The organism is Pantoea sp. X-Soil-ISGK-421, from assembly GCF_059730785.1.
Genome location: NZ_AP035979.1, coordinates 3,782,731 through 4,013,416, shown reverse-complemented (window position 1 = coordinate 4,013,416; position 230,686 = coordinate 3,782,731). Strand labels below are relative to the sequence as shown.

207 protein-coding genes, 4 tRNA genes, 3 rRNA genes, 3 pseudogenes and 2 riboswitches (2 of these 219 running past the window's edge) are annotated in these 230,686 nt (G+C 54.9%); of the genes and pseudogenes, 120 read left to right on the top strand and 97 right to left on the bottom strand.

Annotated elements, in window-relative coordinates:
• From AC6I8K_RS18625 to AC6I8K_RS18615, 3 genes are all read right to left on the bottom strand, one after another.
• Window positions 1-410: the start of an AsmA family protein gene (locus AC6I8K_RS18625; RefSeq protein ID WP_483816473.1), read on the bottom strand. Its footprint begins 1,267 nt before the window's first position; only the first 410 of its 1,677 coding nucleotides appear in the window; it begins with the start codon at window positions 408-410; its stop codon lies beyond the left edge, outside the window.
• Between the two features lie 122 nt (window positions 411-532).
• Complete coding sequence (locus tag AC6I8K_RS18620) at window positions 533-1,918, bottom strand: nucleobase:cation symporter-2 family protein (RefSeq protein WP_064741552.1); 1,386 nt, start codon at window positions 1,916-1,918, stop codon at window positions 533-535.
• A 92-nt stretch (window positions 1,919-2,010) separates the two neighbouring features.
• On the bottom strand, window positions 2,011-2,946 hold the full coding sequence (locus tag AC6I8K_RS18615) for a quinone oxidoreductase family protein (RefSeq protein WP_497827202.1): 936 nt from the start codon (window positions 2,944-2,946) through the stop codon (window positions 2,011-2,013).
• 70 nt (window positions 2,947-3,016) lie between these two features.
• Here AC6I8K_RS18615 and AC6I8K_RS18610 point away from each other — a divergent pair, with 70 nt between their 5' ends.
• Entirely contained in the window at window positions 3,017-3,502 is a 486-nt protein-coding gene (locus AC6I8K_RS18610) for a MarR family winged helix-turn-helix transcriptional regulator (RefSeq protein WP_497827201.1), read from the top strand.
• Here the strand turns inward: AC6I8K_RS18610 and recG are convergent.
• The 5 genes from recG to gmk are packed head-to-tail and all read right to left on the bottom strand — an operon-like array spanning window position 3,499 to window position 9,361.
• A complete protein-coding gene (recG, locus tag AC6I8K_RS18605) occupies window positions 3,499-5,577 on the bottom strand; it encodes an ATP-dependent DNA helicase RecG (protein ID WP_497827200.1) in 2,079 nt (692 codons plus the stop codon). The genes AC6I8K_RS18610 and recG overlap by 4 nt on opposite strands.
• Window positions 5,574-6,269 (bottom strand): tRNA (guanosine(18)-2'-O)-methyltransferase TrmH, encoded by a 696-nt coding sequence (gene trmH, locus AC6I8K_RS18600; protein ID WP_483816468.1) that lies wholly within the window; start codon window positions 6,267-6,269, stop codon window positions 5,574-5,576. Before trmH ends, recG begins: the two co-directional genes overlap by 4 nt.
• 3 nt (window positions 6,270-6,272) lie before the next feature.
• Entirely contained in the window at window positions 6,273-8,384 is a 2,112-nt protein-coding gene (gene spoT / locus AC6I8K_RS18595; RefSeq protein WP_497827199.1) for a bifunctional GTP diphosphokinase/guanosine-3',5'-bis pyrophosphate 3'-pyrophosphohydrolase, read from the bottom strand.
• Between the two features lie 20 nt (window positions 8,385-8,404).
• The gene (gene rpoZ, locus AC6I8K_RS18590) at window positions 8,405-8,680 is read right to left on the bottom strand and encodes a DNA-directed RNA polymerase subunit omega (protein WP_007885265.1); all 276 of its coding nucleotides are present in this window, start codon (window positions 8,678-8,680) and stop codon (window positions 8,405-8,407) included.
• A gap of 57 nt (window positions 8,681-8,737) precedes the next feature.
• A complete protein-coding gene (gene gmk / locus AC6I8K_RS18585) occupies window positions 8,738-9,361 on the bottom strand; it encodes a guanylate kinase (protein WP_064741546.1) in 624 nt (207 codons plus the stop codon).
• 240 nt (window positions 9,362-9,601) lie between these two features.
• Here gmk and ligB point away from each other — a divergent pair, with 240 nt between their 5' ends.
• Complete coding sequence (gene ligB / locus AC6I8K_RS18580; RefSeq protein WP_497827198.1) at window positions 9,602-11,344, top strand: NAD-dependent DNA ligase LigB; 1,743 nt, start codon at window positions 9,602-9,604, stop codon at window positions 11,342-11,344.
• Here ligB and AC6I8K_RS18575 read toward each other — a convergent pair.
• Complete coding sequence (locus AC6I8K_RS18575; RefSeq protein ID WP_497827197.1) at window positions 11,285-11,902, bottom strand: trimeric intracellular cation channel family protein; 618 nt, start codon at window positions 11,900-11,902, stop codon at window positions 11,285-11,287. The genes ligB and AC6I8K_RS18575 overlap by 60 nt on opposite strands.
• Before the next feature lie 291 nt (window positions 11,903-12,193).
• On the opposite strand from AC6I8K_RS18575, the gene AC6I8K_RS18570 reads away from it, so the two are divergent.
• Window positions 12,194-12,886 (top strand): response regulator transcription factor, encoded by a 693-nt coding sequence (locus tag AC6I8K_RS18570; protein ID WP_064741543.1) that lies wholly within the window; start codon window positions 12,194-12,196, stop codon window positions 12,884-12,886.
• An 81-nt stretch (window positions 12,887-12,967) separates the two neighbouring features.
• Here the strand turns inward: AC6I8K_RS18570 and AC6I8K_RS18565 are convergent, their stop codons facing one another.
• The 6 genes from AC6I8K_RS18565 to AC6I8K_RS18540 all read right to left on the bottom strand — a co-directional run bounded on the left by AC6I8K_RS18565 (window position 12,968) and on the right by AC6I8K_RS18540 (window position 18,346).
• Window positions 12,968-13,612 (bottom strand): oligosaccharide flippase family protein, encoded by a 645-nt coding sequence (locus AC6I8K_RS18565; protein ID WP_497827196.1) that lies wholly within the window; start codon window positions 13,610-13,612, stop codon window positions 12,968-12,970.
• 73 nt (window positions 13,613-13,685) lie between these two features.
• Complete coding sequence (locus AC6I8K_RS18560) at window positions 13,686-13,952, bottom strand: hypothetical protein (RefSeq protein WP_497827195.1); 267 nt, start codon at window positions 13,950-13,952, stop codon at window positions 13,686-13,688.
• Window positions 13,953-14,387: 435 nt separating this feature from the next.
• Window positions 14,388-14,783 carry a hypothetical protein gene (locus tag AC6I8K_RS18555; RefSeq protein WP_064741541.1) on the bottom strand — a complete coding sequence of 132 codons (396 nt, stop codon included), beginning with the start codon at window positions 14,781-14,783 and terminating at the stop codon, window positions 14,388-14,390.
• A gap of 111 nt (window positions 14,784-14,894) precedes the next feature.
• Window positions 14,895-16,037 carry an alanine racemase gene (locus AC6I8K_RS18550; protein ID WP_497827264.1) on the bottom strand — a complete coding sequence of 381 codons (1,143 nt, stop codon included), beginning with the start codon at window positions 16,035-16,037 and terminating at the stop codon, window positions 14,895-14,897.
• Between the two features lie 96 nt (window positions 16,038-16,133).
• Window positions 16,134-17,057 (bottom strand): kdo(2)-lipid IV(A) palmitoleoyltransferase, encoded by a 924-nt coding sequence (lpxP, locus tag AC6I8K_RS18545; protein ID WP_483816465.1) that lies wholly within the window; start codon window positions 17,055-17,057, stop codon window positions 16,134-16,136.
• Window positions 17,058-17,482: 425 nt separating this feature from the next.
• Window positions 17,483-18,346, bottom strand: coding sequence for a YicC/YloC family endoribonuclease (locus tag AC6I8K_RS18540; RefSeq protein ID WP_064741538.1), 864 nt, complete (start codon window positions 18,344-18,346; stop codon window positions 17,483-17,485).
• A 286-nt stretch (window positions 18,347-18,632) separates the two neighbouring features.
• Between AC6I8K_RS18540 and AC6I8K_RS18535 the strand changes: the two genes are divergently transcribed.
• From AC6I8K_RS18535 to pyrE, 3 genes are all read left to right on the top strand, one after another.
• Window positions 18,633-18,941 carry a DUF3574 domain-containing protein gene (locus AC6I8K_RS18535; protein WP_483816464.1) on the top strand — a complete coding sequence of 103 codons (309 nt, stop codon included), beginning with the start codon at window positions 18,633-18,635 and terminating at the stop codon, window positions 18,939-18,941.
• Between the two features lie 117 nt (window positions 18,942-19,058).
• Window positions 19,059-19,775: a ribonuclease PH gene (gene rph, locus AC6I8K_RS18530; RefSeq protein ID WP_064741536.1), complete on the top strand. Its 717-nt coding sequence runs from the start codon at window positions 19,059-19,061 to the stop codon at window positions 19,773-19,775.
• Between the two features lie 49 nt (window positions 19,776-19,824).
• Window positions 19,825-20,466 (top strand): orotate phosphoribosyltransferase, encoded by a 642-nt coding sequence (gene pyrE, locus AC6I8K_RS18525; protein ID WP_008109749.1) that lies wholly within the window; start codon window positions 19,825-19,827, stop codon window positions 20,464-20,466.
• Between the two features lie 87 nt (window positions 20,467-20,553).
• On the opposite strand, the gene slmA is transcribed toward pyrE, so the two are convergent.
• From slmA to coaBC, 3 genes are all read right to left on the bottom strand, one after another.
• Window positions 20,554-21,150: a nucleoid occlusion factor SlmA gene (gene slmA, locus AC6I8K_RS18520; protein WP_008109747.1), complete on the bottom strand. Its 597-nt coding sequence runs from the start codon at window positions 21,148-21,150 to the stop codon at window positions 20,554-20,556.
• 116 nt (window positions 21,151-21,266) lie between these two features.
• Window positions 21,267-21,725: a dUTP diphosphatase gene (dut, locus tag AC6I8K_RS18515; RefSeq protein ID WP_483816463.1), complete on the bottom strand. Its 459-nt coding sequence runs from the start codon at window positions 21,723-21,725 to the stop codon at window positions 21,267-21,269.
• The gene (gene coaBC, locus AC6I8K_RS18510) at window positions 21,703-22,923 is read right to left on the bottom strand and encodes a bifunctional phosphopantothenoylcysteine decarboxylase/phosphopantothenate--cysteine ligase CoaBC (RefSeq protein WP_497827194.1); all 1,221 of its coding nucleotides are present in this window, start codon (window positions 22,921-22,923) and stop codon (window positions 21,703-21,705) included. The genes dut and coaBC overlap by 23 nt, the downstream gene beginning before the upstream one ends.
• A gap of 185 nt (window positions 22,924-23,108) precedes the next feature.
• Here coaBC and radC point away from each other — a divergent pair, with 185 nt between their 5' ends.
• The 4 genes from radC (at window position 23,109) to mutM (ending at window position 25,303) form a co-directional block, all read left to right on the top strand.
• The gene (gene radC, locus AC6I8K_RS18505; protein WP_064741533.1) at window positions 23,109-23,765 is read left to right on the top strand and encodes a RadC family protein; all 657 of its coding nucleotides are present in this window, start codon (window positions 23,109-23,111) and stop codon (window positions 23,763-23,765) included.
• Window positions 23,766-24,008: 243 nt separating this feature from the next.
• Window positions 24,009-24,245 (top strand): 50S ribosomal protein L28, encoded by a 237-nt coding sequence (gene rpmB, locus AC6I8K_RS18500; RefSeq protein WP_007885297.1) that lies wholly within the window; start codon window positions 24,009-24,011, stop codon window positions 24,243-24,245.
• A gap of 11 nt (window positions 24,246-24,256) precedes the next feature.
• A complete protein-coding gene (gene rpmG, locus AC6I8K_RS18495; protein ID WP_001051798.1) occupies window positions 24,257-24,424 on the top strand; it encodes a 50S ribosomal protein L33 in 168 nt (55 codons plus the stop codon).
• A gap of 69 nt (window positions 24,425-24,493) precedes the next feature.
• Entirely contained in the window at window positions 24,494-25,303 is an 810-nt protein-coding gene (gene mutM, locus AC6I8K_RS18490; RefSeq protein ID WP_008109739.1) for a bifunctional DNA-formamidopyrimidine glycosylase/DNA-(apurinic or apyrimidinic site) lyase, read from the top strand.
• Window position 25,304: 1 nt separating this feature from the next.
• Here the strand turns inward: mutM and coaD are convergent, their stop codons facing one another.
• The 6 genes from coaD to AC6I8K_RS18460 form a co-directional block, all read right to left on the bottom strand.
• On the bottom strand, window positions 25,305-25,790 hold the full coding sequence (gene coaD, locus AC6I8K_RS18485; protein ID WP_497827193.1) for a pantetheine-phosphate adenylyltransferase: 486 nt from the start codon (window positions 25,788-25,790) through the stop codon (window positions 25,305-25,307).
• Window positions 25,787-26,563 carry a glycosyltransferase family 2 protein gene (locus tag AC6I8K_RS18480; protein WP_497827192.1) on the bottom strand — a complete coding sequence of 259 codons (777 nt, stop codon included), beginning with the start codon at window positions 26,561-26,563 and terminating at the stop codon, window positions 25,787-25,789. The genes coaD and AC6I8K_RS18480 overlap by 4 nt, the downstream gene beginning before the upstream one ends.
• Before the next feature lie 3 nt (window positions 26,564-26,566).
• Window positions 26,567-27,841: a lipid IV(A) 3-deoxy-D-manno-octulosonic acid transferase gene (gene waaA / locus AC6I8K_RS18475; protein WP_497827191.1), complete on the bottom strand. Its 1,275-nt coding sequence runs from the start codon at window positions 27,839-27,841 to the stop codon at window positions 26,567-26,569.
• Window positions 27,842-27,926: 85 nt separating this feature from the next.
• A complete protein-coding gene (locus AC6I8K_RS18470) occupies window positions 27,927-29,060 on the bottom strand; it encodes a glycosyltransferase family 4 protein (protein ID WP_483816461.1) in 1,134 nt (377 codons plus the stop codon).
• Entirely contained in the window at window positions 29,053-30,129 is a 1,077-nt protein-coding gene (gene rfaQ / locus AC6I8K_RS18465) for a putative lipopolysaccharide heptosyltransferase III (protein ID WP_483816460.1), read from the bottom strand. The genes AC6I8K_RS18470 and rfaQ overlap by 8 nt, the downstream gene beginning before the upstream one ends.
• Window positions 30,130-30,202: 73 nt before the next feature.
• On the bottom strand, window positions 30,203-31,192 hold the full coding sequence (locus AC6I8K_RS18460) for a glycosyltransferase (protein ID WP_483816459.1): 990 nt from the start codon (window positions 31,190-31,192) through the stop codon (window positions 30,203-30,205).
• A 165-nt stretch (window positions 31,193-31,357) separates the two neighbouring features.
• Here AC6I8K_RS18460 and AC6I8K_RS18455 point away from each other — a divergent pair, with 165 nt between their 5' ends.
• A complete protein-coding gene (locus AC6I8K_RS18455) occupies window positions 31,358-32,389 on the top strand; it encodes a glycosyltransferase family 9 protein (protein WP_483816458.1) in 1,032 nt (343 codons plus the stop codon).
• On the opposite strand, the gene AC6I8K_RS18450 is transcribed toward AC6I8K_RS18455, so the two are convergent.
• Window positions 32,370-33,335: a polysaccharide deacetylase family protein gene (locus tag AC6I8K_RS18450; protein ID WP_483816457.1), complete on the bottom strand. Its 966-nt coding sequence runs from the start codon at window positions 33,333-33,335 to the stop codon at window positions 32,370-32,372. The genes AC6I8K_RS18455 and AC6I8K_RS18450 overlap by 20 nt on opposite strands.
• A gap of 187 nt (window positions 33,336-33,522) precedes the next feature.
• On the opposite strand from AC6I8K_RS18450, the gene AC6I8K_RS18445 reads away from it, so the two are divergent.
• Entirely contained in the window at window positions 33,523-34,623 is a 1,101-nt protein-coding gene (locus tag AC6I8K_RS18445) for a glycosyltransferase (protein ID WP_497827190.1), read from the top strand.
• A gap of 35 nt (window positions 34,624-34,658) precedes the next feature.
• Here AC6I8K_RS18445 and tdh read toward each other — a convergent pair whose 3' ends face one another.
• Window positions 34,659-35,687 (bottom strand): L-threonine 3-dehydrogenase, encoded by a 1,029-nt coding sequence (gene tdh / locus AC6I8K_RS18440; RefSeq protein WP_064741521.1) that lies wholly within the window; start codon window positions 35,685-35,687, stop codon window positions 34,659-34,661.
• Window positions 35,684-36,892, bottom strand: a complete 1,209-nt coding sequence (locus AC6I8K_RS18435; protein ID WP_497827189.1) for a glycine C-acetyltransferase — start codon at window positions 36,890-36,892, stop codon at window positions 35,684-35,686. Before AC6I8K_RS18435 ends, tdh begins: the two co-directional genes overlap by 4 nt.
• A 231-nt stretch (window positions 36,893-37,123) precedes the next feature.
• Between AC6I8K_RS18435 and rfaD the strand changes: the two genes are divergently transcribed.
• From rfaD to AC6I8K_RS18415, 4 genes are read left to right on the top strand one after another with little or no spacing between them, the layout of a single operon-like run.
• Window positions 37,124-38,056, top strand: a complete 933-nt coding sequence (gene rfaD, locus AC6I8K_RS18430) for an ADP-glyceromanno-heptose 6-epimerase (protein WP_064741523.1) — start codon at window positions 37,124-37,126, stop codon at window positions 38,054-38,056.
• Window positions 38,057-38,073: 17 nt separating this feature from the next.
• Window positions 38,074-39,117: an ADP-heptose--LPS heptosyltransferase RfaF gene (gene rfaF, locus AC6I8K_RS18425; protein WP_064741524.1), complete on the top strand. Its 1,044-nt coding sequence runs from the start codon at window positions 38,074-38,076 to the stop codon at window positions 39,115-39,117.
• 2 nt (window positions 39,118-39,119) lie between these two features.
• Window positions 39,120-40,082 carry a lipopolysaccharide heptosyltransferase RfaC gene (gene rfaC / locus AC6I8K_RS18420; RefSeq protein ID WP_497827188.1) on the top strand — a complete coding sequence of 321 codons (963 nt, stop codon included), beginning with the start codon at window positions 39,120-39,122 and terminating at the stop codon, window positions 40,080-40,082.
• Window positions 40,083-40,982: a WaaZ-like lipopolysaccharide core biosynthesis protein gene (locus tag AC6I8K_RS18415; RefSeq protein ID WP_483816452.1), complete on the top strand. Its 900-nt coding sequence runs from the start codon at window positions 40,083-40,085 to the stop codon at window positions 40,980-40,982.
• Between the two features lie 114 nt (window positions 40,983-41,096).
• Here the strand turns inward: AC6I8K_RS18415 and AC6I8K_RS18410 are convergent, their stop codons facing one another.
• The 3 genes from AC6I8K_RS18410 to envC form a co-directional block, all read right to left on the bottom strand.
• Window positions 41,097-42,176 carry a glycosyltransferase family 9 protein gene (locus tag AC6I8K_RS18410; RefSeq protein WP_497827187.1) on the bottom strand — a complete coding sequence of 360 codons (1,080 nt, stop codon included), beginning with the start codon at window positions 42,174-42,176 and terminating at the stop codon, window positions 41,097-41,099.
• A 130-nt stretch (window positions 42,177-42,306) separates the two neighbouring features.
• Window positions 42,307-43,212, bottom strand: coding sequence for a divergent polysaccharide deacetylase family protein (locus tag AC6I8K_RS18405; protein ID WP_483816450.1), 906 nt, complete (start codon window positions 43,210-43,212; stop codon window positions 42,307-42,309).
• Window positions 43,213-43,215: 3 nt separating this feature from the next.
• The gene (gene envC, locus AC6I8K_RS18400; RefSeq protein ID WP_497827186.1) at window positions 43,216-44,517 is read right to left on the bottom strand and encodes a murein hydrolase activator EnvC; all 1,302 of its coding nucleotides are present in this window, start codon (window positions 44,515-44,517) and stop codon (window positions 43,216-43,218) included.
• Between the two features lie 249 nt (window positions 44,518-44,766).
• Between envC and AC6I8K_RS18395 the strand changes: the two genes are divergently transcribed.
• From AC6I8K_RS18395 to cysE, 5 genes are all read left to right on the top strand, one after another.
• Window positions 44,767-45,198, top strand: a complete 432-nt coding sequence (locus AC6I8K_RS18395; protein ID WP_007885326.1) for a rhodanese-like domain-containing protein — start codon at window positions 44,767-44,769, stop codon at window positions 45,196-45,198.
• Window positions 45,199-45,216: 18 nt separating this feature from the next.
• Window positions 45,217-45,471, top strand: a complete 255-nt coding sequence (grxC, locus tag AC6I8K_RS18390; RefSeq protein ID WP_483816449.1) for a glutaredoxin 3 — start codon at window positions 45,217-45,219, stop codon at window positions 45,469-45,471.
• A 40-nt stretch (window positions 45,472-45,511) separates the two neighbouring features.
• Complete coding sequence (gene secB, locus AC6I8K_RS18385; RefSeq protein WP_007885330.1) at window positions 45,512-45,976, top strand: protein-export chaperone SecB; 465 nt, start codon at window positions 45,512-45,514, stop codon at window positions 45,974-45,976.
• A complete protein-coding gene (gene gpsA, locus AC6I8K_RS18380; RefSeq protein WP_064741514.1) occupies window positions 45,976-46,995 on the top strand; it encodes an NAD(P)H-dependent glycerol-3-phosphate dehydrogenase in 1,020 nt (339 codons plus the stop codon). Before secB ends, gpsA begins: the two co-directional genes overlap by 1 nt.
• Window positions 46,996-47,064: 69 nt before the next feature.
• On the top strand, window positions 47,065-47,880 hold the full coding sequence (gene cysE, locus AC6I8K_RS18375) for a serine O-acetyltransferase (protein WP_497827185.1): 816 nt from the start codon (window positions 47,065-47,067) through the stop codon (window positions 47,878-47,880).
• Here the strand turns inward: cysE and trmL are convergent.
• From trmL to cpxR, 3 genes are read right to left on the bottom strand one after another with little or no spacing between them, the layout of a single operon-like run.
• The gene (gene trmL / locus AC6I8K_RS18370; RefSeq protein WP_497827184.1) at window positions 47,877-48,350 is read right to left on the bottom strand and encodes a tRNA (uridine(34)/cytosine(34)/5-carboxymethylaminomethyluridine(34)-2'-O)-methyltransferase TrmL; all 474 of its coding nucleotides are present in this window, start codon (window positions 48,348-48,350) and stop codon (window positions 47,877-47,879) included. The two genes, cysE and trmL, sit on opposite strands and share 4 nt — an antisense overlap.
• A 35-nt stretch (window positions 48,351-48,385) precedes the next feature.
• On the bottom strand, window positions 48,386-49,762 hold the full coding sequence (gene cpxA / locus AC6I8K_RS18365) for an envelope stress sensor histidine kinase CpxA (RefSeq protein WP_064741511.1): 1,377 nt from the start codon (window positions 49,760-49,762) through the stop codon (window positions 48,386-48,388).
• Window positions 49,759-50,457 (bottom strand): envelope stress response regulator transcription factor CpxR, encoded by a 699-nt coding sequence (gene cpxR / locus AC6I8K_RS18360; protein ID WP_064741510.1) that lies wholly within the window; start codon window positions 50,455-50,457, stop codon window positions 49,759-49,761. The genes cpxA and cpxR overlap by 4 nt, the downstream gene beginning before the upstream one ends.
• 150 nt (window positions 50,458-50,607) lie before the next feature.
• On the opposite strand from cpxR, the gene cpxP reads away from it, so the two are divergent.
• From cpxP to AC6I8K_RS18335, 5 genes are all read left to right on the top strand, one after another.
• The gene (gene cpxP, locus AC6I8K_RS18355; RefSeq protein WP_497827183.1) at window positions 50,608-51,120 is read left to right on the top strand and encodes a cell-envelope stress modulator CpxP; all 513 of its coding nucleotides are present in this window, start codon (window positions 50,608-50,610) and stop codon (window positions 51,118-51,120) included.
• 201 nt (window positions 51,121-51,321) lie between these two features.
• On the top strand, window positions 51,322-52,224 hold the full coding sequence (gene fieF, locus AC6I8K_RS18350) for a CDF family cation-efflux transporter FieF (RefSeq protein ID WP_497827182.1): 903 nt from the start codon (window positions 51,322-51,324) through the stop codon (window positions 52,222-52,224).
• A gap of 209 nt (window positions 52,225-52,433) precedes the next feature.
• On the top strand, window positions 52,434-53,396 hold the full coding sequence (gene pfkA, locus AC6I8K_RS18345) for a 6-phosphofructokinase (RefSeq protein ID WP_007885343.1): 963 nt from the start codon (window positions 52,434-52,436) through the stop codon (window positions 53,394-53,396).
• Between the two features lie 146 nt (window positions 53,397-53,542).
• A complete protein-coding gene (locus AC6I8K_RS18340; RefSeq protein ID WP_483816444.1) occupies window positions 53,543-54,532 on the top strand; it encodes a sulfate ABC transporter substrate-binding protein in 990 nt (329 codons plus the stop codon).
• Between the two features lie 132 nt (window positions 54,533-54,664).
• Window positions 54,665-55,423, top strand: a complete 759-nt coding sequence (locus tag AC6I8K_RS18335; protein WP_483816443.1) for a CDP-diacylglycerol diphosphatase — start codon at window positions 54,665-54,667, stop codon at window positions 55,421-55,423.
• Between the two features lie 84 nt (window positions 55,424-55,507).
• On the opposite strand, the gene tpiA is transcribed toward AC6I8K_RS18335, so the two are convergent.
• The 3 genes from tpiA to fpr all read right to left on the bottom strand — a co-directional run bounded on the left by tpiA (window position 55,508) and on the right by fpr (window position 57,839).
• Window positions 55,508-56,275, bottom strand: a complete 768-nt coding sequence (gene tpiA / locus AC6I8K_RS18330) for a triose-phosphate isomerase (RefSeq protein WP_008109693.1) — start codon at window positions 56,273-56,275, stop codon at window positions 55,508-55,510.
• 120 nt (window positions 56,276-56,395) lie between these two features.
• On the bottom strand, window positions 56,396-56,986 hold the full coding sequence (locus tag AC6I8K_RS18325) for a YiiQ family protein (RefSeq protein ID WP_064741494.1): 591 nt from the start codon (window positions 56,984-56,986) through the stop codon (window positions 56,396-56,398).
• Window positions 56,987-57,092: 106 nt separating this feature from the next.
• Entirely contained in the window at window positions 57,093-57,839 is a 747-nt protein-coding gene (fpr, locus tag AC6I8K_RS18320; protein ID WP_064741493.1) for a ferredoxin--NADP(+) reductase, read from the bottom strand.
• A gap of 283 nt (window positions 57,840-58,122) precedes the next feature.
• Between fpr and emrD the strand changes: the two genes are divergently transcribed.
• Entirely contained in the window at window positions 58,123-59,319 is a 1,197-nt protein-coding gene (gene emrD, locus AC6I8K_RS18315; RefSeq protein WP_497827181.1) for a multidrug efflux MFS transporter EmrD, read from the top strand.
• Here emrD and glpX read toward each other — a convergent pair.
• The 3 genes from glpX to AC6I8K_RS18300 all read right to left on the bottom strand — a co-directional run bounded on the left by glpX (window position 59,309) and on the right by AC6I8K_RS18300 (window position 62,802).
• Complete coding sequence (gene glpX / locus AC6I8K_RS18310) at window positions 59,309-60,319, bottom strand: class II fructose-bisphosphatase (protein WP_483816441.1); 1,011 nt, start codon at window positions 60,317-60,319, stop codon at window positions 59,309-59,311. The genes emrD and glpX overlap by 11 nt on opposite strands.
• A 95-nt stretch (window positions 60,320-60,414) precedes the next feature.
• The gene (gene glpK / locus AC6I8K_RS18305; protein ID WP_064741490.1) at window positions 60,415-61,923 is read right to left on the bottom strand and encodes a glycerol kinase GlpK; all 1,509 of its coding nucleotides are present in this window, start codon (window positions 61,921-61,923) and stop codon (window positions 60,415-60,417) included.
• A 30-nt stretch (window positions 61,924-61,953) separates the two neighbouring features.
• A complete protein-coding gene (locus AC6I8K_RS18300) occupies window positions 61,954-62,802 on the bottom strand; it encodes an MIP/aquaporin family protein (RefSeq protein WP_064741489.1) in 849 nt (282 codons plus the stop codon).
• Between the two features lie 420 nt (window positions 62,803-63,222).
• Between AC6I8K_RS18300 and zapB the strand changes: the two genes are divergently transcribed.
• Window positions 63,223-63,462, top strand: a complete 240-nt coding sequence (gene zapB / locus AC6I8K_RS18295; protein WP_007885384.1) for a cell division protein ZapB — start codon at window positions 63,223-63,225, stop codon at window positions 63,460-63,462.
• Between the two features lie 50 nt (window positions 63,463-63,512).
• Here zapB and rraA read toward each other — a convergent pair whose 3' ends face one another.
• The 6 genes from rraA to priA form a co-directional block, all read right to left on the bottom strand.
• Window positions 63,513-63,998 (bottom strand): ribonuclease E activity regulator RraA, encoded by a 486-nt coding sequence (rraA, locus tag AC6I8K_RS18290; RefSeq protein ID WP_061720294.1) that lies wholly within the window; start codon window positions 63,996-63,998, stop codon window positions 63,513-63,515.
• Window positions 63,999-64,152: 154 nt separating this feature from the next.
• Window positions 64,153-65,490, bottom strand: coding sequence for an ATP-dependent protease ATPase subunit HslU (gene hslU, locus AC6I8K_RS18285; RefSeq protein ID WP_064741488.1), 1,338 nt, complete (start codon window positions 65,488-65,490; stop codon window positions 64,153-64,155).
• Window positions 65,491-65,501: 11 nt separating this feature from the next.
• Complete coding sequence (hslV, locus tag AC6I8K_RS18280) at window positions 65,502-66,032, bottom strand: ATP-dependent protease subunit HslV (protein WP_007885391.1); 531 nt, start codon at window positions 66,030-66,032, stop codon at window positions 65,502-65,504.
• 105 nt (window positions 66,033-66,137) lie between these two features.
• Window positions 66,138-67,076 (bottom strand): cell division protein FtsN, encoded by a 939-nt coding sequence (ftsN, locus tag AC6I8K_RS18275; RefSeq protein WP_497827180.1) that lies wholly within the window; start codon window positions 67,074-67,076, stop codon window positions 66,138-66,140.
• 153 nt (window positions 67,077-67,229) lie between these two features.
• The gene (gene cytR, locus AC6I8K_RS18270; RefSeq protein WP_497827179.1) at window positions 67,230-68,267 is read right to left on the bottom strand and encodes a DNA-binding transcriptional regulator CytR; all 1,038 of its coding nucleotides are present in this window, start codon (window positions 68,265-68,267) and stop codon (window positions 67,230-67,232) included.
• A gap of 166 nt (window positions 68,268-68,433) precedes the next feature.
• Complete coding sequence (gene priA / locus AC6I8K_RS18265) at window positions 68,434-70,632, bottom strand: primosomal protein N' (RefSeq protein WP_483816439.1); 2,199 nt, start codon at window positions 70,630-70,632, stop codon at window positions 68,434-68,436.
• A 225-nt stretch (window positions 70,633-70,857) separates the two neighbouring features.
• Between priA and rpmE the strand changes: the two genes are divergently transcribed.
• Window positions 70,858-71,073, top strand: coding sequence for a 50S ribosomal protein L31 (rpmE, locus tag AC6I8K_RS18260; RefSeq protein ID WP_064741485.1), 216 nt, complete (start codon window positions 70,858-70,860; stop codon window positions 71,071-71,073).
• Between the two features lie 77 nt (window positions 71,074-71,150).
• Here rpmE and metJ read toward each other — a convergent pair whose 3' ends face one another.
• Window positions 71,151-71,468, bottom strand: coding sequence for a met regulon transcriptional regulator MetJ (gene metJ, locus AC6I8K_RS18255; RefSeq protein WP_007885403.1), 318 nt, complete (start codon window positions 71,466-71,468; stop codon window positions 71,151-71,153).
• A 275-nt stretch (window positions 71,469-71,743) separates the two neighbouring features.
• Here metJ and metB point away from each other — a divergent pair, with 275 nt between their 5' ends.
• The 3 genes from metB (at window position 71,744) to metF (ending at window position 76,452) form a co-directional block, all read left to right on the top strand.
• Window positions 71,744-72,904 carry a cystathionine gamma-synthase gene (gene metB, locus AC6I8K_RS18250; RefSeq protein ID WP_483816438.1) on the top strand — a complete coding sequence of 387 codons (1,161 nt, stop codon included), beginning with the start codon at window positions 71,744-71,746 and terminating at the stop codon, window positions 72,902-72,904.
• Between the two features lie 2 nt (window positions 72,905-72,906).
• Window positions 72,907-75,339 (top strand): bifunctional aspartate kinase/homoserine dehydrogenase II, encoded by a 2,433-nt coding sequence (locus tag AC6I8K_RS18245; RefSeq protein WP_064741483.1) that lies wholly within the window; start codon window positions 72,907-72,909, stop codon window positions 75,337-75,339.
• 216 nt (window positions 75,340-75,555) lie between these two features.
• Window positions 75,556-76,452: a methylenetetrahydrofolate reductase gene (gene metF / locus AC6I8K_RS18240; RefSeq protein WP_483816436.1), complete on the top strand. Its 897-nt coding sequence runs from the start codon at window positions 75,556-75,558 to the stop codon at window positions 76,450-76,452.
• A gap of 75 nt (window positions 76,453-76,527) precedes the next feature.
• On the opposite strand, the gene ppc is transcribed toward metF, so the two are convergent.
• Window positions 76,528-79,179, bottom strand: coding sequence for a phosphoenolpyruvate carboxylase (gene ppc, locus AC6I8K_RS18235; protein ID WP_483816435.1), 2,652 nt, complete (start codon window positions 79,177-79,179; stop codon window positions 76,528-76,530).
• A gap of 253 nt (window positions 79,180-79,432) precedes the next feature.
• Window positions 79,433-80,581, bottom strand: a complete 1,149-nt coding sequence (gene argE, locus AC6I8K_RS18230; RefSeq protein WP_007885409.1) for an acetylornithine deacetylase — start codon at window positions 80,579-80,581, stop codon at window positions 79,433-79,435.
• Between the two features lie 169 nt (window positions 80,582-80,750).
• Here argE and argC point away from each other — a divergent pair, with 169 nt between their 5' ends.
• The 4 genes from argC to argH all read left to right on the top strand — a co-directional run bounded on the left by argC (window position 80,751) and on the right by argH (window position 85,228).
• Window positions 80,751-81,755 (top strand): N-acetyl-gamma-glutamyl-phosphate reductase, encoded by a 1,005-nt coding sequence (gene argC / locus AC6I8K_RS18225; protein ID WP_064741479.1) that lies wholly within the window; start codon window positions 80,751-80,753, stop codon window positions 81,753-81,755.
• Window positions 81,756-81,770: 15 nt separating this feature from the next.
• Window positions 81,771-82,544: an acetylglutamate kinase gene (argB, locus tag AC6I8K_RS18220; protein WP_064741478.1), complete on the top strand. Its 774-nt coding sequence runs from the start codon at window positions 81,771-81,773 to the stop codon at window positions 82,542-82,544.
• 14 nt (window positions 82,545-82,558) lie between these two features.
• Window positions 82,559-83,776: an argininosuccinate synthase gene (locus tag AC6I8K_RS18215; RefSeq protein WP_497827178.1), complete on the top strand. Its 1,218-nt coding sequence runs from the start codon at window positions 82,559-82,561 to the stop codon at window positions 83,774-83,776.
• Window positions 83,777-83,851: 75 nt separating this feature from the next.
• Window positions 83,852-85,228 carry an argininosuccinate lyase gene (gene argH, locus AC6I8K_RS18210; RefSeq protein ID WP_497827177.1) on the top strand — a complete coding sequence of 459 codons (1,377 nt, stop codon included), beginning with the start codon at window positions 83,852-83,854 and terminating at the stop codon, window positions 85,226-85,228.
• Window positions 85,229-85,411: 183 nt separating this feature from the next.
• On the opposite strand, the gene AC6I8K_RS18205 is transcribed toward argH, so the two are convergent.
• On the bottom strand, window positions 85,412-86,146 hold the full coding sequence (locus AC6I8K_RS18205) for a glutathione peroxidase (protein ID WP_497827176.1): 735 nt from the start codon (window positions 86,144-86,146) through the stop codon (window positions 85,412-85,414).
• A 128-nt stretch (window positions 86,147-86,274) separates the two neighbouring features.
• Here AC6I8K_RS18205 and oxyR point away from each other — a divergent pair, with 128 nt between their 5' ends.
• A complete protein-coding gene (gene oxyR, locus AC6I8K_RS18200) occupies window positions 86,275-87,192 on the top strand; it encodes a DNA-binding transcriptional regulator OxyR (RefSeq protein ID WP_064741474.1) in 918 nt (305 codons plus the stop codon).
• On the opposite strand, the gene sthA is transcribed toward oxyR, so the two are convergent.
• Window positions 87,175-88,575, bottom strand: coding sequence for a Si-specific NAD(P)(+) transhydrogenase (gene sthA, locus AC6I8K_RS18195; RefSeq protein ID WP_497827175.1), 1,401 nt, complete (start codon window positions 88,573-88,575; stop codon window positions 87,175-87,177). The genes oxyR and sthA overlap by 18 nt on opposite strands.
• A gap of 194 nt (window positions 88,576-88,769) precedes the next feature.
• On the opposite strand from sthA, the gene fabR reads away from it, so the two are divergent.
• Both fabR and AC6I8K_RS18185 read left to right on the top strand, forming a co-directional pair.
• Window positions 88,770-89,414 (top strand): HTH-type transcriptional repressor FabR, encoded by a 645-nt coding sequence (fabR, locus tag AC6I8K_RS18190; protein ID WP_064741472.1) that lies wholly within the window; start codon window positions 88,770-88,772, stop codon window positions 89,412-89,414.
• Between the two features lie 18 nt (window positions 89,415-89,432).
• On the top strand, window positions 89,433-89,786 hold the full coding sequence (locus tag AC6I8K_RS18185) for a YijD family membrane protein (RefSeq protein WP_497827174.1): 354 nt from the start codon (window positions 89,433-89,435) through the stop codon (window positions 89,784-89,786).
• A gap of 123 nt (window positions 89,787-89,909) precedes the next feature.
• Here the strand turns inward: AC6I8K_RS18185 and trmA are convergent, their stop codons facing one another.
• A complete protein-coding gene (gene trmA, locus AC6I8K_RS18180; RefSeq protein WP_483816430.1) occupies window positions 89,910-91,013 on the bottom strand; it encodes a tRNA (uridine(54)-C5)-methyltransferase TrmA in 1,104 nt (367 codons plus the stop codon).
• A gap of 112 nt (window positions 91,014-91,125) precedes the next feature.
• Window positions 91,126-91,307: riboswitch (cobalamin riboswitch) on the top strand.
• A gap of 68 nt (window positions 91,308-91,375) precedes the next feature.
• Here trmA and btuB point away from each other — a divergent pair.
• The 9 genes from btuB (at window position 91,376) to AC6I8K_RS18135 (ending at window position 99,953) form a co-directional block, all read left to right on the top strand.
• Entirely contained in the window at window positions 91,376-93,262 is a 1,887-nt protein-coding gene (gene btuB, locus AC6I8K_RS18175) for a TonB-dependent vitamin B12 receptor BtuB (RefSeq protein ID WP_497827173.1), read from the top strand.
• On the top strand, window positions 93,207-94,058 hold the full coding sequence (murI, locus tag AC6I8K_RS18170) for a glutamate racemase (RefSeq protein ID WP_483816428.1): 852 nt from the start codon (window positions 93,207-93,209) through the stop codon (window positions 94,056-94,058). The genes btuB and murI overlap by 56 nt, the downstream gene beginning before the upstream one ends.
• Before the next feature lie 395 nt (window positions 94,059-94,453).
• Window positions 94,454-95,995: ribosomal RNA gene (locus AC6I8K_RS18165) — 16S ribosomal RNA — on the top strand.
• Between the two features lie 73 nt (window positions 95,996-96,068).
• Window positions 96,069-96,145: transfer RNA gene (locus AC6I8K_RS18160), tRNA-Ile, on the top strand.
• 142 nt (window positions 96,146-96,287) lie between these two features.
• Window positions 96,288-96,363: transfer RNA gene (locus tag AC6I8K_RS18155), tRNA-Ala, on the top strand.
• Between the two features lie 201 nt (window positions 96,364-96,564).
• Window positions 96,565-99,473, top strand: a 23S ribosomal RNA gene (locus AC6I8K_RS18150).
• 101 nt (window positions 99,474-99,574) lie between these two features.
• Window positions 99,575-99,690: ribosomal RNA gene (gene rrf, locus AC6I8K_RS18145) — 5S ribosomal RNA — on the top strand.
• Together the 16S, 23S and 5S rRNA genes with 4 tRNA genes alongside form the textbook arrangement of a ribosomal RNA operon.
• 102 nt (window positions 99,691-99,792) lie before the next feature.
• Window positions 99,793-99,869 (top strand) — tRNA-Asp (locus AC6I8K_RS18140).
• Window positions 99,870-99,877: 8 nt separating this feature from the next.
• Window positions 99,878-99,953, top strand: a tRNA-Trp gene (locus AC6I8K_RS18135).
• Between the two features lie 105 nt (window positions 99,954-100,058).
• On the opposite strand, the gene hdfR is transcribed toward AC6I8K_RS18135, so the two are convergent.
• Entirely contained in the window at window positions 100,059-100,880 is an 822-nt protein-coding gene (gene hdfR, locus AC6I8K_RS18130) for an HTH-type transcriptional regulator HdfR (protein ID WP_008106614.1), read from the bottom strand.
• 121 nt (window positions 100,881-101,001) lie between these two features.
• Here hdfR and AC6I8K_RS18125 point away from each other — a divergent pair, with 121 nt between their 5' ends.
• The gene (locus tag AC6I8K_RS18125) at window positions 101,002-101,340 is read left to right on the top strand and encodes a MaoP family protein (RefSeq protein ID WP_064741343.1); all 339 of its coding nucleotides are present in this window, start codon (window positions 101,002-101,004) and stop codon (window positions 101,338-101,340) included.
• Between the two features lie 30 nt (window positions 101,341-101,370).
• On the opposite strand, the gene AC6I8K_RS18120 is transcribed toward AC6I8K_RS18125, so the two are convergent.
• Window positions 101,371-102,891 carry a YifB family Mg chelatase-like AAA ATPase gene (locus AC6I8K_RS18120; protein WP_497827172.1) on the bottom strand — a complete coding sequence of 507 codons (1,521 nt, stop codon included), beginning with the start codon at window positions 102,889-102,891 and terminating at the stop codon, window positions 101,371-101,373.
• 328 nt (window positions 102,892-103,219) lie between these two features.
• On the opposite strand from AC6I8K_RS18120, the gene ilvL reads away from it, so the two are divergent.
• The 6 genes from ilvL (at window position 103,220) to ilvA (ending at window position 109,781) form a co-directional block, all read left to right on the top strand.
• A complete protein-coding gene (ilvL, locus tag AC6I8K_RS18115) occupies window positions 103,220-103,318 on the top strand; it encodes an ilv operon leader peptide (RefSeq protein WP_071531048.1) in 99 nt (32 codons plus the stop codon).
• Between the two features lie 149 nt (window positions 103,319-103,467).
• Entirely contained in the window at window positions 103,468-105,114 is a 1,647-nt protein-coding gene (gene ilvG / locus AC6I8K_RS18110) for an acetolactate synthase 2 catalytic subunit (protein WP_497827171.1), read from the top strand.
• Window positions 105,111-105,368: an acetolactate synthase 2 small subunit gene (gene ilvM / locus AC6I8K_RS18105; RefSeq protein ID WP_007888814.1), complete on the top strand. Its 258-nt coding sequence runs from the start codon at window positions 105,111-105,113 to the stop codon at window positions 105,366-105,368. The genes ilvG and ilvM overlap by 4 nt, the downstream gene beginning before the upstream one ends.
• Window positions 105,369-105,387: 19 nt before the next feature.
• Window positions 105,388-106,317, top strand: coding sequence for a branched-chain amino acid transaminase (locus AC6I8K_RS18100; RefSeq protein WP_064741340.1), 930 nt, complete (start codon window positions 105,388-105,390; stop codon window positions 106,315-106,317).
• 62 nt (window positions 106,318-106,379) lie between these two features.
• Window positions 106,380-108,230: a dihydroxy-acid dehydratase gene (ilvD, locus tag AC6I8K_RS18095; RefSeq protein WP_483816425.1), complete on the top strand. Its 1,851-nt coding sequence runs from the start codon at window positions 106,380-106,382 to the stop codon at window positions 108,228-108,230.
• 3 nt (window positions 108,231-108,233) lie between these two features.
• A complete protein-coding gene (gene ilvA / locus AC6I8K_RS18090; RefSeq protein WP_497827170.1) occupies window positions 108,234-109,781 on the top strand; it encodes a threonine ammonia-lyase, biosynthetic in 1,548 nt (515 codons plus the stop codon).
• Here the strand turns inward: ilvA and ilvY are convergent, their stop codons facing one another.
• Window positions 109,782-110,663 carry an HTH-type transcriptional activator IlvY gene (ilvY, locus tag AC6I8K_RS18085; protein ID WP_007888824.1) on the bottom strand — a complete coding sequence of 294 codons (882 nt, stop codon included), beginning with the start codon at window positions 110,661-110,663 and terminating at the stop codon, window positions 109,782-109,784.
• 161 nt (window positions 110,664-110,824) lie between these two features.
• Between ilvY and ilvC the strand changes: the two genes are divergently transcribed.
• Window positions 110,825-112,300: a ketol-acid reductoisomerase gene (gene ilvC, locus AC6I8K_RS18080; protein ID WP_483816423.1), complete on the top strand. Its 1,476-nt coding sequence runs from the start codon at window positions 110,825-110,827 to the stop codon at window positions 112,298-112,300.
• A gap of 233 nt (window positions 112,301-112,533) precedes the next feature.
• On the opposite strand, the gene AC6I8K_RS18075 is transcribed toward ilvC, so the two are convergent.
• The 3 genes from AC6I8K_RS18075 to AC6I8K_RS18065 all read right to left on the bottom strand — a co-directional run bounded on the left by AC6I8K_RS18075 (window position 112,534) and on the right by AC6I8K_RS18065 (window position 116,109).
• Window positions 112,534-113,868: an MFS transporter gene (locus tag AC6I8K_RS18075; RefSeq protein ID WP_064741335.1), complete on the bottom strand. Its 1,335-nt coding sequence runs from the start codon at window positions 113,866-113,868 to the stop codon at window positions 112,534-112,536.
• Between the two features lie 288 nt (window positions 113,869-114,156).
• Window positions 114,157-115,164 carry an inner membrane protein YhjD gene (gene yhjD, locus AC6I8K_RS18070; protein ID WP_064741334.1) on the bottom strand — a complete coding sequence of 336 codons (1,008 nt, stop codon included), beginning with the start codon at window positions 115,162-115,164 and terminating at the stop codon, window positions 114,157-114,159.
• A 45-nt stretch (window positions 115,165-115,209) separates the two neighbouring features.
• Window positions 115,210-116,109, bottom strand: coding sequence for a LysR family transcriptional regulator (locus AC6I8K_RS18065; RefSeq protein WP_064741349.1), 900 nt, complete (start codon window positions 116,107-116,109; stop codon window positions 115,210-115,212).
• 115 nt (window positions 116,110-116,224) lie between these two features.
• On the opposite strand from AC6I8K_RS18065, the gene AC6I8K_RS18060 reads away from it, so the two are divergent.
• Window positions 116,225-116,983, top strand: coding sequence for an SDR family NAD(P)-dependent oxidoreductase (locus AC6I8K_RS18060; RefSeq protein ID WP_497827169.1), 759 nt, complete (start codon window positions 116,225-116,227; stop codon window positions 116,981-116,983).
• Between the two features lie 71 nt (window positions 116,984-117,054).
• On the opposite strand, the gene AC6I8K_RS18055 is transcribed toward AC6I8K_RS18060, so the two are convergent.
• Window positions 117,055-117,903: a PhzF family phenazine biosynthesis protein gene (locus AC6I8K_RS18055; protein WP_497827168.1), complete on the bottom strand. Its 849-nt coding sequence runs from the start codon at window positions 117,901-117,903 to the stop codon at window positions 117,055-117,057.
• A gap of 113 nt (window positions 117,904-118,016) precedes the next feature.
• On the opposite strand from AC6I8K_RS18055, the gene AC6I8K_RS18050 reads away from it, so the two are divergent.
• A complete protein-coding gene (locus tag AC6I8K_RS18050; protein ID WP_497827167.1) occupies window positions 118,017-118,640 on the top strand; it encodes a glutathione S-transferase family protein in 624 nt (207 codons plus the stop codon).
• Here the strand turns inward: AC6I8K_RS18050 and AC6I8K_RS18045 are convergent.
• Window positions 118,607-120,097 carry an aminotransferase-like domain-containing protein gene (locus AC6I8K_RS18045; RefSeq protein WP_497827166.1) on the bottom strand — a complete coding sequence of 497 codons (1,491 nt, stop codon included), beginning with the start codon at window positions 120,095-120,097 and terminating at the stop codon, window positions 118,607-118,609. The two genes, AC6I8K_RS18050 and AC6I8K_RS18045, sit on opposite strands and share 34 nt — an antisense overlap.
• Window positions 120,098-120,233: 136 nt before the next feature.
• Here AC6I8K_RS18045 and AC6I8K_RS18040 point away from each other — a divergent pair, with 136 nt between their 5' ends.
• Window positions 120,234-120,821 (top strand): LysE family translocator, encoded by a 588-nt coding sequence (locus AC6I8K_RS18040; protein WP_483816419.1) that lies wholly within the window; start codon window positions 120,234-120,236, stop codon window positions 120,819-120,821.
• Between the two features lie 76 nt (window positions 120,822-120,897).
• Here AC6I8K_RS18040 and mqo read toward each other — a convergent pair whose 3' ends face one another.
• Together mqo and AC6I8K_RS18030 are read right to left on the bottom strand one after the other, a co-directional pair.
• Window positions 120,898-122,508 carry a malate dehydrogenase (quinone) gene (mqo, locus tag AC6I8K_RS18035; protein WP_064741327.1) on the bottom strand — a complete coding sequence of 537 codons (1,611 nt, stop codon included), beginning with the start codon at window positions 122,506-122,508 and terminating at the stop codon, window positions 120,898-120,900.
• Window positions 122,509-123,042: 534 nt separating this feature from the next.
• On the bottom strand, window positions 123,043-123,282 hold the full coding sequence (locus tag AC6I8K_RS18030) for a DUF1158 domain-containing protein (protein ID WP_007891898.1): 240 nt from the start codon (window positions 123,280-123,282) through the stop codon (window positions 123,043-123,045).
• A gap of 284 nt (window positions 123,283-123,566) precedes the next feature.
• Between AC6I8K_RS18030 and mntP the strand changes: the two genes are divergently transcribed.
• The 11 genes from mntP (at window position 123,567) to AC6I8K_RS17975 (ending at window position 134,975) form a co-directional block, all read left to right on the top strand.
• Window positions 123,567-124,139: a manganese efflux pump MntP gene (mntP, locus tag AC6I8K_RS18025; RefSeq protein WP_064741325.1), complete on the top strand. Its 573-nt coding sequence runs from the start codon at window positions 123,567-123,569 to the stop codon at window positions 124,137-124,139.
• 221 nt (window positions 124,140-124,360) lie between these two features.
• Window positions 124,361-124,438 (top strand): stress response protein AzuC, encoded by a 78-nt coding sequence (azuC, locus tag AC6I8K_RS18020; RefSeq protein WP_155726430.1) that lies wholly within the window; start codon window positions 124,361-124,363, stop codon window positions 124,436-124,438.
• A 250-nt stretch (window positions 124,439-124,688) separates the two neighbouring features.
• Window positions 124,689-125,696 (top strand): N-acetyltransferase DgcN, encoded by a 1,008-nt coding sequence (gene dgcN / locus AC6I8K_RS18015; protein WP_064741324.1) that lies wholly within the window; start codon window positions 124,689-124,691, stop codon window positions 125,694-125,696.
• Between the two features lies 1 nt (window position 125,697).
• Window positions 125,698-126,663 carry an N-acetyl-D-Glu racemase DgcA gene (dgcA, locus tag AC6I8K_RS18010; protein ID WP_497827165.1) on the top strand — a complete coding sequence of 322 codons (966 nt, stop codon included), beginning with the start codon at window positions 125,698-125,700 and terminating at the stop codon, window positions 126,661-126,663.
• An 18-nt stretch (window positions 126,664-126,681) separates the two neighbouring features.
• The gene (locus AC6I8K_RS18005) at window positions 126,682-128,544 is read left to right on the top strand and encodes an ABC transporter ATP-binding protein (protein WP_497827164.1); all 1,863 of its coding nucleotides are present in this window, start codon (window positions 126,682-126,684) and stop codon (window positions 128,542-128,544) included.
• 21 nt (window positions 128,545-128,565) lie between these two features.
• Window positions 128,566-130,107, top strand: a complete 1,542-nt coding sequence (locus AC6I8K_RS18000) for a glutathione ABC transporter substrate-binding protein (protein ID WP_483816416.1) — start codon at window positions 128,566-128,568, stop codon at window positions 130,105-130,107.
• A 76-nt stretch (window positions 130,108-130,183) separates the two neighbouring features.
• Entirely contained in the window at window positions 130,184-131,116 is a 933-nt protein-coding gene (locus tag AC6I8K_RS17995) for an ABC transporter permease (RefSeq protein WP_497827163.1), read from the top strand.
• Entirely contained in the window at window positions 131,113-131,997 is an 885-nt protein-coding gene (locus AC6I8K_RS17990; RefSeq protein ID WP_007891891.1) for an ABC transporter permease subunit, read from the top strand. The genes AC6I8K_RS17995 and AC6I8K_RS17990 overlap by 4 nt, the downstream gene beginning before the upstream one ends.
• Window positions 131,998-131,999: 2 nt before the next feature.
• On the top strand, window positions 132,000-133,046 hold the full coding sequence (locus AC6I8K_RS17985) for a P1 family peptidase (RefSeq protein WP_483816415.1): 1,047 nt from the start codon (window positions 132,000-132,002) through the stop codon (window positions 133,044-133,046).
• Between the two features lie 107 nt (window positions 133,047-133,153).
• Window positions 133,154-133,975, top strand: coding sequence for a M55 family metallopeptidase (locus AC6I8K_RS17980; protein WP_497827162.1), 822 nt, complete (start codon window positions 133,154-133,156; stop codon window positions 133,973-133,975).
• Between the two features lie 163 nt (window positions 133,976-134,138).
• Window positions 134,139-134,975, top strand: coding sequence for a fumarylacetoacetate hydrolase family protein (locus AC6I8K_RS17975; RefSeq protein WP_497827161.1), 837 nt, complete (start codon window positions 134,139-134,141; stop codon window positions 134,973-134,975).
• 111 nt (window positions 134,976-135,086) lie between these two features.
• Here AC6I8K_RS17975 and AC6I8K_RS17970 read toward each other — a convergent pair whose 3' ends face one another.
• The 6 genes from AC6I8K_RS17970 to AC6I8K_RS17945 all read right to left on the bottom strand — a co-directional run bounded on the left by AC6I8K_RS17970 (window position 135,087) and on the right by AC6I8K_RS17945 (window position 141,780).
• Window positions 135,087-136,613 (bottom strand): serine hydrolase domain-containing protein, encoded by a 1,527-nt coding sequence (locus AC6I8K_RS17970; protein WP_497827160.1) that lies wholly within the window; start codon window positions 136,611-136,613, stop codon window positions 135,087-135,089.
• On the bottom strand, window positions 136,610-137,350 hold the full coding sequence (locus AC6I8K_RS17965) for an ABC transporter ATP-binding protein (RefSeq protein WP_064741347.1): 741 nt from the start codon (window positions 137,348-137,350) through the stop codon (window positions 136,610-136,612). Before AC6I8K_RS17965 ends, AC6I8K_RS17970 begins: the two co-directional genes overlap by 4 nt.
• Before the next feature lie 100 nt (window positions 137,351-137,450).
• On the bottom strand, window positions 137,451-138,278 hold the full coding sequence (locus AC6I8K_RS17960) for an ABC transporter ATP-binding protein (protein ID WP_064741314.1): 828 nt from the start codon (window positions 138,276-138,278) through the stop codon (window positions 137,451-137,453).
• Window positions 138,279-139,178, bottom strand: coding sequence for an ABC transporter permease (locus AC6I8K_RS17955; protein ID WP_064741313.1), 900 nt, complete (start codon window positions 139,176-139,178; stop codon window positions 138,279-138,281).
• The gene (locus AC6I8K_RS17950) at window positions 139,175-140,185 is read right to left on the bottom strand and encodes an ABC transporter permease (protein ID WP_483816411.1); all 1,011 of its coding nucleotides are present in this window, start codon (window positions 140,183-140,185) and stop codon (window positions 139,175-139,177) included. Before AC6I8K_RS17950 ends, AC6I8K_RS17955 begins: the two co-directional genes overlap by 4 nt.
• Complete coding sequence (locus tag AC6I8K_RS17945; protein ID WP_483816410.1) at window positions 140,185-141,780, bottom strand: ABC transporter substrate-binding protein; 1,596 nt, start codon at window positions 141,778-141,780, stop codon at window positions 140,185-140,187. Before AC6I8K_RS17945 ends, AC6I8K_RS17950 begins: the two co-directional genes overlap by 1 nt.
• 187 nt (window positions 141,781-141,967) lie before the next feature.
• On the opposite strand from AC6I8K_RS17945, the gene AC6I8K_RS17940 reads away from it, so the two are divergent.
• Window positions 141,968-143,023, top strand: a complete 1,056-nt coding sequence (locus AC6I8K_RS17940) for a dipeptidase (protein ID WP_483816409.1) — start codon at window positions 141,968-141,970, stop codon at window positions 143,021-143,023.
• A gap of 2 nt (window positions 143,024-143,025) precedes the next feature.
• Window positions 143,026-143,940, top strand: a complete 915-nt coding sequence (locus tag AC6I8K_RS17935) for a LysR family transcriptional regulator (protein WP_483816408.1) — start codon at window positions 143,026-143,028, stop codon at window positions 143,938-143,940.
• 86 nt (window positions 143,941-144,026) lie between these two features.
• Here AC6I8K_RS17935 and AC6I8K_RS17930 read toward each other — a convergent pair whose 3' ends face one another.
• Together AC6I8K_RS17930 and AC6I8K_RS17925 are read right to left on the bottom strand one after the other, a co-directional pair.
• Complete coding sequence (locus tag AC6I8K_RS17930; RefSeq protein ID WP_064741308.1) at window positions 144,027-145,379, bottom strand: MFS transporter; 1,353 nt, start codon at window positions 145,377-145,379, stop codon at window positions 144,027-144,029.
• Window positions 145,380-145,553: 174 nt separating this feature from the next.
• Window positions 145,554-146,456 carry a GntR family transcriptional regulator gene (locus tag AC6I8K_RS17925; protein ID WP_497827159.1) on the bottom strand — a complete coding sequence of 301 codons (903 nt, stop codon included), beginning with the start codon at window positions 146,454-146,456 and terminating at the stop codon, window positions 145,554-145,556.
• A gap of 135 nt (window positions 146,457-146,591) precedes the next feature.
• On the opposite strand from AC6I8K_RS17925, the gene AC6I8K_RS17920 reads away from it, so the two are divergent.
• The 3 genes from AC6I8K_RS17920 to AC6I8K_RS17910 all read left to right on the top strand — a co-directional run bounded on the left by AC6I8K_RS17920 (window position 146,592) and on the right by AC6I8K_RS17910 (window position 149,214).
• Complete coding sequence (locus AC6I8K_RS17920; RefSeq protein ID WP_497827158.1) at window positions 146,592-147,620, top strand: zinc-binding alcohol dehydrogenase family protein; 1,029 nt, start codon at window positions 146,592-146,594, stop codon at window positions 147,618-147,620.
• A 146-nt stretch (window positions 147,621-147,766) separates the two neighbouring features.
• Window positions 147,767-147,842: riboswitch (Fluoride riboswitch) on the top strand.
• 90 nt (window positions 147,843-147,932) lie between these two features.
• Complete coding sequence (crcB, locus tag AC6I8K_RS17915) at window positions 147,933-148,310, top strand: fluoride efflux transporter CrcB (RefSeq protein ID WP_483816405.1); 378 nt, start codon at window positions 147,933-147,935, stop codon at window positions 148,308-148,310.
• A gap of 106 nt (window positions 148,311-148,416) precedes the next feature.
• Window positions 148,417-149,214: a sugar phosphate isomerase/epimerase family protein gene (locus tag AC6I8K_RS17910; RefSeq protein ID WP_497827157.1), complete on the top strand. Its 798-nt coding sequence runs from the start codon at window positions 148,417-148,419 to the stop codon at window positions 149,212-149,214.
• Here AC6I8K_RS17910 and AC6I8K_RS17905 read toward each other — a convergent pair.
• Together AC6I8K_RS17905 and AC6I8K_RS17900 are read right to left on the bottom strand one after the other, a co-directional pair.
• Entirely contained in the window at window positions 149,211-149,816 is a 606-nt protein-coding gene (locus tag AC6I8K_RS17905) for an alpha/beta hydrolase (protein WP_497827156.1), read from the bottom strand. The two genes, AC6I8K_RS17910 and AC6I8K_RS17905, sit on opposite strands and share 4 nt — an antisense overlap.
• A gap of 11 nt (window positions 149,817-149,827) precedes the next feature.
• Window positions 149,828-150,769, bottom strand: coding sequence for a glutathione S-transferase family protein (locus tag AC6I8K_RS17900; RefSeq protein WP_497827155.1), 942 nt, complete (start codon window positions 150,767-150,769; stop codon window positions 149,828-149,830).
• Between the two features lie 226 nt (window positions 150,770-150,995).
• Here AC6I8K_RS17900 and AC6I8K_RS17895 point away from each other — a divergent pair, with 226 nt between their 5' ends.
• Window positions 150,996-152,120: a GNAT family N-acetyltransferase gene (locus AC6I8K_RS17895; protein WP_497827154.1), complete on the top strand. Its 1,125-nt coding sequence runs from the start codon at window positions 150,996-150,998 to the stop codon at window positions 152,118-152,120.
• Here the strand turns inward: AC6I8K_RS17895 and AC6I8K_RS17890 are convergent.
• Window positions 152,117-153,949, bottom strand: a complete 1,833-nt coding sequence (locus AC6I8K_RS17890; RefSeq protein WP_497827153.1) for an ABC transporter ATP-binding protein — start codon at window positions 153,947-153,949, stop codon at window positions 152,117-152,119. The genes AC6I8K_RS17895 and AC6I8K_RS17890 overlap by 4 nt on opposite strands.
• A 64-nt stretch (window positions 153,950-154,013) precedes the next feature.
• Here AC6I8K_RS17890 and AC6I8K_RS17885 point away from each other — a divergent pair, with 64 nt between their 5' ends.
• A complete protein-coding gene (locus AC6I8K_RS17885; protein ID WP_064741299.1) occupies window positions 154,014-154,511 on the top strand; it encodes a GNAT family N-acetyltransferase in 498 nt (165 codons plus the stop codon).
• A 79-nt stretch (window positions 154,512-154,590) separates the two neighbouring features.
• Here AC6I8K_RS17885 and AC6I8K_RS17880 read toward each other — a convergent pair whose 3' ends face one another.
• Window positions 154,591-155,505 (bottom strand): sugar ABC transporter substrate-binding protein, encoded by a 915-nt coding sequence (locus AC6I8K_RS17880; protein WP_483816401.1) that lies wholly within the window; start codon window positions 155,503-155,505, stop codon window positions 154,591-154,593.
• Between the two features lie 422 nt (window positions 155,506-155,927).
• On the opposite strand from AC6I8K_RS17880, the gene AC6I8K_RS17875 reads away from it, so the two are divergent.
• From AC6I8K_RS17875 to AC6I8K_RS17840, 8 genes are all read left to right on the top strand, one after another.
• Window positions 155,928-157,310 carry an MFS transporter gene (locus AC6I8K_RS17875; protein WP_483816400.1) on the top strand — a complete coding sequence of 461 codons (1,383 nt, stop codon included), beginning with the start codon at window positions 155,928-155,930 and terminating at the stop codon, window positions 157,308-157,310.
• Window positions 157,311-157,449: 139 nt separating this feature from the next.
• Entirely contained in the window at window positions 157,450-158,613 is a 1,164-nt protein-coding gene (locus AC6I8K_RS17870; protein ID WP_064741296.1) for an HD-GYP domain-containing protein, read from the top strand.
• A gap of 108 nt (window positions 158,614-158,721) precedes the next feature.
• Complete coding sequence (gene kdpF / locus AC6I8K_RS17865) at window positions 158,722-158,811, top strand: K(+)-transporting ATPase subunit F (protein WP_100701897.1); 90 nt, start codon at window positions 158,722-158,724, stop codon at window positions 158,809-158,811.
• A complete protein-coding gene (gene kdpA, locus AC6I8K_RS17860; RefSeq protein ID WP_497827152.1) occupies window positions 158,811-160,490 on the top strand; it encodes a potassium-transporting ATPase subunit KdpA in 1,680 nt (559 codons plus the stop codon). Before kdpF ends, kdpA begins: the two co-directional genes overlap by 1 nt.
• Before the next feature lie 7 nt (window positions 160,491-160,497).
• Window positions 160,498-162,546 (top strand): potassium-transporting ATPase subunit KdpB, encoded by a 2,049-nt coding sequence (kdpB, locus tag AC6I8K_RS17855; protein WP_064741294.1) that lies wholly within the window; start codon window positions 160,498-160,500, stop codon window positions 162,544-162,546.
• An 11-nt stretch (window positions 162,547-162,557) separates the two neighbouring features.
• Window positions 162,558-163,130: a potassium-transporting ATPase subunit KdpC gene (kdpC, locus tag AC6I8K_RS17850; RefSeq protein WP_064741293.1), complete on the top strand. Its 573-nt coding sequence runs from the start codon at window positions 162,558-162,560 to the stop codon at window positions 163,128-163,130.
• 88 nt (window positions 163,131-163,218) lie between these two features.
• Window positions 163,219-165,891 carry a two-component system sensor histidine kinase KdpD gene (gene kdpD / locus AC6I8K_RS17845; RefSeq protein WP_483816396.1) on the top strand — a complete coding sequence of 891 codons (2,673 nt, stop codon included), beginning with the start codon at window positions 163,219-163,221 and terminating at the stop codon, window positions 165,889-165,891.
• A 54-nt stretch (window positions 165,892-165,945) separates the two neighbouring features.
• A complete protein-coding gene (locus tag AC6I8K_RS17840) occupies window positions 165,946-166,455 on the top strand; it encodes a TIGR00645 family protein (RefSeq protein ID WP_064741291.1) in 510 nt (169 codons plus the stop codon).
• A gap of 76 nt (window positions 166,456-166,531) precedes the next feature.
• Here the strand turns inward: AC6I8K_RS17840 and AC6I8K_RS17835 are convergent, their stop codons facing one another.
• Window positions 166,532-167,473, bottom strand: coding sequence for a LysR family transcriptional regulator (locus AC6I8K_RS17835; protein ID WP_497827151.1), 942 nt, complete (start codon window positions 167,471-167,473; stop codon window positions 166,532-166,534).
• Between the two features lie 92 nt (window positions 167,474-167,565).
• Here AC6I8K_RS17835 and AC6I8K_RS17830 point away from each other — a divergent pair, with 92 nt between their 5' ends.
• The 4 genes from AC6I8K_RS17830 (at window position 167,566) to AC6I8K_RS17815 (ending at window position 171,637) form a co-directional block, all read left to right on the top strand.
• Complete coding sequence (locus AC6I8K_RS17830; protein WP_497827150.1) at window positions 167,566-168,771, top strand: MFS transporter; 1,206 nt, start codon at window positions 167,566-167,568, stop codon at window positions 168,769-168,771.
• Between the two features lie 54 nt (window positions 168,772-168,825).
• Window positions 168,826-170,175, top strand: a complete 1,350-nt coding sequence (locus AC6I8K_RS17825; protein WP_064741288.1) for a cation:proton antiporter — start codon at window positions 168,826-168,828, stop codon at window positions 170,173-170,175.
• Between the two features lie 26 nt (window positions 170,176-170,201).
• On the top strand, window positions 170,202-170,549 hold the full coding sequence (locus AC6I8K_RS17820; RefSeq protein ID WP_497827149.1) for a hypothetical protein: 348 nt from the start codon (window positions 170,202-170,204) through the stop codon (window positions 170,547-170,549).
• 191 nt (window positions 170,550-170,740) lie between these two features.
• Window positions 170,741-171,637: an alpha/beta hydrolase gene (locus AC6I8K_RS17815; protein ID WP_497827148.1), complete on the top strand. Its 897-nt coding sequence runs from the start codon at window positions 170,741-170,743 to the stop codon at window positions 171,635-171,637.
• Window positions 171,638-171,749: 112 nt separating this feature from the next.
• Here AC6I8K_RS17815 and AC6I8K_RS17810 read toward each other — a convergent pair whose 3' ends face one another.
• Entirely contained in the window at window positions 171,750-172,667 is a 918-nt protein-coding gene (locus tag AC6I8K_RS17810; protein ID WP_064741285.1) for a bestrophin family protein, read from the bottom strand.
• Window positions 172,668-172,849: 182 nt separating this feature from the next.
• Between AC6I8K_RS17810 and AC6I8K_RS17805 the strand changes: the two are divergent.
• Window positions 172,850-172,924, top strand: a pseudogene (locus AC6I8K_RS17805) (hydrolase); the annotation flags it as partial.
• Window positions 172,925-172,963: 39 nt separating this feature from the next.
• On the opposite strand, the gene AC6I8K_RS17800 reads toward AC6I8K_RS17805, so the two are convergent.
• Window positions 172,964-173,866: a LysR family transcriptional regulator gene (locus AC6I8K_RS17800; protein ID WP_497827147.1), complete on the bottom strand. Its 903-nt coding sequence runs from the start codon at window positions 173,864-173,866 to the stop codon at window positions 172,964-172,966.
• Window positions 173,867-173,961: 95 nt separating this feature from the next.
• Here AC6I8K_RS17800 and AC6I8K_RS17795 point away from each other — a divergent pair, with 95 nt between their 5' ends.
• Window positions 173,962-174,783, top strand: coding sequence for an SDR family oxidoreductase (locus AC6I8K_RS17795; RefSeq protein WP_497827146.1), 822 nt, complete (start codon window positions 173,962-173,964; stop codon window positions 174,781-174,783).
• A 218-nt stretch (window positions 174,784-175,001) separates the two neighbouring features.
• Here the strand turns inward: AC6I8K_RS17795 and AC6I8K_RS17790 are convergent, their stop codons facing one another.
• Both AC6I8K_RS17790 and gorA read right to left on the bottom strand, forming a co-directional pair.
• Window positions 175,002-175,934, bottom strand: a complete 933-nt coding sequence (locus AC6I8K_RS17790) for a nucleoside recognition domain-containing protein (protein ID WP_483816390.1) — start codon at window positions 175,932-175,934, stop codon at window positions 175,002-175,004.
• 267 nt (window positions 175,935-176,201) lie between these two features.
• Entirely contained in the window at window positions 176,202-177,554 is a 1,353-nt protein-coding gene (gene gorA / locus AC6I8K_RS17785) for a glutathione-disulfide reductase (protein ID WP_064741281.1), read from the bottom strand.
• Between the two features lie 126 nt (window positions 177,555-177,680).
• Here gorA and rnz point away from each other — a divergent pair, with 126 nt between their 5' ends.
• Entirely contained in the window at window positions 177,681-178,592 is a 912-nt protein-coding gene (rnz, locus tag AC6I8K_RS17780; RefSeq protein ID WP_483816388.1) for a ribonuclease Z, read from the top strand.
• On the opposite strand, the gene AC6I8K_RS17775 is transcribed toward rnz, so the two are convergent.
• Together AC6I8K_RS17775 and AC6I8K_RS17770 are read right to left on the bottom strand one after the other, a co-directional pair.
• Window positions 178,589-179,401 (bottom strand): CPBP family intramembrane glutamic endopeptidase, encoded by an 813-nt coding sequence (locus AC6I8K_RS17775; RefSeq protein WP_497827145.1) that lies wholly within the window; start codon window positions 179,399-179,401, stop codon window positions 178,589-178,591. The two genes, rnz and AC6I8K_RS17775, sit on opposite strands and share 4 nt — an antisense overlap.
• Window positions 179,402-179,441: 40 nt before the next feature.
• Entirely contained in the window at window positions 179,442-180,284 is an 843-nt protein-coding gene (locus AC6I8K_RS17770) for a 23S rRNA (adenine(2030)-N(6))-methyltransferase RlmJ (RefSeq protein WP_064741278.1), read from the bottom strand.
• 330 nt (window positions 180,285-180,614) lie between these two features.
• Between AC6I8K_RS17770 and AC6I8K_RS17765 the strand changes: the two genes are divergently transcribed.
• The 4 genes from AC6I8K_RS17765 (at window position 180,615) to rsmJ (ending at window position 184,492) form a co-directional block, all read left to right on the top strand.
• Window positions 180,615-181,064, top strand: coding sequence for a YuaE family lipoprotein (locus AC6I8K_RS17765; RefSeq protein WP_483816387.1), 450 nt, complete (start codon window positions 180,615-180,617; stop codon window positions 181,062-181,064).
• Window positions 181,065-181,391: 327 nt separating this feature from the next.
• Window positions 181,392-181,520, top strand: coding sequence for a hypothetical protein (locus AC6I8K_RS17760; protein ID WP_497827144.1), 129 nt, complete (start codon window positions 181,392-181,394; stop codon window positions 181,518-181,520).
• A gap of 171 nt (window positions 181,521-181,691) precedes the next feature.
• A complete protein-coding gene (gene prlC, locus AC6I8K_RS17755; protein ID WP_064741275.1) occupies window positions 181,692-183,734 on the top strand; it encodes an oligopeptidase A in 2,043 nt (680 codons plus the stop codon).
• Between the two features lie 8 nt (window positions 183,735-183,742).
• Window positions 183,743-184,492 (top strand): 16S rRNA (guanine(1516)-N(2))-methyltransferase RsmJ, encoded by a 750-nt coding sequence (gene rsmJ, locus AC6I8K_RS17750; RefSeq protein WP_064741274.1) that lies wholly within the window; start codon window positions 183,743-183,745, stop codon window positions 184,490-184,492.
• 46 nt (window positions 184,493-184,538) lie between these two features.
• On the opposite strand, the gene uspA is transcribed toward rsmJ, so the two are convergent.
• Window positions 184,539-184,976 carry a universal stress protein UspA gene (uspA, locus tag AC6I8K_RS17745; RefSeq protein WP_097095741.1) on the bottom strand — a complete coding sequence of 146 codons (438 nt, stop codon included), beginning with the start codon at window positions 184,974-184,976 and terminating at the stop codon, window positions 184,539-184,541.
• A gap of 419 nt (window positions 184,977-185,395) precedes the next feature.
• On the opposite strand from uspA, the gene uspB reads away from it, so the two are divergent.
• A complete protein-coding gene (gene uspB / locus AC6I8K_RS17740; protein ID WP_008108136.1) occupies window positions 185,396-185,731 on the top strand; it encodes a universal stress protein UspB in 336 nt (111 codons plus the stop codon).
• A gap of 167 nt (window positions 185,732-185,898) precedes the next feature.
• On the opposite strand, the gene pitA is transcribed toward uspB, so the two are convergent.
• On the bottom strand, window positions 185,899-187,398 hold the full coding sequence (gene pitA, locus AC6I8K_RS17735; RefSeq protein ID WP_155726429.1) for an inorganic phosphate transporter PitA: 1,500 nt from the start codon (window positions 187,396-187,398) through the stop codon (window positions 185,899-185,901).
• A gap of 241 nt (window positions 187,399-187,639) precedes the next feature.
• Here pitA and AC6I8K_RS17730 point away from each other — a divergent pair, with 241 nt between their 5' ends.
• Both AC6I8K_RS17730 and AC6I8K_RS17725 read left to right on the top strand, forming a co-directional pair.
• Window positions 187,640-188,824 (top strand): BaiN/RdsA family NAD(P)/FAD-dependent oxidoreductase, encoded by a 1,185-nt coding sequence (locus AC6I8K_RS17730; protein ID WP_483817930.1) that lies wholly within the window; start codon window positions 187,640-187,642, stop codon window positions 188,822-188,824.
• A 73-nt stretch (window positions 188,825-188,897) separates the two neighbouring features.
• Window positions 188,898-189,245: a hypothetical protein gene (locus AC6I8K_RS17725; protein ID WP_483816385.1), complete on the top strand. Its 348-nt coding sequence runs from the start codon at window positions 188,898-188,900 to the stop codon at window positions 189,243-189,245.
• Here AC6I8K_RS17725 and AC6I8K_RS17720 read toward each other — a convergent pair.
• Window positions 189,246-189,424 (bottom strand): annotated as a pseudogene (locus AC6I8K_RS17720) (cysteine hydrolase); the annotation flags it as partial. It abuts the gene before it with no gap.
• Between the two features lie 241 nt (window positions 189,425-189,665).
• Between AC6I8K_RS17720 and AC6I8K_RS17715 the strand changes: the two are divergent.
• The 5 genes and pseudogenes from AC6I8K_RS17715 (at window position 189,666) to yfaU (ending at window position 194,580) form a co-directional block, all read left to right on the top strand.
• Window positions 189,666-190,256, top strand: a complete 591-nt coding sequence (locus tag AC6I8K_RS17715) for a hemolysin XhlA family protein (RefSeq protein WP_483816384.1) — start codon at window positions 189,666-189,668, stop codon at window positions 190,254-190,256.
• A 174-nt stretch (window positions 190,257-190,430) separates the two neighbouring features.
• A complete protein-coding gene (locus AC6I8K_RS17710; RefSeq protein WP_064741270.1) occupies window positions 190,431-191,213 on the top strand; it encodes an IclR family transcriptional regulator in 783 nt (260 codons plus the stop codon).
• Window positions 191,214-191,226: 13 nt separating this feature from the next.
• Complete coding sequence (gene rhmD, locus AC6I8K_RS17705; RefSeq protein ID WP_483816383.1) at window positions 191,227-192,429, top strand: L-rhamnonate dehydratase; 1,203 nt, start codon at window positions 191,227-191,229, stop codon at window positions 192,427-192,429.
• A 50-nt stretch (window positions 192,430-192,479) separates the two neighbouring features.
• A pseudogene (locus AC6I8K_RS17700) lies at window positions 192,480-193,766 on the top strand (MFS transporter).
• Window positions 193,767-193,779: 13 nt separating this feature from the next.
• Window positions 193,780-194,580, top strand: coding sequence for a 2-keto-3-deoxy-L-rhamnonate aldolase (gene yfaU / locus AC6I8K_RS17695; protein ID WP_483816381.1), 801 nt, complete (start codon window positions 193,780-193,782; stop codon window positions 194,578-194,580).
• 114 nt (window positions 194,581-194,694) lie between these two features.
• Here yfaU and AC6I8K_RS17690 read toward each other — a convergent pair whose 3' ends face one another.
• Window positions 194,695-195,186 carry a helix-turn-helix domain-containing protein gene (locus AC6I8K_RS17690; protein WP_483816380.1) on the bottom strand — a complete coding sequence of 164 codons (492 nt, stop codon included), beginning with the start codon at window positions 195,184-195,186 and terminating at the stop codon, window positions 194,695-194,697.
• Between the two features lie 316 nt (window positions 195,187-195,502).
• On the opposite strand from AC6I8K_RS17690, the gene AC6I8K_RS17685 reads away from it, so the two are divergent.
• Entirely contained in the window at window positions 195,503-196,525 is a 1,023-nt protein-coding gene (locus tag AC6I8K_RS17685; protein WP_497827143.1) for an alpha/beta fold hydrolase, read from the top strand.
• A gap of 31 nt (window positions 196,526-196,556) precedes the next feature.
• On the opposite strand, the gene AC6I8K_RS17680 is transcribed toward AC6I8K_RS17685, so the two are convergent.
• From AC6I8K_RS17680 to proP, 3 genes are all read right to left on the bottom strand, one after another.
• The gene (locus AC6I8K_RS17680; protein ID WP_497827142.1) at window positions 196,557-197,528 is read right to left on the bottom strand and encodes a GGDEF domain-containing protein; all 972 of its coding nucleotides are present in this window, start codon (window positions 197,526-197,528) and stop codon (window positions 196,557-196,559) included.
• Between the two features lie 109 nt (window positions 197,529-197,637).
• Window positions 197,638-198,615, bottom strand: coding sequence for a porphobilinogen synthase (gene hemB / locus AC6I8K_RS17675; RefSeq protein ID WP_064741263.1), 978 nt, complete (start codon window positions 198,613-198,615; stop codon window positions 197,638-197,640).
• 116 nt (window positions 198,616-198,731) lie between these two features.
• On the bottom strand, window positions 198,732-200,237 hold the full coding sequence (proP, locus tag AC6I8K_RS17670; protein WP_483816377.1) for a glycine betaine/L-proline transporter ProP: 1,506 nt from the start codon (window positions 200,235-200,237) through the stop codon (window positions 198,732-198,734).
• Window positions 200,238-200,598: 361 nt separating this feature from the next.
• On the opposite strand from proP, the gene AC6I8K_RS17665 reads away from it, so the two are divergent.
• The 3 genes from AC6I8K_RS17665 (at window position 200,599) to AC6I8K_RS17655 (ending at window position 202,453) form a co-directional block, all read left to right on the top strand.
• Complete coding sequence (locus AC6I8K_RS17665) at window positions 200,599-201,399, top strand: hypothetical protein (protein ID WP_497827141.1); 801 nt, start codon at window positions 200,599-200,601, stop codon at window positions 201,397-201,399.
• Window positions 201,392-201,862 (top strand): hypothetical protein, encoded by a 471-nt coding sequence (locus AC6I8K_RS17660; RefSeq protein ID WP_497827140.1) that lies wholly within the window; start codon window positions 201,392-201,394, stop codon window positions 201,860-201,862. Before AC6I8K_RS17665 ends, AC6I8K_RS17660 begins: the two co-directional genes overlap by 8 nt.
• Before the next feature lie 111 nt (window positions 201,863-201,973).
• Window positions 201,974-202,453 carry a hypothetical protein gene (locus tag AC6I8K_RS17655; RefSeq protein ID WP_483816374.1) on the top strand — a complete coding sequence of 160 codons (480 nt, stop codon included), beginning with the start codon at window positions 201,974-201,976 and terminating at the stop codon, window positions 202,451-202,453.
• Here the strand turns inward: AC6I8K_RS17655 and AC6I8K_RS17650 are convergent.
• Complete coding sequence (locus AC6I8K_RS17650; protein ID WP_497827139.1) at window positions 202,445-203,404, bottom strand: D-2-hydroxyacid dehydrogenase family protein; 960 nt, start codon at window positions 203,402-203,404, stop codon at window positions 202,445-202,447. The two genes, AC6I8K_RS17655 and AC6I8K_RS17650, sit on opposite strands and share 9 nt — an antisense overlap.
• Complete coding sequence (locus AC6I8K_RS17645) at window positions 203,379-204,983, bottom strand: EAL domain-containing protein (protein ID WP_483816372.1); 1,605 nt, start codon at window positions 204,981-204,983, stop codon at window positions 203,379-203,381. The genes AC6I8K_RS17650 and AC6I8K_RS17645 overlap by 26 nt, the downstream gene beginning before the upstream one ends.
• A gap of 238 nt (window positions 204,984-205,221) precedes the next feature.
• Here AC6I8K_RS17645 and AC6I8K_RS17640 point away from each other — a divergent pair, with 238 nt between their 5' ends.
• Together AC6I8K_RS17640 and AC6I8K_RS17635 are read left to right on the top strand one after the other, a co-directional pair.
• Window positions 205,222-205,986: a class II aldolase/adducin family protein gene (locus AC6I8K_RS17640; protein ID WP_483816371.1), complete on the top strand. Its 765-nt coding sequence runs from the start codon at window positions 205,222-205,224 to the stop codon at window positions 205,984-205,986.
• 11 nt (window positions 205,987-205,997) lie between these two features.
• On the top strand, window positions 205,998-206,951 hold the full coding sequence (locus AC6I8K_RS17635; protein WP_497827138.1) for an ABC transporter substrate-binding protein: 954 nt from the start codon (window positions 205,998-206,000) through the stop codon (window positions 206,949-206,951).
• Window positions 206,952-206,986: 35 nt separating this feature from the next.
• Here AC6I8K_RS17635 and AC6I8K_RS17630 read toward each other — a convergent pair whose 3' ends face one another.
• The 4 genes from AC6I8K_RS17630 to AC6I8K_RS17615 form a co-directional block, all read right to left on the bottom strand.
• On the bottom strand, window positions 206,987-208,033 hold the full coding sequence (locus tag AC6I8K_RS17630) for an AI-2E family transporter (protein ID WP_064741254.1): 1,047 nt from the start codon (window positions 208,031-208,033) through the stop codon (window positions 206,987-206,989).
• 188 nt (window positions 208,034-208,221) lie between these two features.
• Window positions 208,222-209,871 (bottom strand): ABC transporter permease, encoded by a 1,650-nt coding sequence (locus AC6I8K_RS17625; protein WP_497827137.1) that lies wholly within the window; start codon window positions 209,869-209,871, stop codon window positions 208,222-208,224.
• Between the two features lie 3 nt (window positions 209,872-209,874).
• Entirely contained in the window at window positions 209,875-210,846 is a 972-nt protein-coding gene (locus tag AC6I8K_RS17620; RefSeq protein ID WP_497827136.1) for an ABC transporter substrate-binding protein, read from the bottom strand.
• Window positions 210,824-211,537 carry an ABC transporter ATP-binding protein gene (locus AC6I8K_RS17615; RefSeq protein ID WP_483816367.1) on the bottom strand — a complete coding sequence of 238 codons (714 nt, stop codon included), beginning with the start codon at window positions 211,535-211,537 and terminating at the stop codon, window positions 210,824-210,826. Before AC6I8K_RS17615 ends, AC6I8K_RS17620 begins: the two co-directional genes overlap by 23 nt.
• 226 nt (window positions 211,538-211,763) lie before the next feature.
• On the opposite strand from AC6I8K_RS17615, the gene AC6I8K_RS17610 reads away from it, so the two are divergent.
• Complete coding sequence (locus AC6I8K_RS17610) at window positions 211,764-212,987, top strand: MFS transporter (protein WP_497827135.1); 1,224 nt, start codon at window positions 211,764-211,766, stop codon at window positions 212,985-212,987.
• Window positions 212,988-213,139: 152 nt separating this feature from the next.
• On the opposite strand, the gene AC6I8K_RS17605 is transcribed toward AC6I8K_RS17610, so the two are convergent.
• The gene (locus AC6I8K_RS17605) at window positions 213,140-213,955 is read right to left on the bottom strand and encodes a TIM barrel protein (protein WP_483816366.1); all 816 of its coding nucleotides are present in this window, start codon (window positions 213,953-213,955) and stop codon (window positions 213,140-213,142) included.
• Window positions 213,956-214,378: 423 nt separating this feature from the next.
• On the opposite strand from AC6I8K_RS17605, the gene AC6I8K_RS17600 reads away from it, so the two are divergent.
• Together AC6I8K_RS17600 and iolB are read left to right on the top strand one after the other, a co-directional pair.
• Window positions 214,379-215,884: a CoA-acylating methylmalonate-semialdehyde dehydrogenase gene (locus AC6I8K_RS17600; protein WP_483816365.1), complete on the top strand. Its 1,506-nt coding sequence runs from the start codon at window positions 214,379-214,381 to the stop codon at window positions 215,882-215,884.
• 24 nt (window positions 215,885-215,908) lie between these two features.
• Window positions 215,909-216,724: a 5-deoxy-glucuronate isomerase gene (gene iolB / locus AC6I8K_RS17595; RefSeq protein WP_497827134.1), complete on the top strand. Its 816-nt coding sequence runs from the start codon at window positions 215,909-215,911 to the stop codon at window positions 216,722-216,724.
• Window positions 216,725-217,148: 424 nt separating this feature from the next.
• Here the strand turns inward: iolB and AC6I8K_RS17590 are convergent, their stop codons facing one another.
• Window positions 217,149-217,994 (bottom strand): MurR/RpiR family transcriptional regulator, encoded by an 846-nt coding sequence (locus tag AC6I8K_RS17590; protein WP_064741245.1) that lies wholly within the window; start codon window positions 217,992-217,994, stop codon window positions 217,149-217,151.
• 455 nt (window positions 217,995-218,449) lie between these two features.
• Window positions 218,450-220,363: a bifunctional 5-dehydro-2-deoxygluconokinase/5-dehydro-2-deoxyphosphogluconate aldolase gene (locus AC6I8K_RS17585; protein ID WP_497827133.1), complete on the bottom strand. Its 1,914-nt coding sequence runs from the start codon at window positions 220,361-220,363 to the stop codon at window positions 218,450-218,452.
• Between the two features lie 549 nt (window positions 220,364-220,912).
• On the opposite strand from AC6I8K_RS17585, the gene iolD reads away from it, so the two are divergent.
• From iolD to iolE, 3 genes are all read left to right on the top strand, one after another.
• The gene (gene iolD / locus AC6I8K_RS17580) at window positions 220,913-222,847 is read left to right on the top strand and encodes a 3D-(3,5/4)-trihydroxycyclohexane-1,2-dione acylhydrolase (decyclizing) (protein WP_497827132.1); all 1,935 of its coding nucleotides are present in this window, start codon (window positions 220,913-220,915) and stop codon (window positions 222,845-222,847) included.
• Between the two features lie 192 nt (window positions 222,848-223,039).
• The gene (gene iolG / locus AC6I8K_RS17575) at window positions 223,040-224,053 is read left to right on the top strand and encodes a bifunctional inositol 2-dehydrogenase/D-chiro-inositol 1-dehydrogenase (RefSeq protein ID WP_064741242.1); all 1,014 of its coding nucleotides are present in this window, start codon (window positions 223,040-223,042) and stop codon (window positions 224,051-224,053) included.
• Window positions 224,054-224,107: 54 nt separating this feature from the next.
• Entirely contained in the window at window positions 224,108-225,004 is an 897-nt protein-coding gene (gene iolE, locus AC6I8K_RS17570; protein WP_497827131.1) for a myo-inosose-2 dehydratase, read from the top strand.
• A gap of 80 nt (window positions 225,005-225,084) precedes the next feature.
• On the opposite strand, the gene glpD is transcribed toward iolE, so the two are convergent.
• On the bottom strand, window positions 225,085-226,593 hold the full coding sequence (gene glpD, locus AC6I8K_RS17565) for a glycerol-3-phosphate dehydrogenase (RefSeq protein ID WP_064741240.1): 1,509 nt from the start codon (window positions 226,591-226,593) through the stop codon (window positions 225,085-225,087).
• Window positions 226,594-226,953: 360 nt separating this feature from the next.
• Here glpD and glpE point away from each other — a divergent pair, with 360 nt between their 5' ends.
• The 4 genes from glpE to malP all read left to right on the top strand — a co-directional run.
• Entirely contained in the window at window positions 226,954-227,280 is a 327-nt protein-coding gene (glpE, locus tag AC6I8K_RS17560) for a thiosulfate sulfurtransferase GlpE (protein ID WP_497827130.1), read from the top strand.
• Between the two features lie 32 nt (window positions 227,281-227,312).
• Window positions 227,313-228,137: a rhomboid family intramembrane serine protease GlpG gene (glpG, locus tag AC6I8K_RS17555; protein ID WP_064741345.1), complete on the top strand. Its 825-nt coding sequence runs from the start codon at window positions 227,313-227,315 to the stop codon at window positions 228,135-228,137.
• Between the two features lie 42 nt (window positions 228,138-228,179).
• Window positions 228,180-228,938 carry a DeoR/GlpR family transcriptional regulator gene (locus AC6I8K_RS17550; protein WP_064741238.1) on the top strand — a complete coding sequence of 253 codons (759 nt, stop codon included), beginning with the start codon at window positions 228,180-228,182 and terminating at the stop codon, window positions 228,936-228,938.
• Between the two features lie 173 nt (window positions 228,939-229,111).
• On the top strand, window positions 229,112-230,686 hold the 5' portion of the coding sequence (gene malP / locus AC6I8K_RS17545; protein WP_497827129.1) for a maltodextrin phosphorylase. The gene runs 831 nt beyond the window's last position; the window shows 1,575 of its 2,406 coding nt (coding positions 1-1,575); the start codon lies at window positions 229,112-229,114; the stop codon falls past the right edge of the window.

Below are 230,686 nucleotides of genomic sequence, written 5' to 3'. Positions count from 1 at the left end.
TGTGGATTCTCAATACGCACATTGTTCAGCTGCAGGCGATTGGCCTGGATGGGCAGCGTGGTATTGGGCGCTTGATTGGCAAGATTGATTTCGCCGTCGCGCACTTCGATGCTGTTGAAGTGCAGAGGATCGCTAAACTGAACCAGCGCGAGACCGAGATCAACGCGTTTCGCCACCAATACAGCGGGCTGACCATCATGGCCAAAGCTGAAGTCATCGAGAATGATGTGCGAAGGGGAGGAAAAGTCGTGCTCAATCTTGCTGAGAGAGAGATGCCAGGCAGTTTTATCGCTTACCCAGCGGCTAAACCAACCTGCGCCCCATTGTGTTTGCAGCAACACATACAGCACTACTAGCGCCAGCAGAATTAGCAGCAGTAAAGTAAGGAAAAACTTGCCTAAAAATTTCATCGCACTCATCCATCCCGATATTTATCCGGTGAGTGGTTGTTATGCCTGAATTACCGTTACAGCTCAACAGCCTGGATGTAAATGCGGATAAATATCAGGCAGGCCGAAGCCTGCCTGCGAGATTACTTTTCTTGCGGGAAGATCAGGTTTAGTACGATGGCGGTGATACCACCGGCCGCAATGCCAGATGAAAGCAGGGTTTTCAGCCAGTCCGGGGCAAATTGTAGAATCAGCGGCTGCTGAGAAACGCCCAAACCTACTGCCAGCGACAGCGCGATAATCATGATGGCACGACGATTCAGCGGTTCACGTGAAACGATACGCACGCCAGACGCGGCGATAGTACCGAACATCACAATGGTCGCGCCGCCCAATACCGGTTCTGGAATGTGCTGCACAAATCCGCTCACTGCCGGGAACAGGCCCAGCACGATCAGCATCAGCGCCACGACAAAACCCACATAGCGACTGGCGACGCCGGTAAGCTGAATCACGCCGTTATTTTGGCCAAAACAGGAGTTCGGAAAAGTGTTGAACAGCGCCGAAACAAAGGAGTTGAGGCCGTTGGCCAGCACGCCGCCTTTCAGACGCTTCATATACAGCGGGCCGCTGACCGGCTGCTCGGAAACATCAGAGGTCGCGGTGATGTCGCCAATGGTTTCCAGCGAGGTCACCATAAACACCAACATCAGCGGGATCAGCAGGTTCCAGTCAAAGCCCAGGCCGTAGTAGAGCGGCGATGGCACGGCAATCAGTGGCTGATCGGCTGGCGTACTGGTGGCAGGCAGCATATCCAGCGCCCAAGCCAACGCATAACCCACCGCCATCGCGATCACCAGTGAAGCAACGCGCAGATAGGCATTACGCTGACGATTAAGCAGGATAATCACCACCAATACCGAAGCCGCCAGCAACAAATTTTTCGGTGCACCAAACGAGTGATCGCTCATGGCGGCAAAGCCGCCGCCGATGGAGGTCAAACCGACTTGAATCAGCGACAGACCAATAATCATCACCACAATGCCGGAAACCAGCGGCGTAATGATGCGGCGTGCCAGGTGCAGCACGCGTGACAGCACCATTTCGGTACAAGACGCCACCATCAGCGTACCAAACAGTGCCGCCATCATGGTCGGCACATCAACGCCGCCATTCTTCAGCGCCATGCCGCCCATGATCAGCGGCGTCACGAAGTTAAAGCTGGTGCCCTGAATCGACAACAGGCCGGAACCCACCGGCCCCCAGGTTTTGATTTGCAGAATGGATGCCACGCCCGAGGCAAACAATGACATGCTGATGATGTGCTGCGTATCCTGCGCCGGTAAACCCAGCGCCTGGCAAATTAGCAATGCGGGCGTAATCACCGCGACAAACATCGCCAGCAAATGCTGACAGGCAGCAAACAAGGTTTGTGGCAGCGGTGGACGGTCTTCGAGGCGGTAAATCAGTTCACTTTTCGGGCTTGCAGCGCTGGCAGGCTGGCGAGTTTCAGCGGTGTTGACGGACATGGTGGACGTTCTCAATTACAACAAAGGGGCGATTTTAAACGGTTGCGTTGTGAAAGCAATCGTTTGCAATGCCCCTTTTTACTTCCGTTGATCTAAAGCGTAAACACCGTGCGGCAGCGGCTATCCTCTTCCTGCCACGCCTGCGCCACTTCACTTAATGGACGCATCTGGAAGGCGATGGAAAAATCGCTCTCGGCGGCCGCTGTCAACATTTCGCCAATGCAGGTAATCAGCTCCTTGTCCGAGACGCTTCCCAGGCCGCTGCCCATCAACGTCAATCCGGAGGAGCGCAGCAGCTTGCTGTGCAGCGTGATTTCCTGACCGCTCAGCGAACCGATTTGTACAAAGCGCACCGTCTTTTCACCGCCTGCCACTGCGGCCTGCATGATATCGAGCGCGCTCTGACCCCAGAGATAATCCAGCACCACATCAACGCCTTCTTTCATTAACGCCGGTAACGCGCCCGGTAATTCATCCAGCGTGAGCGTGATGTCCGCGCCCTGTGCGCGCAGTTGCTCCAGCGCGGCGCGGTTACGTCCGGTGGCGATGATTTTGCCTGCGCCCAAATGCTGCGCGATACGTACCGCCAAACCGCCCGACGTGCCGGTAGCGCCATTGATCAACACGGTTTCACCGTGACGCAGCTGGGCGCGTCGGGTTAATGCCGCCCAGGAGGACATGCCTGGATTCGCCAGCGCGGCAGCCAGCACCGGATCAAGTGTGGCCGGCAGCGGAACGATGCTATCGGCAGGCACTAAGGTTCTTTCTGCCATGCTGCCCCACGGCGCTGTAAAGGCGAGGAAGTAAACCGGATCGCCGTTGCTCAGCGTGCCAGTACCATCAATGCCGGTAATGAAGGGATAGTGCGCGGCCGCGCTGTAATGCGTGCCGGCGGCGCGTGCTTTTGCCAGTTGGCTGATGGCGGCGGCTTTCACCGTGACCACCACATGGTTTTCATCGGCCTGCGGTTCAGGGAAATCACCGTAAACGGGCTGTTCACCTGCCGCAGAAACTATCGCTGCTTTCATGCTTTCACCTTCTGTTAGACGTAAACTATGTGTAATATGCACACATTAGGCTTACCTCGGAATAACGTCAATGAAAAGTGTGCAAAATACACATAATAGTGCATCATTCGATGATCTGCACAACGCGCTGCTGATGATTGTGGGGACATTTAACCGTCCGCAACGTGATGAATTATTGATTAAAGAGTCGAATATTCAGCTTGATCGCGCGCTGTTTCCGCTGCTGATTCAGATCGGGCGCTTCGGCCCGATTGGCGTGGTGGAACTGGCAGAGCGTGCCGGACGCGATTACACCACGGTGAGTCGTCAGGTGGCTAAGCTGGAGGAGTTAGGGCTGGCGAAGCGCCAGAAAAATGGCAAAGATAAACGGGTGAATGAAGCGGTAATTACTGCGGCAGGTAAAGCGATGACCGACAAAATCGATGCGGCGCGCGCGCAGATTTATCAAAACCTGTTTGCCAGCTGGCCGGATGAAGAACGCGCTGAATTAGCGCGTCTGCTACAGAAGTTTGTCGGGGGTTTTATGGCTATTGATAAGGCCAATACGACGGATTAAGCGTTGCTGTAGCGCTCGGTTTCCGGCAGCCAGCGCTCAATAAGAGCCTGCGCTTGTTCCGGATAGTGCTGATGGATATGGCGCGCCACGCGCTGAACTTCGGGAATCATGCCTTGATCACGCAGCAAATCAGCCACTTTAAACTCTGCGTTGCCGGTTTGACGCGTGCCGAGCATTTCACCTGGGCCGCGAATCTCCAAATCGTGCTGGGCAATGACAAAGCCGTCATTGCTGTCGCGCAAGACTTGCAAACGTTTTTGCGCGGTTTTGCTGAGCGGCGCTTTGTATAGAAGCACGCAATGCGAGGCGACGGCCCCACGACCAACACGACCGCGCAGCTGATGTAGCTGCGCTAAACCAAGGCGTTCCGGATTTTCGATAATCATCAGGCTGGCATTTGGCACATCCACGCCCACTTCGATAACCGTGGTGGCGATAAGCAACTGGATTTCATTGGCTTTAAACGCTGCCATCACCGCCTGCTTTTCGGCAGGCTTCATGCGGCCGTGCACCAGGCCGACCTGCAAATCTGGCAGCGCCACTTTTAGCTCTTCCCAGGTTGCTTCCGCCGCCTGCGCCTCCAGCACTTCGGATTCTTCAATCAGCGTACACACCCAATAAGCCTGACGCCCTTCATGGCAGGCGCTTTGCACACGCGTAATGATCTCGCTGCGGCGGCTATCGGGAATCGCCACCGTGGTCACCGGCGTGCGTCCCGGCGGTAATTCGTCAATGGTTGAGGTATCCAGATCGGCGTAAGCGGTCATCGCCAACGTGCGCGGAATCGGCGTCGCGGTCATAATCAGCTGATGTGGATGGAAACCTTGCTCCTCGCCTTTTTCCCACAGTGCCAAGCGTTGATGCACGCCAAAGCGGTGCTGCTCATCAATGATCACCAGCGCCATACCGTTGAATTTCACCTGCTCCTGGAATAGCGCATGCGTGCCAACCACCATCGCGACCTGGCCACTGGCAATCGCTTCCTGCTGTGCTTCGCGCGCTTTGCCTTTTTGCTTGCCCGCTAGCCAGCCCACTTCAATTCCCAGTGGCGCAAACCACTGGCGGAAGTTGTTGGCATGCTGCTCGGCCAGCAATTCGGTCGGTGCCATCAGCGCCACCTGTTTGCCGTGCGCGATGACGTTCAAGGCGGCCAGCGCGGCCACCAGCGTTTTACCGGAGCCCACATCGCCCTGCACCAAACGCATCATCGGAAAATCGTTGGTCAGATCCTTTTCGATTTCTGCCACCACACGGTTTTGCGCACCGGTCGGTGAAAAGGGCAGCGCCGCCAGCAGTTGATCAACCAGTTCGTGGCGAGCGGTCATCGGCAGCGCATGATGGCGCTGCGCCCCGGCACGTACCGCCAGCATGCTGAGGTTATGTGCCAGCAGCTCTTCCAGAATTAAGCGTTTCTGTGCCGGATGGCGGCCGGTTTCCAGCTCACTCAGACGCAGATCCGGCGGCGGACGATGCAGCGTGCGCAGTGCATCTGGCAGGCTAATCATCCCGCCGCTCAGTTCGGACGGCAGCAGTTCGGCAATCGGGCAACTCTCTAACAGCGTCAACGCTTGATCGGTGAGGTTGCGCAATGTCGCCTGGCGAATGCCTTCGGTGGTGGGATAAACCGGCGTCAGGGTTTCCTGCAGCTCCACGCCGCCTTGCTCGCCCTGTACGCGATACTCGGGATGAATGATTTCAGCACCGCGCTGACCGCGTTTAATCTCGCCATAGGCGGTAACGCGACTGCCCGGCGACAGGCTGTTTTTCATCCCGGCATTGAAATTGAAGAAGCGCATGGTCAGCATGCCGCTGCCATCGCTGATGTGGCACACCAGCATGCGACGGCGACCAAAGGTGATTTCGCTGCTCAGCACTTCACCTTCCACCGTGGCATAAACGCCCGGCAGCAGGTCATTAATTTTATAAAGTTGGGTGCGATCTTCGTAGCGCAGTGGCAGATGCAGCAGTAAATCCTGAATGGTAAACAGGCCAAGTTTGGCCAGCTTGCCCGCCTGACTGGCGCCGACGCCGGTCAGGGTACTGAGCGGGATGGCATCCAGCAGACGGCCTTTCATTTTCTACCTGTCGATTGCATGGTGGCCCACCACTCGGTGTCGGCTTCCACCTCGCCCCGGGCATTAATGTGCGGATAAGGCAGGTTTTTCTGCTTAGCGACGCGCGCCAGCACCGGATAACCGCCTTCGAACAGCAAACGCTGTTGCTCATCTTCATCCAGCAAGCTGTAGGTGCGCTGATACATTCCGGCATTCTGCCGCTGGCGTTGTGCTTCGTACAGAATCAGCGCCGAAGCCACCGAGACATTGAGCGACTGCACCATGCCAACCATCGGCACAATGATGTCCTGATCGGCCAGCGCCAGTGCTTCAGCGGTAATACCGGTTTTTTCCTGACCCATCAAAATGCAGGTTGGTTTGGTGTAATCGATCTCGCGAAAATCAACCGCTTTGGCCGACAGATTAGTCGCCAGCACTTGCATGCCGCTCTCTTTCAGATGACGGACCGCTTCGGCGATATGACGATGCGTTTTGACCTTTACCCAACTGTTGCTGCCGGCAGAAGCGGAAACCATGGTACGCATCCGTACGCTTGGCCAAACAGCATGCACTTCATGGATGCCCACCGCATCGGCGGTACGGATCACCGCAGAAACGTTATGCGGTTTATGCACCTGTTCCATGCAGACGGTGAGATCGTGCTGGCGCAAGGCCAGCATCTCCTGAATTCGGGCAAAGCGTTGAGCGTTCATGGACTAATTACGGTTTCGGTGAACTTTGATCACGTCCGGCATTACGCGGATTTTGCGCATAATATTCGCCAGATGGACGCGATCGTTCGCGGTGAGGCGGATAAAGGCGCTATACACGCGACCATCACGCTCTTCAGTATTCAGGCTCTGAATATTGGAACCGGCGGTGTTGATTGCCGCAGTCAGGTTCGCCAGCGCGCCCTGATGATTGAACATGTCGACTTTAATCTCAGCGACAAATTCCTGATCAATCACTTTATCCCACTCTACCGGCATGAACTTTTCAGGTTCTTTTTGATAGCCGCGAATGTTACGGCAGGATTCGTGATGCACCACCAGACCTTTACCGGGACTGACGTGCGCCACAATCGGGTCGCCAGGGATTGGGCGGCAGCATTTGGCAAAGGTAATCAACACGCCATCTGCGCCTTTGATCGGCAGCTTTTTGTGTTTGCTGTTGCTCTGCGGCGCTTCATTGCCAGACTGCAGCAAGTTCTTCGCCACGACCACGCTCATGGCGTTACCCAAGCCAATTTCTGCCAGCAAATCATCGATGGCAGTCAGCTTCATGCGTTCAAGTTCGTGCTGAATATTCTCGAGCGGAATCTCTGCCAACTTTTTGCTGCCGCCGAGCGCGTGGCTCAACAGACGACGGCCAAGGTTGACGGAGTCTTCACGTTTAAGGTTTTTCAGCAACTGACGAATTTTGGCGCGTGCTTTAGAACTGACGACAAAATTGAGCCAGGCAGCATTCGGACGTGCGCCCGGTGCGGTAATAATTTCAATGGTTTGACCGCTGGTCAGCGACTGTGACAGCGGATAAGGCTGACGATCGACACGCGCGCCAACACAGGCATGACCAATATCGGTATGCACCGCATACGCGAAATCGACTGGCGTGGCGCCCGCCGGCAATTCGACAATGCGGCCTTCCGGCGTGAACACATAGATCTCATCCGGGAAGAGATCGGATTTCACGCTTTCAATAAATTCAAACGAGCTACCGGCGCTTTGCTGCAGCTCAAGTAAGCTTTGCAGCCAGCGTTGGGCACGAATTTGTGCGGTGGTACCGCTGATTTCACCGGTCTCTTTATAAGCCCAGTGTGCAGCCACACCCATTTCTGCCATCTGATCCATATCTTCGGTACGGATCTGCACTTCAACGGGCACGCCATGCGGGCCAATCATTGAGGTGTGCAGCGATTGATAGCCGTTGGCCTTGGGAATGGCGATGTAATCTTTCACGCGTCCGGGACGCGGTTTGTACAAGCTGTGCATCTGTCCGAGCACGCGATAACAGGTATCCAGATCTTTCACGATGACGCGGAAGGCGTAGATATCCATGATCGAGTGAAAACGCTGCTCTTTCAGGTGCATTTTGCGGTAGATCGAATAGAGATGTTTTTCGCGTCCACTTACACGGCAGGGAATTCCTGCTTCCTGTAAGCGACCATCGATTTCAGCGAGGATCTTCTGAATCATCTCTTTTCGGTTACCGCGTGCCGCTTTCACCACCTCTTTAATCACGCGGAAACGGTTGGGGTAGAGCGCTTCAAAGCCGAGCTCTTCCAGTTCTGTTTTCAGGTGATGAATACCAAGGCGGTGCGCCAGAGGACTGTAAATCTCCAGCGTTTCCAGCGCGATACGGCGTTTTTTATCCGGACGTAATGCGCCGAGCGTGCGCATGTTGTGCGTGCGGTCAGCCAGTTTGATCAAGATGACGCGGATATCCTGCACCATTGCCATGATCATTTTGCGGAAGTTTTCAGCCTGCGCTTCTTTCTTGTCGCGGAACTTCAGCTTATCGAGCTTGGATACACCTTCCACCAGTTCGGCAACGCTTTTACCAAACAGCTGTTCCATATCCTGGTAAGTGGCGGGCGTATCTTCGATCACGTCATGCAGCAGCGCCGCCATTAGCGTTTCATGGTCGAGTTTCATCTCGGCCAGAATGCAGGCGACAGCAACAGGATGGGTGATGTAAGGCTCGCCGCTGGAGCGTGTTTGACCCTCGTGGGCATCACGCGCGACTAGATAAGCTTGCTTGAGGCGCTTAATTTGCTCCTCAGGCAAGTATTTTTCAATCAGTTGATTGAGGCTTTCAAACAGATACAAGGGCGACCTGCGAAGTGCTGTTAACGACGACCTTCAGCGATAGCGGTAACGGCTTGTAACTCAGCGGCTTCCTGCTCATGCTGTTCCTGACGATCACGGACATCCAGAATCTGGGTCGTGATCAGACCTTCTTCGATTTCGCGCAGGGCGATAACGGTTGGCTTATCGTTCTCTTCTGGAACCAGCGCATCTTTACCGCCTACCTGCATCTGACGTGCACGACGTGCAGCGACCAACACCAGGTCAAAACGGTTACCAACTTTCTCTACTGCGTCCTGAACGGTTACGCGTGCCATAGGTGTGCTACTCCACAGATGATGAAGAAATGACTGGGCATAATACTGAAAGTGAATTCAGACTGCCAATAGTTTGCTGATTAAAGCATCATGTCGCGATTTTTGGCGACCCATACGCAGACGTTCTGCGCGGATAATGGTTTTCAGATCTGACAGCGCCAGATCGAAATCATCATTAACAATTAAATAGTCATACTCGGCGTAGTGGCTCATTTCCGCCACGGCCTGTTGCATACGACGGGCAATCACCTCTTCGCTGTCCTGACCGCGGCCACGCAGGCGACGATCCAACTCTTCGGTAGAAGGCGGCAATACAAAGATGCTGCGCGCGGCAGGCATTTTCTTGCGAATTTGCTGCGCACCTTGCCAGTCGATATCCAGGAATACGTCAACGCCGGTCGCCAGCACCTGCTCAATCGCAGCGCGTGACGTACCGTAATAATTGCCAAACACTTCCGCATGCTCGAGGAAGTCGTCTGCTGCAATCATGGTCTCGAATTCGGACTTAGAGACGAAAAAGTAGTGCTCACCATGAGCTTCACCGGGACGCACGCCACGGGTGGTATGAGAAATAGACACCTGCGTATCGTACAGCGGTTGTGTCTTTAACAGCGCCTGAATCAGGCTGGATTTACCCGCGCCGCTGGGGGCGGAAATTATATAAAGCGTGCCTTGAGCCATGGTTATCTTGAATTGAGTAAAGAGCGGAGTCGATTTCCTGCACAGTATACACGGCTTGGGGATGTCACGCAGCGTTTGCCGCTTGGCTGAGGCAATTCTTTTTTCTGTGAAGCCGCGCCAGAGGCTGATGTAGCAGACTGCAACAGCGATTTAATGTCTGGAATCTGCTTCCAGCGCGCGATTTTCATGGCTGGTAAATGCCTGTGCTGCGCTTTCCAATAGCGAAAAAGGAGAGCGAAGATGAAAGGATGCCTGAGTCTATTGTGTTGCTTATTCAGCATGGGTTGCTGGGCCGAAGCGCTGTGCCCGAACTGGTCGCCGGTGCGCGCGGGGCAGGAAATCGAACAGCTGCAAACCCAGCTACGGCAATGGGATGACGCGTATTACCGGCAAGGTACCAATCTTGTGACCGATGCCGATTACGACAGCCTGCAACAGCGATTACAGCAGTGGCAACGCTGTTTCACCCCATCGCAGATGACTTACGATGCGCGACTCACCACCGATGGCAGTACACATCATCCGGTGGCGCATACCGGCGTGCGCAAACTGCGCGATAAGCTGGCAGTGGCGTACTGGATGCAGGATAAATCTGCGCTGTGGTTACAGCCCAAAGTCGATGGCGTCGCTGTCACGTTGGTGTATCGGCAAGGTCGGTTGGTGTCATTAATCAGCCGGGGCGATGGTTTGCGTGGTGAGGAGTGGCTGGCCAAATCACCGCATATTCCTGCCATTCCACAAGTTATTGATACGCTGCGCGAAAACGTGGTGCTGCAAGGTGAGCTATTTCTACAAATGACCGATCATCAACAGGCGCGTGATGGGGGGAAAAATGCACGTGCCCAAGTTGCCGGAGCGATGATGCGGCACGACACCAGCCCGCTTCTTGAGCGACTTGGTATATTTATTTGGGCGTGGCCGGATGGTCCGGCGTCGATGTCCGATCGTCTGACACAACTAACACAATGGGGCTTTGGACTCGCACAGAGCTGGAGTCGTCAGGTGAGTAATGAAGAAGAGATTGCGATATGGCGCGATCGCTGGTTCCGTGAATCGCTGCCGTTTGTCACCGATGGCGTGGTGATCCATCAATCACCTGCCAGCGCAGGGCGCGACTGGCAGCCCGGTCAGGGCCATTGGTCAGCGGCATGGAAATATCAGCCGGCGGAAGTCAGTAGCGAAGTGCTCTCTGTCGATTTCAATGTAGGACGCACAGGCAAGATCGCCGTCGTACTGAATCTGATTCCGGTACAACTCGATGACAAAACGGTACGGCGGGTCAATATTGGCTCACTGCGACGCTGGCGCGAACTGGATGTGATCGCGGGTGATGAAGTGACGCTCACGCTAGCGGGATTAGGTATTCCCCGGCTGGAACGGGTGATTTGGCGCGTGGTGCAGCGCGATTATCCACCATCGCCTCAGGATGGTGAATTCCACGGCTTAACCTGTCTGCACTTTAGCGCCGATTGCCGGGCGCAGTTTTTGTCTCGCCTCAGCTGGTTAAGTCAGAAATCGGTGCTCGATATTGCGGGTGTACAGCGCAGTAGCTGGCAGCGCCTTCTGGATAGTAGCGTTATCAGCCATCTCTTTTCCTGGCTGACGCTGACGCCAGATCAGATTGCGCAGGCCAACGGCATTACGTCTGCACGAGCCCAACTCATCTGGCACCGCTTTAACCTGACGCGACAGCAGCCGCTGCGGCGCTGGGTGAGTGCGCTTGGCTTGCCGTTACCGCGCACGGCACTGCAGGCGCTCCCGGATACGCAGTGGTCGCAGCTGATGGCGCGAACGGCGGAAAGCTGGCAGCAGTTGCCTGGTATCGGTAACGTTTTGGCACAGCGGATTGTGATGATGCTGCAGGATGCGAGCCTGCAGCAATTGATTCATTTTCTGCAACAGCAGGATATTCCTGCTGCTGACTCAATGTTCAGGGTGGGGATAGTTGAAGATCGGCAAACCGAGGCGGAAACGCAGCGCTAGCAAGCGAGCGAAGAAGCCGAACAGTAGCGTGATGATCACCACCGCTTCATGCGCCAGCGGCGTTTTCAACAGCAGGATATACATCCAGCCCGAGGCGAAAGCGATACCGGCGTACAGCTCTTTCTGGAACACCAGCGGAATGCGGTTGCAGAACATGTCGCGTAACACCCCGCCAAAAACGCCGGTGATCACGGCGGCGATGGCGGCGATGATGGCGGCGTGCCCGCTGTCCAGCGCAACCTGAGCACCAATAATGGAGAAAACCACCAAACCCAACGCATCCAGCACCAGAAACACTTTGCGCAGATGCGTCATCAGCGGCGCAACAAAAGTAGTCACAACCGCGGCGGCGGCCACGATCATGATGTATTCAGGATGTTTGACCCAGCTAAGTGGGTAATGGCCCAGCAAGATGTCACGCACCGAACCGCCGCCAATGGCGGTCACTGAGGCGATGATAATCACGCCAAACAGGTCCATTTTACGACGTCCCGCCGCCAGCGCGCCGGTCATGGCTTCGGCAGTAATACCAATAATATAGAGAACGGTTAATAACATTGAGCACTCCAACAGATTGGCGGCAAGGCTAAGGATTTTTCAGAGTGTAGACCACTGAGATTTTCTAAATAAAACGTCATCGGATTAGCCGTTTTAATGGCGTGCATGCTAACAGGCTTAATCGGAGGGATAAATCAGCTTTTGACAAGGATTTCGCATAAGTATAAATGATGCGAAATAGCGTAAAACCTCTCTTCTTAAGTTCATTCCTATTTGTGTCGTAAGTGATTACTGCCTGCTCAACCGGGCTTATCACTCATTGGCTTTAGACGAAGCAACTATTGGACAGGCATGAAAATTCGTAACGAAGACATACTCTTTTTTTCCTCTGACAAACTGGCGGCGCTAGGGCTGGAAAGTATTTTGGCTACGCTACCTGCCGTGAGTCAGATACATGAGTTGTGGTCGCTCAGCACCGTGATAGCTCAGTGTGAAAAACTCAAACCACGGCTGCTGGTATGTATCTTTCATGAAAATATGCCGTTGGCGGGCACCTTAAAGGTGCTTTACGCTTTGCAACAACAATTCCCTACGATGCAGATCATGGTGCTAACACGACGTTTGTTGCCGTTAATGCATGCGCTCAGTCGCTACCTGCCTTCGCTCAGTATTCTGGACTTAAAATCCTCATGCCAGAGGATTACCAGTCGTTTACTCACCTGTATCAACACCCATGCGCAGATTCAGTTATTAGAAGGCGCTGATATTTTGCTTCCTGATCGTCAGTTACGGGTGTTACTGATGATGGCGTGGGGTTACAGCACGGAGCAAATAGGTGTTCGCTTGGGTATCAGTCATAAAACGGTGAATGCACACAAGCTCAATGCGCTGGCGCGGCTGCAGATCAAAAGCAAGAATGATATGGCCGATCTCTTTATGGTAATTGATGAGTTACGCATGCTGGTCAGCTGGCTGCGTTTGCAGCGTAACGGCAAGTTAAGTGAACTCAACGTTAACTCTCTGGAAGAGTTGCTGGAAGCCTAAAAAAGAAAAAAGCGTGCTGGCGACCAGCACGCGAACGCATCTTTTCAGATGCCCAGAGCCCACCATACAGACTTGTTTTTATTATCCGTTTCTTGCTCGCACGTTAGCGAAACTTTTCAGGCTAAAACGGTATTCTGGCTGAAACCAGGAACGACCGTAATAGCAGTAGATCAGCATTCTAATGGATACCATGGCAAGGTAACCCCAGATAGCGCATAGCACTGAAGGTGTCAGCCACACGGTAAAGAGTGTGATGCCTAATCCCACCAGCACAGAAGAAGCTTCTGCAAAAGCGATGCGCGAAAATTGGTTTTCCCGCTGTAATATGGCGCGATAATGTTGTCCCTGCGGAATGATGATGAATATAACTGAAATCATTTCCAGCATTACTGCCATTTCGGGTTGTTCCATTACTCGGCTTGAAATATCACTGCCAATAAATAATGCGGAAAAGATTGCCAGCCCAATTAATACATTTCCCCAATATAGAATTGATAGATCGCTATTATTAAGGTTTTTATTTCTGATAATCGCATTGCCAAATCCGCGATCGGCAAGTGTGTCAATGATCAATAACATCACAATAGCAATGGCGAGTAAATTAAGCTCATTAGCCTGAAGTATTTGCGCCAGAAGAGAAAGTTGTAAAACACCAATGCCGACGATTTTAATCGATGACAAAAATGACCATTTTGAATGGGTCAGATTTTTTTCTTTTATCGCCATACTCTGCTCGTTATGGTACATGTACCAGTGCATTTAAGGGTTTACTCTGGCCATAGCCAAAGCACAGTTCACATCAATGCAACGATTCCTGGCGCAGACCTGAAATACCTTTCAGGTGTTGCCACGTAAAGATGCTTTCAATTAGATGATGTCCTGAATTTAAAAAGATGCCCCTGGCGCGTAATGGTGTTGTTGTCTTAATGGTATCTCCTCCTGTGCGGAGGAAATCCGTAAGATCATTATAAAATCCCTTTGAGTTTATATATTCCCCGGCCAGCATCCGCCTGGCAATCTCAACAAATTCTTTTTCTGATAACAAAGGATAGGTTGAGCGATCCATGTTATTTCCCTGCTGTTGTTATTATGGTTACTGCTGTGTGTGAAAGAGTTATACCGTGTTTTAATTAAATTAACACCATCAGAAAACTCCTATAAATAGACCGCAGGAATAAATGGTTTCAGAATTTGCATCAGAATATATAAGACGAGGGATTCACTATTTATTAGTGCTTTTCTTCATTCCGGACGTCTTAATGAAGAAGTGAGTAATAAAAATAGAAAAAACTTCGATAAATCAGCGTGACTCAGCCTTTTTCTGCTCATCCTCACCAGGAACTTTCCTGTTGAGGATGCATAAGCTGGACTGGTGATTAACAGATAAATACATCATGATTTGAACAAAATAGTTAAACGCTACTGTGCAAAAAAGAAACCGAATTTTATGAATTGATTCCAGCACGAGGTATAGAGATGTTCATGGCATAATACATTGATTCTAATGAGTTAATAGATGAAGTAGCTGCTCCAGGTCGCGTTTTACCCATGCTACATCCTCTGCAAACTTCTCGTCGGACATGAAGGGCTGACGATAAACTACCATCACCACCTCCGCGCCCTGCTCGTTAGCAATCACCCGCATTGGCATATAAATCTCTTTACCGGTTCCGGTATCAATCCAGTGATCCATCACGCCAAACGGATTATGGGGCGTGAAGCGGATCTTCACTGTCCCCTCGGGACCTTTGGCTTTCCAGCCGTTACCTTCCTGCGTCAGCGTGCGGGTGCTGAGTCCGCTGGCCCATTTGGCAAAGCATTCTGGTTTCCAGATGGTTTCATACAAATCTAACCAGTTACGTGGAACCGTAAGTGTGACGGTCTGAGATGGCAGCATGGAACCTCCTGATGAGCAAACAAGAAGCCATTAAAGCACGGTGATACCGGGCTGCAAACGGCCCGGTCATGGAAGTGTGGGTCAACAACGATTTCCGTGAAACCGCTGTAATCAGATAAACTTGCCGCGCCCCTGAATATCCAGTTCTTCGCCAGAGCCGTCAGCCTGGCGCAGCACGAAGCGATCGGACTGCGCCACCACGGCGCAACTATGGTTAGGAAAGATACGCAGCAGTGCACCAACGGGTGGCGCTGAATCGCTGTATTGCAGGAAGCCATGCTCTTCCGACAGTTTTAACACTTCATAGTGATTGCCTTGTTCATCCACGGCAATGCCAAAACCACTGGCATTGGTACCATGCGGACCTTTGTCAGAGCTGAGCATTTTGGAACCGGCATCAATAATGGCGAAATGCGGATTGACGGCCACCACGCGTGTCACCACGCTCAGCGCCAGTGCATCCGGCGAGCAGAGACCCAGACGCCATGCGGTCAGATCCAGCAGCGCGTAATTGCCTGGCCGGATTTCATCGCAGCCATCTGCCACGGGGGCCGCCAACGCCGTTGGCGTTGAACCGACAGAAATCGGGCAGTGCGCAAAACCGGCGGCGATTAGGCACTGCTGCACATCACGCATCAGTGCGATTTCCTGTAACGCAACGTCTGCAATCGCAACAGCATTGCCCGCGCCATAAGCGTGACCGGCATGAGAAATCAGCCCGGCAAAAGTGAGGCCAGCAGCCTGGATTTGTTGCGCCAGCGAAATGGCAGCATCGCTATGCGGATCAATGCCGACACGATGTAATCCAACATCCACCTTGATGGCCAAGGCCAGCTGGCAATCGGGCTGGCGCTGATGCGCAGCGGCAATCGCCGCGACGCCAGTCGCGCTATCGGCAATGCAGGTAATACGCGCCTGATGCTGTGTGGCAATCGCCAGCAGTTCAGCCAGCGTGTCGGCATGCACAATCGGATAAGCCAGCAGCAAATCGCGTTCACCACCCTGAATAAAAGCGATGCCTTCGCTCGGCTTAGAAACGGTAATGCCACGCGCGCCGAGCGCGCGTTGCTGCTGAGCGATCCAGACACTTTTATGGGTTTTGATATGAGGACGCAATGCGACGCCAGCGGCATCGGCTTTTTGCTGCATCTGATGCAGGTTGCGCTGCAGGCGCGGCGCATCAATTTCAAGGTAAGGGGTAAGTCGGTCGGCAATCAGAAGCCGCAACCAGCCAGCCTCAATATTCTGTTCCATCATAATAGTCCGCAGGTGATTACACAGTGCGGACTATCATTCATCAATGCCCGACAGAATGCCAGCCGTTAGCCTAAGGCTTGTTGCTTCAATGGATTAGATATAGAGGGACGCTTCACCCGGCGGACGGGTTTTAAAGCGGCGATGCAGCCAAAGATATTGGTCAGGCGCGCGCAAAATCTCTTTCTCGATCACACGATTCATATAAGCAGCGGCAGCAGCCTCATCTTCATAGGGATAATTTTCCAGTTCTGGCTGAATGATCAGCTGATAACCGCTCTTATCCTGATTACGAATCAACACGATGGTCAGCATCGCGGGTTTTGCCAGTCGAGAGAGCACAAAAGTGCCATTGGTGGTCGCTGCTTGTTTAACGGCGAACAGCGGGGCAAACACGCTGCCTTTTGGACCGTAGTCCTGATCGGGTGCGAACCACACTGCCTCACCTTTTTTCAGCGCCTGCACCATGCCACGTAAATCACGACGGTCAATCATCGCTTTATTTGAACGCATGCGCCCTTTGGTCTGCGCCCATTCCATCGCCTGATTATTGTGTGGGCGATACATCGCCATCATCGGCTGACATAAACCCGTAATGCGGCCGCCAAGCTCCAACGACATAAAATGCACGCCGATAACCATTACACCGCGCTGGTGGCTTTGAGCATGCTGCAGGTTTTCGAGTCCGCTCACTTTGAAATAACGACGCACGCGTGCGTCAGACCAGAACCAGGCGATGCCGGTTTCTGCCAGCGCCATACCCAACGATTCGAAGTTGCCGGCGATCATCGCTTCTTTCTTCTCTTCATCAATATTGGGGAAGCACAGCTCAATGTTGCGGCGGGTAATGCGCTCGCGGCGCTTCAGGAAACGACGTGACAATTTACCCGCGCCAGCGCCAAGCCGGATCAGAATAGGATAGGGAAGTTGCACCAGTAGCCACAGAACACCTAGCCCAAACCAGGTAAACCAATAGCGAGGATGCAGAAGAGTTGAGCGGAACTGCCTGGATTTCGTCATAACGCCTTCATGTCGGGAAAAATGTATCGCACAAAGAAGAGAGTCCATGAGTTCCTGGCGGTACAACTGTTCTAATTACGACCAGTAGATTAACAAATAGTGCCGTCAAAGAAACGCGATCTCCACAATCTTTAAGATTAAGAGAACTCATTGATAAAGCGACTGTTAGTGTGTTAATGGCTATCTGGCAGGGAGTTCTCTTTACTATCAGTGAGTTAATAGCCGACCTTAATACGGTTTAACGGGGATATTGGCTCACTCAAAGTCAATTCTGAAAAGATTTTTTATGATTGCTGACACTTATTTAACGCTAACCGTGAAAAACAGAGTACTTGCTTGCGTAGCTTGTGCGTAAACGGCAACGATTTAGCCAGCCAATCCTACTTTAAGAAGCCCGCTGTAGTGCGGGCTTTTCGAAAAGCATATTACTCGATATTCTGAATCTGCTCACGCATCTGTTCAATTAACACTTTCAGTTCGATCGCTGATGCGGTGATCTCTGCGTTGATCGATTTTGAAGCCAGCGTGTTCGACTCGCGGTTGAACTCCTGCATCATAAAGTCGAGGCGGCGGCCAACGGCTTCTTTCTTTTTCAGGATGTTGTAGGTTTCTTTCACGTGCGCATCCAGACGATCCAGCTCTTCCGATACATCGGTGCGCTGCGCCATCATCACCAGTTCCTGCTCAAGGCGATTATTTTCCAGCTGTACTTCGGCTTCTTCCAGCTTGGTCACCAGACGCTCACGCTGCCACTTAATCACTTCTGGCATTTGCGCGCGTACTTTGCTGACCTCGTGCGATACGCCTTCCAGGCGCTGTTCAATCATCGCCTTCAGCGCAGTACCTTCACTTTCACGCGCTTCGATAAAGTCATCTAACGCGCCATCCAGCGCGACCAGCAGTTCGGCGTTGATGGCGTCTAAATCCTGCTCTTGTGCGGACATCACGCCCGGCCAGCGCAGAATATCCAGCGGGTTGATCGCGCCCTCATCGCTCTGCATCTTCACCCAATTGGCAGCCTGCACCAGCTGTTTAGCCAGCGATTCATTCAGCTGCAGTTCGCCTTGCGCGCTGGCATCAGCGTCGTAACGCAGATTGCACTCGATTTTACCGCGCGTCAGGCGATTACGGATGCGCTCGCGGATTACCGGCTCCAGACCACGAAATTGCTCCGGCAGACGGATGTAAGTTTCCAGATAACGCTGGTTAACAGAACGAAGTTCCCAGGCGGCGCTGCCCCAGTGGCCTTTGGCTTCGCGGCGGGCGTAAGCGGTCATACTGCGGATCATAATCGTCTTCTCATTTTCAGAAATGTTGGGTGAAGTATAGCGAGGCCGGCTCGACGCTAACAGGCATAAGCGTACATAAGCTTGAATAACAAAAAATTACCGCTTTTAGCAACAGGCACTTATGCTTATCGCTGGTTCGCTTATAAGGATGATTGTGATGTTGCGCTCTGCGACTCTGCTTGCTTTATTGACGTTACTGCTGGCTGGATGTCAGACACCTTCACCCTCGTTTGAACAGATTCCGCCGAATACTGCGCCTGTTGCAGTGTGTGGTGCGGGAGAGATCATGATGCAAACTACGCTGTGGTTTGGCATCAATAAACCCGATGGCAGCACCATTAGCGCTCTGGAATGGCAGCAGTTTATCGATAATGATGTCACGCCGCGCTTTAAAGAAGGATTATCAGTATCTGATGTGCAGCGGCCGGGCGAGCACGCTAAGCGAGCAACGGATCACAGTAAAACGCTGATGTTGATTCACAACCCGGATCGCATCAGTTCTGATAGCATCAACACATTGCGTGATATCTACAAAAAGCGCTTTGACCAGCAATCAGTGATGCGAGTTGATTCACTGGTATGCGTCGCATTTTAAAAAGTCACTCTCTTTTATTGCGCCCACTCATCCGGAATTGTGCCGATCGTGGGCGGGACAGCCGCGCACGAAGTCCGTATAATGCGCAGCCAAACCTAAGCAAGCCGGAGAGAAACCATGCGTCCAGCAGGCCGTAGTGCATCTGAAACACGTCCCGTCACTATTACGCGTCACTACACCAAACATGCAGAAGGCTCAGTGCTCGTTGAGTTCGGCGAAACCAAAGTGCTGTGCACCGCAACCGTCGAAGAGAGCGTGCCACGTTTCCTCAAAGGCAAAGGTCAAGGCTGGATTACCGCTGAATATGGCATGCTGCCACGTTCCACTCACAGCCGTATGCCGCGTGAAGCGGCCAAGGGTAAACAAGGCGGACGTACGCTGGAGATTCAGCGCCTGATCGCCCGCTCACTGCGCGCGGCAGTAGATTTGGAAGCACTGGGTGAATTTACCATCACGCTGGATTGCGACGTCATTCAGGCGGATGGCGGCACGCGCACCGCATCCATTACCGGTGCCTGCGTGGCGCTGGCCGATGCGTTGAATGCGCTGGTTGCCGCTGGCAAGCTGAAAGCCAGCCCGTTGAAAGGCATGGTGGCGGCGATTTCCGTCGGTATCGTGGGCGCTGAAGCGCTGTGCGATTTGGAATATGTCGAAGATGCCGCAGCCGAAACTGACATGAACGTTGTGATGACCGAAGACGGTCGCATGATTGAGGTGCAGGGCACCGCAGAAGGTGAGCCGTTCAGCCACGACGAGTTACTGCAGCTGCTGGCGCTGGCGCGAGGTGGCATTGAGCAGTTGATTCAGGCGCAGAAAGCAGCGCTAAATAATTGATGTAACAGGCGACCATAGAGTCGCCTTTTCTTTATTTGAGGAGTAAGAAATGAAAGCCTGGCAGCGTCAGTTTATTGAATTCGCCCTGAACAAAGGGGTGCTGAAGTTTGGTGAGTTCACCCTGAAGTCGGGTCGTAAAAGTCCCTATTTCTTTAACGCTGGACTGTTTAATACCGGTCGCGATTTAGCGCTGCTGGGCCGTTTCTATGCGCAGGCGCTGGTGGATGGCGGCGTCGATTTCGACCTTCTGTTCGGCCCGGCTTATAAAGGCATCCCGATTGCCACCACTACCGCGGTGGCGCTGGCCGATCATCATGAGCGCGACGTGCCTTATTGCTTTAACCGCAAAGAAGCCAAAGATCACGGCGAAGGCGGCTTACTGGTGGGCAGCCCACTGCAAGGCAAAGTGATGCTGGTGGATGACGTGATCACCGCTGGCACCGCGATTCGTGAATCAATGGATATTATCAGTGCGCACAACGCTACGTTAGCCGGTGTGTTGATTTCGCTGGATCGTCAGGAGCGTGGACGCAGCGATATTTCGGCGATTCAGGAAGTGGAACGCGACTATAAGTGCAAAGTCACTGCAATTATTACGCTCGCTGAGCTGATTGATTATCTGGAAGAAAAGCCGGAGATGGCGGATCATCTGGCGAAAGTGCGCGCCTATCGCAAAGAGTACGGGATTTAACGACCGGGCAATTGCGCGATGTGTAATGAGGTTGCCATGAATGGCAACCCTACGCTGTAGGGTCGGCATTCATGCTGACCTGCTATTTTAAACCAACTGCGCGGCCATCAGCGGCCAGCGGCTCTCGAAATCTGCGGTCGGACGGAAGCGGAACTCGGAGCGCACATAGCGCGACAACAATCCCTCACAAAATGCCAGTAACTGGCTCGCCAGCAGCGTTTCGTCGTTCTGGAAACCTTCGCCATCGCGCATTTTCTTTTCACGCATCACCTGGCGCAGCTGCACTTCAATGCGTTCAAACAATTGATTGATACGCCCTTGCAGGCGATCCTGTTCAAACATCAGTGCATGGCCGGTCAAAATCCGCGTCAGCCCCGGATTACGCTCACCAAATCCCAGAATCAGCTGCACGATTAAACGCAGTCGCGTCAGCGTCTCTTTTTCATCTTTCAGGATCAGATTGATGCGGGTAATCAGACTGTCTTCAATAAATTCGATCAGGCTGTCGAACATGCGCGTTTTGCTGGGAAAGTGGCGATACAGCGCCGCTTCCGAAACGCCTACATTGGCTGCCAGCTTCGCGGTGGTGATGCGCTGACTGCCATCGCCCGACTCCAGCATCTGCGCTAGCGCCTGCAAAATCTCTTCGCGACGGTTCCGTTTCGCGACTTTTTTTTCTGCCATGACCTTCAACACCCCTGAAATTCACCAAAAACAGGCAATACTGCCTCATCTGCCACAAGCAAAGCGGCCTGTGGCGACAAGAAATAAAAAGATGGCTAAGCAAAAAGTGTTGCGTGTTACTGACGGCCTGAGTGACCGAAGCCGCCTGCGCCGCGATCGCTGGTGTCAAAATCTTCCACCAGATTAAATTCGGCCTGAACGACCGGCACGAAGACCAGCTGTGCTAAGCGGTCGCCGGGCTGCAGCGTGAAGCTGTCCTGACCGCGGTTCCAGACCGAAACCATGAGCTGACCCTGATAATCGGAGTCGATCAAACCCACCAGGTTGCCGAGCACGATGCCATGCTTATGGCCGAGACCGGAGCGCGGCAATATCACGGCAGCCAGGCTTGGATCGGCAATGTGAATCGCCAGGCCTGTTGGTACCAGCGTGGTCATGCCCGGTGCGATTTCCAGCGCGCCATCAAGGCAGGCGCGTAAATCGAGACCTGCAGAACCAGAGGTTGCATAAGTTGGCAGCGGAAATTCATTGCCCACACGTGCATCAAGAATTTTAACGTCGATTTTTTTCATCATAACGGCTGACAATCTCGTCTATTAATTGTTGGCCAAGGAGCGTCTTATCACTGAGCGGTAAGACTTTTTCTCCTTCCTGCCAAAAAAGGTGAAGAGCATTGGTGTCGCTATTGAAGCCCTGACCCGCCTGCGCCACATCGTTAGCACAAATCAGATCCAGGTTTTTTCGCACCCGTTTTTGCCGCGCGTATTCTTCCACATTCTGGGTTTCGGCAGCAAACCCCACAACATAAGGGCGATGTGCCTGCAACGCCGCTACGCCTGCGACAATATCCGGGTTCTTCACCAACTGCAGCGTGACGCTATCGTCGCCACCCTGTTTTTTGATTTTCTCTGCGGCAATGGTAGCCGCCCGGTAGTCTGCCACGGCTGCGCTGGCAATGAAAATATGTTGTTGCTGGATTTGCGCCATCACCGCCGCTTCCATCTCCAGCGCGCTGTCGACGTCCACGCGTTGCACGCCAGCTGGCGTTGGCAGCGCCACCGGACCGGCAACCAGCGTCACCTTCGCACCGCGTTTTGCCGCGGCCGCGGCAATTGCAAAGCCCATCTTACCCGAGCTGTGATTGCTGATATAACGCACCGGGTCCAGCGCTTCGCGAGTGGGGCCGGCGGTGATCATAATGTTGAGATGTTGCAGATCGTTGACGGGAGCAGCCCATTCCAGCGCGTGCGCCACAATCGCCAGCGGATCGAGCATACGGCCAGGCCCAATATCGCCGCACGCCTGGCTGCCGCTGTCTGGCCCCCAAATCAGCACGCCGCGCTGATGCAGACGTTGCAGATTCTCTTGGGTTATCGATGCGCGATACATCTGCTGGTTCATGGCCGGGACGATGGCGACGGGCGCTGCGCTTGCCAGGCACGCGGTGGTGACTAAATCGTTCGCCATACCAGCCGTAACGCGAGCAATCAGGTCGGCAGTTGCAGGCGCCAGCACAATTAAGTCGGCCCATTTTGCCAGTTCAATATGGCCCATCGCCGCTTCTGCGGCCGGGTCGAGTAAATCATCAAATACCGGATAACCGGAAACCGCCTGTAGGCTCAGCGGCGTAATAAACGCTTTGGCCGCTTCGGTCATCATTACGCGTACATCAGCACCGCGATCGCGCAGCCGACGCACCAGCTCCGGCGCTTTATAAGCGGCAATGCCGCCGCTCACGCCCAGCAGAATTTTCTTTCCGGCTAATCCCATCATGTTCTTCGCCTCAATACAGATTGCCGCGTCAATGTCGGCAGATGCAGGCAACTTTATCACAAAACCCGCAGCGCGCCTTTTCCCTGCCTGCGGCCTTTGCGAGCCGGCTCTGAAATCAATAATCGCGTGCTGGCGTTGACGGTGGCTGACGCGCAGAATCGCCGCAACGCAGGGAGGATAAGGTCATGATGGAACTGGCACCACGGGAAAAACTGATGTTATTGGGCGCAGAAGTGCTGAGCGATGCCGAGCTGCTGGCCATTTTTTTGCGCACCGGCGTCACCGGCACCAGTGTGCTGCTTTTGGCGCAGCAGATGCTGAACGAGTTTGGCTCGTTGTACCGCATTATGAGCGCCAGTAAGGAGGAACTTTGTCAGATTAAAGGCGTGGGCAGCGCCAAGATGACGCAGCTGTATGCGATAGCGGAGTTGGGAAGACGCTTTTTTGCCAGCCAGCTGGCACGAGAAAATGTTATGGAGAATCCGCAGGTGACGCGCCATTACCTGCAGAGCGTGCTGGCGCATCAGGAGCGCGAAGTGTTTATGGCGCTGTTTTTGGATAATCAGCATCGTGTCCTGCAGGCGCAGAAGATGTTTTCGGGGTCGATTGCCAGCGTGGAGGTACATCCGCGCGAAATCGTGCGCGAAGCACTTAAGCTTAACGCGGCGGCAGTGATTCTGGCGCACAATCACCCTTCGGGAATTGCTGAACCCAGCCGCGCCGATCGTGATATTACGGGGAAAGTAGCGCAAGCGTGCGCCCTGCTCAATATACGTTTACTTGATCATTTGGTGATCGGTCACGGCGAGTTTACCTCTTTCGCTGAGCGCGGTTGGTTGTAATTCATCGATTCAAGTGAACAGAAATAGGGCATTTTTGCGCGATCCAGAGGGATCTTTATCTGTTCGGGACTTGAGCACTCGGGCTGAGCGGCGTATACTACGCCACCTTTGAGAATCTCGGGTTTGGCGTTTGGGCCAGCTTAGCGGGTTCACATGGAACTCGCCTGGGCGGGCTAAGGCCTGACGAGGCGGCCAAAACCTAGTTTTTAAAGCTCGAGCTGATTTGATTTTTGGAGAATAGAAATGTCACGAGTCTGCCAGGTAACTGGAAAGCGTCCGGTAACGGGTAACAACCGTTCCCACGCAATGAACGCGACGAAACGCCGTTTCCTGCCGAACCTGCACTCTCACCGTTTCTGGGTTGAGAGCGAAAAGCGCTTCGTTACTCTGCGTGTATCTGCTAAAGGTATGCGTGTTATTGATAAAAAGGGCATCGATACGGTTTTGACCGAAATCCGCGCCCGTGGTGAGAAGTACTAAGGAACTGAATCATGGCTAAAGGTATTCGTGAGAAGATCAAGCTGGTTTCCTCTGCTGGTACAGGTCACTTCTATACCACCACGAAGAACAAGCGTACTAAACCAGAGAAATTAGAACTGAAAAAGTTCGATCCGGTTGTACGTCAGCACGTGATCTACAAAGAAGCTAAAATTAAGTAATTTTAGTGTTCTGAGAAAAACCCGGCTTCGGCCGGGTTTTTTGTTTCTGCGATTCGTTGAGGAGATGAGATGCCTGAATTACCTGAGGTAGAAACCAGTCGTCGCGGTATCGAACCCCACATGGTCGGTGCCACCATTCTGCATGCGGTGGTACGCAATCCACGCTTACGCTGGCCGGTCTCGCATGAAATCCACGCACTGAGCGACCAACCGGTATTGAGCGTGCAGCGTCGCGCTAAATATCTGCTGCTCGAACTGCCGCACGGCTGGATCATCATTCATCTCGGCATGTCCGGCAGCTTACGCGTGTTACCTGGCGAACAACCCGCCGCCAAACATGACCACGTCGATTTGGTGATGAGCAACGGCAAAGTGCTGCGCTACACCGATCCACGTCGCTTTGGCGCATGGCTGTGGAGCAATGACCTCGCAGGCAGCAGCGTGCTGGCGCATCTCGGCCCGGAGCCGCTCAGCAGCGAATTTGATGGTGCCTACCTGTTTGAAAAGTCACGCGGTAAACGCACCGTGATCAAACAGTGGCTGATGGATAACAAAGTGGTGGTGGGCGTCGGGAATATTTATGCCAGCGAATCGCTGTTCACCGCCGGGATCTTGCCCGATCGTTCCGCGATGAGTTTGAGTCAGGAGGAAGCGGAACTGCTGGTTAACACTATCAAAGCCGTATTGCTACGCTCGATTGAGCAGGGCGGTACCACGCTGCGTGATTTCCTGCAAACCGACGGTAAACCAGGCTACTTTGCGCAAGAGCTTCAGGTTTATGGTCGCGCCGGTGAGCCGTGCCGTGCCTGTGGTACGCCGATTGTCAGCGGCAAGCATGGCCAGCGCAGCACCTTCTGGTGTCCACGCTGCCAGCATTGAGTTAAGGCTGAGCCAGTCGCGCCAGCAACGCCTTGTGCACCACGTCAGGCAGAAATGCCTGCACGTCACCGGCGTGGCGCGCGACTTCTTTGACCAGCGAAGAAGAGACGAAGGAGAAGCCTTCTGACGGCATCAGGAACACGCTCTCCAGCGTGGGCAACAGGTGACGATTCATCTGTGCCAGCTGCAGCTCATATTCGAAATCCGACACCGCACGCAATCCACGCACCAGCACGTTGGCGTTCTGCGCCAGGGCAAAATTCGCCATCAGATCGCTAAAACCTATCACTTCAACATTCGGAAGATGTGCCGTTACCTGGCGCGCCATATCCACGCGCTCATCCAGACTGAACAGCGGCTTTTTACTCGGGCTGGCGGCAATGGCCACGACGATGCGGTCAAACATCTTCGCTGCGCGCGTCACAATATCCAGATGACCCAAGGTAAAGGGATCAAAGGTGCCGGGATAAATCGCTTTCGTACTCATACGCGACCTTGTGTTGAGGTGTGATGCAGCGCCCAGAGCGCCGAGTATTTGTTGAAAGTGTACTGTGCATTAACCACCGCCAGAATCCAGCCCTGTTTGCCATCAAGAAAACCGGCGCGCAGCAGCAGCGTTTTGACGAATGCGCCAAGCGTGTGGCTAAAAATCGAGAACAAGCCACAGCGTTTGCCGCGCTGAAAGCGTTCCTGCGCCCAGGCTTCGGCATAGTTCATCTGCTTACGCTGAAATGCAATCAGGTCGCGACAGGTGAGATGTTGCAGATCGCCCGCCAGCTTCACTACTGGCGCACCTTGCGTCTCCAGTGATTCGTGTACCAGATTGTCGTTGTAATTGAGCTTGCGCGGATAAAGGCGCATCACGCGGTCGGGATACCAACCGCTGTGGCGCATAAAGCGGCCAAGAAACAGATTGCTGCGACCGAGGCTGTAAACGTGGTCCGAAGCGGGCTGCGCGAGAACCTGCTCAATAGCGCGCTGCAGTTCGGGGGTAACACGCTCGTCGGCATCGATCATCAAAATCATATCGCCGTGCGCATGCGCCTGCGCGCGCTGGCGCTGCTTACCAAAACCTTGCCAGTCTTCAGTCTGGAAAACCTGCGCGCCCTGTTCGCGAGCTACCTGCGCCGTGTTGTCGCTGCTGCCAGAATCGAGTACTACAATCTCATCCGCCCAACTGACCGAAGCCAACGCCTCAGGCAGCAGTTCAGCTTCGTTTTTGGCGATCATTACCACAGAGAGACGTTGGCGTTGCGACATGAATTAGTGAGCTCGCGGCGGTAAGTGAGGTTCGAGTAACTGTAGCAGACGCTGTAATGCGCCCTGATTTTGATGCAGCACTTCCACAGCATGCCGGCCGTAATAGCGGCGATAATCATCATCCTGCAGTAAGTTGGCGACCTCTTTCTGCAGCGATACCACGTCAGTAACGGTAATCAGCCCTTCGGCCTGTTGCAGCTTGGCGCAGATATCTTTGAAGTTCCAGATGTGCGGGCCCATCAGCACCGGAATGGCATGCGCTGCGGGTTCCAGCGGGTTGTGGCCGCCGCGCTCGACCAGGCTGCCGCCAACAAAGGCGAGATCGGCAATGCCGTACAGCATCATCAGCTCGCCCATAGTGTCGCCAATCACCACTTGCGTGGAGCTTGAAGGAATCTCGCCGCTGCTGCGCAGGATAAAACTGAAGCCACGTTTTTGCGTCAGATCGCAGGCATCTTTGAAACGTTCTGGATGGCGCGGCACCAAAATTAGCAGCAGATCAGGGAACTGTTGCAGCAGACGACGATGGGCATCGAGCATAATCGCTTCTTCACCTTCGTGGGTGCTGGTCGCGATCCACACCGGACGACGCGACGCCCACTGACGACGCAGCGTGACCGCTTTCGCCGCCAGCTCTGGCGTCACCGAAATATCAAACTTGAGGCTGCCAGTCACGGTGAGATGCGAACGCTTCAGGCCAAGGCTGAGGAAACGGTCGCCATCTTCGGCGTTTTGCGCGGCAATTAGCGTGATGCGCTGCAGCAAGTCGCGCATAAAGCCGCCGAGCTTTTTGTAGCCTTTGGCCGAACGCTCAGACAGGCGCGCGTTCGCAATCACCAATGGAATCTTGCGCTGATGCAGAATACGGATAATGTTCGGCCACAACTCGGTCTCCATGATAATCACCAGTCGCGGATCGACGGAATCGAGGAAACGGTTGATCGAGCCCGGCAGGTCGTAGGGCAGGTAAACATGATGCACGTCTTTGCCAAACGCCGACTGCGCACGTTCGGAGCCGGTTGGCGTCATGGTGGTGACAGTAATCGGTAGCGTCGGATAGCGATGACGCAGCGCGCGCACCAGCGGCACCGCCGCTAGCGTCTCACCGACGGATACGGAGTGCAGCACAATGCCATGCGGTAGCACTTTGCCCGCGCAGTAGCCATAGCGTTCTGCCCAGCGTTTACGATAGGCCGGTGCTTTTCGACCGCGCAGCCACAGGCGCAGCCAGATCAGTGGCTGAATCAGATAGAGCAAGGCTGTGTATAGAGTCGTCATAGTTACCGTTACGACAGAATCGCGTCAAAAAACAGATGAAAGGCGGCATGTTATCAGAAATTAACCGCCTGCTCATACCACTTCGTCAGCCGGTCTGCAGCACTTGTTGATACAGCGAAGTCAACGCTTGCGCCAGCCGCTGCGGACCAAAAGGTTCAATTCTGCGACGTGCGGCTTCGCCCATGGCAGGATTATGTGAAAGTGCCGGTGTTGCTAATACGGCTTCGTTTAACGCGTTGATATCTAATGCATCGCAGACAAAACCCTCCTGACCCGCAGTGATAAACTCCGCGCCGCCGCAGCCGGTGCTCGTGATCACTGCCAGACCGCAGGCCATCGCTTCCAGCACCACATTCGGGAAAGGGTCATAAAGCGTGGGCAGCAGCAGCGCATCGGCTGCATGGTAGAACGGCTGCACGTCCTGCTGCACGCCAACAAAGCGTAAGCGATCGAGGCAATTCAGCTGGTTCGCCAATTGCTGATAGCGTGAGAGCTGCTTGTCCTGGCCAACCACCACCAGGTAGCGATCGCTTTTCGCCACCGCTTCAATGGCGGCTTTCAATCCTTTGCGCTCAAAGCCCGAACCCACGTAAATCATTACTGTGGCATCTTGCGGCAGTTTAAGCTGCTGACGTGACGCATGACGCAGCGCTTCGCTGGCGGGCTGGAAACGTTGGCTATCAATCGCATTGTGAATCACATGGATCTTGCTGGCATCAAGTGTGAAATTACGCAAAATATCCTGTTTCACCATCTCTGAATTACAGATCACCGCTTTCAACGACGGCGCGTTGAACATTTCGGTTTCGGCTTGCAACACGTAACGGTGATAAGGACTGAGACGGGCGCTTAAACGTTGCCACGGAGAAACGATGCGCGCGCGCTGCTCTAGCCATACGCGATGCACGCCATCACCGGCACGAAAGATATCGCAGCCGGCGATGCGTTCGTGGCTTTGCACAATATCAAACTTCTCACGTTCCCAGCATTCGCGCGCGGCATGGGCAAAACCGCGCTCGCGCGAGATGCGACCGAATTTCGCCGGATTGCAAATGTGCAGATGCCAGGCGGGATTCGGTGTGCCCTGCCAGCTGCGGGTGATGATATTAAGATCGAGCTGCTCGCTATCTAACGCTTCAAGCGCACGCGAGATAAAACGTTCGGCGCCGCCGTCTGGGCGGTATTTCTGCCGGACGATTGCCAGGCGTAACTTACTCATGCAAAAAACTCCGGGCGGCAGCCACGACATCCTCAACGGGAATGGCAGAAAGATAGCGCTGTTGCGTGTTGGTATCGATGGCGTCTGGCGAAGGCAGCGGGCCATAATCACCGGCCCAGATCACGCGGTTGTGATCCCCCCACGGACGCCAGTGTTGCAGCTTGGTCGGCCCAAACAGCGCGAGACATGGCGTTTCCAGCGCGGCGGCCATATGCATTGGCGCTGAATCCACGCCGATAAACAGCTGCGCGGCATCGATCAGCGCCGCCAACTGTGGCAAGGATAATTCCCCAGCCAGCGACACCACATTGCTGCTGCGGCACAGCGATTGAATATTGGCGATCATCGCCAGCTCTTTCTGGTCCGGCGCTGCGGTGAGGATCACCGTACGACCCTCGGCGGCGAGCGTATCAATCAGCTGCGCGACTTTGTCGTCTTCCCAACATTTGAACGGCCAACGGGAAGTCGGCTGCAGAACAATAAAGGGTGAGCTCACCGCATGCTGTGCCAGCACATCCTGCACTTTCTGTTGATCGGCGGCGCTGAAATGCATTGAGGCTTTCGCACCCGCTGCGCTGATACCCAGCGGCTTCAGCGCAGCCATATTTTGTTCCACCGTGTGCAGCTGATTATGATCGTTGGTGCTAACCAGCTGATTATGCATCCAGCGCCAAAAGGCGTTATCGCGTTTGTGGAAAGCAAAACCAATGCGTACCGGCGCGCCCGAAAGGCCAGTGATGATGGCGCTGCGCCACTGATCGGCAAGATTAATCACAACGTCATAATGACAAGTGCGCACGGCAGAAATCAGGGCCATCTCATGGCGGAATTTCTGCCAGCCGCCCTCTTTTTTCCAGTTACGATCGATGATGTGTAACTGGCGGATAGCCGGATGTGCTTCCAGCATCGGACGGGTTTCTTTATACAGCAGGACGTCGATATTGGCCTGTGGATAGCGCTGGCGAAGAGCGTTAATTGCGGGCGTGGTCAGCAGCATATCGCCGTGATGGCGCAGCTTGATCAGTAGAATATTTTTCGGTGCAAATTGGTCTGGAATCGGGCTTGCCATACTCAAATGATCTCAGAATTCAGTCAGCTGATTGTAGGGCAAACCCCAAAGGCGTGAAAGCCAGACGCGGCGCTTATTTCTTGCGCCAGCGATAAATTCGGCTCAGCCACAGCAGCAGTTGATACCATTGCTGCACGCCGCGTGCGTTACGCAGCATGCGCTTGTGGGTTTGCGTCGCGAACAGGTCAGCAATCATCGCCTGACGCGCACTCTCTTCGGGCTCGCGCCGGATACAGTGACACACGCTAAGCGCCTCATGCGTAATCTGGTAGTGAAACGCCGGGTAGATTTTCACCTTGTGGCGATAACGTGCATTGATCTCTTCCAGTAATCGCACAATTTTCAGGTAATGGCGCTGATATTCCACGTTGCGCTGTCCGGTGCGCTTGCGGTTGCTGATTGAGGCATCATGCATGTAATAGCAATACAGCACTTTATCGGTGTAGCGCACGCGTTGGGCGTTGAGCATGAACTCGGTGGTCCAGGGAATGTCCTGATGATGCAGCCCGGGTTCAAAATTGAGGTTGAGTTGCTCAATCACTTCACGGCGGTAAATTCCCAGCCATACCACGTGCATATAGCGATGGGTTTTCAGGGCTTTGTTAAGCCACTCTGGACCACTCAGCACTCCGGTACTGGTTAATCGATCGAGCGGAATCAGCGGCTTCACTTGCTGGCTGGCCTTAAAAAACCACTCCGCATTGCACTGCGCGGCATCAAGATTGTCGCGTTCTGCCATCTCAACCAGCGTTTGATACATCGCCGGATCCATGGTGTCGTCGGCATCCGGAAACGAAACATACTTACCGCGCGCTACCGCTAAACCCGCATTGCGCGCGCGCGATACGCCGCCGTTGGCTTGATGAATCACGCGCACGTGAGGATGCTGCTGCGCATAAGCATCCGCGCGCTCACCTGAACCGTCAGTGGAACCATCGTCGACAATGATGATTTCGAGTGAGGTTAAGGTTTGGGCGAGTAGGGACTGTATGAATGACTCGAACATCGCGCCTGCATTAAATAATGGCGTAATGACAGAGAGTAAGGGCGTTGCAAGCGACATTTTTCCGCTACTAAGTTACAAATTTGTTACCCCAATTATTAGTAATGAATTAAGAACTTTTTGCACAATAATGGTCAAAAATGTTTTGCTCGCTAACATTTCAGCATTTTTATGAGTTTTTCAGCGTTGACTGACGTGAGAAAACTCCCTCAACTGGGCATCAGCATGAAAAATATTCTCGTCATCAGACGCGACAACATTGGCGATATGGTCTGCACCACGCCACTGCTGGAAGGATTAAAAAAAGCTTTTCCTGAGGCGACCCTGACCCTGTTGGTCAATAAAATTGCTGAGGATGTGGTGATTCATAACCCACATGTTGACCGCTTATATGTTTACAAGAAAGCCAAGCATCGCGGTAAAAATGAAACCACGCTTGGCGTGTACTGGCAGCGAGTGAAGGTCATGCTGGCGCTGCGTAAAACCCGCTTTGACGCCACCATTCTGGCGAATCCCGTACCGTGCAAATACAGCCTGCGACTGGCGAAAATGGCTGGAGCCGGTAACGTGATTGGCGCGGCTCAGGCTGACGCGCGGCTTGATCATCCGTTTCAAAAAAGTGATTTTCGCGGAAATCATCAGGTTGAGCATACTTATTCCTATCTTTATGCCCTCACCGATGTGCCGCCTGCAGTGCCTGCGGTCAATATCTATCTCTCAACCGCCGAACGTGAAGCGGCGGGTAAACGTGTAGGCGCGCTGTTCTCCACACCAGGCAAGATCTTCGGCGTGCATATCAGTAGTCGCAGCCCAAAACGCCGCTGGTCGGTGGAATTGTATGCGGCGTTTATTAATAAGCTGCTGGAAGATGAACAGGCGCGCGTGCTGGTGTTCTGGTCGCCGCAGGGTACGCTAGATCTCGATGATAAAGGCGATGCGGCACGTACGGATGAGCTGATGCAGTTGGTAAATTCACCGCGAGTGGCGCGCTATCCCACCGCATCCGTGCGCGAACTGGTGGCAGGTTTTGATCGCTGTGAGCAGATTTTGTGTAGCGATGGCGGGCAGATGCATCTTGCCGCCGGACTGCATAAAAAGCAGGTGGTTTTTTTCGGCGATACCAATGCCAGGCTGTGGCATCCGTGGTCAGGTGAATATCAAATTATGCAGACCGCTTCGGGAGAGTGTCAGGATGTCTCGCTAGAAACGGTCTGGGAAGCATGGCAGCAACTCAGCGCTAAGCGTGTTGAAGTTTAAAGCTGTCGTGATATTCCGACAGCGTCTTACCCTCGAAACGCGGGGCTAACCAGCTAAACAGCGCGTCCAGATCTTCGTACAATCGCTCGATATCTTGTGCATTTTTGAATGTCGGGCTGCCGTCAGGCATAAATTCTGAGCTGTGCAGCATAAACTCAGTGTAATCCTGGCCTTCGGCCAGCGACATTTCAACCACGCGCTTCATGTCTGCCAGATTTCCCCCTGATGGACGTAACCAATAAACGGCAGGGCTTTTCTGTTTGCCGCGTAAGCGGTACAGGCCCTGTTTCACCGTATTCATTAGCGGTGAATATTTGTATTGAATACTCATGGGGATTTCGAGCAGGGATGAGTGGCCACTGCGTGAAATATCCTCAGGATCGATAAAATAAGGCTTATGTGGAAAGTGAGTATAGTTAGTGCCGCCTTTTCCCTGCGGCGCACCACGCGTGAAGGCCCAGTTAACGCGCGGTGTTACTGAGCAATCAACCTTATAGCCCAGTTGAGTGAGGATCGCCGCGTAGCGCTCATCAAAAGCCCAGCGTCCGGCACGATGACTCAGCATTTTTACCTGGAATTTTTCTTCCAGTAAATCGGTCATATAGGCAACTTTATCGCGCAATACCGTATCAGGATATTCAATCAGGAAAGGTTGCCAGCGCCAGTCATCATCAGTGAGCGGTGCTTCCGGAGGACTGTTCCAGGCATGTAAATGCATGCCAATTTCACCCTGTTTGCGCGCAATAACATCTCTGCCAAATTCGATAAAAGCAGGATCCATTGCCATTTCATAGTTGGTCAGCCAGGTGGGTTTAAAACCATAGCGCTCACACAAAGCCTGAAAGCGTGGCAGATAGCCGGTATTTTCAGTGGTAATGGAGCGATGATTGCGCCAAAGGTTGTCGCCTTCGGTATCTATGGTAATAAGGAAAGCATGCCGGGTCATGTTTGCCGCCTGAGGCCAATAAAAACGCAATGTTACGCTGAGCTTTTCAGTGACGCAAAACTAATTGCTACGGATAAGAAAGACGTAAATAGCGCAGTGAGGAATCGGATTTGCCATCAGACTGCGTTAAGATTCACGCGACATTATTTCGTCAAACAGACTTTTAAAATCAGACAGGTGGGGAATTTTGTCAAAGCGCATACTCATGGTGATTGATGGTTTACCGGGCGGCGGAGCTGAAAAAGTCGTACTGACGTTGGTGACCGGTATGCTTGAGCTGGGACATCGGGTGTCGCTATTTTCGCTGCGTAAGGTGTGCGATTACCCTTTGCCTGACGGCGTTGATTATCAGGTCATTCAGGATACTAATCGCAAGCCCTGGCGCAAGCTGACCGAGTTAACACGTCGCGCCAGATTACTGGATGACGCGGTTCTCCGGGCAGAACAGAGCGCAGGAACATACGATTTGGTGGTTTCTCATTTACACAAAACCGATCGTATTGTGCGTCGCTGTCGAACGCTCTTGCCTCGTAAAACCTGGTTCTGTCTACACGGTGTATTTTCCGCATCCTATCTGGGCCATCGTCAGGGGCTATCGCGCTGGTTAAAAGTACGCAAAATTCACCGTGTTTATCAGGGACGTAATGTGATTGGCGTTTCGCCAGCGGTGGTGGAGGATCTCAAGTCTGCCTTTGCGATTACCCCGTCGCGCGAGGATGTGATTGGTAATCCCTTTGATATCGCAGATATTCAGCAACGTGCAGCCGAGCCGGCTGCAGTGCCGCCCCAGGGTTTTCTGGTGCATGTGGGACGATTTCACGAAACCAAGCGCCATGATCGTCTGTTGCAGGCCTATGCATTGAGCAAAATAGAGCTGCCGCTGGTGTTATTAGGCCAGGGATCACCAGAGCGTAAAGCAACATTACAGGCATTGGCCCAACAGTTAGGTATTGGCGATCGCGTCATCTTTCAGGGATTTACTCTCAATCCCTATGCGTGGATTAGTCGGGCTAAGATGCTGATAGTCAGCTCGGATAGCGAAGGTTTTGGTAATGTCTTGATTGAAGCGATGCTGTGCGGCACACCTGTTGTGAGTACACGCTGTCCGGGTGGACCTTCTTCTTTGCTGCAAGGCGATTTAGCGCGCGGCCTGGCGGATTTAACGCCTGAGTCGCTGGCAGAAAAAATGCTGGAGATTTATCAGTACCCGCCTCAGCTACATGCTGATGAGTTCGCTGCTTTTGATACCCACGTCATTTGTCGACGCTATCTGGCACTGGCCGAATAATAATTAAAGGGAGCAAAGCTCCCTTTAATGAATGTTTAATCCCAGCTCAACACCACTTTGCCTGATCGTCCGGATCGCATCTCATCAAAGCCCTGTTGGAACTCATCAATGTGATAGCGATGGGTGATGATAGGCGTGAGATCGAGGCCGGACTGAATGAGCGCCGCCATCTTATACCAGGTCTCGAACATCTCACGGCCATAAATGCCTTTGATGAACAAACCTTTGAAAATTACCTGATTCCAGTCGATGGACATCTCGCCCGGCGGAATGCCCAGCAGCGCAATGCGTCCGCCGTGATTCATCACTTCCAGCAGGGTGCGGAACGCCGGTGGCGCGCCGGACATCTCCAGCCCAACATCAAAACCTTCGGTCATACCGAGTTCGGCCATCACGTCGCGCAGATTTTCCTGCGCGACGTTAACCGCGCGCGTCACACCCATTTTTCGCGCCAAATCGAGGCGATATTCGTTGATGTCGGTGATCACCACGTGACGCGCGCCGACGTGCTTACACACTGCCGCCGCCATAATACCAATCGGTCCGGCACCGGAAATCAGCACATCTTCACCCACCAAATCGAACGACAGCGCGGTATGCACCGCATTACCAAAGGGATCGAAGATCGCCGCCAGTTCGTCAGAAATGTTGTCGGGAATTTTGAAGGCGTTAAACGCTGGGATCACCAGATATTCAGCAAAACAGCCCTGGCGATTGACGCCAACGCCAACCGTGTTGCGACACAGATGTGTGCGTCCGGCGCGGCAGTTGCGACAATGACCGCAGGTGATATGGCCTTCACCAGAGACACGATCGCCAACGGCAAAGCCTTTAACTTCCTCGCCCATTCCCACCACTTCACCGACATATTCGTGACCGGTAATCATCGGGACGGGAATGGTTTTACGCGACCAGTCATCCCAGTTGTAGATGTGCACATCGGTGCCGCAAATGGCGGTTTTGCGAATCTTAATCAGCAGGTCGTTATGGCCGGGTTCGGGAATCGGCGCATCCTTAACCATCCAAATGCCTTCTTCGGCTTTTAATTTGGCGAGTGCTTTCATTTCCCTGCTCCTGAAATAATGCCCAGCTGTTGACCAATGCGGGTGAAGGCAGCAACGGCGTGTTCCAGCTGCGCCTGCGTATGGCCGGCAGAAATCTGGGTACGGATGCGCGCCTGACCTTGCGGTACCACTGGATAGAAGAAGCCTGTCACGTAGATGCCTTCCTGCTGCAACAGGCTGGCAAACTGCTGCGCCACGTTGGCATCGCCCAACATCACCGGGATGATGGCGTGATCGGCACCGGCCAGCGTGAAGCCGGCAGCGGTCATTTTTTCGCGGAAGAAACGGGCGTTTTCCCATAGACGCTGGCGTAAACCGTCGCCCTCACTCAGCAGTTCCAGTACGCGCAGCGAGGCGGTAACAATCGCCGGTGCCAGCGAGTTGGAAAACAGATACGGCCGCGAACGCTGACGAAGCCACTCAACCACCTCTTTTTTCGCTGCCACGTAGCCGCCCGATGCGCCACCTAACGCTTTGCCCAGCGTACCGGTGAGAATATCGACGCGATCCATCACACCGCAATATTCGTGCGTGCCACGTCCGGCAGAACCGACAAAGCCCACCGCATGTGAATCATCCACCATCACCATCGCATCAAACTCATCTGCCAAATCGCAAATGCCCTGCAGATTGGCGATCACGCCATCCATGGAAAACACGCCGTCGGTGGCGATCAGAATGTGGCGCGCGCCTTTGTCGCGTGCTTCCTGTAAGCGCGCCCGTAGCTCATTCATGTTGTTGTTGGCATAACGATAGCGCTGCGCTTTACATAGACGGACGCCATCAATGATCGACGCGTGATTGAGGGCGTCCGAAATAATCGCGTCCTCCGCGCTGAGCAGCGTTTCAAACAGGCCACCATTGGCATCAAAGCAGGATGAAAACAGAATCGCATCTTCCATACCGAGGAACTCAGCGAGCTTGTGCTCTAGCTGCTGGTGGATGTCTTGCGTGCCGCAGATAAAGCGCACCGAGGCCATACCGAAACCGTGCGAATCCATGCCGTCTTTCGCCGCCTGGATTAATGCCGGATGATTGGCTAAACCCAAATAGTTATTGGCGCAAAAGTTGATGACCGGTGGACTGTTGGCGACATTGATTTCTGCCTGCTGCGCCGAAGTAATGGTGCGTTCTTGTTTGAACAATCCGTCCTGACGTGTTGTCTCAAGTTGTTGACGAATTTGCGAATAAAACTGACTGGACATGATTCTGCTCCTCAGATAGCAAAATTTTGGCACATATTACTGATCGAAAAGCGAATAGACGACATTTCAGCCATCAATATGTCGGTTTTGCAGCATAGTTCACGCTGCGGACAGGATTTGTGCAGCGCATGCGGCGTCATCTGGCTGCCTGCGTCTGGCTGAAATGTTATGATGGTAGGCATTCGTGGATGAAACCTCCTGTTTCACCCCAACTCTTTAAAGGCAAAGCATATGATTATCGTAACCGGTGGCGCTGGCATGATTGGCAGCAATATTGTTAAAGCGCTGAATGACCGCGGTTTGACCGACATTTTGGTGGTGGATAATCTGAAGGATGGCACCAAGTTCGTGAATCTGGCGGATCTTGATATCGCTGACTACATGGATAAAGAGGAATTCCTCAGCTACATCATGTCTGGCGAAGATCTTGGCCCAATCGAAGCCGTTTTCCATGAAGGTGCGTGTTCAGCGACCACCGAATGGGATGGCAAGTACATGATGGATAACAACTATCAGTACTCTAAAGATCTGCTGCACTTCTGTCTGGAGCGCGAAATCCCATTCCTTTACGCCTCGTCCGCTGCCACTTACGGCGGCCGCAATGAGAACTTCATCGAAGAGCGCCAGTACGAGCAGCCACTGAACGTTTACGGCTACTCAAAAATGCTCTTCGACCACTATGTGCGTCAGATTCTGCCAGAAGCCGAATCCCCGGTATGCGGCTTCCGTTACTTCAACGTATATGGCCCGCGTGAAGGCCATAAAGGCGGCATGGCAAGCGTAGCGTTCCACCTCAACACGCAGATCAGTAACGGTGAAAACCCAAAACTGTTCGAAGGCAGCGATGATTTCCGCCGCGACTTCATCCATGTGGATGACGTGGTAGCCGTAAATCTGTGGTGTTGGGAAAACGGTGTTTCTGGTATCTACAACTGCGGTACCGGTCGCGCGGAGTCTTTCCAGGAAGTGGCGGATGCGGTGCTGAACTTCCATCAGCAAGGTCAGATTGAATACATCCCGTTCCCGGAGAAGCTGAAAGGCCGTTATCAGGCATTTACCCAAGCCGATCTCACCAACCTGCGTGCAGCCGGTTACGACAAGCCGTTCAAAACCGTCGCGCAAGGCGTGGGCGAATACATGGCGTGGCTGAACCGTAACGCATAAGGAAACCGGCAGCAGCGATGAAAATTCTGGTTATTGGCCCATCATGGGTCGGCGATATGATGATGTCGCAAAGTCTCTATCGCACGCTCAAGGCTGAGCATCCTGAAGCGGTGATCGATGTGATGGCGCCAGCCTGGTGCCGTCCGTTACTGTCGCGTATGCCGGAAGTGAATCAGGCGTTGGCGATGCCACTTGGGCATGGCGCATTAGCGCTGGGTGAGCGTCGCCGTTTGGGGAAATCCCTGCGTGCCAGTGGCTATGACCGTGCCTATGTGCTGCCGAACTCCTTCAAATCCGCGCTGGTGCCCTTTTTCGCTGGGATCAAACGTCGCACTGGCTGGCGTGGCGAGATGCGCTATGGCGTACTGAATGACGTGCGCGTGCTGGATAAAGCAGCCTTTCCATTGATGGTTGAGCGCTATGTGGCGCTCGGCTACGACAAACCGGTGGCTTCAGCGCAGCAGTTGCCGCAGCCATTGTTGTGGCCCCAGCTGCGCGTTGATGACGATGAGAAACGCATGACGGCGGCACAGTTTGCGCTGTCAGCCGATCGTCCGGCGATTGGGTTTTGTCCAGGCGCAGAGTTCGGCCCGGCGAAGCGCTGGCCGCACTACCATTATGCTGCGCTGGCTGAACAGCTGATTGGTGAAGGTTATCAAGTGGTGCTGTTCGGTTCGGCGAAAGATCGCGAAACCGGTGACACCATTGTGCAGACGCTGTCAGAAGCAGCACGCGCGCACTGCAAAAATCTGGCGGGTGATACGCAACTGGAGCAAGCGGTCATTCTTCTGGCGCACTGCGCAGCCGTGGTGAGTAACGATTCCGGCCTGATGCACATCGCCGCAGCACTTAATCGCCCGCTGGTGGCCCTGTATGGTCCAAGCAGCCCGGACTTCACACCGCCGCTGTCCCAGCATGCGCGTATCATTCGTTTGATCACCGGCTATCACAAAGTGCGCAAAGGAGATGCCGAGCAAGGTTATCACCAGAGCCTGATTGATATTCAGCCGGCGCGTGTTCATCAGGAACTGAGCGCGTTGTTGCATCCGGTGCAGGAGTAGAAATGCACGTTTTGATTGTTAAAACCTCCTCGATGGGAGACGTGCTGCATACCTTACCGGCGCTCACGGATGCGATGCAGGCGATCCCTGGCATCAAATTTGATTGGGTGGTTGAGGAAAACTTCGCTCAAATTCCTGGTTGGCATCCGGCGGTGGATAAGGTGTTGCCGGTGGCGATTCGTCGTTGGCGCAAGCATTGGTTCGGTAGCCAGCAGCGTGAGGAGCGTGTGCTGTTCAAACGTGAGCTGCAATCACGCCAATATGATGTGGTGCTGGATGCGCAGGGCCTGATCAAAAGCGCCGCGCTGGTAACGCGCTTGGCAAAAGGCGTGAAGCACGGTCAGGACAGTCGCAGCGCGCGCGAACCTTTCGCCAGCTGGTGGTATGACAAACGTCATGAAATCAACAAGCAGCAGCATGCCGTTGAACGAACGCGTGAGCTATTTGCCAAAAGCCTCGGCTATGAAAAGCCCACCACGCAAGGCGACTACGCAATTGCCGGTCATTTCCGCTCTACGCTGCCCAACCACGCTCAGCCATATCTGGTGTTTTTGCACGCCACCACGCGTGATAACAAACACTGGCCGGAATCACACTGGCGCGAGCTGATTGAGTTAGTGCAGCCAACCGGCCTACGCGTAAAATTACCGTGGGGCGCGGAACATGAACACCAGCGGGCACTGCGTCTGGCCGAAGGTTTCAACCATGTTGAGGTGCTGCCAAAGTTAACGCTTGAGCAGGTGGCACAGCAGTTAGCAGGCGCGCGGGCGGTGGTGTCGGTGGATACCGGTTTGAGCCATCTGACGGCGGCGCTGGATCGCCCGAATATCACCTTATTTGGACCGACCGATCCGGGTCTGATTGGCGGTTATGGCAAGAATCAGCATGAATTAAAAGGAAGCGATGGTACCATGCAGGCAATTACAGCCGCGATGGTGATAGAAAAATTGAAGGAACTGCTCTGAATGGCTTCAATTTTCAAACAAATCTATCGTTACACTCATGCCAGAGCATTGAGACACAACGAAAACTTGTGGCCTCATATTAAAATCCGTAGAGCCAAAACTGATAATATTCAGCGGCTGAGCTACTGGGGAAAACAAGTCAAGATTGAGGATCTTAACGCATTGCGTGCCACGATATCTGGAGATGTGACTATCCTGGCCACGGGTCCTTCAGTTAAATCGTTAGACGTTGAGAAGCTTGCGAGCACCACATTTGTGGGCGTTAATGGCGCCTACTATTTGCGCGACAGAATTACGTTTTCTTATTATGTCATCGTCGATCGAGGATTTATCGATAAAAGATTCGATATTGTCATGGATATTATCAGTGACAATAACTTAGTTCTGTTTACAACCGTGCACTGCTTCAATGATATCTTGCACCGTGCTAATTTGCGGGATGTGAAGTGCCGCCTGGCAATCATTGAAGATCTGAGCTTTAAAGTATTCAGAGGTATCGTGCGCCCTGAAGAATATGCGCTCAACTATCAGGGGGAAATGGGCCTTTCTCTCTGTGAAGCGCCACTAACGTCAGGTTTTTCATGGGATATTTGTCAGGGCATTTTTGACGCCGGCACTGTTGCATACTGGGCGTTACAGATATCCGTTTGGCTGGGTGCCAGCCGTATTTTATTGGCTGGCGTTGATATGAACAACTTCTCAGCACCGCGATTTTATGAAAACGAAAATGATAAGCTTCCAAGTTTGCTTGAATCCAACTTTAGCACTGTCATTAGACCAGCCTTCATGCATGCAAGCCGTGAATTAGAACGAGCGGGTATTAAAACCTATAATCTTTCCTTAGAAAGTGCTCTTGATGAGAATATATTTGAGAAGGCAGCACCAGAAGCTATCCTTTAAAAATAATCCTGAGCCTAAAATATACTCCCGCGCTTTTAAATTATCTGCGTTAATAAACTCATCCAGGTTGAAAGAATACTATACCAGGCTTTAGCCTAAAACCTGGTATAAATGTTATCGATCCAGGCTTTTTAACACGGCATTATAGACCTGATCTACACTAATTTTCCGCATGGGAAATTGTGGGTCATCATTGTTCTCTGGCTCAATACGGATAATCTGGTGAATATCCAGATCCTGATAAGGTCCGGTATGGCGAGGATTGGCACTTACGTACAGACTTACCGTCGGTGTTTGCGCGGTAACAGCAATATGTAATGGACCCGTATCGCCTGTAATTAATACATCAATCCGATTAATAAGCTGAAGCAGTTCTGGCAAACGCGTTTTGCCAATATAGGACGTGACGCGAGAATGATACTCTTCCGGTAGTTGCGCGAAAAAATCGCTTTCGATCGAGCGGTCTTGCCCGGCACCAGTCAGAACTAACCTGGAATCTGGAACGTTGTCAAAAATACGCTCTGCCAATTGTGCAAAGTGTTCCACAGGCCAGCGACGGTTATTTCCTGAGGCGCCCATTTGAAAGCCGACAACAGCCGAGCTTTCTGATCGGGGAACATCATTAACTTTTATCGGAAATTCCATGCGGATATCAGTGATGTCACAGCCTAATGCGCTAATAAGATTCAGCTTGCGTTGAATGATATGTGATTCAGCTCGCGGTGAGTAGAGATCAAGCCAATGATTGAACACGGGGCTATCGCTACCAAAATTATCCCTAACCAGATATTTTGAACCGCCAAGCCGCGCGCTAAGAATATCGTAGCCTAAGCTGGAGTGCAGTAGCAGTGTAAGATCTGGTTTAAAGCGGCGTAGTTTTCTGATCAAATTAGGCGCGCGGACAATTTTATTATCCCAGATAGCGACTTCATCAAACCATTTGCTGTTTTCAACCAGATCGCGGTTTTTATCGCTGGAAACCAGCATGAGTTTAGCGGATGGATAACGGCGCTTAATCGCTTTAATTGCAGGTGTGTTAAACAGCAAGTCACCTAATGCCGTCGTCGAAAAAATAACGATACGCTCGAACTCATGCGTCGAGCTCAGCGGAGACTTATTCTTATCGATTTGGCTCAGTTTGGCATGCAAACTCAGCACGGTGTTAATTAGATTTATTTTCCAACGCTTTTTCATTAATACGGCTTACCCTAAAGAATCTGGCTATTCGACAGCCATAGCAGAAAATAATTTCGCGATTATAACGAAAAAAACGGCAGCCTCGTATTGAGGCTAACGCTAAAGGTCAGTTGGCATTTTAACTCGTCTACAACAATGACTCTAAACGCTTGAACAATGGGCTTTGTGCAATGCTGTCACTGACCAACTCAACAGCATAGCTCTGCGGCACTGCCGGTAACGGTTTACCTGGCTTACACATGCTCGGCGCGCGGAACCGCGGATTTGGCACCGGCTGGTTCCTGGATGGCGGCGGTGTGAGCCCCTGATGCAGCCGCTCATTCAGCAACTGGCTTGGGCGCACTAATGTGATATCTGCTGGCAATGTCGGCAACATCTGTTGCAGTACGCGCACCGTCGTAGGATGCGGATGACCAATGGCGATGGCATAACCATCGCGCTGTGCCAGTTTCACAGCACGGGTAAACTGCGTGCGGATGGAAGCTTCATCCTGGCTATCATCAAGAAACACACGACGTTTAAGCACTTTAACGTTGGTGCCTTGCGCTGCCGGAATCGACTGACTGTTACCAATCGTCATGCTATCGAGAAAGTAATAGTTGTAGTGATTAAGCACCTGCATCACTTTCTGCATGCCAGACAGACTGGACGTCATTTTGCTGCCCATATGATTATTCAGCCCGACCGCGTAGGGCACTTTGCCACTGGCTTCACGAATAATACGTTCGATTTCCGTGCTGCTCATCTCTGGCGTCAGCGTGTCTTTCTCCAGCGGCTGTTTACTGAGCGGCGCCATGGGCAGATGAATCAGCACCTCGCGACCGCCCTGATGGGCTTTGGTGGCCATCTCGCGGGCATGCGGGGCATTTGGCAGGACCGCAACTGAAATCGCGGTGGGCATCTGCAGCACCTTATTCTCTTCTTTTGGCCGATAACCGAAGTCGTCGATCACGATGGAGAGTTTACCCGCATGGGCTGAAAGTGATAGAAATAGGCCGCACAACGCGACCGAGAGCTTAGAGGGTTGAAACAAAACTTATCTTCCTAACCACGGTAGTGGATTGACGGCCTGTCCTTGACGTCGGATTTCAAAGTAGAGCGAAGGCGTGCCGCGGCCGCCACTGGTGCCTACAAGGGCGATAGGCTGTCCTGCCTTCACCTGAGCACCTACGCTCACCAGTGCACTTTGGTTGTAACCATAAAGGCTCATATCACCTTTACCGTGTTCCAGTACTACAACCAGACCGTAGCCTTGCAGCCAGTCGGCCATTAATACACGTCCATCAGCGATGGCTTTCACTTCGGTACCTTCTGGCGCAGCTACCACCAAACCTTTCCAGCGCAATTCGCCCTGCATCGATTCACCGAAGCGATGTTCAATACGTCCACGTACCGGCCAGACGGCTTGCCCGCCGGGTTTGCCCAATCCACCGGTACGCGCCATCAGCTCACGTTCACTCTGCGTAGGCTGATAGTTTGATCCTTTAGCTTTCGCCTGCGCCTGACGCTGCCGCACTTTTTCCGCCTCGCGGGCTTCACGTTCGGCACGTTCACGCGCTTCACGCTCTGCCTTAGCAATTTTGCTCTGCAGACGGCTTTCGTTCTCACGCATTTCAACCAGGTCAGCCTGATCTTTTTCCAGCGAACTCTCTAGCACGGTGAGCGTTTTCTTGCGCGCCGCGCTGGCCACTTCCAGCTTGCTTTGCTGCGTCTGTTGCTGGGCTAACAGCGATTTTTGTTGTTCCTGTTTGCCCTGCAACGATTGTCGCTGTTCCGCTAATTGCTGCTGGGTTTGCTTAAGATCGTCGATATTTTTTTGGCGCGCAGCATTGAGATAGCCGAAATAGGCAAGAATGCGCTCACTGCGCTGGGCTTCTTCACCACCGAGCAGCAACTGTAAACCATTGTGCTGTCCCTGACGGAAGGCGGCATCAAGCTGTTGCGCCAGGAGTTTTTCTTGTTGTGCCTGCTGCTTTTCCAAACGCGAAATCGAGGAGGTGACCTGCGCGATTTCACCGTCGAGGGTACTTAAACTGTTGCGCGTTTCACGCAACTGACGGCTGGCCTGCGCAATCACTTTTTCCTGACTTTGCAGCTGATCCAACAGTTTACTGCGCTGCAGTTTCTGCGCTTTCACGCTCTTTTCTTTCTCGGCGATGCCCTGTTGAATGGACTTCAATTGCGTTTTGTTGTCATCCGCGCTGCGAGCGGCAGCAGGCATAAAAAGTGTGCCCGCCAGAAGCAGACTGAGGGAGATTTCGGACCAGCGGAATGACAACGGAGACGTGATGCCGTTGTGACGGGTCCTTGTGTGTGTAACGGTCGCTTTTCCCTTCATAGTCGATAATTATTCCACGATGAACAGCCGCTTACCAGTTGGCCTGGCCGGGTTTTACTTTGCTAAAAATGTCTGCACCGAGCTTACCGGCATAAACTTTGTCTTAATTTTGCGATTAGAACACTTTTTTTGGAAAATGACGCACAAATCGTAACTCTGTCCCCTTAGCGACTGTACATGCGAAGTGGCGCAGGTATACTCAGAACCCTTGTTTTAGCTTATCAGCCCGGTTTGGAGTCGTTACCCCTCATGCAAGAAATTATGCAGTTTGCAAGCAATCACCCCATCCTCAGTCTGGCATGGGTTGCTTTACTCGTTCTCGTGATTGTGACCACCGTTAAAGGTATGTTCTCTAAAGTAAAAACTATCAGTCGTGGTGAAGCAACCCACCTGATTAATAAAGAGGACGCGGTGGTGGTAGACGTTCGTTCACGTGACGATTACCGCAAAGGACACATTTCTGGGGCTATCAACGTAGCGGCAGCAGACATCAAAAAAGAGAGTTTTGGCGAGCTGGAAAAGCACAAGTCACAACCCATAATTGTAGTTTGCGCCACTGGTCAAAGTGCGGGTGAATCTGCGGCGAAATTGAGCGCGGCGGGTTTTGAAAAAGTCTCCGTACTGAAAGATGGCGTGAGCGGCTGGAGTGGTGAAAATCTGCCACTGGTACGCGGTAAATAACTTCTTAGAGGTCACCGTATGGCGAATGTAGAGATCTACACCAAAGTCACTTGTCCTTATTGCCACCGTGCAAAGGCGCTGTTGGATCAGAAAGGCGTGTCGTTCCAGGAGATTCCCATTGACGGGAACGCGGCGAAACGTGAAGAAATGATTCAACGCAGCGGCCGTACTACGGTGCCGCAGATTTTTATTGATGCGCGGCACATTGGCGGCTGTGATGATCTTTACGCGCTGGATGGGCGTCAGGGACTTGATCCTTTACTCCAGGCATAACTTTTCGGTCAGACAATTTTAACTCACAGGATTTAGTCACATGTCAGAGCAAAGCAACAGCGAAATGCAGTTCCAGATTCAACGTGTTTACACCAAAGATGTTTCTTACGAAGCGCCAAACGCACCTCAGGTTTTCCAGAAAGAGTGGGAACCAGAAGTGAAGCTGGACCTGGATACCGCCTCTTCTCAGCTGGCTGACGGCGTTTTTGAGGTCGTTCTGCGTGTTACTGTAACGGCAACCGTTGGTGAAGAAACCGCATTCCTGTGTGAAGTACAGCAGGCGGGTATTTTCACCATCAGCGGTATCGAAGGGACGCAGATGGCACATTGCCTCGGTGCTTACTGCCCGAACATTCTGTTCCCTTATGCACGCGAATGCGTAACCAGCCTTGTGTCTCGTGGGACTTTCCCGCAGCTCAACCTGGCGCCCGTTAACTTTGATGCGCTGTTCATGAACTATCTGCAGCAGCAAGGTGAAGGCGAAGCGCCACATCAGGATGCCTGATGACTACCCTCAACGCTTCAATAAGCGTCATCGGTGCCGGCTCGTACGGCACCGCATTGGCCATTACGCTGGCCCGTAACGGCCACCCGGTTCTGCTCTGGGGCCACAATCCACAAAGCGTGGCGCAGCTGCAAGCTGACCGCTGCAATGCCGCTTTCCTGCCTGATGTTCCTTTCCCTGACAATCTCGTTCCTGAAGCCGATTTGGCTACCGTGGTTAACGCCAGTCGCGATCTGCTGGTCGTGGTACCGAGCCATGTATTTGGTGATGTGCTAACGCAGCTTAAGCCGCATTTGCGTGCCGATTCACGGATTGTCTGGGCAACCAAAGGGCTGGAAAAAGAGACCGGCCGTTTACTGCAGGACGTGGCGCGTGAAATCCTTGGGGATGCGATTCCGTTAGCGGTGATTTCCGGGCCAACTTTTGCTAAAGAGCTAGCAGCAGGCATGCCAACGGCTATTGCACTGGCAGCTACCGACGCGCAGTTTGCAGAAGATCTGCAGCAGAAGCTGCACTGCGGGAAGAGTTTCCGCGTCTACAACAATCAGGATTTCATCGGCGTGCAATTAGGTGGCGCGGTGAAGAATGTGATTGCGATTGGTGCGGGGATTTCAGACGGCATTGGCTTTGGTGCCAATGCGCGTACCGCGCTGATTACGCGAGGCCTGACGGAAATGAGCCGTCTTGGCGCCGCGTTGGGTGCGGATGCCACCACCTTTATGGGTATGGCCGGTTTAGGCGACTTGGTGCTGACCTGTACCGATAATCAGTCGCGCAATCGTCGTTTTGGCATGATGCTGGGGCAAGGCGAGAGCGTAGACGAGGCGCAACGCATTATCGGACAAGTTGTAGAAGGCTATAGAAACACCAAAGAAGTCAAAGCATTGGCAGCTCGCGTCGGCGTAGAAATGCCCATTACCGAGCAGATTTATCAGGTGCTCTATTGCGGAAAATCAGCGCGAGAGGCAGCATTGACCTTACTTGGCCGTGCAAGGAAGGACGAAAACAGCCAAAGCTGAAGCAGGATGCGCCAGCGTCACCACCTGTAGCGCCCCATCAGGCGCTTTTTTTATCGGGAGCATACAGCAATGTCGTCTGAAGAGTTAGAACTGGTCTGGAACCATATCAAAGCTGAAGCCAGAGCCCTGGCCGACTGTGAACCGATGCTGGCCAGCTTTTACCATGCGACATTGCTTAAACACGAAAACCTCCGTAGCGCGCTCAGTTACATGCTCGCCAACAAGTTGGCGAATCCTATCATGCCAGCCATTGCCATCCGCGAAATCGTAGAAGAAGCCTACCGAGAAGACCCAGAGATGATTGTCTCCGCGGCCTACGATATTCAGGCTGTACGCCAGCGCGATCCCGCGGTTGATAAATACTCCACGCCGCTGCTCTATCTGAAAGGCTTCCACGCCTTGCAGGCTTATCGCATCGGCCATTGGCTGTGGAAAGAGGGCCGCCGCGCGCTGGCTGTCTATCTGCAGAACGAAATTTCCGTCTCGTTTGCCGTGGATATTCACCCGGCGGCGCGCATTGGTCGCGGCATCATGCTTGACCATGCCACCGGCATTGTCATCGGCGAAACGGCGATCATTGAAAATGATGTTTCAATCTTGCAATCGGTGACGCTGGGCGGTACGGGTAAAACCAGCGGCGATCGCCATCCGAAGATCCGTGAAGGCGTGATGATTGGCGCGGGTGCCAAGATTCTGGGTAACATTGAAGTGGGACGCGGGGCGAAAATCGGGGCGGGTTCTGTGGTTCTTCAGCCCGTACCACCGCATACCACTGCTGCTGGCGTGCCAGCGCGCATTGTCGGCAAACCCACCAGCGATAAACCGGCGATGGATATGGATCAACACTTTAACGGCGCTGGCTTTGAGTATGGCGACGGCATTTAACCCTTGATCAGTGCGCCAGCATAATCAAGCTGGCGCCACGCTTCATAGACCACGACAGACACCGCATTAGAGAGATTCATGCTGCGGCTTTCCGCCATCATGGGAATACGTATTTTCTGCTCAGCCGGCAGTGCATTGAGAATCTCCCCCGGTAATCCGCGGCTCTCTGGACCAAATATCAAATAATCGCCTTTCTGATAGCTCACCGCGCTGTGCGCTGGCGTACCTTTGGTGGTGAGTGCAAACAGGCGCTGCGGGGCTTCTGACGTCAGAAATGCCACGTAATTTGCGTGTTTTTTTAAGGCGGTATATTCGTGATAATCCAGCCCAGCGCGACGCAGGCGCTTATCATCCCAGGCAAAACCTAGCGGTTCGATAAGGTGTAACTGGAAACCGGTATTCGCGCACAGACGGATGATGTTGCCGGTATTAGGTGGGATTTCAGGTTCAAATAAAACAATGTTTAGCATAAGGCCCCCAGAAACGAGGGCCGAAGCATAACAAATTATTGGCGTGCGGAGTACAGCGGCAGCCAGAGCGTGAGGCGCAAACCGCCTAACGGGCTATCATCGGCTTTGACCCAACCGCGATGCTGCTGGACAGCCGTTTCAACAATCGCCAGACCTAAACCCGTACCGCCGGATTCACGGTCGCGAGCCTCATCGGTACGGTAAAACGGACGGAATATCTGCTCGCGATCCTCTGGGCTGACGCCAGGACCATCATCATCGACGTGGATAGTGATGCCTTCAATATCCACCGAAAAGCTAACGCTGATGTGTGAGTTTGAATAGCGCAACGCATTGCGCACGATATTCTCCAGCGCACTCTCCAACGCATGCGGATTCCCATAAAGCGGCCACGGGCCTGGCGGATAAGGTACATCCATCAGCTTGCCCATCTGCTCGGCTTCAAATTTGGCATCTTCCAGCACGCCGTTCCACAGCTGATTAGCTTTCATCGCCTCGCTAACCAGCGCGTTGTTGTGCTGCGTGCGTGACAGCACTAGCAAATCGTTAATCATGCCATCAAGGCGCTGCGCTTCAGTTTCAATACGCTGTAACTCTTTACCTTCACCATTACGACGACGCAGCAGCGCTGTTGCCAGCTGCAAGCGGGTTAACGGCGTCCGTAATTCATGACTGATGTCAGACAGCAAGCGCTGCTGCGCAGTCATCATGCGTTCGAGCGCGCTCACCATTTGGTTGAAACTGGAACCCGCGGCCAGGAATTCCTGCGGCCCTGATTCCAGTTCCGGATGCTGACGCAAATTGCCGCTCGCCACTTCATCCGCAGCATATTTCAGTTTGCGCGCCGGACGCGCCAGACTCCATGCCAGCCACAGCAGCAGCGGCGAGCTAATCAGCATGGTGACAATCAGCAATAGCAGCGGACGATCAAACAGCAGATTGACGAAGTCGAGTTGCGAGCTGGTAGCAGGACGAATCAGATAGAGCTGATAGTTGTCTTCGCCATCGCGGACGGCGAAGGGGCCCACCATCTCAACGCGACCATACTTCTTCTTCTGCGGATGATCGGCATTATCAGACTGGCCAATGAAGTTGCGAATGATCTGCATTTCGTTGTGCTGCGCGCCAATCACGCGGCCTTCGCTGGTAACCAAGAGTAAACGCTGGCCGGGCGGTGCCCATTTATCGATGGAGCGGAACAGCCGACGCCACCACATCAAGTCGTTCGGTGGATCCTGAGACAATTCCGCTTCAACGTGCTGTTCAATCATGGTGCCCTGACGCTGCTCGCTTTCCAGTAACGCTGTCATCTGGCGCGAATCGAGTTTGGGTACCATTAAAACCAGCATCAACACCAACGCTAGCGTGAGCCAGAAGATGGCGAAGATGCGAGTAGTTAAACTTCCTATCATGATACCGAAACCATCAGATAGCCGCGTCCGCGCAGGGTTTTAAACCACGGATGACCATCACGACGTTCCGGCAATTTACGACGCAGGTTAGAAATGTGCATATCGATAGCACGGTCAAACGGTGTCAGACGTTTGCCTAACACTTCCTGACTAAGATGCTCACGTGATACCACCTGACCCAGATGCTGTGCCAGCAAATAGAGCAGAGTGAATTCGGTGCCGGTGAGATCCAACGTTTCACTATCGAAGCTGGCTTCCTGACGACCTGGATTCAGGCGCAGGCAATCCACTTCCAACGTTGGCGAACTGTTGTCGTGCTGTTGCTGCTGCTCGCTCCAGTTTGAACGGCGCAAAATGGCACGGATACGCGCCACCAGTTCGCGATCGTTAAACGGTTTCGGCAGATAGTCGTCCGCGCCGAGTTCAAGGCCGAGAACGCGGTCCAGTTCGCTGCCACGTGCAGTCAGCATAATGACCGGAGTTTGGTGCTGTTGGCGTAGTTCTTTCAACGTGTCGATACCGTTCTTCTTCGGCATCATCACATCAAGTAAAAGCAAGTCCACGGTGTTGTCTAACAGGTTAAGCGCCTGCTCACCATCGCTTGCCACAATGACTTCAAAACCTTCCATCTCAAGCAGTTCTTTAAGCAGCGAAGTTAATTCGCGGTCGTCATCAACCAACAGGATTTTATTCATTTTTTATTGCCCTCCGCAGGCAAAATACCGTGTTCCTTGACTTGCAATCCAACGCTTTACGTAGTTTTACACCCCCTGACGGATGTTTGCAGCCACCGCCGTACACTGGCTCTCGTTGAATCGCAAAACGGAACGAACTGGGAGTTAACGATGCGCTACTTAACCGCCGTCGTCATTGCCTCAGCGATGGTTCTCAGTCACGCCAGGGCCGAAGCAGCAGACACGACGACGATTGACGAGATGCATCAGAACAGCGGATTGACGACAGGCAGTATGACGCAAAATCCGCAAAGCTACATGTTCGATGGCATTGAGCTGACTGAACAACAGCGGCAACAGATGCGAGACCTGATGCAGCAAGCGCGACACGAACGCCCAGCAATCAGCGTTCAAGACATAGAAACTATGCATGACCTTGTCATTGCAGACAAATTTAATGAATCGGCTATCCGACAGCAGGCAGAGAAACAAGCCCGCGCAGCAGTAGAGCAGCAAGTCGAGATGGCTCGGGTTCGTAATCAGATGTACCACCTGCTAACGCCTGCACAGCAAGCGACATTGCAGAAGAATTATGAGCGACGATTGGCTGAAGTTCGTCGACTCTCAGGATTGCAGCCATCATCACCGCTGCAAGCAGTGAGTAGTACCAGCAGTAACCAGTAACATAGTATCCCTGTTTTCCTTGCCATAGACACCATCCCTGTCTTCCCCCGCATGATGCGGGGGTTTTTTTTGCCTGTCATTTCCCTCTAACATCATTGCCTTAAAATTCAACCATGCAGCACACTTCTGCCGATGATAAGGTTTAGCCATCTTACGACGAAAAGGCCGTACCTTTGATATGTGCGACCTGCGAGGCATGGCATGGATTCTTCCTATGCAAAGTTAGTCAATCGGGCGGCGCTGGCGGCGACCACGCTGGCCACGGTGCTGTTAATTGTGAAAATATTTGCCTGGTGGCATACCGGTTCAGTCAGCATGTTGGCGGCGTTGGTGGATTCCTTAGTGGATATCGCCGCTTCACTTACAAACTTGCTGGTGGTGCGCTATTCGCTGCAGCCAGCCGATGATGATCACACCTTCGGCCACGGTAAAGCGGAATCACTCGCCGCACTGGCACAGAGCATGTTTATCTCCGGATCAGCGCTGTTTCTGTTTCTCACCGGCATTCAGCATCTGGCATCGCCCGAAACCTTGCATGCCCCGCTGGTGGGCATTGTGGTGACGGTGATTGCGCTATTTTCCACCCTGACATTGGTTGCCTTTCAGCGTTGGGTGGTGCGTCGCACACGAAGTCAGGCGATTCGTGCGGACATGCTGCACTATCAATCTGATGTGGTGATGAACGGCGCAATATTGGTTGCCCTAGGTTTGAGCAGCTATGGTTTTGTACGGGCGGATGCTTTGTTCGCGCTCGGCATTGGCGTTTATATTCTCTACAACGCCTTGCGGATGGGTTATGAGGCCGTGCAGGCGCTGTTAGACCGCGTACTGCCTGAGCATGAAACGCAGGAGATTATTAACGTGGTGACCAACTGGCCTGGCGTACGCGGCGCGCATGCGCTACGCACACGACAATCAGGCCCCACACGTTTCATCCAGCTGCATCTGGAGATGGAAGATCAGTTACCGTTGGTGCAGGCGCATCAGGTGGCGGATCAAGTTGAGCAGGCGTTACTAAAGAAGTTTCCCGGTTCAGACGTGATTATCCATCAAGATCCCTGCTCTGTTGTACCGAGCAATCAACACGGCTTTTTTCAAGGTTAGCGATTTAAAATCATGCAATTACACAAAAAAAGTGACGTAACGCTAACAACTCTGTAAAAAATTAGAGAAAACTTGTCTGACCTGAATCAATTCAGCATCAAGCCTTTGATATACTATTCTGCAACTATTAAGCCATGCGATCGCGAGCTGGTCCACGCCGGACACATGGCAGGAATAATCCTTAGTTTTTGAACAATCCAGAGGTTGTCATGATCAAAAAAATCGGAGTATTGACCAGCGGCGGCGACGCCCCAGGCATGAACGCAGCCATTCGCGGAGTTGTACGTTCCGCGCTGAGTGAAGGACTGGAAGTTTTTGGTATTTACGACGGCTATCTGGGATTGTACGAAGATCGCATGATTAACCTCGACCGCTACAGCGTGTCAGACATGATCAACCGTGGCGGCACTTTCCTCGGCTCCGCACGCTTCCCAGAATTCCGTAATGATGAAGTGCGCCAGACCGCGATTGATAACATGAAAAAGCGCGGTATCGATGCGCTGGTGGTTATCGGCGGTGATGGTTCCTACATGGGTGCGAAGCGCCTGACCGAAATGGGCTTCCCGTGCATTGGCTTACCGGGCACCATCGATAACGACGTGGCAGGCACCGATTACACCATCGGTTATTTCACTGCGCTGGAAACCGTGGTTGAAGCGATTGACCGCCTGCGTGACACCTCATCTTCCCATCAGCGTATCTCCATCGTCGAAGTGATGGGCCGTTATTGCGGCGATTTAACGCTGGCGGCAGCCATTGCCGGCGGTTGTGAATTCATCGTGTTGCCAGAAATCCCGTATACCCGTGAAGAGCTGGTTTCCGAGATTAAGGCGGGCATCGCCAAAGGCAAAAAACACGCCATTGTGGCGATCACCGAGCACATCTGTGATATCGACGATCTGGCTCACTTCATTGAAGCTGAAACCAAACGTGAAACCCGCGCGACTGTGCTGGGTCATATTCAGCGTGGCGGCGCACCTTGTGCTTATGACCGCATCCTCGCCTCGCGCATGGGTTCTTACTCTATTGAGCTGCTGCTGCAAGGTTATGGCGGGCGTTGCGTCGGTATTCAGAACGAGAAGATGGTGCATCACGACATCATCGACGCAATTGAAAACATGAAGCGTCCGTTCAAACGTGATTGGCTCGATACCGCGAAAAAACTCTACTAATCATTCAGCACTAAGGCGCGATGAGATTCGCGCCTTTTTTATACCTGCACATATTCCACACGGTTATAACAGCTTATTTTTAATTCTTTAATCCATGGATAAGTTTGTGTCAGTCTTGTTCTATAACGACCTCGGGAGAGCAAGCAATGAATAAGTGGAGTATTGGAGTCACCCTGTTACTGGCTTCAACCAGTGTTCTGGCAAAGGATATTCAACTGTTAAACGTCTCTTACGATCCTACCCGTGAGCTGTACGAGCAGTACAACAAAGCATTTAGCGCGCACTACAAGCAGGAAACCGGCGACAACGTGGTGATTCGCCAGTCGCACGGCGGATCGGGTAAACAAGCGACCTCCGTGATCAATGGCATCCGTGCTGATGTGGTTACGCTGGCGTTGCAATCCGATGTGGATGCTATTGCTGACCGTGGTCGTATCAATAAAGATTGGATTAAACGCCTGCCGGACAACTCCGCGCCATACACCTCGACCATCGTGTTCCTGGTGCGCAAAGGCAACCCCAAAGGCATTCATGATTGGCCAGATCTGATCAAACCAGGCGTTTCCGTTATCACGCCAAACCCGAAAACGTCGGGCGGCGCACGCTGGAACTATTTAGCTGCATGGGGTTGGGCACTGGATCAAAACAGTGGCGATCAGGCTAAAGCTCTGGCTTACGTGAAATCGCTGTTTAAGAACGTTGAAGTACAGGATTCCGGCGCACGTGGTGCGACTAATACCTTCGTAGAACGTGGAATTGGTGATGTGCTGATTGCGTGGGAAAACGAAGCCTATCTGGCGGTGGATAAGCTGGGTAAAGACAAGTTTGAAATTGTCACCCCAAGCGAATCGATTCTGGCAGAGCCAACGGTTTCGGTGGTGGATAAAGTGGTCGACGAGCAGGGCACCCGTAAAGTGGCCGAAGATTACCTCAAGTATCTCTATTCGCCGGAAGGCCAGACCATTGCCGCAGAGAACTTCTACCGTCCACGTGACGAAACGGTAGCCAAGAAGTTTGCGAATAAATTCGCGCCGGTGAAACTGTTCACCATCGACAGCAAGTTTGGTGGCTGGACACAAGCCCAGAAAACCCACTTCGCTGATGGCGGCAGCTATGATCAGGTGATGAAACCTTAACGACTCCAGAAACGGCCAGCGATAATGCTGGCCGTTTTTTTATGCCTAATGGAAGGCAATACGGATTAATCCGTGACTTTCATCACCTGCCAGGCGAGGATGCTGGCAGGTGATGAACAGAGGATTCGGGCTATGCAGGGCAGTCGTCGTACCCTGAAGTTACTTACCGTGTTATTGGTGCTGCTCATTGTCGGACTGATTGCCTGCGCCATCCATTTCCAGAAAAATTCCAACGCCTTGTGGCAGATCATCAGTGAAAAGTGTGTGCCAAATATGGCGGCGAATGGCAAACCTGCACCTTGCCAGCAGGTGAACCGCGCGCAGGGATACGTCACGCTGAAAGATCTCAACGGTCCGTTGCAGTATCTGCTGATGCCGATCGAAAAAATCACCGGCATGGAAAGTCCCATCATTCTTGAGCCCGTTACGCCGAATCTTTTTGCCGAAGCCTGGCAACAGCGTGCATTACTGGTGCAGAAGCTCGGCGCGCCGATCCCAGATAGCGCGCTGTCGCTGGCAATCAATGCCCAATATGGGCGTACCCAGAATCAGCTGCATATTCATATCTCTTGTCTGCGGTCGGATGTGCGTCAGCAACTCGATGCACTGGCACCAAAGCTTAATGCGCAATGGCAAAGCGAAACGCTGCGCAAGCATCGTTATTGGGTGCGCACGCTTTCAACGACAGAACTGGCGGAGCAGAGTGCGTTTATCCGTCTGGCGAATGAAATCCCGTATGCGCGCACGGAGATGGGGAAATATGGTCTGGCGCTGGCGCAGCTGCCGGATGGTCGCTTAGCCCTGCTGGCGTTGGAACGTAACTGGCTCAAACTGAACAGCGGCTCGGCGGAAGAGTTGCAGGATCATAACTGTGGGATTTTGGCGCACTAACGCTTTTTCGCAGGATCGCCTTGAATGGCGGCCAATAAAAAAGGCGGCTAATCAGCCGCCTTTTTCTGCATCGAAAACGTTACGTTACGCGTTTTTCGCAGCTGCCGCCGCTTTCACGATCACTGCGAAAGCATCTGCTTTCAGTGAAGCGCCGCCAACCAGTGCGCCATCAATATCGGGCTGGGTGAACAGCTCAGCGGCGTTTTTGTCGTTTACCGAGCCGCCGTACTGAATGATCACTTGCTGTGCGATAGCAGCATCTTTCTTCGCGATGTGGTCACGAATGAATTTGTGCACGGCCTGCGCCTGCGCTGGAGTGGCTGATTTGCCGGTACCGATCGCCCAAACTGGCTCGTAAGCGATAACCGCGCCTTCGAACGCTGCAGCGCCCTGCGTTTCCAGCACGGCGTCGATCTGACGTGCGCACACTTCTTCAGTTTTGCCCGCTTCGTTTTCTGCGTCAGTTTCACCGATGCACAGAACCGGCACCAGGCCAGCTTCTTTCACTACGGCAAATTTCTTCGCGATGAACTCGTCGCTCTCTTTATGGTAGGTGCGGCGCTCAGAGTGGCCGATGATGATGTATTTCGCGCCAACGTCTTTCAACATGTCTGCGGAAGTTTCGCCAGTGAATGCGCCAGACAGATTAACGTCAACGTTCTGAGCACCCAGAGCAATGTGGCTACCGGAAATGGCGTGTTTTGCCAGGTCCAGATAGATGGCTGGCGGTGCAATCGCGACGCCACAACCATCAACACCAGACAGCTCTTTGCGCAGGCCTTCAATCAGCTCTTTGGTGATCTGCTTGCTACCGTTCAGTTTCCAGTTACCCATAACCAGTGGATGTCGCATTCTTTCCTCCGCATAACGCGATTCATGAAATAGCGCTGCCATCGGGCAGCGATGTCTGCGAGACAGTATAGAGATCAAATGGATTGCTGGCTTTGCTTTTCGTCATTTTTGCCGGTGCGATCAGGGCGTAGCGAGCGCCAGTTTTATCGGCTCAACGGCGAAGGTCAAACCCTTATCACCGTTGTCCGCCACCACGAAACGCAATGCACCTTCGGTGCGGGCAAAATAGCGCGCGCCTTTCCCGGCGCTCAACAACGAATCAAGCTTTTTACGCCCCTCTTCGGGCGACAAGCCTGGGATGAAGAAGCGCAGCAGGGCGGTCATATAATCCATGGCGCGTGCCTGAGCGGCTTTCAGATCGGGGCCGGGAACCGGCAACCAGGTGATCTGCAGCGTTTTGATTTTGCCGGTACCTTGCTCCAGCGCGGTGGAAGCATACAAGGTTTCACTGATTTTGCTGGCGGCACGCGTCAGATTGCTTTTATCGCCGCGATTATCGATGGCGCGATATTCCTGCAGCTGTTGATCGGGATTAACCGCGTTGTACTTCTCACGGAACTGAGCAACGGTCATATCAAACGTTGGCGCACCCGCAAGCAGATAAGGCGCAGCAGGCAGATGATCGCTACGATCCAGTGCAGGCGCATCATCCGCCCAGGCGGGAAATGTCAGTGCGAGGCCAAGCAGCAGCGCGACTGGCAGGTTGTTCATTGCTTCGGCCCTAAATCATTCACTTAGCCCACGATTAGAACGGTTTTTACCGGGCAAAGTCAAAACCCGCACTGGGAAAAATCTCAGATTCTTCGCCCCGCGCCCATTACCAGTAATGCTCGCTGGTCATATGGCCGGGTTTACGTTTGAAATGCTTGCGCATCTCTCGCGTATCTTTCAACAGTTGCTGAGTATCGCGCACCATCTGCGGGTTACCACACAGCATCACATGGCTGGTTTCTGCCGTCAGCGGCAAGCCGACTGCGCGTTCCAGTTCACCACTTTCAATCAGCTGCGGGACGCGACCGTGCAGTGAACCGGCAATCTCTTCGCGACTCACCACCGTTTGAATATGTAACTTGCCCTGATAGCGCTGCTGCAAGGCCTGCATCAAGGGCAGAAAACTCAGGTCATCGGCAAAACGCGCGGCGTGCACCAACACAATATTGTCGAAACGATCCAGATCGTCCCCCTGTTGCAGAATCGATAAATAGGGACCGATTGCCGTGCCGGTCGCCAGCATCCACAGCGTTTGGCAGTCTGGGATTTCGTCGAGCACAAAGAAACCCGCCGCCTCTTTGGTGATCATCACCTGCTCGCCGGGCTGCAGCGCCTGCAAGCGTGGGCTCAGTTTGCCTTCCGGCACGGTGACCAGATAAAACTCCAGCAGCGGATCCTGCGGCGCGTTGACGTAGGAATAGGCACGTTGCACGCGCTCGCCGTCAATCTCCAGTGCCAACTTGGCAAACTGACCCGCCGTAAAGGCATCGATAGGCGCTTCAACGCGCAGGCTGAACAGTGCATCGGTCCAGTTCTTTACTTCTTTAACTTCAGCATTGATCCACTCTGCCATGTTGGCTCCTTAATCTTGATTGTGTAGGTACATCATCGCCATCGGCCTAACGGATTTCCAGTCCATGCTCGGGCAAAGGGCTCTCAGCGACAAACCCAGCGCACAGATCAGCAACTGTAGCGGACGGTTTACAATCTGGACTCTCAGCTTGACGGCTTAAGACATACCGCTTTGCCTGCGCCTCTCGATTTGTCACTGAATCCTGATATTTTTGCCGCCATAAATCCGAGGCGGCCTTTTTTGTGCTGCTTATTCTTTGTTTCTCAGGCAGACATTTTGTTCCATGTTGATAAGTAAAACGCAAAATCGCTTTCTGTTATTCATGCTGATCGTGCTGGTGGCGGTTGGGCAGATGGCGCAAACCATCTATGTGCCAGCGATGGCCAACATGGCCGAAACGCTCAATGTGCGCAGTGGGGCGATCCAGCAGGTGATGGCCGCCTATCTGATGACCTACGGCGGATCGCAGTTGATCTACGGCCCACTCTCGGACAGTTTTGGCCGACGTCCGGTGATCCTGATTGGCATGACGATCTTTGCCGTCGGCGCGTTGATCGCCATGTTCGCGCCCTCGCTCGATATTCTGGTACTCGGCAGCGCGGTGCAAGGTTTAGGCACCGGCGTAGCGGGCGTGATGGCGCGTACCATGCCGCGCGATCTCTACTCCGGCATCGCCCTGCGCCAGGCGAACAGCCTGCTTAATATGGGCATTCTGGTGAGCCCGCTGCTGGCACCGGTGATTGGTGCGCTGCTAACGCATCTGTTTGGCTGGCACGCCTGTTTTGCCTTCCTGCTGCTGCTGTGCGTCGGCGTTACCGCATCGATGGCACGCTGGTTGCCGGAAACCCGTCCTGCCGACACGCCTGCTACACCGTTCCTGAAGCGTTATGCCACGTTACTGAGTGACGGCAATTTCGTGCGCTACCTGCTGCTGCTGATTGGCGCACTGGCGGGCATCGCAGTGTTTGAAGCCAGCTGCGGCGTGCTGATGGGCGGCGTGTTGGGGCTGGATGGATTGACCGTCAGCATTCTGTTCATCCTGCCGATTCCTGCGGCGTTCTTTGGTGCCTGGTTTGCCGGACGCGAACAGAAATCCTGGCACACGCTGATGTGGTACGGCGTGAACAGCTGCCTGTTGGCGGGCTTGTTGATGTGGGTTCCCGCCTGGTTTGGCGTAATGAATATCTGGACGCTGCTGGTGCCGGCTGCGCTGTTCTTTTTTGGCGCGGGCATGCTGTTTCCACTGGCAACGTCGGGCGCGATGGAGCCGTATGCGTGGCTGGCGGGCAGCGCCGGTGCACTCATCGGCGGTTTGCAGAACCTGGGCTCTGGCGTGGTGGCGTGGCTTTCTGCGATGTTGCCACAGCACGACCAATCCAGCCTGGGCATGCTGATGTTTGTGACGTCGCTGGTGATGCTGCTGTGCTGGTGGCCGCTCTCACGTCATCCGGAGAGCGGCAATCAGGCGATTACAGGATAAATTGATGTAGCGCCGCGTCTTTGCGATCCAGATAATGGATCGATTGGATGCGGCGAATGGTGCGCGATTTGCCGCGCACCAGTAGCGTTTCGCTGGTGGCAATGTTGCCATTACGCGTGATGCCTTTTAGCAAATCGCCGGTGGTGATGCCGGTAGCGGCGAAGATCACGTTATCGTTGCGCGCCATCTGATCCAGCTTCAGTACCTGACCGGCCTCAATACCCATCTCAGCGCAGCGCTGCAGCTCATTCTCACCCAGGCGACGATTCTCTTCGCTATCGCCTTTCACCACGTGACGCGCCAGCAAGCGCGCCTGCATGTCGCCATCCATCGCACGGATCACCGCCGCCGACACCACACCTTCCGGTGCGCCGCCGATGCCGTACATCACATCGACTTCGCTATCCGGCATACAGGTTAGAATCGAGGCCGCGACGTCGCCATCCGGGAAGGAGAACACGCGCACGCCAAGCTGCTGCAGCTGGGCTATCACCGCATCGTGGCGTGGCTTGGCCAAAATCGACACCGTTAACTGGCTAAGCGGTTTGCCTAATGCCAGCGCGATGTTTTTCAGATTGATATCAAGCGGCAGATTGAGGTCGATGGCGCCGCGCGCGCCTGGCCCGACAATCAGCTTTTCCATGTACATATCAGGTGCGTGCAGGAAACTGCCCTTATCGCCCACCGCCAGCACCGCCAGCGCATTGGCCTGGCCCATCGCCGTCATGCGCGTGCCTTCAATCGGATCAACGGCGATATCCACCGCGTCGCCGCGACCGGTACCGACTTTTTCACCGATATACAGCATCGGCGCTTCGTCGATTTCGCCTTCGCCAATCACAATCTGGCCGTCGATATCGATAGTGTTGAGCATAATGCGCATGGCGTGAACGGCTGCGCCGTCGGCCGCATTTTTATCGCCGCGTCCTAACCAGTGATAGCCCGCCAGAGCGGCGGCTTCGGTCACGCGGGAAAATTCAATCGCGAGTTCTCGTTTCATGGTTGCACCTGACAAAAAACAGGCAGGCAGTTTAACACAGCGGGGAAGCGTGACGGGGGAAAACCCGCGGCAGGGTGCCGCGGGTCAGCAGGATTTTACTCTTCGTCTTCCCACGCTTTGGCGCGAGCGACGGCTTTCTTCCAGCCTGCGTAACGCACGTTACGTTCGGTGGTTTCGATGCTTGGGCGGAACTCACGCTCAATCACCGCTTTAGCACGGACTTCTTCCAGGTCGCCCCAGAAGCCGACGGCTAAGCCAGCCAGGTACGCTGCACCCAACGCGGTGACTTCACGCACTTCCGGACGCTCAACGCGGGTGCCGAGAATGTCTGACTGGAACTGCATCAGGAAGTTGTTGGCTACCGCACCGCCATCAACACGCAGCGATTGCAGACGCGTGCCCGCATCGTTTTGCATCGCTTCCAGTACGTCACGCGTCTGGTAAGCAATCGATTCCAGCGTGGCACGGATGATGTGGTTAGCGTTAGCACCGCGCGTCAGACCGAAAATCGCGCCGCGTGCATACGGGTCCCAGTAAGGTGCACCCAAGCCGGTGAAGGCAGGCACCATGTAGACGCCATTGCTGTCTTTCACTTTCAACGCAAAGTATTCAGAGTCAGTGGAATCACTGATCAGTTTCATCTCATCGCGCAGCCACTGAATCGACGCACCACCGATAAACACCGCACCTTCCAGCGCATAGTTCACTTCGCCGCGCGGACCGCAAGCGATGGTGGTCAGCAGGCCGTGCGTTGAGGTCACGGCTTCGGTGCCGGTGTTCATCAGCATAAAGCAGCCGGTGCCGTAAGTGTTTTTCGCCATACCCGGTTGAACGCACAGCTGGCCATACAGCGCCGCCTGCTGGTCACCGGCAATACCCGCGATTGGAATACGCGTACCGCCTTTACCACCAATGTTGGTCTGGCCGTACACTTCAGAAGAGCCTTTCACTTCTGGCAGCATTTCACGCGGGATATCGAGGATCTCCAGCATGCGCTCATCCCACTCCAGCTTGTGGATGTTGTACATCATGGTACGTGAGGCGTTGGTGTGATCGGTGACGTGTACACGTCCCTGCGTCATTTTCCAAATCAGCCAGGTATCAACGGTACCGAACAGCAGTTCGCCGCGTTTTGCACGCTCACGCGCGCCTTCAACGTGGTCGAGAATCCACTTCACTTTGGTGCCGGAGAAGTACGGGTTAATCACCAAACCGGTGGTGTGCTGGATATACTCTTCCAGGCCCTCTTTCTTCAGCTTGTTACAGTAATCTGCGGTGCGCGGATCCTGCCAGACGATGGCGTTGTAGATTGGCTTGCCGCTCTCTTTATCCCACACGATGGCGGTTTCACGCTGGTTGGTGATACCAATCGCCGCGATTTGATCCGAGTTAATGTCGGCGTGGGCCAGCACTTCAACCAGCGTTGAGCTTTGTGACGCCCAGATATCCATTGGGTCATGTTCAACCCAACCCGCTTTCGGGTAGATCTGAGTAAATTCGCGCTGAGAAACCGCAACGATGTTGGCATCATGATCAAGCACCACGGCGCGTGAGCTGGTTGTGCCCTGATCGAGTGCAACAATATATTTTTTATCAGTAGTCATTGTGCTTTCCTGATGTGGTATCGATGAAACTTACGCTTTACGCTGCTGAGCGCGCGCAACCGGTTTTTCTGCTGTGCTGGCTTCCGCGATGTTTACTGGCAGATGACGGCCAATCAGTGAGCGGTAGCCAAAGGCTCCGAGGCAAGCACCGACCAGCGGGCCAAAAATCGGAACCAGGAAATAAGGAATATCTTTGCCACCGGTGAAGGCGACGTTGCCCCAGCCAGCGAAGAAGGCGAACAGTTTTGGACCGAAGTCACGCGCCGGGTTAAGTGCGAAGCCGGTGAGTGGGCCCATTGCACCACCGATAATGGCAACTAACAGACCGATCAACAACGGTGCCAGTGGACCACGTGGTACGCCGTTGCCATCATCGGTCAGCGCCATGATAACGCCCATCAATACGGCGGTAATCACCATCTCTACCAGGAACGCCTGACCAACACTGATGTGCGGGTTCGGATAGGTAGAGAAGATACCGGCCAGATCAAGGCTTTCGACGCTACCGCGTACCATCTGGTGGCTGGTTTCAAAATCCACGAACAAATTGTAGTAAAGACCGTAAACCAACGCGGCAGCGCAGAACGCGCCGGCAACCTGCGCCAGGATATACGGGACGACTTTACGACCTTCAAAGTTAGCGAACAGGCACAGCGCGATAGTGACGGCAGGGTTAAGATGCCCGCCAGAAACGCCCGCGCTAAGATAGACGGCCATGGATACGGCTAAACCCCAGATAATACAAATTTCCCACTGACCGAACGCAGCACCGGCCAATTTCAGTGCGGCAACGCAGCCTGCACCAAAAAAGATGATCAAACCGGTGCCGATAAATTCGGCGATGCACTGACCTGTTAGTGTGTTAGTTGTTTGACTCATAATGGCATTCCTGAAGCGAGGTTAAATTTTATCAGTTTTTGTTCTCATCCATGAGTCGCCCAGCTTTTAATGTAGGGTTGATGTGAATTTATCGTTAACGAGCATAAACGAGAAATAGCGAAATTGAAAACTGTGTACTGCGTCATAAAAATGCGCGTTTTCGCGTCTTTTGCGTTTCTTTAAGGCCCATTAAGACGGCTTTGCGGGTTGATGGTGACGTGATCGCGCACACAGATGCGCGAAGATGCGCATTTTTTTAGGCATTGACTGAAAAGTGTTACAGACTACCCCCGCAAGCCTTGTGCCGCTGGACTTGCTGGGTTTGGCTACATACAATCGAGTCATCGTGGCTGAGCGCACCATCATAAGGCATGCATTAGCCCCATCAACGCCTTGCAAGATTTAGGAGAGGTCAGAAAGATGTCATTTGAAGTGTTCGAGAAACTGGAAGCGAAAGTACAGCAGGCGATTGATACCATCACTCTGCTGCAGATGGAAATTGAAGAGCTGAAAGAGCAAAACAATACGCTGAAAAACGAAGTCAGCCAGGCTTCAGGCAACCAGGATGCACTGGTGCGTGAAAATCAACATCTGAAAGAAGAGCAGCACGTCTGGCAGGATCGTCTGCGGGCACTGCTGGGAAAAATGGAAGAAGTTTAAGCGTCAATGCTTAAACCAACGGGTGCCGCGGCACCCGTTTTTGTTGCGACTTACTCGATGTCGAGTGCGTCTTCAGACAGGATGATGCCAGTATTATCGGCATACAGATGGTCGCCAGAGAAGAAGGTCACGCCGCCGAAGTTAACGCGCACATCACTTTCGCCAATGCCTTCACCTGCTGCACCCACCGGAATCGCCGCGATCGCCTGAATGCCGATTTCCAGCTCTTCAAGGTCGTCAACCTGACGTACCGAGCCGTAAACCACGATGCCTTCCCACTCATTTTGCGCCGCCAGACTCGCCAGCTGAGCATCGACCAGTGCGCGACGAACCGAACCGCCGCCGTCCACCAGCAATACGCGACCCCGACCGTTCTCTTCCAGCAAATCGTAGAGTAAGCCGTTATCTTCGAAACATTTCACTGTGGTGATTTGACCACCGAATGAGCTGCGCCCACCAAAGTTCGAAAAAAGCGGTTCAACAACATTCACAGCTTCGTGGTAGATGTCACAGAGTTCAGATGTATCGTATTTCATGAGGGTTTTCGTCTGTTTGCCACAGGAGCGCTAAGTATATCGCTATCTGGCGATTGTTGGCAAAATCATCAACCGCCAAAAAAAGCGTTGCATCAATATCCTGCGTAAAAAAAAGCCCGGCACAGTGGCCGGGCAGAGATTTCGCGGGTGAAGCTTACAGAATGAAGCGGCTGAGATCTTCGTCGGCCACCAGCTCATCCAGATGCTTACCAACGTACTCGGCATCGATGGTGATCGATTCACCGTTACGATCGCTGGCGTCATAGGAGATATCTTCCATCAGACGCTCCAGAACGGTATGCAGACGACGCGCACCGATGTTCTCAGTGGTTTCGTTCACCTGCCATGCGGCTTCGGCGATACGACGCACTGCATCTTCGGTGAAGTCGATGTTAACCCCTTCAGTGCCCATTAGCGCTTTGTACTGCACGGTAACCGAGGCGTTTGGCTCGGTCAGGATGCGCTCGAAGTCGTTGACGGTCAGCGCCTGCAGTTCAACGCGAATCGGCAGACGGCCCTGCAGTTCGGGAATCAGATCTGACGGACTGGCGACCTGGAACGCGCCGGAAGCGATAAACAGAATGTGGTCAGTTTTCACCATGCCGTGCTTGGTGGAAACGGTGCAACCTTCTACCAGCGGCAGCAGGTCGCGCTGTACGCCTTCACGCGAAACGTCTGGGCCGCCGGCATTCTGGCCGCCGCGCTTACAGATTTTGTCGATTTCGTCGATGAACACGATGCCGTGCTGCTCGACGGCATCGATGGCATCCTGCTTCAGCTCTTCCGGGTTCACCAGCTTGGCCGCTTCTTCTTCAATCAGCAGCTTCATGGCTTCTTTGATTTTCAGCTTACGCGGCTTCTGCTTCTGTCCACCGAGGTTCTGGAACATCGATTGCAGCTGGCTGGTCATCTCTTCCATGCCCGGAGGCGCCATGATTTCAACGCCGGCTGAAGAAGCAGCCAGATCGATCTCAATCTCTTTGTCGTCCAGCTGACCTTCGCGCAGTTTCTTGCGGAATGACTGACGCGCTGTCGATGGCTCAGCCGCTTGCTCAGCCTGGCCCCAGTTATTTTTTGCCGGTGGAATCAGCACATCGAGGATGCGCTCTTCCGCCATCTCTTCGGCACGGTATTTGTTCTTCTCGATCGCCTGGCTGCGCACCATCTTGATGGCAGAATCGGTCAGATCGCGAATGATGGAATCAACCTCTTTGCCGACGTAACCGACTTCGGTGAATTTGGTGGCTTCCACTTTGATGAACGGTGCGTTAGCCAGTTTAGCTAAGCGACGGGCGATTTCGGTTTTACCGACGCCGGTTGGACCAATCATCAGGATGTTTTTTGGCGTCACTTCATGGCGCAGCTCTTCGTCGAGCTGCATGCGGCGCCAGCGGTTACGCAGGGCGATCGCGACCGCCTTCTTTGCACCGTCCTGGCCGATAATAAAGCGGTTAAGCTCGCTGACAATCTCGCGTGGAGTCATCTCGGACATGATTTTTATCCTTACGCCTTAGACGGTAATGCTTCGATGTTAATATTGTGGTTGGTGTAGATACAGATATCGCCGGCGATGTTCAGCGCCTTTTCAACGATATCTTGTGCACCAATGTCCGTGTTTTCCAGCAACGCGCGTGCCGCTGCCTGGGCGTAAGGCCCACCAGAACCAATGGCAATCAGGTCATTTTCCGGCTGGATGACATCGCCGTTGCCGCTGATGATCAGCGAGGCGTTTTCGTCGGCGACCGCCAGCAGCGCTTCGAGGCGACGCAGCATGCGGTCGGTACGCCAATCTTTGGCCAGCTCGACCGCCGCTTTCACCAGGTGGCCCTGGTGCATCTCCAGCTTGCGCTCAAACAGTTCAAACAGGGTGAAGGCATCTGCGGTACCGCCAGCAAAACCGGCGATCACTTTATCGTTGTAAAGACGACGGACTTTTTTAACGTTGCCTTTCATTACGGTATTGCCGAGCGTAGCCTGGCCATCACCGCCAATCACTACCTGGCCGTTGCGTCGTACACTTACTATTGTTGTCACGGGCAGACCCCTTGTTGCAGTAGAAAAGGAACTCCGCGCACTCGGCGCGGAGTATCATGCAACCAGATATGGGGCAGGATTGGGGAGTTTCAACCCCTAAAGAATTTAAGGTAAAGCGAGGGGAATACAACTTCCGTGACCGGAACTGTGTAAGCGTTTTACCGTGCTGTCCGCGCTACTGCGATCTTTGAATGGCCCGATCACCACGCGATTCCAGCCACCGCCGGTGGTAATACGGCTCTCAAATCCTTCAAATGCCAACCCGGCGCGCACTGACTCCGCCTGATCGGTGCCTTTGAACGAACCACACTGCACCATCCAGCGCTGCGAAGAGGCTTTCTCTTCCGCTTTCACCTTGGCGGTTTCCTGCGGTTTAGTCTGCTGCGTTGGCTCGCGCGTGATTGGTGCAGCTTGCTGTTGCTGCTGACGGGTGGCCTGTTGTTGCTGCAACTGTTGCTGGCGCTGCTGCTGCTGTAGCTGCTGCTGACGTTGCAACTGCTGTTGTTGTTGTACCTGCTGCTGACGTTGCAACTGCTGCTGTTGTTGTTGTACCTGCTGCTGCTGTTGTTGCACCTGCTGACGCTGCAGCGTTTGCTGGCGCTGCGCCGGGGTTTGTTCGTTCCACGGCACTTCATTCAGCTGCGTAGGCTGCTGGCGCATATCGGCCTGCATCTGTTCCAGCAGCTGGCGCTGTTCATCGGTCAGCTGAGTTTGTGACTGCACGCCACCGGCTGAAGGCTCAGTCGGCGAAGGAACGGTAATTTGGCGATTTTCCAACTCTTTGATGTACTTCCAGCGCTCTTCGGGCTTCGGCGGCAGGCCGTTACCGTTGGCTTTATGATTTGGAATGACCTCAATCTCTTCTTTCTTATGATGCGAGATGAACCATAAACCACCGGCAAAGGTGACCAGCACGGCCACGGCCAGTACCATCATGAGCTTTGAAGTGCCTGATCCGCCTTTGCTTTTCTTACTGCGGCTGGCGGGTTTTTTGCGACGCGTCCCTGTTGAACGCCCGCGGCCTACATAATCTTTCTGTGCCACTTTCGTTCTAATACCCTTCAAAAAAATATGCCAATGGGCATGTAAATGTGCTGTTAATTGCCCGGCAATGAATGCGCCATGTTACGCAAGGGCTGGAACTTTGACCAGCACAGTCTGCCTTCAGAATGCGCTGAAAATGCAGGCTTCTATACGTTATTTTTCGCGTTTTGCTGCGGGTGCCGTACTGCCGCGCACGCGCAGCTCTGCATCCAGCAGGCGCGAACCGTTATTCACGCGTTTGCCCTGCAATTCATCAAGCAGTAGCAGCATAGCTTCACGGCCAATGGCGAAGCGCGGCTGGGCCACGGTGGTTAGCGGCGGATCGTAGTATTGCGCCAGTTCGATATCATCAAAGCCCACCACTGAGAGGTCCTGCGGAATACGCATGCCGAGTTTGCGCGCCTGATTCATTGCGCCCAGCGCCATCAGATCGCTATGGCAGAAAATCGCTTTCGGCGGCTGCGGCAAACTCATCAATTGTTTCAGTGCATTGGCACCCGCTTCAAAGGTGAAGTCACCGTGCACAATCATGGTCGGATCGATAGCGATACTGCTGCGGCGCAGCGCTTGGATGTAGCCCTGCAGTCGATACTGACTTAGCGGAATGTGTTCTGGCCCGGTAATGCAGGCGATTTGGCGGTGGCCGAGTTGCAGCAGGTGATTCACCGCTTCAAAGGCTGCCGTCAGGTTATCGATATGGACCGTAGGCAGCGCCATTTCCGGCGCAAATTCGTTACCCATCACCATGGGCGGCAGGTTGCGCTGGTCTTCAATGCCAGCGTCAAACGGCAGTTGTGAACCTAACAACACCATGCCGTCGATTTGTCGCGTCAGCATTAAATTCAGGAAGGTTTTTTCCTGTTTATTCTGATGGGCGCAATCGCCAATCAGCACCAGATAACCTTCGTGTGCGGCGGTGACTTCCACGCCGCGAATGATCTCACTGAAGAAGGGATCGCAGATGTCCGGCACAATCACCAGAATGGTTTGCGTTTCCCCGCGTTTAGCATTGCGCGCCAAACCGTGCGGCGCATAGCCCACGGCAATTACGGCTTTTTCAACTTTGAGCCGGGTAGCGGCTGAGACTTTTTCTGGATTCATCAACGCACGTGAAACCGTGGCGGTGGAAACGCCTGCTTTCTCGGCCACATCTTTCATGGTGGCGGCGGTGGAAGGTTGCTTCTGGTCCAACGTATAACTCCTGACGCGGTACAGCGCATTGATTTTCAGACATTACCGGGCTTCAACCGGGTCGGCACTATTGTTAACCCAAGGTCGTGCCGGGTTGTTACTTAATTTGCATAAAAATTGTGACTTGTGCGACTTTTTTCGATCTGGCTCGCAGATGTGGCGCGGCTTAACTCTCGGTGGGGTCGATATCCAGCGTCCATTTCACTTTGCGCGCGGCGGGCAACGTGGCGATGAGCGGCAGCGATCCGCTCAGCAACTGTTGCAAACGTTTTCGTGAAGGATGTTGCAACAGCAGCTGCCAGCGCCAGCGGCCGCTGCGCTTCGGAGCCAATGCCGGAACCGGCCCCATCAGCCACATCGCGTCATCTTTTAACGGGCTGGCTTCCAGCAAATTACGCAGTTGAGTGAGGAATTCTGCTGCCTGTTGATTATCCATATCCTCGGCGCGGAACAGCGCGTGGCTGGTCCACGGTGGCAGTTGCACCGACTGGCGCTCCAGCAGCGTTTGATCGGCAAAAGCGAAATAGCCGCGGTGCAGCAAAGTTTGCAGCAGCGGATGGTCTGGATGATGGGTTTGCAGCAACACTTCGCCCTGTTTACCGGCGCGACCCGCACGGCCTGCAACCTGGGTATACAGCTGTGCGAAACGCTCAGCGGCGCGGAAATCGGCCGAGAACAGCGCGCCATCAACATCCAGCAGCGACACCAGCGTGACATCCGGGAAGTGATGGCCCTTCGCCAGCATTTGCGTGCCTACCAGAATGCGCGCACCGCCGCGATGTACATCGGCCAGATGCTGCTCCAGCGCACCTTTGCGGCTGGTGGTGTCGCGATCGATACGAGATACCGGCACGCCGGGGAACAGCGTGCCAAGCTGCTGTTCCAGCTGTTCGGTGCCCACACCAACCGGCATCAAATGCGTTGAACCACAGCCCGGGCATTGATTCGGCAGCGGACGCTGGCTGTCACAATGGTGGCAGCGCAGCTGGCGATGGTTCTGATGCAGCGTGTAATAGCTATCGCAGCGCTGACATTCCGCCAGCCAGCCGCAATCATGGCACATCAGCGCCGGCGAGAAGCCGCGACGGTTAAGGAACAGCAATACCTGATTATCGGCTTGCAGATGCTGGCGCATTTTGCCGAGCAGCGCCGGCGCTAATCCGCCTTTCAGCTGCTGGCCTTTAAGATCGATCAGCTGCTGTAGCGCTGGTTTGGCATTGCCCGCGCGTTTGGTGAGATTAAGCTGGCGATATTTGCCCACGCGCACGTTGTGCAGGGTTTCCAGCGCGGGCGTGGCCGAACCCATCACAATCGGAATGTCTTCTTCATGGGCGCGGAACACCGCCAGATCGCGCGCCTGATAGCGCCAGCCTTCCTGCTGTTTGTACGAGCTGTCGTGCTCTTCATCAATGATGATCACGCCGGGACGCGCCAGCGGCGTGAACAATGCTGAACGTGTACCGATAACAATCGCGGTTTCACCACTGCGCGCGCGCAGCCAGACGGCAAGGCGTTCGCTATCATTCAGTGCCGAGTGCAGCACATCAATCGGCGCATCAAAGCGCTCGCGGAAGCGGGCGATGGTTTGTGGCGTCAGTCCGATTTCCGGCACCAGCACCAGCGCCTGCTTGCCGCGTGCCAGCACGTTCTCTAACACGCTGAGATACACCTCAGTTTTACCAGAACCGGTAATACCGGCGAGCAACCATGGCGCATAGTGATCGTCTTCGCTACGCATCGCGCCCACCGCCATCGCCTGATCGGTATTCAGGCGCAGGCGTTCACCTTTTACGGCAAAGCTGGTGCGCCAGTCGTGCATCTGCGGCGTATGTTCACGCAACTCGCACAAGCCTTTTGCCCGCAACGCTTGTAGCGCGGCATCGGTAAAATCGTGTTCGCTGACCTGATGGCGATACAGTGGTCGCTGACGCAGCATCGCCAGCGCTTGCTGCTGTTTCGGCGCGCGCTTCAGGCTCTCCATCGCCACTTCGCGGCCAGCATCATTAATGACCCATTGCCACAGCGGCGCTTCCTGCGCGGGTTTACCCTGACGTAGCAGCACCGGCAGCGCATGGCTGAGCACTTCACCCAGCGGCGAATGATAGTAGTGCGCGGCCCAGTGCAAAATGCGCCATAGCGCGGGCGAGAACAGACTGTGATTGTCGAGCACGCTGTCTATCTGCTTGAGCTGCGTCAGCGGGAGATCGCTGGTCTCACGCGTGCCGACCACAATACCGATCATTTTGCGATTGCCGAACGGCACATTCACGCGTGCGCCCGCCACCGGCTGCGGCGCATCGGTCGGCAGCAAGTAATCAAACAGGCGAGGTAGCGGAACGGGCAGGGCAACCTGAACAACGGGCATGGGAATCTCTATCCGGCTCGAAGAAATAAGGAGAAGTAGTGTACACGTTGCTACCTTGAGCGGGAATCTACAGCAGTGATTTGCTAAAAGTGGTTAATTTCTGTATACTATGCCGCCTTCGATGAGATCGCTCGTCGGAGCATACACTTAATGTTCAACCGCGTGTGGTGCTGTGCAGGCTGAGCCTGGCACGGAGAGCGACACGGCCTTTTATGAGGTTCTCCCATGAAACAAGGTATTCACCCTAAGTACGAAGCAGTAACCATGACTTGCTCTTGCGGTAACGTGATCAACACCCGTTCAACCATGGCTTCTGGTCTGAACCTGGACGTGTGCGGCAAATGCCACCCGTTCTACACTGGTAAGCAGCGTGTAGCTGACACCGGTGGCCGTGTAGATCGCTTCAACAAGCGTTTCAGCGTGCCAGCAACCAAGAAATAAGATTATTTGCCGTCGAATCCTCGCGATTCGGATGCAAGAAAAAACCCAGCTTCGGCTGGGTTTTTTTATTTCTGGCTTCAGTATTCCCAGCTATCGGGATCGATGCCCATCTCACGCATAATCTGTTTCGCTTCTTCCGGAATCTCATCGCTGCGTTCTTTACGCAAATCAACATCGTTCGGCAGAGGCTGCCCGGTGAAAGCATGCAAAAAGGCTTCACACAGCAGTTCGCTGTTGGTGGCGTGACGCAGGTTATTCACCTGACGGCGGGTACGCTCGTCTGTTAAAATCTTCAGCACTTTCAGCGGGATAGAAACTGTGATTTTCTTGACCTGCTCGCTCTTCTTACCATGTTCAGCGTAAGGGCTGATATATTCGCCGTTCCATTCAGCCATGGGTTACCTTAATCAATAAAAGTTGAATATGGGGAAATCCGTTGATTATGCCCGATTTTTCGATGCCTGACCCCTTAAACTGCAGGTTTTATGCTTGAGCACCGCTTCTGCCAAGGAAAGCGCGCTGAACACCAGGCGATGACGGACAATTTTAGCGGTTATTAATGATTTGCTCAATCTATACGCAAAGACATTTAGATGTCCAGATGTATTGACGTCTATGTGCTGAATGTTATGCTGTTGCTCTTCTTTATTCTTCAGGAACAGTAAGCACCATGACGCGTAAACAGGCAACCATCGCAGTACGCAGCGGTTTGAATGATGACGAGCAATATGGCTGCGTTGTCCCACCGATTCATCTCTCCAGCACCTATAACTTTCTCGACTTCAATGAACCGCGTGCGCATGACTATTCGCGACGTGGTAATCCAACGCGTGATGTGGTTCAGCGCGCGCTAGCGGAGTTAGAAGGTGGTGCAGGCGCGGTATTAACGAATACCGGCATGTCAGCGATTCATCTGGTGACAACCGTGTTCCTGAAGCCAGGCGATTTGCTCGTAGCTCCCCACGATTGCTACGGCGGCAGCTATCGTCTGTTCGATAGCCTGAGCAAACGTGGCGCGTATCGCGTGAAGTTTGTTGATCAGGGTGATAAAGCGGCGCTGGCCGCGGCGTTAGCCGAGAAGCCAAAGCTGGTGCTGGTTGAGAGCCCAAGCAATCCGCTGCTGCGTGTGGTTGATATTGCCAGCATTTGCGCCGCGGCGCGCGACGCCGGCGCGATCAGCGTGGTGGACAACACATTCCTCAGCCCGGCACTGCAAAACCCGCTGGCGCTGGGTGCCGATTTGGTGGTTCACTCCTGCACCAAATATCTGAACGGCCACTCTGATGTGGTGGCGGGCGCGGTGATTTCGAAAGATCCGGCGATGGCCACCGATCTGGCGTGGTGGGCGAATAATATTGGCGTAACCGGCGCAGCGTTTGATAGCTACCTGCTGCTGCGTGGTTTACGCACATTATCCCCGCGTATCGCCGCTGCACAACGCAACGCACTGGCGATAGTTGATTACCTGAAGCAACAACCGCTGGTGAAAAAACTGTATCATCCTTCTCTGCCGGAAAATGCCGGACATGAGTTTGCGGTACGTCAGCAGCGTGGCTTTGGTGCCATGTTGAGTTTCGAAATCGATGCCGATGAGGCTCGCCTGCGCCGCTTCCTGAAAGCGCTGCAGCTGTTCACGCTGGCCGAATCGCTCGGCGGCGTAGAGAGTTTGATTTCACATACCGCGACCATGACGCATGCGGGCATGTCTGCAGAAGCGCGCGCGGCAGCGGGAATTTCTGAAACACTGCTGCGTATTTCTGTTGGGATTGAAGATCACGAAGATTTAATTGCCGATCTGGATAATGCATTCCGGATCGCAGCCGAGGAGTAACCATGACGAGTTCAGTAGGCGCGGGAACGCCGATCAAGCAGTTGCATAAATTTGGTGGCAGTAGCCTGGCCGACGCACGTTGCTATCAACGCGTGGCCAGCATCATGGCGGATTACAGCCAGCCTGGCGACTTAATGGTGGTCTCTGCCGCAGGCAGCACGACTAACCAGTTGATCAGCTGGCTGAAATTGAGCCAGAGCGATCGCTTATCTGCCCATCAGGTGCAACAGGCTTTACGCCGTTTTCACAGCGAGTTAATTGCTGCGCTGTTGCCTGCTGAATATGCCGAAACCCTGACGTCTTCCTTTATACGCGATCTGGAAAGACTGGCCGCGCTGCTTGATGGCACCATCACCGATGCGGTGTATGCCGAAGTGGTGGGACACGGTGAAATCTGGTCAGCGCGCTTGATGGCCGCCGTGTTGAGCCAGCGGGAAATTGAAGCAGCCTGGCTGGATGCGCGTGACTTCCTGCGCGCTGAACGCGCCGCGCAGCCACAGGTTGATGAAGGTAAATCCTGGCCGCTGCTGCAGGCGCTGTTGGCGCAGCATCCGCATAAACGCCTGGTGGTAACCGGATTTATCAGCCGTAGCGAAGCCGGTGAAACGGTATTGCTGGGTCGTAACGGTTCTGACTACTCCGCTACACAGATTGGTGCGCTGGCGGGTGTGGGTCGCGTGACTATCTGGAGCGATGTGGCGGGCGTCTACAGCGCCGATCCACGTAAAGTCTCTGATGCGTGCCTGCTGCCGCTGCTGCGTCTGGATGAGGCCAGCGAACTGGCGCGTCTGGCGGCACCGGTGCTGCACACCCGCACCTTGCAGCCGGTATCCAATAGCGATATCGATTTACAGCTGCGTTGCAGCTATCAACCGGAGCAGGGCTCGACGCGCATCGAGCGCGTGCTGGCCTCCGGCACCGGTGCGCGTATCGTCACCAGCCATGATGATGTGTGTCTGGTAGAGATTGAGATTCCCGCTAATCACGATTTCAAAACGCAGCAGAAAGAGATCGATTTGCTGCTGAAGCGCGCGCAGCTGCGTCCGCTGGCAATCGGTGTTCATCCCGATCGTCGTCTGCTGCAGCTGTGTTATACCTCGGAAGTGGTGAATAGCGCCTTCAATCTGCTGCAGGACGCCGCACTGCCGGGCCATCTGCAATTGCGCGACGGCTTAGCGCTAGTGGCGCTGGTGGGTGCGGGCGTGACGCGTAATCCGCTACACAGCCATCGCTTCTGGCAGCAGATCAAAGATCAGCCGGTGGAGTTTGTCTGGCAGTCTGAAGATCACATCAGCATCGTGGCGGTACTGCGCGTTGGCCCGACGCAGCATCTGATTCAGGGACTGCATCAGTCGCTGTTTCGCGCCGAGAAACGTATTGGCCTGATGCTGTTCGGTAAAGGTAACATCGGTTCACGCTGGCTGGAGTTGTTTGCTCGCGAGCAGGAATCACTGTCAGCACGCACGGGATTTGAGTATGTGCTGGCGGGCGTCGCAGACAGCAACCGCAGTTTGTTGAGCTACGACGGTCTGGAAGCCAGCCGCGCGTTGGCGTTCTTTGATGATGAAGCGGTCGAGCGTGATGAAGAGTCGCTGTTCCTGTGGATGCGTGCGCACCCGTTCGATGATTTAGTGGTGCTGGACGTCACCGCCAGCGAGCAGCTGGCGCAGCAGTATCACGACTTCGCCAGTCACGGCTTCCACGTCATCAGCGCCAACAAGGTTGCCGGTGCGTCAAGCGGCCAGAGCTGGCGTCAGGTGCGTGATGCTTTCGCCAAAACCGGTCGTCATTGGTTGTACAACGCCACCGTGGGCGCCGGTTTACCGGTCAATCATACGGTGCGCGATTTGCGTGAAAGCGGCGATAGCATTTTATCAATTAGCGGGATTTTCTCTGGCACGCTGTCCTGGCTGTTCCTGCAATTTGACGGCACGGTGCCGTTTAGCGAATTGGTCGATCAGGCGTGGCAACAAGGCTTGACCGAACCGGATCCGCGTGTTGATTTATCCGGACAGGATGTGATGCGCAAACTGGTGATCCTGGCGCGTGAGGCGGGCTACGATATCGAGCCCGATCAGGTGCGGGTTGAATCGTTGGTGCCATCCATTTGCGAAGGGGAGTCGATTGATCACTTCTTCGAAAACGCCGACGAGCTGAATGACCAGATGCTGCAGCGTCTGGAAGCGGCGCAGGAGATGGGTTTGGTACTGCGTTACGTGGCACGTTTTGATGCCAACGGCAAAGCACGCGTTGGTGTGGAGGCCGTGCGTCCAGAGCATCCATTGGCCGCGTTGCTGCCGTGCGATAACGTGTTTGCCATCGAAAGCCGCTGGTATCGCGATAATCCACTGGTGATTCGTGGACCGGGCGCGGGCCGTGACGTCACGGCAGGCGCGCTGCAATCGGATATCAACCGCCTCGCACAACTGCTGTAACCTGCCTGACTTTGCAGACGGCATCGTCCGTCTGCTTCTTTGACTTTCCCACGCATCATGAAAAGCGTTCATCTTGAATGAAGATTTGTCACGCCTGTTCATTAATTTTCTGTTGACGCTAGCGCGCTAATCGTTCATTTTGTGCATCTGGACGTCTAAACGTATGGATGTTCACGGTCCGCAAAATAACCGATATGTGATGACGAGGTAATCAGGATGAGTTTCTTTCACGCCAATCAACGCGAAGCGTTGAACCAGAGCCTGGCTGAGCTAAATGGGCAAATTAATGTCTCTTTCGAATTTTTCCCGCCACGTACCAGCGAAATGGAAGAAACTCTGTGGAGCTCAATTGATCGACTGAGCAGCCTGAAACCTAAATTCGTCTCCGTGACCTACGGCGCCAACTCGGGCGAGCGCGATCGTACGCACAGCATCATTAAAGGCATTAAAGATCGTACCGGTCTGGAAGCGGCACCTCATCTGACCTGCATAGATGCTACACGCGATGAGCTGCGGGGGATCGCACGTGATTACTGGGATAGCGGCATTCGTCATATCGTGGCACTGCGCGGGGATTTACCGCCGGGCAGCGGTAAACCGGAAATGTACGGTTCCGATCTGGTTGAACTGCTGAAAGACGTTGGCGATTTCGATATCTCTGTCGCGGCCTATCCCGAAGTGCATCCCGAAGCGAAAAGCGCGCAGGCTGATCTGATTAACCTGAAGCGTAAAATTGATGCCGGTGCTAACCGCGCGATCACGCAGTTCTTCTTCGACGTTGAAAGCTATCTGCGCTTTCGCGATCGCTGTGTTGCAACGGGTATTGATGTGGAAATCGTGCCGGGCATTTTGCCGGTTTCTAACTTCAAGCAGCTACAACGCTTCGCCACCATGACTAACGTGCGTGTGCCGGGCTGGATGAGCGCAATGTTTGAAGGTCTGGATAACGATCCGGAAACGCGCAAAATGGTCGGCGCGAGCGTCGCCATGGACATGGTGAAAATCCTGTCGCGCGAAGGCGTGAAGGATTTCCATTTCTATACGTTGAACCGCGCCGAGTTGAGTTACGCCATTTGCCACACGCTGGGCGTGCGTCCGGCAATTAATGTGTAATGTACCCGGTCGCCATAAATAGCGACCCTACAAAAAAGGAGCCAGAGGGCTCCTTTTTCACATTATGTCAGTAGATTAACCGGTATTACGCATACCTGCTGCAACACCTGCGATGGTCACCATCAGCGCTTGCTCAACGCGTGCATCCGGCTCATCACCACGCTCTTCCTGGGCACGCGAACGATGCAGCAGTTCAGCCTGCAACACGTTCAGCGGATCGGTATAGACGTTTCGCAGCGCGATAGATTCGGCAATCCACGGTTGGTCAGCCATCAGATGCGCATCGTTGGCGATGGTCAGCACCGCTTTGATATCTGCATCCAGTTGATCGCGTAACTGTTTGCCAAGCGGCCACAGTGATTTATCCACCAGACGCTGATCGTAGTACTCTGCCAGCCACAAATCGGCTTTCGAGAATACCATCTCCAGCATACCCAGGCGCGTTGAGAAGAACGGCCAGTCGCGGCACATGGTTTCCAGTTCATCCTGATGACCTTCATCCATCGCTTTTTGCAGCGCAGCACCGGCACCGAGCCAGGCTGGCAGCATGAGGCGGTTCTGCGTCCAGGCGAAAATCCACGGAATGGCACGCAACGATTCCACACCGCCGGTTGGGCGACGCTTAGCCGGACGTGAGCCCAGCGGCAGTTTGCCCAGCTCCTGTTCTGGCGTGGCCGAGCGGAAATAGGGCACGAAGTCCGGATTTTCACGCACATAACCGCGATACATCGCGCAAGAGTGCGCCGAAAGACCGTTCATGATCTCCTGCCATTCGCGTTTAGGTTCCGGCGGTGGCAGCAGGTTGGCTTCCAGGATGGCGCCAGTGTACAGCGACAGGCTGGCGATGGTGACTTCTGGCAGACCGTATTTGAAGCGAATCATCTCGCCCTGTTCGGTGACGCGCAGGCCACCTTTCAGGCTGCCCGGCGGTTGTGATAACAGCGCGGCATGGGCTGGCGCGCCGCCACGACCGATTGAGCCGCCGCGTCCGTGGAACAGCGTTAGCGTGATGCCCGCGCTCTCACACGTTTTGATTAGCGCGTCCTGCGCCTGATATTGCGCCCAGCTGGCCGCCATCACACCGGCATCTTTCGCCGAGTCAGAATAGCCAATCATCACCATCTGTTTGCCATTGATAAAGCCACGATACCAATCGATGCTCAGCAATTGGGTCATCACGTCGTTGGCGTTGTTCAGGTCATCAAGGGTTTCAAACAGCGGCGCCACCGGCATTGCGTAAGGAATACCGGCTTCTTTCAGCAGCAGATGTACCGCCAGCACGTCCGACGGCGTTTTTGCCATTGAGATCACGTAGGAGGCAATCGAACCCTGCGGCGCTTCGGCCACCACTTTGCAGGTATCGAGCACTTCGCGCGTCTCATCACCGGGTTCCCACTGATGCGGCAACAGCGGACGTTTAGAATTCAGTTCGCGAATCAGGAAGGCTTGTTTATCGGCTTCTGACCAGCTTTCGTAATCACCAAGGCCGAGATAGCGCGTCACTTCCGCAATTGCCTGAGTATGGCGGGTGCTCTCCTGGCGGATATCAATACGCACTAATGGCACGCCGAAACATTTCACGCGGCGCAGCGTATCCAGCAGCTGGCCATTGGCGATGATGCCCATGCCGCACTGTTGCAGAGATTGATAGATCGCAAACAGCGGATCCCACAGCTGATCGTTAGAAACCAGCAGATCGGCTGGACGCGGCAGGCGCTCACCTTTAAGACGACGGCCCAGATAGGCTTGCGTGGTCATCAGCTGGCTGCGGATACGTTTGAGCACCATACGATAAGGCTCCAGCGCTTCGGGATCGCCGCATAGCTCGCGCACTTCGTCGCTACACTCGGACATCGACAGCTCAGAAACCAGCACGCCGATATCACGCAGGAACAGGTCTGCGGCTTTCCAGCGACTCAACTGCATCGCATGGCGGGTAATCGGCGCGGTGACGTTCGGGTTACCGTCACGGTCGCCGCCCATCCAGGACGTAAACTTAATCGGCACGAAATCGACCGGCAGCTTGATGCCAAAGCTCTCTTCGACTTGTTCGTTCAACTCACGCAGGAAAGCTGGCACGCCTTGCCACAGGCTGTTTTCCACCACGGCAAAGCCCCATTTGGCTTCATCGATTGGCGTTGGGCGATATTTGCGGATTTCGTCAGTATGCCAGGCTTGCGCCACCAGCTGACGCAGACGGCGCATTACTTGCGTACGCTCGTAGTCAGAGATATCGCTGTGATCGAGCTGCTGCAAACAGCTATTCACTTCGCCCAGCATGTGAATCAGTGTGCGGCGGGTAATTTCGGTGGGGTGCGCAGTCAGCACCAGTTCCAGTGACAGCTCTTCAATCGATTGGCGGATAGCCGCTTCGCTGATATCACCTTGCTGTTTCAGACGCTCAAAGGTCTTTTTCAACAGTTCAGGATGGTTCGCGCCATCGCCGCTACGGGAAATGGTTTGATACTGTTCAGCCACGTTGGTGAGATTAAGGAACTGGCTAAACGCACGTGCTACTGGCAGCAGCTCGTCATTCGACAGATTTTGCAGCGTGGTCAGCAGTTCCTGACGATGGGTGTCATTTCCCGCACGGGATGACTTAGAGAGTTTACGGATGGTCTCCACCTGGTCGAGGATGTTCTCTCCTAGTGCATCCTTAATCGTATCCCCGAGCAGTTTGCCGAGCATACTGACATTACTTCGCATTGCGGAATATTGTTCGTTCATTGGACCCTGACACCCTCATCATCTTTTTAAATATCCCCACGGGAATTATCCACGGGCATAACATCGTCTTTTATCTAGCCACGTATCTTCCTGCACGTCAATTGCCTTAAATCTGCGTAAATGTGCTGCTAAATGACGGAAATTCAAAGAATTTGCTTGCAGCGAAGCGAGATAAGTTATTCTTATTATCAAATCCCGAACAATGACGGGGCAATTTGCTGATTTAACAGTGAAATGCCCCATCTGTTGCTCATCAATGACAAAAATGCTGCACGACTTGGGTGATAAGCGCATGAGTCGGCTTGATAAATGCAGTATCAATAAACTCATCTGGCTGGTGGGCTTGATTGATCGATCCCGGGCCTAAAACCAGCGTTGGGCACAATTGCTGGATAAAAGGCGCTTCGGTGCAATAGTTCACCACTTCAGTTGGCACGCCCAGCAACTTCTCCACCACTTGCACCAGCTCATGATCGGCCGGGCATTCGTAGCCTGGAATCGGCGGATGCAGCTCGCCCACGGTTAAACGTCCTGGCCAGCGCGCGCTGACCGGCGCCAGCGCGTCATTCAGCAGACCATCTAAATCGCTCAGGGTTAAGCCCGGCAGCGGACGAATATCCATGTGCAGCTCACAGCAGGCGCAGATGCGGTTGGCCGCGTCGCCACCGTGAATATGGCCAAAGTTCATGGTTGGATACGGAATGGCAAAACCATCGTGGTTGTAACGTTCTTTCAGGGTGTTACGCAGCTGCATAAGCTGAGTGATGGATTCATGCATCAGCTCAATGGCGTTCACGCCGCGCGATGGGTCGCTGGAGTGGCCTGATTGTCCCTGAATACGAATCACATTCGACAGATGACCTTTATGAGCGCGCACCGGCTTGAGCGAGGTGGGCTCGCCGATGATGGCGCAATCTGGACGCAACTGGGTTGATTCAGAGAAATACTTCGCGCCCGCCATGGTGGTCTCTTCATCGGCAGTGGCGAGGATGTAGAGCGGCTTGCTAAGTTTGGTCACGTCAACGTCACGCAGCGCATCCAGAATAAAGGCGAAGAAGCCTTTCATATCGGCGGTGCCCAAGCCGTATAGCTTGTTGTCATGTTCTGTCAGCGTAAAGGGATCGCGCGTCCAGCGGCCATCATCGTAAGGCACGGTGTCGGTATGACCGGCGAGTAACAGACCGCCTGCGCCCAATCCACTGCGTGCCAGCATGTTGAATTTATGCCGCGTGCCAGGCACCGGCTGCACTTCTACACTGAAGCCAATATCGCGGAACCAGCCGGCCAGCAAATTGATTAAAGTTTCATTACTCTGATCCAGTGCGCTGTCGGTTGCGCTGATTGATGGCGTGGCAATCAACTGGCGGTAGAGTTCGATAAAAGGTGGTAATTTTGTCTTCACTGTTGACGGTCCTTGGGTTAGGATGTATCAATATTCATGCATTAATAGTGAATAAAAATACAATAACGTCGCTTGCATGTGAAGCATCAAATCTTCTGCAAACGGCATTCTGGGCAACGGGGCAAGGCCGCGACCCGATACGTGTGACTGTAATAAGGTATACAGCCTGATGTTGAATACGCTGATCGTTGGTGCCAGTGGTTACGCTGGCGTAGAGCTTGCCACCTACCTGAATCGCCATCCGCATATGAACATAACCGCTTTGGCGGTTTCAGCGCAAAGCCCGGATGCCGGAAAGTTATTGTCGGATTTGCATCCGCAGCTCAAAGGCATTGTTGATTTACCGTTGCAGCCGTTGAGCGATGCCGCTGAATGGGCCGATAAAGTGGATGTGGTATTTCTCGCCACGGCCCACGAAGTCAGCCACGATCTGGCACCCGAATTCCTTAAAGCAGGTTGCGTGGTGTTTGATCTCTCCGGCGCGTTCCGCGTCAACGACGATGCTTTTTATACGCAATATTACGGTTTCAGCCATCAGCATCAGGATTGGCTGGACAAGGCGGTTTACGGCCTGGCTGAATGGCAGCACGACAAAATTAAAGATGCGGAACTGGTTGCGGTGCCGGGTTGCTACCCAACCGCAGCACAGCTGTCGCTGAAACCGCTGATCGCAGCGGGCCTGCTTAACGATGCACAGTGGCCGGTGATCAATGCCACTAGCGGCGTAAGCGGCGCAGGGCGTAAAGCCAATGTGGCGACCAGCTTCTGTGAAGTGAGCTTGCAGCCTTACGGCCTGTTTAATCACCGTCATCATCCGGAAATCGTGGCGCATCTCGGCACGCCAGTGATCTTCACGCCACATCTGGGCAGCTTCCCGCGCGGTATTTTGTCGACCACCACCTGCCGCCTGAAAGCGGGCGTGACGCAGCAGGATGTCGCCGATGCCTTCCATCACGCTTACCACGACAAGCCGCTGGTGCGCGTGTATGACAAAGGTGTTCCGGCGCTGAAAGCGGTGGTCGGTTTGCCGTTCTGCGACATCGGCTTCGCCATGCAAGGTGAACACCTGATTGTGGTCGCTGCCGAAGATAACTTGCTGAAAGGTGCCTCATCGCAGGCGGTTCAGTGTTTGAACATTCGTTTCGGCTTCCCCGAAACGCTGTCTCTGATTTAACCAACGGATAACGCAATGAATCCATTAATCATTAAACTGGGTGGCGTGCTGCTGGATAGCGAAGAAGCGCTGGCCCGTCTGTTTGATGCCCTGCTGGCGTATCGCAATGAACATCAGCGTCCGCTGATCATTGTGCACGGCGGCGGTTGCGTGGTGGACGAGCTGATGAAGAAGCTCGCGCTGCCGGTGAAAAAGAAGAACGGTTTGCGCGTGACGCCAGCCGATCAGATTGACATTATTACCGGTGCGTTAGCCGGTACCGCCAACAAAACGCTGCTGGCGTGGGCGAAGAAATATGGCATCGGCGCAGTGGGTTTGTGCCTGGGCGATGCCGGTTTGGTCAATGTTGCGCAGTTCGATGAAGAGCTGGGACACGTTGGCAACGCCACGCCAGGTAATCCGGCGTTGGTGAATACGTTGCTGGCCGCGGGCTACATGCCGGTCATCAGCTCAATTGGCATCACCGACGGCGGCGCGTTGATGAACGTCAATGCCGACCAGGCTGCGACCGCGCTGGCCGCGACCCTCGGTGCCGATTTAGTGCTGTTGTCTGACGTCAGCGGTATTCTCGACGGCAAAGGTCAGCGCATCGAAGAGATGACCGCCGCGAAAGCGGAACAGCTGATCGCCCAGGGCATTATTACCGATGGCATGATCGTGAAAGTGAATGCGGCGCTTGATGCGGCACGTACGCTCGGTCGCCCGGTGGATATCGCCAGCTGGCGTCATGCTGAACAACTGCCAACCCTTTTCAACGGCGTGTCGATTGGCACCCGGATTCTCGCATAATCAAGGATTAAGACATGAGCACGCAAAACATCAAAAAAATCGTTCTGGCCTACTCAGGCGGCCTCGATACTTCCGCCATCATTCCATGGTTGAAAGAGAACTACGGCGGCTGTGAAGTGGTGGCGTTTGTGGCGGATATCGGCCAGGAACGTGGCGATCTGGAAGGCGTTGAGAAGAAAGCGCTGCAGTCAGGTGCTTCTGAGTGCCACGTAGTTGACCTGCGTGAAGAGTTCATCAGCGAATACGTTTATCCGGTACTGCAGACCGGCGCCCTGTACGAAGGCACTTACCTGCTGGGTACCTCAATGGCGCGTCCAATCATCGCTAAAGCCCAGGTTGAGCTGGCACTGAAAGTGGGCGCAGATGCGCTGTGCCACGGCGCAACCGGTAAAGGTAACGATCAGGTGCGTTTCGAAACCACCTACACCGCGCTGGCACCCCAGCTGAAAGTGGTTGCGCCATGGCGTGAATGGAACCTGCGTTCGCGTGAAGCGCTGCTGGATTACCTGAAAGAGCGCAATATCCCGACCACCGCGTCGCTGGAAAAAATCTACAGCCGTGATGAGAACGCATGGCACATCTCTACCGAAGGCGGCGTGCTGGAAAGCCCAGCCAATGCACCAAACAAAGATTGCTGGGTGTGGACCGTTGATCCGCTGGAAGCGCCCGATCAGCCAGAAAACGTGACGGTAACCGTCGAGAAAGGCCGCGTGGTTGCCGTAAATGGCGAGAAGCTGAGCCCGTTCCAGTGCCTGGAAAAACTCAACGTGCTGGGTGCGAAACACGGCGTGGGTCGTATCGACATCGTAGAAAACCGTCTGGTGGGAATCAAGTCTCGCGGCTGCTACGAAACCCCGGGTGGCACCATCATGGTGAATGCGCTGCGTGCGGTTGAACAGCTGGTGCTGGATCGCGATAGCTTCAAATGGCGTGAGCAGCTGGGCCATGAAATGTCTTACGTGGTTTACGATGGCCGCTGGTTCGCGCCGCTGCGTAAATCGATCCAGGCTGCTGCCGAATCGCTGGCAGAAGAGGTGAACGGCGAAGTGGTACTGCAGCTGTACAAAGGCCAAGCCACCGCGACGCAGAAAACGTCCCCTAACAGCCTGTACTCAGAAGAGTTCGCCACCTTTGGCGAAGACGAAGTTTACGATCACCGTCATGCGGGCGGCTTTATCCGTCTGTTCTCGCTCTCTTCACGCATTCGCGCGCTGAACGAGCAGAAGAAGTAATACCGCGGCAATCGACATATTTTGCAAGGGCGGCTTCGGGCCGCCTTTTCTATAACGGATTCAGGAGTAATTCAGATGGCACTTTGGGGCGGACGTTTTTCGCAGGCAGCAGACCAACGGTTTAAACAGTTCAACGACTCGCTGCGTTTTGACTATCGCCTGGCCGAGCAAGACATTACCGGCTCGATTGCCTGGTCAAAAGCGCTGGTCACGGTCAACGTGCTGACCCATGACGAGCAGCAACAGCTGGAAAGCGCGTTGAATGAACTGCTGGCCGAGGTGCGCGCCAATCCTGAGCAGATTCTGCAAAGCGATGCGGAAGATATTCACAGCTGGGTCGAAGGCAAGCTGATCGATAAAGTGGGTGCGTTGGGTAAGAAATTGCACACCGGCCGTAGCCGTAACGATCAGGTCGCGACCGATCTGAAACTGTGGTGCAAAGAGCAAGTTGCCGTGCTGCTGGACGCCACGCGCGAACTGCAATCGGCGCTGGTTACCACCGCCGCAGCCAATCAGGATGCAGTGATGCCCGGCTACACGCACCTTCAACGTGCGCAGCCGGTGACCTTCGCGCATTGGTGCCTGGCGTACGTTGAGATGCTGGCGCGTGATGAAAGCCGTTTGCAAGATGCACTGAAGCGTATGGATGTCAGCCCGCTGGGTTGCGGTGCGCTGGCTGGCACGGCGTATGAAATCGATCGTCAGCAGCTGGCGGGCTGGTTAGGTTTTGCCTCTGCGACGCGTAATAGCCTCGATACCGTTTCCGATCGCGATCACGTGCTGGAGCTGCTGTCAGACGCCTCGATTGGCATGGTGCATCTGTCGCGCTTTGCTGAAGACCTGATTTTCTTCAACACCGGTGAAGCAGGCTTCCTTGAGCTGTCTGATAAAGTCACTTCCGGTTCCTCGCTGATGCCACAGAAGAAAAATCCGGATGCGCTGGAGCTGATTCGTGGCAAATGCGGTCGTGTGCAAGGTGCGCTGACTGGCATGATGATGACGCTGAAAGGTTTACCGCTGGCGTACAACAAAGATATGCAGGAAGACAAAGAAGGGCTGTTCGATGCACTCGATACCTGGCTCGACTGCCTGCACATGTCGGTGTTGGTGCTGGATGGCATTCAGGTAAAACGTCCACGTTGCCAGGAAGCCGCTGAGCAGGGCTATGCCAACTCGACTGAGCTGGCCGATTATCTGGTGGCGAAAGGCGTACCGTTCCGCGAAGCACACCACATTGTGGGTGAAACCGTGGTGGAAGCGATCAAGCAAGGCGTGGCGCTGGAAGCACTCACGCTGGCGCAGTTAAAGCAGTTTAGCGCGGTGATTGAAGATGATGTCTATCCGATTCTGTCGCTGCAATCCTGCCTGGATAAGCGTAATGCACAGGGCGGCGTCTCGCCGCAGCAGGTCGCCTTTGCTATCGGCGAAGCCCAGAAGCGCCTAAGTGCGTAAATCGGTGCGCATAAATGCGCACCCTACGTTGTAGGGTCGCCATTCATGGCGACCGGGCAAGTTCAGAGCAAAAAAAAAGCGGGCACCTCTTCGGTAGCCCGCTAACCTCTAGCTTCGGAATTACATATTGTTATAGGCACATCATCAAGGGCAGGCCACTCCCGGCCAGCACAGTGATTGGTTTTAAGCAGATTGCAGGTACTGCTCCAGATCGTCGCTCCCGCCAATATGACGACCACCGATAAATACCTGAGGCACCGTGGCGCGGCCTGATACGGCGCGCAGACTCACGGTTGTGGCATCTTGCCCCAGGACAATTTCTTCAAACGCAATGCTGCGATCAATCAGCAGCTGTTTCGCTTTCGTACAGAATGGGCAACCCGGCTTGGTAAAGAGCGACACAGACTCCTGCACTTTAAATTCGGGGGCCAGATAACGCAGCAGCGTATCGGCATCTGACACTTCAAACGGATCGCCCGGCTTGCTGGGTTCGACAAACATCTTCTCGATAATGCCGTTGCGCACCAGCATGGAATAACGCCATGAGCGCGGACCAAATCCAACGTCCGCTTTTTCCACCAGCATATTCATGCCGCGGGTGAAGTCGCCATTGCCGTCCGGGATAAAGGTGATATGTTCAGCGCGCTGATCGGCTTTCCACGCATTCATGACAAAAGTATCGTTCACTGACACGCACAGAATGCTGTCGACACCGTGCTGTGCAAAGGTGCTAAACAACTCGTTGTAGCGCGGCAGGTGGCTCGATGAGCAGGTCGGCGTAAACGCACCCGGCAGCGAGAACACAATAACGGTTTTGTCTTTGAACAGTTCATCAGTCGTGATATCAACCCAGCGATCGCTCTGACGCGTGTGAAAGGTGACCTGCGGTACGGCTTTGCCTTCCTGGCTTGCGAACATATCTTCTCCTCAAAATTCAATGGTCTTAATCAGATGAGGCGTATTATTCCCGCTGGCGCCTTGATAGGGCTAATCGTTCATTGCTATTCTATCTATCGCCACGGGCTATCGTGGTTTGGAGGATTTCAATGAATATTCGTGATCTCGAATACCTGGTTTCACTGGCGGAGCATCGCCATTTCCGGCGTGCAGCTGACGCCTGTCATGTCAGCCAGCCCACCTTAAGTGGACAGATTCGCAAGCTAGAAGATGAACTTGGTGTGATGCTGCTGGAACGTACCAGCCGTAAAGTGTTGTTTACTCAGGCTGGATTGTTGCTGGTGGATCAGGCGCGCACCGTGCTGCGCGAAGTGAAAGTGCTGAAGGAGATGGCGAGCCAGCAGGGCGAAGCGATGTCTGGACCGCTGCATATTGGTTTGATTCCGACCACTGGGCCGTATCTGCTGCCGCATATCATCCCGATGCTGCATAAGACCTTCCCCAAACTCGAAATGTACCTACACGAAGCGCAGACGCAGCAACTGCTGGCTCAGCTCGACAGCGGCAAGCTGGATTGTGCGATTGTGGCATTGGTGAAAGAGAGCGAAGCCTTTATTGAGGTGCCGCTGTTTGATGAGCCCATGACGCTGGCGGTGTATGCCGATCATCCGTGGCGCGATCGCGATCGCGTGCCGATGTCGGATCTGGCCGGTGAGAAATTGCTGATGCTGGAAGATGGCCACTGCTTGCGCGATCAGGCGATGGGTTTCTGCTTCGAAGCCGGTGCCGATGAAGATACGCATTTCCGCGCCACCAGCCTGGAAACGCTGCGCAACATGGTGGCCGCCGGAAGCGGTATCACCTTGCTACCTGCGCTGTCCGTGCCAAACGAACGCGTGCGTGATGGCGTCTGCTATCTGCCGTGCTACAAGCCTGTTCCGCAGCGCACCATCGCATTGGTGTATCGTCCAGGATCGCCTCTGCGCAGCCGCTATGAGCAACTGGCAGAAGCAATCAAAACCCACATGCAGGGTTACCTGAACACGACGTTAAAACAGGCGGTTTAAGCCGTTTAACGCTGCCACGCGATAGGCTTCGGCCATAGTGGGGTAGTTGAAGGTGGTATTCACGAAGTACTCAATCGTGTTGCCGCCGTTCTTCTGTTCCATGATGGCCTGGCCGATGTGAATGATTTCCGCGGCACGCTCACCAAAGCAGTGAATCCCCAAAATCTCTTTGGTTTCACGGTGGAACAGAATCTTCAGGCTGCCCACGTGCATGCCTACAATCTGCGCACGCGCCAGATGTTTAAACTGCGCACGACCCACTTCATACGGCACTTTCATCGCAGTGAGCTGCTGTTCCGTTTTGCCCACAGAACTGATCTCTGGAATGGTATAAATCCCGGTAGGAATATCCTCGATCAGATGCGCGGTGGCTTCACCTTTGATGATCGCCTGCGCGGCAATGCGGCCCTGATCGTAAGCGGCAGAAGCCAGGCTTGGATAACCAATCACGTCGCCGACGGCATAGATGTGCGGCTGTGCGGTTTGATACATGCTGTTTACTTTCAGCAGGCCACGTCCGTCCGCTTCCAGCCCCACGTTTTCCAGCGCCAGTGAATCGGTGTTACCGGTACGACCATTCGCGTACAGCAGGCAATCGGCTTTCACTTTTTTGCCCGATTTCAGGTGAATAATCACTCCGTCTTCAACGCCTTCAATCTTCTCAAACTCTTCGTTGTGACGAATCACCACGCCGCTGTTCCAGAAGTGATAGGAGAGCGAATCTGACATCTCCTGATCGAGGAATGCCAGCAGACGATCGCGGGTATTGATCAGGTCAACTTTGACGTTCAGACCGCGGAAAATCGACGCATATTCACAGCCAATCACGCCAGCGCCATAAATGATCACGTGGCCAGGTTCATGGTGCAGGTTGAGGATGGAGTCGGAATCGTAAACGCGTGGGTGGGTAAAATCGACATCCGCTGGATGATACGGACGGGAACCACAGGCGATAACGAATTTCTCGGCGGTTAAGCGCTCGCGAGTGCCGTCGGGTTGTTCCACTTCGATGGTGTTGGCATCAACAAATCGGGCATCGCCCTGATAAAGTTCACAGCGGTTGCGCTCGTAGAAGCCCTGACGCATCGCGGTTTGCTGACTGATAACGTTCTCGGTGTGGTTCAGAATATCGGCGAATGAGGAGCGCAGGAGTCGAGTGTGATCGCTGTAAAGTGGGTTTTGATTGAACTCGATAATACGGCTGACAGCGTGGCGCAGGGCTTTGGAAGGGATGGTTCCCCAGTGAGTACAACCGCCGCCGATGTTATGGTAGCGTTCGATCACTGCAATACGCGCTCCCTGCTTCACCAGCCCCATCGCCGCACCTTCGCCGCCCGGACCGGAGCCAATCACAATGGCATCGTAATCGTAAGACTTTTGCATACCAATACGTCCTATTTTTTTATCACATTTTTACAACGAGATTCTAACATCTCGCCGCGCACATCTGAATTCTAACAGCGTAAATTGCTGAAGTTTGACAAAGCGTGAGGTTCACAGGCGTTCACAAAGTTTGCACCGCTGTACGCTGAAAAGTTTGTTATAGTGCCTGCCAAATCACCTAAAAGGCCGGGAAAATGGGCGTCAGAGCGCTACAAAAAGAACGTACACGACGTTCACTGATTGAAGCTGCCTTCAGTCAGTTAAGTGCAGAAAGGAGTTTTGCCAGCCTGAGTTTGCGTGAAGTCGCACGCGAAGCGGGGATTGCGCCGACCTCATTTTATCGCCATTTCCGCGATGTCGACGAACTGGGCTTGACCATGGTCGACGAAAGCGGCTTGATGTTGCGTCAATTAATGCGCCAGGCGCGCCAGCGTATTGCCAAGGGCGGCAGCATCATCAAAACCTCGGTGGCAACTTTTATGGAGTTCATCGGGAACAATCCCAACGCTTTTCGGCTCTTACTACGCGAACGATCCGGAACGTCGGCGGCATTTCGTGCCGCCGTTGCCCGAGAGATCCAGCACTTTATCGCTGAACTGGCGGATTATCTTGAGCTGGAAAATCGCATGCCGCGCAGCTTCACCGAAGCGCAGGCCGAAGCGATGGTGACGATTGTGTTTAGTGCAGGCGCCGAAGCGTTGGACGTTGATCTCGAACAGCGTCGTAAGCTTGAAGATCGCCTGGTGTTACAGCTGCGCATGATCGCCAAAGGCGCTTATTACTGGTATCGCCGGGAGCAAGAGCGACTGTCGGTTACCCTGGAAAAAAACGAAGAGTAATGTGACAAGGATAATGAAATGATTGAGCAAAACCCACGCGATAAAGGAACGCTTTTATTGGCTTTTATCACCGGTTTAGCGATCAACGGCTCCTTCTCGGTGCTGTTCAGCACGTTTGTTCCCTTTTCGATATTCCCGTTGATCGCGCTTGGCCTTGCGGCCTGGTGTTTGCATCAGCGTTATCTCAACCGCAACATGCCAGACGGCATGCCTTCCCTGGCGGCGGCATTCTTCCTGCTGGGCATTTTGGTCTATAGCGCGCTGGTGCGGGCAGAATACCCGGATATCGGCTCCAACTTTATTCCTACCATTCTGATGGTGGCGCTGGTGTTCTGGATTGGCATGCGCTTTCACCGTAAGAATAGAAACTAAGTTTTCGGTGCGCATGAATGCGCACCCTACAAAATCGACGCATAAATGCGCACCCTACAAAACCGACGCATGACGCACCGGTTTTGTCGGGTCGCCATTTTTGGCGACCAATCCATTCTGCTCTCAGACTTTGCGCGTCAGCAGCACGCCGCATTCCATATGATGGGTATAGGGGAACTGATCAAACAGCGCCAGACGCGTGACGTCATGCGTTTCACCCAGCACCGCGAGATTGTCGCACAGCGTTTGTGGATTGCAGGAGATATAAATGATGTGTGGGTAGGCCTGCACCATCTTCACGGTTTCCTCATCCAGCCCGCTGCGCGGCGGATCGACAAAAATGGTTTCGCACTGATAACTCTGCAGGTCGATACCTTCTAAGCGATTGAAGCTGCGTACGCCATTCATAGCCTGAGTAAATTCTTCGGCGGCCATACGAATAATCTGTACGTTATCAATATGATTAGCGGCAATGTTGTATTGCGCGGATGCCACTGACGGCTTGGCAATTTCCGTGGCCAACACGCGGCGGAAGTTACGCGCGAGTGCCAGCGAGAAGTTGCCATTACCGCAGTAAAGTTCCAGCAGATCGCCGCGCGAATCCTTAGTCACATCCAGCGCCCACTCCAGCATCTGAATATTCATCGCCGCGTTTGGCTGGGTGAAGCTGTTCTCCACCTGACGATAAATCATCTCTTTCCCAGCGATCGGCAAGCGCTCATCGACGTAATCGCGATCAAGGCAGATTTTAGTTTTGGTGGCGCGGCCAATCAGTTGCACATCAAAGCCTTCAGCACGCAAGTTGTCGCGCAGCGTGCTGGCGGCGGCAGTCCACTCCTCTTCCAGCTTGCGGTGATAGAGCAGCGAGATGACAATCTGATTGCTCATGGTCGATAAGTAATCAATCTGGAACAGCTTAAAACGCAGCGCACGGTTGTCGCGGATCGCCGCGATCAGTTTTGGCATCAGCTGGTTGATTAATTCACTGGCCGCCGGGAATTGATCGACGCGGATACGTTGCTTGGTCTGTTGATCAAAGATGATGTGGTAGAGATCGTCACCGTCGTGCCAGATGCGGAATTCGGCGCGCATCCGATAGTGGCTGACCGGCGAACGGAACACCTCCACGTCGGGCGCGGCAAAGGGCACCATCATCGCCTGTAAGCGGCTGACTTTTTCCGCCAGTTGCGCGTCGTATTGTTCAATCGGGAGCTGTTCGGGTGTCATCTTTAATCCTGGTAATAAGCTGGCTTGCCGGGCGATTGTAGGCATTCAACTGCTGATGTCCAGCCCTGCGGAAAACAAGATGGCTGGAAGTCTGGATTTCCGGCCTTCCTGGCCGTAGACTGCGCCTGCCGGCCTCCTTGAGTTAAAAGGGAATCCAGTGTGAATCTGGAGCTGACGCGCAGCGGTAAAGAATGTCGTGGTGATGGCACTTATAAACACTGTCCTGCCGGATGGGAAGTTTTTCACCATTTATGATTCTCAGCCCGAAGACCTGCCGGTGTGACGTCGCAATACATACGACCATCGCGAGCTATTGGTTGTAGTCGTGCGGCATCCTGCTTCGTCTTTTGGATGCTATAACAATGAAAAAAACACATGCTTCGCTGTTTGCCTTCAGTGCAACGGCGTTGTCTTTCTGGGCGCAATTTGGCTACGCGCAGCAGAATGATGGTACGCAAATCGTCACCGCTAACCGCTTCGCACAGCCGGTGTCGTCGGTGCTGGCTTCTACGTCTGTTGTCACCCGTGACGAGATCGATCAGTGGCAATCTAAGAACCTGCTGGAAGTGTTGCGTCGCTTGCCGGGCGTGGATATCGCGCAAAGCGGCGGCATTGGGCAAAGCGCTTCGATGTATGTGCGTGGTTCGGAAGCGCGCCATACGCTGATTCTGGTTGATGGTGTGCCGTTCTCCAAACCCGGTATTACCGGCGTTGCTGACTTCAACCAAATCCCTGTTTCAATCATCCAGCGCGTTGAGTTCATTCGCGGCCCGCGTTCTGCCGTTTACGGCGCAGATGCGATTGGCGGTGTGGTGAATGTCATTACGCGAAACCCGAATAATCAAAACTCGCTGACCGCTGGCTTTGGTTCGAAGGGTTATCAGGAATATAGCGGCGGCATCAATCAAAATGTCACGGACCAGACGCGCGTAACGGTGGCGGGTTCTTATCAGGCGACTAATGGCTACAACGTTCAACCGGGCTCAACGTCTCCAACCGATCGCGATCGGGATGGCTGGCGCAATAAGGCGTTCTGGGCTGGCGTTGATCATAAGTTTAATGACACGTTTTCTGGCTTCTTTCGCGGTTATGGCTATGCCGCGAACTCAGATTATGATGCGGGCTATGTCGGTGGTCAGGATGAGCAGCAAATCTATAATCACTCGTTTGATACCGGTCTGCGCTTTAATAAAGAGGATTACTCCTCGCAGCTGACCGCCAGTTATCAGAAGTACAAAATCTATAATTACGTTGGGTCTGACGGCCGCTATGCGGATTCCAATAGCCTGGATGATATGGAACAGCGCAACCTGCAGTGGGGCAACACCTTTGCGGTGGGGCATGGCATGGTTAGCGCCGGTCTGGATTGGCAGCAGCAGAAACTGAGCTCGGTTGGACAACTCTATTCTGGCGCACCGCGTGATGAAGATGGATACAAGCAAGATAACACGGGTGCTTACCTGACGGCGCAGCAGCAGTTTGGCAATGTTACGCTTGAAGGTTCGGCGCGTGGCGATGACAACCAAGACTTTGGTCGTCATGGCACCTGGCAAACCGCTGCGGGTTGGGAGTTTGTGCCGGGCTATAAAGCTTCACTCTCTTACGGTACAGGTTTCCAGGCGCCGACATTAGGTCAACTATATGGTCTGAAGCGTTTTGGTATCAGTTCTAATCCCGATCTGAACCCTGAGAAATCAAAGCAGTGGGAAGCCGCGTTAGAAGGTTTAACGGGAGCGGTTAATTGGCGTGTTGCGGCGTATCACAACAAGGTTAGCAATCTTATTACCTATGCTTCCGATCCTGTGACTTTTGAGGGCGGCTATTACAATGAAAAAGCCGTTACGCTAAAAGGTATTGAAGCCACCGCTGATTTTGATACCCGCTTCCTTCATCATCAGATCACCCTGGGTTATCTGGATGCTCGTCGTGATTCAGATGGTGAAACGCTGGCGCGTCGCGCGCGTGAGCAAGCCAAATATCAGCTGGGTATGACGGTGTATGACGTTGATATCGATGTCATCTACCAGTACTTCGGTAAGCGCTACGACAACAACACCAGCGAATATGCCAGCGAGCAACGTCGTTTATCGAGTTACAGCACGGTAGATCTCGCTGTCTCGTATCCGGTCACATCACAGCTCACCGTTCGTGGTAGAATTGCCAACCTGTTCGATAAAGATTATGAGACAGCGTATGGCTATCCAACTCCAGGAACGGAGTATTACCTCAGCGCCAGCTACAGCTTCTGATCTGCGTCCCACCGTGCTGGTGTTTGACTCCGGCGTCGGTGGGCTTTCCGTTTATGATGAGGTCCGGCATTTACTGCCGGATCTTCACTATCTCTACGCCTTCGATAATGAAGGTTTCCCGTACGGCGAAAAATCCGAAGACTTTATTGTCGAGCGTGTGGTGGCGGTGGTGACGGCTATCACCCAGCGTTTCCCACTTGCGCTGGTGATCATCGCTTGTAACTCGGCCAGCACCATCTCTTTGCCGGCTCTGCGTGAGCGCTTCGAATTCCCGGTTGTGGGTGTGGTGCCTGCCATTAAACCTGCTGCGCGCTTGACGCGTAATGGCGTGGTGGGATTACTGGCCACGCGTGGCACGGTGAAACGTCCATATACGCATGAGTTAGTGGCGCAATTTGCCCGGGACTGCAAAATCGAAATGCTCGGTTCGGCGGAGCTGGTGGAACTGGCGGAAGCCAAGCTGCATGGCGAAGATGTTGAACTGGCAGATGTGCGCCGCGCTGTGCAACCCTGGCTACGTATGAAAGAGCCACCTGATACCGTGGTGCTGGGTTGTACGCATTTCCCTTTATTGCGGGATGAACTGCAGTTGGTCATGCCGGAAGGGACCAGGCTGGTGGATTCGGGTGCGGCTATTGCGCGTCGTACCGTCTGGTTATTAGAGCATGAAGCACCGCAGGCGGTTTCATCCGGACAGAATGTAGCGTTCTGTACGCGTATGGATGATGAAGTGACGAAATTGTCACCGATTTTGCAGCGTTATGGCTTCCCGTTGCTGGAAAAATTAGCAGTTTAGCCGCGTTTCGACGAAAAAATCAGCACTCGAAAATTAATTTGAAATTAGCACTTGTCAGCCCCGAAGAAATCCCTATACTGCGCCTCCACTGACACGGAACAACGGCTTACGAAGCGATGTGTTCAGGAGGTAGTCTTCAAGGCAACCTTCAGAAAAGCAAAAATAAATGCTTGACTGAGAATGCGGAAAGCGTAATATACGCATCCCGCGCCGCTAGAGAAATCGCGGCATGCTCTTTAACAATTTATCAGACAATCTGTGTGGGCACTCGCAGGATTGATATCAGCGTCTCCGGACGCAAAAAAATATCAAGTCTCACGAGTGAACACATAATGAAATTCATTATGACGTTTTACAGATGAGCATCGCTGCACTCGTTGCAGCAAATCAAACTTAAATTGAAGAGTTTGATCATGGCTCAGATTGAACGCTGGCGGCAGGCCTAACACATGCAAGTCGAACGGTAGCACAGAGGAGCTTGCTCCTTGGGTGACGAGTGGCGGACGGGTGAGTAATGTCTGGGAAACTGCCCGATGGAGGGGGATAACTACTGGAAACGGTAGCTAATACCGCATAACGTCGCAAGACCAAAGTGGGGGACCTTCGGGCCTCACACCATCGGATGTGCCCAGATGGGATTAGCTAGTAGGTGGGGTAATGGCTCACCTAGGCGACGATCCCTAGCTGGTCTGAGAGGATGACCAGCCACACTGGAACTGAGACACGGTCCAGACTCCTACGGGAGGCAGCAGTGGGGAATATTGCACAATGGGCGCAAGCCTGATGCAGCCATGCCGCGTGTATGAAGAAGGCCTTCGGGTTGTAAAGTACTTTCAGCGGGGAGGAAGGCGGTGAGGTTAATAACCTTACCGATTGACGTTACCCGCAGAAGAAGCACCGGCTAACTCCGTGCCAGCAGCCGCGGTAATACGGAGGGTGCAAGCGTTAATCGGAATTACTGGGCGTAAAGCGCACGCAGGCGGTCTGTCAAGTCGGATGTGAAATCCCCGGGCTTAACCTGGGAACTGCATTCGAAACTGGCAGGCTAGAGTCTTGTAGAGGGGGGTAGAATTCCAGGTGTAGCGGTGAAATGCGTAGAGATCTGGAGGAATACCGGTGGCGAAGGCGGCCCCCTGGACAAAGACTGACGCTCAGGTGCGAAAGCGTGGGGAGCAAACAGGATTAGATACCCTGGTAGTCCACGCCGTAAACGATGTCGACTTGGAGGTTGTTCCCTTGAGGAGTGGCTTCCGGAGCTAACGCGTTAAGTCGACCGCCTGGGGAGTACGGCCGCAAGGTTAAAACTCAAATGAATTGACGGGGGCCCGCACAAGCGGTGGAGCATGTGGTTTAATTCGATGCAACGCGAAGAACCTTACCTACTCTTGACATCCAGAGAACTTAGCAGAGATGCTTCGGTGCCTTCGGGAACTCTGAGACAGGTGCTGCATGGCTGTCGTCAGCTCGTGTTGTGAAATGTTGGGTTAAGTCCCGCAACGAGCGCAACCCTTATCCTTTGTTGCCAGCGGTTCGGCCGGGAACTCAAAGGAGACTGCCAGTGATAAACTGGAGGAAGGTGGGGATGACGTCAAGTCATCATGGCCCTTACGAGTAGGGCTACACACGTGCTACAATGGCGCATACAAAGAGAAGCGACCTCGCGAGAGCAAGCGGACCTCATAAAGTGCGTCGTAGTCCGGATCGGAGTCTGCAACTCGACTCCGTGAAGTCGGAATCGCTAGTAATCGTAGATCAGAATGCTACGGTGAATACGTTCCCGGGCCTTGTACACACCGCCCGTCACACCATGGGAGTGGGTTGCAAAAGAAGTAGGTAGCTTAACCTTCGGGAGGGCGCTTACCACTTTGTGATTCATGACTGGGGTGAAGTCGTAACAAGGTAACCGTAGGGGAACCTGCGGTTGGATCACCTCCTTACCTGAAGATACCTTCCCGCGTAGTGCTCACACAGATTGTCTGATAGAAAGTAACGAGCAGAAAAAACCTCTACAGGCTTGTAGCTCAGGTGGTTAGAGCGCACCCCTGATAAGGGTGAGGTCGGTGGTTCAAGTCCACTCAGGCCTACCAAATTTCTTCTCATGCTGCGTTAAAGCGCCGCTCGTATAGTGAACTATACGTCGCGACACTTTGCCTTGCCTGAAAAGAAATGACCGTTTGTAAAAGCGGGACTCCTGGTGAGTGGTAGTAGTGGTCTCTGCAGTAACTGTATGGGGCTATAGCTCAGCTGGGAGAGCGCCTGCCTTGCACGCAGGAGGTCAGCGGTTCGATCCCGCTTAGCTCCACCATTACAGTGACTCAAAACAATACTTCAGAGCGTGCCGGCAACGGCGTGCTGCGAAGTATTATGCTCTTTAACAATCCGGAACAAGCTGAAAATTGAAACGACGTGTTGGTTCATTTCTCCGTAATAAGAAATGAATAACGACATGTTCGAGTCTCTCAATGCCTGCAGTCTGCACGCGTTGCAAAACGCCTGTGGGTTGTGAGGTTAAGCGACTAAGCGTACACGGTGGATGCCCTGGCAGTCAGAGGCGATGAAGGACGTGCTAATCTGCGTAAAGCGTCGGTAAGGTGATATGAACCGCTACAGCCGACGATGTCCGAATGGGGAAACCCGGTGCACTCAGTGCATCATCGCAACATGAATACATAGTGTTGCGAGGCGAACCTGGGGAACTGAAACATCTAAGTACCCAGAGGAAAAGAAATCAACCGAGATTCCCCCAGTAGCGGCGAGCGAACGGGGAACAGCCCAGAACCTGAATCAGTTTGTGCGTTAGTGGAAGCGTCTGGAAAGTCGCGCGATACCGGGTGATAGCCCCGTACACGAAAGTGCACATTCTGTGAGTTCGAAGAGTAGGGCGGGACACGTGGTATCCTGTCTGAATATGGGGGGACCATCCTCCAAGGCTAAATACTCCTGACTGACCGATAGTGAACCAGTACCGTGAGGGAAAGGCGAAAAGAACCCCGGCGAGGGGAGTGAAACAGAACCTGAAACCGTGTACGTACAAGCAGTGGGAGCCTTCATTTATGGGGGTGACTGCGTACCTTTTGTATAATGGGTCAGCGACTTATATTCTGTAGCAAGGTTAACCGTATAGGGGAGCCGCAGGGAAACCGAGTCTTAACTGGGCGTTAAGTTGCAGGGTATAGACCCGAAACCCGGTGATCTAGCCATGGGCAGGTTGAAGGTTGGGTAACACTAACTGGAGGACCGAACCGACTAATGTTGAAAAATTAGCGGATGACTTGTGGCTGGGGGTGAAAGGCCAATCAAACCGGGAGATAGCTGGTTCTCCCCGAAAGCTATTTAGGTAGCGCCTCGTGAACTCATCTTCGGGGGTAGAGCACTGTTTCGGCTAGGGGGCCATCCCGGCTTACCAACCCGATGCAAACTGCGAATACCGAAGAATGTTATCACGGGAGACACACGGCGGGTGCTAACGTCCGTCGTGAAGAGGGAAACAACCCAGACCGCCAGCTAAGGTCCCAAAGTCATGGTTAAGTGGGAAACGATGTGGGAAGGCACAGACAGCCAGGATGTTGGCTTAGAAGCAGCCATCATTTAAAGAAAGCGTAATAGCTCACTGGTCGAGTCGGCCTGCGCGGAAGATGTAACGGGGCTAAACCATGCACCGAAGCTGCGGCAGCGACGCGTATGCGTTGTTGGGTAGGGGAGCGTTCTGTAAGCCGTTGAAGGTGTGCTGTGAGGCATGCTGGAGGTATCAGAAGTGCGAATGCTGACATAAGTAACGATAAAGCGGGTGAAAAGCCCGCTCGCCGGAAGACCAAGGGTTCCTGTTCAACGTTAATCGGAGCAGGGTGAGTCGACCCCTAAGGCGAGGCTGAAAAGCGTAGTCGATGGGAAGCAGGTTAATATTCCTGCACTTGGTGTTACTGCGAAGGGGGGACGGAGAAGGCTAGGTTATCCGGGCGACGGTTGTCCCGGTTTAAGCGTGTAGGCTGACACCTTTGGTAAATCCGGGGTGTCTTAAGGCTGAGGCGTGACGACGAGCCACCACGGTGGTGAAGTAACTGATGCCCTGCTTCCAGGAAAAGCCTCTAAGCTCCAGGTAACACGAAATCGTACCCCAAACCGACACAGGTGGTCAGGTAGAGAATACCAAGGCGCTTGAGAGAACTCGGGTGAAGGAACTAGGCAAAATGGTGCCGTAACTTCGGGAGAAGGCACGCTGGCGCGTAGGTGGAGGGACTTGCTCCCCGAGCCGAAGCCAGTCGAAGATACCAGCTGGCTGCAACTGTTTATTAAAAACACAGCACTGTGCAAACACGAAAGTGGACGTATACGGTGTGACGCCTGCCCGGTGCCGGAAGGTTAATTGATGGGGTTATCCGCAAGGAGAAGCTCTTGATCGAAGCCCCGGTAAACGGCGGCCGTAACTATAACGGTCCTAAGGTAGCGAAATTCCTTGTCGGGTAAGTTCCGACCTGCACGAATGGCGTAATGATGGCCAGGCTGTCTCCACCCGAGACTCAGTGAAATTGAAATCGCTGTGAAGATGCAGTGTACCCGCGGCAAGACGGAAAGACCCCGTGAACCTTTACTATAGCTTGACACTGAACATTGAGCCTTGATGTGTAGGATAGGTGGGAGGCTTTGAAGCGTGGACGCCAGTCTGCGTGGAGCCAACCTTGAAATACCACCCTTTAATGTTTGATGTTCTAACGTAGGCCCGTAATCCGGGCTGCGGACAGTGTCTGGTGGGTAGTTTGACTGGGGCGGTCTCCTCCCAAAGAGTAACGGAGGAGCACGAAGGTTGGCTAATCCTGGTCGGACATCAGGAGGTTAGTGCAATGGCATAAGCCAGCTTGACTGCGAGAGTGACGGCTCGAGCAGGTGCGAAAGCAGGTCATAGTGATCCGGTGGTTCTGAATGGAAGGGCCATCGCTCAACGGATAAAAGGTACTCCGGGGATAACAGGCTGATACCGCCCAAGAGTTCATATCGACGGCGGTGTTTGGCACCTCGATGTCGGCTCATCACATCCTGGGGCTGAAGTAGGTCCCAAGGGTACGGCTGTTCGCCGTTTAAAGTGGTACGCGAGCTGGGTTTAGAACGTCGTGAGACAGTTCGGTCCCTATCTGCCGTGGGCGCTGGAGAATTGAGGGGGGTTGCTCCTAGTACGAGAGGACCGGAGTGAACGCACCACTGGTGTTCGGGTTGTCATGCCAATGGCATTGCCCGGTAGCTAAGTGCGGAAAAGATAAGTGCTGAAAGCATCTAAGCACGAAACTTGCCCCGAGATGAGTTCTCCCTGACCCCTTGAGGGTCCTGAAGGGACGTTGAAGACTACGACGTTGATAGGCCGGATGTGTAAGCGCAGCGATGCGTTGAGCTAACCGGTACTAATGACCCGTGAGGCTTAACCTTACAACGCCAGAGGCGTTTTGGTCTGAGAGACCTGATTTTCAGCTTGTTTTACCGGATAGATTTGCGCGGCCCGCGAGGGCGGCGTGAGCAAAAAGAATTTGCCTGGCGGCTTTAGCGCGGTGGTCCCACCTGACCCCATGCCGAACTCAGAAGTGAAACGCCGTAGCGCCGATGGTAGTGTGGGGTCTCCCCATGCGAGAGTAGGGAACTGCCAGGCATCAATTTAAGACCCCTTATCGGGTCGTGACCTTCCCCGTGACGCGGGAAGGGCGAAACACCTGAAATCAGAGCGATTGTCTGATATCAGTACAGAATCGGTGGAGCGGTAGTTCAGTTGGTTAGAATACCTGCCTGTCACGCAGGGGGTCGCGGGTTCGAGCCCCGTCCGTTCCGCCACCCTAATTAGGGGCGTAGTTCAATTGGTAGAGCACCGGTCTCCAAAACCGGGTGTTGGGGGTTCGAGTCCCTCCGCCCCTGCCAGAAAATAATCCTTTGCTTCGGCAAAGGATTTTTTTTGTCCAAAATTCAGCAGTGAAATGAGTTTGAGTTTCACTCTGATCCACTCAAACTTCCTCATTAATTGTCTTATTGTGTCAAAACTGGATATTTAAGCAGCTGCCGAATGTGACTTTGCTGATCGCTATTCTGCAGCCACACCGCATATAACGGTCGCACGGCGACAGGCGTATCTGGAATAACCATCAAATCACTATAAATGCCGTGCCAAAAATCAGGTAAAAAGGCACAAGCACCTGTGGTATGCAGTAATTCGCGGGTAAGGTGCGCTGATGTTGTCGTTAATACGGGGACATCATCACTGGACAGATAACTTTCATGCTGATGAAAATCTGCGCCCCATTCCAGCTTGATATAGTCATATTTTTCACGCTTCTCAGTTTTGCGTGCACGGAATAATGCGAGAGAGATATGACCAATTTGCTGGCTGGTTAACTCATCCATTTTTGGCGCTTCGGTAGTAATCAACAGATCCAACTGACGCTCATGTAGTTGCTTAACCAGCAAATGCCGCTGAGCAATACGTGCCTCAAGATGAAGGCTTTCACGGTTCTCATAAAGTGTTTGTAACCAAGGAGTTAAGTAGGCTTCCCAAAGGGATGCGCTACCTCCTATCGAAAGCTCATGATGCTGTTGTGTATGAGAAACTTCCTTTTTTGCCATCAACCAGGTACTCATCAAGCTTTCAGCATAAGGCAATAAACGCTCACCAGCTGAAGTCAGCCGGATGTTATTACGGTGGCGAGTAAAAAGGTTTACACCCAGCTGATTTTCCAGCTGACGAATGCGAAAACTAACGGCAGATTGCGTGAGGTAAAGCGCTTCAGCAGCACGCCCGAAATGGCGTGTTCTGCTCACTTCGAGGAAAGTTTTCAGTAATTCCGTATCCACTGCATTCTCCCAAAATTTGTTTGTCGTAATGATTTAAATGTTTTGTTTTACACTCTGTCAAGCCTATCTAATACTCCGCGCCATAAATAGCACGGCCATATGAGAGTCAGGAGCGTGTAAAATGGCGGATAGCTTCGCAACAACGAATCGTTTCTTTGATAACAAACATTACCCACGTGGTTTTTCGCGTCATGGTGATTTCACCATTAAAGAAGCTCAGCTTCTGGAGCGCCACGGTTATGCCTTTAATGAACTGGATCTCGCTAAGCGTGAACCCATGACAGAAGAAGAGCGTTCATTTTTAGAAGTATGTCGTGGTCTTCGTGAGCCGCAAACGGAAGCTGAACGTGTATGGTCGAAATATACCGCACGTATCAAGCGTCCTAAGCGTTTCCATACGCTGTCTGGCGGTAAGCCGCAAATGGACACAGTGGAAGATTTCAGCGATAGCGATGATTAAGAATAGCGGGGCTTATATAAGCCCCGTTTTTTATTCCAGGTTTTTGTGCAAATAAATCATTAAACGGTCAATGCTGCGATAACCCACCGCCTCCTGCAAGTGGCCCCGCGTAATCTGCTCTTCACCCGCTAAGTCAGCAATTGTCCTCGCAACTTTTAAAATCCTTTGCCAGGCGCGTACTGAAAGCCCCAACGAATTCAATACCTCTTCCAGCCACTTGGCATCCTGCTGCTTCAATGTGCACCAACGTAAAACTTCTGGATTAGAGAGCTGAGCATTCACCTTGCCGCTGCGTGCTGTTTGAATCTGACGGGCAGTCAGGACCCGGCTTAAAACCTCAGCACTACTTTCGCTGACCTGTTGTTTCTTGCTCAGTGATCCGCTGGGCAGAAGAGGGACTTCAAGCGATAAATCGAAGCGATCGAGAAAAGGTCCTGAGAGGCGATTAAGGTAACGCAAAACTTGCTGTGGGGAGGAACGATTATGATTACCCTGATAATGCCCAGTAGGACTCGGATTCATTGCACCAATCAATTGAAAGCGCGCAGGATAAGTCACTTTAGCGCGGGTTCGCGAAATAGAAATTTCACCGGACTCAATCGGTTCTCGTAACGCATCCAGCGTTTTGCGCTCGAACTCAGGCAGTTCATCAAGAAACAGCACGCCGTTGTGTGCCAAAGAAATCTCCCCCGGACGCGGCAAGGAACCACCTCCAACCAGCGCGTACAGAGAAGCACTGTGATGAGGGGCTCTGAACGGCCGTTTGCGCCACTGGTGATGCAGATTGCCACTGGTGACCAGATTGGCAATAGCGGCGCACTCCAGTGCCTCCTGGTCGTCTAATGGAGGCATGATGCCGGGCAGACGTGTCGCCAACATCGTTTTACCCGTGCCAGGAGGGCCAATCAGTAAAAGGTTATGCCCACCTGCTGCCGTGATTTCCAGTGCACGTCGGCCCTGATCCTGACCGATGACATCGCTAAGGTCCTGCTTTTCCTGCTCAAGCGTTTCAGGTTGATAATGGGCAACGGTGAGGGTGGTTTTGTTATGCAGAAAGGCACAGATTTCTACAAGATGTTTGCCCACCAGCGTTTCACCTTGTTGAATCAGCCCCACATCCTGCTGATTCTGTTCAGCTAACACCATTTGTCTGCCCGCTTGCAATGCCGCCATCGCTGCCGGAATAGCAGCCTGAACGCCACACAGCGCACCGTTAAGCGCGAGCTCCCCCAGGAATTCATATTGCCCTAATTTGGCGTCAGGAAGCTGCTCTGAGGCCGCCAGAATGGCGATAGCAATGGGTAAGTCATAGCGTCCACCTTCTTTTGGCAGATCGGCAGGTGCCAGATTTATAGTGACGCGTTTCGCCGGGAAGGTGAATCCGCTGTTGATGATCGCACTACGTACCCGTTCTCGCGCCTCTTTAACGGTGGTTTCGGGCAGGCCAACCAACGTTAGGGCAGGCAAACCGTTGCTGATATGCACTTCCACCGTCACCAGCGGAGCCTGAATGCCTAGCGCAGCCCGCGTTAATACCTTGGATAAAGACATAACCGCTCCTTGTTGTCCTTATCATCTTATCTGCAAGGCGGAGGAACAATTCCCAAGAGCCCAACTTCCGAGCTCGATTCCTTACATTCGGTGATAGTTGCAGTTGTTCCAACGAAAATCAGAGCTTGTGCATAAACTTCAAATCAAGATTACGACACGGGCGTAATGAAAATTTATCACAAATGTAAATAACCTTTTACTTACAATATGATAACCACCCGGCGTCAAAGGCATCATGAAATTTTCCAATGAAAATAATTGTCAACGACCTGCTAACTATGGTAACTCTGTAGGTATTACTTCGAACAATTGAAAAAACAAATAAGACATGAAAGCCCTTCTACAAGTGATTAGCCTAGTCGTGATTAGCGTGGTGGTGATTATTATCCCACCGTGCGGGGCATCGCTTGGAGAAAGAAAGGCTTAAAAATCAAGTCTGGAATTCCAAAAACCCCCGCACCGAAAGGTCCGGGGGTTTTTTTTTAATCAGACTTAATATCAGCGAATCAGCGAGGAACAGATTATGAGCAGTAGCATAAAACTCTGTTGTTCCCCTAAGAATACAGGAGAATAACCATGACAGGTGCACAGTGGGTAGTTCAGGCTTTACGCGCGCAGGGTGTCGATACAGTGTTTGGCTATCCTGGCGGCGCAATCATGCCAGTGTACGATGCGCTCTACGATGGCGGCGTGGAACACCTACTGTGCCGTCATGAGCAAGGTGCGGTGATGGCGGCAATTGGTTATGCCCGCGCAACCGGCAAGACTGGCGTATGTATCGCCACTTCGGGTCCTGGGGCAACCAATCTGATCACCGGTCTGGCGGATGCGATGATGGATTCGATCCCGGTAGTGGCGATCACGGGTCAGGTCTCGTCGGCCTTTATCGGCACCGACGCGTTTCAGGAAATCGACGTTCTCGGATTATCGTTAGCCTGCACCAAACACAGTTTCCTCGTTGAATCGCTTGATGATTTACCTTCGGTGATGGCAGAAGCCTTCGCCATTGCGCAATCTGGCCGTCCCGGCCCGGTGCTGGTAGATATCCCCAAAGACATTCAGGTTGCCAATGGCGAATTGACGCCGCACCTGCTGCCGGTGGAAGAAGAAGTGAGTCATTCAGCGCAGCACATTGCGGAAGCACGCGCATTGATGGCGCAATCGCACAAACCGATGCTGTATATCGGTGGCGGCGTTGGCATGGCGCAGGCGGTTCCTGCATTACGCGCCATGGCGCAGGAAGCCGGTATTCCGATGGTTTCCACTCTGAAAGGTCTTGGTAGCGCCGATGCCAGCAGCGATCTCTATCTCGGGATGCTGGGCATGCACGGCACCAAAGCGGCTAACCTCGCCGTACAATCCTGTGATTTGCTGATTGCGGTGGGCGCGCGCTTTGACGACCGCGTCACCGGCAAGCTGGATACCTTCGCTCCGCACGCCAGCGTTATCCATATCGATATCGATCCTGCCGAGCTGAACAAACTGCGCCGTGCGCACGTTTCATTGCAGGGCGATATGAATCAGGTGCTGCCAGCGCTCAGCATGCCGCTGCAGATTGACGGCTGGCGCAAAGAAGTGAGCGCGATGAAAAGCGAATTCGACTGGCGTTATGATCATCCAGGCGAAGCGATTTACGCGCCGCTGTTGCTGAAGCAGTTGTCCGATCGTAAAGCGGATAGCGCCGTGGTGACCACCGATGTGGGCCAGCACCAGATGTGGGCCGCTCAGCACATGCATTTCACCGCACCAGAAAACTTCATCACCTCCAGCGGTCTTGGCACCATGGGCTTTGGCTTGCCGGCGGCGATTGGTGCGCAGGTTGCACGCCCTGAAGACACGGTAATCTGCGTGTCTGGCGATGGCTCCATCATGATGAACATTCAGGAGCTTGGCACCATTAAGCGCGGCAAGTTGCCGGTGAAAATCCTGCTGCTGGATAACCAGCGTCTCGGCATGGTGCGCCAGTGGCAGCAACTGTTCTTTGATGGTCGCTATAGCGAAACCATCCTGACCGATAACCCCGATTTCCTCACCCTGGCCAGCGCTTTTGATATCCCAGGCCAGCGCATTAGCCGTAAAGATCAGGTCGACGCCGCCCTTGATGCTCTGCTGAACAGTGAAGGTCCTTACTTCCTGCATGTTTCGATAGATGAGCATGAAAACGTCTGGCCATTGGTACCACCGGGTGCCAGCAACGCAAACATGATGGAGAAAACCGCATGAATCAGCATCAATTGTCTATCGAAGCCCGCTTTCGTCCTGAAATATTGGAGCGCATTTTGCGTGTCGTACGTCACCGTGGTTTCCAGGTATGTGCGATGAATATGGCCTCCGCGGTCAATGCCGGAAACATTAATATCGAAATGACCGTTGCCAGCCAACGCTCTGTCGATTTACTGTCTTCGCAGTTAAGCAAACTTATGGATGTCGCTTGCGTCGAGATCCAACAACAGACAACACAACAAATCCGCGCATAGTCGCCAAAGGAAAAAAGCAATGAGTACAAAGAAAGCAGACTTTATTTGGTTCAATGGGGAGATGGTTAAGTGGGAAGACGCCAAGGTTAGCGTTATGTCTCACGCACTGCATTACGGTACTTCTGTGTTTGAAGGCGTGCGTTGCTACGACTCACACAAAGGCCCAGTGGTGTTCCGTCACCGTGAGCATATGAAGCGTCTGCATGAATCCGCCAAAATTTATCGTTTCCCGATTGAAGCGAGCGTAGATGAGTTGATGGAAGCGTGCCGCGAAGTGATCCGCGTGAACAAACTGAAAAGCGCTTACATCCGTCCGCTGGCCTTTGTCGGTGACGTGGGTCTGGGTGTGAACCCGCCAGATGGCTACACCACCGATGTAATCATCGCTGCTTTCCCTTGGGGTGCTTACCTGGGCGCTGAAGCGCTGGAAAACGGCATCGATGCGATGGTTTCTTCGTGGAACCGCGTGGCACCAAACACCTTGCCGACCGCTGCGAAAGCCGGTGGTAACTATCTCTCCTCTCTGCTGGTAGGCAGCGAAGCGCGTCGCCACGGCTATCAGGAAGGTATCGCTCTCGACACCAACGGCTATATTTCAGAAGGTGCTGGCGAAAACTTGTTCGAAGTGAAAGATGGCATTCTGTTCACGCCACCGTTCACCTCTTCAGCGCTGCCAGGTATTACGCGTGATGCCATCATCAAGCTGGCGCAAGACATGGGTATCGAAGTGCGTGAGCAGGTGCTGTCGCGCGAATCTCTGTATCTGGCAGACGAAGTGTTCATGTCAGGTACTGCAGCGGAGATCACGCCGGTGCGTAGCGTCGACGGCATTCAGGTCGGCGAAGGCAAACGTGGTCCAGTCACCGGTCGTATCCAGAAGGCGTTCTTTGGCCTGTTCACTGGCGAGACGGAAGACAAGTGGGGCTGGTTGGATCCGGTTAACGCATAACGAGATTTTTTGCGGGCGTCAGATGGCGCCCGCAACCTTATTATTACTGGAGTAAATAGAGCATGCCTAAGTACCGTTCCGCCACCACCACTCATGGTCGTAACATGGCCGGTGCCCGTGCCTTGTGGCGCGCGACAGGAATGACCGACGACGATTTCGGTAAACCGATTATCGCCGTGGTCAACTCATTCACCCAATTCGTACCGGGCCACGTGCACCTGCGCGATCTTGGCAAACTGGTTGCGGAGGAGATCGAAGCAGCAGGCGGTGTGGCCAAAGAGTTCAACACCATTGCGGTGGATGATGGTATCGCCATGGGTCATGGCGGCATGCTGTATTCACTGCCTTCACGCGAGCTGATAGCCGATTCAGTGGAGTATATGGTCAACGCGCACTGTGCCGACGCCATGGTGTGTATCTCCAACTGCGACAAAATCACCCCGGGCATGCTGATGGCCGCTCTGCGCCTCAACATTCCGGTGATCTTTGTTTCCGGCGGCCCGATGGAAGCCGGTAAAACCAAACTGTCCGATCAAATCATCAAGTTGGATCTGGTGGATGCGATGATTCAGGGTGCCAACCCGAACGTTAGCGACGCCGACAGCGATCAGATCGAACGTTCAGCGTGTCCGACCTGTGGTTCCTGTTCCGGTATGTTCACCGCCAACTCGATGAACTGTCTGACCGAAGCACTGGGCTTGTCGCAGCCCGGTAACGGTTCACTGTTGGCAACGCACGCCGATCGTAAAGAGCTGTTCATCAATGCTGGCAAGCGCATCGTTAGCCTGACTAAACGCTATTACGAGCAAGATGACGTCAACATGCTGCCGCGTAACATCGCCACCAAAGCGGCGTTCGAGAATGCGATGACACTGGATATCGCCATGGGCGGCTCCACCAATACCGTTCTGCACCTGTTGGCAGCGGCGCTGGAAGGCGAAATCGACTTCAATATCTCTGATATCGATCGCTTGTCTCGCAAAGTCCCGCAGCTGTGTAAAGTAGCGCCAAGTACGCCGAAATATCATATGGAAGATGTTCACCGCGCGGGCGGCGTTATCGCCATTCTCGGTGAGCTGGATCGTGCGGGTCTGATCGACACCAGCGCGCGTAACATCCTGCAGCAGAGCATGCGCGAAACCCTCGATCAGTACGACATCATGCTGACCAAAGATCAGGCGGTAAAAGATATGTTCCGCGCCGGTCCTGCCGGTATTCGTACCACCAAGGCGTTCTCGCAGAATTGCCGTTGGGATACGCTGGATGACGATCGTACCGATGGCTGTATTCGTACCCGCGAACACGCTTACTCGCAGGATGGCGGCTTGGCCGTCCTTTACGGCAACATTGCTGAAGACGGCTGCATCGTAAAAACCGCTGGCGTAGACAAAGAGATCCTCACCTTCAAAGGCCCTGCCAAAGTATACGAAAGCCAGGATGATGCGGTTGAAGCCATTCTTGGCGGCAAAGTGGTGGCCGGTGATGTGGTGGTAATCCGCTACGAAGGGCCGAAAGGCGGGCCAGGCATGCAGGAAATGCTCTATCCAACCACCTATCTGAAATCCATGGGCCTCGGCAAAAGCTGCGCATTGATCACCGACGGTCGTTTCTCTGGCGGCACATCCGGTCTTTCGATTGGTCACGCCTCACCGGAAGCGGCGAGCGGCGGCACCATCGCGCTGGTGAAAGATGGCGACATGATTGAAATCGATATCCCGAACCGTGGCATCAAGCTGGCGGTACCGGATAACGAACTGCACGCTCGTCGTGAAGAAGAGCAAGCGCGTGGCGATGCGGCTTACACGCCGCATGGCCGCGTACGTGAAGTCTCCTTCGCACTGCGTGCGTATGCATCACTGGCGACCAGCGCTGACAAAGGCGCGGTGCGCGATAAGTCCAAGCTGGGAGGCTAACCGATGGCTGAGTCTCAACCGCTTTCCGCGACGCCAAACGGCGCGGAGTATTTGCGCGCAGTGCTGCGCTCACCGGTGTATGAAATTGCTCAGGTGACGCCGCTGCAAAAAATGGAAAAAATTTCATCGCGTCTTGGCAACACCATTCTGGTGAAGCGTGAAGATCGTCAGCCGGTGCACAGCTTCAAGCTGCGTGGGGCCTACGCGATGATTGCCGGGCTGAACGAAGAGCAAAAAGCGCGCGGCGTGGTGACGGCTTCGGCCGGCAACCATGCGCAGGGCGTGGCGCTCTCGGCCAGCACGCTTGGCATCAAATCACTGATTGTGATGCCGTTGGCCACGGCAGACATCAAGGTTGATGCAGTACGCGCATTTGGCGGTGAGGCTTATCTGTTTGGTGCCAACTTCGACGAGGCGAAAGCCAAAGCGATAGAGCTCGCGGAGCAGCAGGGTTACACCTTCGTTCCGCCGTTTGACCACCCGGCGGTGATCGCCGGGCAGGGCACGCTGGCGATGGAACTGCTGCAGCAGGATGCGCATCTCGATCGCGTCTTCGTGCCGGTCGGCGGCGGCGGTCTGGCGGCGGGTGTCGCCGTGCTGATCAAGCAGCTGATGCCGCAGATCAAAGTGATTGCCGTGGAATCGGAAGATTCAGCCTGCCTGAAAGCCGCGCTGGAGGCGGGCGAACCGGTGGATTTGCCGCGTGTAGGATTATTCGCTGAAGGTGTGGCGGTAAAACGCATCGGCAGCGAAACTTTCCGTCTGTGCCAGGCGTATCTCGACGACATCATCACGGTGGATAGTGATGCGATTTGCGCAGCGGTAAAAGACCTGTTCGAAGATGTGCGCGCCGTGGCGGAACCCTCTGGCGCGCTGGCGCTGGCGGGCATGAAGAAGTACATCCAGCAGCACGACATCAAAGGCGAGCGCCTGGCGCACGTGCTGTCGGGCGCTAACGTCAACTTCCACGGCTTGCGTTATGTTTCGGAGCGTTGCGAACTGGGCGAACAGCGCGAAGCGCTGCTGGCGGTCACCATTCCAGAGCAGCAAGGCAGCTTCCTCAAGTTCTGCCAAACCATCGGCGGGCGCTCGATCACCGAGTTCAACTATCGCTATGCGGATGCGGATAACGCCTGCATTTTCGTCGGCGTGCGCTTAACGCGTGGGCTGGAGGAGCGCAGTGAGATCATCGGCCAACTGAGCGAGGCCGGTTATAACGTGGTGGATCTGTCGGATGATGAAATGGCCAAGCTGCACGTGCGCTACATGGTGGGCGGACGTCCATCCAAGCCGCTGCGCGAACGCCTGTTCAGTTTTGAATTCCCAGAGGCACCGGGCGCGCTGCTGAAGTTCCTGCAGACGCTTGGCGCGCACTGGAATATCTCGCTGTTCCATTATCGCAGCCACGGTACCGATTATGGCCGCGTGCTGGCGGCGTTTGAAGCCAACGATCAGGAACCGGATTTCGAAACACATCTCACCGCATTGGGCTACGAATGGCACGACGAAGCGAACAACCCGGCGTTTCGTTTCTTCCTCGCCGGGCAGTAATTACAGTTGGTGCCAGAACGCATTGATAAGCGGCTCTCCGAGCCGCTTTTTTTGTACGCAAACCCCGAGTTCCAACGGCGCAACAGACTCCACATTCTCCAGCGTTAACACGCGATTGCGCACCGGTTCCGGGCTGTTCTCCAGCACCACGTCCGGCAGCAGCGCAATACCACATCCCAGCGCCACCATCGACACAATCGCCTCATGCCCGGAAACCGTGGCATAAATCTGCGGGTTGGGAATGCGCTGGCGGCGGAACCACAAATCGATACCGCGTCGCGCAGGACCTTGTTCCGGCAGGATAAACGGGATTTGCGCCCAATCCGGTTCGTCTTGTGTTGCCTGGCTGCGTACCGGACAAGGCAGCGCCGGGGCGATCAGCACCAGCGGAATCAGGCCCAGTGGCGTAAAATCTATGCTGGCGGGCAGCGATTCAGGACGTCCGGCAATGGCGAGATCGGCATCACCGGATTGCACCATCTCAATCGCATCGGCCGCATCACCGGTGGTGAGTTTGATCTCGACCTGCGGATGTTCAGCGCGAAAGCGATCAAGAATCGGCGGCAAATGGCTGTAAGCGGCGGTCACCGAGCAGAACAGGCGCAGTTCGCCGCTCAATGACGGGCCGTTGAGATCCATCACATGACGAAGCTGCTGGTATTGCAGCAACGTCTGCTGCGCGAACTGACGCAGGCGCTCGCCGGCTTCGGTCAGCGTCACGGTGCGGTTATCACGCAGGAACAGCGCATGACCAACATCCTCTTCCAGGCGCTGAATCTGGCGCGAAAGAGTGGAGGGACTGACGTGCATGGCGCGCGCGGTGCGACCAAAGTGGCAGCTTTCAGCCAGATGAAGGAAGAGTTTCAGGTCTCGTAAATCCATGCGCGTATCGCCTCAATGTTATGTTGCAAATTTTGCAATGTGACCTTGCTAATATATCAATTTAAGCAACGGATTTCCTGTCATATGATGGGGTCATTCGCGGCGTGAGAGACAACGTCGTTACTGAACAAAAACAAACACAACATCTAACCGGAGTACCCATGGCTAATTACTTCAACACATTGAATCTGCGCAACCAGTTAGCGCAGTTGGGCAAATGTCGTTTCATGTCACGCGACGAATTCGCTGATGGCGCTAGCTTCCTGAAAGGCAAGAAAGTGGTCATCGTTGGTTGTGGTGCTCAGGGTCTGAACCAGGGCCTGAACATGCGTGATTCTGGTCTGGACGTGGCGTATGCCCTGCGTGCTGAAGCGATTGCTGAAAAGCGTGCCTCTTTCCGCAAAGCGACCGATAACGGCTTCAAAGTGGGCACTTACGAAGAGCTGATCCCACAGGCTGATCTGGTGGTTAACCTGACGCCAGACAAGCAGCACTCAGCGGTCGTTCAGGCTGTTCAGCCGTTGATGAAAGATGGCGCAGCGCTGGGTTACTCACACGGTTTCAACATTGTTGAAGTGGGCGAAACCATTCGTAAAGACATCACCGTCGTGATGGTTGCACCGAAATGCCCGGGTACCGAAGTGCGTGAAGAGTACAAGCGTGGTTTCGGTGTACCGACGCTGATCGCCGTTCACCCGGAAAACGATCCAAAAGGCGAAGGCATGGCGATTGCGAAAGCCTGGGCCGCAGCCACCGGCGGCGACCGTGCGGGCGTGCTGGAATCTTCTTTCGTTGCAGAAGTGAAATCTGACCTGATGGGCGAGCAGACCATCCTGTGCGGTATGCTGCAGGCCGGTTCTCTGCTGTGTTTCGACAAGCTGGTGGCTGAAGGTCACGACGCCGCTTATACCGAAAAACTGATTCAGTTCGGCTGGGAAACCATCACTGAATCCCTGAAGTTTGGTGGCATCACGCTGATGATGGATCGCTTGTCTAACCCGGCGAAAATCCGTGCTTATGCGCTGTCTGAGCAGCTGAAAACCATCATGGCGCCGCTGTTCCAGAAGCACATGGATGACATCATCTCTGGTGAATTCTCATCGGGAATGATGGCTGACTGGGCTAACGATGACAAAAACCTGCTGACCTGGCGTGAAGAGACCGGCGCAACGGCATTCGAAAACGCACCGCAGTTTGAGGGCAAAATCGAAGAGCAGGAATACTACGACAAAGGCGTCGTGATGGTTGCGATGGTGAAAGCAGGCGTTGAGCTGGCGTTCGAAACCATGGTGGATGCAGGCATCATCGAAGAGTCGGCTTACTACGAGTCACTGCATGAGCTGCCGCTGATTGCCAACACTATCGCCCGTAAGCGTCTGTATGAAATGAACGTGGTTATCTCTGATACCGCAGAATACGGTAACTACCTGTTCTCCTTCGCAGCGGTTCCCCTGCTGAAAGAGTTCATGACCACGCTGCAGCCGGGCGATCTGGGCAAAGCGATTGAAGGGACTCAGGTTGATAACGCGCAGCTGCGTGACGTCAACGAAGCGGTACGTCAGCATCCAATCGAATCGGTAGGCCGCAAACTGCGTGGCTACATGACCGACATGAAACGTATCGCTGTTGCTGGCTAAGCCACGCGCGACACAGTTTTCAGCACAATAAAAAACCCCGGCTTGCCGGGGTTTTTTTTAATTAGTGCTCGCTGTTGCTCTATGTATGTACTCGCTGTCCCCCATCCCGGCCTTCCCCCGCAAGCGGGGGAAGGAGACGCTGCCACATGCAGCTTCAGAACGAACATATGGCAGCATCTTCCTCCCCCATTTATGGGGGAGGACCGAGGAGGGGGACAGCGAACACCGCTCAATCACACCGCTTCATACAGCGTCTGATTGCGCGTCTCTTTACAGGCAATCAGCGCGATCAGTGTCAACACTGCCATCGAAGCCAGATAGAAACCCACCGCCTGCAAACCGTAATTGGCGTTCAACCAGGTGGCGATATAAGGCGCCACGGATGCACCAAGAATCGACGACAGGTTATAGGAGAATGATGCGCCGGTATAACGCACTTCAGTCGGGAACAGCTCTGGCAGCAGCGCGCCCATCGGACCAAACGTCAGCCCCATAATGCTTAAGCCCAGGATCAGGAAGCCCATCACCAACACCTGAGAACCGGAACCCAGCAGCATTGGGAACATCAATGCGAAGGCAATAATCATCAGCGTAATGGTGATCATGGTTTTACGACGACCAAAGCGATCGGCTAACAGACCCGCAATCGGCACCATCACGCCAAAACCAATCACCGCCACCATCAACATCCACAGGAAGCTGTTACGCGAGTAGCCGAGGCCAGCTGGCGCAGGTGCAGTACCGTAACTCATTGAGTAAACGGTCATAATGTAGAACAGTGTATAGGTGGCGAGCATGATGAAGGTGCCCAGAATGGTTGCCGTCATATGCTTGCTCAGCAGCGTGCCAATCGGCATTTTCACCTGCTTGTTCTCTTTCTGCACTTTGGCGAACACCGGACTTTCATGCAGCGAAACGCGCACATACAGGCCAATCAACACCAGCACCGCAGAAAGAATAAACGGCACGCGCCAGCCCCAGTTCATGAACTGCTCATCGGTCAGCAGCCACGAAAGCAGCAGGAATGTGCCGTTAGCGAAAAAGAAGCCAATCGGCGCACCGAGCTGTGGGAATGAACCATAGAGCGCGCGTTTTTTTGCTGGGGCATTTTCGGTCGCCAGCAGTGCTGCGCCGCCCCATTCGCCACCGAGACCAAGACCCTGACCAAAACGCGCCAGCGCCAGCAGCAGCGGCGCTGCCACGCCAATGGTTTCATAACCTGGCAGCAAACCAATCAGCACCGTCGAAACGCCCATGGTCAGCAGCGAAGCAACCAGCGTTGCTTTGCGTCCGACGCGGTCACCAAAGTGGCCAAACACGGCAGAACCGATAGGGCGCGCAACGAAGGCGATAGCGAAGGTCGCCAGCGACTGCAGGGTTGCCACGGTCGGATCGCCCTGCGGGAAGAAGATGTGCGGGAAAATAATCACCGCGGCGGTGGCATAGATATAGAAATCGAAGAACTCAATGGCGGTGCCGACAAGCGATGCCACAACCACTTTGCCACGTGAATTGACCGGCGTTTCGTCGTGTTTTTTGTCGAGTGTTTCTGTGATGGAGGCTTGCATAAGTGTTTCTTAATTGTAAATGTAGACAGAGAATCTTACGCACCTGGTTTGCGGCATTCAATGGCGAAAAACCGCGTCAGACCGGGCTTTTTCGGCGAATAAGTGGATAATTTCTGAGTTGCTGCGATCAGTGGCGGATGGGAACGGGAAGTGTCACTTTTTTGGCGGGAATCTCTGCAAAAGGGCCAAATTAAAGTGACCCTTCAGCGTTTCCTGCTGGTTTTTGCGGTAAAAATAGCCAGCAGGAAACATTTTTAGCTAGTCAGGCAATTGTAACAAGCGGGTGGCTTATTTTGCCTGATGCGGCTGTGGCATCTCTTTATCATCTTTGTACTTCGCGGTGGCGATCCACGCCGCGCAAAACAGCGTCAAACGTGCAAAGAAGTAGAAGAACGCCATCAAACCGAGCACCGAACCAAAGGCCGCGCCTGATGGCGAGGTTGCCAGCTTCGGCAGCGTCAGCGTCATGACAAACTTGATCACTTCAAAGCCAATCGCTGCCAGCAGCGTGCCGCGGAACAAGGCCTTTTTGCGCGGTTTATGGCGCGGCAGAATCCAGAATATCCACAGGAACAGCAGATAGTTAGCGAAGATTGAGATGGATAACGCAATCACCGTCATCGCGGGGCGCAGCCACTCAATGCCTTCCAACCCTAACGCATTGACGATCGCTGCCTGCGCTGCACCGGCAATGGAGGTCAGCGACAGCGTAATCACCAGCGCGAACATCAAACCCAGCAGCGAAAGCAGATCGCGTGCGTACTTCTTCCAGAATTTCTCCTGATCGTCCGGCGTGCGTTCCCACACGTCGCGCGACTGCGCGCGCACCGCTTCACGCAGGTTACCCATCCAGTTAATGCCGGAGTAAAGCGCCAGCAGCAAACCGGTTAATCCCACCGTGGCACGCTGTTGAATCGCGGTATTCACTGTATTTTTCAGCGTGGTGGCCAGCGTCGGATCGCTGATGCTGTTAACGATTTTGTTGATCAACTCGGTGAGCAAATCCTGATTCGACGCCAGCACAAAGCCGACTGCCGCAAAGGAGACCATCAAAATCGGTATCAGGGAGAGAAAAGAGAAGTAGGTGATCGCCGCGCCAAACTGGCTGCCGAGACGATCGTTAAAGCGTTCCAGCGCGCGCATAAAATGCGCCACCGCCGGAATCGCCTGAAACCAGGCAGCGAAGCGCGACACATTTTGGATCGAGCCATCTACGGTTTTATTGCCGGTTTTAATATCAATCAGCGGCTTGTTTTCTGCCTCTGACTCAGTCTTTTTAAGGTTTTTGTCCGTCATAGACGATAGTCATCCTGTTCACTGCGAAAATACAATTATAGCCTGCTATGTCACATACTCCTGCAAGACCTGGCTCAGCCACTCCATAAACACCCGCACGCGGCGTGCCACGTTACGGCGATGCGGATAAAGCAGTGAGATCGGCATCGGTTTAGCCGGGAAGTGATGCAGTACTTCAACCAGTTGTCCTGACTCCAGCAGCGGCTGCACACCCATCGCTGGCACCTGAATAATGCCGAGCCCAGCCATGCACGCTGCGCGATAGGTTTCGGTACTGTTCACCGTGACCACGCCGCCAGTTTGAATGTAATGACACTGCTTGCCATCGAAATATTCAAAGCCATGAGAAGGTTGCCCAAGCTGCTGGGTGTAATGCACCATCGCATGTTGCGACAGATCTTCCAGTCGCACCGGCATGCCGAAGCGGGAAAGGTAGTCGGCACTGGCGCAATTGATCAAGGCGTATGAGCCGATTTTTCGTGCAATCAGCCCGGAATCTTTCAGCTCGCCTACGCGCACCACGCAATCAAAGCCTTCGCGAATCACATCCACCTGGCGATCGCTGCTGCTCAGTTCAATTTCCAGGCCGGGATAGTGCTGCAAAAATTCCGGCAAACGTGGCAGCACAAAGCCGGTTGCCATCGCCACCGACATATCAACGCGCAGTTTGCCGCTTAAGGTGGCGGGATCGTGCTGGAACAGGCTATCCATATCGTCTAGCATCGAGAGCAAATCGAGGCAGCGATCGTAATAAACCAAGCCATCCTGCGTCAGATGCACGCGTCGCGTGGTGCGGTGCAGCAGGCGCGTCCCCATTTGATTCTCTAGCGCCTGCAGCTGGCGCGAAACGCTGCCTTTCGGTAAACCCAAACTTTCTGCCGCACGGGTAAAACTGCCCATTTCTGCCACCCGCACAAAGACCTGCATTGCGTGAATTTTATCCATGTTGTTCACCGATTGTTGTTGTTAGTGAAACAGTGCTGCGTATTCCTCTGCGTTTATAGATCAATTATTCACGAATATCCTTAACACGTGTTCAATTTTCCAACTGGAGCGAAATATGAGTCATAAAATTGCATTGATTACCGGCGGAAATCGCGGTTTAGGCAAGAATGGGGCGCTGAAACTGGCCGCCAAAGGCACCGATATCCTATTTACCTATCGCGGTCATGCGGAAGAAGCCCAGGCGGTAGTGCAAGAAATTGAAGCGCTGGGCGCACGTGCGGTGGCGTTGCAGCTGGATGTTGGCGACACAAGCTCGTTCGACGGCTTCGTGGCGCAGGTGAAGGAAGCGCTGCAGCAAACCTGGCAGCGTGACAACTTTGATTATTTAGTGAACAACGCCGGACACGGTCACTACAAGCTGTTCGCAGAGACCACGGAAGAGGAGTTTGATGCGCTGGTGAAGGTGCACTTTAAAGGGCCGTTCTTCCTGACGCAGAAGCTATTGCCGCTGATCGCTGATGGTGGACGCATCCTGAATATCTCTAGCGGCTTAACCCGTTTGACGCTGCCGGGCTCCGGCACTTATGCCTCCATCAAAGGCGCGATGGAGGTATTAACCCGCTATCAGGCTAAAGAGCTGGGTGAACGCCATATTCGTGTCAACATCCTGGCGCCCGGCGCGATTGAAACCGATTTCGGCGGCGGGCGCGTGCGTGACACCAAAGATCTCAACGATCATATCGCCTCGGTGACCGCATTGGGCCGCGTCGGCTTGCCGGATGATATCGGTGATGCGATCAGCGCGATTCTCAGCGATGAAACCGGCTGGATCACCGCACAGCGCATTGAAGCCTCAGGCGGGCAAGGACTGTAATATGTAGGGTCGCCATTAATGGCGACCTTGTGAAATATTGTCACCCGCCAAGGTTGCCATAAATGGCAACCTTACAACGAAATCGTCCCATCAATCACCGTCACCGTTTGCCCACCAATCCAGATCGCTTCATCCGTAAAACTTACCTGAATTCGTCCTTCTCGCTGAATCGCGCTGCCCTGACGCGCCCGATAATTTTGCGTATGACCCTGCGCGGCGAAATAGCGCGCCAGACACGCATTGGCGCTGCCGGTTACCGGATCTTCGGTCAAACTGCCATTTTCAACCAGCAGCGCACGCACTTCATACTGCTCGTTCTCATCCGACGGTAATGCCCCAAAAATCGCCGTGCCGTTAACGTCGGCATGTTGATGCAAACGGTGTAAATCCGCTGCTGACGGCACCACATCCAGCACCGCCTGCGCACTACTCATGGGAATCAGCAACCAGCGAATGCCCATATCGACAATGGTCGGCGATTGGCTGAGATCGAAAGATTCACTGTTCAGCGCGCTGCTCATCAGCGCATCGCTAAAGGGCGTTAGGGTTGCAGCGGGTGCCGCAAACGCCAGCGCGCCGTCGGCGCTAATATTCACCTCAACCAGACCCACGCCGCACTCTTGCACGATTTTGCCCGGTGTTATTAACGGCCAACCGGCTTCCAGCAGCGCATGCGCGGTGCCTAGCGTTGGATGGCCGGCAAACGGCAGTTCGCCTTCGACAGTAAAAATGCGCACGCGGTAATCCGCTGCCGCATCCTGTGGTGGCAGCACAAAGGTGGTTTCCGACAGATTGGTCCAGCGTGCAATCGCTGCCAGCTGCGCGTCACTCAATCCCTGTGCATCCATAATCACCGCCAGCGGGTTCCCTTTAAACGCCGATGAGGTAAACACATCCACCTGTTTAAATGCGACCTTCATTGTTATTCCTTCCTCGTTGAGGTTGTCTGAAATCCGGATTTACATCCTGTCGATTGCGAAAGGCCAGCAACAGGACTATGAATAGATTAAGAATTCTGGAATCGGAGTCCGCAATGCTAAAAGTTCTCGGCCGTACTTCTTCAATTAACGTGCGAAAAGTTCTGTGGTTGTGCGCAGAACTCGATATTGCGTACGAATTAGAACCCTGGGGTGATGATCCACAATCGCTGCACTCGTCAGAGTTTATGGCGCTCAATCCCAACGCGATGGTCCCGGTGATTATCGAGGACGACTTCGTGCTGTGGGAATCCAACGCCATTCTGCGCTATCTCGCCAACAGCAACGGCGGCGAATGGCTCTATCCAGAGAATCCCCGCGCGCGCGCGCCGGTCGATCAGTGGATGGATTGGCAAGCCACCGAACTCAATACTTCCTGGCGCTACGCGTTTATGTCGCTGGTACGTAACTCGCCAGCGCACCAGGATCCGCGCTTGCTGGCTGCGGCCGTCAAAGGCTGGACGCACACCATGAATATTCTCAACCAGCATCTGGAGAAAACCGGGCGCTATGTCGCGGGCCGCAATTTCTCGCTAGCGGATATTCCGGTTGGGCTGGCGGTGAATCGCTGGTTTGAAACGCCGCTCGAGCATCCCAACTTCCCGGCGGTGCAGACCTACTATGAGCGTCTGACCGAGCGCGAGCCTTACACCACCTGGGGTCGCAACGGCAAACCCTGATCCTGTCCCGGCGCGAGGCCTGTCATCTCACAGGCCAGTGCGCCAGTGCGCTGTAACGCCCATGTATAACGCTCATCGAACGGATAGCAGCAAGAGAGCCGCAGCGCGTGTTTGTAGCGATCGCTCAGGGAGTAGAGCGCGCCGGGCGTCACACAGATTTGCTCCTGCAACAGATGATGAAACATCTCCACGGTATCGATATTTCCCGGCAGTTCTACCCAAAAAACAAATCCGCCGCGCGGCAGGGTAGCGCGCGTGCCTTGCGGGAAGTGGCGCGCCAGAATACCGCGCGCCGCATCCAGATTCGCCGCATAGCGCCGACGCAGCGTACGCAGATGATGATCGTAACCGCCGCTGGCAAGAAACTCGGCCAGCGTTTCACTCAACAAGCGTGATTCTGCCATCGATGAAACCGCTTTGAGGTGGGCGATAATGTGATGAAAACGCCCGGCGGCGGTCCAGCCGATGCGAAAATCCGGCGCCACGGTTTTGGTAAAACTGGTGCAGTAAATCACCCAGCCATCGCTATCAAAGGCCTTCACTGGCGGCGACAGCGGCCACTCAAACTGCAGTTCGTCATACAAACCATCCTCCAGCAGCGGAACGTGGTAAGTATTCACTAACTTTGCCAGCCGCTTTTTGTTCTCCAGCGGCATTACATATCCCAGCGGATTCTGTGCGCCAGGCATGGCGATCACCGCCTGAATCCGCTTCTCTTGCAGCAACATCTCCAGTGCATCAAGCGACAAGCCCTGCTGCGGATCGGTCGGAATTTCCAGCGCCTTAAGCCCCAGCGAAGCCAGCAGCGGGAACAGGAAGAAATAGGTTGGCGATTCCAAACCAATGCAATCACCGGGTTTGGTCACCGCGCGCAGCGCCAGCTGCAATGCTTCCATGCAGCCGTGGGTGAGGGTAATTTCCTGCGGCGGCAGATTAATGCCGTTATGCAGCGCACGGCGCGCAATCTCCTCACGTAAGCGCTCACTACCAGGCGGAAGCGCGTAACGTCCAATAATGTCAGGGTTCTGCCGCAAAATTGACGCGGTAATGCGCCCCAAACGAGCGGCGGGATAGAAGGTGCCATCCTGCGGACAGGCCAGCGAAATGTTGGTGTAATCCGGATTGTTTTGCGCGGCAAACACCTGCTCAATCAGCTCCAACTTTTGCGAGCTGGGATCGTTGATTTTTGTGGTGAGCGGCTTAATCGTGCGCGTTACGGCGGGCAACACGCCCCGCACGTAATAGCCGGATTGCGGACGCGATTCGATCAGGCCGCGATCTTCCAGAATTTGCCACGCATTGAGCACGGTATTGATGCTGACCTGATGCGATTGCGCCACGCGACGGATCGCCGGCAGCCGTTTACCCGGCTTTAGCGTGCCCTGATGAATCGACTCGGCAAAACTGTCGACCAGCTGCTGATACAGCGTTTGGCCGGATGAGAGTGGAAGGGACACAAAAGCCTCCGCGCGCTATGGATACAATTCATTTTTAAGACAACTGTATCCATTACAATAGTGGTTTTGTGTCTCTGTTTCCATTGCTGCGTCCGCATTAGCATGAAGGCATTATTGGTTCTCAAGGAAGTGCATCATGCTCGATCCCTCATTCTTCAGTTATGTCACCGTTATGTCGATCACGCCAGGCCCCAACAACCTGCTGCTGGCGACCTCCGGCGTAAACTTTGGCTTTAAGCGCACGCTGCCGATGCTATTTGGCATCCTGGTGGGTTGCGCGATACAGATGCTGTTGGCGAGTGTGGCGTTGGATGTATTGCTGCACTGGATGGGCGCGATTCGCCTGCCGCTAACGATTGTCGGTTGCAGCTACTTGCTGTGGCTGTCGTGGAAGATTTTCCGCGCCGGCGCGCCGCAGCTGCGCGAACGGCCGCGTCCAATGACGCTAATAGGCGGCATCTGTTTTCAGGCGGTAAATCCAAAGGCCTGGCTGATGGTCACCAACGTGGCGCTGATGTACGCCAACAGCAACGGCGTATTAACCGTATTACTGGGCTTCGCCGCATTGAATTTGCCGTGTATTTTGATTTGGGCCGCGCTGGGCGACCGCCTGCGCAACCATCTGCAAGTCGCGTGGAAACGCCAGGCGTTTAACAGTTTGATGGCGTTATCGCTGGTGGCGACAACGGCCTGGATGCTGTATGACGCGGTACTGCTAAGTTAGTGATTTCAGTGCGCATGAATGCGCACCCTACATTGTAGGGTCGCCATTCATGGCGACCTGGGTTGATGCTACCTTATTACTTCCCCACCACGTGCGCCGTTTCGCGCGCTTCATCGTTCGCGGCATCCGGGGTAATCACCGGCTCGTAGTCGAGTTGCAGTATCCGGCTGGTATCGGCCAGCACTTTTTCGGTCAGCGCCACATCGCCGTTCAGTTTGCGACCCCACGAAGGGATTACCATGCGAATTTTGGTCTGCCATTCTGGGGAACGCATCTGTTCTGGGAACACTTTCGCCATCAGCTCAAGCATAATCGGCGCGGCGGTTGATGCGCCCGGCGATGCACCCAGTAAGGCCGAAATTGAGCCATCTTCAGACGTTACAACTTCCGTACCAAGGCGCAACACACCGCCTTCTTTAGCATCGTTCTTAATGATCTGCACGCGCTGGCCGGCAGTGACTAAACGCCAATCTTCCTGTTTCGCCTGCGGCACATAAGCGCGCAAGGCTTCCATACGATCGCTGTCACTTTGTAATACCTGATCAACCAGATATTTCACCAGATCGAAACTCTTCAGCCCAACTTGCACCATCGGTTTGAGGTTGCTGCCGTTCATCGCGCCGAACATATCCAATAATGAACCTTGTTTAAGGAACTTAGTGGAGAAGGTGGCGAATGGGCCAAAGAGCAGCACTTGTTTGCCGTCCAGCACGCGGGTATCGACGTGTGGCACCGACATTGGCGGTGCGCCAACGCTGGCTTTGCCGTACACCTTCGCCATGTGCTGCTTAACGATTTCCGGATTTTCCGTCACAAGGAATGAGCCGCCCACCGGGAAACCGGCGTAGCCTTTCACTTCAGGAATGCCGGATTTCTGCAGCAGTGGCAACGCCGCGCCACCCGCGCCAATAAACAGCTGGTGCGTAGTCAGGACGCGGTTTTCCCCGCTAGCCAGATTATGCAGGCTCACCTGCCAGCGGCCATCGCTCAGGCGCTTAATATCACGCACTTCCTGACGTAAGCGCAGGCGGAAATTGGCTTTCTTCTCTAAAGAAGCAATCAGCTGACGCGTCACTTCACCAAAGTTCACGTCGGTGCCCATTTCGGTCCAGGTCGCGGCGACTTTTTGCTTGCTGTCACGTCCGTTCATCACCAGCGGAATCCACTGTGCGATTTGCGCGCGGTCTTCTGAGTAATTCATGCCGCGGAACAGCGTACTTTTCTGCAACGCATTGAAGCGTTTACGCAGGAACTCAACGTTATCGTCGCCCCAGACGAAACTCATGTGTGGCGTACTGTGGATAAAACTTTTGGGATTACGCAGGTTGCCTTTCTGAACGTGATAGGCCCAGAACTGACGCGACATCTGGAACGATTCGTTAATCGCCACCGCTTTAGCGATGTCGATGCTGCCATCCGCTTTTTGCGGCGTATAGTTCAGCTCCGCCAATGCGGCGTGACCGGTGCCGGCGTTGTTCCAGCCATTAGAGGATTCAACGGCCACATCATCGAGGCGTTCAACCATCTCAATCGACCAGTCAGGCTCGAGATCTTGCAGCCATGCGCCCAAGGTCGCACTCATCACGCCTGCGCCAATCAGCAGTACGTCGACATCTTTCCGTTCCTGAAGGTTTGCGCTTTCCTTGCCAGCGGCGGCGAGCGCCAGATTTACCGCAGTAGTACTCATGAGGCGACATCTCCTCTCTCTGTTGACCTGAAGCTCAACAGGTTCGCAGGCGAAATAGCCGCGCTTCTTTCGAGCGCGTGGCGCTATCTCTCAAAGGTTAAGACTCAGGTATAAGTCATGGGGACGATAACGGTTAACTGCACGTTATGCATATGCATTCGAATATAACATTCTCGTATCGGAATTAAACGTTTGTTTATTTTTTAAAGGCGGAAATGATTCAGCATAAGAATTAATCAGCTCAACCCCGCGGTCATAAGGGATTTTTATCTCTTAATCAGACGCTTAGGGTAAAATATTTGTTGCGTTATTGTGAGTGATTGGAAGGCGGGAGTAAACGGTCGGTGAGCTGTGTCACACTTTAATGAATTGATAATTAAAGAATTTACACAAATTGATTATTTATGCGGATTTTATGTTGCTCGATATTTCGCCTTTTCGTGTAAAACTAATGTTACATTTTTGTGGTGATGATTTTGGGCGCGACGCGGCGTGCCCTTCAGAGGAAAAATGCATCACCTGACTGAAAAGTAATCAACGCGAACGTCGACGCCATAAGAAGCGAATCACGAAAAACTCAATCGCCCCCAGCAGCAAAAACCACAAACTAAAGACGATGGTATACAGCTGATTAACATCCATCAGATGCAAACTTTCTTGCAACTGTTTAGCCAGCTCAATGCCAAATGAGGGCGCGGGCAACAGCAGGGCGGAGAGAAAGCCCAGCAGCAGAATGCCCCCAGGGATAATCAGCGTTTCGAACGGGTTATTCATGATCATTTTCCAAATCAGTTAGCGCGGGCATTAGCGCATAAAACGGCGGCGTGGTGCAATCCCCATGCCGATTCGCTCTAAGAAATTTCTTCTATTCCATTCACTTAGCGTCAAAATGAGCTTTAGTTAAGAGTTATAGCCTTTGCTATACTTAAATCCCTGATTTTACTGTCTTTTTTTTGGCGTTTTTGCGTGTTAGACTGCGCGCACTTTTTCATTACTGAACAATAAATGCGGAGAAGTAGCGGCTTTACAGCCTGTTCCGCGGCATTGATTGAAAACCCATGACATTTATCGCAACCCTTATTCTGGCCTTTGGTATGTCAATGGACGCTTTCGCTGCAGCATTGGGCAAAGGCGCATCCTTGAATCGCCCGAATTTTAAAGAAGCGCTGCGTACCGGATTGATTTTTGGTGTCATTGAAATGCTGACGCCGCTGATTGGCTGGGCGATAGGCCTGGCGGCCAGCCGCTACATTATGGCGTGGGATCACTGGGTGGCGTTTGGTCTGTTAAGCGTGTTGGGCGGTCGTATGATGATGGAAGGCTTCCGTCAAACCGCTGATGAGCCTTGCGAAGCGCCGCAGCGTCACGGTTTTATGGTGCTGGCGTTAACCGCCGTTGCCACCAGTCTTGATGCGCTGGCGGTCGGTGTCGGTCTGGCGTTTTTGCAGGTAAATATCATTATGACCGCTGTCACCATCGGCGCCGCCACCACCATAATGGCGACTACCGGCGTAATGGTCGGTCGTTTTATCGGTCCGGTGATGGGCAAATGGGCGGAAGTGCTGGGCGGGGTGGTGCTGATCAGCATTGGCTGCACCATTTTAAGCGAACACATGGGTTGGTTTAACTAACGATGCTGCTGCCTGGTGCGCATAAATGCGCACCCTACAATTTCAACTGCGCCTGCTGTAGGGGCGCCATTCATGGCGACCACCGCAAATCCCCAATAAATCCCCAATAAATTCCCAATAAATCCCCATTCTGTGATCCACTTCAAAAATATTTGCGGTAAAAACGCTCAGGAGTTATACTTTTCGCGTATTTATTCAACATTTTTTGAACCAGGTGCCTTATGAAACGCTTTTTCCGCAACGTGTTCCGCTCCTATGTTGAGACGTTTAAACACGTACCGCCAGGTGCATTAAATTAATGCACCCCGCCAGATACCCTCGATAATCGCGGTCAGGGATCGACCTGTGGTTATCAACTGTTTTCTTATCTCTCGCACTACGCCTCCCACCCTTTTCTTCCTAACGCATTGATATATCCCTTCAGCCATCACATTTCGATCTGCCTATAGCCTGAGGTTATACCTCGCCACTAAACAAGCATTCGTCACCCTTTCTCCAGCATGAAATAGTCAGTTCAGGCCCTATAAACCGTCTGAAACGAGAAACATCATGCTGATCCCACAACCTTATTTACTCTTCCTCGGCGACGTAACCGATCCACTGGCCGCTAAAACCGCACGCGGCATTCATGTCTGGCGTCCAGAACAGTGCGTTGGCGAAATCAAACTGCCCGGCTGCACCGTCAGTCTTGGCCTTGAAGAACTCGATATCGCCGCCGCCAAAGCGCGCGGTGCTAAAACGCTGGTGCTCGGCACCGCCAACGCCGGTGGTTATCTGCCCGCGCATTGGCTCGACACGGTCAAAAGCGCCCTTACCGCGGGATTGAATGTCGCCAGCGGTTTGCACCATCGTTTAGTCGATGAGCCGGAATTGGTGGCATTGGCCAAAGAGTTTGGTGTGGAGCTGTTCGACCTGCGCCACATGCGTCCAAAACTGAATGTGGGCAGCGGTAAAAAGCGCTCAGGTAAGCGTGTACTTACTGTTGGTACGGACTGCTCCGTTGGCAAGATGTATACCTCGCTGGCGCTGGAAGCGGCGATGCGCGAACGCGGCATGAAAGCCGATTTCCGCGCCACCGGGCAGACCGGCATTTTGGTCGCAGGGGAAGGCATTGCAATTGATGCCGTGATCGCCGATTTCATCGCCGGTGCGGCCGAAGCGCTGTCGCCAGCCAATGATGCCGATCACTGGGATATTGTTGAAGGTCAGGGTTCGCTGTTCCATCCTTCTTATGCTGGCGTCAGCATGGGACTTATCCACGGTGCGCAGCCGCATTGGCTGGTGATGTGCCACGAAATGGGCCGCCCACATATGCGCCATCTGCCGCATCAGCCGATGGTTAGCCTGAAAGATTGCGTTGAAGCCAACCTGCGCGCCGCGCACGTCACCAGCGACGCGGTACAGCTGGCCGGTTTCGCTATCAACACCTCCAACTACAGCGAAGATGAAGCGCGCGCTTACTGTGCGGAAATCAGCGCGGAATTTGGCGTACCCGCCACTGACCCGGTGCGTTTCGGCATCGCGGATATCGCCGCGCTGCTGCAGGAGCGCGGCTAACATGCGGCGCATGCAGATTGAAGTGCTGGAGCTGCCGCTGGCGCGGCCGTTCGCTATCTCACGCGGTACACGCACCGCAGTGACGGTGATTCGCGTGACGCTGGAGCAGAATGGCTTTATTGGCCGCGGCGAATGTACGCCAACGCCGCGCTACGATGAAACGCCAGAAAGCGTCAACGCCGAACTGGACGCGCTGCGCGCCGACATTGAAGCGGGCTTGAGCCGTCTCGATCTGCAAAGCCGTTTGTCCGCCGGTTCAGCGCGTAATGCGCTGGACTGTGCGCTGTGGCGCCTCGATGCTGCACTGGCGAAGCACACGTTGTGGCAACAGTGCGAGCGCCGTCAGCCGCCCTCGGTGATCACCGCCGAAACCCTCAGCCTCGATTCCATCGCGAACATGGCCACCGCTGCTGCCGATGCGGTATCCCGCGGTGCCATCCTGCTGAAAATCAAACTCAACCGCGACGAGATTCTGGAAAAAGTCGCCGCGATTCGCCAGGCCGCGCCGCGCGCCACCTTAATCATTGATGCCAATGAAGCCTGGTCGGGCGTGGATTTGCCCAGCCTGCTCAACGCGCTGGTCAGCTTTAACATCGCGATGGTCGAACAGCCGCTGCCGGCGGGCCAGGATCATGAACTGCAGCGTTTCGCGCACCCGATTCCGGTCTGCGCCGATGAGAGCTGCCATACGCGTGAAGATATTGCGCAGCTGCGCAACCGCTACGAGATGATCAACATCAAGCTGGATAAGTGTGGCGGTTTGACCGAAGCGCTGGCCATGGTGGAAGAGGCACAGAAGCTCGATATGCGGCTGATGGTGGGCTGCATGCTCGGTTCATCACTGGCGATGGAGGCGGCATTACCGGTAGCGATTGCCGCTGAGCATGTCGATCTCGATGGCCCAATTTGGTTGGCCGCCGACAGCTCGCCCTTCCTTTCTTATGCTCAAGGCCAAATCTGGCTGTAACCCGCACGCGGAGCAACGATGACGGACACTTTACTTACCCCCAACGCCGCCAGCGTTGCCGGTTCACCACCGGTGCTCGCGATTCAAGACCTTAGCGTCAGTTTTCGCGGCCGCAGCGGCGAAAATCAGGCGCTGAAGGGCATCAGTTTTAACATTCACCAAGGCGAAATTGTCGCCGTGGTGGGCGAAAGTGGCTCGGGCAAATCGGTCACCTCGTTAGCCGTAATGGGCTTGCTGGCGGCCTCCGGACGCATCGATCGCGGCAGCATGCAATTTCGCGATCGTCAGGGCAAAGCGCATCAACTGGCCAACCTGAATGAAACGCAGCGCCGCGCCTTGCGGGGTCGTGAGATGGCGATGATTTTCCAGGAGCCGATGACCTCGCTCAATCCGGTACTGCGCGTTGGCGATCAGCTGACCGAAGCGCTGCGTGACCACCAGATTTGCGACAAAAGCCAGGCCGATGCGCGTGCGCGTGAACTGCTGCGTCAGGTGCGCATCGCCGATGTCGATCGCGTGATGAAAAGCTACCCGCACTCGCTGTCGGGCGGAATGCGCCAGCGCGTGATGATTGCTCAGGCGCTGGCCTGCGATCCACAACTGTTGATTGCCGATGAACCGACCACTGCGCTGGATGTCACGGTGCAGGCGCGAATTCTGCACATCCTGCGTGATCTGCAACGCGAGAAACAGATGGCGGTGCTGTTCATCACCCACGATATGGGCGTGGTGGCCGAAATTGCCGATCGCGTGGTGGTGATGCTGCGTGGCGAAGTGGTTGAACAGGGCAGCGTGACGGAAATTTTCAATGCGCCGCAGCATCCTTATACCAAAGCGTTACTCGCGGCCGTGCCGAAACTCGGCGATATGCGCGAACACGCGTGGCCGCAGCGTTTTCCGCTATTGGGTTCCCAGACGGGAGACAAAGGCGAGCAGCGCACCGCGCGCTATGACGAAACGCCGCTGCTGGATGTGCGCGGTCTGAAAGTGTACTACCCGATTCGCAGCGGCATTTTCTCGGCGCTGACCCATCAGGTCCACGCGGTGGAGCAGATCGATTTCAGCCTGTGGCCCGGTGAAACCCTGGCGATTGTTGGCGAAAGTGGCTGCGGAAAATCCACCACCGGTCGCGCGTTGATGCGGCTGATTAACAGCGATGCCGATAGCATCCATTTTCAGGGCAATGAAATCGCCAACCTGAAAGAGGCGCAGTTCCAGCCGCTGCGCCGTGAAATCCAGATGGTATTTCAGGATCCCTATGCCTCACTCAATCCGCGTTTGACCGTTGGTTTCACCATTGCCGAACCGCTGCTGCTGCACGGCATGGTGAAGTCGCTGGAAGAAGCATCGCCGCAGGTCGATGCATTGTTAAAAAGCGTGGGCTTATTGCCAGAGCATGCGCGGCGCTATCCGCACGAATTTTCCGGCGGCCAGCGCCAGCGCATTGCTATTGCGCGCGCCATGGCGCTGAAACCCAAAGTGATCATCGCCGACGAAGCGGTTTCGGCGCTGGACGTGTCGATTCAGGCGCAGGTGGTGAACCTGATGATGGATCTGCAGCAGCAAACCGGCGTGGCGTGGATTTTTATCTCGCACGATATGGCGGTGGTGGAACGTATCGCCAATCGCGTGGCGGTGATGTATCTCGGCCAGATTGTCGAACTCGGCCCGCGTCAATCGGTGTTTAACCAGCCGCAGCATCCTTATACCCAACGTCTGCTGGCCTCGGTGCCGGTAGCCGATCCCCAGAACCGTCAACCCCGCACTTTCGAAGAGAGCGAAATTCCATCGCCGCTGCGCAAGGTGGGAGAAACGGTCATTAAACCGCGTTATCGCCAGGTTGCCCCGCAACACTGGGTCGCTGACTGTGTTTCGCGCTAACCCTCAATACCAGGAGATTTCATGAACCCGATTTTTCGCCGTACTGCGCTTGCGCTCGGATTGACCCTCTCGCTGGCCGCCGCCGCTCAGGCACAGGATCTGCGCATTTCGATGTATGCCGATATCACCGGCCTCGACCCGCACGATACCTCCGATAACGTCAGCTATTCGGTGCAGAGCGGCATCTTTGAGCGCCTGTTCCAGTTCGATGCGCAGATGAAATTGCAGCCGTGGCTCGCCACGAGTTACACCAGCAACGACAGCGCCACCGAATTTACCCTGACGCTGCGTAAAGACGTCACCTTCCAGGACGGCACGCCGTTCGATGCCGAAGCGGTAAAAGCCAACCTCGATCGCCTCGCCGACCAGACAAAAGGCCTCAAGCGCAACAGCCTCTACAAGATGATTGCGAAGGTCACGGTGCTGGCGCCGGATCAGGTAAAAATCGAGCTCAACCAATCCTTTGGTGCCTTCATTAATACGCTGGCGCATCCGTCAGCGGTGATGTGGAGCCCGGCGATTCTCAAGCAGTATCCGGAAGAAGCGCAGCTGCGCCTGCATCCGGTCGGCACCGGTCCGTTTAAATTCGTGACCTGGCAGCCGGGTAAAGCCGTGACGCTGGCGAAATATGACGGCTACTGGCAAAAAGGCTGGCCGAAGGTGGATAACGTGATCTTCTCGCCAAGCCCGGAAGATGCCACGCGCGTTGCGGCGCTGAAATCGGGACAGGTTGATGCGATCTGGCCGCTGCCGTCGGATCTGATCGCCACCGTGCAGAGCGACAGCAAACTGGCGATCCAGCGCGATCCGAGCATTTATCTCTACTACATGGCGATCAACACTCAGCATAAACCGCTGAATGATGTCCGTGTGCGTCAGGCGATCAACTACGCCATCGACCGCGATCTGTGGTTAAAAGTCGCCTTTGCCGGCATGGGCAAACCGGCCAGTTCGGCGATTCCTGAAGGTGTGCAGTTCTACCAGAAGCAGAGCACGCCAAACTATCGCTATGCGCCAGATGAAGCCAAAGCGCTGCTGAAAGCGGCCGGCTATCCGAACGGTCTCGATCTTAAACTGTGGGTCACCAACGCCACCGCCAGCGTGCGTGCCGCGCAGGTATTGAAAGCGCAGCTGGCAACGGTGGGCATTCGCGCCACGGTCACGCCGATGGATTCTGGCACGCGCAACGCCAAACTGTGGGGCGTGAAAGACCCGAAACAGGCGGAATTTGATCTCTATTATGGCGGCTGGTCGACTTCAACCGGTGACGCAGATTGGGCCTTGCGTCCGCTCTACGCCACGGAATCCTGGGTGCCGACCTCGTACAACGTTTCCTATTTCAGCAATGCCGAAGCCGACAAAGCGATTGCCGGAGGCTTAGCCACTGCCGATCCGGCGAAGCGTGGCGAGGCCTACGCCGAGGCGCAGAAAGTGTTGTGGAAAGAGGCGCCGGTGGCGTTCCTCGGCACACCAGACAATCTGGTTGGCAAGCGCAGCACGCTGAGCGGCGTGTCGATGCTGCCAGATGGTAACTTCCTGTTTAACCAGGCGACGTTTAAGTAAAGGTTGGTGGTCGCCATGAATGGCGACCCTACAACGTAGGATGCGCATTTATGCGCACCCCATTCAAAGGAACCGCATGTTCGCATACATCATTCGCCGACTGCTGGAGATGATCCCCGTTCTGCTGGTGGTCTCGCTGCTGGTCTTCGGCTTCATCAAGTTGCTGCCTGGCGATCCGGCGCGCATCTACGCTGGACCGGACGCGCCTTTAGCTGCGGTGGAAGCCGCGCGTCAGCATCTCGGACTTAACGATCCGCTGCCGCAGCAATATATCAACTGGATCGGCGGCCTGCTGCGCGGCGATCTTGGCGTCACCTATCGCACCCAACAACCGGTGCTGGAGGTGATCAAACAGGGCTTTATGCCAACGCTGTGGCTGGCGCTGGCCGGTTTTGCCTGGTCGGTGATTCTGGGGTTATTCCTCGGCGTCTTTGCCGCGCTAAAACGCGGAAAATGGCAGGACTGGACCTTAATGAGCGTCGCCGTCGGCGGCATCTCAATGCCGACCTTTTGGCTCGGTCTGCTGCTGATCCAGTTCGTCGCCATGCCGTTTGGCCTGTTTTCGGTCAGCGGCTTCAACCAAGCCAGCGACATCGTATTACCCGCTATCACGCTCGGTTCGTCGGTGGCGGCGGTGATGGCGCGCTTCACCCGCTCGGCGTTTCTCGAAGTGGCGCAGGAAGATTATGTGCGCACCGCCAAAGCCAAAGGGCTGCGCAATCGGCTGGTGACGTGGAAACACGTGATGCGCAACGCGCTGATCCCGGTGATCACCATGCTCGGTTTGCAGTTTGGTTTTCTGCTCGGCGGATCGATCGTGGTCGAAAGCGTCTTCAACTGGCCGGGATTGGGCTGGCTGTTGATCGAGTCGATCAAAGCGCAGGATCAGCCGGTGATTCAGGCGTTGGTGATGCTGTTTGTGTTTGAATTTATTGTGATTAACCTGCTGGTCGATCTGCTGTATGCCGTGGTCAACCCAGCGATTCGCCTGCGACAGGAGCCTTCATGAGTCTGCAATCTCTGCCTGCCCACGCGCAGGAGGCGATCCGTTCGCCGTGGCGCGATTTCCTGCACGCGCTGGTACGTAATCCGCTGGCGCTGGTTTCCGGCGGCTTTGTGCTGCTGTTGGTGCTGGTGGCCATTTTTGCGCCGTGGCTGGCGCCCTGGGATCCGATGGCGCCAGACTGGATGGCGCTGTCATCACCGCCGTCCAGCACGCACTGGATGGGCACCGATGAACTGGGCCGCGATCTGTTCAGTCGCATCATCTTTGGCGCGCGCATCTCGCTCTATGTCGGCGTGCTGTCGGTGACGCTCGGCATGGTGGTCGGCGTGCTGCTGGGCCTGCTGGCGGGCTATTATGGCCGTTGGATCGATATGCTGATTATGCGTGGCTCCGACGTGCTGTTCGCCTTTCCCGGCATGCTGCTGGCGATTGCGGTGGTGGCGATTCTCGGTCCGGGGCTGAACAACGTCATCATTGCGGTGGCGATCTTCAGCGTGCCGGTGTTTGCCCGCATTGTGCGTGCTTCCACCTTGTCGCTGAAACAGGCGGCGTATGTCGAAGCGGTGCGCTGCGCCGGCGCGCCGGATCGCGTGATTCTGCTGCGCCATATTCTGCCAGGCACGCTCTCTAACGTGATTGTCTATTTCACCATGCGTATCGGCACCAGTATTCTCACTGCCGCCGGCCTGAGTTTTATCGGCCTCGGCCCGGAACCTGATGTGCCGGAGTGGGGCAATATTCTGGCGATGAGCCGCAGCATGATGATGGCCGGCTTATGGCACGTCAGCGTGTTTCCCGGCCTGGCGATATTTATTACCGTGCTGGCGTTTAACCTGCTGGGTGACGCGCTGCGCGACACGCTCGATCCCAAACTGAAGAGCTAAGCATGGATTTTCAACAACTGCAGCGCGACTTGCTGCTGCAACGCTGGCGCAGCGAGCGTCAGCTGGGACAACCGCGCACCGTTAGCGGTGCCACCAATCGCCTTAGCGATGTACCGGGCGTACGCGTCGGGCATTACACGCTAGCCGACGGCGAGCGACAAACCGGCGTCACCGCGATTGTGCCGCCGGGCGACAATCTGTTTACCCAGCCGCTGCCCTGTGCGGCGGCGGTGTTTAACGGTTTCGCCAAGCCGGTTGGACTGGTGCAGGTCGAAGAGTTGGGCGTGCTGCAAACGCCGATTTTGCTGAGCAACACGCTGGCAGTCGGCACGCTGTTTACTACGCTGGTGCGCGATGCCATCAGCCGCAACAGCGAGTTGGGCCGCAGTTTGCCAACCGTCAATCCGCTGGCGCTGGAGTGCAACGACGGCTGGCTCAACGATATTCAGGCGTTGGCGATCACCGAAGCGATGGCGCAACAGGCCCTGAATAACGCCACGGCCGATTTTGATCGCGGCAGCGTTGGTGCCGGGCGCGGTATGAGCTGCTTCAGTTTAAAAGGCGGCATTGGCACCGCATCGCGCATGATTCCGTCGCTCAATGCCACGCTGGGCGTGCTGGTGCTGGCGAACTTCGGCGCATTAACCGCGCTGACGCTGGATGGCGTGCGCCTCGGGGAAATGATCGCGCCGCTGCTGCCGGCGCTGACGCCGCAACGCGATGCCGGTTCCATCATCATTATTATGGCGACCGATGCGCCGCTCGATGCGCGTCAACTGAAGCGCGTCGCCAAACGCGCCGGTGCCGGTTTAGGACGTTTGGGCAGCTATTGGGGCCACGGTTCGGGCGATATTGCTGTGGCGTTCGCCACCCAGCCGCAGCCGCAACCGCCGGAAGAATCTGCGCTGGAACCGCTGCTTGCCGCCGCCGCCGATGCCACCGAGCACGCGGTGCTGGATGCCTTATTAAGCGCTGAAGCCGTCACCGGTTTTCGCGGCCATCATCGTCCATCGCTGACGAATGTACTTGATGAACTGATCAAACCGTAGCGGCGCAATTTATTGCGCAATGCCCGGATGGGCTCGGTGTTGCCATTGAAATGCGCGATAAATCGCGCCGCTACGAATCGCAGAAATTTCAACCTACTGGAAGCCCCATGAAAATCTTCATCTCAGCCGATATCGAAGGCATCGCGGGCGTAATGCGTCCGGAACAGTGTTCACCCGGTCACGCGGAGTACCAATTAGCGCGCGGTTTGATGGAGCAGGAAGTCAACGCCGCCATCGATGGTGCCTTCGCCGGTGGCGCAACCGAAGTGGTGGTCGCCGACAGCCACGCGCAGATGACCAACCTGCGCGCGGAAAATATCGACCCGCGCGCGCGTATGGTGCAGGGCAAACCGCGCGGCTTATCGATGGTGGAAGGCATTGAGCAGCAGCCATTTGATGGCCTGTTCTTTATCGGCTTCCACAGCGCGGCGGGCGAACCGGGCGTGCTGGCGCACACCATTAACGGCCGTGCGTTCTGGCGCATTCACATCAACGGCAAAGTGATGGGCGAAAGCGATATCTATGCGGCAGCAGCAGCTGAGCAGGGCACGCCGCTGTGGCTGGTGAGCGGTGACGATCAGCTCAAAGGCTGGATTGCTGAACACTATCCATCGGTGGATTACGTTTGCGTGAAACGCGCCATCTCGCACACCTGCGCGGAATCTATCAGCCCGCAGGCGGCGCAAAATGCTATTCGTGCTGCGGCGACCGCCGCCGTGCAGCGGAAACGGCAGATCGGCACCACGCGTCTGAGCGCGCCCTATGAGATGCAGCTGCAAGCCAGCAAACCGGTGCTGGCGGATCTGTTCAGCCTGATTCCCGGCGTAACGCGCCTCGACGCGGTTACCGTGGGCTATCGCGCGGATGACATGAACACGTTAATTAGCCTGCTGAGCGCTTTCTCTTATCTGGCGAGCACACAGTCATAATTGAAATAATTTGCGCAATAAATTGCGCCGCTACATCTATGTGCACTTATCGTAGCGGCGCAATTTATTGCGCGATGTCGAACATTGAATCAGCAGGTCGGTCCGCATCTCCTGCTGAATTTTGCTAACCTGCGCGCAATTTATATATAACAACGAGGCAGTCATGCAGCTCTGCAGTTTTTATCTCATTGAACAGCAAAGAAAAAGTTACGGTATTGTGCAGCATGAGGGCGTGATTGACATCGGCGCGCGTCTCGGCGCTGACTGCCCGGATCTGAAAACATTGCTGCAACGCGGCGCATTAAGCGATCTCGATGCCTACGTTTCGCAGCCGATTGATCATCCATTTAGCGCCATCCGCTTCCTGCCGGTGGTGGAAAATCCTGGCAAAGTGTTCTGCGTTGGCATGAACTACGCCGATAAACGCAAAGAGTTTGCCGAGACGATTGAAGCGCCTACGCTGTTTGTACGTTTCGCGGATTCACTGGCGGCGCACGAACAACCGCTGCTGAAACCCGTGACGACGCAGGAATTTGATTACGAAGGCGAACTGGCGGTGATCATCGGCAAAGCGGCCTATCAGGTGAAAGCCGCCGATGCGCTGCAGCACGTTGCCGGCTACAGCTGCTTTATGGACGCCACGGTGCGCGACATGCAATTTACCTGGTTCACCGCCGGGAAAAACTGGCAGCAAACCGGCGGTTTCGGGCCGTGGATGACCACCGCTGACGAAATCCCCGATCCGCAGCAGCTGGCGATCAAAACCTGGCTCAATCAGCGCGAAGTGCAGAACGACACCACCGCCAGCATGGTGCATCCGGTAGCGAAAATCATCGAGTACATTTCTGCCTTCAGCCCGCTGTCGCCAGGCGATGTGATCATCACCGGTTCACCGGGCGGCGTCGGTAAAAAACGCACGCCACCGCTGTTTATGTTCCCCGGCGATGAGATTGAAGTCGAAATCGAGAAAATCGGTCGTTTACATCATTACGTGGCTTAGCGCCCGTCATACTTCGAGCCGCCGCTGCGTTGGCTACGTGTGCTCACCCCAGTCACTTACTGATGTAAGCTCCTGGGGATTCACCCACTTGCCGCCTTGCTGCAACTCGAATTATTTAGGGCGTGCTGTCTGTAAAAAGCGCACTACCCGGCTGCGGTTCAACATCAGCCGCAGCGAATCGCCTGCGCGCGCCATCACAAAACGCTTCTCCCACGGGCCATCCTGCGCGGTGGCGAGGACGCGATCGTTGCCCAGCGACTGCAACCGCGCGCGAATCGCCGCCGGGCCGATGCCTATGATCAAGTTGTCCCCTTCAACCACTAACTCGCTGCGCCACTGCGGCGCGAACCAGCGGCCCTGCAGATTATCGAGGCTGGCCTGATCGGCCTGCACCGGCACAAAACGTCGTGCGGCATGACCGATTTCACCCACAATCGCCGCGCCATCATGGCGTAACTGCATGGGGAAGGTGCTGGAGAGCGACACCGCATCGCCGTGCGCATCATCGCGCCACAAGGTTTCACCTGCGCCAAGCCAGGTGGCGGTCACGCCTTTGATCTCCAGCCAGTCGGCGGCGTTTTCCGCCACGTAAAGGCCGGGCGTTAAATCATGCCCTTTCTCCGGTAACGCGCGATTCAGCAGCGCTGCCATCACCCGCAGTACGCTTTCTGAGGTGGTGACATCTTCGCGGTTGGCGACCAGCGCCACGCCAAGTTTCAGCTCCGGATGCAGCAGGAAATAGCTCTTATAACCGGCATGCGAGCCGCCGTGGCCAAACAGCGTTTGGCTGCCGAGTGTCGAGCTGGTGATGCCCAACCCGTAACCGCTGGTGCGGCCATCGTTGAGATTGCGCGGCGCACTCAGGCGCTGTAACACGCCCGCGCCTGGTCCGCTATCGGCCAGCAGGCTTTGCAGCCAGCGCGTCAGATGATTGAGGCTGCCGGTGACGCTACCTGACGCCGAAAGATGCAATCCGGCGCTGGCAAGCTGCCACTGCGTGCCGTTTTGCCAGTAGCCTGGCACCAAACCGGGCACGATATCGAACCAGCTTTCCGGCGCAATCAGATTGATATCCAGCGGATCGCAGAGGTACTGCTGCAGCAGATCGTTAAACTGCACACCTTTGGCTTTCAGCGCCTCTTCAACCAGCCGATAGCCGGTGTTGGTGTAAGAGATTTCGCTGCCGGGCGCATAGTTGAGCTCGCCTTCACACGCGATAAAATCCAGCAGGTCGGCGGCGCTGGTGGCGTTAAACACCGACAATCCCAGCAGCGATAAGGTTTCGCGCACGTCCGGCAGGCCGCTGCTCATGTCCAGCGCCTGGCCGACAGTAATTTGCCCGTTGGCACCGCTCAGCTGCGGCAGATGTTGCGCCAGCGGGTCATCAAGTTGCAGATAGCGGCGGCCGGGGCCAGTCACCAAAGCGGCAAAGATGTGTTTGGTGATCGAGGCGAAACGCACCACGCTGTCGGCGCTGAACGGCGTTTGCTGCGCCAAATCGGCCCATCCGGCGCAGTGGGTTGAGTGAATCTGCTGCGCATCAAACAGGATCATCGCGCCGCCCGGCGCGCCGGGCTGTTGCCAGCTTTCAGTGATCTGTTGTGCGACATCCGCAGCGTGTTGCCAGTTAGCGGTCATGCCGGTTCCTCCAGCGTCATGCTGAGATCGAAAAGTTGAGCGGTATGCGGATGCTGGATGCGCCGCGCGCGCAGATCGTCGGCGCTTAGCTGCTCCACCATTTCACCATTCTGCATCACGCCAATGCGCTGACACAGGTGCGTTACCACCGCGAGGTTATGCGTCACCATAATGTAGGTGAGTTTACGTTCGCTGCGTAGATCGCTGAGTAAATTCAGGATTTCGGCCTGCACTGACACATCCAGCGCTGAAGTCGGTTCGTCGAGCAGCAGCACTTCCGGTTCGGCAATTAACGCACGGGCAATCGCCACGCGCTGACGCTGTCCGCCGGAAAGCTGATGCGGATAGCGAAAACGTACTGCCGCCGGTAAACCCACTTCGCTCAGCGCCTGGCTGATACGCTGTTCGGCGCGATCGAGCCGATGCACCAGCAGCGGTTCATGCAGGATGCGATCGATGGTCTGGCGCGGATGCAGTGAACCAAACGGGTCCTGAAACACCATCTGCACCTGACGATAGAAAGTGCGGCTGCGTTTGGCGCTAAGCTGCATGCCGCCAAACAGCATGCTGCCGTGCCAGTCGGCATTCAATCCGGCGAGCGCGCGCAGAATGGTGGATTTACCCGAGCCGCTTTCGCCGACCAGGCCAAAGCTTTCGCCATTGCCAACCGCAAAGCTGACGTTATTCACCGCCGTGTGCGCACCAAAGGCGATGTGCAGGTTATCGATTTGAATCATGGTTTGCTCCCAGCGGGCATTGAAACGGTCGGCATGAATGCCGACCCTACAAAAACGCGCTGAACGGTCGTAGGGTCGCCATTCATGGCGACCTGGCCAATTATTCCCGCCACGCGGCATCGCGCTGCAGTACGGGTAAACGCTCACGCGGATGACGCAACGACGGCAAACACGCCAGCAAACCGCGCGTATACGGATGCTGTGCCTGCTGCAATTGTCCGGCATCCAGCAATTCAACGATGCGGCCGCCGTACATCACCGCCACGCGATCGCAGAAGTGCGATACCAGCGGCAGATCGTGGCTAATCAGGATCAGCCCCATGCCGCGCGCTGACACTAACTCGTCAATCAGCTTAAGGATGTCGGCCTGCACCGTGGCATCCAGCGCGCTGGTGGGTTCATCGGCGATCAACAGTTCCGGATCGGGTGCCAGCATCATGGCAATCATCACGCGCTGGCCCATGCCGCCGGAGACTTCATGCGGATAGCGTTTTGCCACGGCTGCGGGATCGCGAATCTTCACCTGTTCCAGCAGTTCAACCGCCGCCTGCATCGCCGCTTTGTGGCTGCCGCCTTTGTGCTCGCGCCAGGCTTCGGCAATTTGCTGACCAATGGTCATCACCGGATTAAGTGAATATTTCGGGTCCTGCAGGATAAAACCGACGCGCTTGCCGCGAATTTTCCGCATCACTTTTTCGCTGGCACCGCGCAGATCGATGCCATCAAAGCGCAGCACGTCGGCGCTGACTTCGGCATTGCCCGGCAGTAACTGCATCAGGCTGCGCGCGGTCAGTGATTTGCCGGAGCCGCTTTCGCCGACAATGGCAAACTTCTCGTGGCCCACGCTAAAACTGACGCCGCGCACCGCTTCAAAGGTTTCGCTGCGTGAGCGAAAGGCAATGCGCAGATTACTAATTTCTACCAACATTTAGCGCTCCTTGGGATCCAGCACGTCGCGCAGACCGTCGCCGAGAAAGTTGAACGCCAGTGACGTCAGAAAAATCGCGATACAGGGCATCAGCGGCACCCACCACTCGCTGAACAGGAAGCGACGCGCGGTGGCGATCATCGTGCCCCATTCCGGTGACGGCGGCTGCGCGCCCATGCCGAGAAAGCCGAGGCTGGCGGCGGTGATGATAATGGAGCTCATATCCAGCGTAATGCGCACAATCAGGCTCGGCACGCACAGCGGCATGATATGGCGCAAAATGATGCGCAGCGGCGAAGCGCCGGTCAGACGGCTGGCGGCGATAAAATCGCTGTGGCGGAACTGCAGGGTTTCGGCGCGTGCCAGACGCGCATACGGCGGCCACGACGTCAGGGCAATCGCCAGAATCGCGCTCTCGACACCCGGTTTCAGTGCGGCGACAAACGCCAGCGCCAGAATCAAACGCGGAAAGGCGAGAAAAATATCGGTGATGCGCATCAGCGCTTTATCGATGAACCCACCGGCGTAACCGGCGATACAGCCAATCAGCAGGCCGAGCGGCGCGGTCAGCAGCACCACGGCGATCACCATGCCTAGCGTGGTGCGGCCGCCGTAGATAATGCGCGTCCAGACATCGCGCCCCAATTCATCGGTGCCGAGCCAGTGCGTGACAGAAGGCGCAGCGAGGCGGTTTTCCAGATGCTGCACACCGGGATCAAACGGTGTCAGCCACGGCGCAAACAGCGCCAGCAGCAGCATGACGGCCACCACCAACAAGCCGGCCATCGCCAATGGATTGCTGCGCAGGGTGAGCCACAGACGATAGCGTCGGCCCCACACCGCCTGGCGACGGTTGGCTGGCGTGTCGTCGAGCAGCCAGTCACGAGAGAAGAAGATCATTTTACGCGCGGGTCCCAAAGTCGATAGAGAAGGTCAGCCAGCTGATTGAGCAGCACATACACGGTGCCGACTAACAAGGTCGCGCCGACCACCGGATTCATGTCAGCATTCATCAGCGAGGTGGTGAGATATTGGCCGAGGCCAGGCCAGGCGAAGACGTTTTCTGTGACCACCGCGCCTTCCAGCAACCCGGCGTAGGTTAACGCCAGCACCGTCACCAGCTGCACCGCCACGGTGGGAAAGGCATGCCGCCAGATCACCCGCCGTGACGACAAGCCTTTGGCGCGTGCGGTAATCACAAACTCGCCGCTTAAGGCGTTGAGCATAAAGGTGCGCGTCATGCGGGTGATGTAGGCCATGCTGAAATAGGCCAGAATCAGCACCGGCTGCGCCATGTGCGCCAGCGCATCCCAGAAGGCGTCAACCTCACCCGCCAGCAGCGAATCGATGGTGAGGAAGCCGGTGACCTGCGGCACCATATCCTGCCAGATGATGTCCTGCCGTCCGGGGCCGGGCGCAATGCCGAGCACCGCGTAGAACACCAGCAAGCTCAGCAGCGCCAGCACGAATACCGGCAGTGAATGGCCTGCGAGACAGATCACGCGAATGGTTTGGTCGACCCACGAACTTTGACGCACCGCCGCCCATACGCCGAGCGGAATGCCCACCAGCGCCGCGATGATGATGGCGGCCGTCGCCAGTTCCATGGTGGCGGGGAAGAAGCGGGCGATGTCGGTGAGCACCGGATTCGAGGTGAGAATCGATTTACCGAGATCGCCATGCAGCAGTTGATTGAGGTAGTGACCAAACTGCACGTAAAGGGGCTGATCCAGCCCCATTTCCGCCCGCACACGCTCAACGACCGATTGCGGTGCGTTATCGCCGACCGCCGCCAGCACCGGATCGGTGGGCATGACGCGGCCGATGAAAAAGGTCAACACCGACAGGCCAAACAGCGTCAGCACCAGGCTTCCCAGCGTGCTGACGATTCTCTTCAGTAACGGCATCAGGCTTTTTTCACCTGCGCATACGGCCACTGCTCCAGCACGGTCATGTGTACGTCGGTGATGTTCTTGCCGCAGGCGGTGGTCTGCACCTGCTGCATCATCGGAATGAACGGACTCTTTTCGCGATGCAGACGCTGAATCTGTTCGTACAACGCAATGCGTTTCGCCGGATCCGGCTCGTGCAGCGCCTGCACGGTCAGCTGGTTGAATTCATCGTCCGACCAGCCGCAGCGCCATGCCAGCGTGCGGTTGCGCGCATTGGTGCTGTTATCGGTATTGACGCAGAATGCTTCGGTGTTGGAGTTGGGATCGAAGTAATCCGCGCCCCAGGACGTGATAGCCAGCTGATGCTGACGCGCACGCATCTTGGTGAGCACCTGACGGTTTTCGGAAGCAATCAGCGACACTTTGATGCCAATTGCGCCCAACTGCGTTTGCACCGCTTGCGCGATATCGGGATACGGCTGCATCGAGTAGTGATCAAGCGTGATCTCGAAACCGTCCGGGTAACCGGCTTCTGCCAGCAACGCTTTGGCTTTGGCGACATCTTTGTGGAACGGCGTGTCATCCAGCGCCGCCGGGAAACCGCCGGGCAGGAAGCTTTGATGCACGGAATAGGTCTGTGACAGGATATTTTTCTGGATGCTTTCGTAATCCAACGCCCACTTCAACGCTTGCCATACCTGCGGTTTTTTTAGCAGTTCATGGGTGGTGTTGCACGACATCAGCATGATCGCCGACAAACGCTCTTTCACCAGCGACACTGAGCTGTCATTTTGCAGCGGCAGCAGCTGTTCGGTGGTGAGATCGTAGGCCACATCCACATCGCCTTTTTTCAGCATCAGCGCCTGTGCGGCCGGGTCGGCGATATGTTTGAGGATCACGCGTTTGATTTTACTCTGCGCGGTAAATTGCGGGCTCAGTTCCAGAATCACCGTTTCGCTGGCGTTCCAGGTGCGCAGGGTAAAGGCGCCTGAGCCGGCGCTGTGCTGTTTCAGCCAGCCGTTGCCGAAATCGTTGTTCTGCTGGTTCGCCAGACAGGCTTTCTTCGACACCACGCAGCCAACGGTGGCGGACAAGCAATACAGCAGGAAGCTTTCTGCTGCCGGCGCGCCAAGTTTCATCTCAACGGTATGCGCATCTTTCGCGGTGACCAGCTGCGTCACGTTGTCTTTGGTAAAACCGAACTGGTTGATAATAAAGGCCGGGCTTTTATCCAGCTTGACGATGCGTTCAATGGAAAACGCCACATCTTCTGCGGTGAGCGGCGAGCCATCGGCGAATTTTGCCGCAGGATCGAGGTGGAAGGTGTAGGTGCTGTTATCGCTGCTGACCTCCCAGCTTTTTGCCAACTGGCCAATCACTTTGTCGGCTTGCTTTGGATCCGGCGTAACTAGACGTTGATACAGGTTGCCGCAGATCTGGCCGCCGGTGGCTTCGAAGCTTTCATGCGGATCCAGACTGGTGATGTTATCGAGCTGCATTGCCATCACCAACATGGTCGGCGGCGTAGCGGCAAAGGCCGAATTCAGGCTGAGGTAGGAAACAACAGGTACAGCGGTGCATCCTGCAAGAAAACGTCTTCTGGTAACCATGTAAACTCCCAACTGATTGATAATTAAAATAAAAAATTGTTATTTTGCATTTTTATGTCTTGACTTTCCGCCCGTGCGGGAGGATTAATACCGACGCTAAACCCTTTGTTTCACGCGCCCCGTTTTGGTGCAATTTGCTCCGCCAGCTGGCAGTGCGCGCCTTTCTCTGAACATGGAACCGAACAACATGTCTGACTCGTCGATCTGCGATATTCCGGTCTTTGACGGCCATAACGATGTGCTGAATAAGCTGTGGCAGCACCATCAGCCGGACGCGGTGAATGCATTTTTCACTGGCTGCAAAAACGGCCAAATGGACTTTCCGCGCATCCGTCAGGGAAAGATGTTAGGTGGCATTTTCGCCACCTGGGTGCCGTCCCACCCTCTGATTGCAAGAAGTGCGCCAGACCTCGCAGATTTTCCTCAGGAAATTATCAACTCAGCGCGCGACGCCACCTTTTCTATGCTGGCGCTGCTGCTGCGCATTGAGCAGGCCTCGAACGGGCAGGTGAAGATTTGCCGCAGCGTGCGCGATATTCGCCACTGCATGGCAAACAAGGTGTTAGCGGTGGTGATGCACGTCGAAGGGGCGGAAGCGCTGGATACCCACGGCGAGCTGCTCGATATGCTCTATGCCAGCGGTTTACGCACGCTGGGGCCGCTGTGGAGCCGTCCGAATCAGTTTGGCGACGGCGTGCCGTTTCTTTATCCCTCGTCGCCGGATATCGGTAACGGACTGACCGAGGCGGGCAAGCAGCTGGTGCGCGACTGTAATCGCCGCCGCATCATGGTCGATCTGTCGCACATGGATGAGAAAGGCTTCTGGCATACCGCTGAGATCAGCGATGCACCGCTAGTGGCGAGCCACTCCAATGCGCATGTGATCAGTGCGCAGTCGCGTAATCTCACCGATCGCCAGCTGGCGGCGATTGCCGAAACCAACGGCTTTGTTGGCGTCAATTTTGCGGTGCCGTTCCTGCGGGAAGACGGCGATCGCCATGCGCCAACCGGTGTCGATGCCATCGTGCGTCATGTTGAATATTTGCTGGAAAAAGTGGGGGAAGATGGCGTCGGGTTTGGTTCGGATCTGGATGGCGCAACCATGCCGGGCGATCTGAAAGACGTGGCCGGATTCCCGCTGCTGGTGCAGGCGCTGGCAGCGCGCGGCTATTCACGCGAGCTGCTTGAGAAGATTTGCCACGGCAACTGGCTGCGCGTGCTTGAAGCCACCTGGGGCGAATAATCATGCGGCTGCGGCATATTGAAGTGTTTCAGGCGATTGTGCAGACCGGCAGCATCAGCGCGGCAGCGCGCTTGCTAAATGTCTCGCAGCCGAATGTCAGCCGCGTGCTGAATCACGCCGAGCAGCAGCTCGGTTTTGCACTGTTTGAACGGCGCGCGCAGGGGATGATCGTCACCGCAGAAGGGCGGCGCTTGCTACCGGAAGTGGAAGATATCTACCAACGTTTACAGGCGATTACCCAGTTAACCGAACAACTGCGACGCGGTGAAGGGCAAACGGTGCGCGTCGGCGCTGCACACGCGTTTGGACAGATGGTGTTGGCACCGGCGCTGGTGAACTGGCGACAACAGGCGGCGTCGGTCAGCGTGGAGTTGGTCACCGAGCACTTCAGCACCTTGTGTCGCATGATCATTGATAACCAGCTCGATTTCGCGCTGGTGTTTGGTCAGCAGGTGGAGGCGGATTTACTGGCAGAGCCGCTGTTTCAGTCGTCGATGGTGGCGTTACTACCCCGCGATCACACTCACAATGAGCCGGTGACGCTGGAGTGGCTGTGCGCCAACAACCTGCTGATGATGCAAAATCAGGATCCGCTGGGTCGCGTGCTGCACCGCGCGCTGCGCGATAAAGGGCTGAATCCGGCGGTATCGCTGTCGATCAAAACCTATTCGGTGATTGCCGATATGGTGCTGGCGGGCGGCGGCGTGGGGATTGTCGATCTGTTCACCGCCTGCCGCTATGCCGATCAGCTTAAGCTATTGCCGGTAGCGCAGCCGCTACCGTTTGAAGTGATGTTGATCAGTCGCCGCGATCAGCCGCAGTCGCAATCGACGCTGCAGCTAAAACAGGTGATTCGCAACAAGCTGTGGGAGATTGCGCGCCAGTGTGAATCGCAGTTTTTCACCCGCCCGGCATAACGCCTATTGCTGGTGCGCATAAATGCGCACCCTACAAAACCCGTAGGGTCGCCATTTATGGCGACCGTCCCGCATCCCGCTCCGAATCAAACCCCATCGGTAATCGGTTTACGTACCAGCAGCAAATACGCCAGCGCACCCACCACCGTCACACCGGCGCAAATCATCAATGCCAGGCTAAATGACTTGGTGGTATCCAGCACCCAACCGGTGATCACCGGCGCGAACGAAGCGAACACGAAGCTGGCGAAGTTCTGGATGCTGCCGACCGAGGCCGTCATACGCGCCGTCACGTTGGCGTGAATCAAACCCCAGCACGATGTCCCCGCAAAGTGGATGCAAAACAGCGCCATACCAATCATAGTGACGGCGCTGGTGGTGTCGGTGGCACGGGTAACAAAGGCGGTAAACGCAGCGGAAAGCAGCATACCAGACACGATAGAGACCTTACGCACCTTGACCGCATCATGACCACGACGTACCAGCGCATCGACCACATAACCGTTCAGCAGCATGCCTGCCGCGCCGAACAGGAATGGAATCGCGGCCAGTAAACCGGTGCTTTTCAGGTCGAGGTTATACGTCGATTGCAGATAGCCCGGCAGCCAGGCGATGTACAGCCACGCGGTGTAGTTGATGCCGCTGAAGCCAATCATCATGCCCCACATGGTGCGCTGCTTGAACAGCCCGCGCCACTCGGCAAAACTCAGCGGCTCTTTACGTGACGCCACGCTGCCCGCCTGCAAATAGTGAATCTCTTCACCGCTCAACTTACTGTTGTCGCGGTCGCGGTACATCAGATACCAGCCAACGGCGAGGAACATGCCGAGCACGCCGATGGTGACAAACATGCCGCGCCAGCCCATCACCATCATCATTGCCGCCAGAATAGGTGGCGCGATGGATAACCCAATCATCGAGGCGGCGTTAAACATGCCCATCGGCATGCCGCGATCTTTGATATTGAACCAGTCGTTGATCACCTTCACGCCGCACGGGTTCATCGGCGCTTCACCAATACCTAAACCGATGCGCACCAAAATAAATTGGGTAAAGTTATGCACCAAACCGGCGGCGGCCTGGAACAGCGACCAGAAGAACATGCCAATCGCCAGCATAATGCGCGGCCCTTTGCGGTCGAGCAGCGCACCGCACGGCAGTTGTGCAAGGCCATAAGCCAGCGAGAAGGCAGACAGCAGCACACCAATTTCGGTAGCGGATAAGCCCAGTTCGCCGCGGATGGTCATATTGGCGACCGATAGCGAACTGCGGTCGAGGTAGTTAATCATGGCGGCAAACAGCAGCAGCAACATGGCGGTGACCTGAATCTTTTTGATGCGCGGTGAGCGCACCACATCACTGCGCGCCGGGATAAAATCTTGCCCGTCCGCAGCGGGTTGTGGCGCGTTTTCGCGGCCACGAGCTGAAGTATTTTCCATTGCAACCTCCCGGATCTGGGTACTTATCGTTATGCGTTTGAGTGGGATCCTGGGGCAGCGAAACGATGCTGCCTCAACGGATTGATGTCGAGACTAGAAGCAATCAGATCGGGATGTTGCGAAGATGTTTCAGATTCGTGCGGGAGCTAATGCTTTGTGGTTTTTAATCGGTTTTTAATTGTACTGACGGATAGAGCGGATCATCGAGGTTTTGGCGGTGCCGAGATGGTTGTGCAGGGCGCACAAGGCTTCGACATCCTGGCGGCTGATCAGCGCGGTGAGAATCGCCATATGCTCCTCCAGCGCCACGATATTGCGTTGCTTAAGATCGGTTTCATCCCATTGATAATGCGAATGAAAAATCACCGAAATGATCTCCAGCGACTGATTAAAAAACGGATTGTTGGCGGCGGAGAGAATCAGCGTGTGCATCTCCTTATCCAGCGCGGCGAAATGGCGATAATTGCTGGCGAGGGTGTCGCGCATCGAACGATGGCGATCCAGCAGGTCGCGCGCTTGCATCCAGCGCTCATCCTGCGAGGGCAGATTAAGAAAACGGGTAAGGGCGTGCGTTTCCAGCATTTCACGCAGCTCAAACAGGTTCTCGGCATACTTTTGATCGAACTTCTTCATGCGCCATTGGCCACGCTTCACCGGTTCCAGCAGGTCATAACGCATAAAGCGCAGCAAGAATTCGCGTACCACAATCGGGCTGACTTTCACCTGCTGCGCCAGTTGCAGCTCGCTAAAGGTGTCGCCCGGTACCAGCTGGCGCTGATTGATCAGATTGAAAAAGGTCTGCTCAAATTGCAGTGCCTGTTGATCAATTGGCGGCGTCAGGGCGTTAAAACCGTCTTCTTCGCTGGGATCACGCACGATAACGTAGGTTTCATCCACCTTTTCTAGCACGCCGCGCTCATGCAGATGCTGCAAAGTATGGCGCACCGTGGTGCGGCTGATGTTGAACATTTCGGCCAGCGCCGCCTGCGGCGGCAAGGGCGAACGGATATGCCGTTTGGCAATGCCTTCCAGCATTTGGTTAATGACGTTCTGACGTAAGTTCTGGCTGCGGCTCATGCGTGGCTCCGGTTTTTTATCTATTAAAAACCATACAAAGCCCAAAAAAAGCGGTTGGCTTCACAGTTCCCCTCACGCAAAAAGCTGTAATCGACGATTTTCGCCATAACTGCGACAACAGCACAGGAGAAGCCAATGACAACGATGAAAACGCTGGTGGTCGCCGAACCGCGCCAGATGGTATGGCAGCAGCGCGCTAAGCCGACGCCCGCCGCCAATGACGTTCTGATCAAACCCCTCACCGCCGGGATTTGCGGCACCGATATTCACGCCTGGGCCGGAAATCAGCCGTTCTTCAGCTATCCACGCGTATTGGGGCATGAACTGTGTGGCGAAGTGGTGGAACTCGGCAGCGAGGCCAGCGGCTTCAGGCTGGGCCAGCGCGTGGCGCTGATTCCCTATGTTGCCTGCCAGCAGTGCGATGCCTGTTTAAGCGGCAAAACCAACTGCTGCGAAAAGATCTCGGTGATTGGTGTGCATCAGGATGGCGGTTTCTGCGAATTCCTCAGCGTACCAACGAGCAATTTGCTGGCGGTGGATGATGTCGATCCCGAAGCTGCTGCGCTGATTGAACCCTTCGCCATCAGTGCGCATGCGGTGCGTCGTGCGGCAGTCGCGGCAGATGAGCAGGTTTTGGTGGTGGGCGCTGGCCCAATTGGTCTTGGCGTGGCCGCGATTGCGGCGGCGGCGGGCGCAAACGTGGTGGTGGCTGATACCAGCGAGCAGCGGCGTGCGCATGTCGCGCAGAAACTGGGTTTGGCGACGGTGAATCCGTTAGAAGCCGATTTTGAAACGCAGCTAAAAGCGGAGTTTGGCGGACGTTTAGCCGGCAAAGTGATCGATGCCACGGGTAGCCCAGCAGCGATGAACGGGGCGGTGAAACTGATTCGTCACGGCGGCACCATCGTATTCGTTGGCCTGCACAAAGGCGATCTGGTGATCCCGGATATTGAGTTCCACAAAAAGGAAACCACGCTGATGGGCAGCCGCAACGCCACGCTGGAAGATTTCGCTAAAGTGCGCGAACTGATGGCGAACGGGCAGCTTCGTGCCGACATGATGCTCAATCGTCACTATGACTTCTCCACACTGGCCGAGACCTTTGAAGCCGAGGTCATCAATAATCGCGAACTGATTAAGGGCGTGATTCACTTCGAGCGTTGATATTCGCACACACCGTAGCGGCGCAATTTATTGCGCATTTCTGAGTTGGGCGCGCTGCCGCCATTGATATGCGCGATAAATCGCGCCGCTACAGCTGTGTGCCTCTTTCATCATATTGTCTGTATTGCCCAGCCAGCGTATTATCTCCCGCCTAAGGTGATGGCGTGCCACCTTCCCCAACCGCCGTTCTGGTAACAGACGGCTGATGACGCCTGACTACACTCGTATCCCTGCGCGGGAGACGGCGGTGTGTCAGGTGCTCTTCTGTCCTGCCGCGGCCCTGCGCGTAATTTATTTCAGGAGCTACAAACTATGTTGAAGTCGTTACTCGCGGTTGTCGTTGGCGGTGCGGTGGGCTGTTCGCTGCGCTGGTTAATCTCATTACGTTTCAACGCGCTGTTCCCCAATCTGCCGCCGGGCACCTTGATGGTGAATCTGGTGGGAGGCTTTATCATTGGTGCCGCGCTGGCCTTTTTTGTCCGCAACCCCCACATCGATCCCTTCTGGAAATTACTGATTGTTACCGGCTTGTGTGGCGGTTTAACCACGTTTTCTACTTTTTCGGCGGAAATTGTCGGGCTGCTACAATCAGGAAAATACCTTTGGGCGATGTCGAGTGTCATGGTGCATGTGATCGGTTCTCTGCTCATGACCTTTGCCGGTTTTGCTGCGGTAAATCTGCTGGGATAACCGTCACGCTTGAAATAACCACTAAGAGGTAGATACTGATGGCCGTTCTGTGCGTGTGACGCACAGAATTTGTCACCGATTATCCGGACGATTAAGGAGCTGTGTAATGAGTCGTAACCCCAAATTCCTTAACCTGGTGTTGTTAAACGGTGAACCTGAGGAGAAGCTGCGCGCTGCGCATACCGCCGGTTTCGAGCAGGTTGAGATCTGGCGTGAAGATGTGCGGGCCAATACGTTACATCAGGCAACGCAGTTGCAGCTTGGCTTCACTAATGTGCAGGTGCTGCGCGATTTCACCGGCGCGCCGGATCGCGACCGCCAGCAAAAACGCGAAGAGCTGCGCCAGTTTATTCAGATTGCCCAATCTATTGGCTGCGACACCATTCAGGCACCCGCCAGCACGCGCGAAGATTGCGTGGCATCGCGGATTGATGAAGATTTACGTTGGATGGCGTCGGAAGCCGCGCGCTACAACATGCGCATTATGTATGAGCCGATGGCGTGGTGCAGCGTGGATAACACGCTGCCGCTGGCGTGGGAGCGACTGCAAAGATTGGATCAGCCGAACATCGGTTTAGTGGTCGATTTGTTCCACATTTGCGCGTTAGGCGGCGATGCTTCGCAGCTGGACGGCATTCCCGCCGATCGCATCTATGAAGTGCAGCTGTGCGATATGGCCGAAATGCCGCCGCAGGAAAAGCAGCCGCTCAGCGAGTATGCGCGTCATCAGCGCTTGTTGCCCGGCGATGGCATCATCGAGGTGGAGCGCTTTGTGGATAAGCTGAAAAGCGCCGGTTATCGCGGGCCGGTCGGCATTGAAGTGTTTAACGATGAATTGAAGGCGCAGCCAGCAGACGTGGCTGCGCATAAGGCGTGGCAGGCGTTAACGCGTTACTGGCCTTAATCCTGCAAACATTGGGCAATAAATCCGGCGGCATCCATCGCGCCCTGCGATGAAATGGTGTGGCCGGTTGCCGCTTCATAACGTGCTTCCACCGTTACGCCGGCCTGCAGCAAACGCTGCGTCGCCGATTCGCTCTCGCTAAATGGAATTACATCATCCGCTTTGCCGTGAATCAGCAGCGCGGGCGTGTACGGCTGCGGCGTTAAAGCGCCGTCAAACGCCAGACGACCGGCAAATGCCACCACGCCAGCCAGCGGATAACGGCCAGACGCCAATGCATCCAGCGCCATGATTGAACCCTGCGAAAAGCCCACCAGAATCACTTTGTCCCACGCGTCCGCCATGTCGTGCTGCGCCATCAGCTGTTGCAGCGTGGTATCAAAGGCCGCGCGCGCTTCACGAACACGTGCCGGACGGTTTTCAGGCGTGATACCCGTCAGGCTAAACCACTGATAACCCATCGCATGTTCAAACGGAAAGGGCGCATTCGGCGAGGCAAAGGCCACATCTGGCAGCAAGCGTGCCCAATGTTCGCCGAGCACCGCCAGATCGTTGCCGTTGCTGCCCACACCATGTAAAAAAATCACTAACGCTTTAGCCATCGCACTGCTCCTTATAAACCGTAGGCCGACATATCCGGGCCAACCGGTACAATGCCGTTGGGATTCAGCGCTTTAATCGAATAATAGCCCTGCTTGATATGATCAATATTGACCGTCTGACGCACGCCAGAGAGGGACAGCATACTCTTCAGATAGCGATCGAGCAGCGGATAGTCACTCAAGCGGCGCAGGTTGCATTTAAACAGGCCGTGGTAGGCGACGTCAAAGCGCACCAGCGTGACGAACAAGCGGATATCCGCTTCGGTTAAGCGCTCGCCGAGCAGGAAAGTGCGACCATCCTGCAAGCGCTGCTCCAGCTCATCCAGCTGGCTAAACACATCGTTAAACGCCTGCTGATAACTGACCTGCGTAGTGGCGAAACCGGTGCGATACACGCCGTTATTCAAACGCGGATAGATCGATTCATTCAGCGCATCGATCTCAGCACGCAGATCCTCGGGATAAAGATCGATGCGATCGTCCGCCAGATTGCCGAAACCGCTGTTCAGCATGCGCAAAATATCAGCCGACTCGTTGCTGACGATGGTTTGCGTTTTCTTATCCCACAGCACCGGCACGGTGGCGCGGCCGGTGAAATCAGCATCGGCGCGGGTATAGAGTTCGTGAAGGTATTCGGCGTTGTTCAGCCAGTCACGATCGGCGCCAGGATAGTCACCAAAGTGCCAGCCTTGCGCGCCGAGCTGCGGCTCAACTACCGACACGCTGATCGCCTTCTCCAATCCCTTCAGGCTACGCGCCAGCAGCGTGCGCGAGGCCCACGGACAAATCAGCGCCACATACAGGTGATAGCGATCCGGCTCGGCGGCAAATTCGCTGGAACCATCAGCCGTGATCCAGTGACGGAAACTTGAGGTCTGGCGTACAAATCCGCCTTGTTTATCGGTGGCTTGCACCGGATGCCACTCTGCACTCCATTTACCGTTTACCAACATTGCATTGCTCCTCTAAAGTGATGAAGAGAGCATACAGTGCTGCTGTTTTGGTGATAATCAGGGCAAAATGGCTTTCATTTTTTCCATTTTGGAATTAGTTGGTCAGTATGAAGGACGCTCTTTTTCCCGATTGCCCCGCGACTACGCATTCAGTGCGCTGCACCTTTTCCCGCGCGGGAAAACCTGTTGAACTAGACTTTTGCTTTCACCTGGCCGGGAGCCGTGAATGTCTTTGCTTCATCTGTCGTCGCTGGCGGAGATTGCCGCCGCCGAATGGGATGCGCTGTTACCTGACGATCAACCGTTTTTACGCCACGCTTTTCTCTTGTCACTTGAAGAGAGCGGCAGCGTGCGGCCTGAAAACGGCTGGCAGCCCGATCACCTGCTGTGGCGTGAAAACGGCACCGTGTGCGCGGCGCTGCCGGGCTATCGTAAACGCCACTCGCGCGGGGAATATGTGTTTGACCACGCGTGGGCGGATGCCTGCCAACGGGCGGGCATTCCTTATTATCCGAAATGGCTGGGCGCGATTCCGTTCAGTCCGGTGACCGGCGCGCGTTTGCTGGGCGATGAGCCGGCGGTGCGGAAACTGCTCAGCGCGCTGCCAGATAATCTTTTCGAGCACGGCCTCAGCGGCGCGCACATCAACTTCACCACGCCGTTCGCTAACCACATCATGCAACAGCAGCCGGAATGGCTGGAACGCCTTGGTTTGCAGTATCACTGGCACAACAAAGGCTACCGCGATTTCCAGGATTTCCTCGATACGCTGATGTCGCGCAAACGCAAACAGCTGCGCAAAGAGCGTGAACAGGTGATGAGCAGCGGCTTTGAATTCACCTGGTATCGCGGCGATGAGCTGCGCGAAGATCAGTGGGATTTCGTTTACACCTGTTACGCCAATACCTATGCAGTGCGCGGTCAGCGACCGTATCTGACGCGCCACTTCTTTAGCCTGTTGGCCGCGCGCATGCCGCGTTCGATTCGCGTGGTGATCTCAACGCTACAAGGGCAACCGGCAGCGATGGCGTTCTGCTTAGTGGATGGCGACACGCTATATGGTCGTTATTGGGGCTGTCTGGCGGAGTTTGATCGTCTGCATTTTGAAACCTGCTTCTATCAGGGCATGGATTTTGCCATTGCGGAGGGTTTGCAGCGTTTTGATGCCGGCGCGCAGGGCGAACACAAGCTGGTGCGCGGCTTTGAGCCGCACATCACGCACTCGTGGCACTATTTGTGTCACCCCGGTTTACGCGATGCGGTGGCAGATTTTCTGCTGCAGGAACGAGAGGGCGTGCGCGCCTGGGCCATTGAAGCGCGCGACGCCCTGCCGTATCGACGCGGTGATTAATCCGCGCCGACAAAACCGCCGGTCTGATGCTGCCACAGGCGCGCGTACAAGCCGCCGTGCGCCAGCAGTTCGCGGTGGTTGCCCATCTCGACAATCTGCCCTTTTTCCAGCACCACCAGACGATCCATTTTGGCGATGGTAGAAAGACGGTGCGCTATGGCAATCACCGTTTTGCCCTGCATCAGCGTTTCCAGGCTCTCCTGAATCGCCGCTTCCACCTCGGAATCCAGCGCGGAAGTGGCTTCATCCATGATCAGAATCGGCGCATCTTTCAGCAGCACCCGCGCGATGGCAATACGCTGACGTTGACCGCCCGACAGCTTCACGCCGCGCTCGCCAACGTGCGCATCCAAACCGGTGCGGCCCTGCGGATCGGAGAGCAGCGGAATAAACTCGTCGGCGCGCGCGCGGATAATCGCTGTCTGCAACTCCTCTTCCGTCGCGTCTGGACGACCATACAGCAGGTTTTCGCGAATTGAGCGGTGCAGCAGCGATGTGTCCTGCGTGATCATGCCGATCTGCCCGCGCAGACTCTCTTGCGTCACTTCGGCGATGTTGTGATCGTCGATCACAATGCGGCCGCTGTTGATGTCATACAGTCGCAGCAGCAGATTCACTAAGGTGGATTTACCGGCGCCGGAAGGGCCAATCAAGCCGATTTTCTCCCCCGGCTTGATGTTGAGATTGAGGCGATCAATGACCTGGCGGCTGCCGCCGTAATCAAAACGCACATCTTCAAAGCGGATCTGGCCATGGGTCACCTGCATCTTCTTCGCATTCGGCTCATCCTGTACGCTCAACGGCTGCGCAATGGTGTTCAGGCCATCCTGTACCATGCCGATGTTCTCAAAGATGCCGTTCACCACCCACATGATCCAGCCGGACATATTGACCAGACGGATCACCAAACCGGTCGCCAGCGCAATCGCCCCGACGCTGATCAGCGACTGACTCCACAACCACAGCGCCAGCGCCGAGGTGCTGACAATCAGTAGACCATTCAACGTGGAGAGCGTGATATCCATCGTCGTCACCATGCGGCTGGCGTGCTGGGTTTTATCGGTTTGCTCCTGAATCGCTTCACGCGCGTAACGTTTTTCCAGATCGTTATGGGAGAACAGTTTGATAGTGGCGATGTTGGTGTAGCCATCGACGATGGTACCCATCAGTTTGGAGCGCGCTTCCGATGACACCACCGACCGCTGTTTGACGCGCGGTACAAAGAAACTCAGCGACACGCTATAAGCCACCAGCCAAATCACCAGCGGAATCATTAAGCGCCAGTCGGCTTCGGCGAACAGTACTAGCGAGGTTACCGCATAAATCACCACGTGCCAGATGGCATCCACCAGCTGCACCGCTGAATCACGCAGTGAGTTACCGGTTTGCATAATGCGCTGGGCGATGCGCCCGGCAAAATCGTTCTGGAAGAAGTTCAGGCTTTGACGCAGCACGTAGTTATGATGCTGCCAGCGGATCATGCTGGTCATACTGGGGTTAATGCTTTGATGCACCAGCATATCGTGTGCGGCAATCACAATGGGCCGCAGAATCATCGCCACAAATCCCATCCACAGTAGCGTCGGCCAGTTATCGCTGAACAGCGTGGCGGGCGTGGAGTGATTCACCAGATCGATGATACGGCTGAGATAGCTGAACAGTGCCACTTCGATCAGCGCCTGCGCCAGACCGACAATCAGCAGCGCGACAAAGCTTGGCCACACCTGACGCAGATAATAGAAGTAGAAGGGCCAGACGCTAGCGGGCGGTGAATCGGTTGGCGCATCCTGGAAAATATTGATAAAACGTTCAAAACGGCGATACAACATAGAGTCACTCTTCCCAAATTGGTGAGAGTTAACAGCTTAGTGCAAGTGAAAAGGGATTACCGACATGGATTTACACATTCGCGGTCGCGAACCGGGCGATGCCGCCGCCTACCAACGCCTTTATAGCCATCCTGAGGTTTATCGCTGGACCACGCAGCTGCCGTGCCCCAGCGTGGCCACCTGGCAGAAAAAATTCGAGAAGATGGATGAGCTGGGTTATATCGGCTTTGTGGCGGAAATCGAGGGCGCGATGGTCGGTGAACTGACGTTGTTTGTTGAGCAGCGCCCGCGTACGCGCCACAGCATCAGTTTTGGTATCAGCGTCGATCCGGCCTTTGGCGGGCGCGGCATTGGTGAAAAGCTGATCCGTAACGCGATGGATTACGCCTTTAACTGGCTCGGCATTATGCGCATTGAGCTGGAAGTGTTCCACGATAACGAACGCGCGCTGCGCCTGTATCAAAAGCTGGGCTTCGAGCGCGAAGGCGTGAAGCGTAAGGCGTGCCTGCGCGACGGCGAATATCACGATATCGTGCAGATGGCGCAGCTAAAAACTGAATGATTTTGCGCAATAAATTGCGCCGCTACAGAGTCATTGCACGCATTCGTAGCGGCGCGATTTATCGCGCGAAGTTAACCTGTCATTGACTCTTTTCAACGTACTTCTGCATATTCTCTTTGGTCACCAGCTCGAACGGGATCCACACGTGTGAGTCGACTTTCTCGCCTTTGATCAGCTTCTGCGCCACATCTACCGATGTCTTGCCCTGGCCAACCGCATCCTGGAACACCGTGACCTGAATTTTGTCCTGCGACAGCGCTTTCAGGCCGTCTGGCGTGGCATCAATGCCGCCAATCAGCACCTTTTTATTGCTTTTAGCCAGCGCCATTGCCGCACCAATCGCCATCTCATCGTTGTTAGCCGCCACGATATCAATCGCTTCATCGTTGCCCAGCCAGTTATTCATTAAATCCATGCCTTCGTTGCGCGCGTAATTGGCGGGCTGTTTCTGTACCACTTGCATGCCGGGATATTTCGCCACCACCTGCTCAACGTCTTTAGTGCGTTGCAGCGCACCGGCATCGGTCAGGTTCCCAATCATGATCGCCACGTTGCCTTTGAAGTTAGCCATTTTCGCTAATGCTTCCATCTGCAAGGTGCCGGATTCACGCTCGTCGGAGCCAACAAACACCACGCCGGCCGGCAGCGATTTATCGCCCGGCGTGCGATTCACATACACCAACGGAATTTTGGCCTGCTGCGCCAGCTTGGTCAGCTGCGGCGTGCTGGCAGAATCGACCGGATCAACGATGATGGCATCCACGCCCGCACCGATAAAACTTTGCACCTGATCGGTCTGACGTCCAACGTCACCGCGTGCATCTTCAAACTGAATGTCGAGTCCGCGCGCTTTGGCTTCTTTATCAATCGACTGGCGAATAATGGTGAGGAAATTTTGATCGAAATAGGCCATCGAGACGCCAATTTTTTCCGCCAGTGCTGAGGCTGAGGTTGAGAGCAGGCCGAGCAACACCATCGCCTTGAAGGTTTTCATCGCAGACTCCAGAGTAAGCTGATTATTAGAATGAACGTTTCATTGATATTTAAAATGGATCAATGAAATCATTTTTAGCCTACGAGCCCGCCATGCGGCTGACAATCAGCAAGGATGGATTTTGCTGCTAAGCGCACACTTTGCTCGCGGGTGGGCTTTCTGTTCGCGCGCTCATAGTTGCGCTGTGAAGGATTTTCTTAGAGTTGGCGCACACTGCAGTGCAAACGCACGCTGATATTTAGTGTTCTGTGCGGCGCCGCACCTCGCGTTGTGCCAGTTACCAAATCTATTGCTATTTCGCTTCGCCGATTCCTCCAATCGCACAATGACCGCGCCTGAAGCTGCTTCCTATAGTTGCTAATCAATGGAAATAAAGCGGTATTCCTGCAAGACATCTCGCGCTTCATTTGAGGAATCAGCCCATGCAAAAAGCCAAACATCGCCCACAGAACAGCCACGTACGCGTAGGGATCTTAGGCTTGATCCTGTTTCTTTCCGTGGTGGCGTATGCCGACCGTTCGATCCTGTCGATCTCGGGATCGGCGATCAAAGATGAGTTCGGGCTATCGGCGATCCAGCTTGGCCTGATCCTGTCAGCATTTAGCTGGGCCTATGTGATCGGCCAGATCCCCGGCGGACTGTTTCTCGATCGCTTCGGTACCAAAAAAGTGTATGGCGTGACGCTGGCGCTGTGGTCGATCTCCACCTTGCTAATGGGCTTTGTCGGCGAGTTCTCCAGCGGCATAACCATGGCGCTGACGCTGATGTTTGCGCTGCGCTTCGCGCTGGGGCTGATTGAGGCGCCGAGTTTTCCCGCCAATGCGCGCGCGGTAATCATGTGGTTCCCGAGCGCCGAGCGCGGCCGCGCCTCTTCACTCTTCGCCTCGGCGCAATATTTTGCCGTCGCCATCTTCTCACCGCTGTCAGGCTGGCTGGTGTCGCGTTTCGGCTGGGAATGGCCGTTCTTTGTGCTGGGCGGCATTGGCGTGCTGGCGGTATTTGTGTGGATGGGCTTTATGCGCAGCCCGCGCCACCATCCGCAGGTATCGGACGCGGAGCTGCGCTATATCGAGCAGGGCGGTGCGCTGGTGGATATCGATTCGGCGCAAACGCTGAAAGCGCGTCCGCCGTTGAGCAAAGCGATGTTCAAAAAGCTGCTCAGCAACCGCATGCTGTGGTGCGCCTATATCGGCCAATACTGCACCATCGCGCTGAGCTATTTCTTCATCACCTGGTTCCCGATTTATCTGGTGCAGGCGCGCGGTATGAACATTATGGATGCCGGTTTTGCCACCATCGCACCGGCACTATTCGGCTTTCTTGGCGGTATCAGCGGCGGTTATATCTCCGATAAGCTGTTGGCGAATGGCTGGAGTCTTTCCTGGGCGCGTAAAGCGCCGTACATCGTCGGCATGCTGATGGCGGCGTCGTTGATTCTGGCGGCGATCATTCCCAGCAATGTCGGCATTATCGCCATTATGTCGTTCGCTTTCTTTGGTAAGGGCGTGGCGGCGGGTGCCGGAACCTGGACCATTGTCAGCGATACTGCGCCGAAAGAAGCTGTTGGCCTGGCGGGCGCAATCTTCAATGGCATCGGCAATATGGCCGGTTTTATCACGCCGCTGCTGTTCGGCATCATCGTCGGCTTAACCGGCAGCTACAGCATCGGGTTAGTATTTGTCGGTGCGCACTGCGTGGTCGCCGCACTGTTGTTCCTGCTGGTGATGGGGCCGATAGAGCGTGTTGGCGAGGAGCAGGATGTCTCAAGCCAGGTCGCCATGAATGGCGACCCTACAACCCCGTAGGAAAGCCCGCACTGTCGTAGGGTGCGCATTTATGCGCACCCATTTCGCAATCCTCACCAATCGCACAAATCCACTCTGAAGGTTTTTTGCTCAGCTGCCGATACCTCCTTACCATCCACTGATATTAAGGAGCGATATCGTGATAAAGCTGATTAACGTTGACGAATTGCGGCAGGGCATGTTTATCCACAAACTGGAGGTTTGGTGGGTAAAGGATAAGCGCATTCGCAACCAAATGCTGATCACTGATAAACGCCAGATCGCGATGATCCACGCTGAGGGGATCCTGCAGTTATGGATCGATCTCGACAAATCGGTTCAGGCACCTGCTGCGCCTGCGCCGAAAAAAGATATGCCGAAAACCCCCTTTTTCCTGGAGATGGATCAGGCACAAAGCATCTTCAATCAGGGGAAAACGCAAGTGCTGGCGATGTTTAACGAGGCGCGCATGGGGCAGGGCCTCGACCTCGATTACACTCTTGATCTGGTCGATCAAATTGCCGGTTCGATCACGCGTGAACCTACGGCGCTGCTGAGCGTGGCGCGGCTGAAAAATCACGACGATTACACTTATCTGCACTCGATGGCGGTGTGTGGCTTGATGATCTCGCTCGGCAAAAAAATGGGCCTCGATGAACATCAGCTGCGGCGCGTTGGTATGGGCGGTTTGCTGCACGATGTGGGTAAAGCGGCGGTACCGCTGGAGATTCTTAACAAACCCGGCAAGCTCAGCGATGAAGAGTTCACTGTGATGCGTCAGCATCCGATTGTGGGCGCACAGATACTGATGGAAGCGAACGCCGGTGAAGATCTGCTGGATATCGCGCTGCATCACCATGAGAAATATGACGGCAACGGCTATCCGCATGGTCTGAAAGGCGATGAAATTTCGCTCTATGCGCGCATGGCATCGGTGTGCGACGTCTATGATGCCGTCACGTCGAATCGCCCTTATCGCAAAGGCTGGACACCCGCCGAAGCGATGCACAACATGCTGAGCTGGCGTGGGCATTTCGATAACACCTTGCTGCACGCCTTCGTGCGTACCATCGGCATCTATCCGGTCGGATCGCTGGTGCGACTGGCATCTGGCCGCGTGGCGCTGGTGGTGCAGGCGGGTGAAAAATCGCTGTTGAAGCCTAAAGTTCACGTATTTTGGTCGCTGCACGGCCAGCGTGAAGTAAAACCGGAAGTGCTCGATCTCGGCGATAGCTTTTGTACCGATAGCATTACCGGCGCGGAAGACAGCGGATTGTGGCAGAACATCGATTTGAATCGTATCTGGGCGTTAGAAAGCGCCTAATTCTTCACCATTTTTATACTTTCTTTACGCCAGCTTCCTGCCTTTTTACCTCTTCTTTATACCGCGCCGCGCATGCTTGCAGCACTACCAAATCCTCTGGAGGTTGCTGTGAGCGTGGGTGTGATAGCTGGCATTGTGCTGGTGTTTATTCTTCTGGGCTACCTGATTTATGCCCTGCTTAATGCGGAGGCGTTCTGATGGCTGCGAATGCATTCTTGCTGATTGCGGTGTTCCTGCTGGCGCTGATGGTGCTGGCCCAACCGCTGGGACGTTACCTCGCCCTGTTTGTGGCCGACAAGCCGCTGCTGCCGCGCGCGGAACGCGCGTTATGGCGACTGGCCGGTGCTGACGGGGCAGCGATGCGCTGGCCGCATTATCTGCTGGCGATCCTGCTGTTTAACGCGCTCGGTTTTATTTTGCTGCTGCTGATCTTGATGTCGCAGGCCGCGCTGCCGCTCAACCCACAACACTTACCGAATCTGAACTGGGATTTGGCGCTCAATACCGCCATCAGCTTCGTCACCAACACCAACTGGCAATCCTACGCTGGCGAAAGCACGCTGAGCTATTTCAGTCAGATGGCGGGCCTCACGGTGCAGAACTTCCTGTCGGCGGCGACCGGCATCGCGGTGGCGTTTGCGCTGATTCGTGGCTTCGCCAACCGTTCACTGGCCACGCTCGGCAATGCGTGGCGTGACCTGACGCGCATTACCGTTTACGTGCTGCTGCCAATCAGCGTGGTTGTCGCGCTGTTCTTCGTGAGTCAGGGCAGCATTCAAACCTTCGAACCTTACCATGCGCTCACCACGCTGGAAGGTGCGCAGCAGACGTTGCCGCTCGGCCCGGTGGCGTCGCAGGAAGCGATCAAAATGCTCGGCACTAACGGCGGCGGTTTCTTCAACGTCAACTCCGCGCATCCATTCGAAAACCCGACGGCGCTGACCAACTTCGTGCAGATGCTGAGCATCTTCCTGATTCCGGCGGCGCTCTGTTTCACCTTTGGTCAGCATCTGGGCGATCGTCGTCAGGGCCACATGCTGCTGTGGGCAATGACCATCATGTTCGTGCTGGCGGTCATTACCGTGATGTGGGCCGAACTGCGCGGTAATCCGCACTTCCTCGCGCTCGGTGCGGACAGCGCCATCAACATGGAAGGCAAGGAGACGCGCTTCGGCATCCTTAACTCCAGCCTGTTTGCGGTTATCACTACCGCTGCATCGTGCGGTGCGGTTAACGCCATGCATGACTCCTTCACCGCGCTCGGCGGCATGGTGCCGATGTGGTTGATGCAGCTGGGTGAAGTGGTGTTTGGCGGCGTCGGTGCAGGCCTGTACGGCATGCTGCTGTTCGTGCTGCTCGGCGTGTTTATCGCCGGGTTGATGATCGGTCGCACACCTGAGTACATGGGCAAAAAGATCGACGTGTGGGAGATGAAGATGACCGCGCTGGCGATTCTGGTGACGCCGACGCTGGTGCTGCTGGGTACTGCGCTGGCGATGATGACCGACGCCGGACGCGCCGGCATGGCCAATCCGGGCATTCACGGCTTTAGCGAAGTGCTGTATGCGGTGTCATCGGCGGCCAACAACAACGGCAGCGCCTTTGCCGGACTGAGCGCCAACACGCCGTTCTGGAACCTGCTGCTGGGCTTATGCATGTTGGTGGGGCGCTTCGGCATCATCATTCCGGTGCTGGCGATTGCCGGTTCGCTGGCGGCGAAGAAAATTCAGCCGGTGGGCAACGGTACGCTGCCAACACACGGTCCGCTGTTTATCGCGCTGCTGATTGGCACCGTCTTGCTGGTGGGCGCATTGACGTTCATCCCCGCGCTGGCACTGGGCCCGGTCGCGGAACATCTGCAATTAATTCAGGGATAACGGAATCATGAGTCGTCAACAACTGGCGCTGTTTGATGCGGCGCTCACTCGCGTTGCCATGCTGGATGCGCTGAAAAAACTCGATCCGCGCGTGCAGTTCCGCAACCCGGTGATGTTTTTGGTGTGGATCGGCAGCGTACTGACCTCGGTATTGGCGGTTGGCATGGCCATCGGATCGCTCAGTGGCAATGCGGGCTTTACCGGCGGCGTCGCCATCTGGCTGTGGTTTACCGTGCTGTTTGCTAACTTCGCCGAAGCGCTGGCAGAAGGGCGCAGCAAGGCGCAGGCCAACAGCCTGAAAGGCATCAGCAAAACCAGCGATGCGAAAAAACTGGCCGAAGCGCGCTACGGCGCAGCGTGGCACAACGTAGCCGCCGATACGCTGCGTAAAGGCGATGTGGTGCTGGTGGAAGCCGGTGACATCATCCCGTGCGACGGCGAAGTGCTGGAGGGCGGCGCATCGGTGGATGAGAGCGCGATCACCGGTGAATCTGCACCGGTCATTCGTGAATCCGGCGGGGATTTCTCCTCGGTAACCGGCGGCACGCGCATTCTGTCCGACTGGCTGGTGATTCAGTGCAGCGTCAATCCGGGTGAAACCTTCCTCGACCGCATGATTGCGATGGTGGAAGGCGCGAAACGCCGTAAAACGCCGAACGAAGTGGCGCTGACCATTCTGCTGGTGTCGCTGACGATTGTGTTCCTGCTGGCAACCGCCACGTTGTGGCCGTTTTCGGCCTACGGCGGCACGCCGGTCAGCATCACGGTACTGGTGGCGCTGTTGGTATGCCTGATTCCAACCACCATCGGCGGCCTGCTATCGGCCATCGGTGTGGCAGGCATGAGCCGCATGCTGGGCGCCAACGTCATTGCCACCAGCGGCCGCGCGGTGGAAGCGGCGGGCGACGTCGATGTGCTGATGCTGGATAAAACCGGCACCATCACGCTCGGTAACCGTCAGGCGACGCAGTTCCTGCCCGCGCCGGGCGTCAGCGAACAGCAACTGGCGGATGCGGCGCAGCTGGCGTCGCTGGCTGATGAGACGCCGGAAGGGCGCAGCATCGTGGTGCTGGCGAAGCAGAAATTTAACCTGCGCGAACGCGATCTGAGCAGCATGGGCGCAAGTTTTATTCCTTTCTCTGCGCAAACGCGTATGAGCGGCGTCAATGTGCAGGATCGGCTGATCCGCAAAGGCGCGGTCGATGCGGTGCGTCGCCACATTGAAGCCAATCAGGGCCGTTTCCCAACGGAAGTGAATGCTGCGGTGGAAGAGGTGGCGCGCGCCGGTGGCACGCCGCTGGTGGTGGCCGAAGGCGCGCAGGTGTTGGGCGTGGTGGCGCTGAAAGATATCGTTAAAGGCGGCATCAAAGAGCGTTTTGCTGAGCTGCGCAAGATGGGCATCAAAACGGTGATGATTACCGGCGATAACCCGTTAACCGCCGCGGCCATTGCGGCGGAAGCGGGCGTTGATGATTTCCTGTCGGAAGCTACGCCGGAAGCCAAGCTGGCGCTGATTCGCCAGTATCAGGCGGAAGGGCGCTTAGTGGCGATGACCGGCGACGGCACCAACGATGCGCCAGCGCTGGCGCAGGCTGATGTCGCGGTGGCGATGAACTCCGGTACGCAGGCGGCGAAAGAGGCCGGTAACATGGTCGATCTCGACTCGAATCCGACCAAGCTGTTGGAAGTGGTCCACATCGGTAAACAGATGCTGATGACGCGCGGTTCGCTCACCACCTTCAGTATCGCCAACGACGTGGCGAAGTATTTCGCCATTATTCCGGCTGCGTTTGCCGCTACCTATCCGCAGCTCAACATGCTCAACGTGATGGGGCTGCATTCGCCGAATTCGGCAATTCTGTCGGCGGTGATTTTTAACGCGCTGGTGATTGTGTTCCTGATTCCGCTGGCGCTGAAAGGCGTGAGTTATCGTCCGCTGAGTGCCGCGGCATTGCTCCGTCGCAACCTGTGGATTTATGGCGCGGGCGGATTGGTGGTGCCGTTTATTGGGATTAAAGCCATCGACCTGCTGCTGACGCTGCTTGGCCTGGCTTGAGGAGAAGAGAAATGAGTCAGTTACGTCCGGCTATTGTATTGTTAATACTGCTTACGCTACTCACCGGCGCGGTCTATCCGCTGCTGACGACGGGTCTGGCGCAGTGGTGGTTCCCGTCACAGGCGAACGGTTCGCTGATTGAACAGGATGGCGCGGTGCGCGGCTCTGAACAGATCGGCCAGGCATTCAGCCAGCCAGGACACTTTTGGGGCCGACCTTCCGCTACCGGTGATGCGCCTTATAATGCGCAGGCCTCCAGCGGCAGCAACCTGGCGGGCAGCAATCCGGCACTGGATAAAGCGGTGGCGGAACGTGTTGCCGCACTTCGCGCGGCCAATCCGCAAGCGCCTAAAGCGGTGCCGGTGGAGTTGGTGACCGCGTCGGCGAGCGGATTAGACCCGGACATTTCGCCAGAAGCCGCGTTGTGGCAGGCACCGCGTATCGCCGCCGCGCGCAACATGAAGCTCGGTGATGTTGAGGCGCTGATTGCGCGCCACACCGAACGCCCGCTGCTACCGTTTGTCGGCGAAGAGACGGTAAATGTATTGCGTTTGAATCTGGCGCTGGATGATTTGCAAGGATAAACATATCGCGCAATAAATTGCGCCGCTACGGTATGTGCACGTACTTGTAGCGGCGCGATTTATCGCGCGGTTTTACGATGGACGATCGATGAACGACGACATGTCTCGCCCCGATCCCGATGCACTGCTGCTGAACCACAGCGACAGCCATCGCGGTAAGCTGAAAATCTACTTCGGTGCCTGTGCGGGCGTGGGGAAAACCTTCGCCATGTTGCAGGAGGCGCAACGACTGCGCGCGCACGGCCTTGATGTACTCGCTGGCGTGGTGGAAACCCACGACCGCGAAGAGACCGCCGCGCTGCTCCACGGCCTGGCGCTGTTGCCACGTCGCGCCACCGGGCGTTCGCGCCATGCCGAATTCGATCTCGATGCGGCGCTGGCGCGCCATCCAGCGGTGATCCTGATGGATGAACTGGCGCACACCAACGTGCAGGGTTCACGCCATCCCAAGCGCTGGCAGGATATTGAAGAGTTGCTCGAGGCGGGCATCGACGTCATTACCACCGTCAATGTCCAGCATCTGGAGAGCCTGAATGATGTGGTGGGCGGCGTCACCGGTATTCAGGTGCGTGAAACCGTGCCCGATCCCTTCTTCGATAGCGCCGACGAAGTGGTACTGGTGGATCTCCCGCCAGACGATCTGCGTCAGCGGCTAAAAGAGGGCAAAGTCTACGTCGGCGACCGCGCCGAACGCGCCATCGAAAACTTCTTCCGCAAGGGCAATCTGTTCGCGCTGCGTGAACTGGCGCTGCGCCGCACCGCCGATCGCGTGGACGACCAGATGCGCGCCTGGCGCGATCGGCAAGGCAAAGAAAAGGTCTGGCACACGCGTGATGCCATTCTGCTGTGCATCGGCGACGATACCGGCAGTGAAAAGCTGGTGCGCACCGCCGCGCGGCTGGCGGCTCGGCTCGGCAGCGCATGGCACGCGGTGTACGTGGAAACGCCGCGCCTTAATCGGCTACCGGAAGCGCGGCGGCGCGCCATTTTGCGCACGCTGCAGCTGGCGCAGGAACTCGGTGCTGAAACCGCCACGCTCTCCGATCCCGATGAAGCGCGCGCGGTGCTGCGCTATGCGCGCGAGCACAATCTCGGCAAAATCGTTACCGGTCGCCAGCCCCAGCGGCGCTGGCGGCGCGACAGTTTTGCCCAGCGTCTCGGCGAACTCGGGCCGGATCTCGATTTGTTGGTGGTTGCGCTGGACGAACCGGTGCGCGATGCGCCGCATCCGCTCAGCGGCCAACGCGGCAGCAGCGAAAAATGGCGGCTGTACTTACGCGGCTGTTTGATGGCGCTGCTGCTGTGTATTTTGGTCACGACGGTGGGCCGCTGGCTGCTGGTAGCGTTTGATCCTGCTAACAGCGTGATGATTTATCTGCTGGCGGTGGTGCTGGTGGCGCTGCGCTATGGTCGCTGGCCGTCGGTGTTCGCCACGGTGATCAACATCATTGCTTTCGACCTGTTTTTTGTCGCGCCGACCGGCACCGTGGCGGTATCGGATTTGCAGTATCTGGTGACCTTCGCGGTGATGCTGGCGGTGGGCGTGATAGTCGGGAATCTCACAGCGGGCGTGCGCTATCAAGCCAAAGTGGCGCGCTATCGTGAACAGCGCGCGCGGCATCTGTATGAGATGGCGAAAGCGCTCGGCAGCGACCTGACGCCGCAGGATATCGCCACCACCAGCCAGCGCATCATCGATGTCACCTTGCAGGCGCGCAGTTTGCTGCTGCTGCCGGATGAGCAGGGCGAGCTGCAAACCGTGGGCGATACCGCGATTGGCACGCCGCCGGATCTCGCCATCGCCAAGTGGAGTTTCAGTAAAGGCCAACCGGCGGGCGCGGGCACCGATACTTTGCCGGCGGTGCCGTATCAGATTCTGCCGCTAAAAAGTGGCCATCACTGTCGCGGTTTACTGGTGGTGGAACCGGAAAACTTGCGCCAACTGATGATTCCCGAGCAGCAGCGTTTACTGGAAACCTTCACCGTATTGATTGCCAATGCGCTGGAACGTATGGCGCTGTCGCACAGTGAAGCGGCATCGCGGCTGGCCGCCGAACGTGAGCAGCTGCGCAATGCGCTGCTGTCGGCGCTGTCGCACGACCTGCGCACGCCGTTAACGGTGCTGTTTGGTCAGGCGGAGATGCTGATGCTCGATCTCGCCAGCGAAGAGTCGAAGTACGTCGGGCAGGCCAATCAGATTCGCGAACAGACGCTGAGCACCATCCGGCTGGTGAGTAACATGCTGGATATGGCGCGCATTCAATCTGGCGGACTCAATTTGCGTGAAGAGTGGGTGGCGCTGGATGAGGTGATCGGCGGCGCGCTAAGCAGCATGGGCCCATTGTTGAAAGGCCATGATTTTATTCTCGATTTGCCAGAGATGGTGCTGATCAAAGGCGACAGCGCCATGCTGGAGCGCGTGTTTACCAATCTGATTGAAAACAGCCTGAAATACGCGGGCAATGCAGCGCAGCACGGTATTCGTGCCTGGCGCGATCGCGATCGGCTGGAGATTGCGGTATGGGACAGCGGGCCCGGCATCGCGCCCGACAATCTCACGCGCATTTTTGACAAGTTTGCACGCGGCGATAAAGAGTCGGCGGTGCCGGGCGTGGGATTGGGACTGGCGATCGGTAAAACCATTATCGAATCCCATCGCGGGCGCATCTGGGCGGAGAATCGGCCGGAAGGCGGCGCGGTGTTTCGTTTGTCATTACCGCTACCCGCAGCGCCTGAAATTTCTGAAGAAGGGCTGAAATAACTTCACATAAGTTCGGTTATACTCGCCCACTTGTCTGTTGATTAATGGGAACTTATGGAACGTTTTATCGAAAACCTGATGTATTCATCGCGCTGGCTGCTGGCTCCGGTTTACATGGGACTTTCGTTGGGCCTGCTGGCGCTGACTATCAAATTCTTCCAGGAAATTTTTCACCTGCTGCCGCATGTCTTCAGCATCGCGGAGAACGATTTGATTCTGCTGCTGCTGTCACTGGTGGATATGACGCTGGTCGGCGGTTTGCTGGTGATGGTGATGCTCTCGGGTTATGAGAACTTTGTTTCCAAGCTGGATATTGATGAGCACAGAGAGAAGCTGAGCTGGCTCGGTAAAATGGACTCCGGCTCGTTGAAAAACAAAGTGGCGGCATCAATTGTGGCGATTTCGTCGATTCATCTGCTGCGCATCTTTATGGACGCCCGCAACATCGAAAACGAAAAGTTAATGTGGTACGTGATTATCCACCTGACGTTTGTGCTGTCGGCTTTTGTGATGGGCTGGCTGGATAATATGTCGAAGGCGGATAAGAGCGCGGCGAAGATGTGATGAATCCAGGTCGCCATTTATGGCGACCGAATCAATGAATGCACGAACCATGATGTCGCCATTTATGGCGACCTTTTCATTTCCTCGCTGACGTTGCTGGCTGCGTTCCTGCCAGTTGCGGCATCACTTCCCGTATCATGGCGAAAAACTGCCGTAAGCGCGCCGGATAATAGCTGGCCCACGGATAGGTCAGCCACACCGGCAGCGGCGGCGCTTGCCACTCCGGCATTAACTGAATCAAATCTCCGTTCGCCAAATCCTCCTGCACCACCCATGACGACACCACAGCCGCGCCCATGCCACCCACGGCGGCTTTGCGCACCGCGTACAAGCTATCGCTGGCGAGACGTGGGGCAATCGCCAGATTCACTGGCTGACCATCGCTAATGCGCTGCAAAGCGATTTCGTTACGATAAAAACTGGTCAGCGCCAGCCACGGCAAATTCGTCAGCTGCGAGACCTCTTCGACCGGAGGATACGACGCCAGCAGCGACGGCGCAGCCACCACAAAGCGTGGCACTTCCGCCAGCAGCACCGCCACGATCGATGCATCGCTGGGGGCACCCACCTGAATCGCGCAGTCAATGTTTTCGCTGATGAAGTCCGGTGTGCGGTCATTCAGCGTCCACTCCACGGTTAAGCGCGGATAGCGATGCAGATAATCAATCAGCGGTTCAATCAGCTGATCCTGACCAAACGCATGCGGCGCCCGCACGCGCAGAGTGCCAATCGGATCGTCGCTGGCGCCGGTCAACTCATCTTCCAGTGCGTGCCAGGTCGCCACCAGCTGACGTGCCTGCGCATAGCAGCGCTCGCCATCGTCGGTGAGTTTCAGCGCGTGCGTGGTACGCAGAATCAGTTTGAGACCGAGCCGCTGCTCAAGCGCTTGCAGGCGACGGCTGATGGTGGGCTGCGTGGTGCCAAGCTGGGTTGCTGCGGCAGACAGCGATCCGCTCTCCACAATGCGGATAAACGTCTGCATCAGTTCGATGCGATCAAGGCTGGAGGTGTTGTTCATACGCACCGTGCATAACAGTTCTGTGTTTGAGCAGTCTACCGCGTATGGCGGCGACGCGCTTTAATAAGCGCACTTTCACGGGGGAATCCACAATGCCAGCCATCTCATCTTCAGCCATGCCAGCAGAAAGACTGCCCGCGCCGCTGGTGTTTACACTCGCGGCCGGTGCCGGACTCAGCGTGGCATCGATTTACTACAGCCAGCCGATGCTGGATATCATCAGCAAACAATTTAACGTCGGGATTGGCAGTGTCGGTATGGTGCCGATGCTGACACAAGCCGGTTATGCGCTCGGCATTCTGCTGCTGGCCCCGCTGGGTGACCGCCACGATCGGCGCACCATTATCCTGATTAAAGGCTTGATGCTGGTTGCCGCACTGCTGCTGTGTGGCTTTTCGGGCGGATTGAACGGCTTGCTGATCGCCAGCTTCGTTACCGGCTTAACCGCCACCGTGGCGCAGGACATCGTACCGGCGTCGGCAGCGTTAGCACCGGAGCGCAGTCGCGGCAAAATCGTCGGCACGGTGATGACAGGATTACTGGTGGGGATTTTACTGTCACGCGTGGTAAGCGGCGTGGTCGCGGAGTATTTCGGCTGGCGCACCATGTACATGATTGCGGCAGTGGCGGTGTTGCTGATAAGCCTGGCGCTGTGGCGCGTGCTGCCGCGCTTTACGCCGGGCACCTCGGTGAGCTATCCGCGTCTGCTGCTGTCGCTGGCGCATCTGTGGCAGCACCATCAAACCTTGCGCCGCGCCGCGCTGGCGCAAGGTTTGTTGTCAGTGGGCTTTAGCGCCTTCTGGTCAACACTGGCGCTGATGCTCAGCGACAAGTTCCATCTCGACAGCGCCGTTGCCGGTGCATTCGGCCTGGCCGGTGCCGCGGGCGCATTGGCCGCACCGTTAGCCGGCAGCGTGGCGGATCGCATTGGTCCCGCACGTGTCACGCAGTACGGTGCCACGCTGGTGATGGTGTCGTTCGCGTTGATGTTCCTGCTGCCGCTGCTGCCGATGCCGGCTCAGCTTGGTCTGATTATCATCAGCACCATCGGTTTTGATTTGGGTGTGCAGGCCACGCTGGTGGCGCATCAGACGCTGGTCTACAGCCTGGCGCCGGACGCGCGCAGCCGCCTTAACGCCTTGATGTTTACTGTTGTTTTCATCGGCATGGCGACCGGTGCGGCGCTGGGAAGCCTGGCGTTAGCACATTTTGGCTGGACCGGCGTGGTGGCACTTTCGACGGTAGCCGCTGCGCTTGCCCTGATGATTCGTCTGGCGAGTCGTCATCTGAAAAACTAACCGCGTAACATGTGCCAGGCTTAAGGGAAGAATATTATTTAAAAACGGAGCGTTATGAACTTCCTGGCCTGGACCGCTGCGACCGGCGGTCTGCTACTTCTTATGTCACTGGCTTCCGGTTGGATTCACCGCGGGCCAGTGACCTCATTTGGTCTCTACCTGTTTGCGGGCATCTTGTGTGGCCCATGGATGCTCAATTTGCTGCAAGTCGATATCATCGGTCACGCTAATCTCGCCGCGCATATCACTGAAATCACTATGGCCGCCTCGCTGTTCATTACCGGACTCAAGTTGCGATTGCCGCTTAATGCGCATGCGTGGCGGCTTGGCGTTAGGTTGGCTTTTCCGGCGATGCTGCTCACCGTTGGCAGTATGACGGTGCTGGTGCACTGGATTACCGGCTTTGACTGGGCGCTGTCGCTGGCGTTTGGTGCCATTGTGGCGCCGACCGATCCGGTGCTCGCCAGCCTGATTTCTGTGAATGATGCGCGTGACGACGACGCCCTGCGCGTGGCGCTCTCCAGCGAAGCAGGCATGAACGACGGTTCGGCACTGCCGCTGTTGATGCTGGCGATGTTAATGCTCCAGCCGAATGCGCTGAATATGGCTTCATTCGGTGAATGGTTTGCCAAAGATGCGCTGTGGGCGATTGGCGGCGGACTGGGAATCGGCTTCGCGTTGGGCTGGCTGATTGGTCAACTGGCAACGCATTTACGCACCGCCAATCAGGATGTGGCCCCCAACGATCTGTTTGCTCTGGCCCTGATTGCGCTGAGCTATGCGGCCGCGCAGGCGGTTGATGCTTCCGGCTTCCTTGCCACCTTTGCCGCAGGTGTTGGCTTACGCCGCGCGGAATTGCGCGTGGTGAAGCACTATCCGCAAGATGAGATGTCTGAAGAGGAGCGTTTCTTACCGGCCGAAGCCCGCGTAAATACCGGTCAGCGGATGGCGCAGGGTAGCAGCGGCATGGTGAAATCGGTGGGGTTGGTGATCGGTGATGCGCTCTCCTTTGGTGATACTATCGAGCGTTTGCTGGCGGCGGGCATGATGGTCGTGCTCGGCATTACGCTGGCGCAGCACTGGAATCTCACCGGCATCGGACTGGCGCTGCTGCTGTTCGTGGTGGTGCGTCCGCTGGCGGTGTGGATCACCACCTGGCGCTGCGATATTCCGCTGATGCGACGGTTGCTGATTGGCTGGTTAGGTATTCGCGGCATCGGCAGTATCAATTATATTGCCTATGCATGGGTGCACGGCATGCGTGGACCCGAAGCGGAACAGATGGTGGATATGGCGTTAACCTTAGTGGTGTGCAGCATTGTGTTGCACGGCATCACGGTAACACCGTTGTTAAACTGGCGTGCCGCCCGTCAGGCCGCACGCGCGGAACAGAACGAAAACTGATTTATTGGAAATTATTGGAGCCTATTATGAAAGCGTTATTACTCGCCCTCGTTGGGCTGTCTCTCTCGGCCGGAGCGTTGGCTGCCGACGGTGACAATAATCAGGAAGAGAATGTCTATGCCAGCCAGCTGTGTCATCTAGTGAGCAGCGAAAAGAGCACCAGCGATTTGGATGGCTACACCGAAAAGCTGAAGTCACAACTCGCGGTCAGCCAGTCTTCATCGGCGATGCAGCAGCCTGAATTCAACGAAGAAATCGCGCAGGAAGTGATCAGCGCATGGCTGGAGCTGGGCGAGGATGAGCGCGGCAAACTGCGTAAAGATCAGTCGCAGTGCGAGCAAACGGTGATGACGCAGTTCCAGCAACAGGATTAATACCCGTCATACTTGCTGCCACTCGAATTATTTAGGGTATTCGAAAGAACGCGCGCCTTTTCAGGCGCGTTTTTTTATGGCTTTTTTGTACGATTTACGTACATAATCGCCAACGTCGAAATCAGACACGCGTCACATAATGAGATTCAGCTTTTGCAGCTGGCATTTTTTGCATACTGGCACTGGGCAAGATGATTACACGTCGTCACTTTTTGTTGGCTAGCGGAGCAACCGTTCTCTCGATGACCACGGGCAAACTCTTTGCCCGCGATGACGTCATTCCGCTGTGGCCCGACGATCCTCCGGGCGGCGGCGGCCCTTCAGGTTTGCTTAACGTGAACAAATACGGTTCCTGGACCAACATTGTTTCTCCCGCTATTCAGCGTTTCCGTCCGGAGAAGCCCAACGGTGAAGCGGTGATTGTGGCAGCGGGCGGCGGCTATCGCTTTATTGGTATGGGGCGTGAAGCCTGGCCAGTGGCGCGCTGGCTCAATGCCAACGGCTACACCGTGTATGTGCTCAGCTACCGTTTGCCGGGTGAAAAGTGGCAGGCGGGGAATCTGGCACCGCTGCAAGATGCACAACGCGCGATTCGTCTGGTGCGCTCGATGGAGCGCAAAGTGCATGTCCTGGGCTTTTCCGCCGGTGGACATCTGCTCGGCATGGCGGCGGCGCGTCCGGATTTCACATCCTATCCAGCGCAGGATCCGCTTGATCAGGTCAGACCCAACGTTGACAGCGTCGGGTTGATTTATCCGGTGATCACCCTGGAAGCGCCTTACCAGCACACCAACACGCATCTGATGATGGTGGGAAAAAATGCCACGCCCACCCAGGAAGCCAACTGGTCGGTGCAAAACTACGTCACGCGGCAATATCCGCCCACCTTCCTCGCGCAGGCCGAAGACGATCGCACCTCGAACCCCCACAATACTGAACTGATGCGGGATACCTGTCGCCGCATGCGCGTGCCGGTTGAGCTGATTGAGCTAAGTAGCGGCGGTCACGGCTTTGGTCTCGGCAAAGCGGGCTCGCCCGCCGCGTTGTGGGATCAGGCGTATGTGCGTTGGCTGGATAATTTGGGTTAAAGCAGGTCGCCATAAATGGCGACCCTACGCCGATTCTGTAGGGTCACCATTTATGGCGACCGTCCCAATGGACGCATCAACCATGATGACGCATTCATGGCGACCACGTAAATCACGTCAAATTAAAATGGGCATCCGGCTGCAGCGGTTCCGGCAGCGGCATATCGCCATTCATCGCTTTCAAATTACGTTCAATATTGACGCATAGCGCATCCAGCGGCAGATGATTGGGCGCGGTGCCAAACGGATGCTCCAGCTCTTCCGCCAGCGCTTCCAGCGATAAAAAGGTGTATGAGATAAACATCGACACCAGCGGCGTCATCAGGTGCAAATCCGCCACCAGCGCGAACGGCAGTAGCGTGCAGAACAGATACACGGTGCGATGCAAAATCAGGCTGTAGACGAACGGAATCGGCGTGCTGGCGATACGATCGCAGCCGCCCAGAATGGCCGACAGCTGATTAAGATTTTCATCAATGCTCTGCCAGACAATATCCGACACCAATCCTTCATCGCGGCGCTGCGCCAGCCATTCGCTTAAACACAACAAAATCTGTGACGTCGGCAGCGGATGATTTAGCACCGCGCCATGCCAGTTGGCGGGCAGCAAACGCTGCAAATCGGTCTGCATATCCGTTTTACGCAGGCGATGTTTCAGGCACAGGCTAAACGCCAGCAGCAAGCCGGTAAATTCCCGCACCTGCTCTTCACTCACGCCACGAATGCTTTTGATTTGTCGCAGCAGCGAGCGCAGGGTGATGTGCAGGTTGCCCCACAACGTGCGGGCTTCAAGAAAGCGCGCATAGCTGGCGTTGTTGCGAAAGCCGAGGAAGATGGCGATCGACACACCCACCAGGCTAAAGGGTGCGGTAGTGAGGTGAATGCCGAATGTGGAGTACCACGGATAGCCAAAGATGGCGATCAGCGACATTAACAGGTTGAGGGACAGGCGGAACACGATGTTGCTGAGCACCGATCCATGCCAGTCAAACAGCCGGAGAAACCAGTGTTGATGAGGACGTACAATCATTTTGCGATGGTGTTATTGATGAGGTTTTGTGGCGACAGGTTACGCTGGTAAGGACGGCAGAATCAACGCCGCTTCTGCCGTGTCAGCAGGAACAATACCGGCGTTTAAGGCCTATTTATTCTTTTATATCAGCCTTCTATCGATCGCCAGCAGCTCAAAAATAACATCGTCGCCCGGCGAAAACCGGGCGTAAGAAGCTGATTATCTCTGCGCTGTGGACCGAAGTGTGCTTGACCTTCCCGGCGTTGATTACGCTTACACCACGGTGCATAAAGCCCCGCAGCGCACGGCCTGAATCACGCTGGGCGCGGCAGGCTGACTTTCAGTGCATCAATAAACAGCCGCAGCGCCATCGACTGATGTCGGTTGGGCGGGAACCATAACGCAATCCCCGCCGATTGCACCCGCCAATCGGCCAGCAGTTCCTCCAGCTGGCCGCTGCGCATTTCCTTCTCCACATACAGCGACGGCACATACGCAATACCCAGACCGGCGCGAGCGGCTTGCGCCATCAGCGCGTTGCTATCTAAAGTCAGCGAGCCTGGCACATCAATCTCATGCTTTTCTCCCGCCTGCGCATATTCCCACTGATACCGTTTACCGCTCGGCAAACGCTGGCGAATGCACTGCTGCTGCAAAAGATCGTGTGGATGAGAAATTGGCGTGCTTCTTGCCAGATAAGCGGGCGCGGCTACGGTCACAAATGTCAGCGGACCGCCGAGCGGAACCGCCACCATATCCTGCGGCACATCCTCAATCAGCCGAATACCGGCATCGAAACCGGCGGCGATGATGTCCACTAACGTGCCTTGCGCGGCGAAATCGAGCTGGATGTCGGGATAGCGCGCGCTGAAATCCGCCACCACTTTTTCCAGCAGCAAGCCGATCGAAGCATCGCTGGCGCTGATACGCAGCGTGCCGTAATGCTGATGGCGACTGGCGGAGATGTCGTGCAGCACATCATCCATCTGATTCAGCAGCGGCGAGAGCCGATCCAGCAGTTGCTGTCCGGCATCGGTGAGCGACACGCTGCGCGTAGTACGTTGAAACAGTTGCACGCCAAGATTGTGCTCTAGCGTTTTCACCAGGTGGCTGAGCGATGAGCGCTTCAAGCCGAGCATTTCGGCGGCACGGCGAAAGCTGCGCTGCTCGCTCAAGGCTTTGATAGCCTGCAGTTCGTGCCAGGAAGGCCTTCTCATTGGTGGTTTTTCCTCACCGGGTCATGCGCGATTAAGTGGATTATCGCCACCAGTAAAGCGTTCTACTATCAGGTTTTCAAGAAGAGGATCACAACATGAAAACCTGGTTAATTACCGGCGCCAGCAGCGGGCTGGGTCGTTTGATGAGTGAACGTTTACTGGCGCGCGGCGATCGCGTGCTGGCCTGCGTGCGGCGTGAACAGGCGATGGCCGATCTGCAGCAAACCTATGGCGAACAGCTGCGGGTTATCGCTTTGGATTTGGCGCAAACGGCCAGCATCGCGCCCACGATGCAGCGGGCCTTTGCTGCTGTCGATCGTATCGATGTGGTGGTAAGCAATGCGGCTTATGGTCTGTTCGGCGCGGCGGAAGAGTTGAGCGATGCGCAGATCGACCGCCAGATCGCCACCAATCTCACCGGTTCCATCCAGCTGATTCGCGCGGTGATTCCTTTCTTGCGCCAACAGGGCGGTGGACGCATCGCGCAGATCTCTTCAGAAGGCGGGCAGGTGGCCTATCCTAATTTCAGCCTGTATCACGCCAGCAAATGGGGGATTGAAGGGTTTGTCGAAGCGGTGCGCCAGGAAGTGGCGAGCTTCGGCATTAATTTTCTGCTGGTAGAACCCGGTCCAACGGCGACCAACTTCGGAGCAGGATTGGATGTTGCAACAGCGCTTGATGTCTACCGTGATAACGCGTCCGGGCAGTTGCGACGCGCGATTGTATCCGGCGATTTCACCATCGCCGGTGACGCCGGTAAATGCGTGACGGCGATGATTGCGACACTCGATCAAGCCCGCATGCCGCTGCGACTGGCGCTCGGGAGTACGGCGTATCAGAACATTGAAACGGCGCTGGAAAGCCGTCTGGCGGAGCTGCGCGGGCAGCGTGACGTGGCATTTGGCGCGGACGTGTAATCGCTTAGGATGTTAGACGGAATCTGCAGATAGCTGCTCAAACTCAGCCATTATGCATTTTGCCCGTTGCGCATGAATGCGCATCCTACTCTGACAGGTGTCGCCATGAATGGCGCACACATTGTAGCGGCGCAATTCATTGCGCGATAAATCGCGCCGCTATGGAAGGTGTGGTGATTTGATACGGCGCTGAAGAGGATATTCAGCGCCATGACACGTCAGAATAGTATTGCGTGTACTGTCGCGCGCAGCGCGATACCGAGCAGAATGCCAGGCACGGCGAAGCGGAACAGGCGCGGGAATCGGCTCGACAGACCAAGGTAAATACCGATGCCGGGCAGGTCGAAGGTCTGAATCAGTAAACCCGCCGAGGCGTTAATGTTATGCGCGCTGTACAAGCCTTTCTCCACCAATCCCGCCACCACGCCGTAATAAGCAGTGCCGCCGGCCAGACATTTGGTTAGCGCCGGCAGGATATAGACTTCGGCAATATTCAGCTTATCCAGCAGTGGTGACACCAGACGCGTCAGTATTTCAATGCCGCCCGCTTCTTTTAGAATACCCACCACCGACAACGAAATAATCAACATTGGCAGCGAACCCAGCGCCAGCCGAATCGCATCGGAGCCGGCGCTATTAATGATGCCAATCAGGCCCATTTTATTTTCATTGGTGGTCACAGCGTCATCTTCATTAAGCAGCGCGGCATCGGAAAGGTTGCGGCCAAACAGGTGATACGTCGCCGCTGCCGCTAACACACCGCCAAAAACCGAAATAATCAGTGCTGTGCTCCAGTGTAATCCCGCCGGAATCAGTGGATAAAAGGTGCTGGCCTGGCCCATGGCAAATAACATCGCCAACGTGGCGGCCATATGACGATCAGAGGTGCCGCGCTTTTCCATGATTGCCAACGCCGCCAGCGGTGCCGCAAAGCTGACGAAATTAAGCTGAATCATGGCAAAAAAGGCCAGCCCGGTAATGCCAAAGGGTTTTAATAACGGTGTGGCATGACGGACGACAAAATCTAACAGCCCTTTAACTTCCAGATATTTCATGATGAATAACATCACGACCATAATCGGAATCAACGTGTAGAGCGCTACGTCCACCGAGGCTTTGCCGGCGGACATAATGATGTTGATGATATTCATGAGTGATTAACACCTGAATTCACACCGTTCTCCCCGAAAAATATATCAATTGGCAATGCCATTAAGTTTGCGGTGCGCATGAATGCGCACCCTACAAAAACGTTGTACTGTCGCCATTAATGGCGACCGAATACTCAGCGCCCCCCAAAGAAATAAATCTTATCCTGTGCATAGAATATTGAGTAGTGAATAAAACGGGATATAAATTGCAGGCATAAAAAAACCAGCCATGAATAAATGGCTGGTTTTTATTTCCGGCAGGGAATATTAACGCATCGTCACAAACTCTTCTGCCGCCGTTGGGTGAATTGCCACGGTATTATCGAAGTCTTTTTTGGTGGCGCCCATTTTTAGCGCCACCGCGAAGCCTTGCAGCATTTCATCCATACCGTTGCCGATTCCGTGGATGCCGACAATCTTCTCATCCGAACCGACGCACACCAGCTTCATGCGGCACGGCTGGCGATGCTGGGTGACGGCGGTATACATCGCGGTGAAAGAAGATGTGTACACTTTGACCTGATCGTCGCCGTACTGCTCGCGCGCCTGCGGTTCGCTCAGGCCAACGGTGCCAATCGGCGGATGACTAAACACCACGGTCGGTACGTTGCTGAAATCCAGATGCTCGTCTGGTTTGTTGTTAAACAGACGCTCGGAGAGACGACGACCTGCGGCAACCGCCACCGGCGTCAGCTCAACCGCGCCAGTGTTATCGCCTACCGCATAAATGCCTTTCACATTGGTGTTCTGGAACTTATCGACGTTGATGTAGCCTTTGTCGTTCAGCGCGACACCGGTTGCCGCCAGATTGAGGTTATCGGTCGCTGGCTCACGGCCAATCGCCCACACCAGGCAATCCACGGTTTGCTCGTGGCCGCTTTCCAGTTGCAGCGTGAGGCTACCGTCGGCATTTTTGATCACGGCCTTCGGCGTCGACTCAGTATGTAGCGTTGGACCTTCCGCCTGCATCACTTCTACCAGCGTATCGACGATCAGCGGATCGAAGCTGCGCAGCGGCGCATGTTTACGCACGAACAGGTGCGTTTCTGCGCCCAGCGCATTCACCACGCCCGCCAGTTCTACTGCGATATAACCCGCGCCCACGACCGCCACACGTTTTGGTAGCGCATCGAGCTCGAAGAAACCGTCAGAGTCGATACCGTATTCCGCGCCCGGCACCTGTGGATGGCTTGGGCGTCCGCCCGTGGCGATCAGGATATGATCGGCGGTGAGGGTTTCACCGTTAACTTCAACGGTGTTGGCATCAATAAAGCGCGCGAAACCTTTGATCACTTCAACCTTGTTTTTACCCAGCACGTTATCGTAAGAGCTGTGAATACGGTCGATGTAGGCGCTACGGTTTTTCACCAGAATTGACCAGTCAAAACGGTTTACCGTCGTGTCGAAGCCATAATCTGGTCCATAAAGATGAATGGCTTCAGCGATTTGCGCCGCATGCCACATCACTTTCTTTGGTACGCAGCCGACGTTGACGCAGGTGCCGCCCAGCTCTTTGGCTTCAATCAGCGCGCACTTCTGGCCGTGCATCGCGGCACGGTTAATTGAGGCGATACCGCCGCTGCCGCCGCCGATGGCGAGGTAGTCAAAATGTCTGGTCATCCGTTATGTCCATCTGTTGGAAGAAAATTGGCATAGAGTTTAACGCTACGATAGCGAGACGCGCAAAGTTTGCGCCTATGTTTATGATAGGGTCAAATTCAGGTTCCGCTTACAGGGAAGAATATTATGCAACTGACATTTCTCGGCACCGGCGGCGGTGCGCCCAGCCTGCAACGTAACGTCACTGCGATAGCGCTAACGCTGTCGAAACGGGGCGATACCTGGCTGTTTGACTGCGGTGAGGCGACGCAGCATCAATACATGCGCTCCGCGCTGAAGCCGGGCAAGCTGGAAAAAATCTTCATCACTCATCTGCACGGTGACCATATTTTTGGGCTGCCCGGATTGCTCACCAGTCGATCGATGGCGGGCATTCCCGAACCAATGACAGTTTACGGCCCAAAAGGCATTCGGCAGTTTATTGAGACGGCGCTCAGTTTAAGTGGCTCGTACACCTCTTATCCGCTGGAGATTGTCGAGATCGAAGCCGGTTTGGTGCTGGATGACGGCGAAGTGCGTGTGACGGCCTGGCCAATGAATCATGTGATTGAGTGCTACGGCTATCGCATTGAGCAGCACGATAAACCGGGCTTCCTTGATGCGCCGCGCCTCAAAGCCGCAGGCGTACCGCGCGGGCCGTGGTATCAGGATTTAAAAGCGGGCAAGCGCATCCAGTTGGAAGACGGCCGTGAGATTAACGGCGCGGATTATCTTGGTCCGGCAACTAAAGGCAAGGTGCTGGCGATTTTTGGCGATACCGCGCCAACCGAGGTGGCGCTGCAACTGGCTGCTAATGCCGATGTGATGGTGCACGAAACTACGCTGGAAGCGGCGCTGCAGGAGAAAGCCAATGGGCGCGGCCATTCAACCACGCTTCAGGCCGCCGAAGTGGCCAAACAGTCGGGTGCGAAGCGCATGATTGCCACGCATTTCAGCTCGCGCTATTTATCAAAGGATCGGGAGAGACTGCTGGCGGAGTGCCAGTCGGTGTTTGCGGCGACCGAGCTGGCACATGATTTTGCGGTGTTCGAGGTTTAATGCTGTAACGCCGGATAGGTGAAAAACAGCAGATGCGTCATGTTGAACAGGAAATGGAAGCCGGTGGCGACCCACAGGCGTCCGCTCCACTGCCACGCCAGGCCGTAAATCAATCCGGCCAGGGTCGCGAAGATCATCAGCAACGGTCCGCCGGGGAAGTGCGCCAGGCCGAACAGCAGCGACGTCAGCAACAATGCCGCGACGGCACCGATGTGTTGGCGCAGACGCTGTTGCAGATATCCACGAAAGAATGCCTCTTCCGCCAGTGACACGAAGAACAGGTTTGCCAGCATAAAACTGCCCAACCATTCCGGCCAATGGGGTTCAACGGCCAGGCCACCCAACTGCACCGCGACATAGAGCAGCAGCGGAATTGCCGCCAGCAGCGCCAGCCATAAGATTTTGTAACGCGGCGGCGCGGATGGGGTGCGGAACAGCTGCGGCAAGCAGATGAGCAACACAAACGGAATCAGCGCTTTATCGAAATTGTACGAGAAGCTAAAGGGCAGGCTGAGCGGTCCGGCTTGCACATCTTCCACCTGGCGCGGATTTTTGAAACCAGGAAAAAAATGCACAAACAGGCCAATAGCGATGGCGACGAGTGCGGCTTCACTCACCCGCTGGATCCAGCGCGCGTTATTTTCCACGCGAATCCAGGTGATGATGGCAATCGCGCCGAGCAGCACCATTGCCGGCCAATCCAGCACATCCTGGAACAGCCCAAGAATAGTGGCCAGCGTGAGCAGCAGTACCGAAAAACGTTTGGCAGGCGACAGTGCAGCGAGCGCGCCAGCCAGAATGATCCACATGATAATTGTCCTATTAGGCTGGCGGCGCGTTAAGGCGAGCTTACTCGGGAACGATCTGCGTGACGCTAAAGTGGCCGGTTCCTGCTGGTACCAGCTTCTGATGCAGCCACGGCAGCAGCTCTTCCATCTGCGCTTTCAGCTTCCACGGCGGGTTAATCACGATCATGCCGGAGGCCGTCATGCCGCGCTGATCGCTGTCCGGGCGCACCGCCAGCTCAATTTGCAGAATGTTACGGATGTTGGTGGCCTGCAGATCTTTAACCATGTGTTTAATCTGCTGACGCATCACCACCGGATACCACAGCGCAAAAACGCCGGTGGCGAAACGTTTGTGACCTTCCTGAATGCCTTTCACCACATCCTGATAATCGCTTTTCATCTCATACGGGGGATCGATCAGAATCAGACCGCGACGGCTCAGCGGCGGCAGCTTGGCTTTCAGCTGCTGATAGCCATCACCCCGCGCCACGCGCGCGCGGGCATCTTTACTGAACTCGGTGCGCAGCAGCGGATAATCGCTGGAGTGCAGTTCGGTCAGCTCCATTTTGTCCTCTTCACGCAGCAGGAAGCGGGCAATCAACGGCGAACCGGGATAATACTTCAACGTGCCGTGCGGATTGAGATTACGCACCGCCGAGAGATACGGCTTGAGCAACTCCGGCACATCCGGCTGCTGCCAGATGCGGCCGATGCCTTCCAGATATTCACCGGTACGCTCGGCGTGCTCTCCGCTCAGCAGGTAACGTCCGGCACCGGCGTGGGTATCCAGATAGAGGAAAGGTTTTTCCTTCTCCATCAGGGCGGTGAGGATCAGGCTTTCAACGGTGTGTTTCAGCACGTCGGCATGGTTGCCGGCATGAAAACTGTGGCGATAACTCAGCATAAAAAAGAGGGGTCCGCGGTTGGATCAAAGGGAGTTAAAACATCGTGTGTGGCGCGATTATAGCCGCGCTGCATAAAAATTGCTGACGTTTCGTTGGTGACTTAAGTTTTCCGTTATAGGGCCGCTTTAGCAGGGTGCGACAGGTTTCGGCAGGGAAAATTCGACGATGTATTCAAGCGACGCTCGAAATTTTACTAAGGATTAAGTAAGTTAATTCGCGAGAACGAAGCGGTCGCGAGCGAAATGCCAGGCGTTTTTGGCAGGAAACTTTCCGGTTAAGGCCGTATAATTTTGGGCTGAAAATATCTCTTATAACTCCTGGTGAAAATAATGAATAAAATAACTGGTGTCGCGGTGGCAAGCTTATTGGTACTGACCGGCTGCGCGAAACAACAACCCGTTCATAGCTTAGTCACGCCGCCAACTGCGGAAGAACAATCCGCTGCACATAATGTGTCAGAGCAGCAAGGTACGCCATTTGTGGCTTCCGCGCCGGCTCAGCCAGCGGAGGCTTCCCTGAGTGACGACCGTACCAGCAATATCCAGCAGTGCCGCAAAGAGCTCGATGCGATGCGTCTTTACAGCCAGGCGTCTTATGATAGCTATCAAGCCGAATTCCAGAAAATCGGCGCGCAGACCAACAAATACCTGCAAATTAAAGATTCAATTGGCGCGGATATTAACGATTTAGTGATGCCGCGCTATCAGTTCCAGATTCGTGAATTGTGCTTCCGCATTAAGACTCGTCTGTCGCAGCTTATTATTCGTCAGGCTGGTTAATTCAGGTATTTATTACAAAACTTGCGATGTAACAGCGCGAATTTTCGCGCTGTGGAAGGGCTTCATCTCTATTTAACGAATAGGGATGAAGCCTTTTGTATTCTTATCGACTAACGCGAGGTTGTGTTGACATTGCGTCATCTGACACAGATGCTTTTAATTACTGTGGCGCTATTCCCTGCACTGGCATCGGCTACATCCGACGATGCGATGTTACAGACTTTTGGTGATGCGGTTCGCTCACTGCCTCCCGCGCCGACGCCAAAGTGATTAACGATTTTACGGATGACAACGTGCAGTTTGAGGACAGTTTGCCGCCGCTGCTGCATGACGCTCACCGGGAAAGGGGGCGCAGTGGAAGGCTGGGCGCTGGCGAAAGATAGCTTCGAACGCGAACCGCTACCGCAGTGGGTGGCGCCCTACGATGTGATTCACTATCAACTGGCAATTAAATAATCTTTAGCCCGGTGCGCATGAATGCGCACCTTACAAAATCCTCTTCCTTCACCCCAGCCTGGCAATCATTCCCTCAGGTGGCATTGATTTTCATGCTATCAAGCCGCATGTTAGTAAAATTGCGTCGCGCGAGAGTTCGCGCCCCAACTTCATCATGAAAGGACTGCGCTTATGACCAATCCGTTACTCACGCCTTTTTCGCTTCCCCCGTTTTCTGCCATCAAACCTGAACATGTGGTTCCTGCGGTTACCGAGGCGCTGAACGACTGCCGCGCAGCGGTGGAACGCGTTGTGGCGCAAGGCGCGCCTTATACCTGGGAAAACCTGGTGCAGCCGCTGGCTGAAGTTGACGATCGTTTAGGTCGGTTGTTCTCGCCGGTTAGCCATCTGAACTCGGTAAAAAACAGCCCGGAACTCCGTGAAGCTTACGAGCAAACGTTGCCGCTGCTGTCGGAATACAGCACCTGGGTTGGCCAGCATGAAGGTTTGTATCAGGCGTATCGTAACCTGAAAGAGGGCGATAGCTACGCGGCACTGGATACGGCGCAGAAGAAAGCGGTCGATAACAGCCTGCGTGATTTCGAGCTGTCCGGTATCGGCCTGGATAAAGAAAAACAGAAGCGTTATGGCGAAATCGCTGCACGCTTGTCTGAACTGGGTTCCACTTACAGCAATAATGTGCTCGACGCTACCATGGGCTGGAGCAAGCTGGTGACCGATGAAGCCGAGCTGGCGGGCATGCCGGAAAGCGCACTGGCCGCCGCGAAAGCGCAGGCCGAAGCGAAAGAGCAACAAGGCTGGCTGCTGACGCTGGATATCCCAAGCTATCTGCCGGTGATGACCTACTGTGACAACGCCGCACTGCGTGAAGAGCTGTACCGTGCTTATTCGACGCGTGCGTCTGAGCAGGGACCGAATGCCGGCAAATGGGATAACGGCCCGATTATGGCGGAAGAGTTGGCGCTGCGTCATGAACTGGCTCAACTGCTGGGCTTCGACTCCTACGCCGACAAATCGCTGGCCACCAAAATGGCGGAAAGCCCATCTCAGGTGATCGAGTTCCTGACCGATCTGGCTAAACGCGCCCGTCCGCAGGGTGAAAAAGAGCTGGCTCAGCTGCGCGCCTTCGCCAAAAAAGAGCATGGCGTCGACGAGATGAATCCGTGGGATCTCACGTATTACGGCGAGAAACAGAAACAGCATCTCTACACCATCAGCGATGAGCAGTTGCGTCCGTACTTCCCGGAAGCGCGCGCGGTAAGCGGCTTGTTCGAGGTGGTGAAACGTATTTACGGCATCACCGCGAAAGAGCGTAAAGACGTGGATGTGTATCATCCTGATGTGCGCTTCTTCGATCTGTTCGACGAAAGCGGCGAACTGCGTGGCAGCTTCTATCTTGACCTCTATGCCCGCGAGCATAAGCGTGGCGGCGCGTGGATGGACGATTGTGTCGGTCAGATGCGCAAAGCTGACGGCAGCCTGCAGAAGCCGGTGGCGTATCTCACCTGTAACTTTAACCGTCCGCTGCAGGGCAAACCGGCGCTGTTCACGCACGATGAAGTGATCACGCTGTTCCACGAATTTGGTCACGGTCTGCATCATATGCTGACGCGCATTGAAACGCCGGGCGTGTCCGGTATCAGCGGTGTGCCGTGGGATGCCGTTGAGCTGCCAAGCCAGTTTATGGAAAACTGGTGCTGGGAGCCGGAAGCGCTGGCGTTTATCTCCGGCCATTACGAAACCGGCGAACCGCTGCCGAAGGAACTGCTGGATAAAATGCTGGCGGCGAAGAACTATCAGGCTGCGCTCTTTATCCTGCGCCAGCTGGAATTCGGCCTGTTCGATTTCCGTCTGCACACCGAGTTCGATCCGGCACAAGGCGCACGCATCCTTGAAACCCTACGTGAAGTGAAGAAGCAGGTTGCCGTAGTGCCAAGCCCGGAATGGGGCCGCTTCCCGCACGCATTCAGCCATGTCTTTGCCGGCGGTTATGCGGCAGGTTACTACAGCTATCTGTGGGCCGACGTGCTGGCTGCCGATGCCTATTCTCGCTTCGAAGAAGAGGGCATTTTTAACCGTCAAACGGGCCAGTCGTTCCTCGACAACATCCTGACGCGCGGTGGCTCCGAAGAACCCATGGAGCTGTTCAAACGCTTCCGTGGCCGCGAGCCGCAGCTTGATGCGATGCTGGAACACTACGGAATTCAGGGATAAGCCGGCTTGTGAAAATTGGTTTAATCGATGAAACAGGCGCCGGAGACGGCGCCTTATTACATTTGGCCGAGCGCTGGGGTTTGCAGCAGGACGACCAGGCGATAATGGCGCTGGTGTTAACCGCTGAACACCTTGAGCTGCGTAAGCGGGATGAGCCGAAACTCGGCGGCATCTTTGTGGATTTCGTTTCGGGCGCGATGGCACATCGGCGTAAGTTTGGCGGTGGTCGCGGCGAAGCGGTGGCGAAAGCGGTGGGCATCAAAAGTGGTTATCTGCCAGACGTGATCGATGCGACGGCCGGTTTAGGGCGCGATGCCTTTGTGTTGGCGGCGCTGGGCTGTCGCGTGCGTATGCTGGAGCGCCATCCGGTGGTGGCGGCCTTGCTGGACGATGGGTTGCGTCGTGGCTATCAGGATGCGGAAATTGGCGGCTGGCTGCGCGATCGTCTTACATTGCTGCACGCCGTCAGCCAGCAAGCCCTGAGCGATATCACGCCCGCGCCGGATGTGGTCTATCTCGATCCGATGTATCCACATCGGCAGAAGAGCGCAATGGTAAAGAAAGAGATGCGGGTGTTTCAGTCGCTGGTAGGTGCAGATGACGATGCCGATGCGCTGCTGGAACCGGCGCGCCGCCTGGCGAAGAAACGCATTGTCGTGAAGCGTCCCGATTATGCGCCGCCGTTAGCCGGCGTGGTGACGCAGGATGCGGTGGTGACTAAAAGCCATCGTTTTGATATTTATCCGCCGCTGGTGTAAATCGTGCGGTATTGAAAAAGGTCGGCATGAATGCCGACCCTACGGTTTATTCTTCGTCTTCATCGCGCAGCGGCACAATCAACATGTCGATATGCACGGTGTTAATCAACTGGCGCGCCGATGACATCAGCTTGCTCCAGAAGTCCTGATGGTGACCACACACCACCAAGTCCACATCATATTTCTTAATCGCATCCACCAGCACCTGGCCAAGATCGCCGCTGCCGCTCAGGGTTTCACTGATCGGATAACCGGCATTGATAGAAAGTGCTTTCAGCGCGGTGTGCGTCTCTTCAGAAATACGCTTTTGCATGTCACCCAGATTGACGTCAATCAACCCGGTGTAGAGATCGGAATAGTTTACATCAACGTGGATCAGCGAGATTTTCGCATCGTAAGGACGGGCCAGGGAAACGGCTTTATCAACCAACAACTGGCTTTCCGGGGAAAGGTCTACTGCAATCAGGATGTGTTTATAAGCCATGATAAAACTCCTTTCTCAAGATTCGGGGAAATCTTCCTGCTTTCACGGTAGGCGATTCCTTTGCGCGAGACGGCCATGAAGCGCCACCAACCAACTATTTCAGCCTTGCAGGCGATTTTTGTTATGCCCTGAGTATAGCCCAGAGTGGTTAACAAATGCTGCAAGCGAAAGTTCGCTTGTGAGTAAGATCAAGCGTTATCGGCTTTTTCACTCGCCCTGAACGAAAATCATCGCTGGAAAAAAATTGAACAGATCTCCTACACTGAAATTAAGTGCCACTGCCGTATGCGTTGTGCACTCAGGTTCGCATAACAACAATGCAATCGAAATCATTCAGTGGCTGGTTTATTTCCCGTGCGGCGTCTACAGCAATTCCCCGCTGCGTTCGACGTCGTTACGGCTCCAGCCGGGAGAGGAACATGATCAGCACTATCGCGCTTTTTTGGGCTCTGTGTGTGGTTTGTCTGGTGAATATGGCGCGCTACTTCTCTTCTTTGCGCTCACTATTGGCCGTTTTGCGCGGTTGCGATCCGCTGTTATATCAATATGTGGATGGCGCAGGTTTCTTCACCTCTCATGGTCAGCCGAGCAAACAGGTGCGGCTGGTGCGTTATATCTGGGAGAAGCGCTATCACGATCATCATGACGACGAATTCATTCGCCGCTGTGAGCGCGTGCGCGGGCAGTTTGTGCTGACCAGCGGGCTCTGCTTCCTGGTGGTGGTCAGCCTGATTGCGATGGCGATCTGGCAATAAGTAACGGCAATAAAAAAGGGCGACATCACTGTCGCCCTGATACCCGTCATACTTCGAGTTGCCGCTGCGTTAGCTGCGTGTGTTTACCCCAGTCACTTACTTCAGTAAGCTCTTGGGGATTCACCCACTTGCTGCCTTCCTGCAATTCGAATTATTTAGGGTATCCATCAAATTAACTTCAATGCAATCCAGTAGAGCGAACCCGACAGCAAAATACACACTGGCAGGGTGAATACCCACGCCATAGCGATATTTTTGATGGTGCGGCTCTGCAATCCACCGCCATCGACCAGCATCGTACCGGCTACCGACGACGACAGAATGTGCGTGGTAGAAACGGGCATACCGGTGTAGCTGGCCACGCCAATCGAGACGGCGGCTGTCACCTGCGCCGACATACCTTGCGCATAGGTCATGCCTTTTTTACCGATTTTCTCACCAATCGTGGTGGCAACACGACGCCAGCCAATCATGGTACCGATGCCCAGCGCCAGCGCGACAGCCACAATAATCCAGATCGGTGCGTACTCAACGGTGCCGAGCAAATCGCTTTTCAGCTTGTTGAGGAAGCGCTTATCTTCCGCGCTGGTCTCAGGCAGCTTGGCCACTTTATCCACGGTATCGGACACGCACAGCAGCAGACGACGCATCTGGCTGCGTTGGTCAACATTCAGCTGATCGTAGCTCTGCAGATTGTTCAGCAGCAGCTGAGCGCGATCGATGGCCTGCAACGCACGGCTGCTATCGCAATGGAACTCCTGCGGACCGCCAAGCGACTCATCTGGCGTGGGTACCACAGGCGGCGCCATCTGCACCATGTGCGTCAGCGACTCGTTGTGTTGCTGATAATACTGTTCCAGATGGTTTACTGCGTCACGCGTGCGAGTGATGTCATAACCGGACGCGTTCAGGTTAACCACAAAACCCGCCGGCGCTACGCCGATCAGCACCAGCATAATCAGGCCAATGCCTTTCTGACCATCATTTGCGCCGTGGGAGTAGCTCACGCCAATCGCCGAAACGATCAGGGCAATGCGCGTCCAGAACGGTGGCTTTTTCTTGCCATCAATCTTTTCACGGTCAGCGGGCGTCATGTGGATGCGTGAACGTTTCTTGGTTCCACTCCAGTAGCGACGCAGGATAAAGATCAGACCGCCTGCAATCACCAGACCCACAATCGGTGAAAGAATCAGGGACATGAAGATGTTGATGACTTTCGGCAGGTTGAGCGCATCAACCACCGAGGTGCCGGTCATCAGGGCGTTGGTGAGACCAATACCGATGATAGCGCCAATCAAGGTGTGAGAACTGGAGGCCGGCAAACCCAAATACCAGGTGCCAAGGTTCCAGATAATCGCGGCCAGCAGCATGGAGAACACCATGGCAAGACCGTGTGCCGAACCGACATTCAACAGTAAATCGGTTGGAAGCATGTGAACGATGGCATACGCCACGCTCAATCCACCAAGCAAAACACCCAGGAAATTGAAAACACCCGCCATAACCACTGCCAGTTGCGCCCGCATCGCACGCGTATAAATGACAGTCGCGACCGCGTTAGCAGTGTCGTGGAAACCGTTGATTGCTTCATAGAACAATACAAACAGCAGAGCAAGAATCAGTAACAGGCTGGTACTGAGGTCGAGACCAGCAAACAGATGTAGCATAAACGTTACGCCATTTTGGGAGGACATGAACGCGGCGCATTATCTGCGACAACGTGCGCGATATGAAAGAAAAATATAGCTCTTTATTGTCTTAAAATTGTAATGCTGCGTATAGATTTAGCTGAAAATAGCGAAAAATTAGTGAGTTACATTATGACACATTTGCGGTGTTTTTTTGAAGCTGGCGCTAAAAGCCGCAGATCTCTACAATCAGCGCCTTTCGGACAGGTTGGGTAAAGCAGTGGAAAAGTTTGACGTTATCATTATTGGTGCAGGCGCAGCCGGCATGTTCTGTGCGGCGCAGGCAGGGCAATTGGGTCGTCGCGTGTTGCTGCTGGATAACGGCAAAAAAGCGGGCCGCAAGATTTTGATGTCAGGCGGCGGTCGCTGCAACTTCACCAACATGCATACCGAGCCGGCGGCGTATCTGTCGCACAATCCCCATTTCTGTAAATCGGCGCTGGCACGTTACAACCAGTGGGATTTCATCGATCTGGTTAATCGGCACGGCATTGCCTGGCACGAAAAAACGCTTGGGCAATTGTTCTGCGATGACTCCGCACAGCAGATTGTCGATCTGCTGTTGAAAGAGTGTGATGCCGGGCAGGTAACGCTGCGCTTGCGCAGTGAAGTGCTGAGCGTTGAGCGCGACGACAGCGGCTACACTTTGCAGCTTAACGGCACGGCGGTGCAGGCGGAGAAGCTGGTCATTGCCAGCGGCGGACTCTCGATGCCCGGCCTCGGCGCTACGCCATTTGGTTACAAAGTGGCGGAACAGTTCGGCCTGAAAGTGTTTCCAACGCGCGCGGCATTGGTGCCTTTCACCTTGCATAAACCGCTGCTTGAACAGCTCAATACGCTGTCGGGCGTAGCATTGCCGACCACGATCACTGCGCAGGACGGCACCTTATTTAAAGAAGCGATGCTGTTTACCCATCGCGGCTTGTCGGGTCCTGCTGTGCTGCAAATCTCCAGCTATTGGCAACCGGGCGAATTCGTCACCATTGATTTGTCACCCGCTACTTCGCTGGATGATTTCATTAATGTGCAGCGCGAGGCGCACCCCAATCTTAGCCTGAAAAACAGCCTGGCGAAGATTCTGCCAAAACGTTTGGTGGAAGTGCTGCAGGAGCTGAAGCAGATTCCCGATGTCACGCTGAAGCAGCTGAACAGCAAGCAGCAGGGCGAACTGGTCAGCACGCTGCATCAATGGCGCGTGCAGCCGAACGGCACCGAAGGTTACCGCACTGCCGAAGTAACGCTGGGCGGCGTCGACACCACGCAGCTATCGTCGAAAACCATGGAAGCGCGCGATGTGCCGGGCTTATTCTTTATCGGCGAAGTGGTGGATGTCACCGGTTGGTTGGGCGGCTATAACTTCCAGTGGGCATGGAGCTCGGCCTGGGCGTGTGCGCAGGCGCTTTAAGCATGCTGAATAGGTCACGCCCGCGCATTCTGCTACTATCGCGCGCTTTACACTCCAGCGGGTGACTCGCCTTATGTTGAAAATCAAATTCCTCCTGCCGTTGCTGATCGTGATGAGTGCGGTTGTCTGGTGGCTGATGCCGCATTACAGCGATGAGGACAAAGGCTATTACATCGCCATGTTCTGCACCCTGACGCACGATGGGCGCGGTAACACGTCGCAGGATATGCAGCAGATTATTGAAGGCAGCAATTCGGATTACGCGTTGCAGAAGATCCATTTCCAACGTGGTCTGGCCGATCATCTGCACAGGGTTTGGCAGGATTTATCTCCGCAACAACAGCAGCAAGCGCGGCAGGATGGCTTATCCTGCCGCCGTGTAATGTCTGAGAAACTGCTGCCCGGCCAGCCGGTGCAGTAATTAATGTACCGGCAGCGCTAATACCTGATCGGTGGTTTTAATTTCAGCAAACACATCTGCAACCCCCGCCAGCGCGGCTTGCTGCAAATCCGTGCCAACAAATGAACCTGGCGTAGCTTTGCTGATCACGCAGTCACCTTGAGCGGGCTTAAATCTTTGTGGAACTCGGCGAAACCGCTAATGCTGCGCCGGCATTTCAAGAAGCAACTCAACACCTCTCCGCTGCAATATCGCAAAACCTTTCGCGGCCGATCCTGGCGAGAGTTTTGCGAGCCGTTTTGCATCCGCATGTACGTTACTTGTTGTACTAATTGATATTTTTCGTAGCGCAGCGCAAAATATCAACAGTCACATGGTGCAATAATTGCTCGCTGGGCATGATGTTGGCATACGCGCCACATCAACTCAGGAGCTTCACGGATGACACTCGCGATGATGAATACACATAAAGCCTTTAAAGCGCTGCAACTGGCCGGCGTCAGCGATCAACAAGCTGAAGCCATGGTCGAGATTTTTACTGAGATGCAGCAGGATAATGCGTTATCGCGTGCCGATCTGATGCAGGCCGGCGAAGGGATAAGCGGAAGTATTAAAGAGCTGGACGATAGGCTTAGCGGTGCGGTCAAAGAGTTGGATATTAGGCTGAGTGGAGCGATTAAAGAGCTGGACGATCGGCTTAGCGGTGCGGTCAAAGAGTTGGATATCAGGCTAACTGGAGCGATTAAAGAGCTGGACGATAGGCTTAGCGGTGTGGTCAAAGAGCTGGATATTAGGCTCAGCGGTGCGATTAAAGAGCTGGATGGGCGCCTTAATAAAGTTGAGCTACGACTTGATAAGATTGAAGCCCGACTTGATAAGGTGGAAGCTCGACTTGATAAGGTAGAAGCTCGTCTTGAAGTCATTGAAAGGGACATCAATGTTCTTAAAACCGACATGCGCTGGATAAAGCGCCTGTTAATGGTGATGGCCACCACCATGGTCATAGCGGCAATCAAATACATCTTCTCTTAAATCTCTCCACCGCAGCCGAGTACAGTCGGCTGTACTCGCAGCGCGGTGCGATTCACATTCCCACATTAACACTTCCGCCAGATACGCTTTACGCCGTGTAATTTGATGCGGCGCACACTTATGCCGCGCTAAAACCACAACACTGCCCTCCAGATAATCAGACTGGAGTCCAGCATGTTGGAAATTACGCCTGTCCCCGCCCTGACGCGCGCGATTGCGATTCTCGACTTTATTGCGCAGCACGGGCCCTGCAGCGCCGCCGAGATCATTGAAGCGCTGACGCTGCCAAAAAGCAGCGCCTATCTGCTGTTCGCTGAGCTAAAAAAACAGCGTCTGATAACCATTGATCGCAACAACAACTATTGCCTGTGGACCCGGCTGGTGGAGTTTGCCGGTCATGCACTGCAGCACATGGATATTCGTGATATCGCGCGTCCCCGTCTGACCCGCTTAATGCAGCAAACCAATCTGCTGTGCCACCTCGGCATCCTCGATGGTGGCCACGCCTGTTACATCCTCAAACTCGAATCTGCCGCCACCATCAGCGTGCGCTCGCACGAAGGAAAAAGCCTGTCGCTGTATCGCTCGGGCATTGGTAAATGCCTGCTGGCCTGGCAACGGCCCGAAGAGCAAGAACGCATCATTAATGACATGCGCTTTGTGGCGGTAACGCCAACGTCGCTACGAAGCGCCGACGCTTTGCGCACCGAGTTAGCACGTATACGTCGTCAGGGCTGGAGCTTTGATAACGGCGAGGATTATCCCGATGTGCGCTGTGTGGCGGCACCGATTTTCAACGTTCGCGAGCAGTTAGTCGCCGCCATTTCGCTGGTTGGCACCCGGCTCGACATTGACGATGACAAGCGCGATTACCTCGCAGGTCAGGCGATTGCCTGCGCCCGCGACATTTCCCGTCTGCTGGGCTGGCGTAGCCCGGCGGAAAAACACGCCTCGTAACCAGGAGAAGACCATGTCCTTACCTAAAATTAAAACAGTCCGCGCCTACTTTGCCGGTGGCGCAACGGCCGATAAAGCGGCGGCTGGTGGTGATTATCACGATCAAGGTGCCAATCACTGGATTGACGATCACGTCGCCACGCCAATGAGTAAATACAAGCAGTATGAGCAGTCACGCCAATCCTTCGGCATCAACGTATTAGGGACGTTAATTGTCGAAGTGGAAGCCGATAACGGCCAGACCGGTTTTGCGATTACCACCGGCGGTGAAATGGGTTGCTTCATCGTGGAAAAACATCTGAATCGCTTCCTGGAAGGGCGCTGTGTCAGCGATATCAAGCTAATCCATGATCAGATGATGAACGCCACCATGTATTACGCCGGCTCCGGCGGATTGGTCATGAACACCATTTCATGTGTGGATTTAGCGCTGTGGGATCTGTTCGGTAAAGTCACCGATCTGCCGGTGTACAAGCTGTTGGGCGGCGCGGTGCGCGATGAATTGCAGTTCTACGCTACCGGTGCACGACCCGACCTGGCGCAAAAATTGGGCTTCATCGGCGGAAAAATGGCGGTGCAGTGGGGACCGCACGATGGCGACGAAGGTATTCGCAAAGAGGTGGCGCGCATCGCTCACTATCGTGAAACCTGCGGCCCGGATTTCTGGCTGATGCTCGACTGCTGGATGAGTCAGGACGTCAATTTCGCTACCAAACTGGCACACGGTTGTGCGCCTTATAACGTTAAGTGGCTGGAAGAGTGTTTGCCGCCACAGCAATTCGAAGGCTATGCGCAACTGAAACAGCAGGCGCCGCAGGGCATGTTGATTACCAGCGGCGAACACCACGGCACGCTGCAATCGTTCCGCACCCTGGCAGAAACCGGCATTGATATCTTGCAGCCTGACGTGGGTTGGTGCGGCGGCCTGACCACGCTGGTGGAGGTGGCTGCGCTGGCGAAATCACGCGGCCAGCTGGTGGTGCCGCATGGATCTTCGGTTTACTCGCATCACGCAGTCATCACCTTCACCAACAGCCCATTCAGTGAATTCCTGATGACCAGCCCGGATTGCAGCACGCTCCGTCCGCAGTTTGATCCGCTGCTGATTAACGAGCCGGTGCCGGTGAATGGCCGCATGCACAAATCCGTGCTGGATAAACCGGGCTTCGGTGTGGAATTGAACCGCGATGGCCTGAAACGTCCTTATCAACACTAAATCGCAGCGGCTGCGGCATGACGTCGCAGCCGCTGGTGAGGGTTTTTCTCATGGATAATCTGGTGTTAAGCGCGGTAAAGAAAAACCGCGCACGTCTCATTCCTTTCATGCTGATGCTCTACGTGTTGGCATTCCTCGACCGCGCCAATATTGGTTTCGCCAAAGAGGCTTACCAACTCGATACCGGGCTGAGTAACGAAGCCTACGCATTAGGTGCCGGCATCTTTTTTGTGGTTTACGCGCTCCTTGGCGTTCCGGCTAATCTGCTAATGCGCCGTTTTGGTGCCCGCAGCTGGATTGGCACCACCACGCTGCTGTGGGGCTTTCTCTCAGCGGCGATGGCGTTTGCCGATACCTAAGCGAAGTTTTTACTGGTGCGTACCTTGCTCGGTGCTGCCGAAGCGGGCTTCTTTCCCGGCATGATCTATCTGACTTCGCTGTGGTTCCCGCAGCAGCAGCGTGCCAGCGTAATGGGGCTGTTCTATATGGGCGCGCCGTTGGCCTTGACGTTGGGTTCGCCGCTCTCTGGCGCACTGCTGGAAATGCATGGCGTGCTGGGACATCCTGGCTGGTTCTGGATGTTTATCATCGAAGGGCTGCTGGCTGTGGCGGCGGGTATTTTCACCTTTAGCTATATCGACGATACCCCGGCAAAAGCGCGTTTTCTCAGCGCAGAAGAGAAGCAGGCGCTGCAACGTCAGCTGGAGAGTGAAGAGCAGCAAAAGCCCACCGCACACCTGCGTGATGCGCTGCGCAATGGTCGCGTCTGGCAGCTTGCCATTATCTATATGACCATCCAAATCGCGGTATACGGCCTGATCTTCTTCCTGCCTTCTCAGGTGGCGGCGCTGATTGGTACCAAAGTGGGTTTCCTCGCCTCGCTGGTGGCGGCAATTCCGTGGGTGGCTGCGTTGTTCGGTACCTGGCTGATTCCACGTTACTCCGATCGTAGCGGCGAGCGGCGTCGGGTGGCGGCGTTTACCTTGCTGGCCGCCGCGTTGGGTATCGGTCTTTCCGGCCTGGTTTCACCTTTGCTGGCCATTATTGCGCTTAGCGTTGCGGCCGTTGGTTTTATTGCGGTGCAGCCGGTGTTCTGGACCATGCCAACCCAATTGCTGTCCGGCACCGCGCTGGCGGCAGGCATTGGCTTCGTCAACTTGTTTGGTGCTGTCGGCGGTTTCCTTGCACCGCTGATTCGCGTTAACGCTGAGATGCAATTTAACAGCAGCAGCGCCGGATTACTGGCATTGGCGCTGATTGCCGCCATCGGCTCGCTGATTATTCTGAGTCTGAAAGTGGATCGCCCATTGCCGCAATCCCCACAGACAAGTCATTAAAAAAGGAGGATGTATGCAGGATCCGTTGAAAAATCCGTTCAAAGCCGGATTGGCTAAAGGCGAAACGCAAATTGGCCTGTGGCTGAGCAGTACATCGTCATATCTGGCCGAAATTGCCGCTACCAGCGGCTACGACTGGCTGTTGATTGATGGCGAACATGCACCGAATACCGTGCAGGATCTCTATCACCAACTGCAGGCCATCGCGCCTTATCGCAGTCAGCCGGTGATTCGCCCAATCGAATTCCAGACGGCGCTCATCAAGCAGGTGCTGGATATCGGCGCACGTACCTTGCTGGTGCCGATGATCGACACCGCCGAGCAGGCGCAGGCGCTGGTTAAGGCAACGCGCTATCCGCCTTATGGCACACGCGGCGTTGGCGCGGGTGTCGCGCGGGCAGCACGTTGGGGACGGGTGGAAAATTATATGGCGCGCGCCAATGAAGAGCTGTGTCTGCTGATTCAGGCCGAGAGCAAAACCGCGATTGATAACCTGGATGCATTGCTGGAAGTGGAGGGCGTAGACGGAATATTTATCGGCCCGGCGGATTTATCAGCCTCGTTGGGCTATCCCGATAATGCGGATCATCCAGAGGTGCAGAAAGTGATTGAGCACAGTATTCAACGTATCCGCAGCGCGGGAAAAGCCGCAGGTTTTCTGGCGGTTAATCTGGCCATGGCGGAACGAGCCATCAGTTGGGGGGCCAACTTTGTCGCCGTCGGCGTGGATACCATGCTTTATACCGATGCGCTGGATAGTCGATTAGCGCATTTTAAAAAGAGCGCAATGGCGCTGAATAAATCGAGCTACTAAATCCGAGGCGGATGGTAGGCCATCCGCATTTTATTAATTAAATAGAGCATAGAATTGGAATAAATCAATCAGTTGATGTCTAAAGGCGCTAATAAATAGTTAGCTAGCTATTTATTAGCGTATGACACAGCTAAGTCGCGGGTCGAATTTATCGTTACGCACGGTAGGTGCAATAATATCTTTATTACGTTCCGTTGCATCAAAACCTGCCTGACGGCAAAGCACACAGGGATCGCTACTTTCGCTCAGAGCTTGTCTGGCTTGGTCATCAAGTTGCCTTTTGCGGCAAAATAGCGGCGTACAGCCCAGTACATGCTTAAATGAACGCGTGAAAGATTGCTGACTTTCAAAATGGTATTTCACTGCCAGACCGATTATGGGTGTATTACTGTATTTTAAGTCATTGATACAGTGCACAAGTTTTTTTTTGCGAATATATCGAGCTAGCGTTTCGTTGTGATAGCGGGCGAAGAGTTTCTGCAAATACCATTTGGAATAGCCAGACTTCAGTGCAATATCATCGATGCTCAAACGTTGATCCAGATTAGTCATAATCCATTCGGTCACTGAATCAATTACCCCTTCATTATATTTTTGCTGTGTCATCGTAGTTCTCCATTAACAACTGAAGAGTGTAATTTAATTAACCTTTCCAATCTGCAATTAATGTAAAGTTTTTTGATGATTCGGCTGTTTTTTATTTGTCATCAAGACCGGTCTTGATTTTCGTGAATATAAACGTTTGCATGTTGTGATGATGTTGAATATTTATCGTAATAACGCAAGTGATTATTAACTCAAATTTCGCATCGCTTTGCAGCGCTTAACGGTAATTTTTGCGTATTTCAGCGGCACAGACCATCAATACATAAACAGGATTTACGTGCCAGACTGAATGTTTTCACTGTTAAGGAACGGCCACATGCCTTTTTGTTTCAAGCCAAAACAGTCACTTGCCACTCTTCTGGCATCGATGGCGTTATTCAGCACCGCACCGGCCGTTGCCGCCAATGTCTATGGTGAACAGTTAGAAGGGTTCAGTTATCCCTATCCGCTGCAGCACTATCATTTCTCATCGCAGCAGCAGGCGCTGAGTATGGGTTATATGGATATTAAGCCCACGCAGCAGGCCAATGGCAAAACGGTGGTGCTAATGCACGGTAAGAACTTCTGCGGCGCAACCTGGGATGACACCATTAAAGCACTGAGTCAGAAAGGCTACCGCGTCATTGCTCCGGATCAGATCGGTTTCTGCAGCTCAACTAAACCTGCCAACTATCAATACACCTTCCAGCAGCTGGCGCAGAATACCCATCAATTGTTGCAGCAGCTGGGTATCGAAAACGCCATTATCATCGGGCATTCCACCGGCGGCATGCTGGCGACGCGCTATGCGCTGATGTATCCAAAGCAAACCCAAAAACTGGTATTAGTGAATCCCATTGGCTTAGAGGACTGGAAAGCCAAGGGCGCACCGTGGCGCTCGGTGGATCAGTGGTATCAGCGTGAACTCAAGCTGGATGCGGCGGGCATCAAGAAGTACGAACAGCAGACTTATTACAGCGGCCAGTGGAAGCCAGAATATGACAAATGGGTCGATATGCTGGCCGGACTCAATAGCGGACCGGGCCACACAAAAGTGGCGTGGAACTCGGCACTCATCTACGACATGATTTTCACTCAGCCGGTCTATTACGAGTTTAAAGACTTGCGCGTGCCAACCACCTTGATGATTGGCACTGCCGACACCACGGCGATTGGCAGCGATATCGCCTCGCCAGAAGTGAAAGCGAAACTCGGGCACTACAACCTGCTGGGCAAGCAAGTCGCACAGATGATTCCAGGCGCGCACTTAATTGAATTCCCGGGTATGGGACATGCGCCGCAAATGGAAGAGCCGCAGAAGTTTAATCAGACATTGATCGGTGATTTAGAGGGTGATTAATCCCATGGTCGCCATTGATGGCGACCCACAATCAACTCAGATTCTTTTTACCGTTCTTCGCGGCGTACATGCGTTCGTCGCTTCCTTCCAGCAACTGCTCCAGCGATTGCGGATGATCGGGATCAAACTCAACAATGCCTGAAGAGAAGTGAAGGGCGTAGCGACGCTCCAGATTCTGGGTTTGCTGCTGTAGGAAACGATCAAAGCGCGCCAATGCACCTTCGGCATCGCCTTGTTGCAAGCCGTTAAACAGCACCACAAACTCATCGCCACCTAAACGTGCAAAGATATCCGCATGGCGGAAACTCACTTTCATGGCATCGGCAAAGTCCATCAGCGCGCGGTCGCCTTCGCGATGGCCGAGCGTATCGTTGATGGCTTTGAAACGATCGAGATCGAGGAAGGTCAGGCTGGCCGGTAACTGCTTGATCTGGCACTCATTCAGCGCCAGCTGGCCGAGCGTCATAAAGCCGCGACGGTTGGTAATTTGCGTCAGCTCATCCGAAGTGGCGGTCTGGAAAGCCACCAGTTCTGCTTCCGCCATGGCCGCTAAATCGCGCAGCGTGTGGATATCGTCGGCGTTAAACTCGCGCGTGTGGTGATCGATAAGACACAGCGTGCCGACTTTGGCACCGGCTGGCGTGCGCAGTGGGCAACCGGCGTAGAAACGTATCGGGTTGTCGTTATCTTTAACCAGCGGATTGTCGTGGAAACGCTCATCATCCAGCGGATTCTCTACCACCATCACATCATCTTGCAGAATGGCGTGGCCACAGAATGAGGTATTGCGTGGCGCGGTTGCCGCACTCGGCCCGGCAATCGATTTGAACCATTGATGGTCCTCTTCCATTAGGCTGACGAGCGCCACCGGCACGCCAAATAGGCGACGGGCAAGACGGGTTAATCGGTCGAAACGCTCTTCTGCAGGCGTGTGCAGAATGTTGAGCGCACGTAACTGGGTCAGACGATGTGACTCGTCCGCAGGCAGTGCAGGTGCTTTCATCGCGTTACTCTTATTAATTATGGAATTACAGAAACACTGGTGTTTGTGCCACAAAGGCTGAAAGCGCCTGGCAACGGTATGCGATGTCCGATGCCAGGCGTAACGATAATCAGAGCACTTTTTGCTCGGCGAGATCAAGGGCAAAATAGCTGAAAATGAGATCGGCACCGGCACGTTTAATTGCGCCAAGGCTTTCCAGAACCACATTACGTTCGTCGATTGCGCCCGCTTGTGCCGCGAATTTAATCATCGCGTACTCACCACTGACCTGGTACGCAGCCAGCGGCAACGTGGTGCGCTCACGGATATCGCGCAGGATATCGAGGTAGGCACCCGCCGGTTTTACCATCAGTGAATCTGCACCTTCCGCTTCATCCAGCAGCGACTCACGCAAGGCTTCACGGCGGTTCATCGGATTCATCTGGTAAGTTTTACGGTCGCCCTTCAGCGCGGTTCCTGCCGCTTCACGGAACGGGCCGTAGAAGGAGGATGCGAACTTAGTCGAGTAAGACATGATGGCGGTATCGGTGAAGCCCGCAGCGTCGAGCGCCTGGCGGATGGCTTTAACCTGGCCATCCATCGCCGCAGAAGGTGCGATAAAGTCGGCACCTGCTTGTGCAGCAACAACGGCTTGTTTACCGAGATTAATCAGCGTCTGGTCGTTATCGACGCCATGATCGCACAGCACGCCGCAATGGCCGTGACTGGTGTATTCACAGAAACAGGTGTCAGACATGACGATCATTTCCGGCACGGTGTCTTTGCAGATACGTGCCATGCGCGCCACTAAACCGTTTTCATTCCAGGCATCGCTGCCGGTGGCGTCGGTATGGTGGGAAATGCCGAAGGTCATCACTGAACGGATGCCCGCTTTGGCAATACGTTCGATCTCATACGCCAGACGTTTTTCTGGGATACGTCGTACGCCCGGCATGGCGTTGATCGGCACGTAATCATCAACACCTTCTTCGACGAAAATCGGCAGTGCCAGATCGTTGATGCTGAGGTTGGATTCCTGGAACATCTCACGCATTGACGCGCTTTTACGCAGCCTTCTTGGGCGCTGGATCAGATTAAATTCAGACATGATCTACAACTTATACAGGTTAAAAAAGTGGCAATAGTTTACCCCTTTTCGCGCCGGTGGATGAAGGATTGTGTGCGGAAACGAAAACTCCCGCCGGGCGGCGGGAGTGGAGAAGATTACTCGTTGATGTCCGGGTGCTGCTGCACCAGGTTTTTACGCTTCGCCTCTAGCTTAGCGATTTCACCATCAATATCTTCGATTTTTTGCTCGATATTGTCGTGATGCTCCTGCAGGATTTCACGCGCCTCTTCCATGTCCGAGGCCGCCGGAGTCGCGCCGCGCAGCGGCTTGTTAGCGGTCTCTTTCATGTAGATACCGGTAATCAAACCAATCACCGCAACAACCATCAGATAGTAAGCCGGCATATACAGATTGTTAGTGGCTTCGACTAAATAAGCGGCGAGTGTCGGGGTTAAACCAGCAATCAGCACCGAGATATTAAAGGCACTTGCCAACGCGCTGTAGCGAATGTGAGTGGGGAACATCGCCGGTAGCGACGACGCCATCACACCGGTAAAGGCATTGAGAATCACCGCCATCAGTAGCAGACCCGCAAAAATCAGGCCCAATACACCGCTATTGATCAGCATAAAGGACGGTATCGCGAAGATGAACAGGGCGATAGAGCCAATGATGACAAACGGACGACGACCAAAACGGTCACTCAACATGCCCATCACTGGCTGCACAAACAGCATACCCATCATGATGGCGATAATAATTAATACGCCATGATCTTCAGAGTAGTGCAGGTTGTGTGACAGATAACTCGGCATGTAAGTCAGCAGCATGTAGTAGGTCACGTTGGTGGCAATCACCAGACCGATACAGGCCAACAGGCTTTTCCAGTGTTTGGTCGCGATCTCTTTAAACGACACTTTCGGGCCGTCGCGCAGACCTTCACGGTCGCCCTGTTCCAGCTTCTCAACGTGCTGCTGGAACGCTGGGGTTTCTTCCAGTGCGTGACGCAGATACAAACCAATGATGCCTAGCGGCAGCGCGATAAAGAAGGGAATGCGCCAGCCCCATTCGAGGAATTTCTCTTCACCGATAATGGTGGAAATCAGCACCACGACACCCGCACCCAGGACGAAACCGGCGATGGAGCCGAAATCAAGCCAGCTGCCCATAAAGCCGCGCTTACGGTCAGGCGAGTACTCTGCAACAAAGATCGATGCGCCGGTATATTCACCGCCGACCGAAAAGCCCTGCGCCATTTTTGCCAACAGCAGTAGGATCGGTGCCCAGATACCAATTGTGGCATAAGAGGGTATCAAGCCAATACAGAAGGTACTGATCGACATGATGACGATGGTAATAGAAAGGATTTTCTGGCGACCGTATTTATCGCCCAACATGCCGAAGAATAAACCACCGAGTGGACGAATCAGGAACGGAACCGAGAACGTACCTAGTGCGGCAATCATCTGTACACTTGGCGAAGCATCTGGGAAGAACACCTTACCCAGTGCATAAGCCACAAAGCCATAAACACCAAAATCAAACCATTCCATCGCGTTGCCCAGCGAAGCCGCGGTGATGGCTTTACGTAAACGGGAGTCATCGATAATCGTGACATCATCAATCCCGATAGGTTTTACACGCTTCCTACGTAGTTTCATGCAGATACCCTGTATTGGAATTCGAAAAATCCTCAACGCTGCGGACTCAATAAATGCCAACAGTCCGCGGCGTTGAGAAAATTAAAGCATAGCGGGGATATAACATTTTTTCCCTGCCCTGCGCGGCAATTATTAGGGGGGTAATGATTGCCAACCGCGACAGAGTATACCGATTTTGTGTGATATTTGTCATGTTTCCGCCATTAACTGGCTATTTTTTAGCTAATGCTGTGGCCTATTAACCTCCTTAAACGCGTCAAAAAAAGCTGAGACTTTCCACCAGCGATTTGCACTAAGCGTGCGCCATGTAGCGAAACTACATATACTTGCGTGAGTTGCTTTTTTGGAAATCAGGTTTCATATGGCGCGCTTTATTTTATTTGCCAAAAGTCTCTGTTTTGATGCCGACCAACAGGTGTTTTATCCCCTCAATTCTCCTGCACAACGCGTGGCATTGAGTCCGTTGCAAAGTGCGGTATTGCGTCGCGTGCTGAATGCACAAGGTAAGCTGGTGCGCAATCAGGCGCTGCATGTGCTGTTCCAGCGCGAACCTTCCAATATGACATTTGCCGATCGGCTCACGGTGACCATCACTGAGATCAATCGTCTGGCGCAGCAGGCGTACGCACCGGGCGCTCTGATTCACCAGGTGCCGCTGATTGGTTGCGTGTTAGCGGAGCAGGTGGACGTCGAATCCTCCGATGATGCTGCATCGTCTGCTCCCGCAGCGGAAACGTCGGCAACTGCGCGACCCAAACCTGTTGTTCACACCGATGCGGTCAAGAAAAAATCCTGGCTGTTACGCGGCATAATACTGGGCATATTGCTGCTCAATGCGGTGCTGGCATTGGTGGCGCGCCAGGCATTTGCTCCCGTAAAACAAGGGGGGATGCACTATAAATTTTATAATCAGCAAGACCAGACCCAGATATTTATTGCGGAAAGCTTCTCCACTCACTCTTTGGTTGTTAGCGATGCGCTGCAACGTTTCGACGATGTAAAGCCGCGCATGCCTGATGGCTCAATGCCAGCGCTGCTGTACATCAATCAGAGTCGAACCCGTGTTCATACCAGCGCTTTCCTCTGCGCAAGACCGATCGCACTAAAGGATAATGAGTGCATATCGTGGATGGTGTTTGTTCAGGAGTTACCCGATGCGTAAATCATTACGGATTAGCGCGGTTTTGGTGGCCTTCATTCTTCCCTGGGCGTTGGTGCTGTTGGTGCGGCCATCCGAACCCGTGCCGGAATGGTGTGAAATACCCTATCGTATTGATAATCTGGGGAATCCGGAAGGCTCGCTGAATGCAACGATACGCACTCGCTTTAAAGCGGATGGGAGCGGCACGTCAATGCTCTTCGGTAACGTCACTGTGCGAGATCGACAATATCGGCTGAACCGAGCTGCGGTCAGCACCTGGCATCGTCAGGGCGATTTTATGTTAGTGAACACTCGTAAGGTTCAGGTGATGGCCGATGATACGCTGCCCGAAGCGCTCGCAGCGCAGATCCTCTTCACTTCGGCGCTTGAGTCCCACAATGATTATTATCAGATGTATCAACTCCCTAACGGCGATCAAATAATCAATTATTCTGGCATGCCGCGGCTTTATTGCCATACCTGATTACGGGCTAGATAGATAAGTAAAACTTATCAAAATTCGAGGCGATATGCACCTCTTGCCAGCGTGTAAACATTCAGTAATACTCTGCCGCCTTGCTTTGGTGGAGTGTTCATGTCGAGGAAAAACGCCCAGTTATATAAGAATCCCTGGCTGTCGATGATCGACAGTGTAGAAAGGAATCTTATCAATCTTGTGCCGACAGCGCAGCGTAATACTGTGGTTTCCGGCAACCCGATTGAGTGGAGTAACTGTGGCGAGCGTGCAGATGCGCAGCTGGCATTGTTGGTGCAACAACCGGATGAACTGTTGCAGCGCCTAAAAAGCTGGCGCCAGGCTGGATTACTCTCCAGTCAGGCGCTGGACGGCTTTCGTCAGCTGCAACGCCTGACACAAACCAGCATCGCGCGTAACCAACCCATCACGCAACTTGATGAATATCAGCAGTTAGTTGGGCAAATAACGCCAACGCTGGAGCGCATAAGCCAACGTCTTAACGCGCAACGCGCTCTTCCTGATAGCGCACTGGCAGAAGACAGTCTCGAAGTGGCGTTGCGCATCGCCGAAAAACGTCGTGCAGGACGTTCAGAGTAGTGAGCGCAGCGGCGCACCCGTCAACCATCCCTGAATATCTTCCACCGCCTGCGTGAAGTAGGTGTGATAATTGCTGTCAGCAACATAGCCAAGATGCGGCGTTGCCAGCACGTTCGGCAGCAAACGCAGCGGATGGTCTGCGGGCAGCGGTTCTTGTTCAAACACATCCAATCCCGCAGCGGCTAACTGGCCCGATTGTAGCGCGGCGATCATTGCTGGTTGATCGACAATGCCGGCGCGCGAGGTGTTAATTAGCAGCGCACCAGGTTTCATTTGTCCCAGTGCGGCAGCGTCCATCAAATGCCGTGAACGCTCGCTAAGCACCAGATGAATCGACACCACATCGCTGATGTTCAGCAGCGCGTTCAGCGATGACATGCGCTCAACGCCACAGGCGATGGCCCGTTCGGAGGTTAAATTCTGGCTCCATGCACACACGCGCATACCAAACGCCTGCGCCACTTTTGCCATTTCGCCGCCTATCTTGCCGAGTCCGAGCAATCCGAGCGTTTTGCCTTGCAGGCTCATGCCTAAGGTGTGCTGCCATGCGCCATTACTGCGCAGCGCCTGATTCTCTGGCACGATGTGGCGCGCCAGCCCCAGTAGCAATGCCCACGTCAGTTCCATGGGTGCCGCGCTGCTGCTGGCGGTGCCGCACACCGCAATGTAGCGTTCGGCGCAGGCGTGCAAATCGATGGCAGCATTGCGCATTCCGGAGGTGACCACCATCTTCAGGTTAGGCAGACGGCCAATCAGTTCGGCGCTCAGCGGCGTACGTTCACGCATCACCACCAGAATATCTGCCTGCACGATCTGCTTAACCAGTTCATCCTGGTCGGTGTAATGAGAGCAGAGGGAAGTGGTGTGAACCAATGGTTCAAGAGACGCCCAATCGGCAAGCGTTAGGGCGATGTTCTGATAATCATCAAGAATGATGCAGTTCAGGCTCATGATGTTCCTCAACGAGAAGTGGCTTATGCCCTTGCTCGCTGAGCCAGGCACGCAGCCGGTCATTATCCAGCGGACGGGCATAATAGTAGCCCTGAATAAATATCACACCACGCTGCCGCAGGTATTCAAATTGTGTTGCAGTCTCTACGCCTTCACCGAGCACGTCCAGTTCCAGCTTGTGGCAGAGATTAATAATGGCATCCAGCACCGGCGTCTCGACGTCGAGGCCTTCAATCGCGTTGATAAAGCCGCGATCAATTTTCAGATAATCCAGCGGGAAGGTGAGCAGGTAAGTCAGCGAACAGTGGCCGGTGCCGAAATCATCAATCGCCACCTTCATGCCCTGCGCCCGCAAATGACGCAGTTTGCGCGCCACCATTTCACCATCTTCAATCAGGCTACGTTCGGTCAGTTCCAGCGTAATGCACATCTGCTTGTCTTTAATACGTGCAGCAAACTGCTCAATGTCCGCCACAAAGTCGGCATGTTGCAGGTGTTCCGCCGCCAGGTTCAGCCCGATGTGAAAACCCGGTTCAACCTGCCAGCTTTGAATATCTTCGGCCATCAGCTCTAGCAGATGTTGCGTCAGCGGCACAATCATCCCTTCGGCTTCCGCGGCGCTGATAAAGATATCCGGACGAATCATGTCGCCGTTTGGCCGTTGCCAGCGCAGTAAGGCTTCGGCACCGGCACAGGCTTGTAATGTCGTGCTGTAAACCGGCTGATAATGTACCGAAAACTGCCGGGCGCGGATGGCGCGGCCAATCTCATCGTGCCAGGAGATGCGGCGACGCAACCAGTTGGCAGTGAGGACCATCAGCAGAATCGAGAAAATCGCCGCCATTGGTAGGAAGATAAACAGTGCCTGACGCCAGGCTTTGAGCAACTCAGCGGCCGGAACGGTCACATTAACGGTAATGGGATAGCGGCTGGACTCGGTCTGAAAGGATTCACTTTTCATGTACAGCTTCGGCTGCATGTCATTGGATCCGCTGGCAATCACCGCACCGCCGCTAAATTGCAGGTTCATGTGATAGCCACGCGATCCGCCGATAGCGTTCATAAAGTCCATCAAATATTGGCCGTCGATGACCGCCCAGAAACCGCTGGTATCGGGAAGCTGGCGCATAAACACCACGGCGGGACGATTCGGTACTCCGTAGGTACCGCGCACCGAAATACTCCACCAGGCTTTGCCGGTAATGGGCGGCGGCTGCATCATCATTTCGGTTAGCGTGCCGTGCTTCAGGCCAAAGGCGGAAGAGCAGCTGATGTCATCGCCTTTCAGCATCCCTATAGAGCGGAAATAGGGATTGAGCGTGCCGGCGCGCTGCAGCTGATCTTCAATTTGCGCACAAGGCTGGTAATGATACTGGCGCAGCTCAGTGATCATATCCCAGGCGTTATCGCTCATCTTCTCAGCCTGAGTGAGCAGGGTATTAGCGGTGGAGATCTGCTGTTGGCTGACCGTGTGGCGCGCTTCGATGGCGGTACAAAGGATGCCGAGCACCAGCGGTAACAACCCGGCGCAGACGATTAAGACCCAATCAAAATCGTGATGTCGTTTTTTCAGTGGCAACAGACAATCCTCGGTCGGTTTAAGACGCTCATCAGCTGCGATCGCGGCGTCAGAAGCATACCATTTTCATGGGGGGCTGCATGGTAACGATTTAAGATTTATCCCATCTGATGTAGGTCAATTATCCATCCCGCTTTGCGTTTATTGACAATGTTTTGCCGTTATTGGCATTTCCCAGCGGTAAAAACGCTATGCCACGATGTTAGGTAAGCACATTGACCCGAATTGAGGAGTGGAAATGAGCACTGAAACCCTGGATGTCACATCATTACGGCAGCGTATCAGCGAAGGCGAATGGCAGGCGCGCATCAAGCTGGCGCAGGCTTATCATCTTGCGGCGAAACTGCGCTGGACCGATCATATCTACACCCATTTTTCCCTGCGCGTGCCGGGCGATCAGCCGCACTTTCTCATCAACGCTTTCGGGCAAACCTTTGATGAAATCCAGCCAGAAACGCTGGTGAAAATCGACATCGACGGCAATATTATTGACGACCCAACCGGGCTGGGGATTAACCTTGCCGGATTTGTTATTCACAGCGCGATTCACCGTGCGCGGCCAGATGCCCATGCGGTGCTGCATACCCATACCGCAGCGGGCATTGGCGTTTCAGCGCAGAGAAACGGCCTGCTGATGATTTCGCAACACAGCACCCGTTTCCACAATCGCCTGGGTTATCACGATTACGAAGGCATCGCGTTGGATCTCGACGAACAGCAGCGCATCGTCGCTGATCTTGGCGATCTTAACGCGCTGATCTTGCGCAATCACGGTCTGCTGACCAGCGGCGGCAGCATCGAAGAAGCTTTCTACAACCTCTATTACCTCGAACGCGCCTGCCAGGCACAGCTGGCAGCACAATCCGGCGGCACAGATCTGATCATTCTGCCCGATGCGGTTTCCGAGAAAGCCGCGCAGGCGTTTGATAACAGCATTCGCAATCGCAAATATCAGCTGCACTGGGATGCTTACATCCGCCAGCTTAATCGCAACGCACTCTGAGAACCTCCCCGATGAAATGGATAAAACCGGTAGTTTCTGCGCTGCTGCTGTGCGTGGCGTTTGGCAGTCAGGCGGCGCCTGATTTGAGTAAAGTCACATTGGTGTTGGGCGATCAGGCACGCAATCTGCGTTCGCTGATAGAAGCGGCGGACGTCATGAAGGATGCGCCTTATCACTATCGCTGGGCGAACTTCCAGGGCGCTGCGCCGCTGTTTGAAGCGCAGCGTGCCGGCGCGGTGGATACCTCCTACGCCGGTGACTTGCCGGTGCTGATGGCGGCTTCCGGCGGTGTGCCGCTGAAGATCATCGCCACTAACGTCGGGGATGCCGGTTCGAACGGGCTGATCGTGCCCGCTGATTCGCCAATTCACAGCGTGAAGGATCTAGCGGGCAAACAGGTGGTGGTGTCGTCGGCGCGGGGCAGTATCTCGCAGCACTTGCTGTATGAAGCGCTGGAAGAGGCAAAAGTGTCGCGTGATACGGTGCCGGTGCGTTTTGTGTTGCCAACCGACGCCAGCGCGGCGTTTAACTCCGGGCAAATTGCCGCGTGGGCGACCTTCGATCCCTATTTAGGTATTGCGGAAAAGCATGGCGCGCGACTGCTGCGTGATGGCAAAGGGCTGACAACCGCGCTGTCGTTTGTCACCGCCACGCAAAGTTCGCTCGACGATCCCGCCAGGCGCGCGGCGATTGCGGATTTCACCCATCGTTTGGCTAAAGCGCGTGCGTGGGCGCTGGCGCATCCGCAGCAGTACAACGAGGTGTATGCGCAGCTCACGCGTCTGCAACCGGCGGATGCGCAGCAAATCACTGCGCGTATTTCCCACGGCGTGCGCGGCGTGACGCCCGAGGATGTGGCGAAGGTGCAAAAGGTCTCAGACCTGTTCAGCGAGTTGAACATCTTGCCAAACAGAGTCGATGTGCAGGCGATAACCGATAACAGCGTGTTTAACGCCGCGCAATAATGGACGTAGGGTCGCCATTCATGGCGACCTCGTTGTTATCGCGCCCGCTTACCCGGCCTACCATTACCCAGCATAATCGCCAACCGGCTGCCGCCCGGCGTGGTTTCCATCAAAATCTTGGTCACGCTGGTGAGCGGCACCGACAGTAACATGCCGACCGGACCCAGCAGCCAGCCCCAGAAAATCAACGACAAAAATACCACTAGCGTTGATAAACCCAGCCCTCGGCCCATTAATCTTGGCTCCAGCATATTGCCGAACACCATATGAATCGCGCTGAACAGTGCCGCCACCAACATGGCATCGTAAATATCATTCAGCACCAGCGCCTGAATAAACGGTGGGATACCGGCGATGATTGGCCCGATATTAGGGATGAAATTGAGGATGAACGCCACCACGCCCCAGAACAGCGCGAACTTTACGCCGAGCAGCAGCAGCGACAGCCAAACGGCCACGCCAGTGATCAAGCTGACCAGGGTTTTCAGCGCCAGATAGTGCGTCACGCCTTTCAGCGCACGGTGCAAACCGGCGATGCGGATCTGCGGATTAACCATCGCGTTACGCATTTTGTACGGCAGATGGCGCACTTCAAACAGCATAAATACCACGGTGAGAATCAGCAGCAGTACGTTGGTCATCGCGCCTGAAAGTTGCGTTAGCACGGTAGTGGCCATATTCATTACGACGTTGGGATCGAGACGCGCCGCCAGTGCATCGGTGGAGATATTGATATGAAAACGACCGGCAAAATGCTGCACCACGGCGAGTTTTTGCTCTAGCAGAGTACGAATTTGCGGGTAAGTATCACTGAAGTCACTGGCCGAGCTGGCGAGTACCGCCACCAGCAGCAGTAACACGATGAAAATCACCGTAATCACCAACGTGATCGCCAGACTGCGCTTGACGCCGCGCCGCATCAACATCGTCACCAGCGGATTGAGCACAATGGCTAAAAAGCTAGCCAGTAGGAAAGGCACCAGAATGTCCGAGGCGGCGCGAATGCCCGCCAGAATAATCACCAGCATCGCCAGTTTTACCAGGATGTTCTGGCCAATTTTTTCCTGAAGCAGGTTATTCATTCTCTCTCCTGAGATAAATTTTCTCAGGAGAGTGTAGCTGATGAAAATTAACCTTATGTTTTTTAAGATAAATGGAAAAACCAACATCCTGCATCATCCGTAGCGGCGCAATTTATTGCGCAATGCCAGGATGGGCACGGTATCACCTGTGATATGCGCGATAAATCGCGCCGCTACGGTATGTCTGGCTATTTCGCATGGCGCCGCATCAGCGTGGTCGCCGCTAACATCAAACTCAAGCTGGCGAGCAGCGTCACCGTCGCCATCGCCATGCCTTGTCCTACGGATCCCTGTTCGAACTGCCGCCAGATGAAGATCGCCACGGTTTGCGTGCCCGCCGGTGCCAGCAGCAGCGAGGTCACCAGTTCGCGCGATGCCACGGCAAACACCATCATCATTGCCGCCAACAAACTGGGTGCCACCAGCGGCAGCACAATCAGGCGCAGCGCCTGCAAACGTGATGCGCCGTGAACGCGCGCGGCCGGTTCCAGCGTGGGTGCCAGTTGGCGTAATGCGCTACTGACATAGCGCACCGGCCACGGCAGCAGCAAACAGCTGTAAGAGAGCAGCAGAATCCAGATGGTGTTATACGGCGAAACCGGCCAAAAGCCGCGATTCCACAGCAGAATTAACCCCACGCCGATCACCACGCCCGGCATTGCCGCAGGCAGCAGTGATAAGCCGTCCATCATCGCCAGCAAACGGGTTTTCCCTTCCGACACGCGCCAGGCAATCAGAAAGCCCAGCGCGCCGGTCAGTAGCGCCGCACCGAGCGCCAGGCCAATACTGGTGGAGAAGGCCGCTAGCGCATCACCTTGCTGGCTAAACAGCGCGCCAAAGTGGCGTAACGTCAAATTATTGAGATGTAAGCCGCCTGAAAGCGTATTCAGCAGGCCGCTTAACGTCATGGCACCCAGCGGCAGCACCACCGCCAGCAGCACGGTGAGCGCAAAGGGCAGCAGCAGCAAGGTTTGCCAGCCGCCGGCCTGCGCCAGTTCCTGATTCACCGGCTTGCCGCTCACCGCCGTCACATCGCTGCTGCCGGTCAGTTTGCGCTGCAGCAACCATGCCGCCAGCGCTACCACGCTCAACATTAATGAGAGCGACGCCGCGCCGGGCAGATCAATGGGCCAGTCGGCGAGTTTGGTTTCAATGCCAACGGTCATCAGCGTCAGCCTGGCCTGCGCACCGAGCGCGGCGGGCACGCCATACTCCTCAATGGCCAGCGTGAACGCCAGCAGCACACCACCCGCCAACGCCGGTAAGGTGAGCGGCAGCGTGATGTGCCAGAAGCCACGCCACGCCGATGCGCCGTGCACGCGCGCCACCCAGGCAAGACGTTGCCCGCTCGCCAGCAGCGAACGTGAAACCGCGAAATAGACCACCGGGAAAATGTTGAGCGTCATCACCAGAATCATGCCGCTGCTGCTAAACAGCAGGCTGTCGAAGTTGATACCGGTTAGCTGTTCGATATAACCGTTGCGTTGCAGCGCCAGCGTCCATGACAACGCCACGATATAGGGCGGTGTAAGAAACGGGATCAGGAATAGCAGATCCCACAGCGCCGCGCCCGGCAGGCGAAACAGGCCGCGCAGTGCGCCGAGCGGTAAGCCCAGCAACAAACTGCCCAACGCCACGCCGCCGCCGATTTTCAGCGTGCCCAGCCACATAGATGACAGCTGCGGATCGTTCAACAGCGGCGGTAGCGCGCTGAGGGCATCACGCCAGCTCCCTTCGCTGAAGTGGGGAAACAGCGCTTGCAGCATGATAAACAGCAGCGGCAGCGCCACTAGCAGCAACAGCGCCAGGAGAATCAATCCGTTCAGAGCACGCGACATGGTTTATTGCCCGAACAGTGTGCCAAAGCGCTTCAGCACCGCCGAACGTTCGCTGCTGCCGTCCTGATGGGTAGGTAACAGCTTAATCTCGGTGAACAGCGGACGTTGCGCGTTGATATCGGTACGCGCCGGCATCAGCCAGGCTTTCGCCACTTGCTCCTGACCTTCATCTGACAGCACGTAATCCACGAATTTCTTTGCATCATCTGCGTGCTGGCTGCTTTTCAGGATCATCATTGGACGCGGCGCAACCACGGTGCCGTTCTCCGGGAAAATCACCTTCACGCTCTCGCCCTGCGCGATGTTGTTGTAGGTAACGTAATCAACTGCGCCAAACACGGCGGCCTTCGCACCTTGCAGCACCGGCGTCACCGCCTGCGCATTCGGGCCGCTCATCACCATGCCGTTGGCTTTCAGCTGGTCAAACAGCTGCCAGGCTTTTTCGCCTTCGCTATTTTGCAGGCCAATCAGCAGATCGAGTGACGCCCCGGAGAGTGCCGGATCCGGCGTGGTGACGTTGTCTTTAAAGGCGGGGGCGGTGAGATCCTGCCAGGTTTTCGGTTCTGGCGTGTTGCTTTGCGTATTCCACACGATGCCGAGCGCAGAAACACCCTGCGCGACATAGTGGGCGGTTTTGAACTGATCTGGCACCTTCTCCGCATTGGCGCTGTTGAACGGCAACAGCCAGCCGCGCTGTTGCAGATCTTCGGCGGTGTCCCACGACGCCGAAATCAGCACATCGGCCTGCGGATTGGCCTGTTCGGCTTCCAGACGCGCCATCACTTTGCCGGTGGTGGCCTGGAAAATATTCACTTTGATGCCGGTCTGTTTTTCAAAACCAGCGGCAAGACTTTTCGACAGCGAGCCCGGACCGGCGGTATACACCGTCAGCGCCTGGGCATCGTTGATCATCATGGCGGAAGTCAACATCATCGCGCTGATGGCTCCTGTTTTAACTGACTTGAGAGATGGCATGGTGGTCCCCTGAGAGGTGAGTAACGGAAACAATCTGGCCCTGCGCCAGGTGAATGATGCGGTCGGCGAGGGTGTTGGCTTCTTCGCGATCGTGCGTAACGTAAACCGCCGTGATGCCCGCCGCGCGCAGCAAATCCGCCATGGTGTGAACCAGGGTTTCGCGCAGGTCGCGGTCAAGATTGGAGAGCGGTTCGTCAAACAGCAGAATCGCCGGTTTCGCCACCAGCGCGCGTGCCAGCGCTACGCGCTGCTGCTGGCCGCCGGAGAGCAACGCCGGTTTGCGATCGCCAAAATCAGCCAGGCCAACCTGCGCCAGGGCGGCATCGGCCTGTTCATGTGCGGCGGCTTTTTTTATGCCACGCATGCGCAGCGGGAAGGCGACGTTTTGCGCCACCGACATATGCGGCCACAGCGCGTAATCCTGAAATACCATGCCGAGGTTGCGCTTCTCTGGCGCATCGCAGTGGCGCGCGGACGCCACGCAGCGTTCACCGATCCACAACTCGCCATCCGTGGGTTGCAACAAGCCCGCCAGCAGTTTCAGCAGCGTACTTTTGCCGCAGCCGCTCGGGCCGAGCAGCGCAAGGATTTCGCCAGCGGGAATGGTCAGGGAGAGATCGTGCAGAATAGTCAGGTTACCTACCGACCATCTGAGATTTTTCAATTCAATAGGCAGCGCGGCGTGCATCATCGACCACCTCTCGCAAGAGAGTGGGCCATACGCACGCGCGCCTGAGTCATCAGGAGCGTCATCAGATTGTTATCCTCTTTGGGATTTGATTGACGGCGAGTCTACGAGGGCGATATGACGAAATGATGACCATAAACCTGGGCGATCGGCTGATGCAGAAGAGATGAAAAGGCGTATAGTTATGCTTCTGTTATAAAAATTCCGTCACCCACGAGCGCAATCACTCATGCCTGACTTGCCCGCCGCTGCACCTGAACATGGCCGTTTTCGCCTTAACCTACTGATCCTCTCGATTGTGAAGTTCAACTTTGCCAGCTATCTCACCATCGGCTTGCCGCTGGCGGTGCTGCCCGGTTTTGTCCATGACGGATTGGGCTACAACGCCTTCTGGGCCGGATTGGTGATCAGCCTGCAATACATCGCCACGCTGCTGAGCCGACCACACGCCGGGCGCTATGCCGATGTGTGGGGGCCAAAAAAAGTGGTGGTGCTGGGGCTGGTGGGCTGTTTGCTGAGCGGCATCTGTATTCTGTTATCAGCGTTGAGCGAAGGGCAGGGCGTGCTGAGCCTGGTGCTGCTGTGTCTGGGCCGCGTGATTCTGGGCGTGGGGCAGAGTTTCTCTGGCACCGGCACATCGCTGTGGGGCGTGGCGCGCGTCGGTTCGCTGCATATTGGCCGGGTGATTTCGTGGAACGGCATTGTGACCTATGGCGCGATGGCAATCGGTGCGCCGCTTGGCGTGGTGATCTTCCGCAGCGGCGGTTTGCTGCTGCTCTCCAGCATCATTATCGCGATTTGTCTGGTGGCGATTGCGCTGGCACTGCCACGTGCGCCGGTGAAAGGCAGCAAAGCCAAGCCGCTGCCGTTTCGTGCGGTGCTGAGCAAGGTGTACGGTTTTGGCCTGATTCTGGCGATGGGTTCCGCCGGATTTGGCGTTATCGCGACTTTTATCACGCTGTTTTATCAGGACAAGGGGTGGGATGGCGCAGCCTTTGCCTTGACCATGTTTAGCGCCGCGTTCGTCGGCACGCGCCTGCTGTTCCCCAATGCCATCAATAAGCTGGGTGGATTACGTGTGGCGAGTATCTGCTTTGCGGTTGAAGCGATTGGCCTGTTTTTGGTGGCCGGCTCGGTTGAACCATGGATGGCGAAAATGGGTGCGTTCCTTACCGGCGCGGGCTTCTCGCTGGTATTCCCAGCGATTGGCGTGGTGGCGGTAAAAGTGGTGCCGCAGCAGAATCAGGGCAGCGCGTTAGCGACTTATACCGCGTTTATGGATTTGTCGTTGGGGATTACCGGCCCGATTGCCGGTTTCATCATGAGTTATGCGGGTGTGTCGCTGGTCTATTTTCTTACCGCGCTGCTGGTGTGTTTAGCGCTGTTTTGTACGCTGCGCATGATCAAGCGTTTGCCGGAAGATCCGGTGGTGGAGATTAAAGAGAATACGTAGTTAGTGGTCGCCATGAATGGCGACCCTACAAAACCCGTAGAGTGCGCATTTATGCGCACCAAGACATTCAGATATATGCAGGATAAAAAAAGGCCTCCGACCGAGGCCAACACTAACAAAAGTGTCTAAGAGACACAGATAAGGGTACGTTTTCAGGCCTGCAGTAATTCAATGCTCTGACGAATTTCACGTTCGATCTCTTTTTCGCTCCACGTCTCCAGTTCCGATGAAAACGGCTCAAACGCATAGATGCCTTTGTAGCCGAGCATCTCCAGTCGTTTCACCTGTGCCACGCTGTTCAGCACATCGCGATTGCTGAGCATGATGCGCTCTTCATCGGTGAGCTGCGCCGTTGGGCGGGTATCTTCCACGCCAGACAAATGCACCAGGCCAATATGGTTGATATCAATCTCCTGTGGGAACTCGTTTTCGGCGTTCTCATACAGATGATGATGGAAGGTATCGAGCAGCACTTTAAAGGGTACGCCTGCCTGCTGAATCAGCTGTTGCGTTTGCACCGCTGAGCGCAGCGAACTTACTGGGAAGCCCAGCGGTTCTACTAATCCCTGAATGCCATACTTCTCAAAGCGTGGCGCCAGCACCTGCAGTGCTTCTAGCGTCTGCTGTGGCGAAATCTCAATCCCTTCATTCAGCGGACACATCACCAGCGCTCTTGCGCCAATCGCCTGCGCTTCGCTCAGCAGCGCGTCGGCTTTTGCCAGCAGCGCAGCATCAGCACGGTTAAACGGATACAACGCGTTAATCGTGACGATTTCAATGTGGTACTTATCTGTTAGCGCGCGTAGCGCCGCTACGCTGAGATCATCGGTAACCTTGCCGCTTGGCATGTCATTACGCAGTTCAACCTTGCTCAATCCTAAGCGCTGAACCAGCTGAAAGAAGGCTTCCAGCGATAGCCGGGGCGCAATTTTACGGTTAATGCAGAAACGGGTGGGATCGATGGCCATGGCGGCTCCTGTCAGCGGATGCAGATAAGGTGCTGCAAAGAAAACATTTATTTCATTATTATTGAATTATGAAATATCAGATATTGGATCTGCCTCGCAAAAATTTCATATTTCGTTTCGCGTTGCACGAAGAAGCTAGATTTCGGACACAACTTCTGTGCTCGCCACGGCTGAGCGGTGGTGCAGTTTGACAAGCCTATCGCACCAGCAGGGCAGCGCTTCAGGCCGATTTGTGCCCGGCTTGCAACCCAGGCGGAAAAAATGCGATCCATGCCGCTAAAAGGAAATTTTCCAAAAATAAGCATTTGAAAAATTCATTTCATTACGATAGCTTCATAGCACGCTTTAAGTATTGCCTGCACACGCAGCGTCGCGGTTCGAACAGGCTCTCTGCAGGGAACTTCACATCTAAGAGGCAACGACATGACTATCGTAGGAAACTTTATCGGCGGCAAAATTACCCACAGCGCCAGCAATGAAACTATTCCCGTGTACGATCCGGCGACCGGCAAAGTGGTGCGTGAACTGACGCAGAGCACATCTGCTGAAGTGGAAAAGGCGATTGAAGTCGCCCATGCTGCGTTCCCGGAATGGTCGAAAACCGCGCCGTTGCGTCGTGCCCGTGTGATGTTCAACTTTAAAGCCCTGATGGAAAAACACCGCGAAGAGCTTGCGGCACTGATCGTTTCTGAGCACGGTAAAGTGTGGTCAGATGCGCTGGGCGAGCTGACGCGCGGTATCGAAGTGATCGAGTATGCCTGCGGTATTCCACATCTGATTAAAGGCGAGAACTCGCCCAGCGTGGGCACCGGCGTTGATAGCTACTCGCTGATGCAGCCTGTCGGCGTGGTGGCGGGCATTACGCCATTCAACTTCCCGGCGATGGTACCACTGTGGATGTTCCCGATCGCGCTGGCGTGCGGCAACACCTTTATCCTCAAGCCACCGGCGCTAGATCCCTCCGCTTCTGTGCGCATGGCTGAGCTGCTGAAAGAAGCGGGCCTGCCAGATGGCGTGTTCAACGTGGTGCATTCGTCAAACGAAGATGCCGAGCAGTTGTACAAAGATCCGCGTATTGCGGCGGTGAGCTTTGTCGGTTCGTCCGGCGTGGCGGAACACATCTACAAAACCGCCAGCGCCCACGGTAAACGTGTGCAGGCGTTCGGCGCGGCGAAAAACCACGCCATCGTCATGCCCGATGCTGACCTCGATGCCACCGTGAACGCCATTATGGGCGGCGCGTTTGGCTCAGCCGGTGAACGCTGCATGGCGCTGCCGGTCGTCGTTGCGGTGGGCGACGACACTGCAGATAAACTCATTGCCCGTCTGACGCCGCTGATTAAAGCGCTGCGCGTTGGTCCTGGCATCCAGCAAGGTGCCGAAGAGAATGAAATGGGCCCGGTGGTTTCTGCTGCGCATCAGAAGAAAGTGCTGGGTTACATCGACAAAGGTGAGCAGGAAGGTGCGAAGCTGGTGGTGGATGGGCGTGGCATCCAGGTGACCGGGCACGCTGAGGGTTACTATGTGGGCGGTACGCTGTTCGACAACGTGACGTCAGACATGACCATCTGGCGTGAAGAGATCTTCGGACCGGTGCTGAGCATCATGCGTTCCACTGATTACGACAGCGCACTTCAGCTGGTCAACAGCCACGAATTCGGCAACGGCAGCGCCATCTTCACCAGCAACGGCCACACCGCGCGTGAGTTCGTGCAAAACGTGGAAGCCGGCATGGTGGGCGTTAACGTCCCGGTTCCGGTGCCAATGGCATTCCACAGCTTCGGCGGCTGGAAGCGTTCAGTGTTTGGCGCGCTTAACGTGCACGGTCCAGACGGTGTGCGTTTCTATACCCGCATGAAAACCGCCACCGTGCGTTGGCCGAGCGGTCAGCAGACTGTATCTGAGTTCAGCATGCCGACGCTGGGTTAATTTCGCTCAACAAGGAGGAACAGGATGTCTCTGATTTCGAAAGCGCAACAACCCGACAGTAATGGCCGTATCCAGCACGTCACACCTGAAAGCGCGGGCTGGGAATACGTCGGCTTTGATGCCTATCTGCTGAAAAAAGGGCAGAGCCTGAAACTGAGCAGCGGCGATAAAGAGTTGTGTCTGGTGCTGGTGGCGGGCTTTGCATCGGTGAAAACCCGTCACGCCGAGTTCCCGAACCTCGGTAAACGTCTGTCGCCGTTTGAACGCATTCCGCCTTATTCGGTGTATGTGCCGCATAACGACGAAGTGGACGTGTATGCGGATAGCGATCTGGAGCTGGCGGTGTGTAATGCACCGGGCAGCGGCAATTTGCCGGCGCGACTGATTGCGCCGGAAGATGTTGGCGTTGAGCAGCGTGGCAAAGGGCGCAATCAGCGCCTGGTGCACAACATCCTGCCGGACAACAAAGAGGCCGACAGCCTGCTGGTGGTGGAGGTGTATACCGACGAAGGCGCGACCAGCTCGTACCCCAGCCACAAGCACGACCAGAAAAACAGCCCGGACGAAACCTATCTGGAAGAAACCTACTATCACCGTTTCGACCCTGAGCCCGGTTTCGCCATGCAGCGTGTTTATACCGACGACCGTTCACTCGACGAGTGCATGGCGCCGTATAACCGCGACGTGGTGACGGTACCGCGTGGCTATCATCCGGTGGCAACGATTGCCGGTTACGATAACTACTATCTGAACGTGATGGCGGGGCCAAAACGTCTATGGAAATTTACCTGGGAGAAAGATCACGCCTGGGTGAACAGCGACCAGTATCCGCGCAGTTAAGCGGGTTAGTAAGGTGGGCATAAATGCGCTAATGCCGATCAGTTAAGCCCCGAGTTAATCACCGCACACAATGTAGCGGCGCGATTTATCGCGCAATAAATTGCGCCGCTACAACGTGTGCGCGAGGTAATTGGGTTTTTTCATCACTTAACTGAAACGCAGTAGGGCATTTATGAGTACCAACGTAAAAAGGGCAGCCATGTGGCTGCCCTTTTTGCTGGCTGGTCGCCATGAATGGCGACCCTACGTTTATTGCGCTGGGTTTCGTAGGGTGCGCATTCATGCACACCTGCATATCTGCAGTGGCATTACGCCATGAATGGCGACCCTACGTGTATTGCGCTGGGTTTCGTAGGGTGCGCATTCATGCGCACCTGCATATCTGCAGCGGCATTACGCCATGAATGGCGATCGTACAGGATGTTTATTCGCTGATAACGTTATTATTCAGCGCCAGCGACACCGCCAGCGTCTGTGCCAGACACAGCGAAGCGACCTGCGAACGGAAGCCATCGACCTGCGCTTCACGCACCACAAAGCACACGTCACTGAAGGCGGCCAGCGGGCTCACCTGGCTGTCGGTGATAGCGATCAGATGCGCACCACGCTTGGCACCCAATTCCACTAACTCCACTGCTTCACGCGCGTAAGGCGAGTAGCTAATGGCAATCACCACGTCTTTCGGGTTTACCATACTCAACTGCTCGGTGAACATGCCGCCGAGGCCATCAATCAGGAACGCTCGACGCTCAAGATGACGCAGCGCATACACCAGATAAGACGCCACGCTGAACGAGCGACGCAGGCCGATGATGTAGATGTTCTCGGCTTCATCAAGCATTTTCACCGCGCGGTTAAGCTGATCAGGATTGACCTGCATCGCCAGTTGCTGCAGCGCCTGACTATTTACCATGGTGAAGACGTTGAGGATTTCGGCCGGGCTTTCGGGTGAAGTGGCGCTGTCGTCGGTGGCGGTTTGGCGGAACAGACGTGCGCGCTCGGTGTAGTTAACGGTCTCTTCCATCAGATGCTGACGGAAAACTTGTTTCATTTCGTTAAAGCCGCTGAAGCCAAACGCGTTAGCAAAGCGGATCAGCGTGGAGGGCGGAACATCAGCATGCTGCGCGATAGACGCAACGGTATCGAAAGCGATGCTGTTGCTGTTATCAAGGATATAACGAGCCACCTGCTTCAGGCGTTTACTCAGCGTCTCATAGCGACGACGGATCTCGTCCTGTAACAGGGTTAATTGCGTTGGATTATTGGTCATTACTTCGGCCCGCTAAAAAAGAAAATATGGCTGGATAATGAGCGCTATAGTACCAGATGGATGGAAAATTTCATTCGTTTGACATCTTCGTGCCGCTTATTTCATCGGTTTATGAAATGCCTCACAAAAAGAAGGGAAGTTATGCCTTTGTCTGGTCGCCATAAATGGCGCTCTTGCGGGAACGTGCATCCTGACGTGGTCGCCATAAATGGCGTAATGCCGATCAGTTAAGCCCCGTATTAAATACCGCACACCTTGTAGCGGCGCGATTTATCGCGCAATAAATTGCGCCGCTACAAGGTGTGCGCCAGCTAGTTGGGGTTTTCATCTCTTAACTGACAAGCATTACGCCATGAATGGCGACCCTACGTGAGCGTGCAGTTATGTAGGGGCGCCATTCATGGCGACCAAAAAAACGGCCCATCAGGGCCGTTTCATAAACCTATATTCGATCATTAACCGCGCACAGCGCGCCAGTAGCCGATCAGGCGCAGGTAATTGCCTTTCACGGTTTCGATCAGCGCTTTGTCGTCCAGCTCGCCTTGCAGCCACTGGCGTGACGGCTGGCCAAAGATAGTGCGGCCTACCGCAAAACCTTTCACCCACGGCGCTTGCGCCGCCGCCGCGAAGCCAGCTTTCAGCGTCTCTTCTGGCGCGTCGAGGCCAAGCAACAGAATGCCACGACAGTGCGGATCGTTCTGCTCAATCAGCTCACTAATCGCCTGCCAGCTCTCCGCAGACAGCGGCGGCAATTTCCACCAGTCCGGCTGAACGCCCAGGCTGTAAAAGTGGCTGAGCATATCGTAATAATAGGATTCATTCCGGTCTGGATTGCTCTCCGGCAGAATCAGTTCCAGCAGCAGCTCGTGCCCGCTCTTATTACAGCCCTTCCACACATCAAGAACCAGATCATCCTGCTCTTTACGCAGTTCAGCGCTGTCGTGCGGGTGATAGAACACCAGGCATTTCACCACGTGCTCAGCAGGCCAGTCGACCAGCTGCGAACCAATGTTGCCATGCTCAAGACGCAGTGGGCGTGAACTTGGCAGCTCAATCGGACGCCCGATCCACCAGTTTTTGCCGGTAATTGCGTTCAGTGCTTTCTGACCGTAAGTGGTATCCGCGAGGATGCCACTCTTCTCATTCAAACCGGCTTCGTTGGCCGCTTCTTCTGCGGCACGCAGCAGCAGCAGTTTCAACTGTGGAATGCGCTCTTCGCTGACGCCGGCTTCGCGCGCCATATCTGCCAGCTGCTTGCGGTGGTCGAAAGCGAATACATTCAGCTCTGGCCACTGCTGTTTACGCGTGGTGACGCGATGCAGGTGATTCAGACGCACATCCAGATCCGGACGTTTCACGTCTTTATCGCGGCTCAGGAAATCGTCCAGCTCTTCTTTGGTCGGCATCGCCGGGGCGCAGCCGTGGCGAGAAACCACCAATGCGCCACAGGCGTTAGCGTAACGGCATGCTTGCTCCCAGCTTTCATCATTGAGCCAGCCGCGCAGCAGGCCAGACATAAAGGCATCGCCCGCACCCAGCACATTCAGCACTTCTACGCGCACACCGCTTTGCAGTTTGGTCTGTTCCCAGCTATCCGGGATCTCGCCCTCGAATACGACGCAACCCATCGGGCCACGCTTACACACCAGCGTTGCCTGGCTGGATTTGCGCACATTTTTCAGCGCGGTCAGCGTGTCGGTGCTGCCGCCAGCGATATGGAACTCTTCTTCCGTTCCTACCACCAAATCGAAATAGTGCAGCACTTCCTGCAGCTGTTGCGTCACTTCACCCGACTCAATGAAACGCGTTTCACCATCACCGAGTGAGGTTAAGCCCCACAGCACGGGACGGTAATCGATATCCAGCGCGGTGCGCAGCCCGCTACGTTTGGCGATATCCAGCGCTTTCAGCACGGCTGCGCGGGTTTGTGGATGCGACAGGTGCGTGCCAGTCACGGCAACGGCGCGTGACGAGGTGATGAACTCTTCTTTGATATCTTCCGGCACCAGACCCATGTCGGCGCAGTTATCGCGGTAGAAGATCAGCGGGAAACTCTCTTCATCTTTGATCCCGAGGATCACCAGGCCGGTCAGGCGATGTTTATCGGTGATCAGTCCGTCGGTGTTGCAACCTGCGCGTTGCAGCGCTTCACGCAAAAAGCGGCCGTTGTGCTCGTCACCTACACGCGCCAGCATGGCTGATTTCAGGCCCTGAATGGCCGTGCCGTAAGCCACGTTGCCGGAAGAACCGCCCAGATATTTGTTGAAGCTGGTCATATCTTCCAGACGTGATCCAATTTGCTGACCGTAAAGGTCGACGGCGATGCGTCCAATACAAATCACATCAAGCCGCTTCTGTTGTGTACTCATACCTATTGTTTCCTTCTGTGATAAGCAGACACTGCGGGCGCTGCCGCCCAACGTCGAGCGCTTTGCTTCCGGGTTCTCAAGGTGCCTGATTGGCTTTGGTCGCAGTATGAGGAATAAAAATTCCAAATTCAATATGAAATGAAACATCCATCACGATTTTGTGAGCCAGGTAAAACTCTGACGAAGCCGCTAAACAGCAGCGCATTCGCGGTGAGTTTCAGTGATAGTCAGGCTTGTGAGCCAGGTCTCAGGAAAGTGTTGGCGAATCAAGGAAGCTACTGAAGTGAAATGAAATTTCGTTATGACCTGCAAATGACCTTTTACTGTTCCACTTTTCCCCCTTTCGCGGCTCATGTCGCCCACGTTTCATTGCTGAATTTGATCTCCATCGCAAAATGAAATGTTTCTTCTGTAACCGTGTTTAATGAAAAAAATATTTGTTTATAATCGCCTCACGTTTCACTTAATCCGCGGGCGCCGTGAACGGCAGTTTTTACCCGAACCGCGATGTACCTCGCCGCAGGTACCAGCATGTAAAGGAAGAAGCATATGGGCACAATCAGACTCACTACGGCACAGGCGCTGGTAAAATTTCTCGATAACCAATACCTGAACGTTGACGGTGTTGAAACCAAATTTGTGAAAGGTATTTTTGCCATTTTCGGTCACGGCAACGTGCTGGGGTTGGGTCAGGCGCTGGAGCAGGACAGCGGCGATCTGGTCGTGCATCAGGGCCGTAATGAGCAGGGCATGGCGCACGCCGCCATTGGTTTTGCGAAGCAGTCGCTGCGTCGTCAGATTATCGCCTGTACTTCTTCTGTCGGGCCTGGCGCGGCCAACATGATTACGGCTGCCGCGACGGCGACCGCCAACCGCATTCCTTTATTGCTGCTGCCGGGCGATGTGTTCGCGACGCGCCAACCGGATCCCGTATTGCAGCAAATCGAACAGAGTCACGATCTCAGCATCAGCACCAACGACGCGTTCCGCGCGGTAAGCAAATACTGGGACCGCGTCAGCCGCCCGGAACAGCTAATGACCGCCTGCATCAACGCGTTACGCGTGCTGACCGATCCAGCGGAAACCGGCGCGGTCACTATCGCACTGCCGCAGGACGTGCAGGGCGAAGCCTGGGATTTCCCGGAATACTTCTTCCAGAAACGTGTGCATCGTCTGGATCGCCGCCTGCCCACGGCCGCGCAGTTGCAAGATGCGCTGGCGCTCATTGCACGTAAACACAAACCGCTGATCATTGTCGGGGGTGGCCTGAAATACTCCGATGCCGGTGATGCGCTGCTGAAGTTTGCCGAGCGCTTCAACATTCCGTTTGCTGAAACTCAGGCGGGTAAAGGCACCATTGTTTCCGATCACCCGTTGAACGTGGGCGGCGTGGGCGAAACCGGCTGTCTGGCAGCCAACCTGCTGGCGAAAGAGGCCGATCTGGTGATTGGCATTGGTACGCGCTACACCGATTTCACCACCGCGTCGAAATGGATTTTCCAAAATCCGCAGGTCAGCTATCTGAATCTCAACGTCAGCAACTTCGACAGCTACAAGCTGGATGCGGTGCAGCTGCTGGCGGATGCGCGTGAAGGTTTAACCGCGCTGGAAAGCGGCTTGAATGGTTTCGAAAATCAGTGGGGCGGCCAGATTGAGCTGTCGCAAAGCAAGCTGCTGAAAGAGACGCAGCGCGTATATGCCGCGACCTATAACACCGACGATTTCATTCCAGAAATCGCCGACCACGCCGATCGCGAAGCGCTGTTTGCGGAGTTTGAGCGCCTGACGAAATCGGTGCTGACGCAGAGCAGCGTGCTGGGCACCTTAAACGAGCAACTCCCAAAGGATGCGGTGATTGTGGCGGCGGCGGGCAGTCTGCCGGGCGACCTGCAACGCGTGTGGCGCACCAAAGATTACAACTCGTACCACGTTGAGTACGGCTATTCCTGTATGGGTTACGAAGTGAATGCCGCGCTAGGCGTAAAGCTGGCGCAGCCGCAGCGTGAAGTCTACGTCATGGTCGGCGACGGGTCGTTCATGATGCTGCACTCCGAGCTGGTTACCTCAATTCAGGAAGGCGCCAAAATCAACGTGGTGCTGCTGGATAACATGACTAACGGCTGTATCAACAATCTGCAGATGGAACACGGCATGGACAGCTTCACCACCGAGTTCCGCTTCCGTAACCCCGAAGGCGGCAAATTGGATGGCGGCTTTGTGCCGGTGGACTTTGCGGCGATTGCCGGTGGCTACGGGTGCAAAACCTACCGCATCACCACGCTGGAGCAGCTGGAAGCCGCGCTGATCGATGCACAAAAGCAGACCGTTTCAACGCTGTTCGACATCAAAGTGCTGCCCAAAACCATGGTGCACAAATATTTCAGCTGGTGGCACGTCGGCGTGGCGCAGACCTCCACGTCAACGCGCACGCAGGAAGTGGCCGACAACCTTAACGTGCATATCGAACAAGCGCGTAAGTACTAATACCTCTTTTAGGCCGGCGTCATCCGGCCTTGTTAAACCCTATACCCAACATCATTCGAGAGGCAGGAAGGCAGCCAACGCGAGAATCCCGATGAGCTGACTTAAGTCAGTGATTCAGGTGAACGAGAGCAGCCAACGTACCTGCATCTTGAAATATGAAGGGGACACTTATCCGACTCTACAGGTGTAATTATGACGCTCAAACTCGGTGTAATTGGTACCGGCGCAATTGGTCAGGAACACATTCGTCGCTGCAATAATGTATTGCAGGGAGCAAAGGTTGTGGCAGTTTCAGATATCAACGTGGAAGGGGCGCGCGCAGCGCTGCAACGTCTGAATATCGAAGCCGAGGTGTATCAGGATGGCCATCAGGTCATCAACTCGCCAGAAGTCGATGCCGTTCTGGTGACATCCTGGGATCCGACCCACGAAGAGTTTACGCTGGCCGCGATTGCTGCGGGCAAACCGGTGTTCTGTGAGAAGCCGCTGGCACTGAGCGCCGAAGGCTGCCGTCGCATTGTTGATGCCGAGATCAAACACGGTAAACGTCTGGTGCAGGTTGGCTTTATGCGCCCGTACGATTCCGGCTATCGCGCACTGAAAAAAGTGATTACCGATGGTGAAATCGGCGAACCGCTGATGCTGCACTGCGCGCACCGCAACCAGAGCGTCGGCGAGAATTACACCACGGACATGGCGATCACCAACACCCTGATTCACGAGCTGGACGTGCTGCGCTGGCTGACCGAAGACGACTACAAAACCGTGCAGGTGGTGTTCCCGCGTACCACCTCGAAATCTCATGCCAATCTGAAAGATCCGCAGATCGTGCTGTTCGAAACGCAGAAAGGCATCCGCATTGATGTGGAGATTTTTGTTAACTGCGCGTACGGCTACGACATCCAGTGTGAAGTCGTGGGTGAAGAGGGCATTGCTAAGCTGCCTGAGCCTTCTGCTATCCAAACGCGCAAAAACGCGCGTCTCGGCGTGCCGCTGCTGACCGACTGGAAGGACCGTTTCATTGATGCCTACGACGTTGAGTTGCAAGCGTTCATCAATGACGTCAAAGACGGCCAGCTGACGGGGCCTTCGGCCTGGGATGGCTTTGCTGCCTCCGTGGCGGCCGATGCCTGCCATAAAGCGCAGAACAGCGGTGCGATTGAGCCGGTAACCATGCCGCCGCGTCCGGATTTCTACGCCAAATAACGCGAATACTCCTCGGCGGCTCAGCGGCCGCCTCTGTGAATCAGGGACAACAAGATGAACAAAGACAACGTAAAACTGGCAATAGCGCCAATCGGCTGGACCAACGACGACATGCCGGAGCTGGGCAGCGAAAACACCTTCCAGCAAACCGTGAGTGAAATGGCGCTGGCGGGTTTTACCGGTAGCGAAGTGGGCAGCAAATATCCGCGCGATCCGGCGATTCTCAAGCCGATGCTGGATATCCGTGGCATTCAGATCTGCAATGCCTGGTTCAGCACCTTTTTTGCCAATGGCGACAAAGCCAAAACCATCGACGGATTCACCAATCACATGAATTTCCTGCATGCGATGGGCGCGCGCGTGATTGGCTGCTCCGAGCAGAGTAAAAGTATTCAGGGCACCACGCTGGCGGTGCTGGAGGAGAAGCCGATTTTCAGTGATGAAGAGTGGCGTTTGACGGCGGAAGGCTACAACGAGCTGGCGGAGATCGCCGCGAAGAAAGGCATGCGTTTGACGCTGCATCATCACATGGGCACCGGCATCCAGACGCCCGCTGAGATCGACCGCTTTATGGAGTCAACCAATGAGAATGTCGGCCTGCTGTACGATACCGGCCACATTTACTACTCCGAAGGTTCACAGCAGGCGATGCTGGACGTGCTGACCAAATATCTGCCGCGTATTTTCCACGTGCATCTGAAAGACGTGCGCGACAGCGTGGTAGCGGAAGTGCGCGAAAAATCACTGTCGTTCCTCGATGGCGTGAAGAAGGGCACCTTCACCGTGCCTGGCGACGGCGTGATCGATTTCAAACCGGTGTTCAAAATCCTCGACGATTTTGGCTATAAAGGCTGGATGGTGGTGGAAGCGGAACAGGATCCGGCGCTGGCTAATCCGTTCGAATATGCAGTGAAGGCGCGTAAATATATCCGCGAGAATACCGGGTTGTAAAATAGTGCAGGCGTTAAAATGGTCGCCATGAATGGCGACCCTACAAAGCAATGGTCGTCATTCATGACGACCTTTTTTCATTACGACGCCAGCGACAGCGCCGGTTTCTGTGCGTTGACCGCCAGCCACTCAGCAATACGCGCCTGCTCGGCTGCACTCAGCCACATACCTTGTTTGGTACGACGCCAAATCGCATCATCCAGCTCGCGCACCCATTCGTTTTTCACCAGGTAACGCAGCTCGGCTTCATAAAATTCATGGCCGAAATTCTCACCCAAATCATCAAGGCTTTTCGCGCCTTCAAGCAGCACTTCAGTGCGGCTGCCGTAAGTACGGGCAAAGTGACGTGCCATGCCTTCGCTGATAAACGGATAGCGACGACGCAGACCCGCGGCATAATCTTCACGCGTACCGGAGAAATCACCGCCCGGCAATACCGCGCTTTTCGTCCACGCAGGGCCGATAGTCGGGTAGTACTTGCTCAGTTTTTCCAACGCGTGTTCTGCCAGCTTACGGTAGGTGGTCAGCTTACCGCCGAATACCGACAGCAGCGGCGCCTGGCCATTGTCGTCATGCACGTCCAGCGTGTAATCACGGGTGATGGCCTGCGGCGAATCGGATTCGTCATCGCACAGCGGACGCACGCCTGAGTAAGTCCAAACGATGTCATCTTTCTTCAGCTGCTGTTTGAAGTGTCCGTTAAACACGTTCAGCAGGTAGCTGATTTCGTTGTCATCAATCTTCACGTTTTTCGGATCGCCTTTGTACTCCACGTCGGTGGTACCGATGATGGAGAATTCATCCATCCACGGAATCACAAACACGATACGGTTATCTTCGTTTTGCAGGATATACGCCTGCTTTTCGCGGTGTACGCGCGGCACCACAATGTGGCTGCCTTTGATCAGACGAATGCCGTATGGCGACTTCAGCTTCAGGCCGTCGTCAAAGAACTCTTTCACCCACGGACCGGCCGCATTGACCAGACCCTTGGCGCGCCAGGTATAGGTTTTGCCGCTATCGATATCTTCAGCTTCTACCATCCACAGACCGGCTTCACGCCAGGCGCGGGTGACTCGCGTGCGGGTACGGACTTCACCGCCCTGTTTTTCCACTTCCTGCGCGTTGAGCACTACCATACGTGCATCATCAACCCAGCAGTCAGAATATTCGAAACCGCGCGTGATTTCTGGCTTGAGGGCCGAATCCGCGCCAAAACGCAGACTTTTACTGCCCGGCAGCGTGGTGCGTTTACCGAGGCGATCGTACATAAACAAGCCCATACGGATCATCCACGCCGGGCGCAAATGCGGGCGGTGTGGCAGGCGGAAACGCATCGGGAAAGCGATGTGCGGTGCCATTTTCAGCAGCACTTCACGTTCTGCTAAGGCTTCGCCAACCAGGCGGAATTCATAATGCTCAAGGTAGCGCAGGCCACCGTGAATCAGTTTCGAGCTGTTGGAGGAGGTTGCACAGGCCAAATCCCGCGCCTCCAGCATCAGCACCGACAGTCCGCGTCCTGCAGCGTCCACTGCAATGCCGGCTCCGTTAATGCCGCCGCCGATCACGATCAGGTCTTTGGTTTCCACGTCATCTCCTCCGATGTTCGGAATAGTTCTAAAATGTTCGTTTTCGAGCGTAATAATAATCGGAAACCAACATCTATGCCAGCGGTTAACTGAATAAAAACATTTTTGCGTGATATAGCTAACATTCCGACAGGAAAAAAATCACATAACCACAGGACTTGTCAGGTTATCGCGGCGGGTTCTCAGGTTAAACTAGGCGCTAATTGTGTAATGCTTGTGAGTAAAGACGATTAGGTCGCCATAAATGACGACCCTACAACGGCCACTCCGAGCAGTCGTAGGGTCGCCATTTATGGCGACCTGGCAACAACACCGGCGATTTTATCAATCGCTAATTGTGACGAAGTAATGAGAGACACCATGGAAACCTTCGAAAGTATTAATGTCTTGCAAGCGCAAGAGCATCTGGCACAAGGTGCGCAGCTGGTGGATATCCGTGATCCGCAGAGCTTTATGATGGGCCATGCGGTGGGTGCGCAGCATCTGACCAACGATAACCTGGCGGACTTTATTGCCAACGCCAATCAGGATTTGCCGGTACTGGTGATGTGCTATCACGGCAACAGCAGCAAAGGCGCGGCGCAGTTCCTGCTGGGGCAGGGATTCAACGCTGCATACAGCATTGATGGTGGATTTGACGCCTGGCGCGCGGCATTCCCGGCGCAGGTTGCCATCGGCGAAGCCTAAGCCCATCGCATAAGGAAGGGGAGCACCGCATGATGCGCATCACCCAGTTTAATAATCCGCGCATGGCGCAGGCGTTTGTCGATTACATGGCGACACGCGGCGTGAAGCTACGAATTGAGCGCGAAAGCCACTTCGTCATCATGTTGGATGATGAAAGTAAGCTGGAGATGGTCGAAAACGAACTCGCGCAGTTTGTGCGCGATCCCAATCATCCGCGCTATCAGGCTGCCAGCTGGCACAGTGGCAACACCGAAAGTGGTTTGCGTTACGAGCGCACCCACATCTGGGCGAGCATTCGTGAACGCGCAGGACCGCTCACCATGACCGTGATGATTGCCTGCGTGGTGGTGTTTATCCTGATGCAGATTGTGGGTGATGATGTGGCGCTGGATTGGCTGGCGTGGCCAGCGGACTCTTCGCAATATTTCCAGGTGTGGCGCTGGTTCAGCCATGCGCTGCTGCATTTCTCGCTGCTGCACATCCTGTTCAATCTGATGTGGTGGTGGTATCTCGGCGGAGCCGTTGAGAAGCGTCTCGGCAGCGGCAAGCTATTTGTGATTATGCTGATCTCGGCGCTGCTGACCGGCTGCATGCAGGCTAAATTTAGCGGCGTGCTGTTTGGTGGCTTGTCGGGCGTGGTTTACGCACTGATGGGTTACTGCTGGCTGCGCGGCGAGCGCGATCCCGAAAGTGGCATTTATCTCGAGCGCGGCCTGATTGGCTTCGCGGTAGTGTGGTTAGTGATTGGCTGGTACGGCGCATTCGGTATGGCGATTGCCAACGCGGCGCACGTCACCGGTTTACTGGTGGGTTTAGCGATGGCGTTTGTTGATACGCGTAAAATTGCGCGTCGTTAGCAGCACGATGAAAAGAAGCGGCTTTGAGCCGAGGAGAGAGATGTGAAGCAGACGCAACGTCATGACGCCATTATCGATCTGGTCCGGCGTCAGGGATATGTCAGTACTGAAGAGTTGGTGGATCACTTTGAGGTCAGCCCACAAACCATTCGGCGCGACCTGAACGACCTGGCCGATCAGAACAAAATCATGCGCCATCACGGCGGGGCGGCATTGCCGTCCAGCTCAGAAAACACCGCATGGCAGGATCGTAAGATGATGTGGTCGGGGGAGAAAGCGCGTATCGCCGAGCGCGTGGCGAGCCAGATCCCCGATGGTGCCACGCTGTTTATTGATATCGGTACCACGCCAGAAGCGGTGGCGCATGCGCTGCTCAATCACAACAATCTGCGCGTGGTCACCAACAACCTAAACGTAGCGATTCTGTTGATGGCGAAACCCGATTTCCGCGTCATTATCGCCGGCGGCGAAGTGCGTACGCGTGATGGCGGCATCATGGGCGAAGCGACGCTGGATTTCATTTCGCAGTTTCGCCTTGATTACGGCATTCTCGGCATCAGCGGTATTGATATGGATGGTTCACTGCTGGAGTTCGATTATCACGAAGTACGCACCAAACGCGCCATTATCGAAAATTCACGCTGCGTGATGCTGGTGGTGGATCACTCTAAGTTTGGCCGCAATGCGATGGTTAACCTCGGCAATATGAGCCTGATTGATTACCTGTACACCGATCAAAGCCCACCCGCCAGCGTGCTGAAAGTGATTGAACAGCACGAAGTGCATCTCGAGCTCTGCTAACGCCATAGCGGCGCAATTTATTGCGCGATAAATCGCGCCGCTACAAAACCCGCACCGTTTTTTTTCTTAACACGCGCATTTCCCTGTCGCTTTTTTCTGCGCCCGCAGCTTTACTTATCCATTCACTTTGCGCTCGCCCCGGCTTTACCGTTAACGGACACGAAGGGATTGATATGTCGCAGCAAAAATTCAATAAAACACGTTTCGACGCCGCGCTCACCCGCCAATGGCAGCATCTTGGACTCTCATCCGCCCAGCAAATGACACCGCACCAATGGTGGCAAGCGCTGAGCAGCGTGCTCGCAGAAATGCTGGCGACGCAGCCACCGGTGCCGCCCAAACAAGGACAGCGCCACGTTAATTATCTGTCGATGGAGTTTCTGCTGGGGCGTTTGACCGGCAATAACCTGCTCAATCTTGGCTGGTACAACGAGGTGCAAGCCGCGCTGGCGGAATATCAGGTTGAGCTGAGCGAACTGCTGGAAGAGGAAATTGATCCGGCACTCGGCAACGGCGGTTTGGGTCGCTTAGCTGCCTGCTATATGGATTCGATGGCGACCGTCGGCCAGGCGGCAATGGGCCACGGCCTCAACTATCAATACGGTCTGTTTCGCCAGACCTTTACCGACGGACAGCAGCAGGAAGCGCCGGATGACTGGCAGCGCGATCGTTATCCGTGGTTCCGGCATAACGCCGCGCTGGATGTGCAGGTTGGCCTCGGCGGCAAGGTAAAAAAGAACCACGATGGTAGCCTCAACTGGCGTCCTAAAATTCACCTCAAAGGTGAAGCCTGGGATTTGCCGGTGGTGGGTTATCGCAATGGCATCACGCTGCCGCTGCGACTGTGGAGAGCCTGCAGCGCGCACCCGTTTGATCTCACTGCGTTTAACAACGGTCAGTTCCTGCAGGCCGAGCAGCAAGGCATCGAGGCCGACAAGCTGACCAAGGTGCTCTATCCCAATGATAATCATGCCGAAGGCAAGCGCCTGCGCCTGATGCAACAGTATTTCCAGTGCGCCTGTGCGGTCGGCGATATTCTGCGACGCCATCATCTGGCTGGGCGCGCAATCCGCAGCTTGCCCGATTTCGAAGTGATCCAGCTTAACGACACCCATCCCACCATCGCCATTCCAGAAATGCTGCGCGTGCTGTTGGATGAGCATCAACTGAGCTGGGACGATGCGTGGCACATCACCAGCCGCACCTTCGCTTACACCAATCACACGCTGATGCCGGAAGCGCTGGAGCGTTGGGATGAACGATTGGTGCGCGACCTATTGCCACGCCATTGGCTTATTATTCGCGAAATTAATCGCCACCTGAAGAAAGTGGTGAAGCAGCAGTGGCCGGGCGATAAGGCGATGTGGCACAAGCTGGCGGTGGTGGCTGAGGGCCAGGTGCGGATGGCGAATTTGTGCGTAGTGAGCTGTTTTGCGGTTAATGGCGTGGCGGCATTGCACTCAGAGCTGGTGGTGAAAGATCTGTTCCCGGAATATCACCTGCTGTGGCCGAACAAATTCCATAACGTCACCAACGGCATTACGCCACGCCGCTGGTTGAAACAGTGTAATCCGCTGCTGTCGACGCTCATTGATGACAGCCTGCAGGTGGAGTGGGTTAACGATCTTGATGCGCTGGCGTGGCTCGCGCCCTTTGCCCGTAAAAAGGCTTTCCGCCAACAGTTTCGCGCCATCAAACAGCAAAATAAGCAGCGGTTAACGCTCTATGTCAAACGTGTGACCGGCATT

Coding starts and splice junctions, on each gene's coding strand:
- AC6I8K_RS18060 (WP_497827169.1), top strand. CDS start 116,225: ATGAGTCATAAAATTGCATTGATTACCGGCGGAAATCGCGGTTTAGGC.
- trmL (WP_497827184.1), bottom strand. CDS start 48,350: ATGCTAAACATTGTTTTATTTGAACCTGAAATCCCACCTAATACCGGC.
- rraA (WP_061720294.1), bottom strand. CDS start 63,998: ATGAAATACGATACATCTGAACTCTGTGACATCTACCACGAAGCTGTG.
- rpoZ (WP_007885265.1), bottom strand. CDS start 8,680: ATGGCACGCGTAACCGTTCAGGACGCAGTAGAGAAAGTTGGTAACCGT.
- AC6I8K_RS18435 (WP_497827189.1), bottom strand. CDS start 36,892: ATGTCCAGTCAGTTTTATTCGCAAATTCGTCAACAACTTGAGACAACA.
- AC6I8K_RS17880 (WP_483816401.1), bottom strand. CDS start 155,505: ATGAAAACCTTCAAGGCGATGGTGTTGCTCGGCCTGCTCTCAACCTCA.
- oxyR (WP_064741474.1), top strand. CDS start 86,275: ATGAATATTCGTGATCTCGAATACCTGGTTTCACTGGCGGAGCATCGC.
- ilvM (WP_007888814.1), top strand. CDS start 105,111: ATGAATCAGCATCAATTGTCTATCGAAGCCCGCTTTCGTCCTGAAATA.
- AC6I8K_RS17920 (WP_497827158.1), top strand. CDS start 146,592: ATGACAACGATGAAAACGCTGGTGGTCGCCGAACCGCGCCAGATGGTA.
- AC6I8K_RS18455 (WP_483816458.1), top strand. CDS start 31,358: ATGAAAAATATTCTCGTCATCAGACGCGACAACATTGGCGATATGGTC.
- AC6I8K_RS17940 (WP_483816409.1), top strand. CDS start 141,968: ATGTCTGACTCGTCGATCTGCGATATTCCGGTCTTTGACGGCCATAAC.
- pfkA (WP_007885343.1), top strand. CDS start 52,434: ATGATCAAAAAAATCGGAGTATTGACCAGCGGCGGCGACGCCCCAGGC.
- AC6I8K_RS17760 (WP_497827144.1), top strand. CDS start 181,392: ATGACGCTCACCGGGAAAGGGGGCGCAGTGGAAGGCTGGGCGCTGGCG.
- metF (WP_483816436.1), top strand. CDS start 75,556: ATGAGTTTCTTTCACGCCAATCAACGCGAAGCGTTGAACCAGAGCCTG.
- AC6I8K_RS17995 (WP_497827163.1), top strand. CDS start 130,184: ATGTTCGCATACATCATTCGCCGACTGCTGGAGATGATCCCCGTTCTG.
- kdpD (WP_483816396.1), top strand. CDS start 163,219: ATGAACGACGACATGTCTCGCCCCGATCCCGATGCACTGCTGCTGAAC.
- AC6I8K_RS17610 (WP_497827135.1), top strand. CDS start 211,764: ATGCCTGACTTGCCCGCCGCTGCACCTGAACATGGCCGTTTTCGCCTT.
- AC6I8K_RS17965 (WP_064741347.1), bottom strand. CDS start 137,350: ATGATTCAAATCGATAACCTGCACATCGCCTTTGGTGCGCACACGGCG.
- AC6I8K_RS17900 (WP_497827155.1), bottom strand. CDS start 150,769: ATGTTGGTAAACGGTAAATGGAGTGCAGAGTGGCATCCGGTGCAAGCC.
- cpxP (WP_497827183.1), top strand. CDS start 50,608: ATGCGCTACTTAACCGCCGTCGTCATTGCCTCAGCGATGGTTCTCAGT.
- grxC (WP_483816449.1), top strand. CDS start 45,217: ATGGCGAATGTAGAGATCTACACCAAAGTCACTTGTCCTTATTGCCAC.
- gmk (WP_064741546.1), bottom strand. CDS start 9,361: ATGGCTCAAGGCACGCTTTATATAATTTCCGCCCCCAGCGGCGCGGGT.
- kdpC (WP_064741293.1), top strand. CDS start 162,558: ATGAGTCAGTTACGTCCGGCTATTGTATTGTTAATACTGCTTACGCTA.
- iolE (WP_497827131.1), top strand. CDS start 224,108: ATGAACAAAGACAACGTAAAACTGGCAATAGCGCCAATCGGCTGGACC.
- AC6I8K_RS17640 (WP_483816371.1), top strand. CDS start 205,222: ATGAGCACTGAAACCCTGGATGTCACATCATTACGGCAGCGTATCAGC.
- AC6I8K_RS17800 (WP_497827147.1), bottom strand. CDS start 173,866: ATGAGAAGGCCTTCCTGGCACGAACTGCAGGCTATCAAAGCCTTGAGC.
- cpxA (WP_064741511.1), bottom strand. CDS start 49,762: ATGATAGGAAGTTTAACTACTCGCATCTTCGCCATCTTCTGGCTCACG.
- AC6I8K_RS18565 (WP_497827196.1), bottom strand. CDS start 13,612: ATGGCGATAAAAGAAAAAAATCTGACCCATTCAAAATGGTCATTTTTG.
- AC6I8K_RS17725 (WP_483816385.1), top strand. CDS start 188,898: ATGTTGAAAATCAAATTCCTCCTGCCGTTGCTGATCGTGATGAGTGCG.
- AC6I8K_RS17715 (WP_483816384.1), top strand. CDS start 189,666: ATGACACTCGCGATGATGAATACACATAAAGCCTTTAAAGCGCTGCAA.
- AC6I8K_RS18335 (WP_483816443.1), top strand. CDS start 54,665: ATGCAGGGCAGTCGTCGTACCCTGAAGTTACTTACCGTGTTATTGGTG.
- hemB (WP_064741263.1), bottom strand. CDS start 198,615: ATGTCTGAATTTAATCTGATCCAGCGCCCAAGAAGGCTGCGTAAAAGC.
- dgcA (WP_497827165.1), top strand. CDS start 125,698: ATGCGGCGCATGCAGATTGAAGTGCTGGAGCTGCCGCTGGCGCGGCCG.
- AC6I8K_RS17980 (WP_497827162.1), top strand. CDS start 133,154: ATGAAAATCTTCATCTCAGCCGATATCGAAGGCATCGCGGGCGTAATG.
- AC6I8K_RS17665 (WP_497827141.1), top strand. CDS start 200,599: ATGGCGCGCTTTATTTTATTTGCCAAAAGTCTCTGTTTTGATGCCGAC.
- dut (WP_483816463.1), bottom strand. CDS start 21,725: ATGATGAAAAAAATCGACGTTAAAATTCTTGATGCACGTGTGGGCAAT.
- ilvL (WP_071531048.1), top strand. CDS start 103,220: ATGAAAGCCCTTCTACAAGTGATTAGCCTAGTCGTGATTAGCGTGGTG.
- AC6I8K_RS17650 (WP_497827139.1), bottom strand. CDS start 203,404: ATGAGCCTGAACTGCATCATTCTTGATGATTATCAGAACATCGCCCTA.
- AC6I8K_RS17770 (WP_064741278.1), bottom strand. CDS start 180,284: ATGCTGAGTTATCGCCACAGTTTTCATGCCGGCAACCATGCCGACGTG.
- AC6I8K_RS18075 (WP_064741335.1), bottom strand. CDS start 113,868: ATGCAAGCCTCCATCACAGAAACACTCGACAAAAAACACGACGAAACG.
- AC6I8K_RS17895 (WP_497827154.1), top strand. CDS start 150,996: ATGTCTTTGCTTCATCTGTCGTCGCTGGCGGAGATTGCCGCCGCCGAA.
- AC6I8K_RS17810 (WP_064741285.1), bottom strand. CDS start 172,667: ATGATTGTACGTCCTCATCAACACTGGTTTCTCCGGCTGTTTGACTGG.
- fpr (WP_064741493.1), bottom strand. CDS start 57,839: ATGGCAGAGTGGATCAATGCTGAAGTTAAAGAAGTAAAGAACTGGACC.
- AC6I8K_RS18040 (WP_483816419.1), top strand. CDS start 120,234: ATGCTCGATCCCTCATTCTTCAGTTATGTCACCGTTATGTCGATCACG.
- glpG (WP_064741345.1), top strand. CDS start 227,313: ATGCGCATCACCCAGTTTAATAATCCGCGCATGGCGCAGGCGTTTGTC.
- radC (WP_064741533.1), top strand. CDS start 23,109: ATGATGGAACTGGCACCACGGGAAAAACTGATGTTATTGGGCGCAGAA.
- kdpA (WP_497827152.1), top strand. CDS start 158,811: ATGGCTGCGAATGCATTCTTGCTGATTGCGGTGTTCCTGCTGGCGCTG.
- trmA (WP_483816430.1), bottom strand. CDS start 91,013: ATGACACCCGAACAGCTCCCGATTGAACAATACGACGCGCAACTGGCG.
- zapB (WP_007885384.1), top strand. CDS start 63,223: ATGTCATTTGAAGTGTTCGAGAAACTGGAAGCGAAAGTACAGCAGGCG.
- coaD (WP_497827193.1), bottom strand. CDS start 25,790: ATGAGTACGAAAGCGATTTATCCCGGCACCTTTGATCCCTTTACCTTG.
- AC6I8K_RS17600 (WP_483816365.1), top strand. CDS start 214,379: ATGACTATCGTAGGAAACTTTATCGGCGGCAAAATTACCCACAGCGCC.
- murI (WP_483816428.1), top strand. CDS start 93,207: ATGGCTATCCAACTCCAGGAACGGAGTATTACCTCAGCGCCAGCTACA.
- AC6I8K_RS17615 (WP_483816367.1), bottom strand. CDS start 211,537: ATGATGCACGCCGCGCTGCCTATTGAATTGAAAAATCTCAGATGGTCG.
- mqo (WP_064741327.1), bottom strand. CDS start 122,508: ATGAGTACTACTGCGGTAAATCTGGCGCTCGCCGCCGCTGGCAAGGAA.
- AC6I8K_RS18620 (WP_064741552.1), bottom strand. CDS start 1,918: ATGTCCGTCAACACCGCTGAAACTCGCCAGCCTGCCAGCGCTGCAAGC.
- rfaQ (WP_483816460.1), bottom strand. CDS start 30,129: ATGGCAAGCCCGATTCCAGACCAATTTGCACCGAAAAATATTCTACTG.
- rpmB (WP_007885297.1), top strand. CDS start 24,009: ATGTCACGAGTCTGCCAGGTAACTGGAAAGCGTCCGGTAACGGGTAAC.
- AC6I8K_RS18395 (WP_007885326.1), top strand. CDS start 44,767: ATGCAAGAAATTATGCAGTTTGCAAGCAATCACCCCATCCTCAGTCTG.
- argB (WP_064741478.1), top strand. CDS start 81,771: ATGAATCCATTAATCATTAAACTGGGTGGCGTGCTGCTGGATAGCGAA.
- rfaD (WP_064741523.1), top strand. CDS start 37,124: ATGATTATCGTAACCGGTGGCGCTGGCATGATTGGCAGCAATATTGTT.
- AC6I8K_RS17990 (WP_007891891.1), top strand. CDS start 131,113: ATGAGTCTGCAATCTCTGCCTGCCCACGCGCAGGAGGCGATCCGTTCG.
- AC6I8K_RS18245 (WP_064741483.1), top strand. CDS start 72,907: ATGACGAGTTCAGTAGGCGCGGGAACGCCGATCAAGCAGTTGCATAAA.
- AC6I8K_RS17815 (WP_497827148.1), top strand. CDS start 170,741: ATGATTACACGTCGTCACTTTTTGTTGGCTAGCGGAGCAACCGTTCTC.
- yfaU (WP_483816381.1), top strand. CDS start 193,780: ATGCAGGATCCGTTGAAAAATCCGTTCAAAGCCGGATTGGCTAAAGGC.
- dgcN (WP_064741324.1), top strand. CDS start 124,689: ATGCTGATCCCACAACCTTATTTACTCTTCCTCGGCGACGTAACCGAT.
- btuB (WP_497827173.1), top strand. CDS start 91,376: ATGAAAAAAACACATGCTTCGCTGTTTGCCTTCAGTGCAACGGCGTTG.
- priA (WP_483816439.1), bottom strand. CDS start 70,632: ATGCCCGTTGTTCAGGTTGCCCTGCCCGTTCCGCTACCTCGCCTGTTT.
- mutM (WP_008109739.1), top strand. CDS start 24,494: ATGCCTGAATTACCTGAGGTAGAAACCAGTCGTCGCGGTATCGAACCC.
- AC6I8K_RS18550 (WP_497827264.1), bottom strand. CDS start 16,037: ATGGAACAGAATATTGAGGCTGGCTGGTTGCGGCTTCTGATTGCCGAC.
- coaBC (WP_497827194.1), bottom strand. CDS start 22,923: ATGATGGGATTAGCCGGAAAGAAAATTCTGCTGGGCGTGAGCGGCGGC.
- rpmE (WP_064741485.1), top strand. CDS start 70,858: ATGAAACAAGGTATTCACCCTAAGTACGAAGCAGTAACCATGACTTGC.
- AC6I8K_RS17960 (WP_064741314.1), bottom strand. CDS start 138,278: ATGTTGGTAGAAATTAGTAATCTGCGCATTGCCTTTCGCTCACGCAGC.
- waaA (WP_497827191.1), bottom strand. CDS start 27,841: ATGACGACTCTATACACAGCCTTGCTCTATCTGATTCAGCCACTGATC.
- AC6I8K_RS18050 (WP_497827167.1), top strand. CDS start 118,017: ATGCTAAAAGTTCTCGGCCGTACTTCTTCAATTAACGTGCGAAAAGTT.
- AC6I8K_RS17655 (WP_483816374.1), top strand. CDS start 201,974: ATGTCGAGGAAAAACGCCCAGTTATATAAGAATCCCTGGCTGTCGATG.
- pitA (WP_155726429.1), bottom strand. CDS start 187,398: ATGCTACATCTGTTTGCTGGTCTCGACCTCAGTACCAGCCTGTTACTG.
- AC6I8K_RS17945 (WP_483816410.1), bottom strand. CDS start 141,780: ATGGTTACCAGAAGACGTTTTCTTGCAGGATGCACCGCTGTACCTGTT.
- AC6I8K_RS17820 (WP_497827149.1), top strand. CDS start 170,202: ATGAAAGCGTTATTACTCGCCCTCGTTGGGCTGTCTCTCTCGGCCGGA.
- uspB (WP_008108136.1), top strand. CDS start 185,396: ATGATCAGCACTATCGCGCTTTTTTGGGCTCTGTGTGTGGTTTGTCTG.
- cpxR (WP_064741510.1), bottom strand. CDS start 50,457: ATGAATAAAATCCTGTTGGTTGATGACGACCGCGAATTAACTTCGCTG.
- AC6I8K_RS18030 (WP_007891898.1), bottom strand. CDS start 123,282: ATGAATAACCCGTTCGAAACGCTGATTATCCCTGGGGGCATTCTGCTG.
- mntP (WP_064741325.1), top strand. CDS start 123,567: ATGACATTTATCGCAACCCTTATTCTGGCCTTTGGTATGTCAATGGAC.
- AC6I8K_RS17890 (WP_497827153.1), bottom strand. CDS start 153,949: ATGTTGTATCGCCGTTTTGAACGTTTTATCAATATTTTCCAGGATGCG.
- AC6I8K_RS17630 (WP_064741254.1), bottom strand. CDS start 208,033: ATGAATAACCTGCTTCAGGAAAAAATTGGCCAGAACATCCTGGTAAAA.
- AC6I8K_RS18100 (WP_064741340.1), top strand. CDS start 105,388: ATGAGTACAAAGAAAGCAGACTTTATTTGGTTCAATGGGGAGATGGTT.
- gpsA (WP_064741514.1), top strand. CDS start 45,976: ATGACTACCCTCAACGCTTCAATAAGCGTCATCGGTGCCGGCTCGTAC.
- AC6I8K_RS18005 (WP_497827164.1), top strand. CDS start 126,682: ATGACGGACACTTTACTTACCCCCAACGCCGCCAGCGTTGCCGGTTCA.
- AC6I8K_RS17935 (WP_483816408.1), top strand. CDS start 143,026: ATGCGGCTGCGGCATATTGAAGTGTTTCAGGCGATTGTGCAGACCGGC.
- AC6I8K_RS17625 (WP_497827137.1), bottom strand. CDS start 209,871: ATGTCGCGTGCTCTGAACGGATTGATTCTCCTGGCGCTGTTGCTGCTA.
- AC6I8K_RS17765 (WP_483816387.1), top strand. CDS start 180,615: ATGAATAAAATAACTGGTGTCGCGGTGGCAAGCTTATTGGTACTGACC.
- AC6I8K_RS17840 (WP_064741291.1), top strand. CDS start 165,946: ATGGAACGTTTTATCGAAAACCTGATGTATTCATCGCGCTGGCTGCTG.
- AC6I8K_RS17710 (WP_064741270.1), top strand. CDS start 190,431: ATGTTGGAAATTACGCCTGTCCCCGCCCTGACGCGCGCGATTGCGATT.
- rhmD (WP_483816383.1), top strand. CDS start 191,227: ATGTCCTTACCTAAAATTAAAACAGTCCGCGCCTACTTTGCCGGTGGC.
- uspA (WP_097095741.1), bottom strand. CDS start 184,976: ATGGCTTATAAACACATCCTGATTGCAGTAGACCTTTCCCCGGAAAGC.
- AC6I8K_RS17975 (WP_497827161.1), top strand. CDS start 134,139: ATGCAGCTCTGCAGTTTTTATCTCATTGAACAGCAAAGAAAAAGTTAC.
- rpmG (WP_001051798.1), top strand. CDS start 24,257: ATGGCTAAAGGTATTCGTGAGAAGATCAAGCTGGTTTCCTCTGCTGGT.
- ligB (WP_497827198.1), top strand. CDS start 9,602: ATGAAAGGATGCCTGAGTCTATTGTGTTGCTTATTCAGCATGGGTTGC.
- AC6I8K_RS18610 (WP_497827201.1), top strand. CDS start 3,017: ATGAAAAGTGTGCAAAATACACATAATAGTGCATCATTCGATGATCTG.
- hslU (WP_064741488.1), bottom strand. CDS start 65,490: ATGTCCGAGATGACTCCACGCGAGATTGTCAGCGAGCTTAACCGCTTT.
- AC6I8K_RS17985 (WP_483816415.1), top strand. CDS start 132,000: ATGGATTTTCAACAACTGCAGCGCGACTTGCTGCTGCAACGCTGGCGC.
- secB (WP_007885330.1), top strand. CDS start 45,512: ATGTCAGAGCAAAGCAACAGCGAAATGCAGTTCCAGATTCAACGTGTT.
- AC6I8K_RS17910 (WP_497827157.1), top strand. CDS start 148,417: ATGAGTCGTAACCCCAAATTCCTTAACCTGGTGTTGTTAAACGGTGAA.
- AC6I8K_RS18185 (WP_497827174.1), top strand. CDS start 89,433: ATGATTGAGCAAAACCCACGCGATAAAGGAACGCTTTTATTGGCTTTT.
- argH (WP_497827177.1), top strand. CDS start 83,852: ATGGCACTTTGGGGCGGACGTTTTTCGCAGGCAGCAGACCAACGGTTT.
- AC6I8K_RS17660 (WP_497827140.1), top strand. CDS start 201,392: ATGCGTAAATCATTACGGATTAGCGCGGTTTTGGTGGCCTTCATTCTT.
- AC6I8K_RS18540 (WP_064741538.1), bottom strand. CDS start 18,346: ATGATCCGCAGTATGACCGCTTACGCCCGCCGCGAAGCCAAAGGCCAC.
- AC6I8K_RS18125 (WP_064741343.1), top strand. CDS start 101,002: ATGGCGGATAGCTTCGCAACAACGAATCGTTTCTTTGATAACAAACAT.
- AC6I8K_RS18215 (WP_497827178.1), top strand. CDS start 82,559: ATGAGCACGCAAAACATCAAAAAAATCGTTCTGGCCTACTCAGGCGGC.
- lpxP (WP_483816465.1), bottom strand. CDS start 17,057: ATGACGAAATCCAGGCAGTTCCGCTCAACTCTTCTGCATCCTCGCTAT.
- iolG (WP_064741242.1), top strand. CDS start 223,040: ATGACGCTCAAACTCGGTGTAATTGGTACCGGCGCAATTGGTCAGGAA.
- glpX (WP_483816441.1), bottom strand. CDS start 60,319: ATGAAACGAGAACTCGCGATTGAATTTTCCCGCGTGACCGAAGCCGCC.
- glpE (WP_497827130.1), top strand. CDS start 226,954: ATGGAAACCTTCGAAAGTATTAATGTCTTGCAAGCGCAAGAGCATCTG.
- AC6I8K_RS18065 (WP_064741349.1), bottom strand. CDS start 116,109: ATGGATAAAATTCACGCAATGCAGGTCTTTGTGCGGGTGGCAGAAATG.
- ilvY (WP_007888824.1), bottom strand. CDS start 110,663: ATGGATTTACGAGACCTGAAACTCTTCCTTCATCTGGCTGAAAGCTGC.
- envC (WP_497827186.1), bottom strand. CDS start 44,517: ATGAAGGGAAAAGCGACCGTTACACACACAAGGACCCGTCACAACGGC.
- slmA (WP_008109747.1), bottom strand. CDS start 21,150: ATGGCAGAAAAAAAAGTCGCGAAACGGAACCGTCGCGAAGAGATTTTG.
- AC6I8K_RS18560 (WP_497827195.1), bottom strand. CDS start 13,952: ATGGATCGCTCAACCTATCCTTTGTTATCAGAAAAAGAATTTGTTGAG.
- AC6I8K_RS18325 (WP_064741494.1), bottom strand. CDS start 56,986: ATGAACAACCTGCCAGTCGCGCTGCTGCTTGGCCTCGCACTGACATTT.
- kdpB (WP_064741294.1), top strand. CDS start 160,498: ATGAGTCGTCAACAACTGGCGCTGTTTGATGCGGCGCTCACTCGCGTT.
- recG (WP_497827200.1), bottom strand. CDS start 5,577: ATGAAAGGCCGTCTGCTGGATGCCATCCCGCTCAGTACCCTGACCGGC.
- emrD (WP_497827181.1), top strand. CDS start 58,123: ATGTTGATAAGTAAAACGCAAAATCGCTTTCTGTTATTCATGCTGATC.
- tdh (WP_064741521.1), bottom strand. CDS start 35,687: ATGAAAGCACTCGCCAAATTAAAAGCCGAAGAAGGCATTTGGATGGTT.
- metJ (WP_007885403.1), bottom strand. CDS start 71,468: ATGGCTGAATGGAACGGCGAATATATCAGCCCTTACGCTGAACATGGT.
- sthA (WP_497827175.1), bottom strand. CDS start 88,575: ATGCAAAAGTCTTACGATTACGATGCCATTGTGATTGGCTCCGGTCCG.
- AC6I8K_RS18615 (WP_497827202.1), bottom strand. CDS start 2,946: ATGAAAGCAGCGATAGTTTCTGCGGCAGGTGAACAGCCCGTTTACGGT.
- pyrE (WP_008109749.1), top strand. CDS start 19,825: ATGAAAGCCTGGCAGCGTCAGTTTATTGAATTCGCCCTGAACAAAGGG.
- metB (WP_483816438.1), top strand. CDS start 71,744: ATGACGCGTAAACAGGCAACCATCGCAGTACGCAGCGGTTTGAATGAT.
- AC6I8K_RS17795 (WP_497827146.1), top strand. CDS start 173,962: ATGAAAACCTGGTTAATTACCGGCGCCAGCAGCGGGCTGGGTCGTTTG.
- AC6I8K_RS18300 (WP_064741489.1), bottom strand. CDS start 62,802: ATGAGTCAAACAACTAACACACTAACAGGTCAGTGCATCGCCGAATTT.
- AC6I8K_RS18055 (WP_497827168.1), bottom strand. CDS start 117,903: ATGAAGGTCGCATTTAAACAGGTGGATGTGTTTACCTCATCGGCGTTT.
- AC6I8K_RS18460 (WP_483816459.1), bottom strand. CDS start 31,192: ATGTCGCTTGCAACGCCCTTACTCTCTGTCATTACGCCATTATTTAAT.
- AC6I8K_RS18470 (WP_483816461.1), bottom strand. CDS start 29,060: ATGAGTAAGTTACGCCTGGCAATCGTCCGGCAGAAATACCGCCCAGAC.
- AC6I8K_RS18415 (WP_483816452.1), top strand. CDS start 40,083: ATGGCTTCAATTTTCAAACAAATCTATCGTTACACTCATGCCAGAGCA.
- rfaC (WP_497827188.1), top strand. CDS start 39,120: ATGCACGTTTTGATTGTTAAAACCTCCTCGATGGGAGACGTGCTGCAT.
- AC6I8K_RS17680 (WP_497827142.1), bottom strand. CDS start 197,528: ATGAAAGCACCTGCACTGCCTGCGGACGAGTCACATCGTCTGACCCAG.
- AC6I8K_RS18340 (WP_483816444.1), top strand. CDS start 53,543: ATGAATAAGTGGAGTATTGGAGTCACCCTGTTACTGGCTTCAACCAGT.
- AC6I8K_RS17685 (WP_497827143.1), top strand. CDS start 195,503: ATGCCTTTTTGTTTCAAGCCAAAACAGTCACTTGCCACTCTTCTGGCA.
- rfaF (WP_064741524.1), top strand. CDS start 38,074: ATGAAAATTCTGGTTATTGGCCCATCATGGGTCGGCGATATGATGATG.
- AC6I8K_RS18570 (WP_064741543.1), top strand. CDS start 12,194: ATGAAAATTCGTAACGAAGACATACTCTTTTTTTCCTCTGACAAACTG.
- AC6I8K_RS17825 (WP_064741288.1), top strand. CDS start 168,826: ATGAACTTCCTGGCCTGGACCGCTGCGACCGGCGGTCTGCTACTTCTT.
- AC6I8K_RS17835 (WP_497827151.1), bottom strand. CDS start 167,473: ATGAACAACACCTCCAGCCTTGATCGCATCGAACTGATGCAGACGTTT.
- argC (WP_064741479.1), top strand. CDS start 80,751: ATGTTGAATACGCTGATCGTTGGTGCCAGTGGTTACGCTGGCGTAGAG.
- AC6I8K_RS17690 (WP_483816380.1), bottom strand. CDS start 195,186: ATGACACAGCAAAAATATAATGAAGGGGTAATTGATTCAGTGACCGAA.
- AC6I8K_RS17875 (WP_483816400.1), top strand. CDS start 155,928: ATGCAAAAAGCCAAACATCGCCCACAGAACAGCCACGTACGCGTAGGG.
- AC6I8K_RS18575 (WP_497827197.1), bottom strand. CDS start 11,902: ATGTTATTAACCGTTCTCTATATTATTGGTATTACTGCCGAAGCCATG.
- ilvD (WP_483816425.1), top strand. CDS start 106,380: ATGCCTAAGTACCGTTCCGCCACCACCACTCATGGTCGTAACATGGCC.
- AC6I8K_RS18535 (WP_483816464.1), top strand. CDS start 18,633: ATGATGCAAACTACGCTGTGGTTTGGCATCAATAAACCCGATGGCAGC.
- rph (WP_064741536.1), top strand. CDS start 19,059: ATGCGTCCAGCAGGCCGTAGTGCATCTGAAACACGTCCCGTCACTATT.
- AC6I8K_RS18205 (WP_497827176.1), bottom strand. CDS start 86,146: ATGTTCGCAAGCCAGGAAGGCAAAGCCGTACCGCAGGTCACCTTTCAC.
- iolD (WP_497827132.1), top strand. CDS start 220,913: ATGGGCACAATCAGACTCACTACGGCACAGGCGCTGGTAAAATTTCTC.
- AC6I8K_RS17970 (WP_497827160.1), bottom strand. CDS start 136,613: ATGACCGCTAACTGGCAACACGCTGCGGATGTCGCACAACAGATCACT.
- ilvG (WP_497827171.1), top strand. CDS start 103,468: ATGACAGGTGCACAGTGGGTAGTTCAGGCTTTACGCGCGCAGGGTGTC.
- crcB (WP_483816405.1), top strand. CDS start 147,933: ATGTTGAAGTCGTTACTCGCGGTTGTCGTTGGCGGTGCGGTGGGCTGT.
- rnz (WP_483816388.1), top strand. CDS start 177,681: ATGCAACTGACATTTCTCGGCACCGGCGGCGGTGCGCCCAGCCTGCAA.
- AC6I8K_RS17930 (WP_064741308.1), bottom strand. CDS start 145,379: ATGGAAAATACTTCAGCTCGTGGCCGCGAAAACGCGCCACAACCCGCT.
- ilvA (WP_497827170.1), top strand. CDS start 108,234: ATGGCTGAGTCTCAACCGCTTTCCGCGACGCCAAACGGCGCGGAGTAT.
- iolB (WP_497827134.1), top strand. CDS start 215,909: ATGTCTCTGATTTCGAAAGCGCAACAACCCGACAGTAATGGCCGTATC.
- AC6I8K_RS17925 (WP_497827159.1), bottom strand. CDS start 146,456: ATGAGCCGCAGCCAGAACTTACGTCAGAACGTCATTAACCAAATGCTG.
- AC6I8K_RS17830 (WP_497827150.1), top strand. CDS start 167,566: ATGCCAGCCATCTCATCTTCAGCCATGCCAGCAGAAAGACTGCCCGCG.
- fieF (WP_497827182.1), top strand. CDS start 51,322: ATGGATTCTTCCTATGCAAAGTTAGTCAATCGGGCGGCGCTGGCGGCG.
- trmH (WP_483816468.1), bottom strand. CDS start 6,269: ATGAACGCTCAACGCTTTGCCCGAATTCAGGAGATGCTGGCCTTGCGC.
- azuC (WP_155726430.1), top strand. CDS start 124,361: ATGAAACGCTTTTTCCGCAACGTGTTCCGCTCCTATGTTGAGACGTTT.
- AC6I8K_RS17885 (WP_064741299.1), top strand. CDS start 154,014: ATGGATTTACACATTCGCGGTCGCGAACCGGGCGATGCCGCCGCCTAC.
- AC6I8K_RS18000 (WP_483816416.1), top strand. CDS start 128,566: ATGAACCCGATTTTTCGCCGTACTGCGCTTGCGCTCGGATTGACCCTC.
- AC6I8K_RS18555 (WP_064741541.1), bottom strand. CDS start 14,783: ATGCTGCCATCTCAGACCGTCACACTTACGGTTCCACGTAACTGGTTA.
- AC6I8K_RS17620 (WP_497827136.1), bottom strand. CDS start 210,846: ATGCCATCTCTCAAGTCAGTTAAAACAGGAGCCATCAGCGCGATGATG.
- AC6I8K_RS17950 (WP_483816411.1), bottom strand. CDS start 140,185: ATGCCGTTACTGAAGAGAATCGTCAGCACGCTGGGAAGCCTGGTGCTG.
- gorA (WP_064741281.1), bottom strand. CDS start 177,554: ATGACCAGACATTTTGACTACCTCGCCATCGGCGGCGGCAGCGGCGGT.
- AC6I8K_RS18480 (WP_497827192.1), bottom strand. CDS start 26,563: ATGTCGCAACGCCAACGTCTCTCTGTGGTAATGATCGCCAAAAACGAA.
- AC6I8K_RS17790 (WP_483816390.1), bottom strand. CDS start 175,934: ATGAATATCATCAACATCATTATGTCCGCCGGCAAAGCCTCGGTGGAC.
- ilvC (WP_483816423.1), top strand. CDS start 110,825: ATGGCTAATTACTTCAACACATTGAATCTGCGCAACCAGTTAGCGCAG.
- AC6I8K_RS18120 (WP_497827172.1), bottom strand. CDS start 102,891: ATGTCTTTATCCAAGGTATTAACGCGGGCTGCGCTAGGCATTCAGGCT.
- cysE (WP_497827185.1), top strand. CDS start 47,065: ATGTCGTCTGAAGAGTTAGAACTGGTCTGGAACCATATCAAAGCTGAA.
- glpK (WP_064741490.1), bottom strand. CDS start 61,923: ATGACTACTGATAAAAAATATATTGTTGCACTCGATCAGGGCACAACC.
- AC6I8K_RS17635 (WP_497827138.1), top strand. CDS start 205,998: ATGAAATGGATAAAACCGGTAGTTTCTGCGCTGCTGCTGTGCGTGGCG.
- prlC (WP_064741275.1), top strand. CDS start 181,692: ATGACCAATCCGTTACTCACGCCTTTTTCGCTTCCCCCGTTTTCTGCC.
- AC6I8K_RS17955 (WP_064741313.1), bottom strand. CDS start 139,178: ATGATCTTCTTCTCTCGTGACTGGCTGCTCGACGACACGCCAGCCAAC.
- yhjD (WP_064741334.1), bottom strand. CDS start 115,164: ATGACGGACAAAAACCTTAAAAAGACTGAGTCAGAGGCAGAAAACAAG.
- AC6I8K_RS17605 (WP_483816366.1), bottom strand. CDS start 213,955: ATGGCCATCGATCCCACCCGTTTCTGCATTAACCGTAAAATTGCGCCC.
- AC6I8K_RS17905 (WP_497827156.1), bottom strand. CDS start 149,816: ATGGCTAAAGCGTTAGTGATTTTTTTACATGGTGTGGGCAGCAACGGC.
- ppc (WP_483816435.1), bottom strand. CDS start 79,179: ATGAACGAACAATATTCCGCAATGCGAAGTAATGTCAGTATGCTCGGC.
- AC6I8K_RS18450 (WP_483816457.1), bottom strand. CDS start 33,335: ATGACCCGGCATGCTTTCCTTATTACCATAGATACCGAAGGCGACAAC.
- proP (WP_483816377.1), bottom strand. CDS start 200,237: ATGAAACTACGTAGGAAGCGTGTAAAACCTATCGGGATTGATGATGTC.
- AC6I8K_RS17585 (WP_497827133.1), bottom strand. CDS start 220,363: ATGAGTACACAACAGAAGCGGCTTGATGTGATTTGTATTGGACGCATC.
- AC6I8K_RS17775 (WP_497827145.1), bottom strand. CDS start 179,401: ATGTGGATCATTCTGGCTGGCGCGCTCGCTGCACTGTCGCCTGCCAAA.
- fabR (WP_064741472.1), top strand. CDS start 88,770: ATGGGCGTCAGAGCGCTACAAAAAGAACGTACACGACGTTCACTGATT.
- AC6I8K_RS17590 (WP_064741245.1), bottom strand. CDS start 217,994: ATGACCAATAATCCAACGCAATTAACCCTGTTACAGGACGAGATCCGT.
- tpiA (WP_008109693.1), bottom strand. CDS start 56,275: ATGCGACATCCACTGGTTATGGGTAACTGGAAACTGAACGGTAGCAAG.
- AC6I8K_RS18410 (WP_497827187.1), bottom strand. CDS start 42,176: ATGAAAAAGCGTTGGAAAATAAATCTAATTAACACCGTGCTGAGTTTG.